216 protein-coding genes, 18 tRNA genes, 3 rRNA genes, 1 other RNA gene, 5 pseudogenes, 2 CRISPR repeat arrays, 1 riboswitch and 1 other annotated feature (2 of these 247 only partly in view) are annotated in these 230,686 nt (G+C 52.2%); of the genes and pseudogenes, 196 read left to right on the top strand and 47 right to left on the bottom strand.

Annotated elements, in window-relative coordinates; all coding sequences use genetic code 11:
* On the top strand, positions 1–421 hold the 3' portion of the coding sequence (locus H3M12_RS10530; protein ID WP_129031230.1) for a TIGR01906 family membrane protein. The gene continues 215 nt to the left of window position 1, outside the view; only the last 421 of its 636 coding nucleotides appear in the window; the start codon falls outside the window, past its left edge; it ends in the stop codon at positions 419–421.
* 65 nt (positions 422–486) lie between these two features.
* Here the strand turns inward: H3M12_RS10530 and H3M12_RS10525 are convergent, their stop codons facing one another.
* Together H3M12_RS10525 and H3M12_RS10520 are read right to left on the bottom strand one after the other, a co-directional pair.
* The gene (locus H3M12_RS10525; protein ID WP_225423468.1) at positions 487–1,182 is read right to left on the bottom strand and encodes a VTT domain-containing protein; all 696 of its coding nucleotides are present in this window, start codon (positions 1,180–1,182) and stop codon (positions 487–489) included.
* A 102-nt stretch (positions 1,183–1,284) separates the two neighbouring features.
* A complete protein-coding gene (locus H3M12_RS10520; protein ID WP_129031229.1) occupies positions 1,285–1,794 on the bottom strand; it encodes a phosphatidylglycerophosphatase A family protein in 510 nt (169 codons plus the stop codon).
* A 122-nt stretch (positions 1,795–1,916) separates the two neighbouring features.
* On the opposite strand from H3M12_RS10520, the gene H3M12_RS10515 reads away from it, so the two are divergent.
* From H3M12_RS10515 to H3M12_RS10395, 25 genes are all read left to right on the top strand, one after another.
* On the top strand, positions 1,917–2,504 hold the full coding sequence (locus H3M12_RS10515) for a peptidylprolyl isomerase (protein WP_129031228.1): 588 nt from the start codon (positions 1,917–1,919) through the stop codon (positions 2,502–2,504).
* 36 nt (positions 2,505–2,540) lie between these two features.
* Entirely contained in the window at positions 2,541–2,930 is a 390-nt protein-coding gene (locus H3M12_RS10510; RefSeq protein WP_182150706.1) for a CvfD/Ygs/GSP13 family RNA-binding post-transcriptional regulator, read from the top strand.
* Between the two features lie 467 nt (positions 2,931–3,397).
* A 16S ribosomal RNA gene (locus H3M12_RS10505) occupies positions 3,398–4,962 on the top strand.
* A 217-nt stretch (positions 4,963–5,179) separates the two neighbouring features.
* A 23S ribosomal RNA gene (locus H3M12_RS10500) occupies positions 5,180–8,094 on the top strand.
* Between the two features lie 63 nt (positions 8,095–8,157).
* Positions 8,158–8,274 (top strand): 5S ribosomal RNA (rrf, locus tag H3M12_RS10495).
* The 16S, 23S and 5S rRNA genes sit together here with 18 tRNA genes alongside, the layout of an rRNA operon.
* Before the next feature lie 6 nt (positions 8,275–8,280).
* A tRNA-Val gene (locus H3M12_RS10490) sits at positions 8,281–8,353 on the top strand.
* A gap of 2 nt (positions 8,354–8,355) precedes the next feature.
* Positions 8,356–8,428: transfer RNA gene (locus H3M12_RS10485), tRNA-Lys, on the top strand.
* 52 nt (positions 8,429–8,480) lie between these two features.
* Positions 8,481–8,553, top strand: a tRNA-Thr gene (locus H3M12_RS10480).
* Between the two features lie 7 nt (positions 8,554–8,560).
* Positions 8,561–8,632, top strand: a tRNA-Gly gene (locus H3M12_RS10475).
* Between the two features lie 36 nt (positions 8,633–8,668).
* Positions 8,669–8,742: transfer RNA gene (locus H3M12_RS10470), tRNA-Arg, on the top strand.
* 6 nt (positions 8,743–8,748) lie between these two features.
* A tRNA-Pro gene (locus H3M12_RS10465) sits at positions 8,749–8,822 on the top strand.
* 28 nt (positions 8,823–8,850) lie between these two features.
* Positions 8,851–8,924, top strand: a tRNA-Met gene (locus H3M12_RS10460).
* A gap of 14 nt (positions 8,925–8,938) precedes the next feature.
* Positions 8,939–9,012, top strand: a tRNA-Ile gene (locus H3M12_RS10455).
* 28 nt (positions 9,013–9,040) lie between these two features.
* Positions 9,041–9,130: transfer RNA gene (locus H3M12_RS10450), tRNA-Ser, on the top strand.
* A gap of 11 nt (positions 9,131–9,141) precedes the next feature.
* Positions 9,142–9,215: transfer RNA gene (locus H3M12_RS10445), tRNA-Met, on the top strand.
* Positions 9,216–9,217: 2 nt separating this feature from the next.
* A tRNA-Asp gene (locus tag H3M12_RS10440) sits at positions 9,218–9,292 on the top strand.
* Between the two features lie 8 nt (positions 9,293–9,300).
* Positions 9,301–9,373 (top strand) — tRNA-Phe (locus H3M12_RS10435).
* A 25-nt stretch (positions 9,374–9,398) separates the two neighbouring features.
* Positions 9,399–9,469: transfer RNA gene (locus tag H3M12_RS10430), tRNA-Gly, on the top strand.
* A 7-nt stretch (positions 9,470–9,476) separates the two neighbouring features.
* Positions 9,477–9,551 (top strand) — tRNA-Ile (locus H3M12_RS10425).
* 3 nt (positions 9,552–9,554) lie between these two features.
* Positions 9,555–9,642, top strand: a tRNA-Ser gene (locus H3M12_RS10420).
* 7 nt (positions 9,643–9,649) lie between these two features.
* Positions 9,650–9,722, top strand: a tRNA-Glu gene (locus H3M12_RS10415).
* A gap of 44 nt (positions 9,723–9,766) precedes the next feature.
* Positions 9,767–9,840, top strand: a tRNA-Met gene (locus H3M12_RS10410).
* Between the two features lie 5 nt (positions 9,841–9,845).
* A tRNA-Asp gene (locus tag H3M12_RS10405) sits at positions 9,846–9,920 on the top strand.
* A 121-nt stretch (positions 9,921–10,041) separates the two neighbouring features.
* Positions 10,042–10,200 carry a hypothetical protein gene (locus H3M12_RS10400; protein ID WP_170954940.1) on the top strand — a complete coding sequence of 53 codons (159 nt, stop codon included), beginning with the start codon at positions 10,042–10,044 and terminating at the stop codon, positions 10,198–10,200.
* A 70-nt stretch (positions 10,201–10,270) separates the two neighbouring features.
* Positions 10,271–11,278, top strand: a complete 1,008-nt coding sequence (locus H3M12_RS10395; protein ID WP_182151063.1) for an aldo/keto reductase — start codon at positions 10,271–10,273, stop codon at positions 11,276–11,278.
* Positions 11,279–11,350: 72 nt separating this feature from the next.
* Here the strand turns inward: H3M12_RS10395 and H3M12_RS10390 are convergent, their stop codons facing one another.
* Complete coding sequence (locus H3M12_RS10390) at positions 11,351–12,556, bottom strand: DUF2075 domain-containing protein (RefSeq protein WP_170954939.1); 1,206 nt, start codon at positions 12,554–12,556, stop codon at positions 11,351–11,353.
* Positions 12,557–12,689: 133 nt separating this feature from the next.
* Complete coding sequence (locus H3M12_RS10385) at positions 12,690–13,193, bottom strand: monooxygenase (RefSeq protein ID WP_129031728.1); 504 nt, start codon at positions 13,191–13,193, stop codon at positions 12,690–12,692.
* Positions 13,194–13,310: 117 nt separating this feature from the next.
* Here H3M12_RS10385 and H3M12_RS10380 point away from each other — a divergent pair, with 117 nt between their 5' ends.
* From H3M12_RS10380 to H3M12_RS10370, 3 genes are all read left to right on the top strand, one after another.
* Entirely contained in the window at positions 13,311–14,051 is a 741-nt protein-coding gene (locus H3M12_RS10380; RefSeq protein ID WP_129031727.1) for an MBL fold metallo-hydrolase, read from the top strand.
* A gap of 85 nt (positions 14,052–14,136) precedes the next feature.
* Positions 14,137–14,544, top strand: coding sequence for a transcriptional regulator SpxA (gene spxA / locus H3M12_RS10375; protein WP_129031726.1), 408 nt, complete (start codon positions 14,137–14,139; stop codon positions 14,542–14,544).
* 145 nt (positions 14,545–14,689) lie between these two features.
* Positions 14,690–15,415: an adaptor protein MecA gene (locus H3M12_RS10370; protein WP_129031725.1), complete on the top strand. Its 726-nt coding sequence runs from the start codon at positions 14,690–14,692 to the stop codon at positions 15,413–15,415.
* Between the two features lie 314 nt (positions 15,416–15,729).
* Here H3M12_RS10370 and budA read toward each other — a convergent pair whose 3' ends face one another.
* Together budA and alsS are read right to left on the bottom strand one after the other, a co-directional pair.
* A complete protein-coding gene (gene budA, locus H3M12_RS10365) occupies positions 15,730–16,443 on the bottom strand; it encodes an acetolactate decarboxylase (RefSeq protein WP_129031724.1) in 714 nt (237 codons plus the stop codon).
* Positions 16,444–16,459: 16 nt separating this feature from the next.
* Positions 16,460–18,127, bottom strand: coding sequence for an acetolactate synthase AlsS (gene alsS / locus H3M12_RS10360; RefSeq protein ID WP_129031723.1), 1,668 nt, complete (start codon positions 18,125–18,127; stop codon positions 16,460–16,462).
* Between the two features lie 100 nt (positions 18,128–18,227).
* On the opposite strand from alsS, the gene H3M12_RS10355 reads away from it, so the two are divergent.
* Positions 18,228–18,668: a MarR family winged helix-turn-helix transcriptional regulator gene (locus H3M12_RS10355; protein ID WP_129031722.1), complete on the top strand. Its 441-nt coding sequence runs from the start codon at positions 18,228–18,230 to the stop codon at positions 18,666–18,668.
* 150 nt (positions 18,669–18,818) lie between these two features.
* Here the strand turns inward: H3M12_RS10355 and H3M12_RS10350 are convergent, their stop codons facing one another.
* A complete protein-coding gene (locus tag H3M12_RS10350; protein ID WP_129031721.1) occupies positions 18,819–19,385 on the bottom strand; it encodes a tRNA (mnm(5)s(2)U34)-methyltransferase in 567 nt (188 codons plus the stop codon).
* Positions 19,386–19,391: 6 nt separating this feature from the next.
* On the bottom strand, positions 19,392–20,021 hold the full coding sequence (locus H3M12_RS10345) for a phosphatase PAP2 family protein (RefSeq protein WP_129031720.1): 630 nt from the start codon (positions 20,019–20,021) through the stop codon (positions 19,392–19,394).
* A 398-nt stretch (positions 20,022–20,419) separates the two neighbouring features.
* Between H3M12_RS10345 and leuS the strand changes: the two genes are divergently transcribed.
* A complete protein-coding gene (gene leuS, locus H3M12_RS10340) occupies positions 20,420–22,855 on the top strand; it encodes a leucine--tRNA ligase (RefSeq protein ID WP_182150705.1) in 2,436 nt (811 codons plus the stop codon).
* A gap of 85 nt (positions 22,856–22,940) precedes the next feature.
* Here the strand turns inward: leuS and H3M12_RS10335 are convergent, their stop codons facing one another.
* Both H3M12_RS10335 and H3M12_RS10330 read right to left on the bottom strand, forming a co-directional pair.
* The gene (locus H3M12_RS10335) at positions 22,941–23,705 is read right to left on the bottom strand and encodes a flavodoxin family protein (RefSeq protein WP_129031718.1); all 765 of its coding nucleotides are present in this window, start codon (positions 23,703–23,705) and stop codon (positions 22,941–22,943) included.
* Between the two features lie 246 nt (positions 23,706–23,951).
* Positions 23,952–24,275: a hypothetical protein gene (locus H3M12_RS10330; RefSeq protein WP_129031717.1), complete on the bottom strand. Its 324-nt coding sequence runs from the start codon at positions 24,273–24,275 to the stop codon at positions 23,952–23,954.
* Positions 24,276–24,524: 249 nt separating this feature from the next.
* On the opposite strand from H3M12_RS10330, the gene H3M12_RS10325 reads away from it, so the two are divergent.
* Together H3M12_RS10325 and H3M12_RS10320 are read left to right on the top strand one after the other, a co-directional pair.
* Positions 24,525–26,168, top strand: coding sequence for a putative polysaccharide biosynthesis protein (locus H3M12_RS10325; protein WP_129031716.1), 1,644 nt, complete (start codon positions 24,525–24,527; stop codon positions 26,166–26,168).
* Positions 26,169–26,180: 12 nt separating this feature from the next.
* The gene (locus H3M12_RS10320) at positions 26,181–26,876 is read left to right on the top strand and encodes a pseudouridine synthase domain-containing protein (RefSeq protein WP_182150704.1); all 696 of its coding nucleotides are present in this window, start codon (positions 26,181–26,183) and stop codon (positions 26,874–26,876) included.
* Positions 26,877–26,952: 76 nt separating this feature from the next.
* Here H3M12_RS10320 and H3M12_RS10315 read toward each other — a convergent pair whose 3' ends face one another.
* Positions 26,953–27,780, bottom strand: coding sequence for an NAD(P)H-hydrate dehydratase (locus H3M12_RS10315; protein WP_129031714.1), 828 nt, complete (start codon positions 27,778–27,780; stop codon positions 26,953–26,955).
* Between the two features lie 153 nt (positions 27,781–27,933).
* On the opposite strand from H3M12_RS10315, the gene pepV reads away from it, so the two are divergent.
* Positions 27,934–29,337: a dipeptidase PepV gene (pepV, locus tag H3M12_RS10310; RefSeq protein ID WP_129031713.1), complete on the top strand. Its 1,404-nt coding sequence runs from the start codon at positions 27,934–27,936 to the stop codon at positions 29,335–29,337.
* Positions 29,338–29,353: 16 nt separating this feature from the next.
* Positions 29,354–29,866, top strand: a complete 513-nt coding sequence (locus H3M12_RS10305) for a universal stress protein (RefSeq protein WP_129031712.1) — start codon at positions 29,354–29,356, stop codon at positions 29,864–29,866.
* Positions 29,867–29,986: 120 nt separating this feature from the next.
* On the opposite strand, the gene H3M12_RS10300 is transcribed toward H3M12_RS10305, so the two are convergent.
* A complete protein-coding gene (locus H3M12_RS10300; RefSeq protein ID WP_182150703.1) occupies positions 29,987–30,319 on the bottom strand; it encodes a hypothetical protein in 333 nt (110 codons plus the stop codon).
* A gap of 224 nt (positions 30,320–30,543) precedes the next feature.
* Between H3M12_RS10300 and H3M12_RS10295 the strand changes: the two genes are divergently transcribed.
* From H3M12_RS10295 to H3M12_RS10165, 27 genes and pseudogenes are all read left to right on the top strand, one after another.
* Positions 30,544–32,379, top strand: coding sequence for a DUF5776 domain-containing protein (locus H3M12_RS10295; RefSeq protein ID WP_129031710.1), 1,836 nt, complete (start codon positions 30,544–30,546; stop codon positions 32,377–32,379).
* A gap of 112 nt (positions 32,380–32,491) precedes the next feature.
* On the top strand, positions 32,492–32,824 hold the full coding sequence (locus tag H3M12_RS10290; RefSeq protein WP_129031709.1) for a thioredoxin family protein: 333 nt from the start codon (positions 32,492–32,494) through the stop codon (positions 32,822–32,824).
* A gap of 24 nt (positions 32,825–32,848) precedes the next feature.
* Positions 32,849–33,499 carry a YtpR family tRNA-binding protein gene (gene ytpR / locus H3M12_RS10285; RefSeq protein WP_129031708.1) on the top strand — a complete coding sequence of 217 codons (651 nt, stop codon included), beginning with the start codon at positions 32,849–32,851 and terminating at the stop codon, positions 33,497–33,499.
* Between the two features lie 198 nt (positions 33,500–33,697).
* Positions 33,698–36,388 carry a DNA translocase FtsK gene (locus H3M12_RS10280; protein ID WP_182150702.1) on the top strand — a complete coding sequence of 897 codons (2,691 nt, stop codon included), beginning with the start codon at positions 33,698–33,700 and terminating at the stop codon, positions 36,386–36,388.
* A 139-nt stretch (positions 36,389–36,527) separates the two neighbouring features.
* Positions 36,528–37,859, top strand: a complete 1,332-nt coding sequence (murC, locus tag H3M12_RS10275; protein ID WP_129031706.1) for a UDP-N-acetylmuramate--L-alanine ligase — start codon at positions 36,528–36,530, stop codon at positions 37,857–37,859.
* A gap of 234 nt (positions 37,860–38,093) precedes the next feature.
* Positions 38,094–38,789 (top strand): Bax inhibitor-1/YccA family protein, encoded by a 696-nt coding sequence (locus H3M12_RS10270; RefSeq protein WP_129031705.1) that lies wholly within the window; start codon positions 38,094–38,096, stop codon positions 38,787–38,789.
* A 178-nt stretch (positions 38,790–38,967) separates the two neighbouring features.
* Positions 38,968–41,625, top strand: a complete 2,658-nt coding sequence (polA, locus tag H3M12_RS10265; protein WP_129031704.1) for a DNA polymerase I — start codon at positions 38,968–38,970, stop codon at positions 41,623–41,625.
* A gap of 19 nt (positions 41,626–41,644) precedes the next feature.
* Complete coding sequence (gene mutM, locus H3M12_RS10260) at positions 41,645–42,505, top strand: bifunctional DNA-formamidopyrimidine glycosylase/DNA-(apurinic or apyrimidinic site) lyase (RefSeq protein ID WP_129031703.1); 861 nt, start codon at positions 41,645–41,647, stop codon at positions 42,503–42,505.
* Positions 42,498–43,097, top strand: a complete 600-nt coding sequence (gene coaE, locus H3M12_RS10255; protein ID WP_129031702.1) for a dephospho-CoA kinase — start codon at positions 42,498–42,500, stop codon at positions 43,095–43,097. Before mutM ends, coaE begins: the two co-directional genes overlap by 8 nt.
* Before the next feature lie 73 nt (positions 43,098–43,170).
* Positions 43,171–43,686: a transcriptional regulator NrdR gene (nrdR, locus tag H3M12_RS10250; protein ID WP_182150701.1), complete on the top strand. Its 516-nt coding sequence runs from the start codon at positions 43,171–43,173 to the stop codon at positions 43,684–43,686.
* A 2-nt stretch (positions 43,687–43,688) separates the two neighbouring features.
* Positions 43,689–45,080, top strand: a complete 1,392-nt coding sequence (locus H3M12_RS10245; RefSeq protein WP_129031700.1) for a replication initiation and membrane attachment family protein — start codon at positions 43,689–43,691, stop codon at positions 45,078–45,080.
* The gene (dnaI, locus tag H3M12_RS10240) at positions 45,081–46,007 is read left to right on the top strand and encodes a primosomal protein DnaI (RefSeq protein ID WP_129031699.1); all 927 of its coding nucleotides are present in this window, start codon (positions 45,081–45,083) and stop codon (positions 46,005–46,007) included.
* A gap of 340 nt (positions 46,008–46,347) precedes the next feature.
* Positions 46,348–48,288: a threonine--tRNA ligase gene (gene thrS, locus H3M12_RS10235; protein WP_182150700.1), complete on the top strand. Its 1,941-nt coding sequence runs from the start codon at positions 46,348–46,350 to the stop codon at positions 48,286–48,288.
* A gap of 335 nt (positions 48,289–48,623) precedes the next feature.
* A complete protein-coding gene (gene infC / locus H3M12_RS10230; protein WP_233449243.1) occupies positions 48,624–49,127 on the top strand; it encodes a translation initiation factor IF-3 in 504 nt (167 codons plus the stop codon).
* Positions 49,128–49,180: 53 nt separating this feature from the next.
* Positions 49,181–49,375, top strand: a complete 195-nt coding sequence (gene rpmI, locus H3M12_RS10225; RefSeq protein WP_024746525.1) for a 50S ribosomal protein L35 — start codon at positions 49,181–49,183, stop codon at positions 49,373–49,375.
* A 73-nt stretch (positions 49,376–49,448) separates the two neighbouring features.
* Positions 49,449–49,808 carry a 50S ribosomal protein L20 gene (rplT, locus tag H3M12_RS10220; RefSeq protein ID WP_129031696.1) on the top strand — a complete coding sequence of 120 codons (360 nt, stop codon included), beginning with the start codon at positions 49,449–49,451 and terminating at the stop codon, positions 49,806–49,808.
* Between the two features lie 192 nt (positions 49,809–50,000).
* Positions 50,001–50,543 carry a YqeG family HAD IIIA-type phosphatase gene (locus H3M12_RS10215; RefSeq protein WP_129031695.1) on the top strand — a complete coding sequence of 181 codons (543 nt, stop codon included), beginning with the start codon at positions 50,001–50,003 and terminating at the stop codon, positions 50,541–50,543.
* Positions 50,524–51,663: a ribosome biogenesis GTPase YqeH gene (yqeH, locus tag H3M12_RS10210; protein ID WP_129031694.1), complete on the top strand. Its 1,140-nt coding sequence runs from the start codon at positions 50,524–50,526 to the stop codon at positions 51,661–51,663. Before H3M12_RS10215 ends, yqeH begins: the two co-directional genes overlap by 20 nt.
* A 4-nt stretch (positions 51,664–51,667) precedes the next feature.
* Positions 51,668–51,991 carry a ribosome assembly RNA-binding protein YhbY gene (yhbY, locus tag H3M12_RS10205; protein WP_129031693.1) on the top strand — a complete coding sequence of 108 codons (324 nt, stop codon included), beginning with the start codon at positions 51,668–51,670 and terminating at the stop codon, positions 51,989–51,991.
* Positions 51,992–52,006: 15 nt separating this feature from the next.
* Positions 52,007–52,639, top strand: coding sequence for a nicotinate-nucleotide adenylyltransferase (locus H3M12_RS10200; RefSeq protein ID WP_129031692.1), 633 nt, complete (start codon positions 52,007–52,009; stop codon positions 52,637–52,639).
* Positions 52,629–53,237 carry a bis(5'-nucleosyl)-tetraphosphatase (symmetrical) YqeK gene (yqeK, locus tag H3M12_RS10195; protein WP_129031691.1) on the top strand — a complete coding sequence of 203 codons (609 nt, stop codon included), beginning with the start codon at positions 52,629–52,631 and terminating at the stop codon, positions 53,235–53,237. Before H3M12_RS10200 ends, yqeK begins: the two co-directional genes overlap by 11 nt.
* An 18-nt stretch (positions 53,238–53,255) precedes the next feature.
* Entirely contained in the window at positions 53,256–53,612 is a 357-nt protein-coding gene (gene rsfS / locus H3M12_RS10190) for a ribosome silencing factor (protein ID WP_129031690.1), read from the top strand.
* Positions 53,609–54,351 (top strand): annotated as a pseudogene (locus tag H3M12_RS10185) (class I SAM-dependent DNA methyltransferase). The gene rsfS and the pseudogene H3M12_RS10185 overlap by 4 nt, the downstream one beginning before the upstream one ends.
* Before the next feature lie 2 nt (positions 54,352–54,353).
* Complete coding sequence (locus H3M12_RS10180) at positions 54,354–55,523, top strand: nucleotidyltransferase (RefSeq protein ID WP_182150699.1); 1,170 nt, start codon at positions 54,354–54,356, stop codon at positions 55,521–55,523.
* 52 nt (positions 55,524–55,575) lie between these two features.
* The gene (locus H3M12_RS10175) at positions 55,576–56,130 is read left to right on the top strand and encodes a YceD family protein (RefSeq protein WP_182150698.1); all 555 of its coding nucleotides are present in this window, start codon (positions 55,576–55,578) and stop codon (positions 56,128–56,130) included.
* Between the two features lie 64 nt (positions 56,131–56,194).
* Positions 56,195–56,386 carry a 50S ribosomal protein L32 gene (gene rpmF, locus H3M12_RS10170; protein ID WP_182150697.1) on the top strand — a complete coding sequence of 64 codons (192 nt, stop codon included), beginning with the start codon at positions 56,195–56,197 and terminating at the stop codon, positions 56,384–56,386.
* A 492-nt stretch (positions 56,387–56,878) separates the two neighbouring features.
* Positions 56,879–57,127 (top strand): hypothetical protein, encoded by a 249-nt coding sequence (locus tag H3M12_RS10165; protein ID WP_129031685.1) that lies wholly within the window; start codon positions 56,879–56,881, stop codon positions 57,125–57,127.
* A 176-nt stretch (positions 57,128–57,303) separates the two neighbouring features.
* Here the strand turns inward: H3M12_RS10165 and adhP are convergent, their stop codons facing one another.
* On the bottom strand, positions 57,304–58,320 hold the full coding sequence (gene adhP, locus H3M12_RS10160; RefSeq protein ID WP_129031684.1) for an alcohol dehydrogenase AdhP: 1,017 nt from the start codon (positions 58,318–58,320) through the stop codon (positions 57,304–57,306).
* Between the two features lie 401 nt (positions 58,321–58,721).
* On the opposite strand from adhP, the gene H3M12_RS10155 reads away from it, so the two are divergent.
* The 3 genes from H3M12_RS10155 to H3M12_RS10145 all read left to right on the top strand — a co-directional run bounded on the left by H3M12_RS10155 (position 58,722) and on the right by H3M12_RS10145 (position 62,106).
* Positions 58,722–59,408 carry a response regulator transcription factor gene (locus H3M12_RS10155; protein WP_129031683.1) on the top strand — a complete coding sequence of 229 codons (687 nt, stop codon included), beginning with the start codon at positions 58,722–58,724 and terminating at the stop codon, positions 59,406–59,408.
* A complete protein-coding gene (locus H3M12_RS10150; RefSeq protein ID WP_129031682.1) occupies positions 59,405–61,027 on the top strand; it encodes a HAMP domain-containing sensor histidine kinase in 1,623 nt (540 codons plus the stop codon). The genes H3M12_RS10155 and H3M12_RS10150 overlap by 4 nt, the downstream gene beginning before the upstream one ends.
* 374 nt (positions 61,028–61,401) lie before the next feature.
* The gene (locus H3M12_RS10145) at positions 61,402–62,106 is read left to right on the top strand and encodes a hypothetical protein (RefSeq protein ID WP_129031681.1); all 705 of its coding nucleotides are present in this window, start codon (positions 61,402–61,404) and stop codon (positions 62,104–62,106) included.
* Between the two features lie 76 nt (positions 62,107–62,182).
* On the opposite strand, the gene yidC is transcribed toward H3M12_RS10145, so the two are convergent.
* Together yidC and H3M12_RS10135 are read right to left on the bottom strand one after the other, a co-directional pair.
* Positions 62,183–63,094 (bottom strand): membrane protein insertase YidC, encoded by a 912-nt coding sequence (yidC, locus tag H3M12_RS10140; protein ID WP_129031680.1) that lies wholly within the window; start codon positions 63,092–63,094, stop codon positions 62,183–62,185.
* A gap of 106 nt (positions 63,095–63,200) precedes the next feature.
* Entirely contained in the window at positions 63,201–63,476 is a 276-nt protein-coding gene (locus tag H3M12_RS10135; protein WP_129031679.1) for an acylphosphatase, read from the bottom strand.
* A gap of 107 nt (positions 63,477–63,583) precedes the next feature.
* Here H3M12_RS10135 and H3M12_RS10130 point away from each other — a divergent pair, with 107 nt between their 5' ends.
* From H3M12_RS10130 to H3M12_RS10085, 10 genes are all read left to right on the top strand, one after another.
* Positions 63,584–64,354 (top strand): TrmH family RNA methyltransferase, encoded by a 771-nt coding sequence (locus H3M12_RS10130; RefSeq protein WP_182150696.1) that lies wholly within the window; start codon positions 63,584–63,586, stop codon positions 64,352–64,354.
* A gap of 132 nt (positions 64,355–64,486) precedes the next feature.
* On the top strand, positions 64,487–64,984 hold the full coding sequence (locus H3M12_RS10125) for an HD domain-containing protein (RefSeq protein ID WP_129031677.1): 498 nt from the start codon (positions 64,487–64,489) through the stop codon (positions 64,982–64,984).
* 40 nt (positions 64,985–65,024) lie between these two features.
* Complete coding sequence (locus tag H3M12_RS10120) at positions 65,025–65,381, top strand: winged helix-turn-helix transcriptional regulator (RefSeq protein ID WP_129031676.1); 357 nt, start codon at positions 65,025–65,027, stop codon at positions 65,379–65,381.
* Positions 65,382–65,726: 345 nt separating this feature from the next.
* The gene (gene pheS / locus H3M12_RS10115; protein WP_129031675.1) at positions 65,727–66,773 is read left to right on the top strand and encodes a phenylalanine--tRNA ligase subunit alpha; all 1,047 of its coding nucleotides are present in this window, start codon (positions 65,727–65,729) and stop codon (positions 66,771–66,773) included.
* A 9-nt stretch (positions 66,774–66,782) separates the two neighbouring features.
* Complete coding sequence (gene pheT / locus H3M12_RS10110) at positions 66,783–69,194, top strand: phenylalanine--tRNA ligase subunit beta (RefSeq protein ID WP_129031674.1); 2,412 nt, start codon at positions 66,783–66,785, stop codon at positions 69,192–69,194.
* A 169-nt stretch (positions 69,195–69,363) separates the two neighbouring features.
* Entirely contained in the window at positions 69,364–70,500 is a 1,137-nt protein-coding gene (gene mltG, locus H3M12_RS10105) for an endolytic transglycosylase MltG (RefSeq protein WP_404820003.1), read from the top strand.
* A gap of 3 nt (positions 70,501–70,503) precedes the next feature.
* A complete protein-coding gene (gene udk / locus H3M12_RS10100) occupies positions 70,504–71,187 on the top strand; it encodes a uridine kinase (protein WP_129031673.1) in 684 nt (227 codons plus the stop codon).
* A 94-nt stretch (positions 71,188–71,281) separates the two neighbouring features.
* Positions 71,282–71,758: a transcription elongation factor GreA gene (gene greA, locus H3M12_RS10095; protein ID WP_129031672.1), complete on the top strand. Its 477-nt coding sequence runs from the start codon at positions 71,282–71,284 to the stop codon at positions 71,756–71,758.
* 326 nt (positions 71,759–72,084) lie between these two features.
* On the top strand, positions 72,085–74,814 hold the full coding sequence (locus H3M12_RS10090) for a family 78 glycoside hydrolase catalytic domain (protein WP_182150695.1): 2,730 nt from the start codon (positions 72,085–72,087) through the stop codon (positions 74,812–74,814).
* Positions 74,815–75,153: 339 nt separating this feature from the next.
* Positions 75,154–75,456, top strand: coding sequence for a HesB/YadR/YfhF family protein (locus H3M12_RS10085; protein ID WP_129031670.1), 303 nt, complete (start codon positions 75,154–75,156; stop codon positions 75,454–75,456).
* Between the two features lie 80 nt (positions 75,457–75,536).
* On the opposite strand, the gene H3M12_RS10080 is transcribed toward H3M12_RS10085, so the two are convergent.
* Positions 75,537–78,173: a YfhO family protein gene (locus H3M12_RS10080; RefSeq protein WP_129031669.1), complete on the bottom strand. Its 2,637-nt coding sequence runs from the start codon at positions 78,171–78,173 to the stop codon at positions 75,537–75,539.
* Positions 78,174–78,608: 435 nt separating this feature from the next.
* Here H3M12_RS10080 and H3M12_RS10075 point away from each other — a divergent pair, with 435 nt between their 5' ends.
* The 7 genes from H3M12_RS10075 (at position 78,609) to H3M12_RS10045 (ending at position 84,095) form a co-directional block, all read left to right on the top strand.
* On the top strand, positions 78,609–80,720 hold the full coding sequence (locus H3M12_RS10075; protein WP_129031668.1) for a peptidoglycan D,D-transpeptidase FtsI family protein: 2,112 nt from the start codon (positions 78,609–78,611) through the stop codon (positions 80,718–80,720).
* A gap of 127 nt (positions 80,721–80,847) precedes the next feature.
* Positions 80,848–80,997: a 50S ribosomal protein L33 gene (gene rpmG / locus H3M12_RS10070; protein WP_129031667.1), complete on the top strand. Its 150-nt coding sequence runs from the start codon at positions 80,848–80,850 to the stop codon at positions 80,995–80,997.
* A 156-nt stretch (positions 80,998–81,153) separates the two neighbouring features.
* Positions 81,154–81,696, top strand: coding sequence for a 5-formyltetrahydrofolate cyclo-ligase (locus H3M12_RS10065; RefSeq protein WP_129031666.1), 543 nt, complete (start codon positions 81,154–81,156; stop codon positions 81,694–81,696).
* 72 nt (positions 81,697–81,768) lie between these two features.
* Positions 81,769–82,401, top strand: coding sequence for a rhomboid family intramembrane serine protease (locus H3M12_RS10060; RefSeq protein WP_129031730.1), 633 nt, complete (start codon positions 81,769–81,771; stop codon positions 82,399–82,401).
* Positions 82,402–82,442: 41 nt separating this feature from the next.
* A complete protein-coding gene (locus H3M12_RS10055; protein WP_129031665.1) occupies positions 82,443–82,673 on the top strand; it encodes a YqgQ family protein in 231 nt (76 codons plus the stop codon).
* A gap of 4 nt (positions 82,674–82,677) precedes the next feature.
* The gene (locus H3M12_RS10050) at positions 82,678–83,649 is read left to right on the top strand and encodes an ROK family glucokinase (RefSeq protein ID WP_129031664.1); all 972 of its coding nucleotides are present in this window, start codon (positions 82,678–82,680) and stop codon (positions 83,647–83,649) included.
* A 35-nt stretch (positions 83,650–83,684) separates the two neighbouring features.
* Complete coding sequence (locus H3M12_RS10045) at positions 83,685–84,095, top strand: rhodanese-like domain-containing protein (RefSeq protein WP_182150694.1); 411 nt, start codon at positions 83,685–83,687, stop codon at positions 84,093–84,095.
* A gap of 243 nt (positions 84,096–84,338) precedes the next feature.
* Here H3M12_RS10045 and H3M12_RS10040 read toward each other — a convergent pair whose 3' ends face one another.
* The 6 genes from H3M12_RS10040 to H3M12_RS10015 form a co-directional block, all read right to left on the bottom strand.
* Positions 84,339–86,150, bottom strand: coding sequence for an oligopeptide ABC transporter substrate-binding protein (locus H3M12_RS10040; protein ID WP_182150693.1), 1,812 nt, complete (start codon positions 86,148–86,150; stop codon positions 84,339–84,341).
* A gap of 134 nt (positions 86,151–86,284) precedes the next feature.
* On the bottom strand, positions 86,285–87,235 hold the full coding sequence (locus H3M12_RS10035) for an ABC transporter permease (protein WP_129031661.1): 951 nt from the start codon (positions 87,233–87,235) through the stop codon (positions 86,285–86,287).
* 15 nt (positions 87,236–87,250) lie between these two features.
* Positions 87,251–88,210, bottom strand: a complete 960-nt coding sequence (locus tag H3M12_RS10030; RefSeq protein ID WP_129031660.1) for an ABC transporter permease — start codon at positions 88,208–88,210, stop codon at positions 87,251–87,253.
* The gene (locus H3M12_RS10025) at positions 88,210–89,184 is read right to left on the bottom strand and encodes an ATP-binding cassette domain-containing protein (protein WP_129031659.1); all 975 of its coding nucleotides are present in this window, start codon (positions 89,182–89,184) and stop codon (positions 88,210–88,212) included. Before H3M12_RS10025 ends, H3M12_RS10030 begins: the two co-directional genes overlap by 1 nt.
* Complete coding sequence (locus tag H3M12_RS10020; RefSeq protein ID WP_129031658.1) at positions 89,181–90,197, bottom strand: ABC transporter ATP-binding protein; 1,017 nt, start codon at positions 90,195–90,197, stop codon at positions 89,181–89,183. The genes H3M12_RS10025 and H3M12_RS10020 overlap by 4 nt, the downstream gene beginning before the upstream one ends.
* A 559-nt stretch (positions 90,198–90,756) precedes the next feature.
* A complete protein-coding gene (locus tag H3M12_RS10015) occupies positions 90,757–90,933 on the bottom strand; it encodes a DUF3042 family protein (RefSeq protein ID WP_129031657.1) in 177 nt (58 codons plus the stop codon).
* 180 nt (positions 90,934–91,113) lie between these two features.
* Here H3M12_RS10015 and miaA point away from each other — a divergent pair, with 180 nt between their 5' ends.
* The 20 genes from miaA to recN all read left to right on the top strand — a co-directional run bounded on the left by miaA (position 91,114) and on the right by recN (position 107,243).
* The gene (miaA, locus tag H3M12_RS10010; protein WP_129031656.1) at positions 91,114–92,031 is read left to right on the top strand and encodes a tRNA (adenosine(37)-N6)-dimethylallyltransferase MiaA; all 918 of its coding nucleotides are present in this window, start codon (positions 91,114–91,116) and stop codon (positions 92,029–92,031) included.
* 122 nt (positions 92,032–92,153) lie between these two features.
* Positions 92,154–92,540, top strand: coding sequence for a MerR family transcriptional regulator (locus H3M12_RS10005; RefSeq protein WP_129031655.1), 387 nt, complete (start codon positions 92,154–92,156; stop codon positions 92,538–92,540).
* 47 nt (positions 92,541–92,587) lie between these two features.
* On the top strand, positions 92,588–93,928 hold the full coding sequence (gene glnA / locus H3M12_RS10000; RefSeq protein ID WP_129031654.1) for a type I glutamate--ammonia ligase: 1,341 nt from the start codon (positions 92,588–92,590) through the stop codon (positions 93,926–93,928).
* A 265-nt stretch (positions 93,929–94,193) separates the two neighbouring features.
* The gene (locus H3M12_RS09995; RefSeq protein WP_129031653.1) at positions 94,194–95,072 is read left to right on the top strand and encodes an exonuclease SbcC; all 879 of its coding nucleotides are present in this window, start codon (positions 94,194–94,196) and stop codon (positions 95,070–95,072) included.
* Entirely contained in the window at positions 95,065–96,006 is a 942-nt protein-coding gene (locus H3M12_RS09990) for a hypothetical protein (RefSeq protein WP_129031652.1), read from the top strand. The genes H3M12_RS09995 and H3M12_RS09990 overlap by 8 nt, the downstream gene beginning before the upstream one ends.
* A gap of 11 nt (positions 96,007–96,017) precedes the next feature.
* Positions 96,018–96,560, top strand: a complete 543-nt coding sequence (locus tag H3M12_RS09985; protein ID WP_129031651.1) for a dUTP diphosphatase — start codon at positions 96,018–96,020, stop codon at positions 96,558–96,560.
* A 134-nt stretch (positions 96,561–96,694) separates the two neighbouring features.
* Positions 96,695–96,772, top strand: a sequence feature (ribosomal protein L21 leader region).
* A gap of 20 nt (positions 96,773–96,792) precedes the next feature.
* On the top strand, positions 96,793–97,101 hold the full coding sequence (rplU, locus tag H3M12_RS09980; protein WP_129031650.1) for a 50S ribosomal protein L21: 309 nt from the start codon (positions 96,793–96,795) through the stop codon (positions 97,099–97,101).
* A gap of 21 nt (positions 97,102–97,122) precedes the next feature.
* Positions 97,123–97,461: a ribosomal-processing cysteine protease Prp gene (locus H3M12_RS09975; protein WP_129031649.1), complete on the top strand. Its 339-nt coding sequence runs from the start codon at positions 97,123–97,125 to the stop codon at positions 97,459–97,461.
* A gap of 26 nt (positions 97,462–97,487) precedes the next feature.
* Entirely contained in the window at positions 97,488–97,781 is a 294-nt protein-coding gene (rpmA, locus tag H3M12_RS09970) for a 50S ribosomal protein L27 (RefSeq protein ID WP_129031729.1), read from the top strand.
* Between the two features lie 94 nt (positions 97,782–97,875).
* Entirely contained in the window at positions 97,876–98,940 is a 1,065-nt protein-coding gene (locus H3M12_RS09965; RefSeq protein ID WP_129031648.1) for a M24 family metallopeptidase, read from the top strand.
* A 76-nt stretch (positions 98,941–99,016) separates the two neighbouring features.
* On the top strand, positions 99,017–99,577 hold the full coding sequence (efp, locus tag H3M12_RS09960) for an elongation factor P (RefSeq protein ID WP_129031647.1): 561 nt from the start codon (positions 99,017–99,019) through the stop codon (positions 99,575–99,577).
* A gap of 47 nt (positions 99,578–99,624) precedes the next feature.
* On the top strand, positions 99,625–100,065 hold the full coding sequence (locus H3M12_RS09955; protein ID WP_129031646.1) for an Asp23/Gls24 family envelope stress response protein: 441 nt from the start codon (positions 99,625–99,627) through the stop codon (positions 100,063–100,065).
* Positions 100,062–100,496 (top strand): transcription antitermination factor NusB, encoded by a 435-nt coding sequence (gene nusB, locus H3M12_RS09950; RefSeq protein ID WP_129031645.1) that lies wholly within the window; start codon positions 100,062–100,064, stop codon positions 100,494–100,496. The genes H3M12_RS09955 and nusB overlap by 4 nt, the downstream gene beginning before the upstream one ends.
* Positions 100,497–100,762: 266 nt before the next feature.
* On the top strand, positions 100,763–101,629 hold the full coding sequence (locus tag H3M12_RS09945; RefSeq protein ID WP_129031644.1) for a bifunctional 5,10-methylenetetrahydrofolate dehydrogenase/5,10-methenyltetrahydrofolate cyclohydrolase: 867 nt from the start codon (positions 100,763–100,765) through the stop codon (positions 101,627–101,629).
* 49 nt (positions 101,630–101,678) lie between these two features.
* Positions 101,679–102,968: an exodeoxyribonuclease VII large subunit gene (xseA, locus tag H3M12_RS09940; RefSeq protein ID WP_233449241.1), complete on the top strand. Its 1,290-nt coding sequence runs from the start codon at positions 101,679–101,681 to the stop codon at positions 102,966–102,968.
* Positions 102,961–103,212 (top strand): exodeoxyribonuclease VII small subunit, encoded by a 252-nt coding sequence (locus H3M12_RS09935; protein WP_129031642.1) that lies wholly within the window; start codon positions 102,961–102,963, stop codon positions 103,210–103,212. The genes xseA and H3M12_RS09935 overlap by 8 nt, the downstream gene beginning before the upstream one ends.
* Positions 103,202–104,113 carry a polyprenyl synthetase family protein gene (locus tag H3M12_RS09930; protein ID WP_182150692.1) on the top strand — a complete coding sequence of 304 codons (912 nt, stop codon included), beginning with the start codon at positions 103,202–103,204 and terminating at the stop codon, positions 104,111–104,113. The genes H3M12_RS09935 and H3M12_RS09930 overlap by 11 nt, the downstream gene beginning before the upstream one ends.
* Positions 104,110–104,925 carry a TlyA family RNA methyltransferase gene (locus H3M12_RS09925; protein WP_129031640.1) on the top strand — a complete coding sequence of 272 codons (816 nt, stop codon included), beginning with the start codon at positions 104,110–104,112 and terminating at the stop codon, positions 104,923–104,925. The genes H3M12_RS09930 and H3M12_RS09925 overlap by 4 nt, the downstream gene beginning before the upstream one ends.
* An 89-nt stretch (positions 104,926–105,014) precedes the next feature.
* Positions 105,015–105,470, top strand: a complete 456-nt coding sequence (locus H3M12_RS09920; RefSeq protein WP_129031639.1) for an arginine repressor — start codon at positions 105,015–105,017, stop codon at positions 105,468–105,470.
* A 75-nt stretch (positions 105,471–105,545) separates the two neighbouring features.
* On the top strand, positions 105,546–107,243 hold the full coding sequence (gene recN / locus H3M12_RS09915) for a DNA repair protein RecN (protein ID WP_182150691.1): 1,698 nt from the start codon (positions 105,546–105,548) through the stop codon (positions 107,241–107,243).
* 159 nt (positions 107,244–107,402) lie between these two features.
* On the opposite strand, the gene H3M12_RS09910 is transcribed toward recN, so the two are convergent.
* Positions 107,403–107,732 (bottom strand): hypothetical protein, encoded by a 330-nt coding sequence (locus H3M12_RS09910; RefSeq protein ID WP_129031637.1) that lies wholly within the window; start codon positions 107,730–107,732, stop codon positions 107,403–107,405.
* Positions 107,733–107,952: 220 nt separating this feature from the next.
* On the opposite strand from H3M12_RS09910, the gene gmk reads away from it, so the two are divergent.
* The 11 genes from gmk (at position 107,953) to H3M12_RS09855 (ending at position 119,916) form a co-directional block, all read left to right on the top strand.
* Positions 107,953–108,567, top strand: coding sequence for a guanylate kinase (gmk, locus tag H3M12_RS09905; protein WP_129031636.1), 615 nt, complete (start codon positions 107,953–107,955; stop codon positions 108,565–108,567).
* 2 nt (positions 108,568–108,569) lie between these two features.
* A complete protein-coding gene (rpoZ, locus tag H3M12_RS09900) occupies positions 108,570–108,785 on the top strand; it encodes a DNA-directed RNA polymerase subunit omega (RefSeq protein WP_129031635.1) in 216 nt (71 codons plus the stop codon).
* A 72-nt stretch (positions 108,786–108,857) separates the two neighbouring features.
* Positions 108,858–110,066: a bifunctional phosphopantothenoylcysteine decarboxylase/phosphopantothenate--cysteine ligase CoaBC gene (gene coaBC, locus H3M12_RS09895; RefSeq protein ID WP_129031634.1), complete on the top strand. Its 1,209-nt coding sequence runs from the start codon at positions 108,858–108,860 to the stop codon at positions 110,064–110,066.
* A gap of 13 nt (positions 110,067–110,079) precedes the next feature.
* Entirely contained in the window at positions 110,080–112,488 is a 2,409-nt protein-coding gene (gene priA, locus H3M12_RS09890; RefSeq protein WP_182150690.1) for a primosomal protein N', read from the top strand.
* A 30-nt stretch (positions 112,489–112,518) separates the two neighbouring features.
* Positions 112,519–113,463, top strand: a complete 945-nt coding sequence (gene fmt, locus H3M12_RS09885) for a methionyl-tRNA formyltransferase (RefSeq protein WP_129031632.1) — start codon at positions 112,519–112,521, stop codon at positions 113,461–113,463.
* Positions 113,463–114,803, top strand: a complete 1,341-nt coding sequence (rsmB, locus tag H3M12_RS09880) for a 16S rRNA (cytosine(967)-C(5))-methyltransferase RsmB (RefSeq protein WP_182150689.1) — start codon at positions 113,463–113,465, stop codon at positions 114,801–114,803. The genes fmt and rsmB overlap by 1 nt, the downstream gene beginning before the upstream one ends.
* A gap of 12 nt (positions 114,804–114,815) precedes the next feature.
* Positions 114,816–115,562: a Stp1/IreP family PP2C-type Ser/Thr phosphatase gene (locus H3M12_RS09875; protein WP_129031630.1), complete on the top strand. Its 747-nt coding sequence runs from the start codon at positions 114,816–114,818 to the stop codon at positions 115,560–115,562.
* Entirely contained in the window at positions 115,562–117,610 is a 2,049-nt protein-coding gene (pknB, locus tag H3M12_RS09870; protein ID WP_182150688.1) for a Stk1 family PASTA domain-containing Ser/Thr kinase, read from the top strand. Before H3M12_RS09875 ends, pknB begins: the two co-directional genes overlap by 1 nt.
* 75 nt (positions 117,611–117,685) lie before the next feature.
* Entirely contained in the window at positions 117,686–118,579 is an 894-nt protein-coding gene (gene rsgA, locus H3M12_RS09865) for a ribosome small subunit-dependent GTPase A (protein ID WP_129031628.1), read from the top strand.
* 12 nt (positions 118,580–118,591) lie between these two features.
* Positions 118,592–119,245 (top strand): ribulose-phosphate 3-epimerase, encoded by a 654-nt coding sequence (gene rpe / locus H3M12_RS09860; RefSeq protein WP_129031627.1) that lies wholly within the window; start codon positions 118,592–118,594, stop codon positions 119,243–119,245.
* A complete protein-coding gene (locus tag H3M12_RS09855; protein WP_129031626.1) occupies positions 119,245–119,916 on the top strand; it encodes a thiamine diphosphokinase in 672 nt (223 codons plus the stop codon). The genes rpe and H3M12_RS09855 overlap by 1 nt, the downstream gene beginning before the upstream one ends.
* A gap of 180 nt (positions 119,917–120,096) precedes the next feature.
* Here H3M12_RS09855 and rpmB read toward each other — a convergent pair whose 3' ends face one another.
* Positions 120,097–120,282, bottom strand: coding sequence for a 50S ribosomal protein L28 (rpmB, locus tag H3M12_RS09850; RefSeq protein WP_129031625.1), 186 nt, complete (start codon positions 120,280–120,282; stop codon positions 120,097–120,099).
* 235 nt (positions 120,283–120,517) lie between these two features.
* Between rpmB and H3M12_RS09845 the strand changes: the two genes are divergently transcribed.
* From H3M12_RS09845 to H3M12_RS09735, 23 genes are all read left to right on the top strand, one after another.
* A complete protein-coding gene (locus tag H3M12_RS09845) occupies positions 120,518–120,880 on the top strand; it encodes an Asp23/Gls24 family envelope stress response protein (protein WP_129031624.1) in 363 nt (120 codons plus the stop codon).
* Between the two features lie 36 nt (positions 120,881–120,916).
* Positions 120,917–122,629 carry a DAK2 domain-containing protein gene (locus tag H3M12_RS09840; RefSeq protein WP_182150687.1) on the top strand — a complete coding sequence of 571 codons (1,713 nt, stop codon included), beginning with the start codon at positions 120,917–120,919 and terminating at the stop codon, positions 122,627–122,629.
* 73 nt (positions 122,630–122,702) lie between these two features.
* The gene (recG, locus tag H3M12_RS09835) at positions 122,703–124,736 is read left to right on the top strand and encodes an ATP-dependent DNA helicase RecG (RefSeq protein ID WP_129031622.1); all 2,034 of its coding nucleotides are present in this window, start codon (positions 122,703–122,705) and stop codon (positions 124,734–124,736) included.
* Between the two features lie 18 nt (positions 124,737–124,754).
* Positions 124,755–125,789, top strand: a complete 1,035-nt coding sequence (gene plsX, locus H3M12_RS09830) for a phosphate acyltransferase PlsX (RefSeq protein ID WP_129031621.1) — start codon at positions 124,755–124,757, stop codon at positions 125,787–125,789.
* A 75-nt stretch (positions 125,790–125,864) separates the two neighbouring features.
* The gene (gene acpP / locus H3M12_RS09825; RefSeq protein ID WP_129031620.1) at positions 125,865–126,116 is read left to right on the top strand and encodes an acyl carrier protein; all 252 of its coding nucleotides are present in this window, start codon (positions 125,865–125,867) and stop codon (positions 126,114–126,116) included.
* 75 nt (positions 126,117–126,191) lie between these two features.
* Positions 126,192–126,890, top strand: a complete 699-nt coding sequence (gene rnc, locus H3M12_RS09820; protein WP_129031619.1) for a ribonuclease III — start codon at positions 126,192–126,194, stop codon at positions 126,888–126,890.
* Positions 126,891–126,902: 12 nt separating this feature from the next.
* Positions 126,903–130,451 carry a chromosome segregation protein SMC gene (gene smc / locus H3M12_RS09815; protein ID WP_129031618.1) on the top strand — a complete coding sequence of 1,183 codons (3,549 nt, stop codon included), beginning with the start codon at positions 126,903–126,905 and terminating at the stop codon, positions 130,449–130,451.
* A 6-nt stretch (positions 130,452–130,457) separates the two neighbouring features.
* Positions 130,458–131,948, top strand: coding sequence for a signal recognition particle-docking protein FtsY (gene ftsY / locus H3M12_RS09810; protein ID WP_129031617.1), 1,491 nt, complete (start codon positions 130,458–130,460; stop codon positions 131,946–131,948).
* A 176-nt stretch (positions 131,949–132,124) separates the two neighbouring features.
* Positions 132,125–132,466 (top strand): putative DNA-binding protein, encoded by a 342-nt coding sequence (locus H3M12_RS09805; RefSeq protein ID WP_129031616.1) that lies wholly within the window; start codon positions 132,125–132,127, stop codon positions 132,464–132,466.
* 19 nt (positions 132,467–132,485) lie between these two features.
* Positions 132,486–133,934 (top strand): signal recognition particle protein, encoded by a 1,449-nt coding sequence (ffh, locus tag H3M12_RS09800; protein WP_182150686.1) that lies wholly within the window; start codon positions 132,486–132,488, stop codon positions 133,932–133,934.
* Between the two features lie 514 nt (positions 133,935–134,448).
* The gene (locus H3M12_RS09795) at positions 134,449–135,447 is read left to right on the top strand and encodes an IS30 family transposase (protein ID WP_182150575.1); all 999 of its coding nucleotides are present in this window, start codon (positions 134,449–134,451) and stop codon (positions 135,445–135,447) included.
* Between the two features lie 18 nt (positions 135,448–135,465).
* Positions 135,466–138,117 (top strand): cation-translocating P-type ATPase, encoded by a 2,652-nt coding sequence (locus H3M12_RS09790; protein ID WP_182150685.1) that lies wholly within the window; start codon positions 135,466–135,468, stop codon positions 138,115–138,117.
* Positions 138,118–138,156: 39 nt separating this feature from the next.
* The gene (locus H3M12_RS09785) at positions 138,157–139,335 is read left to right on the top strand and encodes a P-loop NTPase family protein (RefSeq protein WP_182150684.1); all 1,179 of its coding nucleotides are present in this window, start codon (positions 138,157–138,159) and stop codon (positions 139,333–139,335) included.
* A gap of 3 nt (positions 139,336–139,338) precedes the next feature.
* A complete protein-coding gene (locus H3M12_RS09780) occupies positions 139,339–140,694 on the top strand; it encodes a vWA domain-containing protein (protein ID WP_129031612.1) in 1,356 nt (451 codons plus the stop codon).
* The gene (locus H3M12_RS09775; protein WP_182150683.1) at positions 140,691–140,984 is read left to right on the top strand and encodes a hypothetical protein; all 294 of its coding nucleotides are present in this window, start codon (positions 140,691–140,693) and stop codon (positions 140,982–140,984) included. The genes H3M12_RS09780 and H3M12_RS09775 overlap by 4 nt, the downstream gene beginning before the upstream one ends.
* Positions 140,985–141,071: 87 nt before the next feature.
* On the top strand, positions 141,072–141,347 hold the full coding sequence (gene rpsP, locus H3M12_RS09770) for a 30S ribosomal protein S16 (RefSeq protein ID WP_182150682.1): 276 nt from the start codon (positions 141,072–141,074) through the stop codon (positions 141,345–141,347).
* Positions 141,348–141,356: 9 nt separating this feature from the next.
* A complete protein-coding gene (locus H3M12_RS09765; RefSeq protein ID WP_182150681.1) occupies positions 141,357–141,617 on the top strand; it encodes a KH domain-containing protein in 261 nt (86 codons plus the stop codon).
* Between the two features lie 99 nt (positions 141,618–141,716).
* Complete coding sequence (gene rimM, locus H3M12_RS09760) at positions 141,717–142,235, top strand: ribosome maturation factor RimM (protein ID WP_129031608.1); 519 nt, start codon at positions 141,717–141,719, stop codon at positions 142,233–142,235.
* Entirely contained in the window at positions 142,235–143,008 is a 774-nt protein-coding gene (gene trmD, locus H3M12_RS09755; protein ID WP_129031607.1) for a tRNA (guanosine(37)-N1)-methyltransferase TrmD, read from the top strand. Before rimM ends, trmD begins: the two co-directional genes overlap by 1 nt.
* Positions 143,009–143,122: 114 nt before the next feature.
* The gene (rplS, locus tag H3M12_RS09750; protein ID WP_129031606.1) at positions 143,123–143,479 is read left to right on the top strand and encodes a 50S ribosomal protein L19; all 357 of its coding nucleotides are present in this window, start codon (positions 143,123–143,125) and stop codon (positions 143,477–143,479) included.
* Between the two features lie 165 nt (positions 143,480–143,644).
* Positions 143,645–143,839: a hypothetical protein gene (locus tag H3M12_RS09745; RefSeq protein ID WP_182150680.1), complete on the top strand. Its 195-nt coding sequence runs from the start codon at positions 143,645–143,647 to the stop codon at positions 143,837–143,839.
* 343 nt (positions 143,840–144,182) lie between these two features.
* Positions 144,183–144,515 (top strand): winged helix-turn-helix transcriptional regulator, encoded by a 333-nt coding sequence (locus H3M12_RS09740; RefSeq protein WP_129031604.1) that lies wholly within the window; start codon positions 144,183–144,185, stop codon positions 144,513–144,515.
* Positions 144,516–144,709: 194 nt separating this feature from the next.
* The gene (locus H3M12_RS09735) at positions 144,710–145,654 is read left to right on the top strand and encodes an NADP-dependent oxidoreductase (protein ID WP_182150679.1); all 945 of its coding nucleotides are present in this window, start codon (positions 144,710–144,712) and stop codon (positions 145,652–145,654) included.
* Positions 145,655–145,997: 343 nt separating this feature from the next.
* Here the strand turns inward: H3M12_RS09735 and yjeM are convergent.
* A pseudogene (gene yjeM, locus H3M12_RS09730) lies at positions 145,998–147,506 on the bottom strand (glutamate/gamma-aminobutyrate family transporter YjeM).
* A gap of 71 nt (positions 147,507–147,577) precedes the next feature.
* Positions 147,578–148,993 (bottom strand): C69 family dipeptidase, encoded by a 1,416-nt coding sequence (locus tag H3M12_RS09725; protein ID WP_182150678.1) that lies wholly within the window; start codon positions 148,991–148,993, stop codon positions 147,578–147,580.
* 268 nt (positions 148,994–149,261) lie between these two features.
* Between H3M12_RS09725 and H3M12_RS09720 the strand changes: the two genes are divergently transcribed.
* From H3M12_RS09720 to glpK, 3 genes are all read left to right on the top strand, one after another.
* Positions 149,262–150,158, top strand: coding sequence for a YitT family protein (locus tag H3M12_RS09720; RefSeq protein WP_129031601.1), 897 nt, complete (start codon positions 149,262–149,264; stop codon positions 150,156–150,158).
* 66 nt (positions 150,159–150,224) lie between these two features.
* Positions 150,225–150,413 (top strand): 2-hydroxymuconate tautomerase, encoded by a 189-nt coding sequence (locus tag H3M12_RS09715; RefSeq protein WP_020090404.1) that lies wholly within the window; start codon positions 150,225–150,227, stop codon positions 150,411–150,413.
* A gap of 177 nt (positions 150,414–150,590) precedes the next feature.
* A complete protein-coding gene (glpK, locus tag H3M12_RS09710; protein ID WP_129031600.1) occupies positions 150,591–152,093 on the top strand; it encodes a glycerol kinase GlpK in 1,503 nt (500 codons plus the stop codon).
* Between the two features lie 92 nt (positions 152,094–152,185).
* On the opposite strand, the gene H3M12_RS09705 is transcribed toward glpK, so the two are convergent.
* Complete coding sequence (locus H3M12_RS09705; protein ID WP_129031599.1) at positions 152,186–153,004, bottom strand: Cof-type HAD-IIB family hydrolase; 819 nt, start codon at positions 153,002–153,004, stop codon at positions 152,186–152,188.
* Between the two features lie 188 nt (positions 153,005–153,192).
* Between H3M12_RS09705 and H3M12_RS09700 the strand changes: the two genes are divergently transcribed.
* Entirely contained in the window at positions 153,193–154,563 is a 1,371-nt protein-coding gene (locus H3M12_RS09700) for an RsmF rRNA methyltransferase first C-terminal domain-containing protein (RefSeq protein WP_129031598.1), read from the top strand.
* Between the two features lie 193 nt (positions 154,564–154,756).
* Positions 154,757–154,906: a hypothetical protein gene (locus tag H3M12_RS09695; protein ID WP_170954937.1), complete on the top strand. Its 150-nt coding sequence runs from the start codon at positions 154,757–154,759 to the stop codon at positions 154,904–154,906.
* 173 nt (positions 154,907–155,079) lie between these two features.
* Here the strand turns inward: H3M12_RS09695 and fni are convergent, their stop codons facing one another.
* The 4 genes from fni to mvk form a co-directional block, all read right to left on the bottom strand.
* Positions 155,080–156,123 (bottom strand): type 2 isopentenyl-diphosphate Delta-isomerase, encoded by a 1,044-nt coding sequence (gene fni, locus H3M12_RS09690; protein ID WP_182150677.1) that lies wholly within the window; start codon positions 156,121–156,123, stop codon positions 155,080–155,082.
* A 10-nt stretch (positions 156,124–156,133) separates the two neighbouring features.
* Positions 156,134–157,207: a phosphomevalonate kinase gene (locus H3M12_RS09685; RefSeq protein WP_129031596.1), complete on the bottom strand. Its 1,074-nt coding sequence runs from the start codon at positions 157,205–157,207 to the stop codon at positions 156,134–156,136.
* 86 nt (positions 157,208–157,293) lie between these two features.
* Positions 157,294–158,268, bottom strand: a complete 975-nt coding sequence (mvaD, locus tag H3M12_RS09680) for a diphosphomevalonate decarboxylase (RefSeq protein ID WP_129031595.1) — start codon at positions 158,266–158,268, stop codon at positions 157,294–157,296.
* Complete coding sequence (gene mvk, locus H3M12_RS09675; protein WP_129031594.1) at positions 158,265–159,194, bottom strand: mevalonate kinase; 930 nt, start codon at positions 159,192–159,194, stop codon at positions 158,265–158,267. The genes mvaD and mvk overlap by 4 nt, the downstream gene beginning before the upstream one ends.
* 267 nt (positions 159,195–159,461) lie before the next feature.
* Here mvk and H3M12_RS09670 point away from each other — a divergent pair, with 267 nt between their 5' ends.
* The 7 genes from H3M12_RS09670 (at position 159,462) to H3M12_RS09640 (ending at position 168,270) form a co-directional block, all read left to right on the top strand.
* Positions 159,462–162,299 carry a helicase C-terminal domain-containing protein gene (locus H3M12_RS09670; protein WP_182150676.1) on the top strand — a complete coding sequence of 946 codons (2,838 nt, stop codon included), beginning with the start codon at positions 159,462–159,464 and terminating at the stop codon, positions 162,297–162,299.
* A 58-nt stretch (positions 162,300–162,357) separates the two neighbouring features.
* On the top strand, positions 162,358–162,864 hold the full coding sequence (locus H3M12_RS09665) for a cell wall elongation regulator TseB-like domain-containing protein (protein ID WP_129031592.1): 507 nt from the start codon (positions 162,358–162,360) through the stop codon (positions 162,862–162,864).
* 25 nt (positions 162,865–162,889) lie between these two features.
* Positions 162,890–164,071: a pyridoxal phosphate-dependent aminotransferase gene (locus tag H3M12_RS09660; protein WP_182150675.1), complete on the top strand. Its 1,182-nt coding sequence runs from the start codon at positions 162,890–162,892 to the stop codon at positions 164,069–164,071.
* An 88-nt stretch (positions 164,072–164,159) separates the two neighbouring features.
* A complete protein-coding gene (locus tag H3M12_RS09655; RefSeq protein WP_129031590.1) occupies positions 164,160–164,903 on the top strand; it encodes a DnaD domain-containing protein in 744 nt (247 codons plus the stop codon).
* A gap of 215 nt (positions 164,904–165,118) precedes the next feature.
* A complete protein-coding gene (locus H3M12_RS09650; protein WP_129031589.1) occupies positions 165,119–166,174 on the top strand; it encodes a zinc-dependent alcohol dehydrogenase family protein in 1,056 nt (351 codons plus the stop codon).
* 431 nt (positions 166,175–166,605) lie between these two features.
* A CRISPR array of direct repeats spans positions 166,606–166,973; the repeat unit is 37 nt; unit sequence GCTTCAGATGCATGGTAAATCTATAAGGTCAAAACCC.
* Positions 166,974–167,284: 311 nt separating this feature from the next.
* Positions 167,285–167,947 (top strand): type II CRISPR RNA-guided endonuclease Cas9, encoded by a 663-nt coding sequence (cas9, locus tag H3M12_RS09645; RefSeq protein WP_182150674.1) that lies wholly within the window; start codon positions 167,285–167,287, stop codon positions 167,945–167,947.
* An 8-nt stretch (positions 167,948–167,955) separates the two neighbouring features.
* Positions 167,956–168,270 carry a CRISPR-associated endonuclease Cas9 REC1/REC2 domain-containing protein gene (locus H3M12_RS09640; protein WP_129031587.1) on the top strand — a complete coding sequence of 105 codons (315 nt, stop codon included), beginning with the start codon at positions 167,956–167,958 and terminating at the stop codon, positions 168,268–168,270.
* Here H3M12_RS09640 and H3M12_RS09635 read toward each other — a convergent pair.
* Positions 168,267–169,187, bottom strand: coding sequence for an IS30-like element ISLsa1 family transposase (locus H3M12_RS09635; protein WP_182150673.1), 921 nt, complete (start codon positions 169,185–169,187; stop codon positions 168,267–168,269). The two genes, H3M12_RS09640 and H3M12_RS09635, sit on opposite strands and share 4 nt — an antisense overlap.
* Positions 169,188–169,280: 93 nt before the next feature.
* Between H3M12_RS09635 and cas9 (H3M12_RS09630) the strand changes: the two genes are divergently transcribed.
* The 4 genes from cas9 (H3M12_RS09630) (at position 169,281) to csn2 (ending at position 174,450) form a co-directional block, all read left to right on the top strand.
* A complete protein-coding gene (gene cas9, locus H3M12_RS09630) occupies positions 169,281–172,394 on the top strand; it encodes a type II CRISPR RNA-guided endonuclease Cas9 (RefSeq protein ID WP_129032532.1) in 3,114 nt (1,037 codons plus the stop codon).
* Positions 172,395–172,617: 223 nt separating this feature from the next.
* Positions 172,618–173,505 (top strand): type II CRISPR-associated endonuclease Cas1, encoded by an 888-nt coding sequence (gene cas1, locus H3M12_RS09625; protein ID WP_325065011.1) that lies wholly within the window; start codon positions 172,618–172,620, stop codon positions 173,503–173,505.
* Positions 173,483–173,788, top strand: a complete 306-nt coding sequence (gene cas2 / locus H3M12_RS09620; RefSeq protein ID WP_129032530.1) for a CRISPR-associated endonuclease Cas2 — start codon at positions 173,483–173,485, stop codon at positions 173,786–173,788. The genes cas1 and cas2 overlap by 23 nt, the downstream gene beginning before the upstream one ends.
* Positions 173,785–174,450 carry a type II-A CRISPR-associated protein Csn2 gene (csn2, locus tag H3M12_RS09615; RefSeq protein ID WP_129032529.1) on the top strand — a complete coding sequence of 222 codons (666 nt, stop codon included), beginning with the start codon at positions 173,785–173,787 and terminating at the stop codon, positions 174,448–174,450. Before cas2 ends, csn2 begins: the two co-directional genes overlap by 4 nt.
* Positions 174,451–174,491: 41 nt before the next feature.
* Positions 174,492–174,791: a CRISPR direct-repeat array (repeat unit 36 nt; unit sequence GCTTCAGATGCATGGTAAATCTATAAGGTCAAAACC).
* 156 nt (positions 174,792–174,947) lie between these two features.
* On the opposite strand, the gene H3M12_RS09610 is transcribed toward csn2, so the two are convergent.
* Entirely contained in the window at positions 174,948–175,280 is a 333-nt protein-coding gene (locus H3M12_RS09610) for a hypothetical protein (protein ID WP_129032528.1), read from the bottom strand.
* Positions 175,281–175,527: 247 nt separating this feature from the next.
* Here H3M12_RS09610 and H3M12_RS09605 point away from each other — a divergent pair, with 247 nt between their 5' ends.
* From H3M12_RS09605 to H3M12_RS09590, 4 genes are all read left to right on the top strand, one after another.
* Entirely contained in the window at positions 175,528–177,225 is a 1,698-nt protein-coding gene (locus tag H3M12_RS09605) for an ATP-binding cassette domain-containing protein (protein ID WP_129032527.1), read from the top strand.
* Positions 177,222–178,871: an amino acid ABC transporter ATP-binding/permease protein gene (locus tag H3M12_RS09600; protein ID WP_129032526.1), complete on the top strand. Its 1,650-nt coding sequence runs from the start codon at positions 177,222–177,224 to the stop codon at positions 178,869–178,871. Before H3M12_RS09605 ends, H3M12_RS09600 begins: the two co-directional genes overlap by 4 nt.
* Before the next feature lie 3 nt (positions 178,872–178,874).
* Entirely contained in the window at positions 178,875–179,717 is an 843-nt protein-coding gene (locus H3M12_RS09595) for a metallophosphoesterase family protein (protein ID WP_129032525.1), read from the top strand.
* A 232-nt stretch (positions 179,718–179,949) separates the two neighbouring features.
* Complete coding sequence (locus H3M12_RS09590; RefSeq protein WP_129032524.1) at positions 179,950–181,926, top strand: elongation factor G; 1,977 nt, start codon at positions 179,950–179,952, stop codon at positions 181,924–181,926.
* 88 nt (positions 181,927–182,014) lie between these two features.
* Here the strand turns inward: H3M12_RS09590 and H3M12_RS09585 are convergent, their stop codons facing one another.
* Entirely contained in the window at positions 182,015–184,372 is a 2,358-nt protein-coding gene (locus H3M12_RS09585; protein WP_182150671.1) for a transglycosylase domain-containing protein, read from the bottom strand.
* A gap of 45 nt (positions 184,373–184,417) precedes the next feature.
* A complete protein-coding gene (recU, locus tag H3M12_RS09580; RefSeq protein ID WP_129032522.1) occupies positions 184,418–185,023 on the bottom strand; it encodes a Holliday junction resolvase RecU in 606 nt (201 codons plus the stop codon).
* Positions 185,024–185,213: 190 nt separating this feature from the next.
* On the opposite strand from recU, the gene H3M12_RS09575 reads away from it, so the two are divergent.
* From H3M12_RS09575 to H3M12_RS09510, 14 genes are all read left to right on the top strand, one after another.
* Positions 185,214–185,783 (top strand): DUF1273 domain-containing protein, encoded by a 570-nt coding sequence (locus tag H3M12_RS09575; RefSeq protein WP_129032521.1) that lies wholly within the window; start codon positions 185,214–185,216, stop codon positions 185,781–185,783.
* 54 nt (positions 185,784–185,837) lie between these two features.
* Positions 185,838–186,191, top strand: coding sequence for a cell division regulator GpsB (gpsB, locus tag H3M12_RS09570; protein WP_129032520.1), 354 nt, complete (start codon positions 185,838–185,840; stop codon positions 186,189–186,191).
* A gap of 18 nt (positions 186,192–186,209) precedes the next feature.
* Positions 186,210–186,586, top strand: an RNA gene (gene rnpB, locus H3M12_RS09565) — RNase P RNA component class B.
* A 126-nt stretch (positions 186,587–186,712) separates the two neighbouring features.
* Positions 186,713–186,934 carry a hypothetical protein gene (locus H3M12_RS09560; protein ID WP_129032519.1) on the top strand — a complete coding sequence of 74 codons (222 nt, stop codon included), beginning with the start codon at positions 186,713–186,715 and terminating at the stop codon, positions 186,932–186,934.
* Positions 186,935–187,191: 257 nt separating this feature from the next.
* The gene (locus tag H3M12_RS09555; protein WP_182150670.1) at positions 187,192–187,485 is read left to right on the top strand and encodes a hypothetical protein; all 294 of its coding nucleotides are present in this window, start codon (positions 187,192–187,194) and stop codon (positions 187,483–187,485) included.
* Between the two features lie 205 nt (positions 187,486–187,690).
* The gene (locus H3M12_RS09550) at positions 187,691–188,836 is read left to right on the top strand and encodes a THUMP domain-containing class I SAM-dependent RNA methyltransferase (RefSeq protein WP_129032517.1); all 1,146 of its coding nucleotides are present in this window, start codon (positions 187,691–187,693) and stop codon (positions 188,834–188,836) included.
* Positions 188,837–188,839: 3 nt separating this feature from the next.
* The gene (locus H3M12_RS09545; RefSeq protein WP_129032516.1) at positions 188,840–189,262 is read left to right on the top strand and encodes an HIT family protein; all 423 of its coding nucleotides are present in this window, start codon (positions 188,840–188,842) and stop codon (positions 189,260–189,262) included.
* Between the two features lie 205 nt (positions 189,263–189,467).
* Positions 189,468–189,614 carry a hypothetical protein gene (locus tag H3M12_RS09540; RefSeq protein WP_182150669.1) on the top strand — a complete coding sequence of 49 codons (147 nt, stop codon included), beginning with the start codon at positions 189,468–189,470 and terminating at the stop codon, positions 189,612–189,614.
* 24 nt (positions 189,615–189,638) lie between these two features.
* Positions 189,639–189,866 carry a hypothetical protein gene (locus H3M12_RS09535; protein WP_129032515.1) on the top strand — a complete coding sequence of 76 codons (228 nt, stop codon included), beginning with the start codon at positions 189,639–189,641 and terminating at the stop codon, positions 189,864–189,866.
* Positions 189,867–190,051: 185 nt separating this feature from the next.
* Positions 190,052–191,407: an ammonium transporter gene (locus H3M12_RS09530; RefSeq protein WP_129032514.1), complete on the top strand. Its 1,356-nt coding sequence runs from the start codon at positions 190,052–190,054 to the stop codon at positions 191,405–191,407.
* A 26-nt stretch (positions 191,408–191,433) separates the two neighbouring features.
* Positions 191,434–191,841 carry a hypothetical protein gene (locus H3M12_RS09525; RefSeq protein WP_182150667.1) on the top strand — a complete coding sequence of 136 codons (408 nt, stop codon included), beginning with the start codon at positions 191,434–191,436 and terminating at the stop codon, positions 191,839–191,841.
* 214 nt (positions 191,842–192,055) lie between these two features.
* Positions 192,056–192,241 (top strand): hypothetical protein, encoded by a 186-nt coding sequence (locus H3M12_RS09520; RefSeq protein WP_182150666.1) that lies wholly within the window; start codon positions 192,056–192,058, stop codon positions 192,239–192,241.
* A 134-nt stretch (positions 192,242–192,375) separates the two neighbouring features.
* Positions 192,376–193,035: a sugar O-acetyltransferase gene (locus H3M12_RS09515; RefSeq protein ID WP_182150665.1), complete on the top strand. Its 660-nt coding sequence runs from the start codon at positions 192,376–192,378 to the stop codon at positions 193,033–193,035.
* A 70-nt stretch (positions 193,036–193,105) separates the two neighbouring features.
* Positions 193,106–193,573: an 8-oxo-dGTP diphosphatase gene (locus H3M12_RS09510; protein ID WP_129032510.1), complete on the top strand. Its 468-nt coding sequence runs from the start codon at positions 193,106–193,108 to the stop codon at positions 193,571–193,573.
* Positions 193,574–193,643: 70 nt separating this feature from the next.
* Here the strand turns inward: H3M12_RS09510 and H3M12_RS09505 are convergent, their stop codons facing one another.
* A complete protein-coding gene (locus H3M12_RS09505) occupies positions 193,644–194,309 on the bottom strand; it encodes a CPBP family intramembrane glutamic endopeptidase (RefSeq protein ID WP_129032509.1) in 666 nt (221 codons plus the stop codon).
* 185 nt (positions 194,310–194,494) lie between these two features.
* On the opposite strand from H3M12_RS09505, the gene H3M12_RS09500 reads away from it, so the two are divergent.
* Together H3M12_RS09500 and H3M12_RS09495 are read left to right on the top strand one after the other, a co-directional pair.
* Positions 194,495–195,022: a TetR/AcrR family transcriptional regulator gene (locus H3M12_RS09500; RefSeq protein ID WP_129032508.1), complete on the top strand. Its 528-nt coding sequence runs from the start codon at positions 194,495–194,497 to the stop codon at positions 195,020–195,022.
* A gap of 91 nt (positions 195,023–195,113) precedes the next feature.
* Positions 195,114–195,713: a nitroreductase family protein gene (locus H3M12_RS09495; RefSeq protein WP_129032507.1), complete on the top strand. Its 600-nt coding sequence runs from the start codon at positions 195,114–195,116 to the stop codon at positions 195,711–195,713.
* A 165-nt stretch (positions 195,714–195,878) separates the two neighbouring features.
* Here the strand turns inward: H3M12_RS09495 and H3M12_RS09490 are convergent, their stop codons facing one another.
* Positions 195,879–196,091, bottom strand: a complete 213-nt coding sequence (locus H3M12_RS09490; protein ID WP_129032506.1) for a hypothetical protein — start codon at positions 196,089–196,091, stop codon at positions 195,879–195,881.
* A gap of 217 nt (positions 196,092–196,308) precedes the next feature.
* Here H3M12_RS09490 and H3M12_RS09485 point away from each other — a divergent pair.
* Positions 196,309–197,431, top strand: a pseudogene (locus tag H3M12_RS09485) (NAD(P)/FAD-dependent oxidoreductase).
* Here H3M12_RS09485 and H3M12_RS09480 read toward each other — a convergent pair.
* Complete coding sequence (locus H3M12_RS09480) at positions 197,407–197,823, bottom strand: ribonuclease HI family protein (protein ID WP_225423514.1); 417 nt, start codon at positions 197,821–197,823, stop codon at positions 197,407–197,409. The pseudogene H3M12_RS09485 and the gene H3M12_RS09480 sit on opposite strands and share 25 nt — an antisense overlap.
* A 56-nt stretch (positions 197,824–197,879) precedes the next feature.
* Here H3M12_RS09480 and H3M12_RS09475 point away from each other — a divergent pair, with 56 nt between their 5' ends.
* The 6 genes from H3M12_RS09475 to H3M12_RS09450 all read left to right on the top strand — a co-directional run bounded on the left by H3M12_RS09475 (position 197,880) and on the right by H3M12_RS09450 (position 203,907).
* The gene (locus tag H3M12_RS09475) at positions 197,880–198,275 is read left to right on the top strand and encodes an EbsA family protein (protein ID WP_318531348.1); all 396 of its coding nucleotides are present in this window, start codon (positions 197,880–197,882) and stop codon (positions 198,273–198,275) included.
* Complete coding sequence (locus tag H3M12_RS09470) at positions 198,275–199,939, top strand: formate--tetrahydrofolate ligase (RefSeq protein ID WP_129032503.1); 1,665 nt, start codon at positions 198,275–198,277, stop codon at positions 199,937–199,939. The genes H3M12_RS09475 and H3M12_RS09470 overlap by 1 nt, the downstream gene beginning before the upstream one ends.
* A 387-nt stretch (positions 199,940–200,326) precedes the next feature.
* Positions 200,327–200,974 carry a WxL domain-containing protein gene (locus H3M12_RS09465; RefSeq protein ID WP_129032502.1) on the top strand — a complete coding sequence of 216 codons (648 nt, stop codon included), beginning with the start codon at positions 200,327–200,329 and terminating at the stop codon, positions 200,972–200,974.
* Positions 200,975–201,008: 34 nt separating this feature from the next.
* Positions 201,009–202,049, top strand: a complete 1,041-nt coding sequence (locus H3M12_RS09460) for a DUF916 domain-containing protein (protein WP_129032501.1) — start codon at positions 201,009–201,011, stop codon at positions 202,047–202,049.
* 29 nt (positions 202,050–202,078) lie between these two features.
* Positions 202,079–202,909 (top strand): WxL domain-containing protein, encoded by an 831-nt coding sequence (locus H3M12_RS09455; RefSeq protein ID WP_170954971.1) that lies wholly within the window; start codon positions 202,079–202,081, stop codon positions 202,907–202,909.
* Positions 202,910–203,241: 332 nt separating this feature from the next.
* Positions 203,242–203,907 (top strand): type 1 glutamine amidotransferase, encoded by a 666-nt coding sequence (locus tag H3M12_RS09450; RefSeq protein WP_129032499.1) that lies wholly within the window; start codon positions 203,242–203,244, stop codon positions 203,905–203,907.
* A 95-nt stretch (positions 203,908–204,002) separates the two neighbouring features.
* On the opposite strand, the gene H3M12_RS09445 is transcribed toward H3M12_RS09450, so the two are convergent.
* Complete coding sequence (locus tag H3M12_RS09445; protein ID WP_129032498.1) at positions 204,003–204,644, bottom strand: FMN-dependent NADH-azoreductase; 642 nt, start codon at positions 204,642–204,644, stop codon at positions 204,003–204,005.
* A 290-nt stretch (positions 204,645–204,934) separates the two neighbouring features.
* On the opposite strand from H3M12_RS09445, the gene lspA reads away from it, so the two are divergent.
* The 5 genes from lspA to H3M12_RS09420 all read left to right on the top strand — a co-directional run bounded on the left by lspA (position 204,935) and on the right by H3M12_RS09420 (position 210,672).
* Positions 204,935–205,414: a signal peptidase II gene (lspA, locus tag H3M12_RS09440; protein ID WP_129032533.1), complete on the top strand. Its 480-nt coding sequence runs from the start codon at positions 204,935–204,937 to the stop codon at positions 205,412–205,414.
* Positions 205,404–206,327 (top strand): RluA family pseudouridine synthase, encoded by a 924-nt coding sequence (locus tag H3M12_RS09435; RefSeq protein WP_129032497.1) that lies wholly within the window; start codon positions 205,404–205,406, stop codon positions 206,325–206,327. The genes lspA and H3M12_RS09435 overlap by 11 nt, the downstream gene beginning before the upstream one ends.
* Before the next feature lie 130 nt (positions 206,328–206,457).
* On the top strand, positions 206,458–206,991 hold the full coding sequence (gene pyrR / locus H3M12_RS09430; RefSeq protein ID WP_129032496.1) for a bifunctional pyr operon transcriptional regulator/uracil phosphoribosyltransferase PyrR: 534 nt from the start codon (positions 206,458–206,460) through the stop codon (positions 206,989–206,991).
* 34 nt (positions 206,992–207,025) lie between these two features.
* Complete coding sequence (locus tag H3M12_RS09425) at positions 207,026–208,099, top strand: carbamoyl phosphate synthase small subunit (RefSeq protein ID WP_129032495.1); 1,074 nt, start codon at positions 207,026–207,028, stop codon at positions 208,097–208,099.
* A gap of 2 nt (positions 208,100–208,101) precedes the next feature.
* A complete protein-coding gene (locus tag H3M12_RS09420; protein WP_182150664.1) occupies positions 208,102–210,672 on the top strand; it encodes a carbamoyl phosphate synthase preATP-grasp domain-containing protein in 2,571 nt (856 codons plus the stop codon).
* 76 nt (positions 210,673–210,748) lie between these two features.
* Here H3M12_RS09420 and H3M12_RS09415 read toward each other — a convergent pair whose 3' ends face one another.
* Entirely contained in the window at positions 210,749–212,479 is a 1,731-nt protein-coding gene (locus H3M12_RS09415; protein ID WP_129032493.1) for an NFACT RNA binding domain-containing protein, read from the bottom strand.
* Positions 212,480–212,656: 177 nt separating this feature from the next.
* Here H3M12_RS09415 and H3M12_RS09410 point away from each other — a divergent pair, with 177 nt between their 5' ends.
* The 5 genes from H3M12_RS09410 (at position 212,657) to H3M12_RS09390 (ending at position 217,377) form a co-directional block, all read left to right on the top strand.
* Entirely contained in the window at positions 212,657–213,088 is a 432-nt protein-coding gene (locus H3M12_RS09410) for a MarR family winged helix-turn-helix transcriptional regulator (RefSeq protein WP_129032492.1), read from the top strand.
* A gap of 28 nt (positions 213,089–213,116) precedes the next feature.
* On the top strand, positions 213,117–214,406 hold the full coding sequence (locus tag H3M12_RS09405; RefSeq protein WP_233449174.1) for an alkaline phosphatase family protein: 1,290 nt from the start codon (positions 213,117–213,119) through the stop codon (positions 214,404–214,406).
* Positions 214,393–215,640, top strand: coding sequence for an MFS transporter (locus tag H3M12_RS09400; RefSeq protein ID WP_182150663.1), 1,248 nt, complete (start codon positions 214,393–214,395; stop codon positions 215,638–215,640). Before H3M12_RS09405 ends, H3M12_RS09400 begins: the two co-directional genes overlap by 14 nt.
* A gap of 61 nt (positions 215,641–215,701) precedes the next feature.
* Positions 215,702–216,568, top strand: a complete 867-nt coding sequence (locus H3M12_RS09395) for a DegV family protein (protein WP_129032490.1) — start codon at positions 215,702–215,704, stop codon at positions 216,566–216,568.
* Positions 216,569–216,697: 129 nt separating this feature from the next.
* A riboswitch (THF riboswitch) is annotated at positions 216,698–216,795 on the top strand.
* Between the two features lie 24 nt (positions 216,796–216,819).
* Positions 216,820–217,377: a folate family ECF transporter S component gene (locus tag H3M12_RS09390; RefSeq protein ID WP_129032489.1), complete on the top strand. Its 558-nt coding sequence runs from the start codon at positions 216,820–216,822 to the stop codon at positions 217,375–217,377.
* 73 nt (positions 217,378–217,450) lie between these two features.
* On the opposite strand, the gene H3M12_RS09385 is transcribed toward H3M12_RS09390, so the two are convergent.
* Positions 217,451–218,218: a potassium channel family protein gene (locus H3M12_RS09385; protein WP_129032488.1), complete on the bottom strand. Its 768-nt coding sequence runs from the start codon at positions 218,216–218,218 to the stop codon at positions 217,451–217,453.
* Positions 218,219–218,549: 331 nt separating this feature from the next.
* On the opposite strand from H3M12_RS09385, the gene H3M12_RS09380 reads away from it, so the two are divergent.
* Positions 218,550–218,981 (top strand): GtrA family protein, encoded by a 432-nt coding sequence (locus H3M12_RS09380; protein WP_129032487.1) that lies wholly within the window; start codon positions 218,550–218,552, stop codon positions 218,979–218,981.
* 76 nt (positions 218,982–219,057) lie between these two features.
* Here the strand turns inward: H3M12_RS09380 and H3M12_RS12925 are convergent, their stop codons facing one another.
* The 3 genes and pseudogenes from H3M12_RS12925 to H3M12_RS09370 all read right to left on the bottom strand — a co-directional run bounded on the left by H3M12_RS12925 (position 219,058) and on the right by H3M12_RS09370 (position 221,665).
* Positions 219,058–219,459: an MFS transporter gene (locus H3M12_RS12925; protein ID WP_233449173.1), complete on the bottom strand. Its 402-nt coding sequence runs from the start codon at positions 219,457–219,459 to the stop codon at positions 219,058–219,060.
* A gap of 124 nt (positions 219,460–219,583) precedes the next feature.
* Positions 219,584–220,342, bottom strand: a pseudogene (locus H3M12_RS13085) (MFS transporter); the annotation flags it as partial.
* A gap of 273 nt (positions 220,343–220,615) precedes the next feature.
* Positions 220,616–221,665: pseudogene (locus tag H3M12_RS09370) on the bottom strand (AI-2E family transporter).
* A 136-nt stretch (positions 221,666–221,801) separates the two neighbouring features.
* On the opposite strand from H3M12_RS09370, the gene H3M12_RS09365 reads away from it, so the two are divergent.
* Together H3M12_RS09365 and H3M12_RS09360 are read left to right on the top strand one after the other, a co-directional pair.
* The gene (locus H3M12_RS09365; RefSeq protein ID WP_129032486.1) at positions 221,802–222,728 is read left to right on the top strand and encodes a DUF389 domain-containing protein; all 927 of its coding nucleotides are present in this window, start codon (positions 221,802–221,804) and stop codon (positions 222,726–222,728) included.
* Positions 222,685–223,038, top strand: a complete 354-nt coding sequence (locus tag H3M12_RS09360) for a hypothetical protein (RefSeq protein WP_129032485.1) — start codon at positions 222,685–222,687, stop codon at positions 223,036–223,038. Before H3M12_RS09365 ends, H3M12_RS09360 begins: the two co-directional genes overlap by 44 nt.
* A 90-nt stretch (positions 223,039–223,128) precedes the next feature.
* Here the strand turns inward: H3M12_RS09360 and H3M12_RS09355 are convergent, their stop codons facing one another.
* The gene (locus tag H3M12_RS09355; protein WP_129032484.1) at positions 223,129–224,394 is read right to left on the bottom strand and encodes an oxidoreductase; all 1,266 of its coding nucleotides are present in this window, start codon (positions 224,392–224,394) and stop codon (positions 223,129–223,131) included.
* 171 nt (positions 224,395–224,565) lie between these two features.
* Complete coding sequence (locus tag H3M12_RS09350; protein ID WP_129032483.1) at positions 224,566–225,087, bottom strand: VanZ family protein; 522 nt, start codon at positions 225,085–225,087, stop codon at positions 224,566–224,568.
* A gap of 301 nt (positions 225,088–225,388) precedes the next feature.
* Here H3M12_RS09350 and H3M12_RS09345 point away from each other — a divergent pair, with 301 nt between their 5' ends.
* The 4 genes from H3M12_RS09345 to H3M12_RS09330 all read left to right on the top strand — a co-directional run bounded on the left by H3M12_RS09345 (position 225,389) and on the right by H3M12_RS09330 (position 230,139).
* Positions 225,389–226,258 carry an alpha/beta hydrolase gene (locus H3M12_RS09345; protein WP_129032482.1) on the top strand — a complete coding sequence of 290 codons (870 nt, stop codon included), beginning with the start codon at positions 225,389–225,391 and terminating at the stop codon, positions 226,256–226,258.
* A 442-nt stretch (positions 226,259–226,700) separates the two neighbouring features.
* Positions 226,701–227,570: a homoserine O-acetyltransferase/O-succinyltransferase family protein gene (locus H3M12_RS09340; RefSeq protein WP_129032481.1), complete on the top strand. Its 870-nt coding sequence runs from the start codon at positions 226,701–226,703 to the stop codon at positions 227,568–227,570.
* A gap of 3 nt (positions 227,571–227,573) precedes the next feature.
* Positions 227,574–228,860, top strand: coding sequence for an O-acetylhomoserine aminocarboxypropyltransferase/cysteine synthase family protein (locus tag H3M12_RS09335; RefSeq protein WP_182150662.1), 1,287 nt, complete (start codon positions 227,574–227,576; stop codon positions 228,858–228,860).
* Between the two features lie 25 nt (positions 228,861–228,885).
* Entirely contained in the window at positions 228,886–230,139 is a 1,254-nt protein-coding gene (locus H3M12_RS09330) for a homoserine dehydrogenase (protein ID WP_182150661.1), read from the top strand.
* A gap of 99 nt (positions 230,140–230,238) precedes the next feature.
* Here the strand turns inward: H3M12_RS09330 and H3M12_RS09325 are convergent, their stop codons facing one another.
* A protein-coding gene (locus H3M12_RS09325) for an SbcC/MukB-like Walker B domain-containing protein (RefSeq protein WP_129032478.1) crosses the window boundary here: on the bottom strand, positions 230,239–230,686 show its final stretch. The gene runs 2,735 nt beyond the window's last position; only the last 448 of its 3,183 coding nucleotides appear in the window; its start codon lies beyond the right edge, outside the window; its stop codon occupies positions 230,239–230,241.

Genomic DNA, 230,686 nt, shown 5'->3' with positions numbered 1-230,686 from the left:
CAATATGAGCAATTTTCCCACCTCGTTTACGGGGATGATTCATTTTGAGGACGTCAAACGCCTCTTTTTGATTAATCACGTGGTGCTACTGCTGAGTCTTTGGCCAGCGGGGTGGTACCTGCGGCAATTGAGCAAACGCGCGACGCAATGGCGGTTATTGCGGCCCATGCAGATTGTAGCGGTCGTGCCCGTTGCGTTAGCCGTGTGTCTAGTGGTCAACTTCAACGGGTTCTTCGTGACGTTTCACGAGATTTTGTTTCGGAATAACGATTGGTTGTTTGATCCGGACTTAGACCCGGTGATTCTCGCGTTACCGGATACGTTTTTCCTCCATTGTTTCATCTTGGCGTTCGGTTTGTTTGAACTGGGCGTTTTAGGACTGTATTGGTGGGCGAAACGGGCCGTTAAACGGGCAATCTAAAAAAGGCTTCGAGAAAGTCGGGGAAATCTTCCCGAATTTTCTCGAAGCCTTTTAAATTGGTGCAGTTAGTTATCTTCCGAAGCATCGTCGGGGCGTTGGGCCGACGTCGGTGTGGCAGTGGCCGGGGTATGACGGCGACCACGCCACCAGCCGACGAGGGCGGGAATCAGTGAAATTACGATGATGCCCAAGACGACCGCGGAAAAGTGTTCTTTAACGAAGGGAATGTTACCGAAGAAATAACCCCCACCGTAGCAAATCAAAATCCAAGTGATAGCGGCGCTCACGTTGTAGATCAAGAAGCGTCGGTAAGGAAATTGTGACCCAGCTGCCGTGAAAGGGACGAAGGTCCGAATGATAGGCATGAACCGTCCCAGGAAAATAGCGACGGGACCGTGGCGTCGAAAGAAGCGTTCGGACTGTGCTAACTTATCCTTGTTGATTAGCCGCCCGAACCAAGAGTGGTTGGACAACGCGGCCCCGATGCGGTGGCCTAAGTAGAAGTTAAGACTGTCACCACCGATGGCCGCCAGTAAGAAGAGGGCCACGAATAACCAGATGTTCAAGCCGTAAGCTGGGTTAGCCGCCAGGGCCGCCGCAGCGAACAGCAGTGAATCTCCCGGTAGAAATGGCAAGATGACCGCCCCGGTCTCCACGAAGACAATGGCAAAAAGGATGAGGTAAGTGGAGTTGCCAAAGGTGTTCACCAGGTTGACCAGGTGATTATCAATGTGTAAGACGAAATCGATTAAATAACCCATTAAGGTGCTCCTTAGATTAAGATTTGTAGCCGCTCATATTATAGTGGGTTTTGACCCCATCGTCAGCTGGTCTAGGAAAATTTAAAGAAATCATGACCTTTACTAATCAAAAGGGGTGTCTTGTTCGCCCTGGTCATCGTGGGCCAACCGGGCAGCGGCGGCCGCGGCTACGGCCCCAACGAGGTCGTCTAAAAAGGTGTTGATTTTGCCGGGTTCGTGGGCGTTGAGGACTTGGAGGATACCCGGTTTGACCCGGTCAATATAGCCGTAGTTCGTAAAGCCGATGGAGCCGTACAGGTCAACGATGGATAGTGCCATGGTCTCGTCGACGCCATACAGGCCTTCGTCGCGTTCAACGATGGTCTGTAGTGGATCAAGCAAGGCGTGTTGTTCGGCAGCTAAGTCGAGTTGGATACCCGTAATTACCGCATTTTGGACTTCTCGCTTACGTAAAACAGTCCGGACGCTTTGGCGTGCCATAGCCAACGTCAAATCTTTAATGTAATCTTTTTGCAAAAAAATGACCAGGTTGGCAATGGCTTCCAGCGAGACACCGCGCTGTTCTAATAGATCGATGGTTCGCCGGTTTAGCGAAGTCACAGGTTTAGTCATAATGATTCCCCCTTAAGGTTTTGGAATGCCCCTAGTATAGCACTGAGTGTTCAGTTGCATTTTTACCAGTTGGCGGCGATAATAGTTAAAAGAAGTGTTTTGAAAAGATATGGAGGATAATTATGACAAAGTTTCCACAAATTGATTTGGCGAATGCCAAGGGCCCGCAAGTGACGTTAGAGACGTCCATGGGTACAATTTTACTGCAGCTCTTCCCCGAACAAGCCCCGAAAACGGTTGAAAACTTTGTAACGCATGCTAAAGCTGGTTACTATGACGGTCTGACTTTTCATCGGGTAATCCCTAATTTCATGATCCAGGGGGGTGACCCGACCGGAACTGGCATGGGTGGCGAAAGCATCTGGGTCCAACCCTTTGAAGATGAGTTCTCACCAGAGCTTTATAATCTACGGGGAGCCTTGTCAATGGCTAACGCGGGACCGAACACCAATGGCAGTCAGTTCTTTATCGTGCAAGACAAGGATATGACGGACCAGATGCAAAGTCAGATGAAGGATGCTGGTTTCCCGGAAGAAATCGTCAAAGCTTACCAAAATGGGGGGACGCCATGGTTAGACTTCCGCCACACTGTTTTTGGTCAAGTGGTCAAGGGGATGGATGTCGTAGACGCCATCGCCCAAGTCAAAACGGATTCTAGCGACCAACCAGCCACCCCAGTCACGATGGATAAAGTGGTCGTTTCTGAGTAACGTTTAGTCTAGTAGTAGAGATAAGGAGGAATTTTGATGACCTTTCATATTGGTCAGCGAGTTTCGGGGCGGGTGACCGGGATTCAACCCTATGGGGCATTTGTCAGCTTAGGTGGTCACCGCCAGGGACTGATCCACATCTCCGAGTGCCATTGCGGGTACGTGCAAGACATTCATGATTACTTGAAGGTGAATGAAGAAGTGGATGTGGTGATTTTGGACATCGATGAATTCACAGGAAAAATCAGTTTATCTTTGCGGTGCTTAGAGCGGTTAGACTTAACGAGTCAGCCCAATGGCCATCAGCGACACCATTACTGGACGAACTATCACGTCAACATCGGGTTCAAGCCAATTGCCGACCGCCTAGAAGGGTGGAAAGCCGAGGCAACTCAACAATTAAACCAACAGCAGGCGTCTTCATAATTGAAGGGCCTGTTTTTTTTATAAATTCCGCTTGACCTGATTGATGATGATTGGTATGATATTACCTGTTGTCATCAGGACACGCAGGTGCATAAAAATCAGATTTATGGATAGAAATACAAATTTGAAATTAAGCCTTGACGTTGATAAAAACTACTGATACAATGATTTATGTTGTCGATAACCGGTAACGGCCGACAGCTTCAAAATTTAATTTTGAATATATATTCAAAATTAAATGAAAAAAGTTGTTGACAAGGTTTTGACAACATGCTATACTTTAAAAGTTATCACGAAGCAATCGCTTCATTAGACAACTTGGTAGACCTTTGAAAACTGAACATTGTTTCGACAAACCAAATATGTGTAGGGCGGTTTGAATTTATTCAAACCCAAACAATATTTGCGAAGTCAATTCGCTTTTAAAATGTAACAACAATCGATGAGCTATTCGAGCTTATCATCTTTAAGATGAGAGTTTGATCCTGGCTCAGGACGAACGCTGGCGGCATGCCTAATACATGCAAGTCGAACGAGCTTTGGTTGATTGACGTGCTTGCACTGATTTCTTCCTAAAGCGAGTGGCGAACTGGTGAGTAACACGTGGAAAACCTACCCAGAAGCAGGGGATAACACTTGGAAACAGGTGCTAATACCGTATAACAACAAAAACCGCATGGTTTTTGTTTGAAAGATGGTTTCGGCTAGCACTTCTGGATGGTTCCGCGGCGCATTAGCTTGTTGGTGAGGTAACGGCCCACCAAGGCGATGATGCGTAGCCGACCTGAGAGGGTAATCGGCCACATCGGGACTGAGACACGGCCCAGACTCCTACGGGAGGCAGCAGTAGGGAATCTTCCACAATGGACGCAAGTCTGATGGAGCAATGCCGCGTGAGTGAAGAAGGGTTTCGGCTCGTAAAACTCTGTTGTTGAAGAAGAACGGGTGTCAGAGTAACTGTTGACATCGTGACGGTATTCAACCAGAAAGCCACGGCTAACTACGTGCCAGCAGCCGCGGTAATACGTAGGTGGCAAGCGTTGTCCGGATTTATTGGGCGTAAAGCGAGCGCAGGCGGTTATTTAAGTCTGATGTGAAAGCCTTCGGCTTAACCGAAGAAGTGCATCGGAAACTGGATGACTTGAGTGCAGAAGAGGACAGTGGAACTCCATGTGTAGCGGTGGAATGCGTAGATATATGGAAGAACACCAGTGGCGAAGGCGGCTGTCTAGTCTGTAACTGACGCTGAGGCTCGAAAGCATGGGTAGCAAACAGGATTAGATACCCTGGTAGTCCATGCCGTAAACGATGAGTGCTAGGTGTTGAAGGGTTTCCGCCCTTCAGTGCCGCAGCTAACGCATTAAGCACTCCGCCTGGGGAGTACGACCGCAAGGTTGAAACTCAAAGGAATTGACGGGGGCCCGCACAAGCGGTGGAGCATGTGGTTTAATTCGAAGCTACGCGAAGAACCTTACCAGGTCTTGACATCTTCTGCCAATCTTAGAGATAGGACGTTCCCTTCGGGGACAGAATGACAGGTGGTGCATGGTTGTCGTCAGCTCGTGTCGTGAGATGTTGGGTTAAGTCCCGCAACGAGCGCAACCCTTATTATCAGTTGCCAGCATTCAGTTGGGCACTCTGGTGAGACTGCCGGTGACAAACCGGAGGAAGGTGGGGATGACGTCAAATCATCATGCCCCTTATGACCTGGGCTACACACGTGCTACAATGGACGGTACAACGAGTCGCGAAGTCGTGAGGCCAAGCTAATCTCTTAAAGCCGTTCTCAGTTCGGATTGTAGGCTGCAACTCGCCTACATGAAGTTGGAATCGCTAGTAATCGCGGATCAGCATCCCGCGGTGAATACGTTCCCGGGCCTTGTACACACCGCCCGTCACACCATGAGAGTTTGTAACACCCAAAGTCGGTGAGGTAACCTTTTGGAGCCAACCGCCTAAGGTGGGACAGATGATTAGGGTGAAGTCGTAACAAGGTAGCCGTAGGAGAACCTGCGGCTGGATCACCTCCTTTCTAAGGAATAATACGGAGGCCTGCACATACTTTGTTGAAACAATGGTCAGTTTTGAGGGGTCTACCCTCAAGCTTGTTCTTTGAAAACTAGATATTATCAATTATTTTCCTTTAATTATTAAAGATAATTAAACCGAGAACACCGCGTTTATTTTGAGTTTTTTAATTAGTTTATTCGCTAATACTCAATTAATCAGCGGTCACGAAGTGACCGTTAGGTTAAGTTATGAAGGGCGCATGGTGAATGCCTTGGTACTAGGAGCCGATGAAGGACGGGACTAACACCGATATGCTTCGGGGAGCTGTACGTAAGCTTTGATCCGGAGATTTCCGAATGGGGAAACCCAATCATCTTTACCGATGATTACAACTCAGGGAATACATACTTGAGTTGAGGCAGACGTGGGGAACTGAAACATCTAAGTACCCACAGGAAGAGAAAGAAAATTCGATTCCCTAAGTAGCGGCGAGCGAACGGGGAACAGCCCAAACCAACAAGCTTGCTTGTTGGGGTTGTAGGACTGAACATTTGAGTTACCAAAGTCAGTGATAGCCGAAACATCTGGGAAGGTGTGGCAGAGCGGGTGATACCCCCGTAGGCGAAATCGTTGACCCTCAGTTCAGGATCCTGAGTACGGTCAGACACGTGAAACCTGGTCGGAATCCGGGAGGACCATCTCCCAAGGCTAAATACTCCCTAGTGACCGATAGTGAACCAGTACCGTGAGGGAAAGGTGAAAAGCACCCCGGAAGGGGAGTGAAATAGTTCCTGAAACCATGTGCCTACAATTAGTTAGAGCCCGTTAATGGGTGATAGCGTGCCTTTTGTAGAATGAACCGGCGAGTTACGTTAATTTGCAAGGTTAAGGTGTAAAGACCGGAGCCGTAGCGAAAGCGAGTCTGAAACGGGCGTTTCAGTAAGTTGACGTAGACCCGAAACCAGGTGACCTATCCATGTCCAGGCTGAAGGTGCGGTAAAACGCACTGGAGGGCCGAACCCGTGTATGTTGAAAAATGCTGGGATGAGGTGTGGATAGCGGTGAAATTCCAAACGAACTTGGAGATAGCTGGTTCTCTCCGAAATAGCTTTAGGGTTAGCCTCGGATGAAGAATCGTGGAGGTAGAGCCACTGTTTGGACTAGGGGCCCGTCATGGGTTACTGAATTCAGATAAACTCCGAATGCCACTGATTTATATCCGGGAGTCAGACGATGAGTGATAAGATCCACCGTCGAAAGGGGAACAGCCCAGACCACCAATTAAGGTCCCTAAATATGTGCTGAGTGGAAAAGGATGTGGAATTGCATAGACAGCTAGGATGTTGGCTCAGAAGCAGCCATCATTTAAAGAGTGCGTAATAGCTCACTAGCCGAGTGACTCTGCGCCGAAAATATACCGGGGCTAAGCACATTACCGAAATTGTGGACGCAACTATGTTGCGTGATAGGAGAGCGTTCTAAGGGCAACGAAGCTAGACCGCAAGGACTAGTGGAGCGCTTAGAAGTGAGAATGCCGGTATGAGTAGCGAAAGATCAGTGAGAATCTGATCCACCGAATGACTAAGGTTTCCTGGGGAAGGCTCGTCCTCCCAGGGTCAGTCGGGACCTAAGCCGAGGCCGCAAGGCGTAGGCGATGGATAACAGGTTGATATTCCTGTACTAGTTAAGATTGTTTGAACGATGGAGGGACGCAGGAGGCTAAAGCATGCGCACGATTGGAAATGTGCGTCCAAACGCTGAGTCTGGTGATGAGTCAAATGCTTATCGCTAAGGACAAGGCGCGACGGGGACCGAATTTTAGTAGGGAAGTGCTCCACGTCACACTGCCGAGAAAAGCTTCTAGTGAGATCTTAATTACCCGTACCGCAAACCGACACAGGTAGTCGAGGAGAGTATCCTAAGGTGAGCGAGTGAACTCTCGTTAAGGAACTCGGCAAAATGACCCCGTAACTTCGGGAGAAGGGGTGCTACACGCAAGTGTAGCCGCAGTGAAAAGGCCCAGGCGACTGTTTATCAAAAACACAGGTTTCTGCAAAATCGTAAGATGAAGTATAGGGGCTGACGCCTGCCCGGTGCTGGAAGGTTAAGTGGATGAGTTAGCTTCGGCGAAGCCCAGAAATGAAGCCCCAGTAAACGGCGGCCGTAACTATAACGGTCCTAAGGTAGCGAAATTCCTTGTCGGGTAAGTTCCGACCCGCACGAAAGGCGTAACGATCTGGGCACTGTCTCAACGAGAGACTCGGTGAAATTATATTACCTGTGAAGATGCAGGTTACCCGCGACAGGACGGAAAGACCCCATGGAGCTTTACTGTAGCTTGATATTGGGTGTTGACACAGCTTGTACAGGATAGGTCGGAGCCGTAGATATCGGAACGCTAGTTTCGATGGAGGCGCTGGTGGGATACGACCCTCGCTGTGTGAACACTCTAACCCGCGCCACTCATCGTGGCGGGAGACAGTGTCAGGTAGGCAGTTTGACTGGGGCGGTCGCCTCCCAAAAAGTAACGGAGGCGCCCAAAGGTTCCCTCAGAATGGTTGGAAATCATTCGACGAGTGTAAAGGCAGAAGGGAGCTTGACTGCGAGACAGACAGGTCGAGCAGGGACGAAAGTCGGGCTTAGTGATCCGGTGGTACCGTATGGAAGGGCCATCGCTCAACGGATAAAAGCTACCCTGGGGATAACAGGCTTATCTCCCCCAAGAGTCCACATCGACGGGGAGGTTTGGCACCTCGATGTCGGCTCATCGCATCCTGGGGCTGTAGTCGGTCCCAAGGGTTGGGCTGTTCGCCCATTAAAGCGGTACGCGAGCTGGGTTCAGAACGTCGTGAGACAGTTCGGTCCCTATCCGTCGCGGGCGTAGGAAATTTGAGAGGAGCTGTCCTTAGTACGAGAGGACCGGGATGGACATACCTCTGGTGTACCAGTTGTGCCGCCAGGCGCATCGCTGGGTAGCTATGTATGGATGAGATAAACGCTGAAAGCATCTAAGTGTGAAACTCGCCTCAAGATGAGATTTCCCATTCCTTTATGGAAGTAAGACCCCTGAGAGATGATCAGGTAGATAGGCTGGAAGTAGCAGCGCCGCGAGGCGTGGAGCGGACCAGTACTAATCGGTCGAGGACTTAACCAAGTGATTGGTGTTCTCAGGAGATAATTGGTAATACCTAGTTTTGAGGGAATAAGCTCTCAATAGTGTGGTGGCGATAGCCTGAAGGATACACCCGTTCCCATGCCGAACACGGAAGTTAAGCTTCAGCACGCCAATAGTAGTTGGGGGATCGCCCCCTGCGAGGATAGGACGTTGCCACGCGTATATGGAGGATTAGCTCAGTTGGGAGAGCGTCTGCCTTACAAGCAGAGGGTCACAGGTTCGAGCCCTGTATCCTCCATTGAGCCCTTAGCTCAGTTGGTAGAGCATCTGACTTTTAATCAGAGGGTCGACAGTTCGAGCCTGTCAGGGCTCATTCACCAAGTGGTGAGTGATATATATAGATTAGAAAGAATGATACTGACTATGCCGACTTAGCTCAGTTGGTAGAGCACCTGTCTTGTAAACAGGGGGTCGGAAGTTCGAATCTTCTAGTCGGCATTATTTTGCGGAAGTAGTTCAGTGGTAGAACATCACCTTGCCATGGTGGGGGTCGCGGGTTCGAATCCCGTCTTCCGCTTGATACCGAAAGGTATTAAGTCGTTACTGTTATTTTGCACCCATAGCGCAACTGGATAGAGTGTCTGACTACGAATCAGAAGGTTGTAGGTTCGACTCCTACTGGGTGCATTTTAACGGGAAGTAGCTCAGCTTGGTAGAGCACCTGGTTTGGGACCAGGGGGTCGCAGGTTCGAATCCTGTCTTCCCGATTAAATAAGAATATTTTATTTAACACTTCGCGGTGTAGCTCAGCTGGCTAGAGCGTTCGGTTCATACCCGAGAGGTCGAGGGTTCGATCCCCCCCGCCGCGATTTGGACTTGGACTGGACCTTTAGCTCAGTTGGTTAGAGCAAACGGCTCATAACCGTTCGGTCGTAGGTTCGAGTCCTACAAGGTCCATCAGGTGGACATTGTTACAGTGCGATATGGAGGATTACCCAAGTCTGGCTGAAGGGAACGGTCTTGAAAACCGTCAGGTGGGTAAAACCACGCGAGAGTTCGAATCTCTCATCCTCCTTTTTCTATTATCGCGGGATAGAGCAGTCTGGTAGCTCGTCGGGCTCATAACCCGGAGGTCGTTGGTTCAAATCCAGCTCCCGCAATTGGTCCGTTGGTCTAGTCGGTTTAGGACGCCTGCCTGTCACGCAGGAGATCACGAGTTCGAGTCTCGTACGGACCGTTTTAAATGGCTCGGTAGCTCAGTCGGTAGAGCAATGGATTGAAGCTCCATGTGTCGGCGGTTCGATTCCGTCCCGCGCCATTGCTTGAAAACTCATATAAGTTTTGCGGGTATAGTTTAGTGGTAAAACCACAGCCTTCCAAGCTGTTGTCGCGAGTTCGATTCTCGTTACCCGCTTTTATATGGGCCTATAGCTCAGCTGGTTTAGAGCGCACGCCTGATAAGCGTGAGGTCGATGGTTCGAGTCCATTTAGGCCCATATGGAGAAGTACTCAAGTGGCTGAAGAGGTGCCCCTGCTAAGGGTATAGGTCGCGCAAGCGGCGCGAGAGTTCGAATCTCTCCTTCTCCGTTTATATGACCCGTTGGTCAAGTGGTTTAAGACACTGCCCTTTCACGGCAGTAACATGGGTTCGAATCCCGTACGGGTCATTGTGATGATTATCATCGCAATCTTAATTTCATATTTCTATTATCGCGGGATAGAGCAGTCTGGTAGCTCGTCGGGCTCATAACCCGGAGGTCGTTGGTTCAAATCCAGCTCCCGCAATAGTTGGTCCGTTGGTCTAGTCGGTTTAGGACGCCTGCCTGTCACGCAGGAGATCACGAGTTCGAGTCTCGTACGGACCGTCCGATAAAGTCTTCCCGTGAGTGGAAGGCTTTTTTGGTATGGTCTTTTTCGGTGTCTTGTCTTGTCAACCGGTGTTGATGAGGAGGGTTATTGGAATCCAATTCACTGGGGTTCCTTTTCTTGACTGATTTTGAATTCGATTTAAATAATGAATTGGTTTCCCCAGAAAACTCCTCAGCAACAGCCGTTGACAAAGAGTCTTTATTTTCTTCTATAGAAAAAGGGCAGTTTTTAGCCAAACTACTATCTAAGTATTATGGACGTGAAAGTCAATCCTAATCCTTGACTTACAGTCGACTCGAACCCTTATACTAAGGACGTAAAACGATAGGAGTGATTATGGATGGGCATGCAGTACGCCAAGTTAGGTCATACGGACATTAACGTGTCAAAGGTTTGTATCGGGGCGATGAGTTTTGGCAAACCCGGTACGATGCACAAGTGGAGCTTACCTTACGATGAAAGTGAACAGGTGATCCGCCACGCGTTAGATTTAGGCATCAACTTTTTTGATACCGCTAACGGCTATTCGAAGGGAATCAGTGAAGAGTATCTGGGGCGCGCGTTTAAAGCTAACCAGATTCCGCGTGATAAAGTTGTCATTTCTTCGAAGGTATACTTTAACCCGGGTCGGCTCTCTAAGGAAGCCATCCACCGCGAAATTGATGGGTCGTTGAAACGTTTGGGAACCGATTACTTGGATCTTTATATCATTCACCGATTCGATTACGAGACGCCGATTGAAGAAATCATGGAAGCACTAAACGACCTAGTTAAGGCCGGTAAAGTACGGGCCATTGGGGCTTCTGCAATGTACGGTTACCAATTCCAAAACATGCAACAAGTCGCTAAGGACCGCGGTTGGGCCCAGTTCCAGGCCATGGAGAACCATTACAATCTGTTGTACCGTGAAGATGAACGCGAACTGATTCCTATCTGTCAACAAATGGGCGTGTCGTTGATGCCTTATAGTCCCTTAGCGGCTGGTCACTTGAGCCACAAGGATTGGCAAGTCGATACGTTGCGGAGTCAGACCGACCGGGTCGCCATGGGTAAATACGACCGCGCCGAGCAACAAGACTTGGGTATCGTGGACCGGGTCGACGAATTGGCCCAGAAGTACCAAGTTTCAATGTCGCAGATTGCTTTGGCTTGGCAATGGGCTAAGGGTGTCGTGGCACCAATCGTTGGGTCCACGAAGACTCAACATCTGGATGATGCGGCCGCTGCGTTAGCCATTAAGCTGACGCCGGAAGATGTCAACTACCTGGAGGAACTCTACGTGCCGCACGAAATCGTGGGCGCCATCGACCATAATCCTGATACGGGCACTGTTTTGATTGATGAAAAAAAGTAAAGTTAACGATATTAAAAGAGCAGGTTTCCTAAAATCGATTTAGGAGCCTGCCTTTTTAGAGCTAAATTGAGTTTAAGCGCGCTGCGTTAGTAAAAATTGCCGCAATTGGGGGTCGTGAGCGTAAATATACAACCCTTTAACGCCACGTTTCATAAGCACATTGATAGAATTCAAGACTAACTGCTGTTTGGCGGCAGTCAAATCTTGTGGGGCAATGTCATCCCGATGTTTGAAGACCGCGGCGTCAGTTGTCTGGGACAAATCGATGGTGAGTTGTTGGTCGACCAGTTTGACCGGGGGACCTAAAATCACACCGACGTAGTTTAAGTCAAACCCTTGACAAGTGTAGATGGATCCGACTTCGTTGCGGGTCTCGGGCAGTTCTGCCCAGGGCGTTTGGGTATAATTATACTGGTCCCAGGGAAGCCGGAATCGGCCTTCCGTGACGTAGTGTTTGCCGCCGTCGAGAGTTGACGGGTAGCCCGAAGTCGAGACGATGCGGGACAACCCGACAGTTTGATCGCGGGCTACGATGGCTTGGCGCATGGCTTCGGCGTCGTCGAAGATCCGCAATTCGTAGTTGGCCCCGCCGTTCGCAGGTAACGGATGAAGCTGGTGGTGGGTGAACGCATTGATCCAGGCGACCAGTTGATCACTAGCTTGCATCCGAAATTGATGGGTCAGCCGATAACTCGTATGCGGGTAGGGCGCTAGTAAGCGTTCCAAGCGAGCTTCGGTCCAAAAGCTCTTGAACCGTAAGACCTGGGTCTCGTCAAAAACCAAGATGACGACCCGCGCCGATTGGAGTAGGGCCGACAACTGGTTATCGCCGTAGAAATTATTGTAGTGGTCCGCTTGGGACAACAGTAAGTGAGCTTCATCGATGACCAAAACGTCGGCCGTGGTCTGGTGCTTCGCCAGGCGATTAATCAACGTGGTCGGCCGCTGAAAATCCTTCTTGAACAGGTGTGGTTGTCGCCCCGCAATTTGGCGGTAGACCTTCAATAGTTCGGGATGATTGACCAAGAAATAATTGGTCGTTCCTGCCAAGGGGGAAGCTGTTGCGGTCCGGGCTTGGGTCTGTAGCTGGTCGAACAGATGCGCGAGAACGACGCTTTTGCCCGTGCCGGCGTCTCCGTAGAGGGTGAACACCGCGGGTCCGGGAGTCTGCAAGTGCGCCGTCGTGAACGCGAGCAACTGCTTGACCAGGCGGTCTTGGCCGGTAGTCAGGGGCAGCGTAGGTGAAATTTTAGTGGTGGCAGTGTTGGTCACAGCCATGAATGGCGCCTTCTTTCCTAAAATTCCATTGTAACGCAACCGGTTGCGGGACCCAAATCAGGTCAAAAAAGTCCCGGCAGACTGACGATTCAGCTTGCCGGGACCATTGTTCAGGTTGCACCCACCGGTTAGGTTACGATTTGGCCTTGAGGGCGATGCGTTGATAACCGGAGCTGTGGAAGTGGTTGGCACTGGTGGCGTAAATCCCCAGGGGGGCAAACGCTGCTGAGTGGCGCCACAAAGAATAGGCTTGCCCCTCGTCCCAAATGGTGAGGAGAATGTAGTTTCCTGGATCGTTAACCTTGGTTAACACGTAGAGGGCTTGCATGCCTTGCGGGAGCGGATTGGCCGCTAACCGGTTCATCTTCGCGTCGAAGACACTGGCGGTTTCGGCATCGAAACGGAAGTAACTAAAATTGAAGAAACCGTGCCAGGCGGTTGAGCCTTGGTGCAGATTGACCTGGTAGTCTAAGTGCGTAGTGAAAAGACTAGGTTGACCGGAGACATCAAGTAGTTGGAGTCCTTCATCATCGCCCGTCGAACTGCCCAAAAGGACCAGTTGCCGGTCGGGATTTGCGGTAATCAGATGCTTCAGAACGTCCCGGCTACCAAATGTTAATGAAATATTTTGTAACATGATGACTCCCTCCTCGTTGACGCCTTCATTATACCGCAGTCTTGGTGAAAGAATGAAACGTTTACACCTTTTCATTCGCGCGCTACACTGAAGAAAGAAACTTGAAAGGATGATTGGATGGATTTAACGGTTTTGGGGTGCTACGGGGGATACCCCTTTAATGGCATCGGAACCAGTAGTTACTTGATTTCGAGTGGAGATTACCGCTTGCTGCTGGACTGCGGGAGCGGGGCGCTTACGGCGTTACAGCGCTATTTAGACCCCTTACAACTTGATGCAGTCTTACTGACCCACTATCACCACGACCATATTGCGGATGTTGGGGTCCTGCAATACTTATGGCAATTAGCACCAGGAGAAAAGAAGGAAGCTGAACTACCAATCTATGGTCATACGGCTGACCAAACTCATTTTGAAAGCTTGACTTGGCCCCACGCCACGGTGGGCCGGCCCTATGATCCACAACAAACGTTGACCTTGGGGCCGTTGACGGTGACCTTTATGGCGACCCATCACCCAGTTCCGGCTTATGCGCCAATCATCACGGAAACGGCCACGGGCAAACGTTTGGCATTTACGGCCGATACGGCGGCCTTTCCGGAACTGACGACTTGGGCTCAGGGGGCCGATACCTTGTTAGCCGATACCAACTTTTATGCTGACCATCAGGGAACGGCTTGGCATCTCACATCGACACAAGCCGGCGAGTTAGCCCGGCAGGCTCAAGTTCGTCGATTATTACTGACCCATTTGCCACAAACTGGATCGTTGGCGCAGTTACAACGGGAAGCTCAAGCTGCGGCCGGTCCTGATATCCCGGTGGCTGTGGTTCAAGCCGGCGCAACTTATCGCCTTTGAAATTAGGGTTGAGGCTGGACTTTAATTAGAATGATGATATAATGGTTACCATAAAATATTAATTATAAAAGGGGAGGTCCTCAACATGACTGTGATTCTCTATACGACGCCGAGTTGTGCTTCTTGCCGCAAAGCGCGGCACTGGTTAGATACCCATCGCATTGCGTACCGTGAACGGAATATGGTGGCGACCCCCCTTACGGCGAGTGAACTCAAGGCGATTTTACGCTTGACAGAAACGGGGACCGATGAGATTATCTCGACACGGTCTAAGCCGTACCAGCAATTAAAGCTAGCGGTCGACGATTTACCGTTACGGGAGTTATACGCGCTGATTCAACAGAACCCCACCATTCTACGGCGGCCGATTATCCACGACGACCGGCGGCTCCAAGTCGGGTATAATGAAGATGAGATTCGTAGCTTCTTACCCCGGCAAGTACGGGTGTTAGCGCGTAATCAAGCCCAACAGCGGGTAAACTTGGTTAAGTAAGCTAAATTAGTTGCATCTAACTGGATTTGTGAGAGAATACTACTTGCAGTCCGGTTTTTTGGTGACCATTACTTTACAAGCCATTAAAAACGTTTAGAATGAGTATCAAGGACAATACCCAACCCATGAGAAAGGGGTGTTATTCATGGAAATGGAACGGATCAATGAAAATACGATTCGTGTGGTCATTGGGAACGATGACCTAAGCGAACGTGGGATTACCGTCCTGGATCTCTTAGGGAACCATAAGCAGATTGAAAGCTTCTTCTATAGTATTTTGGAGGAAGTGGATGTTGATCACCAATTCCAAGACAATGATGCGGTGACCTTTCAGGTTTTGCCAAATCGCAACGGTCTGGAATTATTCATCAGTAAAAATGTCGATCAAGACGCTGAGACGAACGACGACCAAGGGGATGCCGGTGTCTATACGGATCACCCCGACCAGATTTCGGACCAGCTTAAAGAACATTTACTTGAAAAGGACGAGCGAAAGGATGTCTTCTCGAGCTTGAAATCACGTGCAAGTGAAACGAATGATGTGGCCGATTATCTGAATGATGACGGGCAACCGACGATTTCTCAAGTGGTAAAGTTACACAGCTTTGAGGACATGGTTAGTTTGGCGCGGGTCCTGCACTTAGAAAGTGCCGCGTCGAATCTCTACCGTTATAACGGTGACTATTACTTAGAACTAATCTTCTTTACCAACGAGACGTCGCGGGAAACCATTAAGGATGACTTAGCTGTGGCGTATGAGTATGCTGACCGGTCCCGGTTAGCCGCGGATGTGTTAGCGGAACACGGGGAACTAGTGATGGAGCACAGTGCTTTGGAACTCACCCGATACTACTTCTTAGGGGCTAAATAAGCCAGGGCGATTGACCTTACTTGATTTGGTGTACTGAGGAACCTTAATTTAAAATTTAACCAGAATTTCTAAAGCGGCTGTATTCCATGAGTGATGGGGTACAGCTTTTAGGGTTCTATGATAGTTGGGTCTGGGGCTTATGTTCCAGACTCTTTTATTGTTGTAGAAGTCTATCGGAATGTGAAAAATACCGCCATGGCGGCGTTGACGAGATGAAATACATGGTGTTTTTCCAGCAGTGATGGGACTCCCGTATGGATACCAAAATGGACGCCTCGGTCAGTTGACTGAGACGCCCATTTTAAATGGTTGGCCTATTCTGCTTGGTGGATGTCACCTAAGATGTCGTCTTGGGTGAAGTCGTGGCCCATGTAAGCTGTGTTCGTGGTTGGTAAGTGTTGTTCTAACGTGTCGAACTGCTGAAAACTGACGTCACCGGTCACCTGGTCGAAACCCAGAATATGACCGCCAAAGTCGTGGTCATCGGCCAAGAAGTGACTGTGAAAGCCCGCTACGGCTGCCCCGTCGAAAACTTGCGGGGAATAGTAGCTTAGAAGCGTTCCGGTTACAGTCTCACGGATAAAGTGACTTTGGTTGGCCGCCGTCTTGGCTAGCGACTGATAGGGCTGACCGGATTTCGGTACGGCACGGGTCTCCATGTTGGTAAAGGTGCCCGTGATCTTTAACGAATAAAAGGTGTTGGCACTGGCCACCTTGCTCGTAATCCGGCGTTGAAGGGTGGGTCGCGTAATCTGATCTACGTGCATCAACGGGGTGTAGTCGGCAAAGTGACTATTGGCAAAGGGCATCATGAAATTAGCACTGACTAGGTTGACCCGGCCGTTGCTATCGATTTGATAGGGCGTTCCGTCTAAGATGATGAGTTCCCCATCGAGTCCCTCACCGGTACCAATGCCGGTGTCGCCGTGAGCCAAAAGGTCGGCCATCTTCAAAGTTCCGTCTAATAACCCAGGGACCAATAACGCTAAGGTACCATGTTGGTAAAGGGTTGTCTTGTTGTCTGCCATAAATTGCCTCCTGGAATTAGTTGAGCACGTCCTTGAGCAAGGTGGACGTGAATTTTGAATTGTCGCTGTAATCCACCGGAATATCGATTACGGTCGGTCCGGCGGTGGCAAAGGCCTGCTTCAAGGCCGCGGCGACTTGGTCGGGCGTATCGGCATGAAGCCCAGTTGCGCCAAAGCTTTCAGCGTATTTAGTAAAGTCAACGTGACCGATGTCGATGCCGGCATCGCGCCCGTATTTGGCCTGTTCTTGGAACTCGACCATGTTGTAGTGACCGTCGTTCCAGATGAGTTGAACGATTGGTAGTTGCAAGCGCACGGCCGTCTCGAGCTCCTGACCAGAGAAGAGAAAGCCCCCGTCACCGGAAACGGACACGACGGGTTGCCCCGGTCGTTCTAACGCCGCGGCGATGGCCCAGGGTAACGCGACGCCGAGTGTCTGCATCCCGTTACTGAAGAGCAAGTGGCGTGGTTCGTAACTCCGGAAGTGGCGGGCCATCCAGATGTAATGGCTACCGACGTCGACCGTGACGGTCGTGTCGTCTTGGACCTGGTCTTGGAGCGCCTTGATGATGGCCAGGGGATGTACCTCGCGATCCGACGAGGTGGTCGGAATAGCGTCTTGGGAGACGAAGTTGGTTTGCATGGTGTGCAGGTGGTCAGTCATGGTGTCACTCAACGTTAACTGTGGCAACTGGTCACTTAGGGCCTGCAACGTTTTGGCAATGTCAGCTTGGATGACCAGATCTGGTTGGTAATCGTTAGAAATTTCGGGTGCAATGCTGTCCAGGTTGATGATTTCGCCGGTCCGGTCGGGGTTCCACAAACGGCCTTCGTATTCGACGGGGTCGTAGCCGACCGCGATAACCAGGTCACTTTCCTTAAGAATGGCGTCCCCGATTTGGTTACGGAAGAGGCCTACACGACCAAAGTAGTTCTTTTCCAGGCCCCGTGAAATTACACCGGCGCCCTGGAAGGTTTCCACAACGGGAATTGAAAATTTGTGAAGTAGGGCGTGGATGGCGGCCGTGACGTCGGCACTTGATGACCGCATCCCGGCTAAAATAACGGGGAGCTTGGCCGTTTTTAATTTTGCGATGATTTGGTCCAGCACGTGAGCATCGGCGCTACCCTGTTCCACGGGCGCCAGGGGCTTGATATCCGGCGTGGTCACCGTGTCACCCAACACATCTTTAGGCAGAGAAATGAATGTAGCCCCCGCCTTAGGCGCCACCGCCGTTTGGTAAGCGTTGGCAAACGTTTCGGAGAGATTGTTAGCGTCTTGAACCTCGACGCTGTCTTTAGTGGCTGACGTCATCAGTTCCTTACTGGGGATGCTTTGGTGCGTCAAACGCGCCACATCGTTACGGGGCACCTGGCCGCCTAACGCGATGACGGGATCTCCTTCAGAGGTGGCAGTAATCAAGCCGGTCGCTAAGTTGGAGACCCCGGGACCAGACGTCGTGGCCACGACTCCCGGTTGACCGGTCAACCGACCGATGCCGGAGGCAATGAAGGCTGCGTTTTGTTCGTGATGGGTGATGATCAGGCGTGGCGTACGGGGATCCGTACTGTGTTCTAACAGGTCGAACAATTGGTCGACCTTGGCTCCGGGAAGACCAAAGACATATTTAATGCCCTGGTTGATCATTGCTTGTACTAATGCTTCGGCACCGTTCTTTTTCATCGAGTCGTCTCCTTGTTAAGTCTGAAGTTGCGTGGTATGGTTTAAAGATAAAACGGCTGTGTTGATTTGTCAACACACTTGACTCGAGGGAAATGATCGCATGAAAAATATCGGCTATTTGGCGCAGGATATTTCGATTCTGCACCGGCAATTCTACAAGGAAACCAAAAAACAATTCGAAACGCTAGGGTTGAATCAAACCGCAGCCTGTATCTTGCTGGTGATTGGTGACAACTCACAGCTTACACAAAACCAGGTAGCTCGCTTGCTGGTAATCGATAAGGCGCTTATCACCCGAGAAGTCACTAAAATGGCTGGGTTGGACTACCTCACGAAAACGGCGGGAACCGGCAAAAGCAAGCTCTTAACACTCACAGCGACCGGCATGACGGCCGTCCAAACGATTCAACAGATTCGCATTGCGTGGTGGGAAGAGAAATTTGCCGCGACAGGCATCACGGCAACTAGCCCGCTGGTCCCGGCTATCGAGGCCGTGGTCGAACACGTGGTGGCGGAAAAATCGGATCACTCGGCGTCATAGATGAGAAACGGTGATGACTCAAGATCCCGGTGGCGACAGCGTCCTGGGACTCGTCCACAGTAAAAAAGAAGTCGGTAGAAAGTTCTCAAGGATTGGGAACTTCTACCGGCTTCTTTGCCGCTACAAACGCCTAAATTGTGGTTAAAGTGGTTAGCGGCGTTCAATCGCCAGTAAGTATGGCGGGGTGTGGACCTGGTTGATGAAGCCGTACTGCAGGACTTGGTACGTTTTTTGCGGTAAGGCGGCACAAAAGTCGTGGACGGCCGTGGCCTCGGCTTGCCCGCCGGGATGGCCGGCATAAACCACCAGGATAATACGTCCCCCGCGTGGCAAATGGGGTAAAATGGCCTGAATGGCGGTCAACGTGGTGTTGGCCCGGGTAATCAGCGTTTTGTCACCGCCAGGCAGGTAGCCCAGGTTAAAAATGGCGCCGGCGACTTCGGTTTGGTCATCGAGATAAGTGGCCACGTGTTCGTGGCCCGTCAGGTGTAAGGTCACTCGTGGGGTCAACCCGGTCAGCGTCAACTGGGTACGGGTCTCCTGAAGTGCGGTCGCCTGGACGTCAAAGCCGATGACGTGGCCGGTAGGACCGACTTCTTGGGCCAAGAAGAGCGTGTCATGGCCGTTACCGACTGTAGCGTCGATGACTGTGGCGCCGGGATAGAGGCAGTCTTTGAGTAGGGTATGACTATAAGTTAAGGCGTTGGGTAAATTCATCATTCATTACTTCCTTAGGGTAAATAACCATTGGCTAAGCGTTAAACAACAAAAGCCGAGTAACCAGCCGGCCAAGACGTCGGTGGGGTAGTGCACGCCCACGAAGACGCGTGAGACGCCCATCACGATGATCCAGATGCTAGCCAGACCAATTAGCAGGCGGCGCCAGTGGGGATGGTGCGGTAAGGTCGTAGCCAACAAAATAATGACAGACCCCCACAAGACCATCACAGTGATGGCGTGACCGCTAGGAAAACTGTACGAGGTCTCGTGGACCAATTGATGCACGGCCGGGCGCGCCCGTTGGACCAAGTGTTTGACCAGCGGGTTGCCCAAAACGGCGAACACGACCACGTTGACCACCAAAAAACACGCGCCTTGGTAGCGCCGAAAGATGAGGAGTCCCGCGGCTAAGAGTACAGTGGTCCAGAAGGTGCCATGGGGGTTACCGGTCGTGGTAATGGCCGTCACTAATTTGGTGAGACTGGTCGAGACGGGTTGTCGAATCGCCTGGCTCACGGTCGTGTCGAGGGCGTGGACCCAGGCTTGGTGGGTCACGACGCCCCAGAGATCGAGGCCAAAGAGGAGCGCGGCTAGCCAGGTGAGTTGCCAGCGCAAACGCGAAATTTTGGGCACGGATGAATCGCTCCTTTGCGACAGATTTAGTCCTAGTATAGCATAGGTGGCGAAGAGATTTTTTCGCGAAAAGCCCCGGGGCGTCTTGCTTTTAACTAGGGGGTTTGCTAAGATTAGGACAATCACCGATAAAATAAACGTTGACGGGAAGTAGTAGGAACTTCAAGGCCACAAGAGAGCGGATGGGGCTGGAAATCCGTGACCGGAAGTTGTGAACTTATCTCCGAGTGTATTCTGCCGCAAGGTGGGCGTTTGGCGCCGTTATCCGCTAGTGAGTCCCGGTTACCGGGAAAACGTAGGTGGTACCGCGCTGAAACGCCCTACAGAATTGGTCAAGTGGCCGATTCTGGGGGCTTTTTTTACACACAATGTTTGATGACAGAAAGGAAGAGTTCAGTTTGGCATACAAACACCAAATTATCGAGCGCAAGTGGCAACATTACTGGCGTGTTAACGAGACTTTCAAGGCCGTTGACGAGTCACCGAAACCAAAATACTATGTCTTAGATATGTTCCCTTACCCGTCCGGTCAAGGCCTCCACGTGGGGCACCCGGAAGGTTATACCGCGACCGACATCATGGCCCGTTACAAGCGGATGCAAGGCTTTAACGTTTTACACCCAATGGGCTGGGATGCCTTTGGTCTACCGGCGGAACAGTACGCGTTGAAGACGGGACACAATCCTAAGGACTTTACCGCGCATAACATCAAGAACTTCAAGCGACAGATTCGCTCGTTAGGATTCTCTTACGACTGGAGCCGGGAGGTCAACACCACCGATGAGTCGTACTACAAGTGGACCCAATGGATCTTCGAACAACTCTACAAGAAGGGGTTAGCCTACGAAGACAAAATCATGGTCAACTGGGCGCCCGACTTCATGGGGGGAACTGTCGTGGCCAACGAAGAAGTCGTGGACGGCAAGACCGAACGGGGCGGTTACCCGGTTTACCGAGTGCCAATGCGGCAATGGGTCTTGCGGATCACGGCCTACGCTGACCGCTTGTTGAAAGACCTCGACGATTTGGACTGGCCAGAAAGCATCAAGGAACAACAGCGTCATTGGATTGGCCGTTCCGAAGGGGCCAGCATCTTCTTCCCGGTTGCGGGACAAGAAGACACCAAAATCGAAGTTTACTCGACGCGGCCGGACACCTTGTTTGGCGCGACTTACATGGTCTTAGCGCCCGAACACGAGTTAGTCGACCAAATCACGACGCCGGAACAACACGATGCCGTTCAGGCTTACAAGGACGCCATTGAAAGCAAGTCCGATTTGGAACGGACTGACCTCAATAAGGACAAGTCCGGGGTCTTCACCGGTGCTTACGGCATCAATCCGATCAACGGTAAGAAGTTACCTATTTGGATTGGGGATTACGTCCTCGCGTCTTACGGAACGGGGGCCATCATGGCCGTGCCCGCTCACGACGAACGGGACAACGATTTCGCTAAGAAGTTCAAGTTGCCAATCATCCAAGTCATTGCCCCCGAAGATGGTAGTGAGGTCGATGTTCAGACCGAAGCCTACACGGGCGATGGGCCTCACGTGAACTCTGATTTCTTAAACGGCATGAACAAGGCCGACGCGATGTCTGCTGCCACCGACTGGTTGGAAGCTCACGATGCGGGGCACAAGCAGGTCAACTTCCGGTTACGCGACTGGATCTTCTCCCGGCAACGTTACTGGGGTGAACCGATTCCAGTCATCCACTGGGAAGACGGCGAAACGACGCTGGTCCCAGAAGACGAATTACCATTACGCTTACCCGCGGCTAAGCAACTCGAACCGTCAGGAACTGGGGAAAGTCCTTTGGCCAACCTCGATGACTGGGTCAACGTGGTGGATAAGAACGGGCGCAAAGGAAAGCGCGAAACCAACACCATGCCACAATGGGCAGGGAGTTCGTGGTACTTCTTACGCTTCGTCGATCCCCACAACGACAAGATGATCGCCGATCCCGAGAAGTTGAAGTACTGGATGCCGGTCGACCTCTACATTGGTGGGGCGGAACACGCCGTCTTGCACCTGTTGTACGCCCGGTTCTGGCACAAGTTCCTTTACGACTTAGGCGTTGTGCCGACCAAGGAACCGTTCCAGAAGCTGGTCAACCAGGGGATGATCCTGGGGACCAACCACGAAAAGATGTCCAAGTCCAAGGGCAACGTGATCAACCCCGACGAAATCGTCGACCAATATGGGGCCGACACGTTACGGTTGTACGAAATGTTCATGGGACCGCTGGAAGCCTCGAAGCCGTGGAGTACCGAAGGCATCAACGGGTCACACCGCTGGTTGGATCGAGTCTGGCGTTTGTTGATTGATGAAAACAATCACTTACGCGACCGGGTCACTATGATCAACGACGGTCAGCTGGATAAAATTTACAACCAGACCGTCAAGGTGGTCACCGAAGACATCGAAGCGATGCACTTCAACGTGGCCATCTCGCAACTGATGGTCTTCATCAACGAGGCTTACAAAGCCGACAGCTTGCCATTATTGTACATGGAAGGCTTCGTCAAGTTGATTTCCCCAATCGTGCCGCACATTGCCGAAGAACTTTGGGCCTTGATGGGGCACGACCAGACGTTGGCTTACGCGAAGTGGCCGACGTATGATCCCAAGCAACTGGTCGAGGACGTCATCGAACTGGTCGTTCAGGTGAACGGTAAAGTTCGCGCGCACTTGAAGGTGGCTAAGGATGCGGACAAGGAAACTATCGAACAGGATGCTTTAGCCGATGACACGGTCAAGGCGCACATCGAAGGTAAAACGGTTCGTAAGGTCATCGTCGTACCAGGGAAACTGGTCAACATTGTCGCCAACTAAATTTTGACTCAAAAAGGGTCCTTGCCCACCGGTTAGCTACCGGTTGGGCAAGGACCCTTTTACTATGTAAGGCCAGCTGGGGCCATCACCGTCGCCGGTGCCGCACGTAGGTGAAGAAGTGTAGCAGGCAGGCCAGCAAGACAAAGAAGATGATGACGAAACTGACGTAGGTCAGCCAGAACTTTCCAGGGGCGAAAACCCCAAGCCACCAGGCCTGTAAGCCCATCGTGACGAGGGCCATAGCCGCAATCATAACAAACAGTAAGAGATAACGTTTCAAGGTATTATCATCCTTTCGAGTCCGGTTAGCGATTTTATGGCCCCACCGGGTACATTCGGCTAGCTTGGCCGGAGTTGGGGCGTCAGCACCCCAAGTCCCGGTCCCGACGAATTCGCCGACCTTGATCAGACCAGCCCCAGTTAGGACACGGTCAATGGTGACGAAGGTCTGGTCGGTGATGCCGGTCACGAAGTTTTCGAACGACCCGATGAAGCAGGTGGTCATGCTCAGGTAGTGTTTGTTTTTGTACTTACCAGGCAGAGTGTCGCCCGCCTTAGTCATCCGGACCAACCGAAACCGCATACAATCAAAGAATCGTTTCATCACCCCCGACAGAGTACCCCAATAAGTCGGGGCACAGATGATCCAAAAATCACTGGCGGCCATCTTAGCCTCTAAGGTGTCGAGTGCCGGGCACGGGTGGTCAGGACGGTCCGGATAGATGTCGTAATCCTGCAAAAAGGCGGTTTCGATTTTGGCGTCAGTTGGTAGCGCCTTCAAGACCGCTTGCAAATAGTCGGCGGTAATCCCGGATCGTTCGTGACTCCCGAGTAATGCTAAGTAACGCATGGCAATTCCCCCATTCGTTAAAACTAGTCCTAGTATACTGCAAAAATGCCCGGTTAAGCAATGTTGAAAAGGCCGTGTAAGCCCGTTATCATGCGATTACTGAGCGGTGGATGCCCCTAAATGACTATTGATCCGTTAAATGACCACGACACAAAATGGATGACGCGATGAAATATGGAGGCAACCTAAAAGTCGCGCCGAGGGGAGTCCCTCGCCGCGACACAATCAACATTCATTAAGTTAAATTTATTGAAAAAGATCCGTAATGATGGCGAAGAATCGTTGCCGAACGGCGTCGTCTTCACCCGCCCTTGAGAATTCGTAATGTAGTAAATGGCGATCGAACTCCTGGAAAAAGACCTTTGCCATGGTGTGATAGTCACTATCACTGGTTTGGTCGATTCGTTTGAAGCTCCGCCAAATCGCGTAAAGTAGTCGTTCGTCAGAAAAGGTTTTCAACTCAGGAAAGCTGTGTCGAACCCGTTTCGCCATCTGGATGACCTCTTGCGCACGCTCCGGGGACATTTGCATCTTCGAAGTGGCAGTCGCTCCAGCCGCTGTGTGTGCCATACTGGCCTGCCTCCTTAAAAACAGTAACTCCTTAATTCTTAACAACTCACTACTCTCTAGGATACCACTCTTAGAGTCGTTCGGTAAGCTAAGCGCAGGGGAGACGTCCCGCTGAGAAGGGTAAGAAGTGGATAATTAACCTAAATCCTCGTTGGATAAGTAAGTCGCTGTGGTATAATATTGGTTTGATTACCGGGCACAACCTGGTGGGAATTTAATTAATTTAATGATGTGAAAGTAGGGTGTCAAATGGCGACAAGGTCTGGTAACGTGGGCAGTGAGCAAACAAATGCACAGGAACAGATGGTGGCGGGATCCGCCTGGATGACGGCGGGAAGTATTTTCTCGCGGATTCTAGGGGCCGTGTACATTATTCCCTGGAGCATTTGGTTTGGCACCTTTTTCTTACAAGGAAACGCCCTGTACGGGAAAGGCTACAATATTTACAGTTTTTTCCTGATTGCGGCGATTGCCGGGGTTCCCTCGGCGATTGCTAAGCAGGTGGCCCACTATAACGCACTAAACGAATACGGCATCAGTCGTAAACTTTACGGCCGGGGGTTAGTCATTGCCATCGGGACGGGGATCGTTATCGCCGCCTTGCTCTTCTTTGGGGCTCCGCTCTTTACCGGGGGCGATCCGCACTTGGTGCCCGTCTTGCACTCGCTGGCATGGGCGATTCTGATCATTCCGACCATGAGTCTTACGCGGGGGTACTTTCAGGGGTTCCAACAGATGGCCCCCTCGGCAATTTCGCAATTCGTCGAACAGTTAGCGCGGGTCATCTACATGCTGGTAACGGCCTTTCTGATCATGCGTGTCTGGAAGGGCAGTTGGGTCACGGCCGTCTCCCAGTCGACGCTGGCCGCGGCAATCGGGGCGTTATGCGGGCTCTTGATTCTAGGGGTCTACTATTGGCGGCGCCGACGGTACTTCCACTCTCTGGTACGTCAGAGCGATAACGCCTTAGTCGTACCGGCCAAGCAACTCTATAAAGAAATTATCGCCCAAGCGGTGCCTTTCGTGGTCCTCGGGGCCGGTATCACGATCTTTCAATTGATTGACCAATACACCTTCGCGCCCATCATGCATGCCGCTGGCAATTATTCGGCAGCTTACTTGAATGACTTGTTCGCGTTGTTTGGGGTCAATGCCAATAAAATCATTATGATTACGATTTCGTTGGCGTCGGCACTGGCAATCACCGTGGTACCATTACTATCAGAAGCTTATACGCGTGGCAACCAACAAGAAATCTCGGGTCAATTGACGAACGCTTTTTTGATGTTTGAATTCATCATGTTACCGAGTGCCTTGGGAATGTCGGCGGTCGCCCGACCGTTGAACATCGTCTTTTACGGGCACGCCCAAGAAGCGTTGGGCGCCTCGGTACTGGCTTTTTCGTCGTATTTGTCGATTATCTTAGGGCTGTACACGGTGGTATCAGCGTTGATGCAGGGGATTTCGCAAAACCGACGTGCCGTTAAGTACTTCTTGGTGGGGACCGTGGTCAAATTCGTGGTTCAGTGGCCGTTAGTCTACTTCTTAGGGACTTTTGGCCCGCTAGTTGCGACCGGACTCGGATTCTTGGTGACTTGTTACTTGATTATCCATTCGTTGAATTACCAATTTGGCATCAACTATGTGACGATTGCCAAGCGGACTAATGGCATCTTACTTGCTTCATTGATTACCTTTGGTTTGGCTCGTATCGTCGTCGTATTAGGGGGCACGTTCTTGGGAGATAGCCGGGTCATGAGCTTTATCGTGGTGGCCGTGGCGGCCCTTGTGGGCGGATACTTCTATGTCTACACGACGCTGCGTAGCCGGTTGGCCGATGAAGTCTTGGGTCACCGGGCGGCAGTTATTCGCCACCTGTTACGAATTCGTTAGGGGGAATATGGCATGAATTTGGAACGTTACTTGACTGAGCACCATCAGGGAACTCGACGCCAGATTTTTCGGTTACTGCGCCAAGAACGGGTGACCGTCAACGATGCTGTGGCCGTGGCTGGGCATACGACCGTTCAACCACAAGACCGTATCTGTGTGGATGGTTTGGCGGTGACCGGGCGGCAACCCCAATACTTGATTTTCAACCGGCCGTTGGGCTTTCAAAACGACTTGACGCCCACCGTACCGCGCAGTCTTGGTAGCCTGCTCAATGACTTTGACCGGCAGTGGCAGTTAACGGTCTTGGCCGACTTACCTAAGACCGCTACGGGGTTAGTCCTCGCCAGTGACGACTCCCGGTTTGTGAGTGACCTGCAATCGTTGGGCTGGCCCAGTCAGGTGACCGCGCATTTATCCGCGCCCCTCACAGATCTCACGGCGTTACGGTCGGCGGTGGCGTGGCAGAGCTTGACGGCCGAGGTCAAGGCCGTTCAACAGACCACCACCTTAGTGGGGGTGACCCATGATTTGACTGGGGCGTTGACGCAATTCGCGCAACTACCAGGCCTGGTGGGCCCCGTCGCTCGCACGGCGTTTGGTCCGGTCAGCTTACCTGGTGATCTGCCTATGGGGACTTACCGGGGCCTGTTTCCCGCAGAAATCGATGCGTTAGTGGCACCGCTAGACGACGCTGATGCGCCACGTTAACTTAAAGCTAAAACTAAAGCCCGAGTCCATCGCTTGTATACGGTGAATTCGGGCTTTTTATCGGGTGAATCGGTGGTTATTTGGCGGCGTGTTGTTTCATAAACGTTGGTAGCGCGGTTGCAATCTGGTGGGGAAGCACCACGTACTGTGTTTGGGCCAATTCTTCAGCAATTGCGCTGTGGCTGTAGACCGCCGCGAGCACTGCTTGGTCGGTCGGTTTGAACTGGGCGATAAAGCCCCCGACCATGCCGGCCAGCGTATCACCCATACCACCGGTCGCTTGTGCCGGAGTCCCTAGTGGGTTCTCGTAGGTCGCGTTAGCCGTGTAGATTTGGGTGTGATGGGATTTGAGGACCACCGTAGCTTTGAGCTGGTCCACGACGGTCCGGTTAGCGGCTTCGGTCTGGTCGGCAATTTTAACGCCGCTCACGCGTTGCCACTCCATTTGGTGCGGCGTCAGGACCAAGGGAACGTCAGGAAAGTTTAGGTCGTGAGTCGCTACCATGGTCAAGGCTGAACCGTCGACGACGAGCGTTTGCTGAGCTGTAACGAGGCCAAAAACGCGTTTTAAAACGCCAAGTGCCGTGGCGTCGGTCCCCAGACCAGGACCGATGACTACCACATTAGCCCCCTGTACTAATGACGTGAGCAAGTCGCTGTCGTGGTAGTCAGCAAACATGGCTTCTGGCAAGCGGGCATGCAGGCTACCTTGATTGCTGGGGTCGGTGAGGGTCGTTACCAGACCAGCTCCGGCGTAAACGGCGGCGGTGCTAGCCATGATGATGGCGCCACCAAAGTTTTGGTTGCCCCCGATTAAGACGATGTGGCCATAAGTCCCCTTATAACTGTCGGCGGGCCGTTGCCGAATGGTCTGTGGGAGAATATCTGCGGTTAGGGTTTGCATACAAAAAACTCCTTTCAAGTTGAGTCGTGTTTAGTATAGCATGCTAAAAAGTGGAAGTGAAAACGGTCCCTTGGTATGCTAGAATTAACCCTAAAGAGTACGACGATGATGAGCACCAGCAGTTGAGGTGACACCCACAAGGAGGTTTCATTGATGGCAATTGATTGGCAAAATTTAGCACAACAGTATCGTGACGATTACGTGGCCGACTTGAAAACGTTGGTTGGCATCGACAGTTCCCGGGATGATAGTCAGGCGACAGCCGATGCCCCGTTAGGTCCCGGTCCCGCTAAGGCGTTGAACGCCTTTTTAGCTCTAGCTCAACGTGACGGGTTCAAGGTCAAGAATCTCGATAACTTAGCCGGTTACGTGGAATACGGGGAGGGTCCCGAGACGTTGGCCGTTTTGGCCCACGCCGACGTGATGCCGGCCGGCAAGGGTTGGGACACCGACCCGTTTGAATTGACGGCCAAAGACGGTAACCTGTACGGTCGGGGGACTTCCGACGACAAGGGGCCCGCTTTGGCGGCTTACTATGGCTTGAAGATGTTAAAGGACCAAGGCATCAAACCGAAGATGACGATTCGCTTCATCATTGGGACCGACGAGGAAAGTGACTGGACCGGGATGACCCATTATCTAGATAAGGAACCTGCCCCAACCTTGGGCTTCTCTCCCGATGCCGAATTCCCACTGATCAACGGGGAAAAAGGCAACGTGACCTTTGAAACGCACTTCGGCGGCCAAAACGCCGGTGACTTTACGTTACGCGACTTCGAATCAGGTTTGCGGCCCAACATGGTACCGCGAGATGCTCAGGCGACAGTGATCGTTCCGGACCAAGACAAGCTGAAGACCAGTTTTGACATGTTTCTCGCCCACGCGCCGGTCACTGGAGAAGTGACGGCCTTAGCCGACGGGGCCTTACAACTTAACGTCGTCGGTAAGGCCGCTCACGGCATGGAACCGAAAAACGGGATCAATGCCGGGACTTATTTGGCGACCTTTTTGGGTCAGTTCGAGTTCGGCGCCGATTCGGCGGACTTTCTGCATTTATTAGCTAACCAGCTCCATGACGATTCGCGGGCTCACCGGTTAGGGCTGAACTACACGGATAAAGTCATGGGCGATTTGACCATGAATGTTGGGATCATGACCTTTACGGCGGGGGATGCGGGTTTGATCAATACTAACTTCCGCTACCCGACTGGAACTGGGGCCGCGCAAATCTTGGCCGGCCTCAAGCAAGCCACGGCTGACATGACCGTGACCATCGATCAGGGCCGCGAGATGGTGCCGCACTATGTCGACCCAAGCGACCCGCTGGTGACCACGCTGATGGCGGTCTACCGGGAACAGACCGGCGATACCACGGCGCAACCCGAAGTCGTCGGTGGCGGGACCTATGGTCGGTTGATGACTCGTGGTGTGGCTTTTGGGGCTTTATTCCCGGGTACGGCCGACACCATGCACCAGGCCAACGAATTTCAACCGGAAGCCGATTTGTTGAAGGCCATGGCAATCTATGGCCAGGCCATGGCGGAGTTGACCAAATAGCAAGGAGGAAGGACTTATGCCGCAGCAGTATCAACGTATCTTAGTGGGGGTGGACGGCTCGCGGTCGTCACGCCGGGCCGTTGATAAGGCCATTGCGGTGGCCGCCAGAAACCAGGCCCAACTGGTGATTGTGACGGTCATGAGTGGCGGACGATACGTCGGTTTAGGGACCACGGAGGTCGGGTTTGGCTACGTGGACCAACAGGTGATGGACGAATCGCGCCAAAAGTTTAACGAGTTAGTCGAGCACTACCGGCAACGAGCAGAAGATGCCGGCGTGACGGACGTGGTGACTTCTGTATACTACGGGCACGCCAAGGTCGATTTGGCCAAGACTTTACCGCGAGAGTATCAGATCAACTTGATTATGGTCGGCGCCACTGGAGCGAACGTGGTGGAACGCATGATGCTAGGCTCGACGGCTAGCTATATCGTGGCCAACGCAGCTTGTGACGTCTTAGTGGTCCGAACAGATAACCATAACCGCGCGGCAAAATTGAAGCCAGCGGCGTCTGGTCCCCGCAAATAATGAGAATACGTTAAAGTAGGCGCCTTAGCTGGACAACTCGTTCAGCTAAGGCGCCTTTAAGTGGTTTCGACACGAAAAAAGCCTGAGTAACCAGCCCAGACTCGTGAATAAATGACTTTATTAAATTAGAGGCGGTGGATAATCCAGGACACTTCCCGTCTTGGCGTCCGCAATAAATTGATACTGAACCAGCTGATCATCTTCGTAGCGGGTGATGCCCCCGTAGTAGACCCGGGTCTTCACGGCAAACTTTTGGAAAGGAACAGTTTGATGTTCAATCCAAGCCCCTTCGATGGGAGATTCTTGACGAAATTGATGTTTAACCTGTTCCAAAATAGTGTCGGGATCCAACCGGGTAAGACCGTTGAACATGCGGGTGATGAAAATGCCCATGATGCCGCCCAGGACTCCGCCGAGACTTAATTGATAAAGTTGACCATTTCTAGCAGTCATACGACCGCCTCCTTAAACGATTGTTTATTGGGCAATGTTACCACCACTTCTACCCTTAGTATAGCAAGGATTGGTCGGAACTGCCCGTAAAAAGTCGAGGTTTTGCGAAAAAATCGCGTTTGTTTTTTTTGAGGTTGAACATAAATGTAATCGGTTACTTTTTATGCTAAGCTTAGTGCGCATAAGTAGCTATTCACACGCTCAACTGAAAGGATGAGATAGTGATGAGACGTTGGGGGACACTATTATTGGTGGGGATGCTTTTGGGAAGCGGTGGTTACGTTCTCGCAACGGGACATAAGGAACCTTGCGTGGCGCAGGCCGTCACGACAACCACAGAGAAACAGGTGACCATTAGTCGTTATGAATTGCCCTATACCCAGCTAGTCGGAACGACGGGAACGCAGAAACTCTATATTTTTCCTGACTCGCCTCAAGTCTTGACGGCCGCTGAAATGGCCGATGACAAGTATCTGGCAGGATTCTCGTATCCGGAAGGCCTCTCCTGGGAAGAGTTGCAAGACATCTATGATCCTTTTTTAGAAGATGATAACGTTCTGAAATATGCTAATGACGAAAACCTGGGCCAATTTTTTTACCGTTATAATTATAACGGTAATGAAGATGAAAGGGAACCTGAATTAACGGAAGAAACCTTAATCAAAGCCTTGCCGTTGCAAGCGTACGAGACGGCCTGGGGGATTAGTCGCGGAACCGAGTATGACCAGGGGACGCTCAGTTTTGCGGACCTACAAGCATATTATCGTCAAAATTTACGCCCCATCATTGAAGAAGTTTTCCGCATCATTCAACCAGATGGGACGTCGCTTGACACAATATTGGGGACGTATGATTGGATATTTTCCACGCCAGAGCGTTTTGAAACACACTTCTTGCCGATTTATTACACAGGGCAGTTAGTGACACCGCAAGGCACCACACCGGAAGTATTGGCGACCCTCGATCCGGAGAAAACGCGGGACCTCACGGCGGCAATTTTAGCGACACCGATGCGTGACTATTTGCATCAACAAAGCAACGGAACCTACCAGTTGGATGGGTTGGCCACTTACGTTGTCATATATGGACTAAACGCAACTGAGACCCCTCAGCCGCCCGTCGTTCCACCGATAGTCCCGGCCAGCCAACCCGTCACGGTGCGGTATCATGATTCAAAGGGAAAATCACTCGCACCTGACCAACACCTAACGGGGGCCTTAGGGACGACTTATCGGACGACGCCAAAGAAAATTGCAGGTTATACACTGAAAAAGACCACGGGCCCCACGACCGGGACCTTTACCACGACCGCTCAAACTGTGACGTACCAGTATACCGCCGCGTCAACGGGGAATACGGGAGACCAAGTGGCTGTTCGTGGCGAGGTGGTTTCGGCCATCCGCCGTATTGGCCTTTACCAGCACCCGACCTTTAAGGCCAGTCAGCGTCGACAGTGGTATGCCAAGAAGCCGCGGCTGCAACGCCCAATGTTTGTGGTTACGGGGTATGCGCGCTCGAACGCTGGCCGGTTGCGGTACCATGTTCGAGACGTGAACCATCATAGTCAAACGGCAGGGCAGACCGGGTACGTGACGGCTAAGGCGACGTATTTGACCCCAACCTACCTGCAGAAACGGCCTAAAGAAGTCACTGTGATCAACCCCCGTGGGGTCAATGGGTATCGCCAACGCAATTTGACGCGCAAGGTGACCCATTACCGTCAGGGCCAAGTTCTACGGGTCAAACGGTTAGTCCAGCACCGGTTGACAACGCGCTTATTATTGACGAATGGGCAGTACGTCACAGCGAACAAGCGCTTGGTCCAAACCAAACGGGTTTCAATGCCGCGTTACCTGCGGATCAAAACGGGTCTCAATCGGTATCAAGATGTGAACTTAACTCGGCGTAACCGACACGTTAAAGCGGGAACCCGGCTAAAAGTTTTGGGTTGGGATTACAGCCATGCGGCGGACTTTAGCCGCGGCAGTACCCTACGTTACCGGGTCAGTGGCGGCTACGTCACGGCCAACCTGAAATGGGTTCAACGGATTGACCGCTAAGGCGGGCGTCAGGGTGCTGACGAAAAGTAAGCAGAATAGTCGACAAGCCGGTTAAAAATGCTATAATGGTTGGCGTATAATTTAAACCTAAACTTAAAAGGAGTGTTGTGTCATGGAACAATTACCTAAGATGTCAGCTGCAGAGTTAAAAGATGTTGTGAAGTCTGGCAAAACCATGCTGTTCTTCTCAGCAACTTGGTGCCCAGATTGCACGTTTATCAAGCCAGCGATGCCAGCGATTGAAGCAGAATACCCCGATTTTAAGTTTGTGGCGGTCGACCGCGATGAAAATATCGATTTGGCTGCTGAATTAAATGTCTTTGGGATTCCCAGCTTCATTGCTTATGCCGATGGGGAAGAAATCGGTCGGTTAGTGAACAAGGATCGCAAGACTAAGGCGGAAGTTGAAACGTTTATCAACGGGTTATCAACTCCCACCGACTAAAAAACCGTTTGAAAGGATCCCGACATGTTAATTGCGAGTTACAATCCCCGTGAGTTAGGGGACACATTGATTGTCATCGTTGCACCAGACGCCGCCGAACAAGCCCATACGGTTCGTGACGGTATTGCGCGGATTTATGATTCTGCCACCGAAAAGACTTTGGGGTACAATTTCTTAGCTGTTTCTAAGATTTTACCGAATTTGACGGGTAACGGCCAAGTCACTTTAACCAGTGACGACGTGGCTGCGTTGAACCAAGCCTTAGAGGACGCCGGGTTTGCTGGCGAATTAGTGGCTGAGACGGATTCCCGCTTCGTGGTGGGGTACGTCAAGACCGCTAAGCCACATCCAGATTCCGATCATTTATTAGTGACCGAAACGGTGGTCGATCATGACCAGACCGTCCAAATCGTGAGTGGCTCACCGAACATGCAGGCCGACATTAAAGTTGTCGTGGCCAAGGTCGGTGCCATGATGCCCAACGGCGCTATCATTTGGCCAGGTGAGTTACGCGGTGTGGCCAGTGACGGAATGATCTGTTCCGGCCGGGAATTAGGGTTAGCTAACGCGCCCCAACGTCCTGGTGCCCTGATTTTACCGGACGATTACCAAGTCGGGGAGGCGTTTGACTTCGACCGGGGTCAAACGATTTTCACCACCGCCACAACTAACTAATCTTGTGGTGGCCAACCATCTAAGAAAAGGTTGCGAAAGCGGGTCAGGCCTTGTCGCCGACCCGCTTTTTTGTGTACAATAGGGAAGATTAGCAACCTAATGAGTTTGCCAATGATCGAGGGATTGGGGGGTTTTAGCCCGCGGTCCCCGTAGAAATCAAATTTAACGTCTCGTTTAACGTTGAGGAGGCAATGTAATATGGATCACTATGATGGGCCGGCGTTTTACCGTAAATTTCCGGTGACACCGAACTCTAAAGCACCCGTAGATCCGCTAAGTGACCGGGCGGCGGCACAGGTCGAACGCCGCCAAAAACAAAATGCGCGGACCCAGCGCGAAGCCGAGGCGGCCCACGCGGCGGTTAAAAGTCTGCGAACGACCACGACACCAGCACAGCCAAAGAAGACTGGCAACGGTACCATGTCCAGCGGTAATTATCGCCCGTTTCAGGTGACGGAATTGCCCCGGCAACTCCATTGGCTGGCCCAACCCGGGGTCACCCGACAGCAACATTATCAAAAATTAATTCAACAGTTACATAAACCCTTAGAGACTTTCTTTCGCTTTGCCCGTCCGGGTGAGGTCGTAACGCCTAGTTCGGCAGCGGCCACGGTGGTCTTTACACCGCAAAAGGCGCCAGCATCTACCGCCAAGTCACCGGCGACCCCAGCGTCAAGCTCGGCTAGTCAAGGTCAGGTGGCGGAAACGCCGGCAGTCAGTGACATGAGCAGTGCAGCGAGTTCAGCCGTGACACCAAGCGACTCATCTGAAGCGTCTCAAGTGCCAAGTTCGGCCCAACCGGCGTCCCAAGCGGTAGCAGAGCCAGCGCCGACCGAGATCTTCTATCCCGAAGCGGCAAGTGTCGCTTCGGCGCCAGAGCAGACGACTCCTAGTGAAACTGCGTCGACAAGCACCGCTACTAGTCAAGTCGCCAGTCGGCCAGTCGATTCCGGAGATTATTTACCCGTTGGTACGCCGAAGAGTGTCCCCACCACGCCGGCCGTAGCCGCTACGACGTCCCAAACTAGTACGGCAACTTCGGCGGACGCCAAGCGGGTCACGTCCCAAACGGTTGACGCGCCCGCTACAGCAGCATCACCTTCGACGGAAGATACTGACGTGAACCGCCTCCTGGACCGTGCAACGACACCGATGACTTCTGGCGTTGCCTCCGAGAAAGTTACTTCTCAGGTGGCTATGTCATCGCATGCGGCGAGTCAGGTGACCCCGGCAACGACCACATCGGTTGAGTCAGCAACGGCTGCTCAACCACAATCGCAAGCAGCGCCTCAACCGAAACCCAAACCCAAGGCCAAGCCGAGTCGAGGCCTTGGGCACTCCTTAGGGGATATCATGCAAGAGGAAGGCAATGAACAACGCAACTTGGCGTTGTTCACCGATACGCCCACACCACAACCCCAAACTGATGTCGAGACCAGTGACCGGGGGTACCATTTCCCCGATTTGAAGCTGTTGCCGAAACCAGTGGTGCCTGATGAGCAAGCCCTCGACGATTGGATTCAGCACCAGGGTGAGGTCTTAGACGCGACTTTGGCGGCTTTCCACGTCGACGCGCACGTGACCGACTGGACAATTGGGCCCACAGTCACGCAATTTCAGATTAGTCTGGCGCTGGGGGTCAAAGTCAATAAAATCACGAATTTAAACGATGACTTGAAACGAGCGTTAGCAGCCAAGGATATCCGGATTGAAGCCCCAATTCCGGGGAAGACCACGGTCGGCATCGAGATTCCGAACCTGAAGTCGCGCCCGGTCATGCTATCAGAAATCTTAAATGCACCAGCCTTCAAACAAAGCGAGTCACCATTGACGGTTGCCTTGGGGGTCGACCTCTTCGGCAAGCCGCAAGTGACCGATTTGCGTAAGATGCCCCACGGTTTGATTGCCGGGGCGACTGGTTCCGGGAAAAGTGTCTTCATCAACTCGCTTCTGGTCTCGATTCTCTACAAGGCCACGCCGCAACAGGTCAAGCTATTGTTGATTGACCCTAAGGCCGTCGAAATGGCCCCGTATGACGGGTTACCGCATTTGCTGTCTCCCGTTATCTCGGACCCGAAAGCTGCTGCGGCGGCTTTGAAGTGGGTCGTCACGGAAATGGATCAACGTTACGAGAAGCTGGCTGCGGCTGGGGTCCGCAACATCGAGCAGTTCAATGACCGGGCGGACGCCAACGACGAACCCAGCTTGAAGATGCCGTACATCGTCATCGTGATCGATGAATTAGCCGACTTGATGATGGCGGCCAGTGAGGTCCAAGACTATATCGTCCGCATTACTCAAAAGGCCCGGGCGGCGGGGATTCACCTGTTAGTAGCCACCCAACGACCGAGTGTCGATATTGTCACGGGGACCATCAAGAACAACATTCCCACTCGGATTGCTTTCACGGTCTCCAGTCAGGTCGATTCCCGCACGATTTTGGATACCACTGGTGCCGAAAGCCTACTTGGCCGCGGAGATATGCTGTACCTGGGCAACGGGGCCAGCCAACCAATGCGCTTACAAGGCGCTTACGTGGAGGCCGAAGTCGATCGGGTCACCGATTTCGTTCGAACCCAAGGGACGCCGCACTATGCCTTTGAACCTAACGGCTTGTTGAAAAAAGAAACGACTGAAGAGAACCAAGACGAGTTGTTGCCCAAGGTCTTGGACTATATCGCCAAGGAGAAGACGGTCTCAACGTCGAAACTCCAGCGGGTCTTTTCCATTGGGTACAACCGGGCCGCCAATCTGATTGACGACTTGGAGCAACACCATTATGTGTCTCCCCAACATGGATCTAAACCCCGGGAAGTGTACTTGACCCCGGATGACTTAGGCAAGCAGTTACCTGAGCCGCATGACCAGAGTGCGCCATATTCATCTTAAAATGAATAGTCCTCATTACCATTCCAGTATGAGTTCTTTTATGGGGGTAGGGGATATGCTAAAATGGAGACAGAGCGACTCGTCATGGAGCTTTAGGGATTAGAGTTAAACCGAGTTGAGTAGAAAAGAGGATCATTTAATGGATAAAGCAACGGTGTACCATTTTGTCGGAATTAAAGGATCAGGGATGAGTGCCCTTGCCCTGATTTTACATGATAAGGGCTTCAAGGTTCAGGGGTCGGACATCACGCAATACACGTTCACCCAGCGAGGCTTGGAACAGGCTAAAATCAAGGTGTTACCGTTTGATGAAGCTAACATCCATGAGGGGTTGACGGTCATTGCCGGGAACTCCTTCACGGATGACCATCCTGAAATCAAAAAGGCCCGGGCGATGGGGTTACCCGTCTATCGCTACCACGAATTCTTGGGTCACTTAATTGAAGGTTATACCAGTATCGGTGTTGCCGGGGCCCACGGAAAGACCAGCACCACGGGGCTTTTATCCCACGTTTTGAGTGGCGTGGCCCCAACGTCTTATCTGATTGGTGATGGGACCGGGAAGGGGACGCCCAACGCGCGCTTCTTTGTTTACGAAGCCGATGAATACCGGCGCCACTTCCTGGCAACGAAGCCGGATTACGCCATCATGACCAATATCGACTTTGACCACCCGGACTACTACAAGGGAATCGATGACGTCTACAACGCTTTCGAAACTTGGGCGAACCAGGTCAAGAAGGGCATCTTTGCTTGGGGCGATGATCCCGAGCTGCGGAAGTTAAAGACCGACGTGCCAGTCTATTACTATGGAACTAACGACCGGGACGATTTCCAGGCTAAAAACATCAAGCGCTCCACGACTGGGTCGAATTTCGACGTTTACCATGACGGTGAGTTGCTGGGGAACTTCGAGATTCACTTGTTCGGGGAACACAACGTGCTGAACAGTCTGGCGGTCATTGCCGTGGCGTACTTCGAAAAGGTCAACATGGACGAAATCAAGCATGAATTGGCCGACTTCAAGGGCGTTAAACGCCGGTTCACGGAACGTAAAGTCGCTGATATGACCATCATTGATGACTATGCGCACCACCCGTCCGAAATCAAGGCGACGTTGGACGCCGCCCGGCAAAAGTATCCGGATAAAGAGATTATCGCGGTCTTCCAGCCGCACACCTTTAGCCGGACCATTGCGCTGATGGACGACTTCGCTAAGAGTCTGAACTTAGCTGACAAGGTCTATTTGACCAACATCTTTAGTTCGGCCCGGGAAACCAAGGGCGCCGTCTCCAGCAAGGACTTGGCCGCTAAGATTTCTAAGGGTGGTGAGATCCTCACGGTCGACAACATGTCGCCATTATTGGATTACCACGATGCCGTGGCCGTCTTCATGGGCGCCGGGGATGTTCAGAAGTACGAACGGGCTTATGAAGAGTTATTGAGTCATCTTTCCTTAAAGAATAATTAAGTTCTGACGCGTTCAAGGTAATCGTCGTTGGAAACAAACCGGCAAGAGCCGGGACCAAAGGGCTTGGGCGTGATGTCGAAGTCCTTTTGGGGTCTGTCAATCGAAGGACCTGGTCTAGATAGATTATTGGCTCTTTGTGATTAGATTTGGTAAAATAGATTCTAGTAAACTAAACAAGTAGTTACTTAAAGTTAGTAACTAAGTCGGGAATTGATTTGAAAGAAGGAGCGTTATATGAATAATTTTCAACAACAGCCCCAGGAAACGATTAATACCCAGGTCGGCCTGAACGCCTTTTTGACCCGGATGTTCGGCTGGATGGGGGCTTCAGTGTTAGTTTCAGCGTTGACTGCCTACCTGATGGTGGCCAACCAGGTTCAATTAGGTAACGGGGGCATGTTAGTGGCCCTCATCGTCTGGTTCATCTTGCCGTTCGTCATCACGGGACAATCCCTGAAGCGGCCGACGACCGCGATTGTCGGCTTAATGGTCTACGCGGTCTTGACCGGGGCGGTTGTGTCCATGTACGCTTACGTCTACACCGGTCAGGCTATCGGGGGCGCCTTTGTTTCCAGTGCGGCTGTCTTCCTCACGATGGCCACCATCGGGTTGACCACCAAGAAGGACCTCTCCCGTATCGGGACGCAAGCGACGGCGGCCTTGATTGGGTTGCTGGTCGCCATGGTCATCAACCTCTTCTTGAAGAGTAGTGGCTTGGCCTTGATCTTCTCGTTCATCGCCGTGATTATCTTCTCGGCCTTGACCGCTTGGGACACCCAAAAGATGCAAAAGCTCTACTTGCACTACGGAGACCAGGTTTCCATGACGGGACTCGCGATTAACGGGGCCTTACAATTGTACCTGGACTTCGTCAACTTATTCTTACAACTCTTACAAATCTTTGGCATGTTTGGTGGCAGTCGCGACTAACACCGCCAATGCTAAACTTGGGAGTCTGAGCGTAATGCTTGGACTCCTTTTATTTGCACCGATGTGGTACTTGATGATAGAAACGCAGCTTTGGTTTCAGTACCGGCGGATTTTTGGTAAAATAGACCCAGATTAGACGAACGCGGTGGGCGGTTTAGCCGCGTGAAAGGAGCCCATTATGGCGGAAAAACGATTATTATTGATCGACGGGAACAGTGTTGCCTTTAAGGCCTTTTTTGCCCTGTACAATTCTTTAGGCCGATTCACGAACGGTGAGGGGTTGCATACCAACGCCATTTACGGCTTTAACACGATGCTCGAAACGATGCTGAAAAACGTGGACCCGACCCACGTGCTGGTGGCATTTGACGCCGGTAAAGTCACGTTTCGGACTAAAATGTACGATGATTATAAGGGGGGCCGGGCCAAGACGGCACCGGAACTCTCCGAACAATTTCCTTACCTGAAAAAATTATTGGCGGCTCGCGGCATCAAGACTTATGAGCTGAAAAATTACGAAGCCGATGACATTATCGGCACCACGGCCAAGCGGGCGGAAGACGCCGGTTTTGCCACCACCATCGTTACGGGGGACCGGGATCTGACCCAGTTGGCCAACGACCAAACCACGGTCGCCGTCTCCAAAAAAGGCGTTAGCGAGGTCGAACGCTATACCCCAGCCTACGTGACCGAAAAGATGGGCGTGACCCCCGAACAGATTATCGATATCAAGGGTCTGCAAGGCGATAACTCGGATAATTATCCGGGCGTGACCGGTGTGGGACCCAAGCGGGCGGTCGACTTGATCGATAAGTACGGCAGTGTCGAGGGCGTTTACGAGCACATCGACGACATCACCGCTAAAAAACTCAAGGAACACCTGATTGCGGATCACGACAACGCCTTATTGTCCAAGAAATTGGCGACGATTGACCGGAATGCGCCGGTCGAACTGACGCTGGATGATTTGGTCTATCAGGGCCCGGATACGGATGCGTTAGTGGCCTTTTACCAGGAGATGGGGTTTCGGACCTTCCTCAAGAAACTCTCCGTCGACGGGGAGACGCCCAGTGCAGTGACTGGCTTACAGCCGATTGACTACACCGAATTAACGGCGGACAACTTGGACCAGATCAACCTCGGCGATAGTTGTGCCTTTTATTTGGAACTCGATGGCGACAACTACCACTTGGTCGACTTTGCTGGGTTCGTGATTGGCACGGACGACCAATGGTGGGTCAGCCGCGATGTCCACTTGCTAGAGCAGGCGCCATTAAAAGCGGCTTTGGAAGACACTAAGGTCTCTAAACAGGTCTTTGATGCCAAGCGGACTTATGTGGGGTTGAATCGGTTAGGCATTACCTTACGCGGCGTTGACGGTGACCTCCTGTTAGCCTCGTATCTGTTGAACACCTACGATAACAGTAACGACTTGGGCCGAGTGGCGGCTGAACACGGCTACGATCAGGTTGAGACCGACGAGGACGTGTACGGCCGTGGCGCCAAACGGACGATTCCAACGGATGATACGGTCTTCTTCACCCATTTGGCCCGCAAAGCCCGGGCTATCGAGCATTTACGGACGCAATTGTTCAACGATCTCGAGGAAAATGATCAGGTCAAGCTTTACCGTGAAATCGAGCTCCCGATGACCTTCGTGCTAGCCCGGATGGAGATTGCCGGCATCACGGTCGATGCCGATGAATTGCGGGCGATGGGCAGTAAATTCAGTGAACAACTAGCTGAAATCGAACAAACGATTTATAACGAGGCCGGCGAAGAATTCAACATTGGGTCTCCTAAGCAGTTGGGCAAGATTTTGTTCGAAAAAATGGGCTTACCCGTCATCAAGAAGACCAAGACCGGTTATTCGACGGCCGTGGGCGTGTTGGAGAAGTTGGCGGCGGAAGCCCCAATCGCCGAAAACATTTTGAAGTACCGGAAGATTTCGAAGATTCAGTCGACCTACGTGGAAGGCCTCTTGAAGGTTATCCATCCCGACGATCACAAGGTTCACACTCGTTATTTACAGACGTTGACCCAAACGGGCCGGTTGTCGTCCGTGGACCCGAATTTGCAAAACATTCCGGTCCGCAGTGCGGAAGGTAAGGCGATTCGCAAGGCCTTCGTCCCCCGGCATAAGGGCTGGCAGATCTTTTCGTCCGATTACTCGCAGATTGAACTGCGGGTCCTAGCTCACATGAGTCATGACGAGAATATGCAAGAGGCCTTTCGTGAGGGCCAGGATATCCACGCGGCAACGGCCCGACGGATCTTTAAGCTAGGCCCCGACGAAGAAGTGACGCCCAACATTCGGCGACAGGCCAAGGCCGTTAACTTTGGAATCGTCTACGGCATCAGTGATTTTGGGTTGTCACAAAACATTGGCATTTCGCGCCAACAGGCGAAACGCTTTATCGACACCTATTTCCAGGAGTATCCGGGCGTCAAGGCTTACACGGAACGAATGGTCCAATTAGCCCACGACCAGGGGTATGTGGAGACCATCGCCCATCGGCGCCGGTATTTACCAGACATCAACTCACGCAACTTCAACCAGCGCTCGTTTGCCGAGCGCACGGCGATGAACACACCGATTCAAGGAAGTGCCGCGGACATCATCAAGATTGCGATGATTCGGATGGAAGATGCCATCAAAGACCTGCAGGCGACCATGTTGCTCCAAGTCCACGATGAGTTGATTTTCGAAGCACCGGCTGAAGAAATGGCGACCTTGGAAAAGTTGGTCCCGAAGATTATGGATTCAGCTGTGGATTTGGAAATCCCGTTGAATGTCGAAAGCCATTACGGCCCGACCTGGTTTGATTTGAAATAGGCGGAAGGGAGTAAACGAGATGCCAGAATTACCAGAAGTTGAAACGGTCCGCCGGGGGTTGACCGAACTGGTCGGCGGCGCGCAGATTGACCACGTGGCGGTCTTTTACCCCAAGATGGTCACCCCCGACGCCGAAGTTTTTACGGCCGAACTGATTGGCCGTAAGATCGAAAAAATCGACCGGCGGGGCAAGTATTTGCTCTTCCGCTTTAGCGGGGATTTGACCATGGTGTCGCATTTGCGGATGGAAGGCAAATACGACGTGCAACCTGAAGGGAGCCCCGTGACCAAGCACACCCACGTGATCTTTTATTTGCAGGATCACCGGGAGTTGCGTTACACGGATACCCGTAAGTTTGGCCGGATGCGGCTGGTCAAGACCGGCACGGAAGCCGAGGCGATGCCGTCGCTAGCTAAGATGGGCCCCGAACCCACGGCCGACACGTTGACGCTCGACTACATGCGCCAGATTTTTAGCAAATCGCGCAAGGTCATCAAGCCGTTTTTGCTGGACCAATCCCGGATTGCCGGTTTGGGCAACATTTACGCCGATGAGGTCTTGTGGTTATCAAAAATCAACCCGTTGACGCCGGTCAATACGGTCAGTGATGCGCAATTGGCCACCTTACGAGAGGCTATCATTGCCGAAATCAAGAAGGCCATCGCCGGGCATGGCACCACCGTGCATTCCTTTTCGACGGCCTTTGGCGAGGCCGGGCAATTCCAAAACGACTTGCACGTCTATGGTCGAGAGGGCGAACCCTGTGACCGGTGTGGGACCGCCATTGTCAAGATTAAAGTGGCCCAACGGGGAACGCACTATTGTCCGCACTGCCAACCATTGCCTCCGGGCGCTGAGGAGCTGATCGCCGATGACTAAGGTCTGGGGGTTGACTGGAGGCATCGCGACCGGGAAGTCGACCGTGAGTGCGTGGCTTAAGGCGGATGGCATTCCCATCATCGATGCCGATGTCATTGCTCGAATCGTAGTGGCGCCGGGGACTTCCGGGTTACGCCAAATCGTGGCGACCTTTGGTTCGGATTATCTGCAAGCTGACCAGACGTTGAACCGGCACAAACTTGGACAATTGGTGTTTCATGACCCGGCCGAATTAGCCCGATTGACCACCATTACGACCCCGTTGATTCAAAGAGAAATCAAGCGGCAGTTAGCCGCGTATCGAGCGCAGCGGGCCCCATTGGTGGTCATCGATGCCCCCACTTTTTTTGAGGTGGGTTACCTACAGTCGTTGGTCGACGGGGTTCTGGTCGTGACCACGACTTTGCCCCGGCAACGTGAGCGGTTGATGGCCAGAGACCACTTGTCAATCGCTGACGCGCAGGCGCGCATCGACCGGCAGTGGCCGCTTGCCCGTAAGGTGGCGTTGGCCGATGTGGTCATCGACAATGACGGTGACATTACCCAAACGCGTCAACAAGTGGTAAAATGGCTTGACGCAACTAAAAAGTAAACCGCGTTGTGTCGGCACCTGGCTCGACCGACGTGACTATTAACCAGTGAAAGTAAAAATGAGGTGACCAATTATGCAGTGTCCGCACTGTCATCACAATGGCTCCCGGGTCGTGGATAGTCGTCCGACCGACGATGGCCGCGTGATTCGACGTCGTCGGGAGTGCGAGAGCTGCGGCTTTCGGTTCACGACGTTTGAACGCGTGGAAGTGACCCCGTTACTCGTCATCAAGAAAAACGGGACACGCGAAGAATTTAACCGGGAGAAAATCTTACGGGGAATCATCCGTTCGGCCGAAAAACGGCCGGTGGGGATGGACGCCATGGCTAAGATTGTCGACGAGGTCGAAAATAAGGTTCGGGCGTTGGGGGTCAACGAGATCTCCAGCCAAGTGATTGGCGAATACGTGATGAACCGCCTAGTCGATGTCGACGAAATTGCCTATATCCGCTTTGCCAGTGTTTACCGGCAATTCAAGGATACTGGCGTTTTCTTCAACGAACTTAAAGATATTTTGGATAAGGATAAGTTAAAAAAAGATCAGCAAGATCAAAATCACCACTCAAAGGGGCAAAGTGAGGCGAAATAGGCATGGAGGATTCTTGGCATCAACTGAGTCCGAAAACGGGTTTTATCGTCCGGTTGGCCGATCGTTTAACGGAGCAGAGCTGGCAGACGTTGAGCCAACTCTATCAGCCCGTGATCGGGCCGCTAGCCGCTGCGGCGTTTAGCGGCCTCTTTTGGTTACCCAAACGGACGCACTTGCACCGGCACGCGGTGTTACTCGCGACGCTTGGGGTGGACCTGGCGCATTTTTATGCGGCCCGAATTCGTTTGGAAGCGACCGGACTACTGACGACCACGGTCGAAACGACCAACGACCTCCAAACGTTTAACTACACGTTGCACGCACCGTTGGCACCGGTGGACTTCTTAAAAGATGACCTGCTGAGTGTGCAGTTGTTGGACGCCGTTGGGGATGATTTCTATCAGGAATTGGTCAACCAAAATAAACCGGCTGCCCCGGTCAAAGGACAAGACATCACCAAGACCTTCTTGGACGTCTTTCAAGTGGTTGGTGGGGAACTCAAGCAACTGCCCAACACCATCACCAGTAGTCGGGACCGCTTGACTACGGCCAAGTCGACGGCGCCGGAAATTGGAACGAATGCCGCGGACTTCGACCTGCAACTCTTAGGGGAAATCTTGGCGCACTCCTACGTTGACCCGCAGTCCGTGCAGGCGCACCGGCAGTTATTCTTAACGGAGCACGCTACCTACGGCATGGATGAACCGACCATGGCGCGCTTCATTGGGGAAGCCACCAATCTGGCTACCAATCAGTTCGACCCAGAGCAGTTCAAACGCCTAATCGTGAAGCAATTTGGACAACAACACCGCGGGCAATTGGCGCCAACCGCGGCGACTAGTGCGGCCACCAGTGCCGCACCGGCCCAAGCGGCTGATACTACGGCGGAAGCGAAAAACAACCAACACCTGTTGAAAGCGGCGACGTCCAAGACACCCACTGACTTCTTAGCTTCAATCAAGGAGCAGACCGGTGGTTTTGTGACCAATGGCGAGCAACGAATCGTTCAGGATTTGACGAGTCGGCACCTGTTTTCGCAGGGCGTTTTAAACCTGATGATTTACCATGTATTGGTCGATGAAGATCGCCCCACGCTGAACAAGAATTTGTTGGACACGATTGCCAACGACTGGAGTAAAGCCGCTATTCAGACACCTGAACAGGCGGTGGTCAAGATTCAGACGCGCAAACAAACGACCCAACAAGCCAAGACCCGACGCCGGAACAGTTACCGGCAGGGGACCGGGGTGACCGAGACCCTACCGGATTGGGCCCAAAACCCCGAAATTACGAAAAAGGCGGCGTCTACCAAGCTAACCGCTAAACAACAGGCGGACTTAAAAGCGCGGATTGCCCGCTTTAAGCAACGACCCCACGGAAAGGAGGAGTCCTAAATGGAAGATGTGAGTAAGAGCCTCCAGGACCTGATGAACCAACGGAATTTGACTAAAAACTATCAACAGTTGATGGCGAAGGTTGCCAAAGATCCTGAAGTCACGGCTTTCATTCAGACGCACCAAGCTGACTTGGCCCCCGACGTGTTGACCCGTTCGGCGGCGAAAATTTACGAGTTCGTAACGGAACGTGATAAGGTCAAAGCCGGCAAAGATATCTTTGCAACGGGGTATGAACCCCGGTTGATTGTGGCTGACCATTTGTTAGACGTGGCGTACGTGCCGACCCAGGGCACCCAAGAAAAGCAGGCGGCTCAACAGTTGCGGCAACGTGTCCGCTCAATTGCCATGCCTAAAAGTATTCGGGCGGCGCGCCTGGATAATTTCGACAATGATGGCCCCCGAATGGAAGCCTTTTTGGGGGCGATGGACTTTATTGAAAGTTACGAAGACCACCCCCACCAACGCCACCAAGCCCTGTATTTGACGGGGAACTTTGGTGTCGGTAAGACCTACTTGTTGGCCGCCGTGGCGCACCAACTGGCGACGGATGGCTACTCCACCACTTTGGTGCACTTTCCCAGTTTTGCAGTTGAGATGAAAAACGCCATTGGGAAGGATGGTGTTGGTGATAAACTGGACGCCATTAAAAAAGCGCCGGTGCTGATGATTGACGATATTGGGGCCGACGCCATGTCGGCCTGGATTCGCGACGACGTGTTGGGCGTCATCTTGGAATACCGGATGCAAGAGGAGTTACCGACCTTTTTCAGTTCGAATTTCTCGATGGCCCAACTCGAAAAAGACCACCTGCGCATCTCGACGCGTGGGGACGACGAACCCTTGAAGGCCCAACGATTGATGCAGCGGATTCGCTTTTTAGCGCGGGAAGTAACGATGTTAGGCACCAACCGCCGGCCACAATAAATTTACGACTTCTCCTTGACAATCGTCAGGGGCGAGTGGTTCAATAGACGTATTGAAAGAGGAAATGCTTAACAAGAGACACGACATGACCGCGTTTGTTTCCAGGAAGAGGATGCCTTGATTGGAAGCGTCCTTAAACAACCGGTGAGGTTACCGCTCTTGATGCAGCCGAAAGGAAATTTTCGGTCGGGCCGTCCCGTTATCGACGATTAGAGTTCACGGGGCGGAGTCTCGTGAAAAAGATCGGGTGGAACCACGTTATTGACGTCCCCAGTGTCCTTATTGGATACTGGGGACTTTTTTTATGGGCCACCCTAAAAACAAAGGGAGATCTGATAGTATGGCAGATGTTTCAATTAAATTCCCAGACGGCAAGGTACAGGTTTTTGCTGAAGGGACAACGCCAGCTGACGTTGCCAAGTCAATTTCAATCAGTTTAGCTAAGAAAGCCGTTGCGGCGAAGTACAACGGTGAATTGGTGGACTACCTGACCCCATTAAAGGGCGATGGTGCGATCGAAATCGTGACCAAGAGTGACGCTGATGGTTTAAAGGTCTTACGGAACACCGCGGCCGCTTTACTGCGGATTGCCTTGAAAAAGGACTTCCCCGCAATTCGGTTAGGTGTTGCGAGTGCCGAAGATGATGGCTTTTACGTCGACACCGATAAGGATGACCAACAAGTCAGCGCCGACGAACTGGATGCTTTGGCCGTGGTTATCGAAAAGTTAGCCAAGGACAAGCTGGATATCGAACGGATCTCCGTCAGCAAGGCCGACGCCTTAGCCCAAGTTAAGGACGACCCATTCAGCACGGCCTTAGTCAACGCCGTTTCCGGTGACGAAGTGCCCTTCTTAAAGATTGGCGATTACCAAGTCTTAAGTGACGGGGCCCAACTGGCTAACACCGGTGACGTCAAGCACTTCAAGCTCTTGTCCGTTGCCGGGGCTTACTGGCAAGGCAAGTCTTCTAACCCAATGCTGCAACGGATTTACGGGACGGTCTTCTTCAAGGATGCCGACTTAAAGGCCGACTTAGAGAAGCGCCAAGAAGCGCGTGAACGCGACCACCGGGTCATTGGGAACCAACTCGACTTGTTCTTCGTGGATCCCAAGGTCGGTGCCGGCTTACCTTACTGGATGCCCAACGGAGCCACGATTCGGCGGACCATCGAACGTTACATCATCGACAAGGAAGTCGCCAACGGGTACCAACACGTGTACACGCCAGTCTTAGCTAACCTGGATCTTTACAAGCAATCCGGTCACTGGGCCCACTACCGCGACGACATGTTCCCACCAATGGACATGGGTGATGGCGAAATGTTGGAATTACGGCCAATGAACTGCCCAAGCCACATTCAGATTTACAACCACCACATCCGTTCCTACCGTGAGTTGCCATTGCGAATTGCTGAATTAGGGATGATGCACCGGTACGAAAAATCTGGTGCTTTGAGTGGTCTGCAACGGGTTCGGGAAATGACGTTGAACGACGGCCACACCTTCGTGGCGCCAGACCAAATCCAAGACGAATTCAAGAAGATCTTGAACTTAATGGTTAAGGTTTACGATGATTTCGACATCAAGGATTACACGTTCCGGTTAAGCTACCGTGATCCAAAGAACACGGAAAAGTACTTTGACGATGATGAGATGTGGAACAAGGCACAGACCATGTTGAAGGGTGCCATGGATGACCTGCACTTGGACTACGTTGAAGCCGAAGGGGAAGCCGCCTTCTACGGTCCGAAATTAGACGTTCAGACCAAGACGGCGATGGGCAACGAAGAAACGTTGTCGACCATCCAGTTAGATTTCATGTTGCCAGAACGCTTCGATTTGCACTACGTCGGCGCCGATGGTGAAGAGCACCGGCCGGTCATGATTCACCGGGGCTTGGTCTCCACCATGGAACGCTTCACGGCTTACCTGACGGAAATCTACAAGGGGGCCTTCCCAACCTGGTTGGCGCCGAAGCAAGTCACCATCATTCCGGTTTCCGAAGAAAAGCACGGCGCTTACGCCGATAAGTTAGCCGCTCAACTCCGGGCAGCTGATATCCGGGTCAACGTCGACAAGCGGGGCGAAAAGATGGGTTACCTGATTCGTGACGCACAGACGCACAAGATCCCGTACACGTTAGCTGTTGGGGAACAAGAAATGGCTAACAACAGCGTGTCTGTACGGAAGTACGGGGAAGACGATGCAACGGCGATGGCCAGTGATGCCTTTATGAAGGAAATTCTCGCTGATATTGCTTCATATAGCCGTGAAGAGTAGGAACGATTTAACACTTTGGCCGTAAGTGCGGTCCATGCCAGGCAACCAAGGTGAGGGCCAGGGAGTCGTCGTTTCGACTGATAAACTTAATTGCCAAGAGACGGTTGACAGAACCAACTTGTCTTGATATGATGGTTAAGTTGAGAAATTAAGCAGAGGCTGCCGCTTCTCGCCTAGTGATAATGACATTGCTGGGCTGGATACGTACGTTAATCCCATTTTTGATGGGATTCCTTGCGGGAGCCGTTTGATTATCATCAAAGGTTCCCGCATTTTTTGTCTCATGTCATTCTCAAGAATTATTTTGGAGGTGGATTACCATAGCAAACGACACGATTGTCAACGAGGGAATTCGCGCACGCGAAGTTCGGTTGATTGCCGGCAACGGTGACCAATTGGGTATCAAATCCAAGCGAGACGCTTTGCGGATCGCCGAAGACGCGAACCTCGATTTAGTTTTGGTTGCACCGAAAGCTAAGCCACCGGTAGCTCGAATTATGGACTACGGGAAGTATCGTTTCGAGCTGCAAAAGAAGCAACGTGAAGCTCGAAAGAAGCAAAAAGTGGTCAGTGTGAAGGAAGTGCGACTCAGTCCAACCATTGATACGAACGACTTTAACTTCAAGCTCAAGAACGCTAAGAAATTCTTAGCGAAGGGTGAGAAGGTCCGGGTTTCGATCCGCTTTAAAGGGCGGGCCATTACCCATAAGGATATTGATCGTGAAGTATTAAACCGAATGGCTAAGGAAACTGCTGACGTGGCCACGATTGAACAACGGCCAAAGATGGATGGCCGGAGCATGTTTCTCATGCTCGCTCCCATCACAGAGAAAAAGTAAGAATTGATGCGGTAATCCTGGTGGTTACCGACACAAGGAGGAAATTTCGTACTATGCCAAAGATGAAGACCAACCGTGCCGCAGCTAAGCGTTTCAAGGTAACTGCTAAGGGCGGAATCAAGAGTGCCAACGCGTACACGTCTCACCGTTTCCACGGTAAGACCAAGAAGCAACGCCGGAACCTTCGTGGGACCCGGATGATGGACCAAACGACGATCAAGACTTACCGGAGTTTATTACAAAAGTAAGCGGTCGTTAAAAATTTCGGGTTGACGAATTATCGTCGCCATAATGTTTGAATTGATTTAGGAGGAAAAGATTATGCCACGAGTTAAAGGCGGTACTGTTACACGCGCACGGCGCAAAAAGGTTTTAAAATTAGCTAAGGGTTACCGGGGCTCCAAGCACCGTTTATTCAAGGTTGCTAAGGACCAAGTTCGCAAAGGTTACCAATACGCATTCCGTGATCGGAAGGCCACGAAGCGTAACTTCCGTAAGCTTTGGATTGCCCGGATCAACGCCGCAGCCCGGATGAACGGTCTGAGCTACAGCAAGTTGATGCACGGTTTGAAGTTAGCCAACATTGACGTTAACCGGAAAATGTTAGCCGACTTGGCAGTGAACGATGCTGCTGCTTTCACGGCCTTGGCTGATCAAGCTAAGGATGCATTGGCTGCTTAATTCAGCTGATGGAAAAGACTTCGCTGACTGTCAGCGGGGTCTTTTTTACTAATGCGAGAGAAACAGTTCCAACCAATTATCGTTCTGATCAAAACTGGTCGAAAAGTCCAAAGGGGTCAGAGTAGCCAAAACGCAGGAGAATGCGTATAATGTAGTGCTAGATATTGGTGGAACGAAGGGAGGCACACCCGCATGGTTGTTGGATTAAAACCAACGTGGATGGTCACGAATATTTACGATTTGACCCCCAAAGATTTACGGGCACATGGTATCAGAGCGGTGCTGACCGATTTAGACAATACACTGATTGCGTGGAATAACCCGGACGGCACGCCTGAGTTACGCCACTGGCTCAATTTACTGGAATTAGCCGGTATCAAAGTCATCGTGGTGTCGAACAATAGTCGCCGGCGGGTAGACCGGGCGGTGGCCCCGTTCAACTTACCTTACGTTCACCGCGCGTTAAAACCGCTGACCGTGGGGATGCATCGGGCGTTACGCCGGTGGCATTTACGTCGCGACGAAGTCATTATGGTTGGTGACCAATTGATGACCGATATCTGGGCAGCCAACCGTAGCGGGATTCGCAGCGTGTTGGTCAAGCCGATTCTGAAATCGGACGCCTGGGTGACCAAGGGCAACCGCCTAATGGAAAAGTTCGTGATGTGGCGGTTGCGGCATCGTTATCCGAAATTAACTTGGCAGGAGGATCTGCATGAACGAAAAACACATTGAACCCGTTCTCGTTGACGGGGAACCGTTGCGCTGCATTGGCTGTGGCGCAGTGATCCAAACAACGGATAAGACGGCGCCGGGCTATACCCCGCAGTCGGCTTTGGCGAAGGGCATTGACAACCAAGAAGTTTATTGTCAACGCTGCTTTCGCTTGCGGCACTATAACGAGATTGTCCCGGTCGGTCTGACCGATGACGATTTTCTGCGCCTTTTAACTCAAATTCAAGACGCCAACGCCCTGATTGTTTATGTGGTGGATATTTTCGACTTTAACGGGAGCTTGATTCCGGGACTCCACCGGTTCGTGGGGGATAACCCCATCCTACTGGTCGGGAACAAGGAAGACTTGTTGCCGAGTTCGCTGCGGCGCTCGAAGTTACGCGACTGGCTGCGCCAACGGGCAAATGAAGCGGGATTACGACCCCTGGACGTTACGCTACTTAGTGCCAAGACCAATCAATCCGTCGACCACTTGTTAGAGCTGATCGATAAGTACCGGGGCGACCGGGACGTGTACGTGGTCGGGGTCACCAATGTGGGGAAATCTACGCTGATCAACCAGATCATCCGACAGAATACTGGGAAACGCGATTTGATTACCACGTCGCGCTTCCCGGGCACCACGTTGGATAAGATTGAACTGCCCTTAGACGACGACCACGTCTTAGTCGATACGCCGGGAATCATTCAAAATCAGCAGATGGCTCACTTCTTAACGGGCAAGGATTTGAAGATTGTGACGCCACAAAAGCAAATTAAGCCGAAGGTCTACCAGTTGAACGACCAGCAGACGCTCTTCTTAGGGGGCGTGGGGCGGTTCGATTATAATCAGGGCCCTAAGGCTGGGTTTACCGCCTACTTTGAAAATAATCTGTACATTCACCGCACCAAGTTAGAAAACGCGGCCGACTTCTATGACCGGCAGTTAGGCCAACTTCTGACGCCTCCCGAAGCAGACAACACCGACTTTCCACCGTTGACGGCCCACCAGTTCAAGACTACGGTCAAAAGTGACCTGGTTTTTGAAGGGTTGGGTTGGATTACGGTTCCGGCCGGGGTCAACGTGACGGGTTGGGCACCTGAAGGGGTTGCCGTGTTGTTACGCCGCGCAATGATTTAATATAATGGAGGAAAATAATTTGTTACGAGGGAAGCAGAAACGCTACTTACGGGCGCAAGCTCATAGTTTACGGCCTATCTTTTCGGTCGGGAAGAACGGGTTAACACAGGTTTGGCTCGACCAACTGACCGGGGCACTCGAAAAACGGGAATTGATCAAAATCAACCTGCAACAAAGTGCTGAAGCTACGGTGGCCGAGACCAAGACCTTCATTGAAACCAACACCGATATCCAAGTCGTCCAAACGATTGGACGGGTCTTGGTGTTGTACCGGCCCGCAACGGCGGCCGAGAACCAACGCTTTTCACCGGTTGTCGAAGAAATGTAAGGGAGGCTGAGCAGCGTGGTTAAGATTTCAGAGCGCACGAGCACCCAGGTCGTCACCCAAATGACCGCTACCGCCAAAAAACGGCGTATCGGCATTTTGGGTGGGACGTTCAATCCACCACACCTGGGGCACCTCGTGATTGCTGATCAAGTGGCGACGCAACTCGGCTTGGATCAGGTCTTATTTATGCCCGACGCTGAGCCGCCGCACGTGGACCGCAAGTTGACCATCCCGGCAACTGACCGGGTGGCCATGGTCCGTGCGGCGATTGCGGATAACCCCCAGTTCAACTTGGAATTGACCGAGGTGAACCGTGGTGGTCGCAGTTACAGCTACGATACCATGCGCCAGCTGACGCAACAGCACCCCGAAAACCAATATTACTTCATTATTGGGGGCGACATGGTCGCTTATTTGCCGAAGTGGTACCGGATTGACGACTTAGTCAAGCTGGTCCAGTTTGTCGGCGTTTGCCGGCAGGGGTACGCCCACGAATCGCCGTACCCGGTTTTATGGGTCGATGTGCCTAATATTGGGATTAGTTCGACCATGATTCGACAACGGGTGCGCAATAATCAATCGATTCGATATCTGGTTCCCACCATGGTGGACTTATATATAAAGGAGCATCTGTTATATCGTGACTGAATTAACGTATACGCAGCAGCTGTTTCCGGGCACGCGTACGGAACTATTGGCCAAGATCAAGGCCCAATTAGATGATGCGCGCTACCAACACGTATTACGCGTGGAGCAAACGGCCATTCAGTTGGCTCAGGCTAACGACGTTGACGTGGAGCATGCTAGTATCGCGGGCTTGACCCACGATTACGCTAAGCAGCGCCCGGACCAAGACTTTATCGACGCCATTCATCAGTACCGATTGACCACCGATTTATTAGACTACGGTAACGCCATCTGGCACGGTGTCGTGGGAGCTGAGTTCGTCAAACGTGAACTCGGCGTGACCGATGAAGACATCTTAAATGCTATTCGCCACCACACCACGGGAGCAGAATACATGACCCCGTTGGAACAAGTGGTCTATATGGCCGACTTTATCGAATCTGCCCGGAATTTTCCGGGGGTCGACCGCGCTCGCGAGTTGACGGCTCAGCAACTGCAACTCGGGGTGACCTACCAGTCTAAGCACACGCTGGCTTATTTGGTCAGTCAGGGTCAGCCCATCTATCCGCAGTCGATTTTGGCGTATAACGCCTGGATTCGCCGTTATCCCAACGTTTGAGAGGAGAACAAAAACTATATGGAAAGTAAAGCACTATTAGAAATTGCGGTGAAGGCCGCCGAAAGCAAACGGGCCGAAAACATGGTCGCACTAGACATGCAAAAGGTCAGTCTGATGGCTGACTACTTCCTCATCATGGAAGCTAACTCCAGTCGGCAGGTCAAAGCCATTGCTGACGAAATCAACGACCAAATGGCTGCTAACGACGTCCAGATTCGGGACATCGAAGGTAAGGACAATGCCAGTTGGATCCTATTGGATTTAGGTGACGTGGTCGTCCACGTCTTTCAAAAGGAACAACGGGCCCACTACAATTTGGAAAAGCTGTGGGGTGACGCGCCGCTCGTTGACCTCAGCGATTGGGTCGAAGCGTGATCTACCAGTCTTTCGCCAGCTTTACGATGAGTTATTCGATCCAGCCATGTACACCCAATGGCTGGATTTTGTGGCCTCACGGGTCGACCCGGCTAGCGGCAACTTGCTGGATCTGGCCTGTGGCAGTGGTCGTTTAGGCGTCCAACTAGCCCAGCGTGGCTACCAGGTTAGTGGCTTGGATTTGTCCGAAGAAATGCTGGCGTTGGCCGCAGAGCACGCTGAAGAGGCCCAGGTGACCTTCCCGTTGATGGCGGGAAACATGTTGGACTTGCAGGATATCGGGCAGTACCAGACCGTGACCTGTTTTGCCGACTCATTTTGCTACCTAACGGACCTAAACGAATTGACCCAGGCTTTCACGCAAATCCACGACCACTTGCAGGTTGGCGGACAGTTTTTGTTTGACGTCATCACGCCATACCAAACGGATGACGTCTACCCGGGGTACATGTATAATTACGTTGACGACCACCGGGCTTTTCTCTGGCAAAGTTATGGCCTCGAAGATGAGGCCCACGCGGTCGAACATGAGTTGACCTTTTTTACTCAGGATCAAGGCGATGAGGCTTATCGGAAAGTGACGGAACTTCACCATGAACGGACGTACGAATTAGCTGATTATCGGCGCGCCTTGGCGCAAGCTGGCTTAACTTTACAACGGGTCAGTGCTGACTTTGGCCAACAACCGATTGACGACCACACGACCCGGTGGTTCTTTGAAGTGACGCGGGAGGCGTAAGCATGACGTTACAAGCAGCGGGCATTATCGCTGAATATAATCCGTTTCATAACGGGCACGCTGACCAACTTCGTCGTGTCAAGGCCACGACTCACGCAGACGTCTTAGTGGTCGCCATGAGTGGTAACTGGGTCCAACGCGGGGAACCGGCGTTACTGGATAAGTGGCAACGCACCGAACTGGCGTTAGCGGGTGGAGCCGATTTGGTCATCGAACTACCGACCGCCAGTGCCCTGCAACCGGCTCATTTGTTTGCGGCCGGCGGCGTCCAGGTACTTGCCGCGTTAGGTTGCCGGTGGTTAGCCTTTGGCACTGAACACCCCGATTTGGATTATGACCGGTTGATGGCTCACCTGCCCACCGATCCGACGACGTTCAAACGTTTTGATCAGACTTACGCCAGCCTCTTTCAGGGCTATTTGCGTGAGCAGACCGGCATCACCCTGAACGCGTCGAACGACATCTTAGGCTTCTTCTACGCGTTGGCGAACCGCCGGCAGGGAGACCCGTTGACGCTGTTATCCTTAGCGCGGCGGGGCAGTCAACACACCGACCAAACCATTGCGGCCGATACGGCCTTTGCCAGTGCCAGTGCGATTCGCACGGCGGCACTAGCTGGAGATTGGGCTGCCGTGGCGCCGGTGGTGCCCCCAGCGACCCTGGAGCGGCTCCAAACCAGTCAATTGACCAGTTGGGCCGACTTCTGGCCATTATTGCGCTATGAGCTGGTTAGCGGGGCTGTGAGCGATTTGCACCAGTTGTATCAGCTATCGGAAGGCGTTGAGTACCGCTTGAAGCAGGCCGCACTACCGGCGACAAGCTTTGCGGGCTTCATGCACGCGGTGAAGACCAAGCGCTACACCTACACCCGCTTACAGCGGCAGGCTGCATCGGTGTTGCTGCAGACTAAGCCAGCCGAGATGCTGACCGGCCCGCAGTACTTGCGGGTCCTGGGCTATCGCACGGCGGGGCGTCACTATCTGCACCAAATCAAGAAGAGTGTGACGCTGCCAATCGTGAGTCATTCCGACCGGGATTGGCAACGCGGGGTCGGTGCTCTCGATGATCGGGCGGGCAACGTCCGCACGCTAGTGACCGGTATCGCACAGGATAACGGTCGGGTGCCGGTCGCGTTTCCCGATTCTCCGGGACTATCAAGGAAATTCCCTTGACATCAAATCTGTTGACAGGTATAATTTATCACGTTGCATTGGAGGGATAACGATGAAATGGTCGTTGACCGAGTTACGTAAGACCCACCGCAATGACCCGCTGACCTTTGAGGAGACGTTAGATTTAACGGCTGATTTGAAGGCTCGGTACGGAGATGAGGTCTTAGATCTCAGTCCGGTGAAGACGAAGGGCTTAGTGTCCGTCGTTTCCGGGGGAGATGTGATGGTCGTCGCGCAGGTCAAGGCGGTCCTAACGGTACCGTCAAGCCGGTCTTTGACACCGGTGAAGCTACCAGTTGATTTTCAAATGACTGAGTACTATGTCGCGGACGCCGCCGCAACGCAACGGTTTGAGAAGACCGATGTTGTGATGGTCGTCCCCGATGGCGTGATTGATTTTAACAAAGCCGTCGGTGATAACCTTATTTTGCAGATTCCAATGCACATTCTGTCTGACGCTGAGAAACAGGGTTCCGCAATGCCTGAAGGGCAGGACTGGCAAGTTGTCAGTGAAGCGGATCTCGATCAGGTCGAGGCGGAACATCAATCAGTTGATCCACGTCTTGCAAAGCTCAAAGACTTCTTCCCTGATCAGGATGATAAGTAGTCACTTTGTAAGCCTTAAAAATTTTTTCACTAGTGGATAATTTTAATTAAAGGAGGTGTTTTCTTTGGCTGTACCAGCACGGAAAACGTCTAAGACGAAAAAGCGGATGCGTCGGGGTCACATTAAGTTGAATGTCCCTGGCTTGACCCCTTGCCCAAACTGTGGAGAATTACGTAAGTCTCACATGGTTTGCCCAAGCTGTGGCTTCTACGATGGCCGTCAGGTCGTTGCAACGAAGAACGCAAGCAACAACTAAACCAAACGAAAAACTCCCATGAAGTCCGCGGCTTCTGGGAGTTTTTTGGTTCTTGGTCAACCAGTGTTGATGAGGCGTTTTAGCGGAATCCAGTTCATTTTCGAATAGAGTTCCTTTTCTTTATGGTCATAAATCATTGACATAGCGTTTGTTTTTGCGTCGCTTAATAACGTCACCGGGTAAGTGCTAATATTAAGAAATACAGCTTTCTATTGATGCCAGGACTGGCGTTTTTCAGAAATACGAAGGGAAAAATGAGATATATTTTTTAATTATTTTAGGCTTACTTTATTTGGGGGCGATGATTTTGTAGAACTACTAAGATATAAATTAGCTCCTTAAAGCTGGTCACGCAAGTTAAGAAAAAATAGAAAAAACAGGAGGAAATCTTAGCTAATTCCATTGGGATTCGTGGTACACTGAGGGTATTGAAAGTTAGGGTAGCATAAGTATTTTTGAGCTAGGGCATAACTTGAAGAAGGAGCGGGTCACATGCTACGAATTCATTTCAATTGGCGGTTTTATCGCAATTTAAGCTTTTACATATTTTTGCTGTGGGTCGTTTTAGCATTGATTGTTTTGCGCCATGGCGATATCTTGGGTGGTTTAGTTTTTGTTTTGGCCATGCTGGCCCAAGCTGGAGACGCGTTTACCGATTGGGATAATCACGAGTCTCACCTGACGCAATCGCACGCTAAGTCGTTAAAAACAGGCGAATCGGGGAAATTCAGCGGAAAATAAGCAGTGGCATCGCACTCGTTCTTAAGACGAATGGGCCGCCAATTTTTAGGGTACTTGATTACCCGATGATGGTGAACGACCATCTTTTTGACATAGCATAAAGCCAAGACAACTCAAAAGGGAACGAGAAATTTGATTTCTCGTTCCCTTTGATGGTTTATCATGAATTAATAGGATTATTTAGTGAAGTCGACAACCATCCGGCCAACGATCGAGTTAGCTTTCATTTCATCGATGATGTCGTTGACTTCATCCAACCGCCGGGTTTGAACGATTGGGTGAACCTTGCCTTCAGCACCGAACTGGAAGGTTTCGGCTAAGTCTTGCCGGGTCCCGACTAAGGAGCCACGTACAGAGATACCGTCTAGGACCGTCTTAGCGATGTTCAGTTGCATGTCACCTTGTGGTAAGGCCACGGCAACTAACTTGCCATCGGGACGTAGCGCGTTAACAGATTGGGTAAAGGCGTCGGGCGTAACGGCCGTGATTTGAGCATTGTTAACGCCGCCGACTTTTTCTTGAATCTGTTCAGCCACATTGTTGTCGTGCCGGTTGATTAAGACCTCGGCACCATCTTTCTTAGCCGCAGCTAATTTGTCGGGGTTCCCATCAACGGCAACCACGTGAGCACCGAAGACGTTGTGGGCGTATTGAACGGCTAAGTTCCCTAAGCCCCCACAGCCAACGACTTCGACCCATTGACCGGGTTTCGTTTCACCGACCTTTAAGGCCTTGTACATGGTCACCCCAGCACAGGTGAGGGAAGTGGCTTCAACGGGATCCAAGCCTTCTGGGACTTTGACCGCGTAGTTAGCGTCCACGATGCATTCTTCCGCCATCGCACCGTCAACCGTGAAGCCGGAGTTTTTAACGTTGCGGCACAACGTTTCCCGACCGGTCAAGCAGTATTCACAGTGGCCACAGCCCTTAAAGAACCAAGCAATGGAAACCCGGTCACCAATCTTCAAGTTGTCCACGTCGTCAGCGACTTGGATGACCCGACCGACACCTTCGTGCCCAATAATCCGGCCTGGTTGCTTGCCAAAGTCACCGGCAGCTACGTGTAAGTCGGTGTGACAGAGACCACAATATTCCATCTTGACTAAGGCTTCACCGTGGGTGATTGGCCGTAAGGTAACATCCTTAATATCAACATACCCATCAACAGAATCGCGAATAACAGCAGCTTTCATGAAAAGAACCCCTTTTCTTTTTTGTCTACAGTCCTAGTATACTTAAAAAATGAGCAAATTCAAGTGAAAAAATGAACAATAAATAAAAAACTTAGTGCCCCTGAATGAATGCGGGCCAATACGGCCGCATAACAAGGGGAGTTGAGTTTCCTGTCTTGTGAAAGAAAACGTTTTCTGAACCTTTCAAAATAACAAAAAAATTGTATGCAACCGGTTGCTGTTTCGTGGCTTGCTCATTAATTACGCTAAATTGAATTCTCTCAGAAGGGTGATGTAAAAGCCGCACAATTAGAGTGAAATATGATAAAATTAAATATTGGAATGAATCACGGTTGTTCGCGGAATTAATGAGTATTGGCTTCCCGAACACAGCTAAATCGCCCTAGAGGAGTTAAAGAGTAATGAGTCGAATTTTAATTATTGAAGATGAAAAGAATCTCGCTCGTTTCGTGGAGTTGGAACTCAAGCACGAAGGATACGACACGAACGTGCAATTTAATGGTCGCACGGGATTGGACGCAGCGTTGTCCCAAGACTTCGACGTCATCTTATTAGACCTGATGTTACCCGAACTGAACGGTATTGAAGTGGCTCGGCGGGTACGCGAAATGAAAAGTACGCCTATCATTATGATGACGGCCAGAGATTCCGTGATTGACCGAGTATCCGGTTTAGATCACGGTGCCGATGATTACATCGTTAAGCCCTTTGCCATCGAAGAACTGTTGGCCCGCGTCCGGGCGTTGCTCCGGCGGATTCACCTTGAAGGTGAACAGAAGAGCACTAAGCAGACAACAGTCAAGTTCAAGGACCTGACCATTGAAAAAGAAAATCGCATCGTGCGCCGCGGCGACGAGGTCATCAATCTGACCAAGCGGGAATACGAACTTCTGCTAGCGTTGATGGAAAACGTCAACGTGGTTTTGGCTCGAGACGTGTTACTCACCAAGGTGTGGGGCTACGAGTCCGAAGTCGAGACTAACGTGGTGGACGTGTACGTCCGGTACTTACGCAACAAAATTGATGTCCCTGGCCAGAAGAGCTACATTCAGACGGTCCGGGGGACGGGGTACGTGATGCGTTCATGAGAGAACCCGATGTTGAAACGGAAGCACCGCAAAAAGCGGCCTTCCGTTTTTCCTTAAAGTGGAAGTGGACGATTGCCACGACCGCGGCGGTTTTGGTGATTTTTAGCGTCATTGCCATCCTGATTTTCAACAGTTTTATGACGGTTTTGATGCGTCAGGAGCGCAGTCACGTCAATGATACCTTGAACGTGGTAATCGAAAAACTTGAGACCCAAAGTCAAGACTTGGATAGTCAAAGTGTGAATAGTCTGTTACGGCCTAAGGCGGTTACGTTCCAACAGGGCAAAGACCCCCGCACCCCGTACAACAACGCCGTGATTACTAGTCTGGCGCGTGACAGTCAGACCGTTGTGGTCTACAATCGTGCCGGCCAGCAGTTGTTCAGTAGCCGTGATACCCCGAACGTGACCTTCAAGGCCGCGACAAAGCAACACGTTCGATCCCAAAGGGTTCAAAACGGCCCCGGCCTGATTGGTCGCGCGCCTATCCATTCGAAGAAAAATAACCGCACGATTGGATACGTTCAGGTCGTCGATACCTTGCAAGATTATCGTGAGACCCGGACCACTTTGATTCAGGTGGTTATCGTACTGGGCTTGATTGCGGCGTTGGCCGCGGCGGTCCTTAGCTACATTTTAGCGTCGTTTCTCTTGCGACCCATCGACGCGATTCGTGAAACCATCGATGCGGTGCGCGACGACCCACAAACGGATCAACGGGTTCCCGAATCTAAGCGAAGCGATGAACTGGGCGACTTGACGGAGCTGTTGAACGACATGATTGACACCACGCAACGCTACATCGACCAGCAACAGCAGTTCGTCGAAGATGTGTCCCACGAGTTGCGCACACCGGTGGCCATCATTCAGGGCCACATGGAGATGCTCGACCGGTGGGGCAAGGACGACCCAGAAGTCCTGAACGAATCGATTCAGGCTTCGTTACAAGAGACCAAGCGGATGAAGAGCCTGGTCCAAGAGATGCTCGACTTGCAACGGGCCGAACAAATCGAAATCACCTTTACCAACGACGTCACCGACGTCACCGAAGTGGTCAACCAAGTCTACGACAACTTCAAGATGATTCATCCGGACTTCATCTTTATCTTGGATGACGATGTCCACGAGACGGTTCAAGCGCAGATCTACCGCAATCACTTGGAACAGATTTTGATTATTCTGCTGGATAACGCGGTGAAATACTCCACCACGCGCAAGGAAGTCCACTTGTCCTACGAACGCGACACGCGCAACGTGGAAATCGCGGTCCAAGACTTCGGGGAAGGCATCTCGCAGGCCAACCGTGAACGGGTCTTCAACCGGTTCTACCGGGTCGATAAGGCGCGTTCCCGGACTAAGGGTGGTAACGGGTTAGGCTTGTCGATCGCTAAACGGTTGATTGAGGGCTACCACGGGAACATCACGATTGAGAGTGCCGTGGGCCACGGCTCGGTCTTCCGCATCTCATTACCGATTTTGTCGGCCAAAGCGGCGAAAACACTCGAACGTAAGAAACAACAGGCCCAAGCTGCTAATAACGGGATTCCGGGCATCAAGTCCGAGTTGCTAGAAGATGCGCCTAAAGACGATACCAATCACGATACGTCCCCCAAGGACTAATCACCTGCGTGAAAATGATGAAATTGGGGATTTAGCGGGTTTAGTACCTGAAATTGTTAGCTGCATAAATATAGAAAATGAACGGCCACATGTCAGTAGTTTACTGAGGTGTGGCCGTTTTTATCGGGGAACGTTAACGGTGATGGCCGGTTGACGAATAAGGGTGAGACTTATAGTATTAAGATTGAAAAGTCAACAGGTCAGAAGGTGTTAGGGTAAGGGGGTTGACGTTACAGTCAAAGGAGGTGGTAGCCCACCCGTGACGAGTCCAGACTCGTCAGCAAACGGTGCTCGCATTTTTTGAAAACTGGGGATGATCAATTAATGGTGAAGCGCAGCAACCATAAAATTGCTGGTATAAGGAGAGATTCACCTTGGAACAACAAGATATACATAGTCTGAGCAAGCAAGAGTTGCTCGACGCGTTAGCCATTTTAAGTCGGGGATTCAACATGTACGCCCAGACCCTTCAAAAAAGAAATCAGGATCGGTCCAGTTGGCAGGCCCGTTTGGGACAACAAGCCCATGAAAAATATCAAAAGGGCTTTTGGACGGTCTTTGGTGTGCTAATGGTTCTTTTCTATATGATGGTGTTCAGGGAAGATGGCTTTTTTACAGGTATTTTTCAGAGCTTCATCGTTTGTCTGGTAATCGTAGGACTACCGGCACTATGTTTCCGAATCAAAACAAAGTACGTGGCGGATGAGGTCAACCGCCTGCTGCCCAAGAGTCAGGGGTGGCAGCGAGTCCTAGCGGTGGACAACCAAAAGATCAATCAAGCGAACACCAACTTGAAGCGCTTAGGTACGGCGTTCAACTATCCGGCAAAGTACCTTTATTACGGGTACCCATCACGGCTGTACGACATCGTGTCCGTCGGTCGCGCCGATGACTTGAAGGAAGCGCTCAACGCTTTAGAAGACGATCTTTATCATGATAAAATGATTAGCAAGGCGGACTCCATTTACGAATCGAGTCATCAAGCCGAGATCAACGCCCGCGCGGCCAAAAATTGGGCCATCGCGTCGACGATTTTTGCGGCCAGTGCCAGTTACAATTCTTCACGCAATAACGATTAGTCAAGCACGTCAAAAAACGGTCACCCGTTCTCCAAACACGAGAACGGGTGACCGTTTTAAGTATCAAGTTATATGATTAGTGGTGATGTTGTTGCTTACCCGCGTTCCGATTTCGGTTGCGGTTGTGCGTGTGAGTCTCCGCGGCGGCCTGTTCGGGCTTAGCCGCTGGTTTGACTGGCGTTGGCATGACGGGTGCCGGTTGGTCCTTCATCTTTTCCTTAATTTCGCGGCGAATCCGTGGCCGATAGAAGTTGATGATCAACGTTTGCAGGCAGGCGAAGAGGCCCCCGACGAAGAAGTATAACCCTAATCCGGCTGGTGAATTCATAGTGAAGAAGAGAATCATCACGGGTGAGAGAAGCAAGGTGTAGCGCATTTGTTTCTTTTGTTCCTGTGGCAACCCCAACATGGAGAGGTAACTTTGTAACAGGTAGGACAGGAAGGACAATAACGCTAAAATCCAACTCGCCTTTCCCAGCGGGATGTTCATGAAGACCGCTTTAGACAATTCCGGAGAGTAGCGAATCGCGGCGTACAGAGCGGCAAAGATTGGCATTTGGATCAGGAGGGGTAAACACCCGATTCCACCAGTCATGCTGATACCGTTATTGCGGTACAACGCCATCATGGCTTGCCCCGCGGCGGCTTGTTCTTCCTGGGTCTTGGCGGCCTTTTGTTGTTTCTGTAAGGCGGCCATTTGTGGCCGAATCATCGAGATCTTTTCCTGTTGAATCGTGGCGTTGCGCATTTGCTTGACCATGATTGGCAAGAGGACCATCCGGACGATCACGGTCAAAATGATAATGGCCCAACCATAGCTGCCAGAAAAGATGCTGGCCAGCCAGTCCATCACGTGTTGGCCGGGGACGGCGAGGTAGTCGTAGACGAACCCGTAAGGCTTACCGTTCTTGGTTTGGACACAGCCACTTAGGACCAGTGCCAACCCCGCTAAGGCGGCGGTAGCCGAAAATTTCTTGGAGATTTTCATGTGTTTTCTTGAACCCCTTCATTAGTTAACAATGGGCGACGTGACCGTCCCCATGCGGCGTAAACGCCGTGAACACCCAACATATTACTTGATTTGGCGGGCTTTTTCAAATAATTATTGAAAAATCAGTAAAGCGGTGGACGGGCAAGTCCGTCACGGCCAAATCGACGACGTCAATCCAGGGCGACGCTTGTGGATGTTGGAGTGCCGTTTGAAACTGTGCGAGTTGCTCGGCACTGCCGCTAGCCACCACGGCGACTTGGCCGGAGCGCAGGTTCTGCACGGTGCCGGTTACCCCGAGGCGACGGGCAATCTGGACCGTCGTCCAGCGAAAGCCAACGCCCTGGACCCGCCCCGAAATCACGAAACGTTGCGTTTGCACGTCAAGGCCCCCTTTAAAAAAGTTTATATCTATCATACAGCGGTCGTCCCGGTCTGCCTAGGGATATGGTAGAATTAACCTAAAATTGAAAATAGGGGCAACTAACGGTGAGAGAAAAAATTACATCAAGTCAAAACAAACGGGTCAAGCAGTGGCGGGCGTTGACCACCAAAAAGGGCCGCAAGCAGACCGAAACTTACCTATTAGAGGGGTGGCATCTGGTCCAGGAGGCCATCAAAGCCAAGCAAGCGTTAACGGCCATCATGGGGACCGCCGAACAATTGACGGCCCACGCGGCGGTCTTCCCCCCCGACGTGGCGACCTTTGAATTAACGGACAGCATCGCCAAGACCATCGGCGATGCCAACACGCCACAGGGCATCTTTGCCACGGCACCCTTGGCGGAGACGACTTCGGTCAACCCACAGGACGCGCAGGGCGGCTGGCTCTTTTTGGATCAGGTCCAAGACCCGGGCAACATTGGTACCATGGTCCGGACCGCTGACGCCGCGGGCTTGACCGGCGTGGTCTTTGGACTGGGGAGCGCCAGTCGCTACCTGCCTAAAGTCTTACGGTCGATGCAGGGCAGTCAGTTTCATATTCAGTTAGTTGAAGATGATTTGCATGAGTGGATTCAAACCTTTACGGCCCGGCATTTGCCGGTCTACGGGACCAACTTAGATCCTCAGGCTAAGGACTATCGCGACGTTTCGCCGCTAACGGCAGGGGCCATCGTGATGGGTAACGAAGGTAACGGCATGGCCCCCGACTTGCAGCAACTGACCACGCGCAACCTCTATATCCCCATCAAAGGGCAGGCGGAATCATTGAACGTGGCTGTGGCCGCTGGAATCGTTATGTTTCAACTATTTGGCTAAATTCTATAAGAAATGATTAATCCCCGGGAAAACGGGGCGTTTTGATTGCATTTTGGCCAAAAGGCATTAAGATATACAGTAACTATAAGATTGAGTTTTTAGCTTTAAATTTAAAGGAAAAGGAAGCATTCTATGACCAAACTGACATGGCGTGATGACCCCGAGTATCTGGCACTTGTTTCTGATTTGTTGGCCAAAGAGCCGGTCCAACGACTGGCGAATTACACACAACATCACCATTCAAACCGCTTGGACCACTCCATTTCGGTTTCGTACAACAGTTACCTGATTGCTAAACGGCTGCATCTAAACGTCCGGGCGACCGCTCGGGGTGGCTTATTGCACGATTTATTTTACTATGATTGGCGGACCACGAAGTTCAACTTGGGTTCCCACGCCTTTATCCATCCCCGGGTCGCGCTACGTAACGCGGAGAAATTAACGGACTTAAGTCCGATGGAAAAAGACATTATTTTGAAGCATATGTGGGGCGCCACGCTGGCCGTGCCGAAGTACCGGGAAAGCCTGATTGTGTCATTGGTGGATGATTACGAAGCCATCCACGAGTTTTCCGGTCCAGCGCGGCAGCACGTTCACACGTGGCTGGCAAAAGGAACGCCCAACGCTTAACGTTTAAGCCGTTCGGGTGGAATAGGAGGCGAAATTGCTGATGCAAATGATGACATCTTTAAACTCGTCACCGGTGGACTTTACCCTGTGTCCCCGCTTCGAACGGACTTTTTCCTTTTTAGGGAAGAAGTGGAACGGGCTCATCATCGATGTCCTGTTACAGGAGGGGCCGCAACGTTTTCGGGACCTCGCCCACAACATCCCGCGCTGCAGTGACCGGGTCCTAGTCGAACGACTCAAGGAACTGGAAGCTAACGGCGTGGTCCTCCGGCAGACTTATCCGGATAATGCGTTGATCGAGTACCGCTTGACCCCTAAAGGCCAAGAATTGCAGGGTGTGATGACTGCGGTTCACGCATGGTCCGATAAGTGGTCGTGTGAAGACGACCAGAAGTAGTTGACAGGTTTTCAAAAAACCGTTACCCTTAAAACGATATCAATTAACTTAAAAACGATGACAGAAAAGTAGTAACCGGGCCGTTTTGCCAGGGAGGGTCGTTCACGATTGGAAGATGACCTCGAAGCGGACGCGGTGAATTCAGTTCTCGAGTTGTGGCCGGGATTTACATCCGTAATGAATGGCCCACCGGTGAGTGACCGTTATCACGTCTGAGTGTGGCGACGCAATGAGTCGCTGAATCAGGGTGGTACCGCGAAGCGCTTCGTCCCTCTTTAGTGAGGGACGGGGCTTTTTTGTGGCCTCATCTGCGGATTGGGATAAGACAGAAATGGAGGATATGAGATGTCGTTAAAAGATAAATTAACTGCGTTGCGACAGCAGGGGTTGGCCGATATTGAACAGGCCACGGACCTCAAGGCTGTCAACGAGATTCGGGTGCACCTGTTAGGCAAGAAAGGCCCCATCACCGAGGTGCTGCGGGGGATGCGCGACTTAGAGGCTAGTGAACGGCCCGTAGTCGGTGCCTTTGCTAACGAGGTGCGCGATGACTTGACCACGGCGGTGGCTAACCGGCGCGAAACTTTAGAGAACGCGGCGTTGAACGCCCGTTTGGCTAAGGAAGCGCTGGATGTGACTTTACCAGGGACCCCAGTGGCAAAGGGTGAACCGCACGTGATCCAACAGATCATCGACCAAATTGAAGACTTGTTCTTAGGCATGGGCTACCAGGTCTTGAGTGGCCCCGAAGTCGAAGAGGACAAGTACAACTTTGAAATGATGAACTTGCCGAAGGACCACCCGGCCCGCGACATGCAGGATACGTTCTACATCACCAAGGAAATCTTGATGCGGACGCAAACCTCACCAATGCAGGCGCGGACGTTAGAGAAGCACGATTTCTCGCAAGGCCCATTGAAGATGATTTCTCCGGGAGTCGTTTATCGCCGGGATACCGATGACCCGACGCACTCCCACCAGTTCCACCAGGTTGAAGGCTTAGTCATTGACAAGCACGTGACCATGGCGGACTTGAAGGGGACCTTACAAGTCTTGGCCCATGAGCTATTTGGTGACAAGTTCGACGTACGGTTACGGCCAAGCTACTTCCCGTTTACGGAACCTTCCGTCGAAGCCGATATCACCTGCTTTAACTGTGGTGGTAAGGGCTGCAGCGTCTGCAAGCAGACCGGCTGGATCGAAGTCTTAGGGGCCGGCATGGTGCACCCGAACGTCTTGAAGATGGCCGGCGTCGATCCCGACGTTTACGGCGGGTTTGCCTTTGGGGTGGGCCCCGACCGCTTCGCCATGCTGAAGTACGGGGTGGACGACATCCGGAACTTCTACTTAAATGACGTTCGCTTCCTCACCCAATTTACCAAGAAAGGATAACCGCCAACCATGAAGATTTCATACAATTGGATTAAAAATTATCTCGATTTAGACGTTTCTGCCACTGACTTGGCGGAAAAGATTGAACGGACCTCCGTTGAAGTCGACAGCGTGGTCCAACCCAGTGCCGGCTTGAAGAAAATCGTCGTGGGCCACGTCTTGAGCGTGAAGGCCCATCCCGATTCCGACCATTTGCACATTTGCCAGGTCGATGTGGGCGATGAGGAGCCATCCCAAATCGTTTGTGGGGCCCCGAATATCGCTGAAGGCCAAAACGTCATCGTGGCCTTACCCGGCTCACGGATTGCGGACAACGTAAAAATCAAGCGTTCCAAGATGCGCGGCGTGGAATCCGCCGGCATGATCTGTGCCTTACAGGAAATCGGCTTTCCCGAAGACGTGGTGCCTAAAGCTTACGTGGATGGCATTTACGTCTTACCGGCTGACGCCCAGCCAGGCGCTCCCGTGTTTGACTTATTAGGCATGAATGATAGTTTAATTGACTTAGACGTCACGCCGAACCGGGGGGACATGCTGAGCTTGAACGGGACGTTACGCGATTTAGCGGCCATTTACGACCAACCCGTCCAACTTGACGTGCCTGAAGTTAAAGCGGAAGGTCCCGCGGTGGCGGACCAACTGACGCTGCACGTCGACGAGGCCTTAGCACCACAATACCGGATGCGCTTGGTGCGCAACTTAAAAATTGCACCTAGCCCAATGTGGCTCCAGATTCGCCTCTGGAACGCGGGCATGCGGCCCATCAATAACGTGGTCGATGTGACGAATTATGTGATGTTGAAGTACGGTCAACCACTTCACGCCTTTGACTACGACAAGTTCGATGGTCAAGACGTTTATGTGCGGGCTGCTCAAGCAGACGAAAAACTGACTACGCTAGACGAAAATGACCATGACTTGGATCCACAAGACATCGTGATTGCTGACGCTAAAGCACCGATTGCCTTAGCTGGCGTCATGGGGGGGCTGTCGACGGCCATTACCGACCAGACGACGACGGTGGCTATTGAATCGGCCGTCTTCGACCGGACTCACATCCGTAAGGCAGCCCAACGGCATAACCTGCACACCGATGCGTCCCAACGTTTCGAACGAGGCGTTAACCAGGCCGGGGTTCAAGATGCGGCGGACGCGGCAGCGCAATTGTTCACCGAATTAGCTGGCGGTGAAGTCCAAGCTGGAACGGTGGTCGGGAGTAATAATCAACCCGACCCTGCAATCATCAAGTTAACTCTGACCCGGGTCAATCAGGTCCTGGGAACATTATTGAGCTTAGACCAAGTGACCCATATTTTGGACACGTTGGGCTTTGCCGTGGAAACGGCTGACGACGAAATGACCGTCACGGTCCCGATTCGGCGCAACGATATCCATATTCCCGCGGATTTGTTGGAAGAAATCGCCCGAATCTACGGGTACGATAAGCTGCCGGCCACGTTACCGACCGGCCGGATGACGCAGGGCCGGTTGACGCCCGCCCAACGTCTAGTGCGGGCCACTCGGCACTCGCTTGAGGGCTTAGGGTTGAACCAGGCCATCTCCTATGCGTTGACCACCGAAGATAAAGCCAAAATGTTCTTGACCCATCCTGATAGTCAAGTCACGAAGCTGGCTTGGCCGATGAGTGTGGACCACGCGGTCTTGCGGATGAACTTGGTCACCGGCTTGTTAGACGATATCGCCTACAACACGGCCCGGAAGGTCAAGGATGTGGCGCTGTACGAACAAGGCCGGGTCTTCTACCGTGAAGACGGTCAAGAACGGCCGGCAGAAGAAGAACATATTGCCGGGGCTGTGACTGGAACGTTACTGCCGAAGGCCTGGAACCACCCCGCCCAACCCGTTGATTTTTATCAACTGAAGGGTATCGTGGAGGCCTACCTGCAAGACATGGCGGTCAATGGCGACGTGACCTTTGAAGCAAACCCGCAGATGAAAGAGATGCATCCGGGTCGGACTGCGGACATCTTGATTCACGGGCACAAGATTGGCTTCATGGGTCAGATTCATCCGACGGTGGCTAAAGCCTTTAAGATTGGGGCTACGATGGTCTTTGATTTGAATCTCCAGGCCATTATCGATATGCCAAAACGCGCGAACCAGTACGACGTGATTTCCCGTTACCCAGCCATTACGCGGGATATTGCGATGTTAGTCGACGAGAACGTCACGAATGATCAAATTATGGCGGTCATCAACCGGCGGGGTGGCGCTTATTTACAATCCACGAAGCTGTTTGACGTTTACGCGGGAGACAATGTGCCAGCCGGCAAGAAGTCACTGGCGTACACCTTGACTTATCAGGACAAGACGGCGACGTTGGTCGATGATGCGGTCAACCAAGCCTTTGAAAAGGTCACGAAACGCTTAGAATCGGATCTGGGTGCCGAAATTCGGTAAGCCACCCGTAAAAGAGTTTGGGAACTTCCCAAACTCTTTTTTGCAGGGACGCTAAGCCGTTGTGGGGCTTGAAAGATTACATTTTGGTCAAAGTCGGCTTTGCCGGTTTTCGTGAGCGCAGAAGTTCTGTATAATATAGGGGATTATGGCATAGAACGGAGGAAACAAGTTGGATAATGGTACGGATCCTACGCCTAAGCATGACGCCAGAGGACCCAAACGTAGTTCGTTTGGCCGGCGAATCATGATTGGTGTGGTAAGTTTATTAGTTATTTTAGCAGTGGCAATCGGCATCATCGGGTATCACTACTTTCAAACGGCGTTAAAGCCGTTGGATACCCATAACCAAAATGTCGTGCAGGTCCACGTGCCGATGGGGGCAACCTCGAATAAGATCGGTCAGATCCTGCAGGACAAGAAAATCGTCAAGAGTGGGATGGTCTTCAATTATTACGTGAAATCCCATAAATTTACGAATTTTCGGGCGGGGTATTACCAATTGAAGCCCTCGATGACGCTGAAGACGATTGCCAAGCAGTTGCAGCAAGGTGGCTCGGCGGAACCGGTTCAAAGTGCAACGGGAAAGGTGTTGTTACGTGAAGGCGAGACCATCGACCAGTTGGCCAAGGAGATCCCCAAGCAAACGGACTTCACCAAGAAGGAATTCTTGAGCTTGATGACCAATAAAAAGTTCTTTAACCAGTTGGCCGCCAAGTACCCGCGGTTGTTAAGCTCGGCCAAAAAAGCCAAGCACGTGCGCTACCGGCTCGAAGGTTACCTGGCTCCGGCAACTTACCAGGCTGGCAAGAAGATGACCTTAAAGGACATCGTCACGTCGATGGTTGCTAAGATGGACCAGAACTTACAGGGTCAGTACCAGACCATCAAGAAAAACAAGCTCACCGTTCAAGAAACTTTGACCTTGGCGTCGTTAGTCGAACGTGAAGGGGTCAACCAAAAGGACCGTAACAAGATTGCCGGCGTCTTCTTGAACCGCATCAAGGCCAACATGGCTCTGCAGTCCGATATTTCCGTGCAATACGCGTTGAAGACGACCAAGAAGACGTTGACCTATAAGGATTTGAAAGTCAAGTCACCGTATAACCTCTACGTACACACGGGGTATGGCCCAGGACCGTTTGACAACCCAAGTGTGTCGTCAATCAAGGCGGTGCTCCATCCCGCGGCCCGAAGCAAGGGGTATTACTACTTCATTGCCAATACCAAGACCGGGAAGGTTTATTTCTCTAAGACGTATAATCAACACCAAGCATTGACCAGCTCCTTAGCTGGCGATAATAAGTAAAGGATGGCGACAGTATTGGCAGATAAGAAACGCCCCATCATCATCGGGGTCACCGGGGGGTCCGGAAGTGGGAAGACGACTGTAAGTCGCGCCATTTTCAATCAGTTAGTGGGCCACTCCATCATGATTTTGCAACAGGATTCCTACTACCGGGACCAGTCGGATATGAGTATGGCGGAACGGCGGGCGGTCAACTATGACCATCCGTTGACTTTCGATACGGATTTGTTGATCGAGCAACTCAAGCAGTTGTTGCGCTACGAACCCATCGAAAAACCCGTCTATGATTATAACCGGTTCACCCGAAGTGACCAGACGATCTTGCAGGAACCCCGTGACGTCATCATCTTGGAAGGTATCCTGATTCTAGACGATGAACGGTTGCGAGATTTGATGGATATCAAGGTCTTTGTCGACACCGACGACGATATCCGCATCATTCGCCGAATCCAACGGGACATGAACGAACGGGACCGTTCCTTGGAATCAGTTATTGGCCAATACCTGAAGACGGTCAAACCGATGTATCATCAATTTGTAGAACCGACCAAGCGTTACGCGGACATCATTGTACCCGAAGGCGGCGAGAATCAAGTGGCCATCGATCTGTTGGTGACTAAGATTCGCGCGATTCTGGAATCACACGGCAACAAGGAAGTCTTTGACAATCCCGACACCACCATTTAAGATGGGGGAGTCAGTGAAGTCCGGGAATCGGACCCGGCAAGTCGTGGCGGAGAAACCGCTAACTCAGACTAAGTGAGAAAAAGGGGTGGCCATTGTGGCAGAAGAAAAAATGTATCCAATGACTGAAGAAGGTCAACAAAAATTACAAAATGAATTAGAAGAACTTAAAACGGTCAAGCGGCCGAAAGTCATCGACCGCATCAAGATTGCCCGTTCCTACGGGGACTTATCGGAAAACTCCGAATACGAGTCGGCCAAGGATGAACAGAGTATGTTAGAGACCCGAATCAGCACGGTCGAACGCATGCTCCAATACGCCCAAATCATCGATAACGATGACACCGACAAGGACGAAATCTCCGTCGGAAAAAAGGTAACGTTCAAGGAATTGCCTGACGAAGATCCCGAAGAATACACCATCGTGGGTGCGGCCGAAGCTGACCCGATGTCGGGGAAGATTTCTAACGAATCGCCAATTGCCAAGGGCTTATTAGGTCACCGCGTAGGCGAAAAAGTCACGCTGGAAACGCCCGGTGGTGACATGACGGTCGAAGTCTTGAAAGTCGATTAATCATAAGTTTAGCGTCAAAGAGGTTCCCAGTGCGGGCAGCGATGCCGGTGTTGGGAACCTTTTTTGCGTTAGTGTTTGGCGGAGCGGTCATGGCCAATGGTCTAGTCGAGCGGAAAGTTAGGCCAACGGTCATGCTATAATGGATTACATTTGAAGCATGAAACTGAAAGTAAGTTGGAGTTGATTGGAAAATGAAGATTGATACCTTACAGCTAAACCATGCCGTGACCCCCATCGTGGTCGCAACGGCCGGAATGACTTTTAGCTGGAAATTACACCGGGAGTCCACGGACCCCGCGACGGTGACATAAACCGCTTTTCAATTAGTGATTGCTGACGCGACCCGGGAGATCTGGCGGAGTCCAGAAGTCCAGAGTGCGCAGACCATTAATAATTATTTTGAAGCGCTTCCGCTGGCACCAGAAAAGCACTATACCTGGCAAGTCAGCGTGCAAGACAATCACGCCAACGTCGTGACGTCAGCGCCGGTGGGATTTTTTACCACCACTGATTGGGCGGGGATTCCGTTCATCAGTGCTCAACCTGCTACGGCTTTGCCCGTCTTTACCCGGCAGTTTACGTTACACCAGACCCCTAGCGCCGTTGCGTCGGCAATCCTATACGTTTCGGGATTAGGAGCGTACGCAGTACAGATGAATCACCACAACTTACAGGCAATCGGGGATGAACGCTTAGAGATTCTAAACCCTGGTTGGACGGATTATCATACTCGCATCAATTACCAAGCTTACGATGTGCAGGCTGACTTAAAACGTGACAATCACGTCAACATTCCTGTCGGCAAGGGCTATTTTTTGGGACGAATCGCGCAATTTTCAAATTACGAAAGCTTGTTTACAGACGGGATCAAACGACCACTCCTGATTTTTAAATTGGTGATAACATACACCGATGGTCAACAGCAAACGGTGACCAGCGCCGAGACCGACAAATGGGCCTACTACGATGATTACCGGGTCGTGGATAACGATATTTACGATGGTGAAACCATTGATTTTAGGTTAGCTCCTGGTGAGTTACAACCGGTAGTGACGCCACCAATCGACCAGGCGGCGGTGCGGCAGACTTTAGCCCCCAGTCATGAAGCAAAGGTCTATGAATTATTGGATCAGCAGAACAGTCCGGTCGCAAGCGCCAATTATCGCATAGACCGAATCGGCTCCAAGGCAACGCTACCGTTAGGGGCAGTTCAGTTGGTGGATGTGCACCACGAAGATTGGCGAGCAGACCGGCAACAACGTCTATTGTTCGATTTTGGCCAAAATATGGCGGCAACGTTAGCCGTGACCTTCCATGCCAATACGTTGGCGCTGACGAAAATTGAAGTGCGCACGGGAGAGATCCTCAACGATGGTCAGGGGGATGTTGTCCAGCAGACCGGAAGTGACGGGCCGAAAAATACGTTGCACCATCGTAACTTGGTCTCTGAAATCGGGGGTGATGCCCGGTCCGCAGAAGTCTTCTACACCCAAGACGAAAAGGTCCACACGGTCAATGCCCGCTGGACCTTCCATGGATACCGCTACGTCGAAGTGGTGACGGACGGACCGGTCACGATTCAGGCTATTCAGCAGATTCCGGTCAGCTCGCTGACTCACCAGACGGCTTGGTTACAGACCAATAATGCGGCTGTGAACCGATTGATTAAGAATATTCAGTTTAGTGAGCAGTCGAACTACTTGTCGATCCCCATTGATTCGCCCAACCGGGCCGAACGAGCCGGATGGACGGCCGATGCACAAATTTTTGCGCAAAGTGGCTTAATGGGCTTTGACAGCGTGGCGTTTTTAGGCCACTACTTAAAGGTCATCAACCAAACCGAGGTGGGTTCCGCCTACCAGATCATTATGCCGCAGTCCTTTTTACCGAAATTGGCGCAGGCAAGAGCGGCGGGGTGGTCGGACATTGGTATCGTGTTGCCGTGGCGGTTATATCAGTTCACGGGAGATAAAACTTTTGTGACCCAGTATTACCCCCAGATAACGGCTTATATGCGGCAAATTGGGCCGCTGACGACAACGGCAACGACTTACGATGAGCATCTATTCGGTGACTGGTTAGGTTTTGCGCCGGCAGCGACACCGTTCATGAACCTCATCTACCGTGCCTATACCGCCCAATTGATGACTAAAATGGCACGGGTCGTGGCAGATGATCTGGTGCAGCAACAATATGCCCACCTCTTTAAGTTAGTTCGAGCAAAAATCCAAGAAAAATACGTTGCTGACGATGAGACGGAAGAGTTCCATTTGCTGACACGGACCGCTGATCAGGTGGACCGGTCATTTCAGGGGTATTCATTCGTGGATGATGCGGAGACTGGTTTGCTGTGGTTTTTGAAATTGCAGCTATTCACGGACGAGACGCAAAAGCAACGGGCTATCGCCACCTTGAAACGGGTCGTGGACAACCACGACCAAACGAGTCGGCCAACGATGCCGGCAAAATCCTTGGCCGTGGGCTTTTTGGGAATCAACGTGTTACTTCCCGAACTGAGTGCGGCCGGACTAAACGACCAAGCTTATGACTTACTCTTGAGTGACCAGAATCCCTCGTGGCTATTAGCGGTCAAAAATGGAGCCACGACCCTGTGGGAACGCTGGGACTCTTACACGCAAGAACGAGGCATCTCACCCGACGCGATGAACTCGTATAACCACTATGCTTACGGGTCGATTGCTCAGTGGTTGTATGCCACCATGTTAGGAATCAACGTTACTCCCAGTCGTGGCGAGGACGCCATCGTCATCGCGCCGAAAATTGACCGGGGACAGGTGTATAATGATGAGTCCAGGATTACGACAGTCACGGGAGAAATGGATTCGGTTTACGGCCCCATTAAAGTGGCCTGGCAATCAGACGGCGCCGCTCTGACCAGCCTGAAAGTGACCATTCCGGTCAATACGCAAGCGACCCTTAAACTTCCGCTAGCAGATGCTCGCCGGTTAAATTTGGTCAGTCATGAGGCCTCGGCACCGGACAGCTATGAACTGACACTAGCAGCCGGGACAACGTCCTTTGGCCAATCACAATAAGATTTTTTGCAACGGTCACTCTTTTAATAAGGGTGACCGTTTTTGGTGGTGGGGTCTAGCTTTGATGAGAACAATCCCTCAATATAAATTGATTTTTGCTGGCAGGGGTCGACTAATTCCACGAAAACGATGTTGTTCGGGTTAGTAGGAGCGGGTTATTGGCGCTGTTTAGAAGCCAACCCGTTGTTCATGATTGTCGTTCGGGAGAATTAAACGGACCATTGTTTACAATTAAATTGATAACAATTAAGTTGGGCGATTTACTTGCCAAAACTATTTAACTCATGGTATAAAGGGAGGTGAAAACGGATACAAAGTCTTGGTTAAGAGGGGTTTAATATGAAAATTACAGTGACGGATGCAGCTAGTAAATGGTTTCGCGAAGAAATGGGCATGACGGGCCGGGGCATCCGGTTCTTCGGTAAGGTCTACGGCAAGACGCCGGTCCACCAGGGCTTTTCTTTGGGGATGACCCCTGACGATAATCCCCGCGACCCCGTTGTGACCGAGTCCAAAGACGACGTAACTTACTACATCACCGAGGGTGACGAGTGGTTCTTTATCGGTTACGACTTAACGGTTGACTATGACGAAAAGACAGACGGTCCTAAGTATGACTATACAGAAAATGGCGAACTTTAAGGTGATTGGAAAACCGCGACAAATAAGGGCGTGAGACTTTAGCCTCACGCCCTTATTTAAGCATTTATTTAACGGTTGGTTTAGCGGGGACGCCGATGGGCGCGCCACCACCAGCTACCGAAGACCAGTACCAGGCTCAAGCCACTGATAAGCAGTCCCCAATTCAACAGGGGTGGCCAGTAAGTGAGCTTGACGTGGTTGGTGCCCTTCTTAAGTTTAACGGCGGTAAACATGTTAATCGTCTTGTAAGTCTTGACGGACTTGCCATTGACGGTTGCGTGCCAGCCGGGCGAATAAGGAATCGAGGTGTTGAGCACCTGATTGTTCTTAGTCGCGGTGACGGTCCCGTTAAAGTTGCGGTCAGAGTGGTGACTGAGCTTCCACGGGTGTTGTTGTAACTTATGGACGGCTTGTTTGAATCGCTGGGTATTCAACCGATATAGGGTGAAGTTTTGCAGCCACAACGAGCCCTTCTTGAGCTTGATGGTCAGCTTCATGGTCTTACCCTTATCGTGATCCGCTGCACTGACGATGATAGTGTTCCGGTAGGTTGGGTATTGTGCCAAGGCCTTACCGTTCAACGTGAAGGTCGCATTTTGCGGGTTGACCGTCGATCCCATGGTTAGGTAGTAAGCCGCGTTGTCCTTAGGCTTAAAGGTCAGCGTGATACTACCATCTTTGACCAGACTCTTCTTCTGCAACATGGCGCCAGTAATCTTACTTTGTTGGTTGATGTTTTGGAAGGCGACCTGGTCGAAGTTCTCGGCGGTGAAGAGGTGCTTATCCTGCTGATTACCGGTCAAGGCGGCCAGCCAATTTGCTTGATACTGTGTCGGGTCGGCTGTCTTGTCTTTTAGCGTGAGGATATCATCACTGGCCGCGTAGCCCATCGACAGGGCATACGGATTCTTGTAGCGCTTGGCCCACGTGTCTTGGCCAACGACTTTATAGTCAGCGAGGTCGGCCTTGTTACTGGAGGCGGGCAGCATCGATGTGCCGCTCAACGCTCCGGAGAGTTGTTTGTCTTGGAAGTAATACTTCATGTTCAACAGCGAATCGGTGACCAAAGTCCCGTTACTGTACTCGACAAAACCATCGCCATCGGGACTCCCGATGTTCCCCATAAACGTGGGCGTGGTCTTTGGCAAGGCCGAGGAGAAGACGGACCCGCCGTTGAAACCGGTCTGAAAGGCGTCTCCCTTGGTCCGTTCAAAAGTCTTGCCGATACGGTAGAAACTGTGGTCGCTCTTAGTCGTTTTGTTGACGAGTCGTTGGAGTTCCGCAGTGTAATTTCCATATTCCGATTGTGAAACGTAGCTGATGTTGTTCAAATCCATGTAGGCGTTCGCCGTGACCTCAGTCACCCCAATAACGAAGAGCATTACCGGATAAATCCAGTGTTTCTTATACGGGAAGGTCGCGAGAATCAACGCGAAGACGACGAACAAGATACCCAACCAGAATTGGTTAGCTTTAAGGTACTTGAAGCTTTTGAGGTGCGCTTCGACGTAGTAACAACCGAGTGCCACCACGACCACGACGGCGCCAATAGCAATCGGTCCCGGGTGAAAGTCGAGGGTCAGCGTCTGGGCAGCCAGCCAAATCAGCCAAAAACAGATGATAAAGGAGAAGCGGTACGGGTACCAAACCGGAAATTGCCCGGCGTGCCAGAGCAAATCTAACGGTTGCAGGCAAGTGGAGAGGGCCAAAAAGACGGTCACAACACCGGCGGCTAACCGACTCTTTAAGGCAATGCGCCGATCGACGAAGAAGAACAGTGCGCCGAGTACGGCCAAAGCCCCGATAAAGATGTTGGCGGGACCGTTAGGCATCTGGTCGAAGTTGAACGCCCCCAAGAAGAATTTGGAGAGTGTCTTGAACGGGACTAGTTCGAAGTGCCACTTGAAGGACTGGATGGTGTATTGGACCTTACTTTGGGTCAAGGACCACCAGGTCGGCAGTAGTAAAGCGGCGACCAACGCCCCACTTAGAAGAGACGCCCCCGCAAACCGGCCAGTCTGGACGGCAAGATTACGCCAGGTCGAGAATTTATCGACGGCCAACCAGATAAACGCCAGAATCAGGAACAAGCAGATCATGTACGCCATATAGTAATTGACGATGAGCATGATGGGAAGCCAGATCAAGTAGGGTTTCCAATGGCCGGTGATCATCAGCTGCAATAACCCGTAGAAAATCAGGGGCAACAGGACAATGGCGTCCAGCCACATGATGTTCAGTTGGTTAGCGATGGCCCAACCCATCAAGGCATAGGCGGTCGACAGGGTGATGGCAATCAGCCCCCGTTGTGGCGTCACTTTGAGCAGTAACCACGCGAAGGTCAGCCCGGCTAATCCGTATTTAAGTACGGTGATGAGTAGAATCCCACTAGTCAACGTATTACCCGGAAAGGCCAGTAAGAGCAGGTTCAAGGGACTTAACAGGTAGTAAGCCCAGGTCCCGACCATCTCGCCTCCAAGCCCGTTGCTAAACGAGTAAAAAATGGAACCAGGGTCGTGCAACAGGGCGCGCCGCAGGTAAGCGAAAAAGTCCACGTATTGTTGCCCCAAGTCGACGGTCAGTAAACTACTACTACCGAAGGGGGCCATCTGGCGGTACGCAAAATAGACCGTCATAATAATGAAAGGCGTGAGGAATGCTCCCAAAAGGGTCCACTGTTTGGCAGTGAAGGCCCAACGCCGTTTTCTTTCTGGCAAAGCTAGCCACCTCAATCTTTAGAAAGTATAAAAGGTTCTGAGGGAACCTGTACATTTTGTTCTCAATTACCTAGAATAGCATAGAATCCGCTGGTGACCTATCGGAAGTACCCCGGTATCTGTGCCTCTTGGGGCGTATCGGAGCCAAAACGCCGCTTGGTGAACGATTCTGAACCGCGATGAATTAGGCTTAAAGACGCGATGACCAGGCCATCTAGGCTGTGGTTATCTGACGGAACAAACTGATTGGGTCAGGTTATTTGGCTGCGGTCTAAAGATTCGCTAAAATTTGGTGGGCGGTTAGGTGGACCGCAGCACGTAGCGATGAGCATGGCGAAAACTGGCTTAAATTTTTGCTTAAATTCTGGTGTGGGATAGTGGAGTTTACCGAAGTTTGGTAGAATAGGTAGCAGTACAATAAGGAGCAGAGCTGTTGTGAAGAATTTTTATAATCGGATTAGTAACCGCAATCGGCAGTCGCGAGGTCCGCAAAAGTCCTCCATCCCGTTTCGGTTAAACTTTCTTTTCATTATCGTAGCCCTGTTATTTGCGGCGTTGATTGGTCAATTGGCGTATTTGCAGGTAATCTACGGGGCTCAGTTTAAAGCGGTCGTTAACCAGACGGACACCACCGTTGAAACCACTAACGTTCAACGGGGGATGGTTTACGACTCGACTGGTCGGGTCTTGGTCGGCAATAAAGCCCACCAAGCGATTTCGTATACCAAAGGGGTCAACGTATTATCGACCGACATGTACGCTATCGCCAACCGGCTGAGCAAGTACTTAACGGTGTCCACCAGCTCATTAACCCCACGGCAAGCAATCGATTACTATCTGACCGATACGAAGCGGTTAGCTGCCGTGGAAAAGAAGATTCCTAAGATCAAGCAGTATTCTTCTTCTACCCGGTACAATAAGGCGTTAAATTACTTGGAAAACGATTCCTCGTTCAAGCTGACCGCAGCCCAGAAAAACGCGGCGGCCATCTTTGCGAAGATGAGCGGAGCCTACGCGCTGTCCACCACGTATATTAAAGACTCAGATGTTTCCAGTCGTGAAATTGCGGAGATTGGAGAACATTTGTCCGAGATGCCGGGAATCAAAGTCGGGACAAGTTGGTCACGGGATTACCCGAACGGGGATTCCATCAAGTCGATCATTGGGACCGTTTCGTCCGAAAAGTCGGGGCTTCCGAGTGATGAGATCAACGAGTTACTGGCTCAAGGGTACTCACGAAACGACAGTGTCGGCCAATCGTATCTCGAAAAGGAATACGAATCTGTCTTACGGGGAACCAAGGCTGAGAAACAAGTCGAAGTCGCCGGCAACAACACGGTGACCAAGGAAGTCAAGAAGTACGGTGGTCAAAAGGGTGACAACCTGCAATTGACCATCAACTCGAAGTTCCAGTCGAAGCTGCAGAAGTTGGTCCGTTCCGCTGAATCGAGTGCGGGGGGCTATTCTACTGGGACCTACGCGGTAGTTATGAACCCGAACACCGGGGGCGTAATCGGTATCGCTGGGGTCGACCGGAACCCGTCGAGTGGCAAGCTGACGAACAACGCGCTGGGGACCATCAACAGTGACATCGTCATGGGGTCGGTCGTCAAGGGCGCCATGGTTTCCGGGGCCTTGATGAAAGGGGTCATTACGCCGTCCAACAGTACCTTGACCGATAAAGTCATCAACACCGGGGGCGTGAAGAAGTCGTCGTGGTTCAACCACAGTGGGAATGCCAACACAACGTTGAATGCTGCTACGGCGCTAGAAGTCTCGTCTAACTCCTACATGATGCAACTAGCCATGAAGGAAGCCGGCTTCACTTACAAAGCTGGTGGTGCTTTGAACATGAGCACGAAAGCCTTCGATATCGAACGGGGTTACTTCAACCAATTTGGGCTGGGAGTCAAAACTGGTATCGACTTGCCGGGTGAAAGCTCTGGTTTGGAAGGGGCCAGTTCGAAGACTTACATCGGGAGTGCGCTTGACCTGTCCTTCGGGAACTACGACGCCTACACGACGATGCAGGTCGCTCAGTACATGTCGACGATTGCCAACGGTGGGACGCGGATCGCACCGCACGTGGTCCAGGCCATCCGGGGGACCACGTCGAGTGGTAAACTAGGAAAGGTCAAATCGACGGTGACGCCGAAGGTCTTGAACACGATCGATATGACGGCTGCCGAAAAGAAATTGGTCAAGGAAGGCTTGTACGACGTGGTCCATGGGACTAACACTTACAAGACGGGGGCCGAATTAGCCTCAATCTCACCAGGAATCTCCGCGAAGACGGGGACGGCCGAAACCTACTACAAGGGTCACTCCACCGTCACTTTGAGTCTGGCTTCCTACGCGCCATCTAATGATCCACAGGTCGTGGTGGCGTTAGCGATGCCGAACTTGAGCACGGACGACGAAGACAACAACATGCAGTTGGCCAAGAAAATCTACTCGGCCTACTGGAAGACCGTTCAGTCGAAGTCGACGCTGACGAACCCAACGAAGGCCACCAAGGCCGGGTCCGCGCAGAACGCGGCGGGATAATCACGTGTAAAGTAATTTTCCTTAACATTATTTAGACAATGGGCTGGTAATTATGGCCGATTAATGGTAATATATTACGAGTTAAGGCTCAAGCCTGTAATTCTGAACAAGTTGGGAGGTTACCCACATGCGTGTCCACATCACTTTAGAATGTACGGAATGCCACGAACGCAATTACTTATCCAGCAAGAACCGGCGTAATAACCCGGACCGGGTTGAATTCAAGAAGTACTGCCCGCGTCAACGGAAAGTAACTTTGCATCGTGAAACTAAGTAAGGGTACGGGCGAAAGTCCGCACCTTTTTTTGTTTCCCGGCGTTTGGTGGGCGATTGACTTAAAGGTCGCGGTGACTACCAAGTCAGTTGCTATTCATCGCGTAGCCGGGTAATATCGACAGTAACGGTCTAGGAACACGTAAAGGAGAAATTGCTCATGGACGATAAAGCCACCGTGCGCCTACAAACGATTCAAGCGTTACAACAGTTGGCACCCGCTGACCGGCAAGCCGCTGCTCAGCGCCTCTATCACGCCTTATTTGCGACGCCGCAGTGGCAGGCCGCTCAAACGGTCGCTACGACCTTGAGTGGGCCCTTGGAGTTGCCTACTCAGCCAATTATCGACCGAGCTCAAGCCGAAGGCAAGGTTGTGGCGGTGCCACAGACGTTGCCCAAACGGCAGATGGCGTTTCGTCCGCTGACGGCGAAAACAACGCTCATAACCACTAAGTTCGGTCTCCAAGAGCCTCAGGACGGCGTGATTTTAGCGCCACATGCCCTGGACCTCATCGTGGTCCCTGGCTTGCGATTTGCGCCGAATGGTGAACGGCTAGGCTTTGGTGGGGGCTATTACGATCGCTACTTGCCCCGAACCACGGGCTACAAGGTGGCTTTGGCGTTGCCCGCCCAGCAGGTGGGGCAACCGACTTGGCCGGTCGAATCGTTTGACGTGTTACTAGATGCTGTAATTAAGGCCTAACGGGCTAATGAGGGGAGTTTTTTGGTGACAACACAACGAAATTGGTTCCGGCGTCTGGACCAGACCCCATATATGACCGTGGGGTTGATCGTGATCATGGTGCTGGTCTATTTAGGCATGACGCTGGCCGGTGGGAGTACCAATATCAACGTTTTGATTACCTTTGGGGCTAAATTGAATGCGTTGATTCAACAGGGACAATGGTGGCGCTTGATTACGCCAGTCTTTCTCCACATGGGCTTTACCCACATTTTGATGAATATGATTACCCTGTACTTCGTGGGGATGCAGCTGGAAGCAGCCTTCGGACATCTACGTTATCTGGGCATCTTCTTGCTGGCTGGCATCGGCGGTAACATCGCCAGTTTTTGTTTTTCAACCAGTTTATCGGCGGGGGCCAGTACTGCCATCTTCGGGCTGTTTGGCGCGTTTATGATGCTCGGAGAATCCTTCTGGCAAAATCCGGTGATTCGGCAGTTGGCCAATACTTTCTTGTTGTTCATCGTGATGAACTTGGCCGTGGACGTTTTCAGTCCCGGCATTGATATCGCTGGCCACCTGGGTGGGTTAGTCGCCGGGTTCTTGGCGGCCTACCTGGTCGGCGTGCCCCGAATCGGCAAGGTCAGTGTAGTTAAACGGGTGATTGCGACGGTCGTGCTCATTGGCGGCTACGCCTGGTTATATTTGCACGGGATGGCGCAGTAGTTTACAAATGTATCGTGCAATTTAACGGAGGTTGTGGGACAATGAGAACGTTATATGATGTTCAGCAGTTACTTAAAAATTTCGGGATTTATGTCTACGTGGGCAAGCGTATGTGGGACATTGAAGTCATGGCATTAGAGCTAGACCACTTGCGGCAAGCAAGGTTGGTCGATGAGCCGACCTTTCTTCAAGCAAAATTAGTCCTGACACATGAACACCGAATTGAGGAACAACGGGCACGAGATAAACACCAATCCATTGGAGGCATTTAGGACTATGGCACGGAATTTAATTGGAATTGATTTGGGTGGTACGACCACCAAGATAGCGTTTATTTCTGTTGACGGGGAGATCCTAACCAAGTGGAGTATCCCAACTAATACGGATGATGATGGCAGTCATATCGTCCCGAACCTGATTCAATCGGTCACCGAACATATCACCAGTTCGGAATTTACCCCGGCTGATTTCCTCGGGGTGGGGATGGGGGTCCCCGGACCGGTGGACATTGAAAATGGAACCGTTCTCTTTGCGGTCAACCTGAACTGGAAGAAGCGTCAACACGTGCGCGACCAGGTCCAGGCTGGCTTAGGTCTTCCCTTCGTGTTGGATAACGACGCGAACGTGGCGGCTTTAGGTGAGTACTGGAAGGGTGCTGGCGAAAAGGATGAAGATGTGGTCTTCGTTACGCTGGGTACCGGCGTCGGGGGCGGCGTCATTGCTGGTGGCCGCCTCTTACACGGGGGCAACGGCGGGGCCGGCGAACTCGGTCACGTCACGGTCCAACCCAACGGGTACTTGTGCAATTGCGGCAAGCGGGGCTGCTTGGAACAGTATGCCTCAGCCACTGGGGTTGTCCACGTGGCCTCGGATATGGCTAAGGATTTCTTGGGCACGTCGCGGTTGAAAGAAATGGAAGACAATCAAGAAAACATTACGTCCAAGATGGTCTTTTATTTAGCCGACAACGGTGATATCCTGGCTAACCAGGTGGTGGATCGGGTCACGTTCTACTTAGGCCTAGCCCTCGCCAACGTGGCGAATATTTTGAACCCTGCGAACATCACCATTGGGGGCGGCGTGTCGAACGCCGGGAACACGTTATTGCAACCGACGACCCGTTACTTTCAAGAAAACGCCTTTCCGGCGGCCCGGGATACGACCAAATTACGCTTAGCGCAACTTGGCAACGATGCCGGGGTGATTGGGGCCGCGTCACTGGCATTACGGTTCCAAAAGACTAATTAGAGGCGGGTTTCCCGTCAAGGAAGGACGATTTTGTTTTGGTAATTGCAGTTTCTGGATGGACGATTTATACCATCGTCTTGATTTTGATTTTGGTCATCTGGGGGGGCTGGCAACTCAGCACGGTTATCCGGCGCAACCGGGTCGCGACCCTGATTGATGAAAAAACCTTTCAAGAAGGCATGCGCAAAGCCCAAGTGGTCGACCTGCGTGAAAAGAAGGACTTTAAAGCGGGGCACATCCTAGGCGCTCGCAGCATTCCGTTCTCAACCTTCCGGACGGCGCAAAACCAATTTCGGCCCGACTTGCCGGTCTATCTTTACGACCAAGGCAAGACGTTGAGTACCCGGGCAGCCATTACCCTGGGCAAAGCGGGTTTTCAGGAGATCTATATCTTGAAGACCGGTTACGCTCGCTGGGAAGGTAAAACCAAAAAAAGTAAGTATTAAGCTAACAGGCAGGTCAACTCCAGAGGTGGAGGGGGCCTGCCTGTTTTGGCCTCTAATTGGCCGTTTAACGGTTGTTAACTTGGCGGTGGGGAATTAGACGGAAATAGTATTTCAAGGCGCTGGTTAAGCACCGTACCGGCTTATTGCGCACACGAAAGCCCCCGGAACACTGACGAGAGGTGTTCCGGGGGCTTTGCGGGTCCCTCACAGGAGACCTTGCGATTAAACGTTAAGGCATAACGCTTACTGGATCTTCGTTGACGTCAACGACAGGTTGCTCCAGAACTCGTTGTTGGATGGGTCAATGTTGTAGCCTTTGACCCGCTTGTTAACTGGACTCCAAGTGTAAGCGAAGGAACCAGGGGCCACGGCGGCCTGTTCGTTCATGTAAGCTTGCCACTTCTTGAAGATCTTGGTCCGGTAGCTATCGTTCCAAGCCTTCTCACTGTTCATTTCATTCATCAACTTCGTGTTTTCTTTCGAAACGAAGTGACCCATGTTGTAAGGGGCTTCAACCCCGTACAGTTGCGTTGGCGTTGGTTCGGAAGACAGCCCCCAGGCAGCGGCGTAAACGTCAATCTTGCTTTGCTTTGGCGATTGCAGGGTGGAGTAGAAGCTGTTCATTTCCATGGTCTTGCCACCGGTCAACTGAACGTTCAAGCCAATCTTGTGCCATTGTTGCAGGTAATCTTGGTACTCAGCGGCTTGCGCGGAGGTCCCGGTCATGGCGCCGAAGTAGATGGTCAACTTCTTACCATTCGGATCGCTCCGCCACTTGCTGCCGTTACGCTTCTTGTAGCCGGCTTCATTCAAAAGCTGTTTAGCCTTCTTCAGGTTCAACGGGAAGCCTTTTTCGGAAGAATCCCAGTACTTCGTGAAGATTGGTGGAATCAGGGTGTTCGCCCGCCAAGTCATGCCGTACCCAAACTTCTTGGTGACTTGATCCAGGTTCAAGGCGTACATCATGGCTTGCCGCAAGTTCTTGTTGGCCATCTTGCTGTTCTTATCCATGACGTTCTTGCCTGTCTTAGTGTCGTAGTGGCCGACGTTAAAGCCGAAGTAGTCGTAACTCAAAGCGGCACTGCCGACCATCTTGTAATTCTTCAAGTTCTTTAATTGCTTGTAGTCGGTTCCGTGCATGACGCCACCAGGAGCCGTAAAGTCATACTTCTTGGACTGGATAGCCTTGTCGATGTTGTTCGAGGAAACCACGTTGATACTGATGTGCTTGATCTTTGGCGGCTTGCCGTAGTAGTACTTGTTCGGGGACCAAGTCGTAGATTCGCCTTCGACCACTTTATCCAGCTTGTAAGGCCCGGTGAAGATTGGGGATTTCCGAACTTGCTTGGAAGCGGCTAACTTAGCAATTGGCACGTTCTTGATATACTCGTAAGGTTCAACGGTCGCCCAGAGGAAGGAGTTCCCACTGAACTTCATGCTTGGTGAGATGCTGGAGTAGTGGATGACCACTTTCCGGCCCTTTTGACCGTCTGGGAAGGTGATACCGGAGATGGTCTTGGCTTTACCACTGTGATATGCGGCCATCCCTTTGATCCGAGCATAGTCAGAAGAGTACTGCTGTGACGTCGTCTTCTTATTGGCAATCACTTCATAAGGGTACTCCACGTCCTTAGCGGTGACCGGATCGCCGTTCGACCACTTGGCGTCTTTCCGCAGCGTTATAGTAGCCGTATTGTTCTTCCGGCTGAGCCGCAGGTTAGCTAACCCACCGTCGATGATCTTGTAGTTCTTGTCGACGTTAAAGAGGCTATCTGAACCACCAGGTGCAAAGACGTCGGAGTCTTCCGCGTTAGATGCCAAGACGGGGTCTGAAATCCCTTGGAACGGCGAGTCGTTTGGTTCGGCGACCTTCAGCGTGGTGTTGTTAGCGGCCGTCGTGCTCTTCGCCTTGTTGTTGTATGATTCGGAGAGCTTGACGGACGCGTTGTCGTTGGCGCCAGATGAGCTCTTCTTACTGCTACTGCTGGAACAAGCAGCCAGGCTCAAAGTGGCTAGCACGGCCATAGCCGAGAGTGCCAATTTCTTTTTTACCATATATGTTTCCCCCTTAAATAAAATCCTCATGAACGGGTGACCAGTCGGAGTTTCTAAAAGAAATCAGGGCTGGGTGAAGCTGGATATCGTCACTAACTGGATGGCACCATCTCCTTAACTGGGTGGAAGTGAAGTTAGTCGCCAGCGCCTTGACGTTGCGACGCGTCGGCGGCCCGGCGAATAACTTGACCGATGTAACTAATGGATAAACAAAGAATAATGATCTCTAACGCCGCAGGGAGCCAAGTCCACCAGTACTGGGTGATGTTGTTGGGGTCGTTGGCGTTAGCAATCATGGTCCCTAAAGACGGTGTCTGGGTCGGTAAGCCAAAGCCCAGGTAGGAGAGCCCGGTTTCGACCCCGATGTTTTCAGCGAAGGACAAGGTGGTGTCAACGATGATCAGTGACGAGATATTTGGCATGATCTCGCGAAAGATAATCTTAAAATTGCTAGTTCCCGAGGTCTTGGACGCGGCCACGTAATCCTTTTCCGATTCGGCCAAGGTCCGCGAACGAATCAACCGGGACGTGCCTTCCCAGTAAAAGATGGAGAAGATCAGCGTCAGAGTGATGGCGTTATAGTGCGGGATGATGGTGACCAATACGATGATCATCATGGTCATCGGTAGCATCATCATGAAGTCGTAGACCCGTTGCATGCCCCAGTCGATGTAACCGTTGAAGTAGCCGGAGATGAGTCCCCAGCAGATCCCGAAGGTGGACGAGATCACGGTCAGCCCGATAGCAATGCCAATCGAGTTTCTGGACCCCACGATGAGTTGCTTGGCGACGGAGCGACCGGCGGAATCGGCGCCGAGCCACATGCCGTCGGTGCCGGGGCGGTCAAAGTAGGCCATGATATTGGTCTGCATCATTTTGGGCGTGTTGATAAAGAGACTGGCAATCATCACGAAGAGGATGAAGCCCACCACGATGACTAGAGCGACCATCGCGGGTTTGTCGGCCTTGAATTCGTCCCAGACGATGCGGGCCGATGACGGCGTGGCTTCAGCCTCGGCTTCTTGCGAAAGCCGGGCGAGGTCGTTAGCCGAGACATTGGTGTTGCGGTTAAAGTTTTCTGCCATGGTGTTATCGACCTCCTATTCAATCCGAATCCGGGGATCGACAATACTCAAGATGATGTCTGAGAGCAGGGTCCCTAACAGGTTCAAAATGCCATAAATTAAGACCAAAGCGGTGATGACGGTGTAGTCCCGATAGCTGATTGAGTTCACGAAGAGCAGGCCCATGCCGGGATAGGAGAAGACGGTCTCGGTGAAGATCGACCCGTTCAGTAAGCCGGTAATGGAGTAACCCGCGAAAGCCGCGATAGGTAACAGGGAGTTTCGGAAGATGTGGTGCCGGTAAACGTCCTTGTTCGGGACCCCTTTGGACCGGGCCGTCCGCACATAATCGGAACGTTTGGCATCGATGACTTCGGAACGCAGGTACTGGACGATGTTAACGGTACTGAACAGTGCTCCCAAAATAGCCGGTAAGAGAATATGATAGGCGCGAGACCAGATAGATTTAAAGCCGCTAGTCGCGTCCGCCGAAATCGACCCGGTCGTGGGGAACCACCCCAGCACGTAGCCGAAGATCCAGATACCGATGACCAAGATGACGAAGAAGGGGATGCAGTAGGTCACATAGGTGTAGACCCGGATAACCGTGTCGGGTAACTTTCCTTCATGCCGGCCGGCAAAGACGCCCATGGGTAACGCCAACGCGTAGGTCAAGACCATGGTCAGTAAGGCTAACCAGAGAGTGTTGGCCGCCCGGCTACTAATCAAGCGGGTGACCGGTTCTTGGTACTGGTAGCTGTTCCCCAGGTTACCGTGGAACAGATGGACCACCCAGTTCCAGTATTGCTGGTACCAGGGGTCGTACAGCCCATTGATTTTCATTAAATGGTGAATCTGGGCGGGGTCCGCCTTGGGGTTGATCGAGCCGGTAAACGGGTCACCGGGCATGGCTTTCGCCAGTAAGAAGACTAAAATACTTAAAATAATGACTTCGGGGATCATGATGAGGACCCGCCGTAAAATCGTTTTCCACATTAGACGTCCGCCTCGCTTTCCTGGTGGGCAAGTTGCTGGGCAATATCCGGTGGGAGGGCCACCTGATGGGTCGGCGACACGGCGACCAGCGGATAGGCCCGTCCGTTATCGTCGTAGTACTTATCCTGCTGCTCACGGTAGATTTCCTCAACGGCTAACCGGGAAGCCCGGTGTGCGGCGCGTTGGGACACGTCGGTGCGGGGAATCGCGGCTAGCAAACGCTTGGTGTAAATATGGAGCGGGTGATTATAGATATCGTCACAGGTCCCAATTTCAACCAAGCGACCGCGGTTCATGATGGCCAAATTGGTGCACATGTGGCGAACCACGCCTAAATCGTGGGAAATGAAGAGGTAGGAGATACCGAAGTCACGCTGAATCTTTTTCATGAAGTTCAGTACCTGAGCTTGCACGGACAAATCCAACGCGGACACGGGTTCATCGGCGATGATCAATTTGGGATTGGTCGCCACGGCCCGAGCGACCCCGATCCGTTGCCGTTGGCCCCCTGAAAATTGGTGAGGATACTTATACAGTGCATCGGCATCTAACCCAACGATGTCGAGAAGTTGCAAGACCCGCAGTTTCTCGTCTTGCTTACTGAGATGTTCAAAGTTCCGCAGGGGTTCGGCGATAATGTCTTCAATCCGTTTCCGAGGGTTCAAACTAGAGAGTGAATCCTGAAAAATCATCTGAACGTCGTGGTTATAGTCGAGCTTGCGCCGGTTGTTGCGGCGGGTGATGTCGTGTCCGTTGTAGAGAATCTGGCCGCTAGTGACCTTTTCGAGACCCACCACGGATTTACCGGTCGTTGACTTGCCCGACCCGGATTCACCCACCAAACCATAAGTTTCACCGGCTTCGATGTTGAAGCTGATACCGTCTACAGCGGGGACTTCGTCGGTGATGCGGTTCCAGAATCCCGACCGAATCGGGTAGTGGACCTTAAGATTTTTGATTTCAACTAAACTCATGGGGTCACCGGTCCTTTCTGCTGGTCGGGAAACGTGAAGACCTTGTAACAAGTGCAGCGGACCGAATGCCCCGGCGCCACCGTGTGCATGGTGGGTTCGGCTTCATGAGCGCTTTGCGGGACCCAGGGAATCCGAGGGGCAAAGCGGTCGCCGCCTTGGGGCATCCGTTGAAGGGAGGGCACGTTGCCCTGAATCACGTACAGGTCGTCGTTTTCGTTTTCCCGTTGGGGCATCGACCGTAGTAAGGAACGGGTGTAAGGGTGCTGGGGGGTGGTAAAAATCTGTTCGGCACTACCCTCTTCGACAATCTGTCCGGCGTACATCACGGCGACCCGGTCGGCCGTCTCGGCAACGACCCCTAAATCGTGGGTGATGAGGATGATGCCGGCGTGGTTCTCCTGTTGAATCGCCCGTAAGACGTCGAGGATCTGGGCTTGGATGGTCACATCGAGCGCGGTGGTCGGTTCATAGGCGATAATCAAATCGGGTTTGCAGGCAATCGCGATGGCGATGATGACCCGTTGGCGCATCCCACCGGAAAGTTCGTGGGGGAATTGCCGGGCGGTCCGTTTGGGGGCCACGATGCCGACTTGGTCCAGAAGTTCGAGGACCCGGGCGTGCTTGGCATCGCGCGACAAATCGGAGTGGTAGTCCATCACCTCACTGATTTGATCCTCCACGCGTTTTAACGGGTTAAGGGCTGACAAAGGATCTTGGAAGATCATGCCAATCTTAGCGCCCCGGTAATCATTGTACTGGTCGTCGGAGAGCTGCAGTAAATCGGTCCCTTCAAAATCAATCACGCCGGAAGTCTTAGTTTCGGCGGGGTCATGGAGTCCCATGATCGTCGTGGCCAAGGTACTCTTGCCGCAACCGGATTCGCCCACAATGGCCATAATTTCATCGCGGTGGACCTGCAGGTTGATGTGTGAGATGGCGTCATAAAAGCGCCCGTTAATCTTAAAGGCGGTGCTGACGTCCTGGATGTTCAGAAAGTTCGTTGCATTTTCCATGGAAAGCCCCCCCCATTTTCTAATGTATCTCTCATTTTCAGGCAAACGCTAATGTAATCAGCGTTTTGATGAAGCTTTAATCTGATAATCGTTTATTGTGATTGATTATAGTTAATCAAATTCTCATTTTCAACCCTGTTTTATGAGAAAAGTCCTCAAACTTTATTCATGAATTATTCATAATCACCGCTAAGCGGGCATTAGCACGGGCTCCTGGGAAGATAAGAAAAAAGTAAGTGTCAGAAGCAAGGAACGGTCACAGGACTAACCAACGGCCTGGGGGTATGGCCGTGGTGACCACGCCAGCAGCAAGATGTGTACGGACTCGCCACGATTTCTCAGAATGGTGTTGAACCTGCGTCGTGCTTGACCCCAATTATTAACTAAATGAGTAGACGACTGCTGGAAGAACCACCTGGTAGGAATGGTTGTTTCACTTACTAGTCAGTAGGAGTCACCGTTAGAGTTGACTGGTGACGAGCCAAATTTTGGACAAAAAAAGCGTTGTTGGATGAATTAGCATCCAGCAACGCAGGTAACGGTCGGCCGGTGAGACGTCTTAGCCGTGGTGGGCGGCATGACTCTTACGGTTGGCTTTTTTACGGTTTTCTTCAAAGCGAGCTTCTTGGTCTTCGATGGGTTGGACGACCTTTTTCTTAAAGGAGAAGACGGCGCCGGCAACGGCACTGGCAGTAGCCACGACCCCAAAGAGGAACCCCTTGGTAAAATGTTTCATTTTAAGTGAACTCCTTTCAGTGGGCAAATCAATTATCCGCTTCCATTATGCAGGCTTGGCAGTGAAATAGCTAGTGATTTAACTCCATTTGGCCTTAAGTGGACGGTGGCCACATTTTTTCTGCGCGGGCGGCAGTCCTATGTTACCCTTAACTTATCTTAGATTGAGGGGACCCTGATTATGGAAAAAGTGTTGGCCATCGTGGGCCCGACAGCGGTCGGCAAGACTGCGTTGGCTTTGAAGTTGGCCCAAAAATTCAATGGTGAGATTATTTCTGGGGACTCGATGCAGGTGTATCGCCACCTGGATATTGGCACGGCCAAGGCCACCCCGGCCGAACAGCGGGTGGTGCCTCAGTATCTGATCGATGTGTGTGACGTCACTCAGCAGTTTACCGTGGCCCAGTTCGTGGTAGCCGCCCGGCCGTTGATCACGGCCATTACGGCTCGGGGTCATTTACCAATCATCGCGGGGGGAACCGGCTTTTATTTACAGGCGCTCTTCGATGGCTTGGCTTTGGGAGCCGATGCGCCGGGTGATCCTGAGATTCGGCAAACGTTACGCCAGGAAGCCGCCGAACAGGGCCCCGAAGCGTTGTGGCAGCGTCTACAACAACGTGACCCGGTAGCGGCCGCGAAGATTCCGCCGACTAATATCCGGCGGACGGTTCGCGCACTAGAGGTGATTCAGGTCACGGGCCAGTTGTTCTCCCAGCAGAAAAATGGGGGACCGACTTATGATGAGCAATATGTGGCGTTGACCACGGACCGTCAGTTGCTGTACCAACGTATCAATCAACGGGTGGATGTGATGGTTCAAAACGGGCTATTAGATGAAGTCCGCTGGCTGGCCCAGCAGGGTGGGAGTGCCTTACCCGCTGCCAGTGGCATTGGTTACCGCGAACTCTTACCAGTCTTAGACGATCCTGAGCGCTTAGCGGCGGGCATCGACCGCGTCAAGCAAGATTCCCGCCACTATGCCAAACGACAATTGACTTGGTTTCGGCACCAGACGATGGCCCGTTGGTTTAATCTCGTGCAACACCCGGAACAACAGGACCAGGTGGTGGATCTCGTCACCCGGTGGTGGGGGCATTAGTTTTTACGATTAACTAAAGATGGGGCGGAAAACGAGGTTCATGTTATAAAATCTAACACGATACCTTGACTCCCCCCGGTGGCGTGGTATGATATCGGTAGTGTTGAAGGGGGGTCGGTAGGTTGAAAGGTAAAGAACTTCGACGGTCACTGGCCGTTTTACCAATTGGAACCGTGATGAAATTGACGAGTTTGACTGCCCGGCAAATTCGGTACTACGAGGCGCAAGAACTTATTACGCCACAACGTAACGAAGGCAACCGGCGCATGTATTCGTTGAACGACGTCGACCGGTTGTTAGAAATCAAGGATTATCTCGATGATGGGGTCAACGTGGCGGGCATCAAGGCAATTTACACCCAGCAAGCCCAAGCGGCCGCGGCCAAAAAAGCAGCTCAAAAGCAGCCGTTGACGGACGAGGACGTGCGACACATCTTGCAGGATGAAATCTTGCGTCAGGGCGGCCTTAACCGGCCGAACGCTGCACACGAGCCGCACCGGCCTCTTTAGCAAGTAAGGTAGTTTGGCAGTTAAAAATTTGATAGGGAGCGATTTGAATGGCAAAACCGGCATACACAAAAGACGATATTCGTCAGATGGCGAAGGACGAAGACGTCAAGTTCTTGCGGTTAATGTTCACTGACCTGTTCGGTACGATCAAAAACGTGGAAGTCCCAATCAGTCAATTAGGAAAATTATTGGATAACAAGCTCATGTTTGACGGGTCTTCGATCGATGGCTTCGTCCGTATCGAAGAAAGTGACATGTACCTGTATCCCGACTTATCCACGTGGATGATCTTCCCGTGGAGTACGGAACGGGGCAAAATCGCCCGGGTCATCTGTGAGGTCTATAAGCCCAACGGCGAACCTTTCGAAGGCGACCCGCGGAACAACTTAATTCGGGTCCTCAGCGATATGCGTAAGGCCGGTTTTACCGACTTCAATATCGGTCCAGAACCGGAATTCTTCCTGTTCAAGATGGATGAAAACGGGAAGCCGACCATGGAATTAAACGATAAAGGGAGCTACTTCGATATGGCCCCGATGGACTTGGGGGAAAATTGCCGACGGGAAATCGTACTGACCCTGGAAAAAATGGGCTTTGACGTCGAAGCGGCCCATCACGAAGTGGCTCCTGGCCAACACGAAATCGACTTCAAGTATGCCGATGCGTTGACCGCGGCGGATAACATCCAGACCTTCAAACTGGTTGTCAAGACGATTGCCCGCAAGTACGGGCTGTTCGCAACGTTCATGCCGAAACCGTTGACGGGCATCAATGGCTCAGGGATGCACCTGAACATGTCGCTCTTCCACGACAAGGGCAACGCCTTTTACGACAAGCAGGGGAAGATGGAATTATCTGAAGACGCGTTCCACTTCCTGGGCGGTCTGTTGAAGCACGCCCGTAGCTTTACCGCTATCTGCAACCCCATTGTGAACAGCTACAAGCGGTTAGTGCCGGGGTACGAAGCGCCAGTTTACGTGGCCTGGTCCGGGTCGAACCGTTCACCATTGATCCGGGTCCCAAGCTCACGCGGCTTATCGACACGGTTAGAGTTGCGTAGCGTTGACCCGGCGGCCAATCCTTATTTGGCCATCGCAGCGGTCTTAGAGGCCGGCTTAGACGGCTTACGGAACCAGCTGGTCCCACAAGAGGCCGTGGACCGCAACATCTACCGGATGGATGCCGAGGAACGGCAAGAGAACCACATCACCAATTTGCCAGACACCTTGCATAACACCCTTAAGGATTTGGCGGCTGATGAGGTCATGCGTAACGCCATGGGGAATCACCTGTACCAGAGCTTCATCGAAGCCAAGAACCTCGAGTACAATTCCTACCGGACTCAGGTTTCCCAGTGGGAACGGGACCAGTACCTGGAACTCTACTAAAGGTTTAGGTAAAAATTTAAATTTTGAAACGGGACCGTTGATGGCGATGTCATCAACGGTCCTTTTGGGTCTTGGTATGACGGCCGTAGCGTTTGACCGAGGTAAAAGGGTCTACCGGGTAAATTATGGCGGTCGTCATTATAAAAAGTATTGTTTTTGGTCAAAATTGGGGCAAACTGCTTTATTCTGTGTCTTTTTTTGGTAACATGAACTTATAACCAATGTTCACGGCAGTGCCTAAGAACACGAGAATGAGGGATAATTCATGGAAAATCAAGAACAGCAAGCAAGTGCTGCCGACGTTTTAACCCAGGCAATCGCCAACAAACTCGATTACTTGAGCACGTTGCAGGCAGCGGTTCAACACGGCGATGACCGGCAAGTCTACGAATTACTTGACCAGGTCCGCTATCATAAAGAGGTCAAGAAGACCCGGGCGACTAAGACCGTGAATCATCTTGCGGAATTGGTCGACAATATTCACCCCCAGATCAGTCACTATTTAAGTGACCGGCTGATTGATTATTTGGGTCATATTTACCCGTTCTTTTACTATGACGAGTACACGACGGGCCTCTTTCACATTTATTTTGGGAACTGGTGGGATCGGCGCCTGTTTGGTGACCTCGATGTGATTAACGTTAAATTCGAGTTCGACCAGACGGAGTACCAGAAGCTCCAACAGTCCTTCAACCTGGAAAGTCAGCATCAACGCTTGAATACGGCGCAAATCGAGAAGATTTCGGCGCAAAGTGAAGACCTGCAAAAACTGATGGATGCGCAGCCAGTTCGGGATAATCAAAAGACCAAGTTGCGTGAACAATTAAAAGAAAATAGTCAAAAAAGTAGCCTGCCATGGGACTCCGGCAAATTAAAGGACGAACGGCAAGGCATCATCGACCAGTTGACGCAGTTGGCTGACCAGGACGAAAAAGCCTTGAACGCACACAAACTGATTAAGAAAAACGACGACCAAATCCTAGTGTTGTCCAAGGAAGACACGATTTTAAACTACGAAAAGCAAAGTATTCGGGATGCCTTTGACGACTTTGAACACTTTGAGGCCCACAATCAAAGCCTCTACGCTGACTACCTCAATAGTCTGATTGGCAAGAGTGAAGGCGGGGTGAAGGCTGATGATTAATGACAATGATCCAGCAACTCTGACGATTAGTGGTCGGTTGTTGAACTATAACGAGGCCATTAAGAGCGGGTTGGCTACCGGCTTAAAATTTACCCAGCTGATGGACCAACTGATCAAGACCCACGATGCCGATGAACTGGTCGCTGCGGCAACGGAACTGGCCGACTTTCAGTTGGATTCAGATTACGTGACCTTTCCGCACCAATACAGCAACGCGGACTACTACTTATTGTTCATGTCGCGGATGCTAGAACTGCATGATCAGGGTAAACACGTCATGCTGCAGTCCCGAGATCACCAAGAAGAATTGACCCAACAATTGACCCCCTTGGGTGACCGGGGAACCTTCAACTTTCGGGTCGAGACCTCCGCTAATGGTGGCGTCTTCTACCGCGAGAAAGCGACGGGCCAATCGCTCTTTTACTTAAATTTAGACCGCAAGATGTTTCGGTTTAACAGCCACGCGCTAACTCAACTGTTCATCATTGATCTGCACGAGACGGTCCCTGCCGATACGGTCAAATCTTCCGTTCAGGTTTTGGTCGACTTTGCCCGGTATCTGAAAGAGGACTATGGCTACTCCGTGGACTTCAACATTTTAGACGCGGCGAACCGACAGAATTATGCCGTGCGTTCGGCAGATTTACCAGCCGGTGTGGTTGACCGGCTGTTCGTGGCTGCGGCGAAGCACGATTACATGCTGACCAACGGGGCGAACGGCAACGGGGCCCGCATCGAACTGGATAAGGGCGTGACCGTGGACATTTTCAACAACCAACTGGAGGGTCAACCGGAATGGGTCCTGACCGTCCACGATGATGAACAGAAGATCTCCTGGTTTGATATCCTGTTACGTTACCCGTTCATGCGGGATTGGTACTTAGAAAATTTGAATGATTTAGAGGTCGTTTCGGATCCCTTGATTTTTAGCTAGGAGGAACGTGTGTGTTAGAACTTGCCAAACTCGTGCAACAGTCCATCGCGCTGGATGAGCAGATCACCCGCGACCGTGATCTCGAACTGTCGCGCACCCGTCAGATTGAAAACGCCTACGTGGCGCTGGACGTTGAACTAGCCGAAGTGGCCAACACTTCAGAATGGTTCAAAGTCTGGAAGACCCACCGGGGGAAAAGTGACCCGAACAAAACGCCACGGGAAACGCTGTTGACGGAGTACACCGACGCGCTAGATTTCTTCTTATTAGTGGCGGCCAAGAAGACCTGGACGCAACTGATCATGCTTAAGGAAGAGGACTTGACCTTGCTGGAAAAGAGTCGGCCGGCCAAAGACCTCGACCAACAATACTTAATCTTGAAACGGATGGTCTTTAACAGTCACTTCAGCCACCGGCAAGATGATTTTCGCCACGCTTGGCGGCTCTTCTTGAAATGGGGCTTCGTTGATTTAGGCTTCAGTCAAGATGAGATTCAAGCGGCTTACGAAGCCAAACGTGAGGTCAACTTAAAGCGTCAGTCAGCGGATTACTAATTATTAAGTTAACAGCTAGCAAGAAATGCGCCCAGCTAAATCTAGCTGGGCGCATTTTATGGTTTGATGGCAGGAAAAAGGCTTGACAGGAGCAGGGGCTTCCGGTACAATTCTCATGTTGTATTTGTGGACTTCCACAGCTGCAACCGCTCGGAACGAGTTTCTAAGTGTCGCTTTGCGGCCACTTGTCTTCGGCGAGTCTAAGTCTTAACTTATAAGGAGGTGCACATAGATGTACGCAATTATCGTAACTGGCGGTAAGCAGTACAAGGTCGAAGCTGGCCAAGCTGTTTACGTGGAAAAGTTAAACGTCGAAGCCGGCGCTAAGGTCACTTTTGACCAAGTCGCTTTCGTCGGTGGTGAGACGCCTAAGATTGGGACGCCTACTGTAGATGGCGCAACTGTTACGGGAACTGTTGAAAAGCAGGGCCTGGAAAAGAAGGTTGTGACCTACAAGTACAAGCCTAAGAAGGGTCAACACACCAAGAAGGGTCACCGTCAACCATACACCAAGGTTGTCATTGACGCCATTAACGCTTAAAGATTAAAGGAGCGAGTCCGGATGATTCAAGCTACGATCCATCGCGGATCCGATCGAATCAATTCATTTCAAATCACTGGCCACGCCGATTCCGGTGAATATGGTCAGGACATCGTCTGTGCCGCGGTCTCGGTGCTTGCGATTACGACGGTCAACGGGTTACAACGGGTCGCTAAGATTCCAGTTACCGTGGACAATCGTAATCAGGCGGGGGGCTTTCTGGAAGTGCACCTGCCACCAAAGCTGGAAGCAACGACCGAACTTAAGGGACAAACGTTACTCCAGAGTTTTGCGGATGGATTACGGGACGTCGCCACGAATTATGCCGACTTCATTCACTTGAACGAAGTCGTTGATTAAATTCACGGGGGTGAAACAATATGTTGATGAACATGAACTTACAATTCTTCTCTCACCATAAAGGTGGTGGGTCCACTGCCAACGGGCGGGATTCTGCAGGTCGTCGTCTTGGGACGAAGGCTGCCGACGGTTCAACCGTAACTTGCGGTTCTATCCTTTACCGGCAACGGGGCACGCACATCTACCCAGGCCAAAACGTTGGTCGTGGTGGAGATGACACCTTATTTGCTAAGGCAGCTGGTGTGGTTAAATTCGAACGCTTAGGTCGCCACAAGCGCCAAGTATCCGTTTACCCAGTTGCTGAAGAAGCAGCTAAATAATCACGGGGTTTTCCTCGTACGACTGAAGAGCTTGAGGCGAGACCAATTCGCTTTGAGCTCTTCTTTTGTTCCACAACCTTGAGGAGGGGTTAGGATGGCCACAAGAATCGAACGGTTACGCGCCGCATTGCCGGCGTTAAGTGTAGATAGTTTCTTAATTCAGGCACCCAGCAACCAACGTTACCTAGTTGGTGCTAGTGTGTTAGCCGGTGACGGCTACGTCTTGGTGACGCCCAAACGGGTGGTCTTCATCACCGACGCCCGTTACCAAACGGAGTTGCAGACGACGGTGCCTCAAGTTGAACTGGTCATCACCAGAAACTACCTGCAAGCAGTCAACGACGTGTTACAGGCCGACCAAGCGACGGTGTTGGGCTTCGAAGACACGTTGAGTTGGCGGGAGTTTTCCTGGTTAGATGAAAACCTATTGGCCGACCCGGTCCCCTTAACGGGCGTAGTCGACCAATTACGGCAGGTCAAGGATTCCAGTGAAATTGCGGCCTTACGGCACGCTACGGCTTTGACCAGTCAGGGCCTAGAAGCGTTGTTTAAAGTCCTACGCCCGCAAATGACGGAACGGGCCGCGGCATTATGGCTGACCCGCTGGATGCAAGACCACGGCGCGATTGGCGAGAGCTTTGCGACCATTGTGGCCAGTGGGGCCCGAAGTGCCTGGCCCCACGCCCAGGCCAGTGACCACCCCCTCGAACAGAACGCTTTGGTGACCATCGACTGTGGATTTTACGTGGACGGGTACACGTCTGACGTGACGCGGACCGTGGCGCTGGGCGACCCGGGTCCAGCGTTGACCGCCGCGTACCGAGCCGTCCAGACCGCCCAGGAGAAGATCAAGGCGGCAGTTAAACCCGGTGTCACCGGCGCAGAGTTGGACCAAATCGGGCGTGAGTATCTGACCCAGGCCGGGTACGGTCAAGCCTTTATCCACGGGACCGGACACGGCATTGGCTTAGATATTCATGAGGGCCCCAACATTGGTGCTGGTTGGCCAGACAAATTGGTGGCCAACCAGGTCATCACCGTAGAACCGGGCGCCTATTTCCCGCAACAAGGCGGGATTCGCATCGAAGACGACTTACTGGTGACCCCCAGTGGTCACGAGGAGTTGACCTCGGTGCCGCGAGAGTTAATTATTTTGTAAACTAACCCCCTGTCTTGCTTTTTAGGGGGGAGAATTGATATTATAAAGAGGACATCTTTTAGGAGGCTGACACATTATGGCAATTTCAACTGCTAATTTCAAAAATGGTTTAACCATCGAAGTCGATCACGCTATCTGGCGGATCATGGAGTTCCAGCACGTTAAACCCGGTAAGGGTGGCGCATTCGTGCGGACGAAGCTGAAGAACTTACGGACTGGTGCCGTGCAAGAAAAGACTTTCCGGTCCGGGGCTAAGATGGAACAGGCGGACATCCAAACGCGCAGTATGCAATACTTGTACGAAGATGGCGACAGCCGGGTCTTCATGGATACGGACAACTACGAACAAATCGCGGTACCAAACGATACCATCAAAGATCAACTCCCATTCTTGCAAGAAAACATGAACGTGGATTTGATCCAGTACAACGCCGAAGTGTTGGGCATCGAAGTGCCAAACACGGTCGTCTTAGAAGTGGCTTCAACGGAACCGGGCATCAAGGGGAACACCGCTTCCGGTGGCTCCAAGCCGGCAACTATGACCACGGGCTTAGTGGTTCAAGTGCCTTTCTTCGTTAACGAAGGCGACAAGTTATCCATCAACACGCAGGACTCGACTTACATTTCTCGGGCCTAAGTGCAACGGACTTAACTGACGTTTAATCTGTAAGGGAGGGTCAATGAATGGCAGAAGATACGAATATTATTTTAGAATCCAAGGAACCGGCCTTAGGAAAGATTGAAGTCGCGCCGCAAGTTCTTGAAATCATTGTCGGCATTGCGGCTAGTCAGACCGAGGGCGTGGCCCGGATGCGGGGTTCTTTGGCGAACAGCGTAACGGAGCTGTTTGGCAAAAAAGAACACGGTAAGGGTGTCAAATTGACGTTTGATGGCGACGAACTCGCTGTGGACGTTTACGTTTACCTGAACTACGGTGTCGCCGTTCCCAAGGTTGCCTTAGCCATTCAGGATAGCGTCAAGCAACAATTGTTGTTCATGACGGACCTTGACTTGCGTGAAGTCAACGTTCACGTGGAAGGCGTCATTCCCGAAAAGACGGCGCAACAGGTCGATCCTGATCACCTGTTCAACCAATCAGATGAAGGAGACAGTGAGCAATCGTGACACTTACACGACATCAAATTCGGGAGCGGGCTTTTCAAATGCTGTTCGCCCTCAATGCCAACGCGGACGCTGACCAAGAGGCACTCTACCAACGAGTGTTAACGGATGATCCGGACCAAACGGTTCCCGTGCCCGAGTATCTGCAGACGTTGGTCACCGGGGTGTTAGACCACCAACGGGACCTAGACGCTGAGATTACGCGTTACTTGAGTGCCGGCTGGCAACTGCAACGGATTGCGAAGACTGACCTGGTGATTTTACGCCTGGCATTCTTCGAAATCGATCACGTCACCGATGTGCCGAACCGAGTGGCCGTCAACGAAGCCTTGGAATTAGCCAAGAACTTTAGTGATGACCGGTCGCGGCGGTTCATCAACGGGGTCTTGGCCCACACGTTAGATGACGAGGCCAGTGACGACGCGCAAGCGTAATCAGTGCCTGACGTGACGTCTTAGGGTCACCCAATCAAAAAAATAATCACTAACCGGTGCTTCAGGACTTTGAGTTCTTGAAGCGCCGGTTTTGTGTTTTTTCGGAGTTTTTCGGGTTCTTGCACCCGACCGGGTTCGTTTTCAGTTCAAATATGCTAGAATTAGACATGACTTTGTGGGTGCCGTAACCTGACACCGACAACATTGGTGATCATTTATGAGAATCACTGATGAAATTACTTTACTATGAGACGGGGGAAGTTAACATGACGACCATCATTGATGGCAGACAGTTGGCCCGTGAGCTGAACGCAAAGACCCAGCAACGCGTGGCCCAGCTAGCCCAACGGGGGATTACGCCCGGACTAGCAGTCATCATCGTGGGGACAGACCCTGCAAGTTCGATTTACGTTCGTAATAAACATAAGAAGGCCGGGCAACTGGGGATTCGTTCCGTGGTCCGGACGTTTTCACCAACGGTCAGCCAAACGGAATTATTGGCGGCCGTGGCGGAATACAACGCCGATCCCACAATCGACGGGATCCTGGTGCAATCACCACTCCCGGCAGGGTTAGATGAGCGGGCAGTTTTTGACGCTATTGCCCCAGAAAAGGACGTTGACGGGTTCCATCCGCTGAATACCGGCAAATTATTCGGGAATCTTCCCGGACCTTACCCCGTATCCTGCACGCCACAGGGGATTATGACCATGCTGAAGAGCCTCCACCAGCCACTGGCAGGGAAGCGGGCCGTGGTGGTTGGACGCAGTAACATTGTCGGACGGCCGATGGCGGCGTTGCTCTTAAATGCCAATCTCGTGGTCACGGTCGCCCACCGCTACGCTCAAGATTTGCGGGCACTGACCAAGACGGCCGACGTCTTGGTGGTGGCGACGGGCATTACCCACTTGATTAAAGCTGCCGACGTGAAGCCGGGGGCCATCGTGATTGACGTGGGCATGGATCGCGACGCTCAGGGCAAATTGACCGGCGACGTCGACTTTGATGCGGTCAGTCCCGTAGCGGGGGCCATCACCCCAGTACCTGGCGGTGTGGGGCCGATGACGATTGCAACGTTGATGCAACAGACCGTGGATTTATGTGAGTGGAGGGAACAACGTGGCAACAACTGATTACTTAACGGTTACAGCGTTGACCCAATATTTAAAACGCAAGTTCGACATGGACCCTTATTTGGGCAAGGTCTATCTGACCGGAGAGATTTCCAACTTCCGGTTACGGCCGCACGCGCATCAATACTTTAGTTTGAAAGACGACCACGCTAAGATCAACGCGATCATGTTTCGCTCAGCCTTTGAAAAGTTGAAGTTCACTCCCGAAACGGGGATGAAGGTCCTGGTCGTTGGCCGTATCTCGTTGTATGGGCCCAGTGGGAACTATCAAGTCTACGTGGAGCGCATGGAACCAGACGGGGTGGGGCAACTCTACCAGGCCTATGAACAATTGAAACGTAAACTCGCTAGCGAAGGGCTGTTCACGGCGCCCAAGCAGGCGTTACCACGTTTTCCCAAGCGGATTGCCGTGGTGACCAGTCCGAGTGGGGCCGTGATTCGCGATATCATGACGACCACCAAACGACGTTTTCCCATCGCCCAGATTGTCTTATACCCGGCGTTGGTCCAGGGCCAAGAAGCGGCGGATGACATCGTGCGTCAGATTACCAGGGCTAACGCCAACGGTAGTTTTGACACCTTGATTATTGGTCGGGGCGGGGGGTCCATCGAAGACCTCTGGCCGTTCAACGAGGAGAAGGTCGCCCGGGCCATTGCGGCCAGTACCTTACCTGTGATTTCATCGGTCGGCCACGAAACGGATACCACCATCGCCGATCTGGTGGCTGACGTACGGGCGGCAACCCCGACCGCAGCGGCTGAACTGGCGGTGCCGGTCTTAAGTGATGAGTTGGTCAAGCTCCAACAACAGCAGACCCGCTTGGTCAACGCAATGGCTAACCGCATCAAGTTACGCCAGGAACGGTTGAACCAATTGATGACCAGCTATGTGTTCCAACAGCCACAACGGTTATACGAGACCTACGTGCAGCGGCTGGACAACGCGCAACAGGGGTTGACTCAGCGGATGCAACTACAACTCCAGCAGCGCCAGCAGCGCGTTCAATTGGTCACCCAACGGTTACAGAGTCAAACGCCACTAGCATTAGTGCGCCAGGACCAACAACAGGTCACGGTCACGACGGAACGGCTGACCAACGAGATTCACCGGTACTTGACGACGCAGGAGAATCGCGTGGCCCAACTGGCTAGCGGATTGGACTATTTGAGCCCGTTGAAGATCATGAGCCGCGGATACAGTTACGTGACACAAGATGATCAGATTATTCGTCAAACGGCTGCTTTGAAGCCGGGACCTGCCACGATTCACTTGAGTGACGGGACGGCCGAAGCCGAAATCAAGACTATTAAACCAGCAACGGAGGCTAAACATGACTGAAGAAGCACCAAAACCAACCTTTGAAGAAAATTTGAGTACCTTAGAAAACATCGTGACCCAATTGGAAAAAGGTGATGTCCCCTTGGAACAGGCCTTAGCCCAATTCCAAAAGGGCGTGGCGTTGAGTAAGACGTTGCAAACGACCCTGCAAGACGCTGAAAAGACGTTGACCACCATGATGAACGATAACGACCAGGAGGTTCCATTTGAAAAGCCGCAGGGAGGCCAAACGGATGCCCAGTAACGCACGTCAACGCTTAAGTGATTTTGAACAGGCGTGGGTGCCCCGGTTGAATGCGCCGTTAGCCGCGGCGGTGCAGGCAGACACCACCGACGTCCGGCTGGCTGAAGCCATGACGTACTCGTTGTTGGCTGGCGGCAAGCGGTTGCGGCCGTTACTGACGGTGGCAACGTTGACTACGGTCGGCGGCCAGTTCGACGATGACCGTGATTGGCGGCCCGTGATGGCGTTAGAGCTATTACATACCTATTCGCTGATTCACGACGATCTACCGGCGATGGACAACGACCCCTTACGCCGCGGAGAACCTACGAACCACATGAAGTTTGGGGCCGGGATGGCCACCTTAGCCGGCGATGGGTTGTTGACGCTGGCCTTTCAGTGGCTGACCGCCACGGACTTGCCTAGTGAGACCAAGGCTGCGTTGGTCAGTGGCTTAGCCCACGCGGCTGGTCCTAACGGCATGGTCGCGGGGCAAGCGCGCGACATTCAGTCCGAACAAGTGACTCTGTCGATGCCGCAGTTACAGACGCTTCACCGCGAAAAGACCGGCGCTTTGTTGCATTACGCGGTCGAAGCCGGCTTGATTCTGGGCGGCTTACCCACGGCGCAATGGCAACCGTACTTACGGTTCGCTGATGCTTTTGGGCTGGCCTTTCAGATTTACGATGATATTTTAGACGTCGTGGCGACGCCCGAAGAATTAGGCAAGGCCACGCAAAAGGACGCCGGCGAAGCCAAGAACACGTACCCCGGACACTTGGGTTTACAGGGCGCTAATCAGGCGCTGATCGACACGATCGCTAGTGGACAAAAAGCCCTGAAAGCCTTACCGAGTGGGCAAGATGCGAGTTTATTAGCGGCATTCTTTAGTTACTTTAAAACGGATCGGGTGAAGGCATGAAGAAAAAACGCGTCGCAGATTTATTAGTGGAGCAGGGCCTCTACACCTCGCTGGACGACGCCAAGCGCGCCGTGATGGCCGGGGAGATTTTGGGGACCAATGAAGAACGGCTCGATAAACCCGGGTCGTTAGTGCCTATCGATACTGAACTTCACCGCAAGGGGCATCCGTTGCCGTACGTGTCGCGCGGCGGTTTCAAGCTTGCCAAGGCCCTGGAAGTTTTTGGTATCGACGTCACCGACCAGGTGGTCTTAGACATTGGGTCGTCGACCGGGGGCTTTACCGACGTGATGCTTCAAAACGGAGCCAAGTTGAGTTACGCTCTCGATGTCGGCAGTAACCAGTTAGTCTGGAAACTCCGGCAAGACCCGCGGGTCATCGTAATGGAACACACTAACTTTCGCTACAGTCAATTGCGTGACTTTACCCACGGGCAACCGACCTTTGCGTCAATCGACGTGTCGTTCATCTCGTTGAAGATGATTTTGCCGCCGTTGAAGGCCATTTTGAAGGTTGGCGGTGACGTGGCGGCGCTCATCAAGCCCCAATTCGAGGCCGAACGTGACCAGGTCGGCGCGCACGGTATCGTCCGGGATCGTGCCGTCCACGAGGCTGTGATCCAAGAGATCATCGACTTTGCACTAGCTAACGGGTACAGTGTGTTGGGCCTCGATTTTTCCCCCATCAAGGGTGGCGAGGGCAATATCGAATTTTTGATACACTTGCATTCGGTTGATAAAGATGCAGTTTGTGCGGATACCGTGTCGGTCGCTAAGACCGTTACGGCAGCCTATGCGGACTTAAAGCACTAGATTATGAGAAAATTGAATATACTTCCCAATTGCTTAGCGCTGGTATATGATAGATTTATGCATTTTAGCGACTAAGGGGGGACTTAGGTGTGAAGAAGCAAGAACGACAACAATTATTGAAGCGATTACTCACGACCCGCGAGATTCAACGACAGGAAGACTTTGTGGCGTTACTCGCCGCAGAGGGGATTCAGGTCACGCAAGCCACCATTTCCCGCGATATTAAGGAGATGCAACTGGTAAAGTTACCGGCTGAATCCGGGGGATATCGGTATAGTTTACCAGTCCAAAAGAAGATCGATACCCAAAAAAAGTTGCAACGCACACTCCGAAACGCCTACGTCTCCTTTGCAGTGCAGGACCAATTCACGATTCTGAAGGTCTTGCCCGGTAACGGACCGGTGATTGCGTCACTCTTAGACCAGATGCGCTATGACTTTATCTTTGGCACGGTGGGGGACGACAGTTCGGTACTCACGATTTGTGTTTCCCACCAGGGTGCTTTACAATTAGAACAAACGATTGACCGCATGCTTGCGGATTGATCACGGACGACCACGACTCCCGACCAGCTTCAGCTGACGACGTAGCGGTGGTCGTTTAGTTTAGGGGGCCAAGACGTGCTACAAGAGCTGTCGATTAAAAATTTTGCGATTATTGATCACTTAGACGTGACCTTTAAAAACGGGATGACCGTGTTGACCGGGGAGACCGGCGCCGGTAAGTCCATTATCATTGATGCCGTCGGGTTACTCGCTGGGGGGCGCGGCTCGGTCAACTTTGTCCGCACCGGCACGGCCAAGGCCGTTATCCAAGGCAGTTTTACTTTTCCACCGGACGGGGTGACCTACCGGGTCTTAGACGACCTGGGGATCGACCACGACGATGGCAGTGTCATTTTACAACGGGAGATTCATCGCACCGGGCGTAACGTGTGCCGAGTCAACGGGATGCTAGTCAATACCAGTACCTTAAAGCGTATCGGGGAAACCGCCGTGGACATCCACGGGCAAAACGAACACCAGGAACTGATGCAACCGGAGAAACATTTGGGGATGCTCGATGAATTCGCGTGCGCTAAGGTCGCAAAGCTCGCGGCGACCTATTTGACAAAATATCAAGCCTACACCAAATTAAAACACACCCTAGAAAACCGGCGGGCCAACGAAAAGGAATGGGCCCAACACCTCGACATGTTGAAATTTCAGGTCAACGAAATCGAAGCCGCCCAACTTCAAGCTGGTGAAGAGGATCAGTTGACCGCCGAACGTGACCGGTGGGATAACTTTCAAAAGATCAACGATGCTTTGCAACGAACCCAGGTGATCTTGACCGGAGAAGATACCGTCCCCGGCGTCAACGACCAGTTGAGTGAGGCGATGCAAGCCATGCAGGGGATTGCGGACTTTGACGACGATTTCAAACAAATTGCGACGAGCCTGGAGAACGCCTACTATACGCTGGGGGATGCGGTGGGCGACGTGTCGTCACAACTTGATTCCTTAGAGTGGGATGAGGGCCGTCTAGACGAAATCGAACGTCGCTTGGAAGTCATCAACCAGTTGAAATACAAGTACGGGGACTCGGAGGCGCAAGTCTTAAAGTACTACGATAAGATTGCCGCCGAGTTGAAACGTATGGAAGCCACCGACGAAACGGCCGATGACCTCGAAGAGCGGGTGACCAAGCAGGCCGCCGAGTTACACACCTTAGGTGACCAGTTGAGTGACGAACGTCAGCGCGCCGCTAAGCGCCTGGAAAAAGCCATCCATCATGAATTGGCCGCACTCTACATGGCAAAGACCGTCTTTGCCGTGCACTTCGATCACAGTGACAAGCTGTTACGTACGGGACTCGACCACGTGGAATTTTACTTGCGGACCAATCCTGGCGAAGCCATGCGGCCGTTGGCTAAGATTGCGTCCGGGGGAGAACTCTCCCGGATTATGTTGGCCTTAAAGACCATCTTTTCGGAATCTCAAGGCGTCACGTCGATTATTTTCGACGAAGTGGACACTGGGGTCAGCGGCCGGGTCGCCCAGGCGATTGCCGAAAAGATTAGTGGGATTGCCCGTAACTCGCAGGTCTTGTGCATCACCCATTTGCCGCAGGTGGCCGCGATGGCCGACCACCACTTCTTTATTGCTAAACAAATCGTTGGTGACCGAACGGAGACCAAGTTGACGCGGCTCAGTGCCGCCAAGCGGGTCGATGAACTCGCGCGCATGTCAGCGGGAACTCAGGTCACCAAATTGGCGGTGGAACACGCTCACGAACTATTGACGCTAGCCGATGAAGCCAAGGCTAAAGCGAAATAACTAGCTTGAAAACGCCAAAAGAAAGCGCGCAATAACCTGACTTTTGGCGTCCGTTTCGACACCATTAGAGTCACCGAATAATTTAAAAAGTGCACCTTTTTTAAATGGATTTTCCATCTAAAAGGGTGCACTTTAGTGTTTTGTCCCGAACTCTCACTTTTACCGGGCCACCCGGCGAATGCTACGGAGCAACGCGGGGGTCACGATAGTGATAAGATGGGGCGATTTTAAAATGAGGTGACCGGCAACATCTTGCTGCAGGTAACCGGTGACGGTCATGGGCGCGACTTGTGGCGCTGCTTTGAATTGTAACGTCACGTGGTAGTGGCGCATCAAAGCTTGTTGTAAAAAGTAGGTCAGTTGAAAAGCGGGCAGTTGGGGATAGACCACCTGACCCGCGATCACGGGCAACGAATTAAAGAGTTCCTGATAAACTAAGGTCGCCCGCTCGGTCAAAGGTTTCAACCGACTGGCAGCGGAATTAAGCATGCTGATCACCTCGAACGTTTGTTTGTATTTTTATTATACGAACATGTGTTTGAAATTGCAAGGCCTTTTTTTAGCCGGCTTTTTCGAGAAATTCCCGCTAAAACTAGCCATAGCCCCTTAATTAGTGGTAGTATAGTAAACTATAGATTAAGCGCCCACCGCGTCCTTAACCGGGCGGGCGAGCCGACTAGAATTCAAATAATGAAGGGATTTTTAGACAATGGCGAAACGTGGAATGCTCATTGTACTCTCGGGGCCTTCGGGAGTCGGAAAAGGAACGGTCCGTAAGGCGCTGTTTGAAACGGGTGCAGCTGATTTTTCCTACTCCATTTCGATGACGACTCGTAAGCCCCGCGAAGGGGAAGTTAACGGCGTCGACTATTATTTTGTGTCTAAGGAAGAATTCGAAGAGAACATTCGCAACGGTGAAATGCTTGAATACGCCAAGTATGTTGACAACTACTATGGCACGCCGTTAAAATATGTTAATGAGACCCTCGATCAGGGAAAAGACGTCTTCTTAGAGATTGAAGTCAATGGCGCGATGCAAGTGCGAGCAAATTGCCCGGACGCTGTTTTTGTCTTTTTAACGCCACCTGATTTGATGGAATTAGAACACCGTTTGATTGGTCGGGGCACGGATGCCATGGACGTGATCAATAAGCGGATCAAAAAAGCTGTGGGTGAGATTCGGATGATGCGCAACTACGACTATGCCGTGGTCAACGATGAGGTTGGCAAGGCGGTCGAACGCATCCAGACGATTATTCGCAGTGAACGGTTGCGGGTCACCCGGGTGATGCCGGATTATGAACAAATGATTGGAGACGAATAGACATGCTACTTTATCCTTCAGTTGATGATTTATTAGCACAAGTGGATTCACGGTACTCGTTGATTATGTTGGCGAGCAAGCGGGCCCACGAATTAGACGCCCACGCCAAGCCGTTGTTGGCAGAATACAAGTCGCCCAAGACGATTGGGAAAGCCTTAGAAGAAATTGCGGCCGGGGCGTTAATGATCGATCCGGACGAAAAGGATTTGAACGCCTAAGTTGAGTGCGGAGAAGAGACCAGGTTGCCAGTGGGTAATCTGGCCTTTTTGTTCAGGAATGGGAGGGCAAAGATGTTTCAGGATAAACACGTAACGTTGACCATTAGTGGGAGTGTCGCCAGTTATAAGGGCGCAATCCTGGCCCGAGACCTACAGCGGGCGGGGGCTACGGTCCGAGTCGTTCTCACCTCTGCGGCGAGTCGGTTTGTGACGCCAGCGACTTTGGCGGCGTTGACCAAGGCCCCGGTCTTGACCGATGAGACTTGGTGGGTCGCCGATGGTCAAATCAACCACATCGAACTTGCCGATTGGACGGATCTAGCGTTAGCGGCCCCGGCGTCTGCCAATTTGATGGCCCAACTGGCCAACGGCCTAGCTGATGATGTGGCCAGTGCGACCTGGTTAGCGACCACGGCGCCTAAAGTCGTGGTCCCGGCCATGAACACGCATATGTGGCAGGCTCCCGCGACCCAACGTAACCGGCAGCAACTCATCGCCGATGGGGTGACAGTGCTGGCGCCCGTAACGGGGATGCTCGCCGAAGGGTATGCCGGGACCGGCCGGTTCATGGAGCCGGCCGATATCGTGGCTCAATTGACTGCTACAGCGGCGACGGCCACGCCATTGGCCGGGAAGAAACTCCTGGTCACGGCCGGGGGAACGCGAGAAGCTTTAGACCCGGTCCGCTTTTTGACCAACCGCTCATCGGGGAAGATGGGCTACGCGGTGGCGGCTGCGGCCCAACAAGCCGGTGCTGACGTGACGCTGATCACGGCTCCGACACGGTTATCAGCGCCCAGTGGGGTGACCGTGGTGCCGATTGAAAGCACCCAGGACCTGGAACAAGCAGTCATCAGCCGGTTGCCAAAAGCCGATGGGGTCATCATGGCCGCGGCCGTGGCGGATTTTCAACCCCTACACCAAGCAGAGCAAAAAATCAAAAAAAGTGCGGATAACGATCAGCTGGTGTTAACGTTGAAGAAGACGCCCGATATTTTACGGGAAGTCGCCCAACGCAAGCGTGTTGACCAGGTCGTGGTTGGCTTTGCTGCCGAGACCCAGGACCTGTTAGCTAACGCCCAGAAGAAACTAGCGACTAAGCACCTGGACTTATTGGTCGCTAACGACGTTTCGCAGGCAGGAATCGGGTTCAACGGTGATAATAACCAGGTGACCTTCTTGTTTAAAGACGGTCACCGCGACCAGACACCCATTACCAGTAAACGGGCCATCGCCACGGCCCTAATCGAACACGTGGCGAAAATTTTTACAGAGAAATGAGGGCGGGATGACGATGGCACAAATTGCACAAGTTTTAGTGGACGTGCCAACCATGCAGACCAACGACCCCTATTCGTACGCGATCCCGGATCAATTGGCCGACCAACTCCAACCGGGGATGCGTGTGACGGTCCCGTTCGGCCACCGGGTGGTCTCGGGCGTCGTCGTGGGCTTTACGACCAGCACACAGTATGAGGGCCAGTTAAAGTCGATTCGCGCCGTGTTAGACTTGGCGCCGGTCTTGAACCCAGAGCTCCAACAATTGGCCGATTGGCTGGCCCAAACGACTTACGCCTTTCGCATCACCTGTATCCAAACGATGTTGCCTAACTTATTGAAGGCCTCCGTTGAACGTCAAATCGTCCCGACCAACGAATTGACGGCTACGGAACGGGCCGTGTACTTTCCTGACGGGGCGGCGCGCGACTTCGATACCAGTAAACTCGACACAGACACGGTAGCGGGCCTGTTGAAGTTACGTCGCGCTGGCAAGGTTACGGTGACTTATCAAGTCAAGGACAAGGCTAGCGTCAAGACCACCCCGGGGATCACCACGTCTTTGGCCCCACAACAACTGGAAGACCTCAAACAAAGCGTGGCCACGCGGGCGCCGAAGCAGGCGGCTTTACTGGCCTATCTGCAAGCCTTGCCTGACCATCCGGTGCCGCAGGCCAAGGTAGCCCACGCTGCGGGGGTCAGCTCAGCGGTGATTCGGGGGGCGGAGACCAAAGGCTGGCTCAAGCGTACGCCACTTGAAGTCTACCGTGATCCGTTTCAACAACCAGTGAAACCCACGACACCGTTACGATTGAACGCCGAACAGCAGGCCGCCGTAGATGCCATTACCACGGCTGTCACCCAGCGCCAAGCCAAAAACTTCTTGGTGGAAGGCGTGACCGGAAGTGGCAAGACGGAGGTTTATTTGCAAAGCATCGCCGTGGCGTTGCAACAGGGCCGTAGTGCGTTGATGCTGGTCCCCGAGATTGCGTTGACGCCGCAGATGACCAACCGGGTCAAGGCCCGCTTCGGCCAACGAGTGGCAGTCTTACACAGCGGTCTGTCCAAGGGCGAACAGTATGACGAGTGGCGCCGCATTGACCGCGGCGAAGCGACCGTGGTCGTGGGCGCCCGCTCGGCGGTCTTTGCGCCGATTCAACATTTGGGCCTCATCATCATGGATGAGGAACATGAAAGCAGTTATAAGCAAGACGAAAATCCGCGCTATCATGCCCGCGACGTGGCATTATGGCGGGGCAAGTATCACGATTGCCCGGTGGTGTTAGGGAGTGCCACGCCGTCGTTAGAGACCAGAGCGCGGGCCGCCAAGGGGCTCTACACCCGCTTAGTGTTGGCGCACCGGATCAACGACCGGCCGCTGCCCACGGTCCATATCATCGACATGCGCGCTGAACTCAAGCAACACCAGGGCGATGACGATTTTTCCGCGCCGCTACTCACGGCGATTCAAGACCGGCTCGACCGGCACGAACAAGTCGTCTTGATGTTGAATCGCCGTGGTTTTTCTTCCTTTATGATGTGTCGGGACTGTGGTTTTGTCTTGAAGTGTCCGAACTGTGACATTTCGTTGACCTACCACGTGAACCCGCGGGTCATGAAGTGCCACTATTGTGGGCATGAAGAAGCTGTGCCGACGGTCTGCCCCAATTGCCGTAGCCGGAAGATTCGTTACTACGGTACCGGGACCCAAAAGGTCGAAACCGCCTTGCAAAAGTTGTTGCCCACGGCCCGTATCTTACGGATGGACGTAGATTCGACGCGGCGCAAGGGGGCCCACGAAAAGTTGCTCAATCAATTTGGGCAGCACGATGCAGATATTTTGTTAGGGACCCAGATGATTGCCAAAGGGCTGGACTTCCCCAACGTCACGCTAGTCGGGGTCTTAAACGCCGACACGGCTTTGGGTTTGCCCGACTTTCGGGCTAGTGAGCGGACCTTTCAACTGTTGACCCAGGTCAGTGGTCGGGCCGGTCGGGCGGAGAAGCCCGGTGAAGTCTACATCCAGACCTTTAACCCTGATCACTACGCCATTCAACTAGCACGCACGCAGGATTACGAACGGTTCTTCGTGACTGAGATGCACATGCGCCACCAGGGCAATTACCCGCCGTACTACTACGCCATTCAGCTCACGGCGAGCCACGAAGATGAAAGCGTCGCGGCCAAAGCGATGTATCAGATCTTAGCCGCCGTCAAGCAAGGTTTAAGCGACCAGGCGATTATCCTGGGCCCGACGCCCAAGGCGATTGCGCGGGTCAAGCGGAAGTATTATTATCAAGTGGTAATCAAATATAAACATGAACCACATTTAAAAGCGGTCTTAGACCAGATTCGGCAAGGCTCCCAGCGCGCACCGCGAGGACTCGCTGTGGCCATTGATGCTGAACCGATGAATTTTATGTAAGAATCAATAATCAGAAAGTATGGTGCCTAAATGACCTCAGTTATTTTTATGGGAACGCCGAAGTTTTCCGCGCCCATTTTACAAAGTTTAATCGACCACGATTACGACGTCTTAGCCGTGGTGACTCAACCCGACCGCCCCGTGGGCCGCAAGCACGTCTTGACCGCTTCACCGGTCAAACAAGTTGCCGTAGCGAACGGCTTAGAAGTGCTTCAACCCGCCAAATTGAGCGGTAGTCCCGAATTGGACCGAGCGATTGCGTTAGCTCCTGACCTGATCGTGACGGCCGCCTTTGGGCAGTTCTTGCCGACCAAGCTGTTAAAAGCGGCCAAGGTCGCGGCAGTCAACGTCCATGCCTCCTTACTCCCGAAGTATCGGGGCGGAGCGCCCGTGCACTATGCCATCATGAACGGGGATGCCGAAACTGGCGTGTCCATCATGTTCATGGTCAAAAAAATGGACGCGGGCGACGTGTTAGCTCAACGGGCCATTCCAATTACCGACCAAGACGACGTGGGCAGTATGTTCGACAAGTTGAGTGATTTGGGACGCGACCTGTTATTAGAGACGTTGCCGAAACTCTTAGCAGGCGACATTACGCCAGTCGAACAGGACCCGGAGAAAGTCACGTTTGCCCCGACCATCAAGCCGGAAGAAGAACGCGTCGACCTGAACTTAAGCGCTCATTTGATTGACTGCAAGGTCCGGGCTTTACGCCCGCACCCGACGGCCCATCTCTACTTGAATGGGGTGCGGACTAAGCTGTGGCAAGTGCGGGTCCTCGACCAAACGACTGATTTAGTCCCCGGGTGCCTAGTTAGTCATGATAAGCACCATTTGGCTATCGCAACGGGGGAGCACGGGGTGTTAGCAATTGATGAACTGCAACCGGCTGGTAAGCCCAAGTTAAGTATCACAGACTTTCTGAACGGTTCAACGGACACGCTCACAGTGGGCGAACAGGTGGCGAAATAATGACAAAAGATAATCCCCGCGCATTAGCGGTTGAAAGTTTGACTCGGGTGGCCAATGGCGCCTACTCCAATTTACAATTAGATAAGATGATCGCCAAAAGCGACTTGAACGATGCCGACCGGCGGCTCTTGACCAACTTGGTCTACGGTACGATCCAACATCGCTTGACGTTGGACTACTATTTACGCAGTTTCGTCAAACCCGGCGAGCGGTTAGAACCCTGGGTCGAAAATACCCTTTTGATTGCGCTCTACCAATTACTCTATCTGGACCGGATTCCCAAGCGCGCCATTTTTAATGAAGCGATTCAGTTCGCTAAGGACAACGGTCACGAGGGGATTCGCCGATTTGTCACCGGAATCTTACACGCCATCGACCGCCAAGGGGTGCCCGATTTAAACCAAATCAGCGACCCGTTGAAGCGCCTTAGTGTGACCTATTCGATGCCGACCTGGCTGGTAACGCGGTTGACGGACCAGTTAGGCGCCGAAAAGACTCAAAGTATCTTAGCAACGATCAACCAACCGGCGGCCCAGTCCGTGCGGGTTAACACGGCGGTCACCACGAAAACCGAGGCCAAGGCGGAACTCGAAATGGCGGGCTTCACCGTTACCGAAAGCGAAGTTTCCGGCGAAGGCTTACGGATCGACGGACAACCGGCTAGTCGCAGTGAGCTCTTCAACCAGGGCCAAATGACGATTCAAGACGAAAGTGCCATGTTACCGGTCGAAGCCTTACAGTTGCAGCCCGGTGATCAGGTCTTAGATGCCTGTGCAGCACCCGGCGGCAAGACCACCCAGATTGCGGCGGCTTTGGATCCAGAAAAGGGCGGCCAGGTGACGGCGTTAGACCTACACGAAAAAAAGGTCAAGTTGATTGCTAAAAACGCCGCGCGGTTGCAAGTCGCCGACCGAGTCAACGCCATGGCTTTGGATGCCCGCAAGGTCGATTCCGAGTTTTCGGACGCGACTTTTGATAAGATTTTAGTCGATGCGCCCTGCTCGGGAATCGGCTTGATTCGGCGGAAACCGGAGATTCGCTATGATAAAACGCCACAAGACAGTGAACATCTCCAAACGATTCAACTGGCGATCTTAGACGCGGTCAGCCGAAAATTAAAGCCGCAGGGGACGCTAGTCTACAGTACCTGCACTATCTTGGCTACGGAAAACGATGACGTGGTGGCCCAATTCTTGGCTACGCACCCGAATTTTGAAAGTGTGCGGGTGACGACGACTAAGAACGTGAAGGCGGACCGGGAAACCGCAACGCTGTCAATTTATCCCGATGATTTTGACACGGACGGCTTCTTCGTCAGTGCGTTTCGACGGAAAAACTAGGGGTGATCAGTAATGGAAGTGGCTTATCGAACGGCCATTGGCAAGCAACGGGCCGATAATGAAGATTACGTGGATGTGTTCACCAACCAGGCGGGGCAACACCTCGCATTGATTGCGGACGGCATCGGCGGCCATCAGGGGGGCGATGTGGCCAGCGCCATGGCCGTTTCGCACTTAGGCCACGATTTTGAGGCGACTGAGTGGTCCAGTACCCAGGCCGCCGAAGATTGGCTGAGCAACCAGATTACGGCCGAGAACCGGTCCATCATCGAAAAGTCGGCCCAGTTTGCCGATTTAAGCGGCATGGGGACCACCCTGGTGGCGGCGGTGTACTTTCCGACGGCAGTCGTGGTGGCCAGTATCGGGGATTCCCGAGCTTACTTGCTGCGCGAGAGTCACTTACGCCAATTGACCGAAGACCATTCGCTGGTCAATGAGTTGGTCAAACGTGGCGAGATTAGCCGTCAGGCGGCCCGCCATCACCCGCAAAAGAACATTATCGTGCGGTCATTAGGCATTTCGACCGACGCCAACTTTGATTTGAACGTGTATCCGTTGGTGACCGACGACCAACTATTGCTGTGTACCGACGGGTTGACCAACATGGTCAGTGACGACCAGATCAAGACGGTCCTGCTTCGTGACCAGACCGAAGCCCAAAAGTGTGACGAGCTGGTAACCCTAGCCAACGCGGCTGGGGGGCTGGACAACATTACCGTTCTCATCGTGGTGAACCGCACGGGGAAGGTGGCGAGCTGATGCGGACCGGGTATACCCTAAACGGGCGTTATCGAATTTTACGGGCGCTGGGCGAGGGTGGCATGGCCAACGTGTATTTGGCTCACGATTTGATTTTAGACCGTGACGTGTCCGTGAAGCTCTTACGCTTGGATCTCCGTGATGATCCGAACACCATCCGGTGCTTCCAACGTGAGGCGTTGGCAGCCACCGAACTGTTACATCCTAACATCGTGCAAGTCTATGACGTGGGCGAAGAGAATGGCATGCAGTATTTGGTTATGGAGTACGTCAAAGGGATGGACCTCAAGGCCTATATCAAGACGCACTTTCCCATCGCCCATGCTGACGTGATCCAAATCATGGAACAGATTTTAAGTGCGGTCCAAACGGCGCACGCACACGGCATCATTCACCGGGATTTGAAACCCCAAAACATTTTGATTGATGACCAACAAGTGGCCAAAATCACTGATTTTGGTATCGCGGTGACTTTGTCCGAACACAGTCTGACCCAGACCAACACGGTCCTAGGTTCGGTGCACTACCTGTCACCAGAACAGGCCCGCGGGGGGATGGCGACGAAACAGTCGGACATTTATTCATTGGGGATTATTTTGTACGAAATGCTGACCGGGACGGTACCCTTTGAGGGGGAGACGGCGGTCTCGATTGCGTTGAAGCACTTCCAAGCTGACATTCCGTCCGTGCGCGCCGTGGATTCGACCATTCCTCAAGCGTTAGAAAACGTGATCTATCAGGCTACGGCTAAGCGCCCCGAAGACCGCTACGCCGACGTGGCTGCGATGGCCAGTGACTTACAGACGACGTTGTCACCGGACCGGGCGGGTGAAGCCCGGTTTACGCCCCAGTCGGATGATGGCGGCGAGACCAAGGTGCTCCCCGTCAGTGCGTTGAGTAGTCTTACGGCGAACAATTCGGCTTCTGCCGCCGATTCTGCGGCTTCCGCAGCGACGGCAGCCAGCGACCCACCCACGAGCGATGTTGCGGGTAAGGTGCGCTACAAGAAACGCCACCCATTGCGGTACCGATTGATTTGGGTCGCGGTGACCCTATTCTTCCTCTTGGTGGGAATTCTCATTGGGGTCGCGTTGTTCCGGCCCCAGATGACCAGCGTGCCGAACGTGATTGACCGCCAAACGGCGAGTGCACAGACCACGTTGAAGGCGGCTCACTTGAAACTAGGGAAAATCCACCAAACGACCAGTGCTAAGATCAAACGGCACCATATCGTACGCACGGAGCCGCGGTCCGGGACCCAGCTCAAGCAAAACACTAAGGTCGACCTCTGGGTCAGCACGGGACCGCAGAAGTATAAACTGGCGAATTACCAGGGGGATGCTTATGCCAGTACAGCTGCGAAGCTACAAGCCTTGGGGTTCCGAGTGAACCGTGAGTCGGTCCACTCGACCAGTGTGCCGGCCGGTCGAATCATGCAACAAAGTGTGAGTGCGGGGAAGCGCGTGGTACCCAAAAACGTCACGTTGACCTTTACCGTGTCGACTGGGTCGCAGACCGTGACGCTCAGTGACTTGACCGCCAAGACCAAGGCCCAAGCCCAAGATTATGCGGCAAGCCACAACCTGAACCTGGCCTTTAGCTACGCCTATTCAAACGATGTGGCCAAGGGCAAGGTCATCCGGCAATCGCCGGGGGAAGGGGCCGTGGTTCAAGAGGGTGATGAGATCACGTTGACTCTGTCACGCGGGCCCGAAGAACAGGCATCGGAGACCGACCAGTTCAACGTGAAGGTCAAAATCCCATTTGATAGCAGTGTCACCAGCTCGAGTAGCTCGGACGATGATGATGACGATGACGACAGTGATGAGAGTAGTTCTTCATCCGTGTCATCAGCCAGCGAGAACTTGATCCAAATTTACTTAAAGGATCAGGACCACCAGGACAGTTCAATTTATAAACAACTGACCATTACCGATGACACCACGGTGACCTTACCGTTCACCCTGACCAGCGGAAAGCCCGGGGCTTATAAGATTGTGCGTAATGGTAGCGTGATTGCCGAAGACAAACACGTCACGAAAAATTAAGAAAAAACCTGCATTTAAAGCTCAGTTCTTTTATAATATAAGGGGACTGAGCTTTTTTATGAAGGAGGTGCATCGATGGAAGGACAGATTCGCCAATCGTTAAGCGGCTTTTACGATGTGTTTAGTGATGGCACACTGTACCGAACCCGCGCCCGGGGCAATTTTCGCAAGAAGCGCATCACGCCGTTGGTGGGTGACAGAGTGGAATTTGAAAGCGAGACGCCCAAAGAAGGGTACATCTTAAAGATTTTACCCCGGCACAACGCGTTGACCCGGCCACCGGTCGCCAACGTCGACCAAGGTATCGTGGTCACGGCGGTCAAGGCGCCGGACTTTTCGACTAACCTCTTGGACCGGCAGTTGATTGCCTTAGAGATTAGTCAGATTGCGCCGGTCATCTACTTTACCAAGACCGATTTGATTACGCCGGCAGAAATCGCCAAATTTGAGACTTTGGCGGCCGGCTACCGAGAAATTGGTTACCCAGTCATCCTCACGGCACAACCTTTTGAACAGACGGGCTTAGCCCAATTGCGTGAGTTGCTCAAGGACCGCGTGTCCGTGATCATGGGGCAAACGGGGGCCGGCAAGTCGACGTTATTGAACCACATCGCCCCCGACTTGAAACTTGCCACGGGGGAAATCTCGACGGCCTTGAACCGGGGCCGTCATACGACGCGTAAGGTCAGTCTGATGCCCGTTGCCGGCGGGTTAGTGGCCGATACCCCCGGCTTCTCGTCGTACGACACGTTAACGCTGGACTACCGCGAACTGGGGCAATATTTTCCGGAATTTGCGGCCTTAGCCCCGCAGTGTCGTTTTCGGGGCTGCGTGCACATCAACGAACCGAATTGTGCGGTCAAAGCCGCCGTCGACGCGGGAACCGTCCTGCAGAGTCGGTACGCGACCTATTTACAATTAGTGACGTTGTTAAAGAACCAAAAACCTGTTTACCATAAGAAGAAATGAGGAAGAGAATTTATGATTAAAGTAGCGCCATCCATTTTAAGTGCAGATTATGTCAACTTACAGCCAGACATCGAAAAGGTCGACCAAGCCGGTGCCGAAGTCTTACACATCGACATCATGGACGGTCAGTTCGTGCCCGCCTTGTCTTACGGTCCCGGTTGGGTCAAAGCCATTCGGCCAATCACCAAGATGGTCTTAGATGTTCATATGATGGTCCAAAACCCAGAACGGTTCGTGGACGATTTTGCTCAGGCCGGTGCTGACATCATCGGGGTCCACGTCGAAGCCACGCCGCACATTCACCGGGCCTTACAGATGATTCAAAACGCCGGGGTCACCCCGGAAGTCGTGATTAACCCAGGCACGCCAGTCAGCGCTATTGAACCGGTCTTAGACATGGTCGGCCAAGTGCTGGTCATGACGGTCAACCCTGGGTTTGGCGGCCAGAAGTTCCTGCCAAGTACCGTGGAAAAAATCGCCCAATTAGACGCTATCAAGCGCGAAAAAGGGTATAACTTCGATATCGAAATCGACGGTGGGGTCAACGACCAGACCGTTGTCGACTGTGCCAAAGCGGGGGCCACGGTGGCCGTTGCCGGCTCGTACGTCTTCAACGCCGATGACCCGGCTGCTCGGGTCCAAGCCTTAAAGGACGCGACTAAGTAATGTTACGGGGGGGAACGTTTAATCTGTTAGTAGGGGGTCCTAAGGCCAATTGGCCCGCTGATCTGACCCAGATTCCTGGGACTTGGATTGGGGTCGATCGGGGGACCTTACGGTTGATCGAACACCATATTCAGCCCGTGGCGGCAATCGGTGACTTTGATTCTCTACAGCCCACGGAGCTCCAGCAGGTTCGCCGCAACGTTAAGGACGTGCGGTCGGCGCAAGCGGAAAAGGATTTTACGGACACCCAGATGGCCGTCATGGTCGCTTTTCGTGACTACCATGCTGACCGAGTTGACATTTACGGGGCCACGGGTGGTCGCTTGGACCATTTCCTGGCTAACCTGTTTTTGGTCTTGGAACCGCAGTACAAGACCTATGCCAGCCGGATTCGCTTGATCGATAAGCAAAACACCATCTCGTACTTTTTACCAGGGCAGTACACGATCCATAAGGAAGCCGATAAACAGTACCTGGCGTTTATCCCGTTAACGCCGATCGACCATTTGAGTTTGACCGACGAAAAATACGAGTTGCACGATGAACCCATTCCGTACGCGATTTCCTTCGCCAGTAACGAGTTTGTCGGCGAGACAGGGAGTTTTCAGTTCGATACCGGACTATTGTGCGTGATTCAAAGTTGTGACGCCTATGAGTCGCGGCACGGTTAAAGCTCACAGGGGGCCGTGTTTGGGGGCCAGCAGCCTAGCTAAGAGCAAAAAATAAAGTCGTGAGCGTCCCGTTTGGGGGCGGCTCACGACTTTTTTCGTTAATTTTAAGTGACAAAAAATGCATGTTTGCCGATCACGTGACCAGTTAAACATGCATTCGTGTTATAAACCGTGTTTAACTTAAACGCGGGTTACCTTACCTGATTTCAGAGTCCGGGCAGAGACCCAAACCTTTTTTGGCTTACCGTCCACTAAGATGCGAACCTTTTGCAAGTTCGGCTTCCAAGCACGACGAGATGCGTTCAAGGCGTGGGAACGCTTGTTACCGAAGCGTGTCCGCTTACCATTCAGAAAATCTTTTGCCATGGCGTAAACCCTCCTTTGTGGATTTATTACTTTTAAAAAAAGCAGATGCTTTTTGCTCACCTGACTAATTTACCATAGAACTTTCCCGAACGCAATCTTTTCTTTCAAGGATTATTACTTGACAGTTAATTACCGCTACCCCGTGGTTTTTAGTGTTCCTATTTCTATTTTTCGGTTGGTTGTGGTAAGATTAATTTCTGTTAAGATTCTATTCTTTGACAAGGAGGCTATTTCCATGGCCGTAAAGATTAAGACTCAGTACGGAACAATTGATATTACCAATGAAGTGATTGCGACCGTAGTTGGGGGCGCCGCGACTGACAATTATGGTGTCGTGGGCATGGCAAGCAAGAACCAGATTCGGGATAACGTAAATGACATCCTGCGTCGTGAGAACTATGCACGTGGCGTCGTTGTTCGCCAAGAGGACAACGGCGTGGCCATTGACGTCTACGTGATCGTTAGCTATGGCACCAAGATTTCCGAAGTGTCACGTAACGTTCAATCCAAGGTAAAGTACAACCTGGAAACAATGCTCGGCGTTACCGCCAATTCAGTGAACGTTGTTATCCAAGGAGTGCGGGTATTGGCGGATTAGCCAACCGGACGACCGAAAGTCAAGGAGGATACTTAGTTGAAAGTAACAGAGATTACTAATCTTGAGTTTGGTAAGATGGTTCAGGCCGCCTCGCAAAAACTAAACCAAAATGCAGATTTTATTAATTCATTAAACGTTTTTCCCGTTCCCGATGGGGATACTGGGACGAACATGAGCCTGTCACTGGCCAGTGGGGCCAAGTACGAACGTGATGCCGAAAGTACCGCCGTGGGCGACTTAGCAACAGCCTTAGCTAAGGGTCTGCTCATGGGGGCCCGGGGAAATTCAGGGGTGATCTTATCCCAGATCTTCCGCGGCTTTTCGCGTAAGCTCGCTAAGAAGACCACGTTAACGGCCCAGGACCTCGCTGACGGCTTTGCCGCCGGGGCAGAAACGGCCTATAAAGCGGTCATGAAGCCTACCGAAGGTACGATCTTGACGGTCGTACGTGAAGGGGCTCAAGCCGGGTTAGACGCCGCTAAGCAGACCGACGACGTGTTGGTCGTGATGGATGCGGTCAACAAGGCTGCTGCTGATGCCTTGGCGACGACACCAGACCTCTTACCGGTCTTAAAGCAGGTCGGCGTGGTCGACTCTGGTGGTCAAGGGCTGACCTTCGTATTGCGCGCCTTCGATGATTCGTTGAACGGCCGCGTGGCGGAGAACGATGATTACCAACCCGACGATGCCGAGATGGATGAAATGATCAACGCTGCCCACCACCAAAGTGCCCAAGGTAAATTAGACCCGGCCAGCATCAAGTACGGTTACTGTACCGAAATCATGGTGCGCATTGGTCGCGGCAAGCAGGTCGACCATAAATTCGATTACGATACCTTTTACAAGTACCTCGCCGACCTCGGGGATTCTCTTTTGGTGGTCAACGACGATGAAATCGTGAAGGTCCACGTGCATACGGAACACCCGGGCAAGGTCATTGCTTGGGGGCAGGAGTATGGTGACTTGGCTAAGGTCAAAGTCGACAACATGCGGATGCAACAAGAGACCATCATGGAAAAAGATGACGACGAACAACCGGCCGCAGCCGCTACGGCAGCGGCCGCGCCCGTGGCTACGGCGGAACAGCCGGCCTCGGATACGGCGATTATCGCCATTGTTGCCGGGGATGGGTTAGCCACGCTCTTCAAGAGCTTAGGGGTAACCCACGTAGTGCAAGGGGGCCAAACCATGAACCCAAGCACTCAAGCCATCGTGGACGCTATCAACGCCTCGAAGGCTAAGCGCGCCATCGTCTTACCCAACAACAAAAACATTTTCTTAGCCGCGGAACAGGCTGCCGATGTGGCGGACATTCCGACGGTGATCGTGCACGCCAAGTCCATTTCGCAAGGAATGACGGCGATGTTGGGTTATAATCCGGATGCTGAATTGGATGATAACCAATCCGCGATGGAAGATAACCTGAGCACGGTCAAGAGTGGTCAGGTCACGCACGCGATTCGCGATACCGAACTGGATGGTTTGACCATCAAGGAAGGCAATTACATGGGGATCGTGGACGGGACCATCAAGGCTACGGATACGGACCTGTTAAAGACGACTGTGGCGATGGTTAAGGCCATGTTGGATGACGATAGTGAAATCGTCACGATTATTTACGGTGCCGACACCACGGCAGACGTTGCGGACCAATTACAGCAACAAATCGCCGACCTCGATGGCGACCTCGAAACGGAAGTTCATGAAGGTGACCAACCGGTTTACCCATTCTTGATTTCGGTGGAATAATCAGTTGGCACTAAAAAAGATTGGACACGCGTGTCCAATCTTTTTTATCATAGGAAGTGGGAGGTGACGCAGCATGGTGAGTTTAAATGATTCGGTGAGTGCCCTGAGCGGGGTGGGCCCCAAGCGAGTGACTGCCCTAAAGGAACTGGCCATTGAAAACATCAACGACCTGTTGACCTACTTTCCCTTCCGTTATGAAGATCTGCAGGCCAAAGATCCCAGTGAGTTGACCGATCAGGCCAAGGTGACCTTGAAAGGAACTGTCGCTGCGGAACCGGTCGTGACCCGTTTCGGTCGTAAGAAGAGCCGGTTGAATTTCCAGTTGCTTTTAGACGATCACCAGATTATCCCCGTGACGTTCTTCAACCAGCCCTGGTTGCGAGACCAGATGGAAGTTGGCCACGACTTAGTGGTGTACGGGCGCTTTGACGCCAAACGGCAAAGCTTATCTGGCATGAAGCTGTTAAGCAGTGCCAACGGGGCGATGGGGTCGATCTACCCGGCCAATAAGGAGATTCGCCAAGCCACCATTAAGAAATTGGTGGTGGCCGCCTACGATGCTTATGCCCCGACCATCGTCGATTTGATTCCGGAGCCTGTCCGGGTCAAGTACCGCTTGTTGCATCGTCAACAGATGATTCACGACATGCATTTCCCGGCCGACGCCGTGGCGGCCAAAGCAGCTCGGCGCACGGCAAAATTCGAGGAATTTTTCTTGTTCGAGTTGCGTTTGCAGATTATGAAGCAACAGGACCATACGCTGTATGGCCAGGAATTAACCTATGATTTAGCCCAGTTGCGGGCGTTTATCACTAGTTTGCCTTATGAACTGACCGGCGCGCAGAAAAAAGTGGTCAACGAGATCTGCTTCGACCTGAAACGGCCGGTCCACATGAACCGGTTGCTGCAAGGCGATGTGGGGAGCGGGAAGACGGTAGTGGCGGCCATCGCGATGTACGCCGCCATGACGGCGGGCGTTCAGACCGTTTTGATGGCCCCCACGGAAATCTTAGCCGAGCAGCACGCCAATAATTTGGCGCGCCTGTTCGCCGATTTTCCAGTCAACGTGGCGCTACTGACCGGAGCGACCAAACCGGCGGCCCGCAAAGTGCTCTTGCCCCAGATTGCGAACGGTGAGGTCAACCTGATCGTTGGCACCCACGCCTTGATTCAACCAGACGTGCACTACCGTCATTTAGGCTTGGCGGTCATCGACGAGCAACACCGCTTCGGGGTCAACCAGCGCCAAGCGTTACGCCAGAAGGGGGCCCAGCCCGACATTCTAGCGATGACGGCGACACCGATTCCCCGGACGTTGGCGATTACGGCGTATGGCGAAATGGATGTGTCGATAATCAACGAATTACCGGCCGGCCGACAGCCCATCAAGACCACCTGGATTCGTAGTAACCAGGAAGCCAATATGCTCCAAGAAGTCAAGACGCAACTGGCCGCCGGGTCGCAGGCCTACGTGGTCACGCCGCTGATCGAAGAATCTGAAGCGGTCGACATGAAGAACGCCCAGGCGATTTACCAACGGTTCCAAGCGGAGTTCGAGCCGACCTACCGGGTGGGCTTGCTCCACGGTCGGATGAAAAATGATGAAAAAAATGCCATTATGGCGGCCTTTAAGGCCAATGAGTTTCAGGTGTTAGTGGCGACGACCGTCATCGAGGTCGGTGTCGACGTGCCCAACGCCACGTTGATGCTGATTTACGACGCTGACCACTTTGGGCTGGCGCAGTTGCACCAGCTCCGTGGCCGGGTCGGTCGGGGACAAAAGGCCTCGCAGTGTATCTTAGTAGCCGACCCGAAGAACCAACTGGCCATCGAACGGATGACCACGATGACCACGACCACCGACGGCTTCGTGCTGTCACAACGGGATCTGGAATTGCGCGGGCCCGGTGATGTGTTGGGCCGCAAGCAGTCCGGGGTGCCCGACTTCAAGGTCGGTGACCCCGTGGCCGACATTAACGTACTCAGCGTGGCCCAGCAGGTGGCTAAGGTCGTGGTGACCGAACCCAACTGGGCGGAACAACCCGCTAATTTAGCCGTGGCGGCCTTTTTGACCACCACGGCGCACCAACCTACAACCATGGATTAATGAAGGAGACGAAAGTTCATGAAAATTGCCGTTGACGCCATGGGGGGCGACTACGCCCCCGACGAAATCGTCAAGGGTGTCGAGTTAGCCCGCGACGCCTATTCGGATTTAGAATTCTTGCTGTACGGGCAAAAGACTAAGGTCCAACCACTCTTACAGGACCAGACCCGTATCACCTTAGTCGACGCCCCGGAGGTTATCGCCATGGGCGATGAACCCGTCCGGGCGGTTCGGCGGAAGAAAAACTCCAGCATCGTCTTGGCTGCGACAGCGGTCAAGGAAGGCCAAGCCGACGCCTTCTTTTCGGCTGGGAACACCGGGGCCGTCTTAACGGCGGGCCTGTTGATCGTGGGCCGCATCAAGGGCGTGGAACGTCCCGGCTTGACCACGACGCTGCCGGTCCTACGCAAGCTCGACCAGTCGAGCTTCGTGATGCTGGATGTCGGTGCTAACGCCGACACTAAACCCTTCAGCGTGATTCAGTATGCTGTCATGGGGCAGTACTACGCCCAAAGCGTGATGCACGTCGATAATCCGCGCATCGGCCTGTTGAACAACGGGACCGAAGCCGATAAGGGTGATCAAGATCACCGGGCGATTCATGATGCATTGGCCCAGATGCCAGAATTGAACTTCGTCGGTAACGTGGAGTCACGCGAACTGTTAAACGGGGCGGCCGACGTGGTCGTAACCGACGGCTTTACCGGCAACGCCACGCTTAAGGCCATCGAAGGGACGGCATTGTCGATGCTCAAACTCATCAAGGGTGAGATCATGAGCGGCGGTCTGGGTGGTAAAATTGGGGCTGGGCTTTTGCGGCCGGTCTTTCATAACGTCAAGGCGGCCATGGATTACTCGCAATATGGCGGGGCCGTTTTATTAGGCCTCAAGGCGCCGGTGGTCAAGACTCACGGGTCGACCAAGGCACCGACCGTCAAGAACACCATCGGCCAGATTCGGGAGTTATTGAAGGCCCAAAGCGTGCAACAATTGGGTAGCTATTTTGACCAACACGCCGAACAGATGGCGACCATCAAAGAGACTCTGAAGTAAGACCTAGAATCTGCTAGACAAGGCCGTTAAAAACGGTTAGACTACTATTTGAATACTGTGAGCGAGGGATTGGACATGACAAAAGCAGAGATTTTTGATAAGATTGCGGATATTATTGCGGATCGCTTCGAATTTGACCGGGACCAGATCAACGACCAATTGAATTTCAAGCAGGACTTAGATGCCGATTCAATTGATTTCGTTGAGTTTGTCCTAGAGTTAGAAGATACGTTTGGGGCGGAGATTTCCGACGAAGATGCCGAGAAACTCACCACCATTGGTGAAGTGGTCGACTACATCGTCGCCCATCAAGAGCAACAAAAATAGTTACTGAGCGAGTCCGGGCCGCAACCTTTCGTCCCGGGCTTTTTCAATTTAAACGAAAGAAACGAGGAATGTGACGTGATATCTGGATTAAACCAGGAATTAGCGGACAATTTTGGAATATACATCAAGAACCAAGCGTTACTCGACGAGGCTTTTACCCAGGCCTCGTACGTGAATGAGCACCCTAACCAGGGATTGAAATTTTATGAACGAATCGAATTTTTAGGCGATGCCGTCATGCAATTGGTGGTATCGAACTACATTTATCGGCGTTACCCGCAAATGCCGCAGGGGCGTTTGACCCGCTTACGGGCCGCAATGGTCAACGAGAATAGTTTTGCCAGTTTTGCGCGTGAGTGTCACTTTGACCAATACATTCGGTTGGGTAAGGGTGAGGAAAAGGCTCAAGCCCGGCAGCGAGATTCACTGCTTTGTGATATCTTCGAATCCTTCATTGGAGCGCTATATCTCGACCAGGGTCTCGATAGCGTCGTTAAGTTCGTGACCCAGGTAGTCTTTCCCAAGTTGGACGAAGGTCGCTTCGATGAATTCTTCGACCACAAGACGGAACTGCAAGAATTGGTCCAAAAAAATGGGAGCGTGGATATCGACTACCGCCTACTCAACGAAGAGGGGCCGGATAATGACTTGGCCTTTCAAGTCGCCGTGTACGTGGACGACAAGCTGTTAGGTAAGGGAACCGGGCACTCCAAGAAGCATGCGGAACAAAACGCGGCGCGCCACGCCCTGGAAAATTTAAAAGCTGAAGAATAAGGATGGGTCACGATGCGGTTAAAGACACTAGAAATTAGCGGGTTCAAGTCCTTTGCGGACCAGACCCGAATTGACTTTTTGCCGGGGATGACCGGCATCGTCGGTCCGAACGGGAGCGGTAAAAGTAACATTGCCGAAGCGGTTCGCTGGGTATTAGGGGAGCAATCGGCTAAGAGTTTGCGGGGCACCAAGATGCCCGACATCATTTTTGGCGGGTCCTCGGACCGGCACGCGTTGAACCGGGCGGCAGTGACCATTACCCTGGACAATAGCGACCACTATTTAAAAAGTGCGTACACGGAACTCACCATCAGTCGGCGCCTGTACCGTAGCGGGGAAAGCGAGTACCTGCTGAACGGGCAGACCTGCCGACTTAAAGACGTCACGGAACTGTTGATGGATTCGGGGATGGGACAGGATTCCTTTTCAATCATATCGCAGGGTCGCGTCGCCGCGATTTTTAACAGTAAACCCGAGGACCGCCGTAGCATCATCGAAGAGGTGGCCGGGGTCTACAAGTACCGTAAACACAAGGAAAAGGCCCAACGTGAATTGGACAGGACCATGGGCGATTTACACCGGGTCGAAGACATCATCGCTGAACTCGAAGAGCGGCTGAAACCGTTGGAAGAGCAAAGTGATTTGGCTCGCGACTATCTGGACCAAAAACGGCGCTTTGCCATCTTGGACCGCACGCAACTGGTGCGCCAGCTGCAGGCTGAGACCACCCAGAAAGCCACCGTCGATAAAACGGTCCGGCAAAAGGGCGGCCTGGTCCATGAACAGCAATATGCCCAACAGCAGCAGGGAAAACAAGTCCAAACGTTACAGAAAAAGCAACACGACTTGTTAGCCCAAAAAGACACCCTGCAAGCCCAATTGGTCACGACCACGAAAGCCGTCGAACAACGCCAGGGCCAGGTCAATTTGACCAGTGAACAACGGCAGAATCAGGAACGGGAACAGAAACGCTTGGCCCATGAGCTGGCCAGCACGCAGCAGCACCAAACGGCATTGGCCGCCACGATTGAACAAGACCAGGCGGCCTTAGCGGCTTTACGGGCCGAAATGGCGACCCACCAAACTAAGGTCAAGACCTTGAAGAGGGCAACGGATGATCAGGTGTTGGCGCGGTTACGTGACCAATTGGACCATCTGCGGACGGCTTATTTTGACCAGAAGCAACAGGTGGCGAGTTGGCGGAATCAACAACAGTATCTGCAACAAGACCAGGCCCGTCAACAACAACGTGGGCAACGGCTGACCAGTCAGCTCGCCGATCTGAAGCAAACGGCGCAAACGACCGCCCAGCGGGTCCAAGAGTTGACGACTAAAGCGAGTGCGTTACACGACCAACTGACCACGGCTGAACAGGCTTACGACACCGAAGCTGGGCAGTATCAACAACAAGAGACCGCCTACCGACAACTCCAGCGTCAATGGCAAGCGGCCCTTGAAGTCTACCAGCGGGCCAAGACACAAGCAGCCGGGCAACGCGCGGCACTGGCGGAATACGGCGGCTTTTATCAGGGGGCCCGGGCCGTGCTGCGGCAACGAGAGCAGTTCACGGGCTTGCTGGGCGCCGTATCGGAACTCTTGCAGGTTCCAGCAGACTACACCACCGCCATCGAATACGCGTTAGGTGGTCAGCTTCAACAGATCGTAGTGGACACTCCCACCACGGCTAAGGCGGCCATGACCTACTTGAAACAACACCGGGCCGGCCGGGCGACTTTTTTACCGGTCGATACGGTTCACCAGCGGCACTTGGATGCCACGACTCAACGGACGCTAGCACAAATGGATGGCGTCGTTGGGGTGGGGAGTGACTTAGTTGATATCACCCCCGCTGCGCAACCCATTTTAAACTACTTACTGGGCACCACGATTTTGGCCCACGATTTGGATGCGGCCGTGGCCATCAGCCAACGGTTGCACCACCGGTATCGCGTCGTCAGCCTAGCTGGCGATGTTATCAGTGCTAGCGGAGCGATGACTGGGGGCCAGGCGAAGCACGCGTCGACCAGTGTCTTGCGGCAACGGCAGGATTTAGCCCACTTAGAGGCATCGCTGACCACGATGACGACGCAACTGCAGGAACGCGAGACGCAGGTCAAAACGCACCGTGAGGCGTTACAGGCCAGTGACCAACGAAGTCAAAAGTTGCGGGCAACGATGAACGAGTTGCAGCCGCAATGCCGGCAAGTCGACGACCAGTTGGCCACGGCCAAAACCGCGGCCGAACAAGCTAATCGGCAGCTAAAGGCCGCCCAACTCGACTTGCAACAAGCTACGGCGACGGATCAGGACCAGCAGGGCAACGACCTTCAGGCCAAAATCGATCAGGGGGTAGCGACCAGCGCGCAACAGGAACGTGAATTGGCTGACTTGCAGACGCAACTCAAGGACGCGACGGCGCAACAGGCCAGTCGGCAAACGGTCCTGACCGAGCAGCAAACCTGGTTAGCCGGGGCGCAAGAACGAGAACAACAACGACAACAAGCGTTGGCTCAACACCAAAAAGAATTGGCAAGTGACCAGGCTCACCAACGAGGCCTTAAGCACGATCAAGCTCAACTCAAGCAAGACGAGGGCTTGACGCCCCAAGAAGCCGCGGCCCAATTGAAACAAGCGCAAGCTGACCAGACCCAAACGCAACATGCGTTGACGGCGAATGATGATGCGTTGACCACGGTCAACGATCAATCGGCGCAAGCCACGGCGGCAAATGACCGGGCAACCGGGCTCTTGCAGGTCGCAAACGATGACCTGCATAAGGCGCAAGTCACCCAGACGCGCTTAGCGGCGTTGATTGACCAGCAACAGGGTGATCTCGCCGAGAAGTACCAGTTGAGTTTGGCGGCGGCCGCAAAGGACGTGAGTGACTTGCCGAGTGACCAATTGACCAGTCAGCTGAAACTCTTGAAACGGGGATTGGCCGAAATCGGTCCGGTCAACGTCAACGCTATCGACGAATACAAGGACGTGCGACAACGGTACGACTTCTTGACGCAACAACGTGACGATCTTTTGACCGCGCGCGACCAGTTGACCGCGACCATGAGCGAGTTGGATAATCAAGTCAAACAACGCTTCGAGCGGAGTTTTAAGCAGGTGGCTAAGAAATTCACGGCCACCTTCAAACAAATGTTTAATGGCGGCACGGCAGAACTGGTCTTGACCGACCCGGATGATCTCCTGACCACCGGGATTGACATCATGGCTCAACCGCCGGGCAAAAAATTTCAAAACATGGGTCTGTTATCCGGGGGTGAACAGGCGTTGACCGCCATCACCTTGCTCTTTGCGATTCTACAGGTCCAACCGGTCCCGTTTTGTATCTTAGACGAGGTCGAAGCGGCTTTGGACCCGGCGAACGTGACGCGCTTTGCCCGTTACATTCACCAGTTCCAGGCCCAAACACAATTCATCGTCATCACGCACCGTAAGGAGACCATGGTGCAGGCCGACGTTTTGTACGGCGTGACCATGCAAGAATCCGGGGTCTCCAAAATGGTGGCTGTGGATCTAGACCAAGCCAGCACGGTAGAAGGGAAGTAAACACACATGGGGTTATTTGATATCTTTCGGCGGCGCGCTAAGCACCCAAAGAGCGCGGCACCAGACACGAGCGAGACCAGTCAGTCGCTTAGCGAGGCTTCGGCGGCACCCGCCAGTGAGGTTAAAGCGACTAGTGAAGCGGAGACGTCGACTAGTGACCAATCCGTCAGCACTAAGACCACTAATTCAATGACAACACCGACACCCGCGACTGACGGTTCCACGACCGCAGCGAAGACGTTCCAACCGACGCCTACTGAAGAATCAGTTAGCAGTGCGGCACCGGTCGCACCAGCAGCCAGTCAGGAAAATGAGCCGCCGGTTGCCGCTTCAACGACGTCGATTGCTCCGGCAAGTGCCAGTTCAGCCAGTCAGGTTCAGCCAACCAGCAGCTTAGGCTCGACTACCAATGGGGAGTCCGAGACAAGTGCTGAAGCGGAGACGAGCGTCAGTGCTGAAGTCGGCACGAGTGCCGGTGAGAAAGCGGAGTCGATGAGTGAGACGACCCCGAAAACTGCCCCAGAGCAGCCCACCGCAACTAGCGACGAACAACTCTACGATCGCGGGTTGGCTAAGACGCGGCATACGTTTGGCGAACGGCTGAACGCTTTACTGGCGAACTTCCGTCACGTGGACGAGGGCTTCTTTGACGATTTGGAAGAGACCTTAATTGGTGCCGACGTGGGCTTCGACATGGCCGTAAAACTCAGCGATTCGTTACGTGACGAAGTTAAGCTGCAAAACGCGAAGAAGGCCGCCGACGTGCAGAACGTCATCGTCGAAAAGATGGTCGACATTTACGACCAGGCCGGTAGCCAAGAGGAAAGTAACGCCTTGAACGTGGCCCAAGAAGGTCCCACGGTCATCCTGTTCGTCGGGGTCAACGGGGTCGGCAAGACCACGACCATCGGCAAGATGGCCAACCGTTACCATCAAGACGGCAAGAAGGTCTTACTAGCCGCGGCGGATACCTTCCGGGCCGGAGCGACCGAACAATTGGACGTTTGGGCCAAGCGGGCTGACGTGGACATCGTGACGGGCAAGCCACAATCGGACCCCGCCGCGGTAGTCTACGACGCGGTCCAAAAGGCGAAGAAGGAAGACTACGACATCCTCTTCGTCGATACGGCGGGGCGGTTGCAAAACAAGGTCAACTTGATGAACGAGCTGGCCAAGATGAAGCGCATCATCACACGCGAGATTCCAACGGCACCCCACGAAGTGCTGCTGGTCTTGGACGCCACGACCGGGCAGAACGCGTTGACGCAGGCCAAACTCTTCAAGGAAGCCACCGACGTGACCGGAATCGTCTTGACCAAGCTCGACGGAACCGCCCGTGGGGGAATCGTTTTGGCTATCAGAAACGAATTGCACGTGCCGGTGAAGTTTATCGGGCTGGGCGAACAGATCGGCGACTTGCGGCCGTTTGACCCTAGTGAGTTCGTGTATGGCCTGTTCAAGGGCTTGATCGATGTTTCGGCGTTAGGTAAAAAATAAACTAATAAATCATCGGGTGGGTCGTCTGGTAGTTAAATACCGCTGGACGGCCCCCTTTTTGTGGACTGGACCGGCGAATTGTGGGAGTCAGCGGCCGTGACCCACGAAAAAAATTGACGAAAGCCGTAAAAATCGGTACTCTAATAGAGTGTGACACTACCAAGGAGGGGACGTTTATGGAACTAGAGAAGAATTATCGGATTAACTCCCTCTTTGCGTTCTATCAACCGTTATTGACCGTTAAGCAAAATAATTATATGCAGCTCTACTACGGCGACGATTATTCGCTCGGCGAAATCGCCGAAGAATTCAACGTCAGCCGCCAAGCGGTCTACGATAACCTGCGGCGGACCGAGAAAATTCTCGAAGATTATGAGGCTAAGCTGCATTTATATCAAGAATTTACCGCGCGCAACCACCAGGCCGACCAGATTCAGACCTACGTGGCGCAGCATTACCCCCACGATGCGGCGTTGAACCGCCTCGTGGCAGGCTTAGAACATCTCGAAGAACAATGAAAGTTAGGTGGCAGATTTAATGGCGTTTGAAGGATTAACCGAACGATTACAAAACGCGATGCGAAAGTTGCGGGGCAAGGGCAAGGTCTCCGAAAGTGACTTACGGGCCACGATGCGTGAGATTCGTCTGGCCTTACTCGAAGCCGACGTTAACTTTACGGTCGTTAAGGACTTCGTCAAGCAAGTTCGTGAACGGGCGATGGGGGCTGACGTCCTCGAAGGCTTGAACCCCGCCCAACAGATCGTCAAGATCGTGGACGAAGAACTGACCAAGACCATGGGGGAAGAAGCCGTTGACCTGAACAAGGTGCCGAAGATTCCGACGATTATCATGATGGTCGGACTCCAAGGGGCCGGGAAAACCACAACGGCCGGCAAACTCGCTTTGAAGCTGAAGACCGAACAAAACGCGCGGCCGTTAATGATTGCGGCCGACGTGTACCGGCCCGCCGCCATCGACCAATTGGTCCAGGTCGCTCAAGGCATCGACGTGCCGGTCTTTCAACTGGGGACGGACGTCAACCCCGTCGACATCGTACGGCAGGGGTTAGCCCAAGCCGAAGAAAAACATAATGATTATGTCATTATTGATACCGCCGGGCGGTTACAGATCGACGAACAGTTGATGGACGAATTGGCCAACATCAAGGAATTGGCCCACCCCAACGAAATTCTGTTGACGGTTGATGCGATGACCGGGCAAAATGCGGTTGCCACGGCCGAGGGCTTTAACGATAAGCTCGACGTGACCGGGGTCGTTTTGACCAAGTTAGACGGTGACACCCGTGGTGGGGCCGCTCTGTCGATTCGGGCCGTCACTGGTAAGCCAATCAAGTTTATTGGTCAGGGTGAAAAGATGAGCGACTTGGACGTCTTCCACCCGGACCGGATGGCGTCACGGATCTTGGGGATGGGCGACATGCTGTCGCTGATCGAAAAGACCCAAAAGGAATACGACCAGAAGCAGGCCCAACAACTGACCGAAAAGATTCAGGAAAACTCGTTTGACTTTAACGACTTCGTGGACCAAATCAGCCAGATCCAAAAGATGGGGCCGATGGAAGATTTGATGAAGATGATTCCGGGGATGGCCAATAACCCCGCCTTAAAGAACGTCCAGATGGACCCAAAAGACATCGAACATCTCAAGGCGGTCGTCTACTCGATGACCGAGCAGGAACGGACCAACCCCGACGTGTTGAACCCGTCCCGGCGCCGACGCATCGCCGCTGGGTCTGGTCGCCCGATTCACGAGGTCAACCGGATGATCAAACAGTTCAACCAGATGAAAAAGATGATGAACCAGGTTTCCAAGGGCAACATGTCCGGCATGGAACAAATGATGGGCCAGACCGGCATGGGCGGCGGTATGGGTGGCCGCATGCAAAAGATGGCCATGAACCGCATGTCCCGGCAAATGAAGAAGAACAAACGCAAGCGTCTGAAGCGTAAGCGGCGGAAAAAGTAATTAGACCCGGCATTTAAGACCTAAGCTTAGGCTAATGGGTGGCAATCATCCGTTAGCCTGAGCTTTTGCCGGTTATGTAAACGTTTTTACACGGTTGTGCGCCCGTAAATATCACCTGGGGTGGAAGGAGGCGAGCTTGCAATCGCTAGCGCGGTGAAACTGGTTGAACCGTCGGCAATGTAAATGGTAGACAGGCCGCTGGAAGTCCGGTATACTAACCTTACTCATAAGGGAGTAACTAGCAGCAAGCCTGCGACAATATCGTCAGCCAGAAGACGTTCCGGTATTGTCTTAAATAGTGAGACTTATGTGTGTTCACCATTGTGTGTGCATGCGTAGGTCTCATTTTCTTTTATCAGGAGGAAATGAGATCCGCGGGGCACCGAAACCATCACTTTTTTGGAGGACGAATTTACAATTGAAGTGCAACAAGTAAGAAAATAAAAATAGACTCCTAGCCTGAGTCCTGTAGAATGAAGTCACCATAACAATCATCTAAAGGAGTTCTTAGGCTATGAGTCCATATACACATCTTACCTTAAAAGACCGCGAATGCATACTGTTAGGTGTAACTTTACACCATACTTACCAGGTTATTGCCAATCAAATCGGTTGTTCCAAAGCCACTGTGTCACGAGAAATTAAACGCAACGGCGGTCGGGGCGCCTATTCCGCCGTAAAAGCCCAGCAGAACTATCAACAGCGCCGATTAAAGAGTCGCCGCCTCAGGGTACTGGAGAATTTAAAGCTACGCGACTTTGTCCTTCACTGCATTCTTCAACGACAATGGTCACCCGAGCAAATCGCCGGTCGTTTATCTTTAGAGACCAGTAATTGGCATATCAGCTACAACACGATTTATCGCGGAATTGAACGAAATAATTTAGGCGTTAAACGTAAAAGTCATGGGGCTCGAGGATTCGCTCGAAAGTTACGACATCGTGGGAAAACTCGTAAGGTTAAAGGAACTGTCAACGAACGACGTGGCCGTTTTAATAATGTCCCATCAGTCCATGAACGACCAGTCTCATGTGAGAATCGGACTCGTTTTGGCCATTGGGAAGGCGATACCGTTCGCGGCAAGGTCGGGCGTTCGGGTTTAGTGTCACTGGTCGACCGTAAGTCACGATACCTTCTGTCTGAGCGTGTACCCAAAGTGAATGCCAAGAATGTGACCCAAGCGATGATCGACCTCCTGCATACAGTCACACCTAAACGCGTTCGTACGCTTACACCAGACCGAGGTACAGAGTTTGCGGGTTATCGTGAAGTCGGTAAAGAGCTTGGTATCTCAGTCTATTTTCCAGACCCGCACGCACCACAACAACGTGGGACCAACGAAAATACCAATGGTCTCATCCGAGAGTATTTTCCCAAAGGAACTGACCTTGATGAACTGACCGATCAAGATATCGCGAAGTTTGTCAGGAATTTAAATAATCGCCCCCGTAAGGTCTTAGGCTGGAAGACACCATCTGAAGTTTTCTTCGGTAAAAAGTTACACTTGATTTGACAATTCGTCAGGCAAAATGTGACCAAATTACCGTTATATCAACAGACCGTGGCCAATTTGTACCAAGATTTACAGACCAATGACCAGGGGTTAAACGCGACTGAAGTGCAATCTCGGTTGGATAAGTACGGCCAAAATGCGTTGACTCAACAGAAGAAGCCCTCATTATTGCAACGTTTCATCGGGCAATTCAAAGACCTGATGATCATCGTGTTGCTAGTGGCCGCGCTCTTTGCTGGGCTGACCGGTGAAGTGGTGGATGCCGTCATCATCTTATTAGTGGTGGTCTTAAACGCCATCTTCGGGGTCTTTCAGGAGGCCAAGGCTGAGGAAGCCATCGATGCTTTAAAGGAAATGGCGGCCCCGAACGCCACGGTCCGGCGCGATGGCCAAATCCACACCGTTAAAAGCGACGAGCTGGTGCCCGGCGATATCGTGCTTTTAGAAGCCGGAGACGTGGTGCCCGCCGACTTACGGCTGGTCGAAGTGGCCGGCTTGAAGGTCGAGGAATCGGCGCTGACCGGGGAATCGGTCCCGGTCGAAAAGACCAACGCCACGTTAAGCGGTCAGGACCTGGGCATTGGGGACCGGACCAACTTGGCTTACATGAACAGTAACGTCACTTATGGGCGGGCGACCGGGGTGGTCGTCGCCACGGGGATGCAGACCGAAGTTGGCCGGATCGCCGGGATGCTAGAAAGTGCCGACGAGACCACGACGCCGTTACAAGCTAACCTGGTCCAACTCGGGAAAGCCTTGACTGTTTTGATTCTGATCATCGCTGCCGTGGTCTTTGGCCTCGGGTTATGGCGCGGAACGGCCAACGTAGTCGACATGTTATTGACGGCGATTTCGTTAGCCGTGGCCGCCATTCCAGAAGGTTTACCGGCCATCGTGACCGTGACCTTAGCCTTGGGGACGCAACGAATGGCCAAGCGCCACGCGTTAGTGCGGAAATTACCGGCGGTCGAAACGCTGGGGAGCACCGACATCATTGCCTCGGATAAGACCGGGACGCTGACGCAAAACAAGATGACCGTTGAACAGATCTATCAAAATGGCAAGCTTGTCCCGGCTGGCGACAACCCGGTCCGCCAAGACGACCCGTTAGCGCGGGTGATGCTGCTCAGTAACGACACGCAGCAACTCACCGACGGGTTAGCCGGCGACCCCACGGAAACGGCTCTGGTCCAGTACCAGTTGGACCGTGACTACCCGGTGGCCCAGACGCTAAAGGACTACCCACGGGAAGCGGAGATTCCCTTTGATTCGGAACGAAAATTAATGACCACGGTGCACCCGTTAGCCGACGGTCAGTTCATGATCGCCGTCAAAGGGGCGCCGGACGAATTGCTAAAACGGGTCACCCAGGTCGATAATGCTGGGGAGGTCACGGCCATGACGGCCGACCAACGTCAAGCGATTTTAACGACCAACCACGACTTGGCGACTAAAGCGATTCGGGTACTGGCCTTTGCCTACCGCATCGTGCCCAGTGTGCCGACGACGCTAAGCAGTGAAACCACCGAACAAGACCTAATTTTCGCCGGGTTAGTGGGGATGATTGACCCAGAACGGCCGGAAGTGGCGCAAGCCGTCGCCGAAGCCAAGGGCGCCGGGATTCGGCCGGTGATGATCACCGGGGACCACCGCGACACTGCCGCGGCGATTGCCCAACGGTTAGGCATTATTACTAAGGACGAAACGGCCCACGCCGTCTTGACGGGGGCCGAGCTGGACGATTTAGACGATGCCACGTTCCAAAAACAGGTCGACCAATACGCGGTCTACGCCCGGGTCGCGCCCGAGCATAAGGTCCGCATCGTCAACGCCTGGCAGAAGCGCGGTAAGGTCGTGGCCATGACTGGGGACGGGGTCAACGATGCCCCCGCCTTAAAGGCCGCCGACATCGGGATTGGCATGGGGATCACCGGGACCGAAGTAGCTAAGGGGGCCAGTGACATGGTCTTAGCCGATGACAACTTTGCGACCATCGTGGTGGCCGTCGAAGAGGGGCGCAAGGTCTTTGCCAACATCCAAAAGGCCATCCAATATCTATTGTCCGCCAACTTAGGGGAAGTCTTGACTCTGTTCATGATGACCATGCTGGGCTGGCAGATTTTAGCGCCAGTCCACATTCTGTGGATCAACCTGGTCACGGATACCTTACCGGCCATCGCGCTGGGGGTCGAACCGCTAGAAAAGAATTTGATGGCCCAACGGCCGCGGGGCCGGCAGTCGAACTTCTTCTCCGGCGGGGTCTTTAGCGGCATCCTGTATCAGGGGCTGTTAGAAGGGCTACTGACGCTGGGCGTCTACTGGGTGGCCATCACTTACCCAGTGCACGCCAACGCCGACTTGGCCCACGCGGACGCCTTGACCATGGCGTTTGTGACCTTAGGCTTGATTCAACTCTTCCATGCCTTTAACTCCAAGTCGATTCATGGTTCACTTTTTACCATTGGCATTTGGAAGAACCGCTTCTTCAACTGGGCCATCGTGATTGCCTTTGTCTTACTAGGCATGACGATTCTGGTGCCGGGCTTGAACGGGCTCTTCCACGTGACGGCCTTGACCGGGTTGCAATGGGGGATCGTTATCGTGGCCGCTGCTTTAATGGTCGTGATTGTCGAAATCGTGAAGTTCTGCCAACGACGCGTGGTAAAATAAGACTAAACACGTTTTACGGACAGGAAAGGGAGTTTTTAGGTGGCACTCACTTACCAACAATGTTTACGAGCCGTCGGGGTAGTCTTAGCCAGTGATAGCGTGCCGACCATCGTGGGGGAAGCCGGCATCGGCAAATCCGCGTTGGTGGCCGATTTGGCCCACCAGCGCCACGCCAAGCTCTTCACCACGGTCGTGAGTTTGGTCGAAAAAGGGGACCTGGTGATTCCGGTGCCCCCGCTCACGAAAGAATCCTTTATCCAGACCAAACACTACGGGCAGTTAGCCGACGTGCAGTTTGGTTATTCCCACACCTTGGTGGCGTTGATTCGCTACGCCGAGGCCCATCCGGATGAGGAGATCATCTGGTTTCTTGATGAATTTAACCGGGGCAGTCAGGCCGTGCAAAGTGAGCTGATGAACCTGGTCTTACAACGCCAAATCAATACGTTGTTATTGCCTAAACAGGTCCACTTGATCTTAGCGGAAAATCCGGACACCACCATGCAAGGCTTTCAGCATAGCCATTACGGGGTCACGCCGGGGGATGCCGCGATTGCCGACCGGACGACACGGTTAGTGCTGCAAGCCGACACGCCGACTTGGTTGGCCTGGGCGCGAGTCCAGGTCAACGGCCAACCGCGCATCGACCCACTGGTCACGGCTTACTTGACGGAGAACCCGACAGATTTATTTACGGCACCAACGGGTGATGAAGAAGGTGCCGATTTACAGCCGACGCCACGGGCCTGGGCGCGAGTCTCGCGGCTCTTACGGGAGCTGGACCGGCAGGACTTGTTGCAAAACACGGCCATCGTTCAAGAACTGTTACGGGGGAATTTGGGCCTTACCGTGGGCACGGCCTTTGCCGGGTACGTCCACACCAAGCGGCCCACCATCACGGTCGAACAGGTCTACACGCAAGATGGCACCGTGGGGCGGTTTCGGGCCTTGAATCCGGCTCAGCAACAACGCTTGTTGAGTCAGTGTGTTGCCGCCCAACACGACTGGCCACTGACCACAAGCGAATACGCGGAACGCTTCACCCAACTGTTGATGCTGTGTGCACCGGACGGGCAATTTGCCCTGGGCCGTGAAATCGCCCAACAAGATGGGCTCCTCGAAGCGCTGCACGACCAAGTTGACGCTACAACGGCCGTAGCTCAGCTCTATTCGGTCCTGACCCAGATTGGGAAACGCGGCAGTCAGATCGAGGTGTAAACCATGCGCAGTCTTTCAGCTCAATTAACCCGCTTAGCGACGTTATCCGCCGCCCAACAAGGGCCAGCCACCCGCGAATTATGGCAATCGAGCGTGATGTATCTGCTCTTGCACGACCCATTTTACGGCCGTGTTTTAAGTCAGCTTACCAGTCGGTTGGCCAACGGGCCGACGCCCTTAGAACTGCGGGCCCGTCCGACCGATTGGCAACTGGTGATTAGCCCCGCACGCTTAGCGCAAACGGGCTGGACGGGACAACAATGGTTGGCGATGTTGCGGCACACGGTCTTACACCTGGTGTGGCAGCACCCGGAGCGCTACGCTCAGGCCGAAACGGCCCCCAAGCAAGCCGCCCTGGTACGCTGGGCAACGGATGCGGCGGTCAACGACTATCTGAGTGACTTGCCGGCCCAGGCGATTACCAGCCGGACCATCCAGGCTTTGACCGGGCAACCCACCACTAAGCAACAGGATTCGGCGGTGTACTGGCAACAATTGCGCCATTGGCAGGCGACCCAAACCACGGGACGGGAGGCGAGTGATACCCGCGCGCCCAACCAGAGCGGCGACCGGACTAGTACCCGCTTGGCAAAAGCCACAACGAATGCGAGTTTACAAGACGGTCACCACGGCTGGGAAACGGCGCTACAAACGCCCCCGGCGGCGCGTGAACAGTGGCGTCAGCAGGTGTTAGCGACCACCGCAGCAACTCTAAGCGCTAAGCAACGGGGGACTTTGCCGGGACGCATCGAAGCAACTTTATCACGAGTCAAAATTGACCGGCCGTTGTCCTGGCAGGGTCTGTTACAACGGCAACTCGGTCAGGTACCGGCGGGTCGCCGACCAGCCTACGGGCGGTTCAACCGCCGCCAGCCGGTACGGATGGATTTACCGGGGCAAATCGTGCAGACCTACCAACAAATTGCAATTTTTATCGACGAATCGGGGTCGATGGGCAACCAGGAGATTGCCTATCTCTTGGGCCAACTGACCCGGTTACTCACGATTTACCCAGCGGCGATTCGGGTTTATCCGTTCGACACCGAAGTGCATCGCCAGGCCAGCTTTCGCTTGCAAGGACGGGTGCCCGACCTTAAACGCGTTGGTGGCGGAGGCACTCGCTTTCAAGCGGTATTCACTGCGTTGCCCCGGTTGCTCGGCAGTGCGCCGGGCCAACTCGTGATTATCTTGACCGACGGGTATGGCGAACGAGCCGTCCGGATGCCGGCACCCGTTGACGTGATCTGGTTACTGACCAGTCCCACCACCCAATTTTCGGTGAGACACGCCCCGGGAACGGTCATTAGCCTGGCCGATGATCCACAACTTAAAGCCTTAGAGGGGGGCAATGTAAGATGACGGTTTTAACGGCGAATGAATTACGGGCGCTATTGTTACAAACGGCGGCGTATCAAAACGCCATGGCGATTTTAAATGATGAGTGGGGCAGTCGGGTGCAGGAAAATCCCCTGTACCAGGCCCCCATCAGTATCGCAGATCTGCAATTTGTGGCCCACCTTCAAGCGACCGGGATTCACCGGCCCGTCCTGGACTTTACGGACTACAGCGCAGTCTCGGAGTGGATTATCACCCATCAAGCGACCTTAACGCCGAACGTTATCGCCTGGTTACGCCGACCATTCGATTAATTTAAAGGTGTAAAGAAAAAACTCTTTACATCATATCTAGAAACTGGTATATTATTACTCGTTGAAAGAAATACAGGAGGTGTCTATATGTCAGTAAAGATTCGTCTTAAGCGGATGGGTTCTAAGAAGCGCCCATTCTACCGAATCGTGGTTGCCGATTCCCGGAGCCCTCGGGATGGCCGGTTTATCGAAAACGTTGGGACCTACAACCCAATCGTGACTCCAGCCGAAGTTAAGTTAAACGAAGAATCCATCATGAACTGGTTGAACAACGGTGCTCAACCTTCAGACACGGTGAAGAACTTGCTTTCGAACGCCGGAATCATGAAGCAATACCACGAAGCTAAGTACACTAAGAAGTAGTGATTAGCCATGACCGATTTTAAGGCATTAATTCTTGCGATTGTCAGCCCGCTCGTGGCCCATCCCGGTAACGTGGTCGTCACGACCGCCGAGACGGAGCGATTTTACGAGTATCGGTTAACCGTTCATCCGGACGATGTCGGTCGGGTGATCGGTAAGCAAGGCCGGGTCGCACAGGCTATTCGGACGATTGTCTATAGCGTGCGCGTCCAAGGTAATAAACGGGTTCGGCTCATCATCGATGACCACCCGACAAAGACTCTCGAGTGAGGCGGCGACGTTTCCCTCGAGTTTTTTGTATCATCAAGCTAACGAAGCGGGGCAGGACCCCAGTAAAAATACGACACATAACCAAGATAGGGGGACAACATGACTTACTATACGGTGGGGACTATCGTCAATACCCACGGCATTAAGGGCGAAGTTCGGGTCGTCGCCACGACCGACTTTCCGCAAAAACGTTTCGCTGTGGGCGCCATTCTTTGGGCCTTTTTGCCACAACAAAAACAACCTGTGAAATTGACTGTAGCCACGGTGCGGCAACATAAACAATTTTACTTGTTAGGCTTTACCGACCGGCCGTCGATCAACGACGTGGAAAGTTTGAAGACTGCGACACTCAAGATTACGGCCGACGAACTCCAGGCCGATGACTTAGGCCCCGGTGAATACTACTACCACCAAATCGTGGGCTTAGACGTGGTGGATGAAACGGGCCAAAAGTTAGGGACCGTCAAAGAGATTCTGTCACCGGGCGCTAACGACGTCTGGGTGGTCCAACGCGCGGGTCAAAGCGATTTATTGTTGCCCGTCATCGACCAAGTGGTTAAAAAGGTGGACCTCGACGCCCACCAAATCACGGTAGAATTAATGGAGGGACTCGATTAATGCGGATTGATGTGTTAAGTCTTTTTCCCGATATGTTCAGTGGCCCGATGCACGATTCCATCGTGGGTAAGGCCATCGAGAATGGCCATTTGACCATGCCCGTGACCAATTTTCGGGACTATTCGACCAATAAACACGGCAACGTCGACGATTACCCCTTTGGGGGTGGCGCGGGGATGCTCTTGCAACCCCAACCCATCTTTGATGCGCTAGCCGCGACCGAACACCAGGCAGCTGAAGCGGGCTTGCCCAAGGGGCGGGTTATCTTGACCGATCCGGCTGGGGTGACCTTTGACCAGCATGTAGCCGAAGATTTCGCGCACGAAGAGCATTTGACCTTTTTGTGTGGTCACTACGAGGGCTATGATGAGCGGATTCGCAATCTGGTGACTGACGAGGTCTCGCTGGGTGATTTTGTCTTGACCGGGGGGGAATTAGCCACCATGGTCATGATCGACGCGACGGTACGGTTGCTACCTGGTGTCTTGGGTAATGCCGAGTCGGCGCCCGGCGATTCGTTTTCGACTGGTTTATTGGAATACCCGCAGTACACGCGGCCAGCGGATTTTCGTGGGTTGACCGTTCCGGACGTCCTGATTAGCGGGAATCACCAAAAAATCGATGAGTGGCGGCAAAAAGAGGCCCTGCGGCGGACGTACTTGCGTCGCCCGGACCTCATCGACCACCAGCAGTTAACCGCCTTACAAAAACGCTTGTTGGCCGACGTGCGGATCGAAGAAGAAGAAAAGCAATCTCCTCAGTCAAGCGATTAGCCTTTACAGGGCGCCGGGGATATGCTAAACTTATTTTTGGCTGTTTAGCCACAACAACAACGTTCCGCTGTCGATAATCTGAGATAATGAACGTTGGCGAAAGGAAAGAAAATCATGCGCCAAAATCAATTAATTGCAAAGATCAACCAGGACCAATTACGTGACGACATTCCGGACTTCCGTGCCGGTGATACTGTTCGGGTTCACGCTCGGATCGTTGAAGGGTCTCGCGAACGGATTCAATTGTTCGATGGGGTCGTTATCAAGCGTAAAGGTAGCGGCATTCAAGCAACTTACACTGTTCGAAAGATCAGTAGCGGTGTCGGTGTGGAACGGATTTTCCCATTACACTCCCCACGGGTTGCGAAGATTGAAGTTCTTCGTCAAGGTCGCGTTCGTCGTGCCAAGTTGTACTACTTACGTGATCGGAATGGTAAGGCTGCCCGGATTCCAGAACGCCGTCGGAGCTAAATCGTTTCTAAAAAAGAACGCTCGGTTTTTACCGGGGGTTCTTTTTTTACGCCCTTTTTAAGGGGACACCATTGTTGAGTCGGGGGAAGTCTGACTGGCGGGTTTAAATGGCGAGTCACGTGTGCGATAATTAAAGTCTAGTTGAAGCTGATTGGAGGTGGATTCATGATTAAACAATCAGCCAATTCAATGATTGCCCCAGTACTACTTATTGTGATGGGCATCGTCACGGCATTTAACTTGCCCTTATTCAGCCTTAAGCAGGGCGTGGACGTTGCCGGCATCGTTGTCTTAGGAGGACTCTTGGTGAAGCAAGGGGTTGTGGCCAGAAAAGCAGGTCGCAAGCTGCCTCTGATTTAAAGTCAATTAAGCTCGTGCAGGACCCCAAGCTGGGTGAATTTTGGGGCCTTGCACGAGTTTTTGACTGCCGCTGGCTGAACACACGAAGGTCGGCCTGTGGGAGCTATGATGGCAACGTTTAAATTTATTACTTTAACCTAGGCGATAATTCAAACTGGTGGATCAGAGAAAGGCGCTCCCCGGGGGCTAAATAGTGAGTCGCGTACCGGCTTAAGCGCACCTAGTTGCTGGCTATAGAATTGAACCGATGCCCAACGGATTAATTGGTTGGTACTGGGGGGATAGGTTATATTAAACTAGTGGTGGCTAATATCAAGATTAATAAAAGAGAGGTAAGCATGGTATGGAAAAATCGGACGAAACGATTTTTGTTGATTGCCCAATTGCCGGGGTCCAAAAGATTGTTCGCGGCAAATGGAATATGGTCATCTTGTATTTCTTACATCAGCAGACTTTGCGTTTTGGAGAGCTCAGTCGGAAGTTACCAACGGTCACCCAGGCCCAGTTAACCAAGGATTTACGGTTATTGGAAGGCTATGGGTTGATCAACCGTAAAGTTTACCCCCAAGTTCCACCGAAAGTTGAGTACTCGTTAACGGCTATGGGTGACCAGTTCATGCCGGTCCTACGTGCCTTGGAACAATTCGCGGACGTTTACGAAGTTAAACAAGCTTAGACTTTGGTGGCGCCAAGGTTAAAACCCTTACTGGCACCCCACCGTAAGATGAAAATTTTTATGATTTTTGACGTTGCGCGGCGCGGGAGAAGTCAAATCTATTTAAAAAGATAGTAACTATCAAAAAAGTTAGGACTTTAAACGTGTAGCCAATCTTGTCATACTGGGATTACTTTAAGAAAGTGAGTGACGTCATGAAAAAAGTAATGTTGAAGCAGTATGGCGACGTTGATGTGCTACACATGGTGGAAGTTAAGTCCCCACAACCGGCCGCCCACCAAAGCGTCGTGAAGACAGCGGCGATTGGGGTGAACGACCCCGACGTGGTGATTCGGCAAAACGGGCCTTTCCCCACGATGCCGGCCGCTATCAAGCCGGTTTTACCCCATTCACTGGGAGAAGATTTTGCGGGCGTGGTGACGGCGGTAGGATCAGCCGTAAGTCGTTTTGCCGTGGGCGACCACGTGATTGGTATGGCCTACATGGCCACCTATGCCGAAGAAATTTTGTTAGATGATTCTGCGATTGTGGCCACCGTGCCTAAGAACTTAGATTTAGTGCCACTGGGGGGCTTTTATTTAGGTGTGGCAACGGCTTATGCGGCAACGATTCGCGATGGTCAAGTTCAGGCTGGACAAACGGTCTTGATTCACGGCGGGGCTGGTGGTGTTGGCGGTCAAGCCATCCAACTGGCTAAAAATGCGGGGGATCACGTGATTGCAACGGGCTCGGCGAAACAAGCGGCCTATATGCAGCAATTGGGGGCCGATGAGACGATTGATTATCGATCGCAAGATTTCACCCAATTAGTGCAGGACGTTGATTTGGTGGTCAATTTGACGGGGCCCAAAACACTGGCCGCTAGCTATCCCGTCGTCAGACCTGGTGGCCGGGTCACGTCGGTCAATGGGCTTATCGACACGGCGGAAACGAAACGGCGGGGAATTACAGGGATTTATTCAATGGGTTATCTCTCCGTACAGGAGCTTGAAACGGTGATTGCGCTATACAGTCAGGGCAAGCTCACCGTGCGTGTCGACCGGACGTATCCGTTTGAGCTGGAAGCCATTAAACAAGCCCATCGCGATTTTCAATCGGGTGGTAATACGGGAAAGAAAATCATTGTCTTTAACGATTAAAAAATTGAGAAAAGGCGAGCATTTCTTGTGCGCTAGTCTAGGGGCAGTTCTACCGCTTGGGTTGACAAGTCGTCAAACCAAAAAGGTCGGAGCTGTCTCTTTTAGGTGGGTGAAAAACTAGTGAGCAAGGTGAGCTGGTCAACCATGAGGTTTATGCCTCTGGTTGGCGAAAAAACGGATATGATGGGTTAAAGATTGGATTTAGGGGGAAGACGTAAAAATTAAACAAATTACTTTAACTTATTCATATATTCATCCCAGTGGTTCAAGGGACATAAAATCCAGCTGAAAGCAAAAAAATCCGTTGCTGGTCAAACCAGCAACGGATAATAGAGAAACAATTTTAGTTTTCACTGGGTTCCTCATTAGCCGACGTCCGTTTTTGGGCGTTGTGGTAGAAGAGCCAAGCTACGGCCCCAAAGAAGATGGGACCGATGATGGTCCAGAAGGCCGTCATGTAGTCGTGTTCGAAGATCGGTTGCAGGCAGGTAAAACCAATCCCGCCGACCAATACGATCAGGACGACCGTCACGATGGTGTTGGTCCAGAAGCGGCTGGTGTAGATTTCAAACGGCCGCTCCAAGTCGGCGCGCTTCTTGAAGAACGGGAAGGCCCCAATCAAGAAGAGGTACGGGAAGGACGTGGAAACGTTCCCCATGTCGGTCAAAATCAGGTAGAACTGCTTAGCAGCCGAACCCCCGAAAGCTACCAGGAAGACGAAGATGGCCACAATGATGGCTTGAAGCCACATCGAGTAGGCGGGCATGCCGACTTTGTTGAGCTTGGTCATCTTCTTAGGCCACAGCTCCGGTGACGATCCCAAAATGAAGGATTTCAACGGGGAGTAGATCAACACAAAGAAGGAGCCCAAGTAACCCATAAACATGCTTAACCCGGTCAGTCGGGCAAATAAATGACCTAAGCCCACTGCGGTCCCGGTCGACAGGTTCAAGGCGTGGCCCAGAACAAGTCCCAGATTGTTCATTAACACGTAGGTGATGTTTCCTAAGTTTACGGCGTTGTGGCCCAAAATATCGTGCCAATTGGCGCTAATGCCCCATAGGAAGATGGAGATTGAGTACATCAAGGTAATCGCAATCGTGGAAATGATGAGGCCCTTGGGGAAAGTCTTTTCGGGCCGGTCCATCGAGTCGGTGATTCCGCCCATGGATTCCATGCCGGCGTAAGCGAAGACCGCGTACGTCACGAAGGAAATCAAGGCCATCGGGGATGAGAATTGCGGGTTCGGGGAAGCCGTAAAGCTGTGCAACCCGTTGATGGGTTGGGCTAAATGGCCACCGTTAGCAATCACAATCACGATGCTAGCCACGAAGAACAAGGCCGTGAGGAACATGACGAAGATGCCCCCCAGTGATGAAATCTTCGCAATCGAGTTGACCCCGCGGGTGGCAAAGAAGGTGACGACTAGGATCCACAGAATTCCCAACAATCCCACGGTTTACGTCGACGTGAGGCCGAACAACGACCAGGTCTGCGTTTGGTCACTGCCGGAAATCAACGTGGACAGTGGAATCCAGACCTTGGACGAGGTCGACAACATCCAAATAATCCACGAGGACAACCAGATGAAGGTGCCAATAAAGGCCCATTTTTCGCCAATCGAGCCGGCTAACCAAGAGTAAATGCCCCCCTTGGCTTCTTTAAAGGCCGACCCATACTCGGCCAGCATCAATGCGCTGGGCAAGAAGAACAATAGGGCGGCCAGCACGTACCAGACGATGCTGGCATAACCCATTTGGTCGTAGGCCACCGTGGTGTTCGCAAACCCATAGATGGCCGTAAATATCATTAAGATTAAAGTAGGTAATTTAATCTTTTGCTGTTTTTCCATTTGTTTTAATATCTCCCATTTGGTACGGGCGAACTCGGATCTAAGACGACCACCAAGTCCGTCCAATCAATTTATAAATTCAAATCTTGGTGGTAGTTCAAGGGTCCTAAGTCCGTGGCCTGGGTAATCAGTTGCGCCGCTAACTGACGGTAACGACTAAGGCCCAATTCGGCGGCCTTAGTGGACTGGGTGGTTAAATAGGTTGCCAATTCCAAGCCAGTTAACTTTTGGGCGACAGCGTCGGTCGTTTGGACTAATTGGCGCAGGTCGATGCGCAATTGTTTTTGCGTGTCGCTGACCAGGGCCTGAGTTGCGTGGTAGTGGGCGTCGTTTAAGACGCTGACCAGCTTGTAGACCCAGTAAGCCGAATCCGGTGAATAGGTTGCCGTGCCGAGACGGTAGGCCGCAGGCGTCTGAGTGATGCCCGCGTAAAACGGGATGTAGACGCTTTGTGCCCCCACGCCCATAGCTAACCAGTGGATACCGGCTAACGCAGGCTCCAGGTCTGGCCGCAGTTGCAAGACGTGTGATTCTTGCGTCTTGGCGAGGCTGACGGGCCGAAACCGGGTCTTGTCGGCGGGACTACCGGCCCCGACCGGATCGTACGGGGTGCCCTGGTAGTGACTGCTGAGGTAGTCTTGGGCGTCGTTGACCCCGAGTTTTTTGGTCGCGTACTGAATAAAGGGTAAGTCAAATGATTGCGGTTGCGCGGCGACTTGCGGGGTGAAGACATGCTGGCCGTACCAGACTCGCGGAGTGTTGTAGTACAGGTCCGATTGGTCCTGGGTCCCAAAGATCTCACGCCAATTGAACCGGTCGTTGTGCGGGTTGAGGTGGTTGTGAGCCACGAATTCCTGCAGGTGCGGCGCGGTGATGAAGTTGGCCGGGTCGTTGAAATCGACCACCTGAATGGCCATCTGGTTAGCGACCACGGCGTAGGCGTTATCCGGAATCCGTTGGGCGACCCAGTAGTGGCCAGCACCCGTTTCGAGGTACCAGGCTTCACGTTGGTCAGCGAACAGGATCCCGTTCGATTCAGCGGTGCCGTAATGGCTGACCAGTTGGCCGAGACGCTTGACCCCGGCTCGTGCACTGTGCACGTACGGGAGAACGACGGTGACCATGGCCTCTTCGGCGATGCCGTTTTTGACTAATGGGTCACAGCCCAGGACCCGCTCGTTGGAGTAGGTACTTTCGGTGGCGCTCATCGCCACACCATACTCGTTGATGCCGGATTCTTCGAAGACGCCATACTTGGTGGTCCACTCGGGCGTGGCCGTGTACTTAGCTGCTTGGGCTGGTAACGGCATGGTAAAGCCATTGTCCGGACTGGTGAAGCTTACCGGTTCACTCGCTGTTTTAGCGGGATGGACCACGAAGTGCTTGGGCCAAGCGGCCTTAGCGTCTTCGTTACGACCGATCATGACCGAGCCGTCCAACGACGCTTTAGCCCCGATAAGAATACTGGTACAAGCAGAATAATTCATAACGACGCTCCTTTCATTTTTTGCATAAAATTACGGTACTCATTCTAACATTTTTGGGTTAAAATGAGTGGTTTCGGGGTTAACTCTCATTAATTAATTTATTATTCTCATCAAAGTAAATATTTATACAATTAGCGCATAGTGTGACGTCCGTAAAGAATAAATCAGTCGGTGGGCTATCCCGCCGTTTGCGGGGCTTAGGCCCATTGCCGGTTAACGGCTGACTAAGCGCGCGGTGCGAATAAACATTGGGGGAGCGAGAAGACAGATGAGAAATTCATTAGAATTAAAGCGGCAGGCGCAACAATTTTTGGTGGCGATTGGGTCAGCCGTAGTCAACGCCATCGCGTTAAACGATTTCTTGATTCCAGGTAAGATCTTTAGTGCGGGCATCAACGGGATTGCTCAAATCTTGGCATTAGCCAGCCAGGCCAGTGGGTTACCGATTGGGACTGGCTGGTTCATCCTCCTGTTCAACTTGCCCATCGGCGTGTTGGGCTGGGTCAAGGTGGGGCAAAGTTTTACGCTATATTCCATCTTCGTAGCGGGCTTGACCGCGGGGCTATCGCTGATTTTCCCCGTAGTGGCGGTCGCGCATAACGCGTTACTGGCGGCATTGTTTGGGGGAATTTTAACCGGTGTTGGCGTGGCTTACGCGTTGAAATTCGGGTTTTCGAGCGGGGGAATGGATATCGTGGCCGTAGTCCTGCAAAAAACGACTGGACGGACGATTGGGACGCTGATGCTACTGATCAATTTGGCCATCATCCTCTTGGCGGGCGGTCTGTTTGGCTGGGAGAGTGCGTTGTACACCATCATCTCCATCTACGCGATGTCACGGGTGGTCGACAGTATCCACACGCGGCACCAGAAACTGACGGCCTTCATCGTGACCACTCAGTCAACGGCGGTCATCGACCAGCTTTACCAAACGTTGATTCGTGGGATTACCGTGATTCCATCGATGGGCGCGTATCGCCGGCAGACCAGTACCGTGTTGATGGTCGTTATCTCACGTTACGAGTTGTACGATTTAGAACACGCGGTCAAGGAGACCGACCCGGACGCCTTCGTCAACTTGGTCAGTACGGTGGATATCGAAGGGAAGTTTTACGATGAGACCGAACAACTCAAGGCCCGTCAGCAACGCCAACACGAACATTAAGATTGCTCCGTTTCCCACCAACCGGTATAATAGGAGTTATCCTAAAATGAGAAGGGAACGAAACTTATGCCAATTGTAAACATCGATTTGATTGCTGGCCGCTCACAAGCCCAATTGAAGGCCTTGGTCCAAGACGTCACCAGCGCTGTCACTAAGAATACCGGCGCCCCGGCGGAACACGTCCACGTCATTTTACGCGAAATGCAACCGGACCGTTACGGCGTTGCGGGTGTCTTAAAGAGCGACGAAAAGTAACCAAAAGTTGAAGAAATCTTATAAACCGCCATCAATGCCGAGATTATCGCGTTGGTAGCGGTTTTATTTGTGAATTTAATTGGCGAATGGCGGACTTTTCGGTATACTAGAGACAATTGTGACAGCACGGTTCTTTATAGCCGTAGTTAATGAACGTATGAAATGGAGATTCTGACGATGGATGATCAACAATACATGATGGCAATTGACGAAGGGACGACCAGTACCCGCGCGATTTTATTTGATCGAAACGGTCAGATCGCGGGTCAGGCCCAGCGGGAGTTTCATCAGTACTTTCCCCAACCGGGATGGGTGGAACACGATGCTAACGAGATTTGGAACGCAGTCCAATCCGTAATTTCGGATGCGCTGATTAATTCTGATGTCCAACCCTACAAGGTGCGGGGCATCGGGATCACCAACCAACGGGAAACCGCGGTGATTTGGGACAAACGGACCGGCGAACCCATCTACCATGCCGTTGTGTGGCAATCTAAACAAACTAGCGCTATTGCTGACCAATTGAAGGCCGATGGTTACACCGAAAAGATTCATCAAAAAACCGGCTTGGTCGTGGACTCGTACTTCTCGGCCACGAAAATCAAGTGGATTTTAGACCACGTCGATGGCGCTCATGAACGGGCCAAGAATGGCGAGTTGTTATTCGGAACGATTGATACCTGGATTCTCTGGAAATTGACGGGCGGGCGGGTCCATGCAACTGACTATACCAATGCCAGTCGGACCATGTTGTTCAATATCCACACGTTGAGTTGGGACCAGGATATTCTGGATTGGTTAGGAATCCCGGCAGCAATGTTGCCAGAAGTGCGCTCGTCATCGGAGATTTATGGGTACACGGCGGGTTATACCTTCTCCGGAGTCCAGGTCCCAATTGCGGGGATCGCGGGAGACCAACAAGCCGCTTTGTTTGGGCAAACAGCCTTTGACCGCGGGATGGTCAAGAACACCTATGGGACCGGGGCGTTCATCATGATGAACACTGGGACGGAACCGACGCTTTCGACCAACGGGTTGCTGACCACGATTGCTTATGGTTTAGACGGTCAGATTAACTATGCACTGGAAGGGTCCATTTTCGTGGCTGGTTCGGCGGTCCAGTGGCTGCGCGACGGGATGCGGTTCTTCGACCATGCCAGTGAATCGGAAAAAATGGCCGTCGATGCTGAGACCACCGGCGGCGTGTATGTCGTGCCGGCCTTTACCGGTCTCGGAGCGCCGTATTGGAATCAAGAAACGCGCGGTGCCGTCTTCGGGTTGACCCGGGGCACCACGCGCGAACAGTTCGTGCGCGCGACCGTAGAAGCCATCGCGTACCAGACGCGGGACGTGGTCGACACCATGACCAAGGAAACCAAACTACCGATGCAGTCCTTGAGTGTTGACGGTGGGGCGGCGAACAATAACTTCTTGATGCAGTTCCAGGCCGACATCTTGAAGACGCCCATCAAGCGGGCGGCCATCAACGAGACCACGGCGCTGGGCGCGGCTTACTTGGCCGGACTAGCGGTCGGCTTCTGGTCCGATATCGATAGTATTCGCAAGATGCACAAGCTACGAGACGAATTCGTGCCGCAAATGGCGGACGACCAACGCGAAAAGTGCTACGCGGGTTGGCAAGCCGCCATCAACGCGACCCAAACATTCCACCAAAACTAATTAAACCTAAGCAAAAAGTGCCAGTGAAACCATCTCCTATGAGCGGAGTCGTTTCGCTGGCACTTTTAAATTGCGTTTAAGGGTTATTATTTTTATTCGGCGACGTCTAAGTGCAGGTAATCTGCCAAATAGTTAGCGAGTCCGTCATGGTCGTTATCCACGGCGGTGACGTCGTTAGCCAATTGCTTGATGGCTGGCGTGGCGTTTTGCATGGCAACCCCCCAGCCGGCGTAGTCGATCATGGCCCGGTCGTTGTGTTCGTCACCAAAGGCGATGATGTTAGCACGCTGCACGTGATAATGGTGGGCTAAGACTTCAACCCCGGTGGCTTTTTGAATGCCCTTGGCCCCTAGTTCCACTACGGAATCGGGGCCACCCCATGGGGCCGCATCGATTTGGTCGTTAAAATTGTGTCGTAGATAACTCAAGAGTTGGTCTTGATGACTCCGGTCGACGGCAATCGTTAGACTAGTCGGGTTTTGGGTCAGAGACTTTTGGTTGAGAATTTGATTGCTCTGCAAAACGGACGGGAAGAAGCCGATTTGGCGGGGCTGGTCCTGCATGGCCAAGAAGAGGTGCTTGCCTTCCGCCGCAATCATTTGAATGCCGAGTTCGGCGCGGTGGGCTAACAGGTCAAAGGCGATGCCCCGGTCGAAAGTGTACTGGTACTCACCAGCCCACTCGTGATGGGGGATATGCCCCAGACTACCGTTGAAGTTAATCATCGGGCCGTCCAGATTTAAATCGTCATAAATATTGGCGGAGAGGCGATTGGGCCGCCCCGTCACGATACTAACCAGGTGTCCCGCCTGGCGTGCGGCCGTTAAGACGGCCTTGGTTTTGGGACTGACTTGGGATTGTTTGTTGAGCGTCGTCCCATCCAGATCAATGGCAATAAGTTTTCGTTCCATTTTCAAAACACCTCACATTTTTGAAATAACTAGTCTTTCTAATCTAACATAAAATGAAACAGTTTGCGACTATTTCAACTAGAGTGTGACCGGGGAAACGGGTATAATGGGAACGGTTGAAACCAAAAAAGAACGTATTTTGTAGAATACAAATAGTTAGTTGTAGCTAACAAGATGGGAGAATAACGGTGAATTTACCAGATGATTTTGTGACGAAATATCAGCACCTTTTAGGTACTGAAGCCCCCGCATTTTTGGCAAGTTTGACGACGGGAACGACGACGGCGGGTTACCGAGTGAACCCGCAACGGCAACTTTCAGCAAAGTTGACGGCGGCACCCCGGGTACCCTATGCGCCTTGGGGTTATTACGGAACGGTCAAGGGACGAAGCTTAGCCCACCAGAGCGGGGCCGTTTACAGTCAGGAACCTAGTGCCATGTTCGTGGGTGCTACAGCGGCACCCCAACCGGGCGAACGGGTCTTGGACCTCTGTGCTGCCCCTGGTGGCAAGACTACGCATCTGGCCAGTTACCTGCAGGGTAGTGGCTTACTGGTCACGAACGAAATCAACCGGAAGCGGGTTCGCGTCTTGGCGGAAAACGTCGAACGGTTCGGAACAGCCAACGCGTTGATCTTAAACGATTCGCCGGACACCCTTAGTCCGATTTTTCCAGATTACTTCGATAAGGTGCTGGTCGATGCACCGTGTTCTGGCGAAGGAATGTTTCGTAAGGACCCAGCGGCGATGGACTACTGGTCCTTGGCGTATGTCGAAGAATGTGCCGCACGGCAACGGGAGATTTTGACCGAGGCCGTAAAAATGGTCAAACCTGGTGGCCAGCTGATTTATTCGACCTGCACCTTTGCCCCGGAAGAAGACGAACAGATGATGGCGTGGGTCTTGAAGACCTTCCCCGAGTTTTCCCTGGTTCCCGTTGAAAAGAGCGGTGGCGTGGTTGATGCACGGCCGGAGTGGGCCGATGGTAATCCAGATTTGAAGCGCGCCGCACGATTGTTCCCGCACTTATTAAAGGGCGAGGGACACTTTGTGGCCAAGCTCCAACGGGCCACCACGGCCGAAGCCAAACGAGTTCACGGCCAAGCCCAGCTGGGGCAGGCTCTGACCGGTGCACAGCGAAAACTCTGGCAAGACTTTGCGCAACAAGTTCTCGGGACGGTCCCCGCGGGTGATTTGGTCACTATCAAGGATCAGTTGTTCCTCACTCCGGCTCAGTTGCCGGCTTTAACTGGTGCGCATGTCTTCCGGCCGGGCTTGCATCTCGGGACTTTCAAGAAGAACCGGTTCGAACCGGCTTATGCCTTGGCATTGGCCAGCGATCCCCAACAGGTTGCCCAAACGCTGACTATCGACAGTGAGCAGTGGCAACAATGGGTTCACGGTGATGCCTTAACGTTAACGACGGCGCCAGCGAAGGGCTGGTACCTACTGACTTGTGACCAGCAACCGGTTGGTTTCGGGAAAGTCGTCCAAAAGACGGTGAAGAACTTCTTTCCAAAAGGCCTGCGATTCACGGTCTACCCGGAAGATTTGACTTAAGTTAGTCCCATGAAAGTAATGGTTACGCTCGCTCCCATGATTGGTGGAAGCGAGCGTTTTTTAGGCGAAAATGATACAAAACGGTTGCCTTCGAGTCGCTCTAAGCGTGTATACTATTTCTCATTGTGCGCCAAAAAGGGTCACCGGTAATGAGGACCGGTGACACGGAAACAAAATTGAGGAGGAGTGGCGAATGAAACGACAATTGAGTGTGGGGACTCAGCGGGCAATCCACGGCGTTTATCGGTTGAGTGATGGCGTCATTCAAAGTTTGAACGTCGTGATGATGGTGGGCGTTACGTTGATCTTAGGGACGATTAGCTTATTCCAACGGCGACGGTAGGACCTCAAATCGGTCGCAACTTGAAGGTAGACGTTATTTTCAGAGAATAACGGTCGGCTTCAGGTGATCATTAACGATTCAACGAGTCCATGAAATATATCACCATTAAAAAACCAGCAAGTGCGATGCCCAGGACAGTAATCTTGGGCACGTGACTTGCTGGTTTTTGTTGGTTATCGTTCGTTGTTTAACTGACGTTGACGCCGGTAATTTTCAAGTTCGGGTGAGAACAAGAGTGGTTGTTGCCGTAGGTCAGCCACGGTGCGGGCCCCGAGAAGGGTCATGATGCGCCGTAGCCCGTCCTGCCAGTTTAAGAGGAATTTTGCGGTGGCGTCCTCGTCCGTTTTCAACAGGTGATGCAGGACTTGCCCGGCACTGCCGACCACCGTGGCCCCTAAAGCTAGCGCCTTGGCGATGTCTAACGGGTTACGGATGCCGCCCGTGGCAATCGTTGTCAAGTCAGGAACTGCTTGGGCTTCCAATAAGGATTCGACCGTGCTTTGGCCCCAATTAGCCAGGTAGTCCAAGTCCTTTTGTGGTCGGCGGAAATTTTCAATGGTCGCAAAATTGGTTCCTCCACGACCGCCTAGATCGACGTAGTGCACGCCCACGGCGGCTAGGCGGGTCAACGTTTCGCGGGCCATGCCGAAACCGACTTCCTTGACGATGACCGGGACGTTTAAAGCCGCCACCGTTTCACCGATGCCATCGAGCCAGTGGAAGGCCCGGTCGCCTTCAGGCATGATCAGTTCCTGAGCGGTGTTCACGTGGAGTTCCAACGCGTCGGCCGCCAACATGTCAACTACCCGCTGCGCCTGAGCGACGGTATGGCCGGCACCCAAGTTAGCGAAAACCAAACCGTCGGGGTTGTTTTCCCGTAACGGCGTAAAAGTCGCAATGGCCCGGTCATCCTTTAAGGCGATACTCTGCGAACCACTAGCAACGGCCATTTTGGTTCTGGCAGCTAGGCGACCTAACTGGGCGTTGACCTGGCCGGTCCGGGGACTGCCACCGGTCATAGCCTCGATTAAGAGGGGGACTGGAAGGGTCAAAGGCCCCAAAGTCGTGGTCAGATCCGTATCGGCCACGCCCATCTCCGGGAAACTTTGGTGTACGAACCGGAGCTGATCAAATTGACTGGTCGCTTGGGACGTGTAAAATTTTTCGGCAAGTGAGAGGTGTTCATCTTTACGGTGAGCGTGTCGTGACAGTTCCATAATGGACTCCTTATTCGATGACGTGATGGACGTTTAATTTCAATGGTTCGATGCCGCGACGTTCCCAATCGTGCAGGAGGTGAGCCAGGTCTTGAGCAGCATTGATGATGACGATCCCGCAATCACCGCCCCCGGCACCGGAAGATTTTGCGGCGCCACCACTATTGACCGCCGTATCACACATCGTCTTGAGCAACTTGGTCTCAATGGTGACGTGGCTGAGGTGGGCCAATTGGTTGAGCAACTGGCGGTTCTTGGTGATTTCACGTTGGATGGCGGATAAGTCACCGTCGTGAAAGCCTTGGATCATGCGGTGTAGGCAATTCTTGCTGGCCTGTAAGAAATCGTGATAGCTTTGGCGCTTAGTTGCCTTGAACAACGCGATGCGGTCAACTAAGTGGGACGTGGAAGCCGGGGTCCCCGTCCAGCCAATCAAGAGGCGTAAGGGGGCTGGGGGCGTCAAGAGTTCGATGTCGAGTCCCGGCCAATCAATGGTCAACAGTTCAGCTAAGCTGAGTTCGCGGCGGGCCGAGGCCAACCAGTCGCGGTCAAAAGCCCGGTAGGCGATCCAACCGCCGTACACGGAGGCCGCAATATCGCCTAATGAACCGTTCCCCTGGACGTCTAAGTGGGCGATGGCCGCCAGTTTGAAGAGGCGGTCTTTGCTCATTTGGATGCCATAAAATTGACAGAGCGCTTTGACCGTGGCGACGGTGACCGCCGCCGAAGAACCCAGGCCGTACTTTTTTCCGTCGACGCTATCGAGTTCACTGTTCACGTTCAAGTGGTACATGTCTAACGGCTTACCCAAGGACTGGGCGTACTGCTCGGTCAAATGAATCGCCGATAGAATATAGTGGAAGGGATTGTCCCGGTTGTCAAAGACCAGTTCGCTTCCCTGGCGTTGCCAGTAGATGGAATTTTCTTGGTACTGCTTAGAGGCGATGCTACCGTAATCGTGGCTCGCTTCGATGGTCACGGTTACGAACTGGTTGAGTGCGACAATAATTGCCGGGTACCCCGGCTCAACGACGGCGTATTCGCCGGCAATATAGAGTTTTCCGGGTGCTTGGGCGGAAATCAAAAAATCAGGTCCCTTCTGCGACGTACGAGTCGCCAATAACTAACATGAAAAATTGTGTAATTGAGTTGATTCTGCTGGATAGTCGATCACAGCCAACTGAGGCCGGGACCGGGATGGGCCACGATGACGCGGTCATGGCCAAAGTCATGGGTGAACCGTGCCGTGATCGCGGCGATGTCTTGAGATTGGCAAAAGACTTTCAGGTTCGGTCCCGCGTCTAAGGTGTAGTAGCAGGCGATGCCCGCGGCACGTAAATCCCGCACGGTCTGCATAGCCGTCAAGGTGGCGCCATTGAAGTAGCTGAACGCTGGGTCGGCGCTTAACGTCAAGGCGTGCATGCGCATGGCGTTACTTTCAAGAATCTCACCGACCTGAGTGAAATCGTGGTCCAGAATAGCCGGCTTGATGGCCGCTAAATCGTGAGCCACGACTTGTTTCCAAGCTGGGTAGTACGGGGAGGTGGCCACGCTGGCTTGCATCCCTTGGCGGGAACTGACCCGCTTTTGGTGCGGATCCAAGACTAGCGCAACGATGGCGACGGGCCAGGTCACTTGTTCCAGCAAAGGTTCGGCGTAAGAAGTAGCATCATTGTGACCAGCGTGCCATTCGACGAAGCCCCCGTAAATGGAGCGGGTGGCGGAGCCGGAACCGCGGCGCGCTAGCCGTGATAAATCCCGGCGACTGAGCGTCAACCCCGCTGCTTGACTAGCCGCGCCAGCCAGGGCCGCAAAGGCCGAGGCCGATGATGCTAAGCCAGCTGCCATGGGTACGTGGTTCGTAGACGTGACCCGAGCGAAGGTGTCCTGCCGGCTTTGCGCGCGCACTAAATCTAAGAGGTGCCGGACCTTTTGGCTGGCCGCTGGGGACAGTCGTTGCTGGTTAACGGTGACCTCGTCGGCGCTCAACGCCGGGTCGAAGGCCACCGTGGTATCCGTATAAAACTGGTCGAGGGTCAACGATAAGCTGCTGGTCTCCGGCAGAATCAAGTGTTGGTCCGCTTTCCCCCAGTACTTGACCAGAGCAATGTTGGTGTGGGCGCGAGCCGTGACGGCTGTCGTCATTTGGACGCCTCCTTTGAGTGGTGAAACGCTTCGGTCCAGGTGGCGGTGGCGCCAGCGGCTAACACGGCATCTTTGACGCGCTGAGCACTTGCTGCGGAGTCACACAGGGCGATAAGACAACCGCCCATGCCGCCCCCGGTCAGTTTAGCGCCTAACGCGCCGGCTTGCAACGCGACCTGAATCAAGCGGTCGAGTTCCGGTGAGCTGACGCCCAAACTGGCGAGTTGGGCTTGCCCCTGGTTCAAAAGTTGGCCGAGCTTGGTAATGGCGCCCGTCTTGAGGGCGTCGCGGGCCGCGTAAGTCAGTTGCCCCAATGTTTCGAGTTGCTGGGTCGTCGCTTGGGGAAAAACGGTCTTGCGGCGGGCCACAGCGGCGACCGCTTGACCCGTCTGGCCTTTAACACCGCTATCGGCGATGACCAGGTACCCTTCAAGGTTGAACGGAATCTGGGTGATTATCTGGTGGGGCAAAAGCCAAATCGGTGTGGCCGAGCTGGCAGTCGCTGCATCGATACCACTGGGATGGCCGTGGGTGACCTTTTCGGCGATACCAGCGGTCGCTAACAGGGTTTCACGGGCCAACGGGCGGTCAAAAAAAGCGTACATCGCCCGGGTGATGGCCACCGCGACGGCGGCTGAGGAACCCATGCCCCGTTCGGCCGGCAAGTCGCTTGTGATAGCCATGTGAAACGGGACGTCATGACCGTGGAACCGGTCTAAAAGGGCGGTGATCAAAGCCACGACGCCGGCTAAATGGTGATTCAACTGAGCGATGGGCCCGTCAAAGTACCGACTGGACAAGGTCTGTCCACTCGGAATCGAGGTCATCACGACGTGCGTATTTACCGAGGGGAGTGGGAGGGCGATGGCCGGTTGACCATAGACCACACTGTGATCCCCGATAAGAATTATTTTGGCATGACTCATGCCGGTGCCCGTTCGAGACAAACTAATCGCTCGCTTTCTATCTGAATTTATCTACCAGAATATCATACTCTACTGCTAGTTATTGCGCTAGTTTTGCCCGTCAAAATTCCGAAATGAGCGAAAAATTAACGTTTTCTATAAGATTTGGCGCCAATATGGACGAAAATTGCCGCAAAATACGTCGAAGTGAAGCGTAGCGCTCGGGGGTGAAGTGGTGTATCATAGTGCCAGTTATAATCGCATTTGTGCAGAAATTGGTGAGCAGACATGGATCAAGACACGGTCTACGCGGTCGTTGATATCGAAACGACCGGTACCAGTGTGCAAGATGGCGATCGCATCATCCAAATTGGGTGTGTCTTCGTCCAGCATAATCAAATTATCAACCACTTTACGACTGACGTGAATCCACTCCGCGAGATTCCGGCAGCCATTTCCCGGTTAACGGGGATCAGCAACCAGCGGGTCCGACACGCACCGTTGTTCGATGATGTGGCCGGGACCCTTTACAGTCTCTTGACGGATACGGTCTTCGTGGCGCACAACGTCAACTTCGACTTGCCGTTCGTCAACGCCGAACTTGCCCGGGTCGGGTATCCGGAACTAGACATTGAAGCCCTCGACACGGTCTCGTTGAGTCAGATTCTCTTACCGACGGCGGCTAGCTTTCGGTTGCGGGACTTGAGTGGTCTGTTTAACATCGAACACGACAGCCCGCATTCGGCGGATAGTGATGCCAGCGCGACCGCGGAACTTTTTATTTTTCTTTTCCGGCGCTTACGGGCGTTGCCGCTGGTGACCTTACACCAGATGATTGCCTTAAACGCCAGTCTACCGCGGCAGACCGCGACGCTTTTTCGCGTGGCGTTAGCGCTGAATACGCAGCAACCACGGAAATTACCGGACTACCTATACGTGAAGAACGGTCTGGCCTTACGGCGGGCTGAACCGGCGGTGCCAACACCACTAACGGCTCCGACTAAATATCCCAAGACCAAAAAGCAGAAGCAAAAGCTGATGCCCCAAAACTTGGAATGGCGTCCGGAACAGGCGAAGATGATGAATTACATCTATAATAACTACGCCCATGCTGACCAGCACCCGGTCAAACAAATGGTGGTCGAAGCCCCCACGGGAATCGGGAAGAGTCTGGGGTACACGCTTCCCATGGCCTATTTGGGCCAGACTGGCCGGCCAGTAGTCATCAGTACGGCCACGACGCTCTTGCAGGAACAATTAATGGAACAAACGCTTCCATTATTACGGCAGATTGTGCCGTTTCCCATCAACGCCACAATAGTTAAGGGCAGTCGCCACTACCTGGACTTACAGCGTTTCGCTGGAACGCTCGCGTTGAACGAAAGCTCCAAGCAAACCCAATTGTTGAAGCTACGGTTGTTGGTCTGGTTGACCATGACCACTACTGGTGATCTTGATGAGTTGCACCTGGCAACGTATCGCGCCCCGTACTTTCAAGAGATCGTCCACGAAGGCACGGTCACTGAAGACAACCCGTTCTATGATGATGACTTCTTACGGCGACGGGATCAACAACTCAGTCAGGCCCAGTTCGTCATCGTCAACCACGCCTATCTAAGTGAGCATGCGGCCGACTTAGGTCACCAACTTGACCGCCCGTACCTGGTCATCGATGAAGCCCAACACCTGCCGGATAGTACGCTGCGGCAACGACGACGGCGGGTCAAATTTGCCAAAATCATCAACGAATTACACCACATCCAGCGCGATATCAGCCGGGAGATGGGGCCTAGCTTGCTGACGCTGTTCGCCGCCGACCAGGAGACACAAGCGACGCTGACGCACTTGTTGCACAGTAGTGAACGGGTCGAAAAGGCACTGGTCACCGTGGTCAATCAGCTCTTCTTGAACTTTTTGGCGGCTAAACGTGGTAACGCGCAGAACACTACCATCGAAGAGCTAGTCAGCGCCGACGACTTGGCCCATAACGGACAGCAACTCCACACAGCGTTGACCCAGATTAAAAATGGGGACACCCAACTATTAGTCCAATTAGGCGTCATTCGTCAGCGCTTCGACCAAGAACACGAACGCTTCGTGGCTTCTCAACGCTACCTCTTCGAACAACTCGATACCCGCGTCCACTTGGTCGATGAGCTGTTGCAACGACTGCTCGGTATCTTTCAGGAAGCGACGGAACAAGATGCCAGCAGCTTGTTTTGGGTCACCATCAACCACGTGGGTGACCGGGGGAGTTTGGAACTGGCTAGTGGCTTACTGGCGACGCAGGGTTTTTTGCGTCAGCAGATCTATGCGGCCTTTCAACCGGTCTTACTCACCGGAGCGACGTTGTTTTCCTCTGGCCGTTCGCAGTACGTGTTGGATCAGTTTGACCTCGACCGCGAGGACACGGTGACCCACCGGATGCGTAGTAGTTTCGACTACGCCACGCAGGCCCAACTCCTGTTGGCCGATTCGGGGCCGAACCTGACGCGGGTGGCACCGGCAGATTACGTGACCTATTTGACCACGGCACTGACCCAGTTGGCTGGTGCCGTGCATAAGCAGACACTGATCCTGTTCAATTCCTTAAATGTCATCGAGCAGGTCTACGACCAACTGATCCACCAACCAGAATTCGCCCGCCGCGAGATCTTAGCCCAAGGTATCAGTGGCAGTCGGGAACGGATGACCAAACGTTTCGTGACCGGCCATGACTCGATTCTCTTGGGGGCGGCTAGCTTCTGGGAGGGTATTGATTTACCGGCAGACCAGTTGGAGCTCCTGATTGTCACGCGCCTGCCGTTCGATTCGCCTGACCGGGTCTTTGTCAAGGCCAACTACGCGCGATTGGAAGCGGCGGGGAAGAACCCGTTTTATAACGCCGCCTTGCCCGCAGCTACGTTACGCCTGCGCCAGGGGGTCGGTCGCTTGATTCGGACGCCGCAAGACCGTGGGGCCGTGGTCATCTTGGACCAACGACTAGTGGAGCGGCAGTACGGTAAGAGTATTTTACGCGCCTTACCCAAAGATTTGACGCCGGTCACGGGAGATGTCGGCGAGTTGACCCAGGCACTGGTTAAATTTTTTGAAAAGGATTCCCCAGACTCGGTCGACCCCGCTTGAAATTTGATATAATTGAAAATGATTGAATCTAAGTGAATAAGGGAGTACGGACAAATTGATGAGACAACAGTACCAACGGCGCCGGCGACCCCGGCATTGGGTGTTAATCGGGGTCTTGGTGGTGATTCTCGTGTTGCTTTTGGGTGGGGGTTACTTAATCCACCGAGCGACCGATCCGTTTAACCAGGCCCAGACGCACGCCGAAAAGGTCGCCCGCCAAAAGGGCCATTTGACCAAAACGACGCACTTCTACTGGACCAATCTTGACACGACCTACTACACGGTCGCCGGGCAAAACAAGGCTAAACAGTCGGTTTACGCCATCGTGCCAAAGTCCAGTAAAGCCGACGTGACGGTGCTCAAGAAAAAAGACGGCATGTCACGCAACGTGGCGTTGAAGCGTGTTTGGCAACGCAACCCCAAGAAGGTTTTGTCGGCGGCACTCAGCTTGTTTAACGGCAAACCTGCTTGGCAAATCAGCTACCTAAGTAAGAGTGGTAAGTTGTGTTACCTGACGTTACAATATAGTAATGGTAAAGTGTTACAACAAATTTCGAATCTTTAAGGTTTAGAATCTGAGGAGGTTACCTATGAAACAGTTAGCTCAACGTGCTAGAGCCGTGCAACCCTCGGCCACCTTACAAGCATCCCAACGCGCCAAAGCTTTGGCCGCCAGTGGAGTGGATGTCATCAACTTGGGGGTCGGTCAACCCGATTTCCAAACACCGGCGCCCATTAAAGCGGCCGCTAATCAAGCTATCCAGGCCGACAAAGTCGATGGTTACACCGCCACCACGGGAATCGCACCCTTGCGTCAAGCCGTGGCTGACCACTTGCAGGCCACGCAAAACGTCATGGTGACGACCGACCAAGTGGTCGTGACTACCGGGGCCAAAATGGCACTGTACGCGCTGTTTCAGGTCCTGCTCGATCCCGGTGATGACGTGTTGTTACCGTCCCCGTACTGGGTCAGTTACGCCGAACAGGTGCGCTTAGCCGGCGGGAACGTCCTCGAAGTTGCACCCACGGCCGACCTCAAGGTGACACCCGAACAATTAGCAGGGGCCGTGACGGCTAACACCAAAGCTCTGGTCTTGAATTCGCCACAAAATCCGTCGGGGGTGGTCTACACGCCCGCGGAATTAAAGGCGATTGGTGACTGGGCGGTGGCGCATGACCTTTGGATCGTCTCCGATGAGATTTACGGGGACTTGGTCTACGACCGGCCGGCCCCAGAACCGTCTATGTTGACGTTGAGCGATGCCATTACCGACCATACTATCGTCATCAACGGGGTCTCGAAGACTTACGCAATGACCGGTTGGCGTATCGGCTGGGTGATTGGGCCTAAGGTCGTTACCGCGGCCTTGGGTAAGGTCTTGTCTCACATGACCGGAAACCCCGCGGCGGTCAGCCGGTACGCGGCATTGAACGCCTTGACCGGTGACCAACAATCGGTGGCAACCATGAATGCCAGTTTCCAGGAACGGTTGGATTTGATTTACCCCTTGCTAACAGCATTGCCCGGGTTTAAACTGGCCACTAAGCCGGCCGGGGCGTTCTACCTGTTCCCCGACGTGAGCGCGGCCATGACGAAGAAACACTGCGCGACAGCTAGTGAATTCGTGGGTCGCGTGCTCGACGAGGCCCACGTGGCGGTGGTGTCGGGTGAAGCGTTTGGCTTACCGCACCATATCCGCTTAAGTTACGCGGCGGATCGCGACCAATTGCTGACGGCGATGGCGCGGCTAAAGACGTTTATGGAAGCTTAAACGTTTCAAAACGAATTTGAATGAAAATGGACAAACGGTCGGGCGCTCAGAGAGGTCCGGCCGTTTGCCCGTGATGGGAGGACTATTCATGGATGAGTTTACACGACGCTATATGCAGGCGGGTCAGACCAGTGTGGCCAACTTTTTGATTGACCATTTCCAAGAGGTGGGGATGACCACGGACCAACTATTGGTCTACCTCCAATTGAAGCGCTGGTTGGACCGGGGTGACTACCTGCCCGAAAGTGACGTCTTGGCCCGCAACCTAGGCTGGGACACCAAGCGGGTCTTCGAGGTCTTGCACGAGATGATCGCCCAAAAGCTGATGACCATCAACACGGTGACCAATGACCAGGGACGCAAGGTGGACCGTTATGACTTTCAACTGTTAGATGAAAAGTTGAGTCAAGTGCCAGACCAGTCATCTCCCACGGTAACCCCGACTAGTGCGGCGACGACCAGTGCGGACCAACAACCGGCGGCCCCCGCGGCTTCTTCACGGGCAACGGTCTTTAATCAGATTGAGACTGAATTTGGGCGGACTTTGTCTCCCATTGAGATGGAGACCGTCAGTCAGTGGCTCGATGAGGACCATTACCGTCCAGAATTGGTCCAGTTGGCCTTACGTGAGGCCGTCTTGAACCAGGCGTACAGCCTGAAGTACATGGACCGTATCCTGCTGAACTGGGAGAAGAAACATTTGACCAGTGCGGCACAGGTCCAGCGCGAACGTGAGAAGCAAGCGCCCCGGCGGAACACTAAGACCAACGAACCTAACCAGCCCAGTCAACCGCATTTTGACTTTAAAATTTATAAATTGACCGATGACTAGTGACAATCGGTGATTGGCGTCGTGTACCCGGAAAAGGTGCGCGGCGTTTTTTAGTTGCCTTCGAGTAGGTGGAAGGGGGTAAGCTAGAATTTGTGGCGGGTTAACGGCCCGCACGTGGTTGCGGGGAGTCATGTTTGTCGCTTGCAAACGGTTTATTTGATAAACTAGCGGGGATGAAGACCAGCACCCATGACTTGATTAGGAGGCAACAACTTATGAAAACAGCAGTATTTGTGAAACCCGGTGAGATGACCGTCGAAGACCGGCCGATGCCGGAGATCAAGGAACCAACGGACGCCGTGTTAAAGATTGTGCGGGCTTGCGTCTGTGGGTCTGACTTATGGTGGTACCGGGGCATCAGTGACCGGCCGCATAATAGTCCCGCGGGCCACGAAGCGATCGGTATCGTCGAAAAGGTGGGCTCAGCCGTCAAAGATGTGCAACCCGGCGACTTCGTAATTGCCCCCTTCACCCACGGCTGTGGCCACTGTGCCGCTTGCCTGGCGGGTTTTGATGGGGATTGTTTGAATGCGGAATCCGACGGTGAAATCGTGGGTTACCAGGGTGAATACCTCCGTTTTCGTAACGCGGCCTGGGCTTTGGTCAAGGTACCGGGGCAACCTGGTGATTACACGGATGACCAGTTGAACGACTTGTTGACGTTGTCTGACGTGATGGCCACCGGTTACCACGCTGCAACGAGCGCCGAAGTGCACCAAGATGATACCATCGTCGTGATGGGCGACGGCGCTGTAGGCTTGTGTGGTGTGATTGCGGCCAAGTTGTTGGGCGCTAAGCGGATCATTGCGATGAGTCGTCACGCCGACCGCCAGGCACTGGCTAAGGAATTTGGTGCAACGGACGTGGTTCCGGAACGGGGCGATGACGCGGTCAAAGCGGTCATGGCCTTAACTGACGGTGCCGGCGCTGATGCGGTGCTGGAATGTGTCGGCACGGAGCAATCCGTCGACACGGCGGTCAAGGTCGGCCGTCCGGGCGCGATTGTAGGCCGGGTCGGTGTACCGCAAAAAGCGGACATGAACACCAACAACCTATTCTGGAAGAACATCGGGTTACGGGGCGGTATCGCCGCGGTGACCACGGATGACCGGCAGACCTTACTCAAGGCCGTGTTGGATGGCGAGATTCATCCTGGGAAAGTGTTCACGCAACGCTTTAGTTTGGATGAGATTCAGAAGGCCTATGAAGCGATGGACCAGCGGAAAGCGATTAAGTCGTTGCTGGTGGTGAGTAGAGCGACGAATAACTAGATAATGTAAGGTGGGGTCAAAAAATCATATTTTGGTTTTTTGACTCTTTTTTGTTATGAGAAGTCTATAATGTTGTGGAAATTTCTTCTTGAAAGATTCAAGGGAACAGTTTTAAGACGTTAAATTTAGAAAATAGTAGATGAAATTGAATATGACTACACAAGCTGTATGGTACACTAAAGGTGTTAATAAAAAAGCGTATGGAATTAAGTAGTCAAAGAAAGTTATCTTGATCCCCAATAGTCATTGTCCACAGGTCCCTTAATTGAGAATATTGAGGAGGATGATGACGAGGATAGGTTTACTAGCGGTTGACATCAAGTTCTCATAAATTAATAGAAACCGTTTCAACAAATGGCGTTATTACGCCATTTGTTATACTTGATACTATGATGGTTTACTTTAAATGATATTTTGATGAGTATATGATGGCTTCAGATGCATGGTAAATCTATAAGGTCAAAACCCTTATGTGCACGAACTCCATCGATTGACCAGCTTCAGATGCATGGTAAATCTATAAGGTCAAAACCCCAGATTCCCGTTGTAAGACAACGCGGCGCGCTTCAGATGCATGGTAAATCTATAAGGTCAAAACCCCGACCCCGTGGCGACTATGACCCACGTCTCGCTTCAGATGCATGGTAAATCTATAAGGTCAAAACCGACTAGATGGGACAGGTATCTTTGTGTCTTGCTTCATATGCATGGTAAATCTATAAGGTCAAAACCCACAGACATGGGCTTTATGTTTAGCTCGGAGCTTCAGATGCATGGTGAATCAGTAAGATCAAACCACCGATGTGGAATGATTCAGTAGTTATGATTTTTGGATGCATGGTAAATTTACTTAGAAATGTTCAGTATGGTTAAAAATGGCTTTAGTAGTCGGCATTTGGTCGGATTATTAAAGCCATTTTTTGATAATCTAAAAATTTAAAGGGAGTTTCTAGTTAAGAAAGTTGCGGAAATTAAGATACAAGTGTAATTATTATTGTTCAAATTTAACAGCTAAAATAAAATAGTTCTAGACAGATTGAAATGGGGCGCGCTAAACTATAATCAGTAGCTGATATGGAGATTTTAAATCGGGTAAAAGGGGCAATTATAATGGGAAAAAAGTACGGAATCGGGTTAGATATTGGAACGAGTTCCATTGTTTGGTCCGTTGTGGATGAATCTGGTCATTTAATTCGTGTCAAAGGCCAAACGGGATTAGGTGTCCGGTTGTTTCATGAAGGACAAACAGCTGAGGAACGACGAACTTTTCGGACAACTCGACGGCGATTGAGTCGTCGGAGATGGCGGCTACGGTTATTGCGCGAACTATTTGATGCTCCAATTTCAGCAATTGACAAAAATTTTTTTGCACGTCAGAAACTATCCAGTTTATCACCGCAGGACAAGTACTTTGCTAGTCCATATCATCTTTTAGATAATCGTTCGGATCAAGATTTTTATCAACAATATCCAACGATTTACCACTTGCGGCAAGCATTGATGACCAATAAAAGGCAATTTGATTTACGTGAAATCTACTTAGCAATTCATCATATCGTGAAATATCGAGGGAACTTTTTGTCCAGTGGGACTGCCAAAGATTTTAAACCTGGCGAGTTAAAACTAGAAACTTATTTTGAAACGTTGAATGCTCAATTAGCAATTCTTTTTATAGATGAACCAATCCAGTTACCTTCATTAAATTGGGATGAATTAGTGACTCTATTGACTGATACTAGTCAGTCGCGGAATGACCGTCAAAAAGCGGTGTAAAACAATTGATGGCGAATGGTGATTCTCAATGGAAAAAATTTTATACGGCTTTCACCAAGGCAATTTTAGGATTAAAAGCCCAAGTAGGGTTACTTGTGGGTATCCAGGATGCTACAGATATTAAAACATTAACGTTTAGTCTAGACAGTCTTGAAGACCACCAAGAAGATATGACAGCATTGTTGTCAGACGAACAAGTACAGTTTATAGACTTACTGGCAAAATTATATGCAGCACTGCAACTGACAATCATTATTCCAGATGGACAGACGTTTTCCGGGCAAATGGTCAAGACTTATGAAATCGGCAAATTACAAGTTTAATCCGAACAAGCCCGGAATCTTTCAATGGCAGTCTGTTGATGATGTATTTTTAATGGTCGTTGATTAATTAGTTCAAGTGCTGCTAGGATCTCATCAGTCGTTACTTGGCTAAAATTGGTCTTTTTCGGGAAGAACCAGCGTAACCGTCTATTAAAATATTCATTGGAACCTCGCTCCCATGGTGAATATGGATGGCAAAAATAAACTTTGATCTGATAATCCTGTTCTAAGGCCTGATAATTGGCAAACTCTTTACCATGATCAACAGTAATGGATTTTACTTGGGGACCGAAGGCCCCCATAAACTTGCCAAAGGCGGTGTTTAGAGCCTTAGCCGTTCTATTAGGGGCTTTGATGGCCCATAGAAGTCGGGTCTTACGTTCTACGAATGTAACCAGACATGATCGTGACTCACTTCGACTAGAAAGCACCGTATCTACTTCCCAATGACCAAAAGCTAACCGTTGATTAACAGTTGTTGGCCGTTGTTCGATGGAAGTCCCACTTGTAAATTTCCCACGATTTTCGCTCACTCGGTGCTGGCGGACATTCCGATTGGGTAGATCAGTCAATTTGAAGGGGAGCCAGCCACGATTAAGCCAATTATAAATTGACGCAGTGCTCAAGTTATAAGCGGCCGCAATGATTTCTGGTGACCAGGTTAATCGTAAGTGATTGGTAATTAAAGTCGCTAATGCTGCCGTCAGCATCGAACGACGACCGCAATTCCGCCTTTTGCGATCTGCATCTTGCTGAGCTAATTCTGGATCATAAGGTTTAACCCGGTCCAACTCATAGCTAATCGTAGCTTTGGCGACGCCTAAGGCGTCAGCCATTACTTGGTAAGATTTATTCCCCTCATTGACCAGTTGTGCTAGTGCGCCACGTTGAAAACGTGATAAAGTAGATGTACCCAAAGTAATCACTCCCTATATTGGTTGGAATTAGCTACTACCATTGTAAGTGATTGCTTGGGGCTTTTTAATTTCTGTTCGGATTAATTATAGAATTTGCCAATCCATAAAAGACAGTTAAAAGATTATAAGACGTATATTGCTGAGTTAACAGATTATGGTCAACGAATGACATTAAAAAAAGCTTATGATGATTACATTGACAACGGATTGCCTCAGGTGGATTTTTACAAAAAGATTAGTTCAGTTTTGAAGAAGCAGGAAACGTTATCAAAATTAGGACAATCAATTCAAATTGCTGTTGAACAAGAAGAATTTTTGCCAAAGCAGCGGTCAAAGACCAATATTGCAATTCCATATCAAGTTCAACAGCAAGAACTAGATCAAATTATTGAAAACCAATCCCGGTACTACCCATGGCTAAAAACACCAAATCCGGTAACGAAACGACGGAAAATGGCACCATATAAGTTAGATGAGTTAGTTTGCTTTCGTGTGCCTTATTACGTTGGTCCATTGGTACAACCTGACCCCAAGAATGCCACGAAAGAAACCAAATTTGCTTGGATGACGCGGCAAAATCCTCAATCCACCGTGCCAATCACGCCGTGGAATTTTGATCAACAAGTCGACCGGCAGGCTTCAGCTAATGCGTTTATTCAGCGTATGAAAACAACGGATACTTATTTAATTGGCGAAGACGTCATTCCGAAGAATAGTCTCTTATATCAACGATATGAGGTCCTTAATGAACTGAATAATGTTCGGGTTAACGGAGAACTCCTAGCACCGAAAAAGAAGCAACGCATCTATCATCAGCTCTTCATAGCGGCTAAAAAAACAACCGTTACAATCAAAGACCTGCAAAATAATTTGATAGCTAATGGGGACGTTGATAAGCAACCAGAGATTAAGGGCTTGGCGGATCCAAAACGGTTTTTAAGTCGCTTGTCTACGTACCATGATTTGCAAAAGATTATCCCAGAGGCGCTAGAACAACAAGAACGACAAGCAGATATTGAAAAAATAATCAATTGGTCAACTGTATTTGAAGATGCCAAGATTTTTAAAGAGAAATTACAAGAGGTTACTTGGCTAACTCCTACACAGATTCGCCAATTGAATCAGCATCGCTATCGTGAATGGGGACAGTTCTCAGAAAAGCTTTTATTAGGAATTCATGATAAGCAAGGGCGAAATATTATGGACCTATTATGGCAGACAACTGATAATTTCATGCAGATTGTTCGCCGTCCAGAGTTTCAGCGGTCAATAGCAACAATTAATCAGCAAGATTTAAATCAACAAAACTTGCAACAAAACATCAATGAGCTGTATACCTCACCACAAAATAAAAAGGCGATTCGACAGGTCCTATTGGTTGTGGCGGATATTCAAGAAGCCATGCATGGGGTAGCACCGAGTTGGCTATTTATTGAAGCAGCACGAGGTGCTGACCAGCGGCCACAGCGGACAAATTCACGGCAAGCTCAATTAGTAGAAGCTTATGGGACTAGTGCTGCTCATGAATTAGTTGACGAAGCAGTTCGTCAACGATTAGTTTCGGCGAATGAAAATCTTCAGCATTTTTCAGATAAATTGGTCTTGTATTTTCAACAAAATGGACGAGATATTTACACTGGCAAAGCATTGAATCCGGATTCCGAGATCTTTTCAAATTATCACATTGATCATATTATTCCCCAAAATGTAATCAAAGATGATTCGATTGATAATCGAGTCTTAACTTTAAATGCAGTTAATGAAAAGAAAGGGCCTCACGTTCCGATTATCTTTAAAAAGTCTCAGGAAGGCTTCTGGCGTAGATTGCACCAGGTAGGGTTAATTTCTCGACGTAAATTGGAAAATCTGTTGACAACTCCTGAAGATATCGACCGTCACGCAATACGGTTTGTTGCCCGTCAATTAGTAGAAACGCGTCAAGTCATCAAACTGGTTACGGCCATTTTAAGTCAACAATATGATCCGGAAATCACTAAACTTGTGTCAATTAAAGCCGGATTGTCCCATCAGTTTCGGGAGAAGTTGAAGTTACCGAAGTTGAGGGAATTAAACGATTATCATCATGCTCACGATGCTTATTTAGCCGCCCGAATTGGAACCTATCTTCTTCAACGATATCCTAAATTGGAATCTTTCTTTGTTTATGGAAAATATAAAACAACAAAATTCGATTTACGACGTCATTTTAATTTTATTGAACAGATTATTGGTGGAGATTCTGAGAAAAATCGAGAAATAGAGAATCCAGAGACGCACCAGATAATTTGGAACAAGCAAGATGAAATTGAGTATGTTGAGTGGGTTATGGGGTTAAAACGACTATTGGTGACACATGAAGTTTATGACAATCATGGTGCAATGTTTGATCAGACAATTTATTCAGCTAAAACAGCGAAGAATAAAAAGCTTATTCCCCGAAAATTGAATCAACCGATAGAACTTTATGGTGGTTTTAGTGGAGAAAAAACGAGCTATCTGGCTATTGTACGGCTACTTGATAAAAAAGCCCCTTACTACCAAGTTGTGCGGGTTCCTACTCGTTTAAGCGGCCAACTAGAGAAACTTGACGATTTAGGGAAAAGAACGCTACTTCGTCAATGGTTTACACCAATGTTTACGACCAAGAAAGGTAAACAACGCACTTTTGAAATTGTGGCACCACATGTGTATTTGGAACAACCGATTATTGATCAGGTTAACGGCCAGCGCCATCGTTTTGGCTTAGGAACAGACACCTATTATCATAATCAGCAACAATTAGTTTTATCGCTAGAAACGCAACGAAACTTGATAAATAAAGGAGCCACGGATACTGATTTAGATAGTTCTTATATGGCAGCCTATTATGAAATTTGTAAGCAAGTCGAACGATATTTCCCACTATATGATATGAACAAGTTTAAAGAACAATTGATAGCAGCTGAGGGTAGCTTTAAAGAATTATCCACGCATTCAAAAAAAGATGAAAAAGGGAACTTGATTCTTGGTAAACGAGAGGTACTCATGCAAATTCTTCAAGGTTTGCATGCCAATGCCACTATCGTTAATTTGAATAATATTGGTTGCACAAGGTATTTTGGTCAGTTGCAGGTTCCCGGAGGATTAAAGCTAACAGAACAAGCAATTCTTATTCATGAATCACCAACAGGATTATTTCGGCGACTTGTTCGTTTAAATGATATGTAAAAAAACGGCTAGCCACATTTTATAACGTGACTAGCCGTTTCAATATGTATGGCTCGATAACGAGCTCAAAAAAGAAAACTTGATGCCAAAGCATCTTGTTTGACTTCAACTCTGCATGGTAAATCTATAAGGTCAAATAGGTCAATTTAACCTCTTTCAATATAACATGATTGGGATATTTCAGCAAGTCGAAAGGGTGATCATTATGGGGTGGCGAACGATTGTGGTGACACAACACGCAAAAGTATCATTGATGACTGGGAACTTGGTGATTCAAACGGACACAGACCGCTTACATGTACCGGTTCGTGACGTGGGAGTACTATTGTTTCAGACTCTGCAGACAGTCATTACAGCACCAGCAATTATTGCGCTAGCCGAGAAACAGGCTAAAATTATTTTTACTGGTCAGAATGGCCAGCCAATTTGTACGACCAGCGGTGACTACACCAAGGCTCAATCGATGGTAACGGTAGGAAAACAAGTGACCTGGAATCCTCAGCGAATCCAGAAGTTGTGGACCAGAATCGTGGCCAGTAAGATACAAAATCAAATTCAAGTTGTTCGTTTTATTGGTCAGGATACTAAGGACCTAGACCAAGAATTTAAACAATTAGAATTGAATGATGTCACTAACCGTGAAGCAGTTATTGCGAGAAAATATTTTCCTCTCGTTTTTGGTCCTGATTTTTCACGAACGGATTTGGATCCCATCAACGCGGCACTAAATTATGGATATGCGCTACTTTTGGCGGCGATTGATCAGGCAATCAGTACTCGAGGATACTTAACCTGTTGGGGGATTCATCACTCGCGAACGGATAACGCTAATAATTTGGGCTCTGATTTAATGGAACCCTTTCGACCAGTGATTGACCAATGGGTGTCACAACAGAAAATGAGAGATTTCACGCCGGACATCAAGTATGGACTGGTTGAGTTGCTGGATGTTGAACTGACTTTCAATGATCAAAAGACGATTTTACGAAATGCAATTCCTAAGTATGTTGACCAATGTCTTAATTATTTAGACCAAACTAGTCAGAAAATTCGAATTGAGGTGGATTTGCCAAGTGAGGTATCGAGTCATGCGATTAATGGTTCTGTTTGATTTACCAGTAGAAACCAGCCAAGATCGCCGTAACTATCGTAAATTTCAGAAAACGTTAATTCAAGAAGGCTTCTTCATGATGCAGTATTCAGTCTATGTTCGAGTGTGTGCTAATTCAAAAGCAGCGGAAGCAGTGGAGCAACGCCTAAAAGGAATTGTACCCGCAGATGGTTTGGTGCAAACTTTGATGATGACGGAAAAACAATATCAAGATATGCACTTCTTGGCTGGTAAACCCAATGAAGATATCTTGAATTCAGCGGACCGGACGGTGATTATATGAAATTGACTTATTATGGGTATCAGCCGTTTGATGTTCAACCGGGAGAAATTACCGTGTTAGCGACCGCAGCGCCTAAAATTTATCATGATTTGGTGATAGGCTTACGGGATGATATGGACACAGTTCGGCTGGCGTCAGATGATTTTGAGCTCTTAAAGCACAGTCAGGCCAGCCATTGGTATGGTGATCCGGTGTTGGAAATTGATTTGAATAAAATTTTCCAGCGCAAACTCCAAGATTTGTTTTTGAAGAGTTTATCGGAAAAACAAGTGGTACAGTTAACTGACGATTGGCAACGGATTATTACCCAAATTTTGGGTGACAGTTATTTACTGGATGTGCCGTTAAACGTTCCGGAAACGCCGGCTTTAGCAAAGTTGGTTAAGTTAAGTGGCCTGCAACTAGAAGAGTCCGTGAATCGGGAACCATATGGTATACTAGAAACGTTAATTAAGACACTTGTGGAGTTAAATGATCAGAAAATGGTTGTTTTGACCAATATTAGCCATTACCTACAGGTCCCGCGACTAAAAATGTTACGGAAGGTAGTGGCAACTACATATTTGCCAGTTCTTGACATCGAATTCTCAGAAAACCGACAAAAAGACTATTTTAAGGAATGCCGCTATCACTTCATTGATCACGACTTTATCCTTTGGTAGTCTGCTTTAGATGATATTTTGATGAGTATATGATGGCTTCAGCTTCAGATGCATGGTAAATCTATAAGGTCAAAACCCGAACTCCGGCAAATCTTGCCCCAGCAAAGGCTTCAGATGCATGGTAAATCTATAAGGTCAAAACCCATACGCCGATTTTTCCCACCAATTCAACTGCTTCAGATGCATGGTAAATCTATAAGGTCAAAACCTTACGTGCCCCCATCTTGTTAGTCTCAATGGCTTCAGATGCATGGTAAATCTATAAGGTCAAAACCGCTTAAATAGTGCCGAGAACCTATTGTGTAGCTTCAGATGCATGGTAAATCTATAGAATCAATCATCATAACTAATACCGGGATTAACAAATTGGGTCTTTGTTAATCCCGGTATTTAATCTGTTCAAAAATTTCATACGATAAAATATGGTCCTGATACCCAGCATTCGCCAGAGTATCAGGACCATATTATTTCAGTTAATCTAATGATTGCCGACCAGCTCAATCCGCTGTACCAATCAATTTGGCCACGTCGAGGTTGTCATGCTGTTCGTACGCGAATTGTTGTGCCGGGGTGAAGGGTTGCTTAGGATCCACCGGCCGGGTCAACAAAGTCGTGACTTCGGAACGGCTGACGTTTTTTGGCGCCAGGGCCCGCAGTCCGCCGCCGGGTAGGGGAATCAACGTGTAACCCCGCTGCATCAATTGTTGCTTCAAAGCACGGTATTGCGCCGCTTCTAAGTATTGCGGGGCCAAGTGAACGGTCTCCCCGGTGGCATGTTCCACGTAAGAAGAGTTAAGCCAAACAGCAGTCGTTGTCAAAGTTTGAACCATGATCAGACATCCTTTCGAATTGGCAAGTAGGCTCAGTGCCGAGCAACAATTTCCCGGTTTAGGAGCTTACCGGTTGCTTACTTTTAGTATACCATTTCTCACAGTGAACGATAAGGTGATGCCGTGAATTATTTCACAATTATCGTATGATAACTAAAGATTTTCCCGAATTGAATCTTTTAACAGAAAGGTTCAAAATAGGATTATCTTACTAAATAAAGCGGTAACACGAAGGGAATGGAGTCAGATGGTCAAACGGTTATGGCAATTGGGCGCCGCACAGCGCTGGAAAATGTATTTACAATTTCTCGGTCAGTGGGGTGGGCGCTTACTGGTGGTCACGCTAGTTTGGGCTGGCGCACAATGGGCTGTCACGGGGCGCATTCACGGAGGCTTAATTGTCCTCATCGCCATCCAATTGTTCATCACCCTCAGCTATCTGGTCGTCAGTCCCTGGTTGAGCCGTAACGGTTGGGCGGCCGCGGCCAGCCAGAACCTGCAGAAACAGTTCTTAGCTGCCGACCTCCAGTCAGCTCGCAGTCACGATGACGTGATGCAAGGCCTCCACCAGGACTTAAGCACGTTACGGGCGGTCGCCATCTTCTTTGACACGATTATCCCCACCATTTTAGAACTGAGTCTTACGGGGTTGGTCTTACTGGGCGTCGTGCTGTGGGCCCACGCCTGGACCGTTTTGATTCCCGTGGGTGGCATCCTATTACTCGGGGCCAGTATGGGGGCCTTACAGAGCCTGGGCAACCGAGAAAATTTAGCCTACATCGCCAGTTTTAATCACATGGGGCAACGCTTTTTAGATGACTTCTTGGGAATGCGAATGCTGATCATGTACCAGCGCCAACACCGCTACGCGCAAGACTTTGCGGCCGATTCGGAAAACTTTCGTCAGAAAACCATGGGCGTTTTACGGTACCAACTCCAGTCACTGACCATCATGGATTTCTGTCTGTACGGGGCCATTGGGTATTTCTTATTAGCGCAGGTCACCGCCGTCCGAACGCAAAGTTTATCGCTCAGTACTGCACTAGGTATCGGGATGCTCACGGCAGTCTGGTTGATCGATTTTCGCCAATTTGGGTATTTTATCCACGTGTTCATCGCGACGTTACCGAAATTACGACACCTCTTTCAAGTGATCGATGCGCCGGTAGTTCCCACTGTAACTACGGGGCAGGTCACGTTGAGTAAGCTAGTGAACCAATTGACAGTCACGGGCACCGTGGGGTATCCCAACCAAAAACTCTTTACGTTTGGTGAGGTCACGCTTACGCCGGGGACCTTAGTGGGGCTTACCGGTCCCAGTGGTAGTGGAAAAAGCACCTTGGCGGCGACCGTGATGCAACGGCTAGCCCTGCTCAATGGTAAGATCACCGTAAATAGGCACATCGATTTAGCTACAATCAGTGCTCAAAGTTGGTTACAACATGCCAATTATCTGGGGCCAACGACCAGTCTTTTTGCCGGCACCTTAGCGGAGAACCTCCAGTTAGGGCGGCCCCAAGGCGATTGGGCGGCCCGACTCGACCGCCTTGGGTTGTGTCAATTCGTCCGGCAGTTACCGGACCGGTACGCCACGCAAATCGGGAAGAACGGAGTCCGTTTGTCACCAGGTCAACGCCAACAGGTCGCAGTGGCCCGGGCCATCTTAGCGGACCAGGACGTATATATCTTCGATGAGATTACTTCAAACATCGACCCGACCAATGCTAACCACATCATGGCGGCGTTACACCGGTTGGCCCGGACTAAAATCGTCTTGTTGATTACGCACCGGTTAGCTGACTTGCAGGACCTGTCGCAACTGTACGTCGTGGCCGACCATCGTCTGGTTGGTGGAACGTTCACCAGCCTACAAGCGCAGGTCCCGGCCTTTGCCCAGCAAGTGGCCGAGCAGCAACGGTTATTAGCGGAGGTGACGCGCGCATGAGCTTATTGAAACGACTACTTCAAACGGCGGGGCGCCTCAACTGGATTCTAGGCGCCAGTGTTGTCGCCGGAATCGCGGCCACACTCTTGCAACTGGGCCTACTATGGGGCGGCTTTCTGGTTCTATTTCAACCAGTTGCACACTGGTGGCTCTGGCTGATTATTCTGGCCTTAGCCGGTGGCTTGTGCCGGTTTGGCGAACAGTATCTCGGGCACTTAGCCGCGTTTAAAATCTTGGACTACCTGCGAAATTTGACCTATCAAAAACTACTGTACTTAGCACCAGCCAAACTAGACGACCAACGTCAAAGCGACGTTTTAAAACTATTAGCCCAAGACATCGCCCAGATTGAGACCTTTTACGCCCACACCTTAGCGCCGGTCCTGATTGGTGTGGGGCTGGCAATCGGATTGACGGTAGGATTTTGGCTTGCCGCGCCAGTTCTGGGGGTCATTGCTTTAGTGGCTTACGCCCTGATTGGCCTCATCATTCCGCTGACCAGTCGCCGGCACCTGGCGACGTTAGCCCAGCAACAAGCCCAAGCCGATGCCAGTGAGCAGCGGCAATTAACCGCGCTCATCACCGGACGACAAACGTTACAACAGTACGCCGCCATTTCCGCGCGAACGGCAACGCTCAATCAGACCACACAGGCTTATTGGCGGGTCAACCGTAAACGATCCCTGCGACAAACGCAAAATGCGGTCGGCATGCAACTGGTCGTCATCGTGAGTTTAGCCGCCGTCATCGCCGTGGTGGTGACACAACAACTCCCACTAATCCTTGCGGTGATCTTTCCCTTGACGTTTAGTCGCTTACTTGATTTAGGTAACCTACCAGGGACTTTGAGTGGCGGCTTGTTGGCCGCCCGCCATGTCTTCGCGTTTTTGGATGAGTCACCACGCGTGGTGGAAACGGGTCAGGCTAAACTGGGGCCTATCCAAGCGGTGGCGCTGACTGACGTTGCTTTTGCCTACCCGCAACGGCCCACGGCTCCGATTTTAAGGCATACCGACTTACGCCTGCGGGCGGGAGAACGTGTTGGTATCGTCGGCCCCAGTGGGGCGGGGAAGTCGACCATCATTAAATTGATCATGCGCTGGTACACACCTGACCAGGGGACTATCGCGGTCAATGATCGTCCCATTACGACCTATTCGCTGGACCAACTCCGTCAACAGATCAACGACGTCCCCCAGGTGGCGCAAGTCTTTGACGGGACCCTGCGGGAAAATCTGACCTTACGGGTGACCGCCTTCACCGATGCGCAACTGTGGCAAGTCCTCGACTGGGTCCATTTGACGGCAGCGATTCGCCGCTTGCCCGACCAATTAGCGACCCAGGTCTCACGTGATCGGCCCATTTTGTCGGCCGGGGAGGTTCAACGCTTAGAGTTGGCGCGGGCTTTATTACACCCCAGCTCGCTCTTGATTCTGGACGAGCCCACGAGTAACCTAGATGTCGTGAACGAAGCCGTGATTTTGACCGCCGTGCAGCACCACTATTCCGGCACCGTGATTCTGGTGACTCACCGGGAAAGTTCGCTGGCTCTGTGTGACCGGGTACTAGAATTGAATCACGGTCAATTGCGCCCTCGTCAGCACGCGGGTAACCCGGTTGAGACGAAGGGAAAAGGGGGAAAGTAGGGCATGACTAAAATTGCGTTGATTTCGGACGTCCACGGCGACGTGACGGCGTTAAAGGCCGTGGTAGCCGATGCCAAACAGGCCGGCTGTACGGTCTTTTGGCTGATTGGCGACTTGTTCTTACCGGGACCGGGCGCCCACGACTTATTAGCATTGCTCGACAGTCTGCCTCTCAGTGCGTATGTGCGTGGTAACTGGGAAGACAACTTACTTGAGGCCATCGACGGCCCCATTCAGATTCACCGACCTCGCAAAATTTACCTGGCGATTCTGGGTGATGCCGTGCGGGCCCAATTGACAACCGCTGACATTAAGCGACTTCATCACTTGCCACTGGTTCAAACGCGACAAGTCGACGGACTTCAATTTCAATTGAGCCATAACCTGCCAACCCAAAACTATGGTAAAACGTTGCGGCCGGTGGGCGAACAAACCGCTTTCGACCAATTGGTGGGTACTGATGCAGACGTGGCGGTCTACGGTCACACCCACCAACAATTACTGCGCTGGAGTTCGGCCGGTCAGCTGGTCATCAACCCCGGCACGGTGGGGATGCCCTATCCCGATTGGCCCAGCTTTTCGGCGGATCTTCGGGCCCAATACGCCATCGTGACCACTCACGGGCCGGCGCTACCAGACGTCGATTTTCGCCGGGTCAGTTATGATGTGGATGCGGAACTGGCGTTAGCAACTCAGCGGCACTGGCCGTACCTTGAGTTGTACGTTGAGCAATTACGCCACGGGATGGTCAACACTCATGACGCTGCGGCTTTGACGGCGTTGACCGAACGTCTGCATTACGCGCCCTGGTTGGCCGCTATCTTGCGGCGGACGAAGACGCCTTAAAAGTTATCGATAGCTGCATTAAATTTTACGGTGACGAGTTCTGGGCCAAGCTCTGGAGCTCGGTTTTTAGCGGAGTGCCCGTGAGAAGGGGATTCTGCTAAATAAAATTGTTGCTACCGCGGGTATCTGCTAAGATGGGAACGAAAGCTTTACCGTAACGGGGCGCCCGAGTTAAATTTTGGCCGCGTCCATTACTGAATTTAAAATTTAACCGATAAGGAAGTAATAGATGATGACACACATCGTAACGGGTATTGTGGCCCACGTCGATGCGGGGAAGACCACGTTATCGGAGGCGTTGCTCTACCGGGCCGGGGCCCGCGCGCAACTGGGCCGTGTCGATAACGGGGACGCGTTTTTAGACCCCGATGACCTAGAAAAACGGCGGGGGATTACCATCTTTTCACACCAGGCCAGCTTGCAATATCATGACCTCAATCTGACGATGCTCGATACTCCGGGACACGTGGATTTTGCGGCCCAGACCGAACAAGTCCTTAGTGTACTGGATTATGCCATTTTGGTGGTTTCGGCCACCGACGGGATTCAGGGATACACGCGGACCTTGTGGCGCTTACTACAACGCTATCAGGTACCGACCTTTATTTTTATCAATAAATTGGACGTGGCCGGGACCACGGCTCAACCAATCATCGACCAGCTCCAAGCGGAACTTTCGCCGGGATGCCTGGCCTTTAACCCCACCGGGGATGAGGCAACACTGCCCGCAGCGGTCGTAGAAGACGTGGCCATGCAAGATGACGACGTGTTAGCCGCTTACCTCGAGACCGGGAAGTTGGCCGATACCACGGTTCAACAGATGATCCGTGAACGCAAGGTCTTCCCATGTTATGTGGGATCGGCCTTAAAAGTTGCTGGGGTCGACGCCTTTTTGGCTGGTTTGGCTCACTGGACCACGCCGCAGACCTATCCGCAAGACTTCGGGGCCCAGGTCTTTAAGATTTCCCACACCGCCAAGCACGAACGCTTGACCTGGGTCCGGGTCACGGGCGGAGAGTTACGCCCCAAGGACTTGGTGCTCGGCGAACAAAAGGCCAACCAACTGCGGGTGTACAATGGCGAAAAGTTCACGGCGGAACCGGTGATTAAAGCTGGTGACGTCTGTGCGATTCCGGGACTAGTCGCAACTTTTCCGGGTCAGGGCTTAGGTCAAGCGGCATACGCGGCGACACCCGCGATGCAACCGGTACTGACCTACACGTTAGACCCACAAGCTGAAGACCTGCATGCTTGTTTAACCGCCCTGCGTGAGCTGGAAGACGAAGACCCGCAGTTACACGTGTCCTGGTCTAGCCAACTCCAAGAGTTGCGGGTCCAGATTATGGGGGATGTCCAACTGGAGATCCTCGAACAGATTTTAGTCGATCGCTTCCATTTGACCGTGGGCTTTGATGCCGGTAGTATCCTCTATCGCGAGACCATCACCCAGGCCGTCGAAGGAGTCGGGCATTTCGAACCGCTTCGGCACTACGCCGAGGTTCACGTGCTGATACAGCCCCAGCCGCGAGGCAGCGGGCTGTCGTTTGCGGCCGACTGTAGTCTGGAGGTCCTAGGGAAAAATTGGCAGCACCAAGTTTTAACTAACCTCCAGGCTAAGACCCAGCTGGGTGTTTTGGTGGGTGCCCCGTTGACCGACGTCAAACTGACTCTGGTGACCGGCCGAGCCAGTATCGTCCATTCGGTCGGCGGCGACTTCCGTGAAGCTACCTGGCGGGCAGTCCGGCAGGGGTTGATGATAGCTAAGACCGCTCAGCACTGCCAGTTACTCGAACCCTGGTACCGGTTCCGCTTAGAAGTTGGTCAGAATCAGTTAGGTCGGGCCATGAGCGATATCCAACGGTTACACGGTAGCTTTGAAACGCCGGACAGTACCCCGTCGGCGACCGGCCTAGTCACCTTGACTGGTGTGGCCCCAGTGAGTGAGCTACAGGGCTACTCCCAGGAAGTACGCGCCTACACCCACGGGCAGGGCCAACTAGAATGCTTGATTGACGGTTACCGACCGTGTCACAACGCCGTCGACGTGATCACCGAACAGGCCTATGACCCCGTGGCCGACCTGCCCAACACGCCGGATTCGGTATTCTGCGCCCATGGAGCGGGGTACCCCGTCAAATGGGACCAGGTTCCCGACGCCGCGCACGTGCCGTACGCCTATACGCCAGCAGAACTTGCGGCGTTGGCTTAACTTAGATTACAATCGCACGACAAAAAGCATCCGGTTCACTATCCCCAGCAGGGAAAACGTGAACCGGATGCTTTTAAGTTAGCCGATGCTAGTCGTCGGCCTCGTCGTTATTAGTTGTGGTCGTGGTACCTTGATCATCCGCTGAGGATGTCGTGGACGTTGCGGACGACGAGCTACTGGACGTTGTGGTGGCGCTACTACTGTTGGTATCGTCATCATCATCACTACCACCGGACGGGCGTTGTTCGGTACTCGACGATTCTTTGGAAGAACTGGATTCCGTAGTCGAAGTTCCAGTCGAACTGGAGCTGGTCGTGACTTGGCTGTTACTGCTGTAAGCCGACGAACTGCTGGTGTTGGTCGAGCCGTACTGACTGCTTGACGTGGTGTCAGACGTGGTGTCGGAGACCGTGCCAGGGTGACCCGTGACGTAGTATTCCGTCGTATTATTCTTCTTGGTCGCCGTGACGGTGCTTGGCGCCGTCCAATTGGAATTAGTGCTCTTGGAGGCCAAGTAGGTCATCTCGTACTTGTAGATCTTCTGGGCGATTGAAGTTTGACTTTCACTGACGTAATGACCGGTCTGGAACTGTTTGTCGTATCCGGTCCAGACAGAGATGGCGTAGTTCTTGGTGTACCCGGTAAACCAGGAATCCATGGTCGCGCCATCCGGCACTTTATCGGCGTAGTCGTCCGGGTAGGAGTCCGTCCCGGTCTTCCCGGCCTGATACAAACCAGAGATGGCCGCGGAACGCCCTGAGCCATTCTCGTTGGTGATGACGTCTTTCATCATGTCGGTCAACATGAAGGCCGTGGCACTCGACATGGCTTTGTTGCCGTTAGACGAGTACTTATGGGATTTGCCGTCTTGGGTAACGACTTTGGAGACCAGGTAAGGCTTGTAGTAGGTCCCGCCGTTAGCGAAGGCGGCGTAAGCGGCGGCTTCTTGTTCGGAGGAGATGTACAACCCGATCCCGTTTTGCAGGGTCAGGGTCTTATCGAAGGTCATCCCCAGACCCTTTAAGAAAGTCGTGGCCTTCTTGATCCCAACGTTTTGTAGGGTCCGGACCGCCGGAATGTTCCGGGATTCATAGAGGGCCTTACGCATAGTGATGGTCCCTTGATACTCCTTATCCCAGTCGTAAAGTTTCTTTGTCGTGCCGGGGTAGGTAAAGGCGGTATCCTTCACGGATTCGTAAGTTGGGTAATAAAGATACTCGATGGCTGGCCCATAGTCCATCAGTGGTTTAGCCGTTGAAGCACTAGAACGGTCGGTCTGCACGGCCCGGTTCAACCCGAAGCTGACATTCCCAGTCTTGCGGCCCCCAATCATGGCAACGACCTTCCCGTTGTTCGGGTTGACGATGGTAGAGCCAACTTGGAACTTGCTGGACGGGAAGTCGACATAGTTGTCGGTGTTGACGATGTTATACAACTTCTTTTGGGCGCCCATATCGAGATTGGTGTAGACCTTGAGGCCCCCGTTCGTGGTGTTATAACCCTTATTCTTCAATTCTTGATAGACCTGTTTAAGGTAGGCGTCGACGACCTTGGTCGTGTGGGCGCTCGTGGCGCTGGTCGTATTGTGATTCTTGACCACACCAGTCTTGACACTGGTAGCCTCGGCGGCTTTAGCTTGAGCCGAAGTGATGACCTTGTTTTTGGCCATGGCTTCTAAGACCAAGTCGCGCCGTTGTTTGGCGTACTTCGGATAATGGATCGGATCGTAAAGGCTTGGTCGTTGTGGCATCCCCGCTAATTGGGCCATTTGGGCCAAGTTGAGCTTGGACAGCTTCTTACCGTAGTAGTATTGTGCGGCCGTCTGCATGCCGTAGACGCCGTTGCCCATGTAGACCTTGTTGATATAGTACTCGAGAATCTGTTGCTTGGAGTAATTATGATCGACCTTCAGGGCCAACCAGGCTTCTTGGGCCTTGCGCTTCAGCGTTCGGTCGGAAGCCGCCGTCGAGAAGACGGACAGCTTGACCAGTTGTTGCGTTAAGGTACTACCACCTTGCATCCCCAGTGAAGAGCCGGTAACGTTGGCAAACGCGGCGCCGATGATACGCACGGGGTCGATCCCGTTGTTCTTGTAGAAACGCCGATCTTCAGTTGAAACGACGGCTTTTTCCAGCATCTTCGGAATGTTCTTAGACTTGACGTAGGTTCGGTTCTGCGCGCCGAGGCGGGAAATGACCTTGCCATTAGCGTCGTAGATCCGAGTCGAAGCGTCACTAGACAGGGCACTTTGCGAAATTTTGGGAGCACTTTGGGCGTAGTAGAAGAACAAGCCCGCCCCGGCGAGGAGCCCTAAAACGATGATGGCAACGAAAACAAATAGGATCCGCCGAAAGGTGCGCCAACCATGACGGGGCTTCTTGGGCCCCGGTTTGCGGTCAGCGTTTCGGCTCATCCGGGTTTCTCGCGGTTCATTGTGACTAGACATGGTAATCTCCTTTGTAAGTTAAACGTAGCTACTCGACGCGTGGGTCTAGGCGAGGAGTTGATCTACAGCCTTTAGGTAAGGAATTAAAGGCTGGATTTTGGGGGGAATCAAGATCCCGTGCGCCGCAATCTCGGCGTAAGGGATTGATTTTCGGCCACCTTTGACCTGATCATCCCAGAAGGTGAAGAGGTCTTCGGCCCGGTACAGGTAGATCTCCTGGTGGGCGACGAATTTAATAATGGCGAAACAGATGCCCCCCTGAGCGGTACAGGCGCGAAAGTGGTCGATCTGGTGCTGATGAAAATTTTTGAGGGGAAACGACGTCTTGTTGCGCGTTTCCTTGGCATCAAAGTCCAAATAGTGGCCCTGATAGACCCCGTTATAGTCGGTCGTCGACGCGGTGCTAAAGTAGGCCTCTTTAATCACCGCGGCGCTGCGCTTCGGGTAGTCGACCTTGACAATCCGAATGGGCGTCGGTTTTTTATGAACGACCGCTAAGCCGTGGGTTTCGTAATAAACATTACTTTCATTGAGCGCTTCTTCTAGCGACATGCCCCGTTTACCGTAGTTGGTATACTGGTCGGAAAAGTGGGACGGGTGGTTAGTGGCTGGCGCTCGGTAGGCATGCCCATTGGGATACCGGATGGTCATGATGCCTCACACTCCTTTGTGTTGCTGGCCCAGTTATTGATATTATACCAAGCTGACCGTAAAATAAAAACTCCCAAACTGACCTCGACCCCGGCTTTTCTGAAAATTTACACCTTAATGATTGCCCCGTCCGGAGATTTTCGCTACACTAATAGGTAGAGAAGCCAGATTGATTGAAGCGGGTGATGTGGTGAGTCGTTTATGGCTAACGGGGTACCGCAGCTATGAATTTGGGGTGTTTGGCACCCAGGATCCTAAGCTGGTGGTGATTAAGGCGACCCTGAAGAAGCTATTGATCGAAAAAATTGAAAACGGCGTCGATTGGCTGATCACCGGTGGTCAATTAGGCGTTGAGCAGTGGGCCGTTGAGGTGGCCTTAGCCTTAAAACCCACGTATCCCGAGTTACACGTGGCGATGATGACGCCGTTTGCAGAGTTTGGGAGTCAGTGGAACGAAACGAACCAGGCGACGTACGCACAACTAAGCAGTCGGGTGGATTTTCACCGGGCCGTTAGTAGCCAACCCTATCACGGCCCCCAACAATTAAGAAACTATCAAGAATTTATGCTGACCCATACGGACGAGGCGGTCTTGGTTTATGATTTAGAGGTTACGGGGAAACCCCAGTACGATTATCGGGCCGTCGTACGGTATCAGGAGCAGCATCCGTACCCGTTGACCCTGATTGATATGGACTGGTTACAGGAAAGTGCCAACGAATATCAAGAAAATTTAAATAACAGTTCCCAAAATGAATGAAAACTGGTATTATAAATAGTGCCGGTTCGATAAGACAACGAGGTGTAGTGATCAATGGAAAACGTTAATTTTACTCCCAAAGAAATTTTACAAAAGCAATTTCGGCAGAAGATGCGGGGTTACGACCCTGATGACGTGGATAGCTTCTTAGACAACGTCATCAAGGATTACGATACCTTTGTCAAAGAGAATCAACGGCTACAAGAAGAAAACGAGCGGTTATTGTCAAAAGTCGATGAGCTGACCAAGCAGGTCCAAGTCGGCGGCAGTCAACCGCAAGCCACAACGGCCAGTTCGGCCTCTTCGAACGTCTCCAACATGGATATTTTGAAGCGGTTGTCCAACTTGGAGCGGCACGTTTTCGGCTCACAACTTGATAATGATCCAAACGAGTCACATCGTTTGTAAAATTATAATAACTGTGTAAATCCTGGGTAATTGCGGCCGGCTTAAGTCGGCTGAGGAAAGTCCATTCTCGCACAGGCTGCGATGCCTGTAGTGTTCGTGGTCGGTGAAAAAATAAGCCGGCGGACGTGAGCAATCACGTTACGGCGGGGGAAAACGACTAAGGCTTCGGCTATGTCTGAGTACCCCTGAAAAGTGCCACAGTGACGATACGTCTAGGGAAACCTAGGCGGTGGAACGCGGTAAACCCCTCGAGCGGGAAACCCAAACTTTGGTAGGGGAGCTTCACGTCAGGAATTGAACGATGCGTGGGGCAAGCAGAGATGCTTGAGATAGATGATTACCGCTGTGCGTCAGCTGCCTGAGTTAGCGTAGAGTACAAAACATGGCTTACAGGGATTTGCACGTTATCAGGTGGATGGAAGCTTGCTTCCATCCTTTTTTTTTACCCTTTTTTTGAATTGGGCTATACCTTAGTGGGTAACCTATGCTACCTTATAGGAACATAAGGAGTGTGGGGAGAAATGAAAACTCGTGAAAAGGTAACCCGGGTCTTAGCTGTGGCGGGCCAAGATCCGTATCAATTGGCAGCTGCGACCCAAATACCGGTGGCCTTGATCAACAATTTATTATGGCACAACTTACCGGTGGGGCAATTGACCTTGGCACAAGCCGAACGGTTGGCGGCTTATTGGGACCGGATGACCGTTGTTCAAGCCAACATACCGCGACAGATAAAACCATAACCTGATTCAGAATTAGCCAAGCGACCGGGAAGCTTGGCTATTTGGACTGGTTCGATCCTAACCGATCCTGGCTATTTGTGAAAACGTTTACTTGTGGTAGAATAAGCTTAACGTGTGGCCGCTAGGGGATGTAACGATCGGTTTGATGCGGCGACCGTCACTGGTTTTAGAACAAGGGTGACCCACCCGCAAACGTGAGACTGGGTGGATCGCTTTGTGTGCTCAGATGATTAACTTAGTCCAAGGAGGCTAAAATGATGCAAGCACAACTGGTCACGTATCCTGTTATTCTGCACCCGGATAACGGGGAATACAACGTCGAGATTCCCGATATTAACGATGACACCTGGATTCGAGGCACGAGTGCCCCGCAAGCACTGATTATGGCGCATGATATTTTAGGCAAGACACTCGCACGGTTGGAGACGTTACCGACGCCCACACCAACGACGCAATTAAATCTCCCGCACCAAGCGATTTTACACCTGGTGACCGTGGACTTAGCGGCCTTTCGGGTGGCCCCCAGCGACCACGAACACGTTTATTCTTAAGTCATAACGACGCTTAATTAGCAGGGTGGGCCAGGTGGTCCGCTCTTTTTTGCTGTCGTTCCCCGGCAAAATCCCTAAGAACAGTAGTCAGGGGCGGCGTTCAATGATACCATGTTCATGAGCCTCCTCTAAATGGCCAACAGTTAAGGCCTGGTTGGATGGTAGAACGTCCAACCAATGAGGAAGGTCCCAACAGGAGGACATTATGGAAAAATTTCATTTATACGCCGCAACGGCGGCCGGGGTCGAAGCCTTGGCTGGTCGCGAATTACGTGACCTGGGTTACGAGACCCAGGTCGAAAACGGCCGGGTGCGGTTTGATGGCACCATCGAAGATATTTTAAAAACTAATTTATGGCTACGAACGGCCGACCGGATTCGGATCATCGTGGCCGAATTTCACGCGGTCACCTTTGACGAGTTGTTCGAAGCGACGAAGGCCGTGGCTTGGGATCGTTACTTACCCATGGACGCCGCTTTTCCGGTCGAAGGGCGTTCGCAAAAATCGCAATTACACAGTGTACCGGATGCACAAGCCATCGTGAAAAAGGCGGTCGCCACTAAGATGGCGGCGGTCTATCACCGGCGGACGCGCTTGCCTGAAACCGGGGCCACGTACCCACTAGAAGTCATCATCAATAAAAATCACGTGATGCTCACACTGGACACCACCGGACCGAGTCTATTCAAACGCGGTTACCGGGTCGGTAAGGGGGGCGCGCCCATCAAGGAAAACATGGCGGCGGCTTTGATTGCCCTGACCAGTTGGCACCCCGACATGCCGTTCGTGGACCCTGTATGTGGGTCCGGGACCATTCCTATCGAAGCGGCAATGATTGGCCGGAACTTGGCACCGGGTTATAACCGGGACTTCTTGTGTGAAAAATGGGATTGGATCCCCAACGCCTTGAGCCAGCAAGTGCGAGCAGAAGCCGATGACCAGGCTGATTACACCACACCACTGCAAATCTTTGGGAGCGACATCGATGAAAATATGGTAGCTATCGCCAAGAAGAACGCCGTGGAAGCTGGTTTGGCCCAAGATATCGAGTTCAAACAATTGGCTGTCCAGGATTTCCAGACGGACTTACACCACGGAGTCATCGTCGCTAACCCGCCTTACGGGGAACGGTTGAGTGACCAAGCCGGCGTCCGGGAACTTTATAAGCAAATGGGTCAAGTCTTTAAGCCACTCACGGACTGGTCGAAGTACATCTTGACGGCTGACCTCGAGTTCGAACATTTCTACGGCCAAAAGGCCACTAAGAAACGCAAGCTCTACAACGGGGCGTTGCGGACGGATTACTTCCAGTTCTGGGCTCAACGGCGGCCCCGTACTAAGAAGGCGTAGCCGATGGCTCAACTAACTGACTGTGTGTTTTGCCAAAAAAACGATATTATTATGGAAAATGACTTGGCGAAGGCCTTTTGGGACCTGCATCCGGTGCGCTTAGGCCACCTGTTGGTCGTCCCTAAAGACCATTACGCGACCTACTTCGATGTGCCCCAAGTGACGCGGCAGGCGATGGACGCCCTCTTGTTTCGAGCGAAAGCATTTTTGGACCAGCAGTACCATCCGGCCGGTTACAACGTCGGGGTCAACGTCAATCCTGCGGGTGGCCAGAGTGTGATGCACGCTCATATCCACCTGATTCCACGCTACACGGGTGACGTGAAGGACCCGCGTGGGGGGGATGCGCAATTTGATTCCCCATCCGGTTCGGCGGCAACGTTAACTAACGGTCTCGTTTCGGGGCCAGGGTTAGCCGTTGGTTAAGTGAAGTGAGTAGAATAACCCAAGATTCATGATTGGTGCAGACCGGTCGTGAGTCTTGGGTTATTTGTGTTGGGATATTGGTGACGCGAAATTGAGTCGGTGACTTTACCTTCCGGCAGAATCTGGTAAACTGAATTAGGGGCGCCAAAGAAAAATGGCGACCCGTAATAATAAAAAATCTTATAATCCAAGGAGATCCAAACGGATGATGACGATTTACAGTTATAACCAGCTAATGCTCAATGATTTGGCACCGTATCCAATGGTCGATCAGTTGCTCCAAATGGTCCAACTGGCACCCGCGCGGGACTGGGACCAGTCCGCCACGACGCACGCAGCACCGACACACTAACTTTGAACTATGGGGGAAGCAACAATGACGGGAGTCTATGGGGATATTCATTTTATTTTGGCCAGTTCGTTACTGAACGTGGAGTTGAGCCGACTGACGGGATTGCCAAGTCCCGTGATCAAACAATTACGGGACCGGAAATTGCCGGTCGCCAGCCTAACACTGGCCCAAGCCGAACGGTTTTGTGCGGCTCGCAGCGTGGTGGCGATTTATGAGGAACGTTACCAACAAGCCTGTTGGGAATCGCATTGACCTGTAAGAAGTCTTGAATGTAATAAAAATTAACATATATGGTAATGACAATGACTTTAACCGCCGAAAATGACCGGGTTTAACCAATGAATTGCTAAATTAAGCCGAAATTACCCTAAAAAGCCTGACAAAAGCTAAAACTTGTGTTAGAACTTATAACATAAAGAAAAAAGAGGGCGTGGCTGATGAATTTAGCAAATACAGCGTTTGTGTTGATCGCAAGTATCTTGGTCCTATTTATGACTCCCGGGCTAGCGTTTTTTTACGGGGGATTGGTCACGGAGAAGAACGTCGTCAATACCATGTTGTCGGTCTTTATCATGACCGGGGTCGCCATCGTACTTTGGGTGGCCGTAGGTTATACACTGGCGCTTTTGGGGAACATTTTGGGGGTCATTGGGAACTTAAAACACGTCTTCATGGCTGGGGTGAACTTGGCTGGGTTGACCGCGACTAAGATTCCGGTCGGGGATTATTCGTTGTTCCAGATGATGTTTGCCATCATCACTCCGGCCTTGTTCGTTGGGGCAATCGTGGGGCGCATCCGCTTTAAATTTTTACTGGTGTTTCTGATTGCTTGGTCCATCTTCATCTACTACCCGATGGTCCACTTGGTTTGGAGCCCGGCCGGGTGGTTGGCGCGGCTCGGTGTGCTGGACTTTGCCGGGGGCACCGTGGTGCACATCAATGCGGGGGTCACGGCCTTAGTACTTTCACTGTGGTTAGGCCCGCGGTTGACTGCCGCCAAGAAAAACGACCATTACAACCTACCGTGGGTCTTACTGGGCACGGCGATTCTGTGGATCGGCTGGTACGGCTTTAATGCCGGGAGTGCTTTAGCCGTTAACAGCGTGGCCATGCAAGCGGCCATCACCAGTACGGTGGCGACTGCCACGGCGATGGTGGTTTGGATGGGCTTAGACCTCTGGACAACTGGGAAACCGACGCTGGTCGGCGTCTGCACGGGAACCCTGTGTGGACTGGTCGGCATCACGCCGGCAGCTGGCTACGTCACGGTCCTAGGCTCCGTTGCGATTGGCGCTTGTGCGACGTTGACTAGTTACGCGTTCATCACGTTACTCAAGCCACGGTTGGGCGTCGATGACACCTTGGATGCCTTCGGGTGCCACGGGGTCAGTGGCATCGTCGGCAGTCTCTTGACGGGGGTCTTTGCGACCAAGTCCGTCAATGCAGCCGTGGTGACCAATGGGCTGGCGTACGGTGGCGGCTGGCATTTGCTGGGCGTCCAAACCTTAGCGACCGGCTTTACGATCATCTTCGTTGCCGCGATGGGCAGCCTCTTGATTTGGGGCCTCAAAGCGGTCTTCCCTATGCGGGTTAACGCGGTCGAGGAACGCTTAGGCTTGGATGAAGGCGAACACGGCGAACGGGCCGACTACACGGTGGGATTGAACGCAAAATTGGGTGCCTTTACCGCCGACCAGGAAAAGTACGCCCCAGAATTCAAGGGTCAGTTAGAGCAACTCCACGCACCAGTCAGTGACGAAGCACAATGGCTAACTGGTAAGCATAAAGATTAGGCATAAGAACTGAGGGGGAGTCCGTCATGGTAAGCAAGCAGGAGGCCGATAGCTGGGTCTTAATCGAGGTTAAGGCACCAGCCCTTAATTCGGCCCAACGCCTGTTTCTCTGGGCGCTGTTAAAAATCGGGTTTACACAGCAGAGTGGTGAGATCACCCTGTCATGGCAAAAGATTCGCCAGCTTTTAGTGGCGCAGACGCCGGCCACTCCCCGCGACTTTTGGAACGACTTCTTGTTACCCTTATCCAAGGTAACCTTTAAGTTTCAACTAGCCCATTCGATTAGTGTGGGCGACTTCTTTCGGGGTCAAGAGATCGACGACCATTCCGGACGGGTAACGGTGTCGCTGACGCCGCAAGTGTTACGACGATTAAACACACCCGCGAATTTGATTCTGTTAGGTGCAACGATTTTCGACCAATTCCAGATGTAAGGGACTGGTTGAAAATCAAGCCAAGGTGTCTTTCCACAGGCGCCTTGGCCGGCCAGTCAGCCGACTTAGTTTGTCAATTGACCAGGTCAAAAGCGTCGCGGAGGTTAAGTTTAGGTAAGGTTCGACGAAAAGGTTTGCAACTCCCCCTTGATATTGCTATCCTGGAAACGTGGTTGGGGCCACAATTATTTCGGGGAATTTAGGGGGAATTGACATGACAAAAGATGCGATTGCATTGATCATCCTGGTGGTGTTAGCAGTTGGCTTATTAAGCTTGATACTGATGAAGTCCCTATTATGGGCAGTCGGTTTTCCGATCGGCTTCGCAGCACTGGCTATTCTGTGCTACGGCGGGGAAGCTTTACTCACAAAATACAAAACTAAACAGCGTCAAGCTTAGCGACAAAATAAAGGAGGCCCGTGAGCCTCCTTTTTGTTTTGGTATAATAAAGTTAAGCGTGGCGTGAGGGGCAAGTCACGTGAATCTTAGGTGGCGGTATCTAGGTGAGGCCGTCAATAAGGGGGTATCAGGTGATGATTTCTAGGGAAAAGAAGGCCGCGTTTAATCGGATGGCGAATTCGGGGCGTCTTTACAATAGTGATGATCCAGAACTCTTGGCTTACCAACGGGAGCTGGTACAAAAGATCAATGTGTTTAACCAGTTGCCAGAAACCGATGCGGGGCTAAAACAACGCGACGCGATTTTACGAGAAGTTCTGGGAACTTATGGGGAAGGCTTAGCCATCTTGCCGCCCGTCTACGCGAATTTCGGCTTAAAGCACGTCCACGTCGGCCACGATGTTTTTATTAATTTTAATAACAATTTTGTCGACGACGGGGAGATTTTTATTGGTAGCGACACGATGATCGGACCGGGTTGTACGTTGGCGACGGCGGCCCACCCCACGTCCCCGCGCTTACGGCGGGCTAAGCTCCAGTTCAATCAACCCATCCATATTGGTGAAAACGTCTGGATCGGTAGTGGGGTCACCGTCTTACCAGGAGTGACGATTGGAGATAATGCCATTATTGGTGCGGGCAGTATCGTGACCAAGGACATCCCGCAAAACGTGATTGCGGTGGGGGACCCCGCCCGCGTGTTGCGGGCCATCACCGCCAACGATGATGTTTTTTATAATAAAGAGAAACGTATTCCCCAGGATATTCGCGCTAAATACCTTCAAAATGACTAGCCCCGAATAACCTTGGATACTTAGGGTTGGTAGCAGTAAAACTAAACGAAATAATGAGGAAGTGACGTCCATGGATCGTACCCAACCAGTAGAATTAGTGACCATGGTGATGGTCCAGAATCCTGAAACCCAGCAGGTTCTGGTCGAAGATAAAGTCAACGTGCCCTGGAAAGCGGGTCATAGTTTTCCCGGCGGCCACGTCGAAGCTGGCGAAAGTGGACTCCACGCTGCCTTGCGTGAAGTCCGTGAAGAAACCGGCCTGCACCTTACGACCGCGGAATTTTGTGGGACTTGCGAGTGGTTCGACCAGGACCACGGGCGCCGGAAACTGGGCTTGCTGTATCGGGGCACCCAATTTACCGGAACCCTGCAGAGTAGTGCCGAGGGCCGGGTGTATTGGTTAGCGGAAAACGAGTTGACCGTGGCCAACAGTGCGGCGAGTCTATTGACCCTGTTAAAGGTCTTTCATCGAGACGTGCCGGCCGTGGTCTGTGACGAGTGGGATGGGCCCTTACAAGTCGATACGAGTCAAGGGTAACTAAAAAGCGGCTGGCAGTTCGATATCACGTCGAATTGCCAGCCGCTTTTCAGTTTAGTGAAGATGTCACTCAGGTGAAGAGGGTGACTAAAATATCCCAAGTCATGTGCACGATGATCCCTGGCCATAGTGAGTGGCTCTTAGCGTACAACCACCCGAACAGCGCCCCTAAAAGGGCGACCGAGACTAGGTTACTCAGCCAGACCAGTGGGCTCATCGGCGGAATCGTGGTCAGGTAGCGGGGGATGTGCATCGCCGCGAACGCAATGGCCTGGATGGTGTTAGCTTTCGTCAGCGTAGTGCGTTGCAACAGGGCGTTTAAGAAGTAGCCCCGAAAGACGAACTCTTCCGTGATCCCCACGACTAAGAAGTAGCGGCCCCAGTATTGGGGTAAAAAGCCACGACTCAGGTGTAACCCGTGATGGATGACCAAGAACTGGGCGACTAAGTAGATGACGAGAACGCCCCAGACCCAGTAACCCAGCGTGAAGTGCCAGGCGGGGCGCCATTGGGCTTTCCGAGACACGGTTAGGGTGCCTGGCTGCGCGTGGTGTAAGAACACCCACCCCCCGCCTAACCAGACTAATAGTTTGATGGCATCGAGAGCCAGTTCTTGCCACCAGCCGGCCAAGTGATGCTCAATCGGTGTGTTTAAAAAGATCTGGACCACTAACCAAGTGATCCAAAAGGCTAAAAATTGCAGCATTAATCGACGCTTGGAAATCATTTTGGCCATAAGCCTTCCTCTTCTCTAATGGATAATCACCTACATTGTAGGTCTTCTGATACGGTTAACGTGTAAAAGTTGTGTAAAGACGGCATAGCTTCTATGTTACTAGTGTTAACATTTAATGTAAACGGTGATAACATTGGACTTGAAAAGCCCAGTCAATCATGGTTTGTCCCCGGGAGGTCCTAAAAATGACAACGCGTCCCTATCATCGTCAAAATTTAGCCGCTGCGATTCGCCAACGAGCCCGCCAAGAATTAGAGGAAGCGGGGGTTGCTGATTTGTCGTTACGTCAGTTAGCCCGCTTCTTAGATGTGACGCCGGCAGCCATTTATCGCCATTTTCCCAATAAAGCCAGTTTGTTGCACCAGTTGCGCGTCGATATCTTGAACGAGGTAGCGGCGACGTTACGCGAGGGGGTCCTCGATTCCCCGGTGGCCGCGACGATGCTCACCCGGATGGTGACGAACCTGTTGACGTACCAACGCGACCATCCCCAGGCCGTGGCGTTTGTTGTGACCGGGGCCTGGCCAGTGCCGGATAGTTTGGTCACAGTGATCACGCTGTGGTTGACCCAAACGGATACTCAAGGGGAGGCCCGAGCCGCGAGTAAGACGGTCTGGACCTTTTTACTAGGCGTGTTGTTATGCCAGCCCCAACGGCCGGTCACGGCCGACTTGGTGACGCACCAATTAACGAAATTGCTCGGGGCGAGTTGATTTGCTTTACTTTCAAAAAGTAAGCAATAAACTAGGTCTACACCAATTAAGTTGTGAACAATTAAAAACCATAAAATGAGGACCTTACCTAATGAAAACCCAATTTATCGACTTAGCCCAACAACGCCGGAGTATTTACGCCTTAGGCCGCAATGTCACCCAGACGTCCACTGAAATCAGTGCGCTGATCAAAGCCGCCATCAAGTACGCCCCCACGCCGTTCAACAACCAGTCGACCCGGGCCGTTATCCTATTTGGCCAGCATCACGAGCAACTCTGGCAAATCGTCCACGATCAATTGCAGGCCATCGTGCCGGCCGAAGCTTTCAAGGTTACTGAGCAGAAAATTGCTGGGTTTGCGGAGGCTTACGGCACGGTGCTCTTCTTTACGGACACGGCGGTCGTTGACCAATCCGCAGCTGATTTCGCGACTTACGCGGCTAACTTTGCCGACTGGGCCGAACAAGCCCAAGGTGGGGCACAGTACGCCGTGTGGACCGCGCTGGCCGAAAACGGATTGGGCGCGAACCTGCAACATTACAACCCACTGATCGACGCCGATGTCCAACGAGCCTTTGGGTTACCCACCAGCTGGCAATTAAGAGCCGAAATGGATTTTGGGTCCATCGAAGCCCCGGCGGGAGACAAGACTTTCATGGCCGATGACGATCGGTTCTTAGTCCGCGACTAAATTAGAATGAGTGTTTAATGATAGGCCATCCAAAACAAGCGGCGGGCGCTTGCTGGATGGCCTATCATTAAACAGCAGATGTAAGCGTATTAGTAACGGAATAAATGAAGTAGGCAATCTTCGTTTGGCGCATTGTCTCCCTTTTTAGGTGGTGGCTTAGCTACTTCAGTATTTCTGATCGTACTCCCAAACGCCATTACAAATGGCGAGAAATTGTTCACGGCTCAGCTTTGGTTGGTCCTCCTTGATGGCGCTGAGCGCGGAGAGCAATAATGCACTGACCGTACGTCCCGCATCGAGGGTGGAGCTTAGTTTGACGTTGCCGTCTTCGTCGGCGGCCACCGTAATCGTATATTTAGCTGAATCGGATTGTGCCATGGATTCACACTTCTTTCTTCAAATTTTCAAACCTTAGTGTAACATGTTGCGACGCCTAGCAAAATATTTAGGTAAACTTACGATTGGCCCACGGCTTATCCAGTGGGGCGTTGCCTGGTCATGGGGATGAAAATGAAACGGCAACGACCGCGACGACCAAGAAGGTATGCTAAAATGAAACCGAGTGCAATCTTGGTGGTTTGAGGAGGTTAAACGAATGCAAAAACGAATTGCAATCATTGGCGGTGGCATCGTCGGTGCGACCGCCGCGTACTATCTCAGTACGCTTCCGGGTACCAAACAACTCCAGGTGACCTTATACGACGATGGGGTCGGACAGGCTAGCAAAGCGGCTGCTGGCATCATCTCGCCGTGGTTATCGAAACGCCGTAACCAGCGGTGGTACCGCTTGGCGCGCGGGGGCGGATCTGTACCCCCAATTGATTCATGACGCGCAGCTGGGAACCGACGTTTACCAGCAAACGGGGACCATCGTGACCCGGGCGGCTGTTCCGGACTTAGAAGCCCTGTACGCCTTAGCACAAAAGCGGCGGGAAGCGGCACCGGCGATGGGAACGGTCCAACAATTAACGGCACAGGAAGTGCAGGCGAAGTTGCCCCTGTTGACGGCCCCACAAGCGGGAGTCTTTCTCAGTGGAGGGGCCCGAGTCGACGGGGCCGCCTTGGTCACGACGTTGTTAGCCAAGGCGCAACAACGTAATTTGACGGTCCGTCAAGAACGGGTCGAGCTCGATGGTGACGAGAACATCGTCACTTCGGCAGGGACCCGGAGATACGACCGCATCATCGTGGCAGCTGGTGCCTGGTTACCCGACTTGTTAGTGCCGTTGCACATTCAAACGGACATTCGCGCCCAAAAAGGACAATTAATCGAGCTGGCCGTCAAGGACTACCCGTTACAGGAACAACTCCCCGTCTTGATGCCTGAAGGTGAACGGGATTTTGTGCCGTTTGGCCAAGGAAAATTGATTGTGGGCGCAACGCACGAGGATGACAAGCACTTTGATTTGAGCTTAGACGCGATGGTGACCGCCGACTTGTTGGCCAGTGCTCAGCGACTGATGGGGACTCTCACCGACGAAAACGTCGTGGGCGTCCGGGTCGGGACCCGGGCCTACAGTAGTGACTTTGCGCCTTTCTTCGGTCCGATTCCCGAACACGAACGACTCTTAGTCGCTTCCGGGTTGGGTTCCTCGGGGTTGACCACGGGGCCACAAATCGGACGTTTATTAGCCGGCTCGGCGCTCTACGGTGGCACTCCCGACTGGAGCGATTACGAATTACCACTGAGTACTTACTTAAAGTCTTCTCTAGCGTGAAGGGCTTGATTGGCTAGTGTGTGGGCCCCCTGGTTCTGTTTTTCGGGGACCCACTGGGTCAAGACCAGTTGAAAGGGGCGCTGAGCGCTGAGCAGGGCGTCTACTTCACTTTGGTAGTGCTTGGCGTAGCGTTTGGCAACACTTTGGCTCACGAGCAGACTGTCCGTGTAGAACAACACGGTGGTCGTGGCACATTGAGCGCCTAGTGTGTGAGCCAATCGCGTGAAGGCCAGCGTGGCCACTTCAAATTCAGCGAGATGGTTGGTCGTGGCTTGTAGCGGTAGGCTCGTTTGGGTCTGTTGGTGGTCGTGGATCAACAGGATGCCCCCCGCACTCAGGCCGCTTTGCGGTTGGGTGGCGGCATCCGTATATAATGAATACAAAGGACTCACTCCTTTAGATTAAATGAGGTGTTGATAAGATTATGATAACCCAGGAACGACGCTTTTTGTACCAACCCAATCCCATTAGCAGCATTATCATTTGGAGTTGGACGTTTATCGTCCTGCTACTGGGCGGGATTTTTTGGTTGGAAGTGACCCACTTTAACTGGATCACGTTTGCCTTTTTTGTGGCGTTTATCCTGTTATGTTGGATTGAGGTCCACTTTCGCAATATTACCATGGCGCACGATATGCTGACGGTCAGCACGGTGTTGAATCACCATCATCTGGTGATTCCGTTGCGTCACGTCAAGAGTGTCCGCGCCACCCGGTACCGGTTAGGTATCGTGGCGCAGGGCCGAATTTATCAATTTTTATTGCCCCGTAACTCGGCCATCGAATTAGCTGGTCTGTTACAAACAGCAATTGCGAACAGTTCATCGGAGGAGGAATCTGCTTAATGACTCAGAATACTGATATTGCCATTTCACAAGCTACACCCTTAGAACCCATCGAAAAGATTGCGGCCAAAGTCGGGTTGAAGCCCGAACAAATCGAACCTTACGGCCACACCAAGGCCAAGATTGATTTACCTTTGGCCGACCCTAAACCATTAGGCAAGTTGATCTTGGTCACGTCGATCAACCCAACGCCCGCAGGCGAAGGCAAATCGACCGTCGCCATCGGTTTGGGGGATGCGTTGAACCTGATTGGTCAGCGGACCGTTTTAGCCTTACGGGAACCGTCCTTAGGCCCCGTGATGGGCTTGAAGGGCGGTGCGACCGGGGGAGGTCACGCCCAAGTCGTGCCGATGGAAGACATCAACTTGCATTTTACGGGCGACATGCACGCCTTGACCGAGGCCCACGATACCTTAGCGGCCTTGATCGATAACCACATTCAACAAGGCAACGCCTTGCACTTAGATCCCCGCCAAATCGTGTGGAAGCGGGTGTTAGACATCAACGACCGGGCGTTGCGGCAGACCGTGATTGGCCTGGGCGGACGCACGTCGGGGGTTCCCCGTCAAGACGGGTTTGACATCACCGTCGCCAGTGAATTGATGGCGGTATTGTGCTTGAGCAAGGACTTGAGCGACTTGAAACGCCGGGTCAACCGGATCCTGATCGGCTACAACACCGATAAGGAACCCGTGACGGTGGGGGACTTGAAGGTCGGTGGCGCCATCACATTATTACTTAAGGATGCCATCAAGCCCAACTTAGTCCAAACGTTGGAGCACAACCCGGCCATCATTCACGGTGGCCCGTTCGCCAACATCGCCCACGGGTGTAATTCCGTTTTGGCGACCCGGACAGCCTTGCAACTGGGCGATTACGCCGTGACGGAAGCCGGTTTCGGCGCCGATCTGGGTGGTGAAAAGTTCATGGATATCAAGACACCGGTCCTCGGCAAAACGCCGGACGCCGTGGTCATGGTGGCCACGGTCCGGGCCCTCAAGTATAACGGTGGCGTCAAGCGCGCCGACTTAGAGACCGAAGATTTGGCAGCCTTAAAACAGGGCAGTGCTAATCTCTTGCGCCACATCCACAGCATGCAACAGTACGGCGTGCCGGTGGTCGTGGCCATCAACCGCTTCACCAGTGATACCGATGCCGAGATTCAAACGTTGACCGACATCGTCAAAGCCCAAAACGTTGCTGTAGCCACGACGACCGAATGGGCCGACGGGGGTGCGGGGACGACGGAATTGGCGCGCGCCGTCGTGGACGCGGCTAATCAGCCCAGCAAGTTTAAACCGCTAGTCAAAGATGGGGCTGATTTGGTCACGCAGATGGAAGCCATCACCCATAAAATTTACGGTGGGGCGACCGTCGAATTGTCAGCTAAGGCCAAACGGCAACTTAAGACGTTTGCACAACGGGGGTGGGATCAATTGCCAGTCTGCATGGCTAAGACCCAGTACTCGTTGACCGACGACGCCCATCAATTAGGCGCCCCGAAGGACTTTACGATCCACGTGCGGGAGTTCTCACCACGACTCGGGGCTGGTTTCGTGGTCGCCTTAACGGGTAACGTCTTGACGATGCCGGGTCTACCGAAGCACCCAGCGGCCCTCGACATGGACATTGCGGCTGACGGAACGATTACGGGCCTGTTCTAAACCAGTTAAAAATGTTAGCCAGCTGGGCTTGGTAACCCATTGCCAGCTGACAAGCGTAATGGTGTTGATAGAGAAATCTATCAACACCATTTTTGATGTGGTGAAGAACTAGTCCAGCTTCCTGTTAAACTAGTAACGTCAAAATTTAGACCATTATTAACTAATTTATAGCAGATTTGGCCGAGATGAGCCGTTAGGGTTGCACAATGAAAAGCTGGTCTGGCACAATGAAAGCTAGTCACCGAAACTGGTCCATGGCGAGTCTGAACGTTAATGACCACCGGTGTGTAGTGACAGGACAGTTGCCCGTACCATTTAAATCCCAGAAAGTAGGCTGGTCGCCGTTAGTAGTTGGGCAACGCTACGGCGCAGCGACCAAAAGAAGAGATGACTAAACCCGTAAAATGGATGATGAGTGCCTTACTGTTAGGTACCTTTCTCCCACTGAGCCCTTCCTTGATTGGGCAGGCCGCAACGACGACCGCCCCTACAGCGAGTGTGGCCACTAACGCCAATACGACGGCAGATGTGCAAGTGGCTGCCGGTAAGTTGACCTTTGCGCAGGAGAAGCTTCCAGCCCTGAAATTTGAAGCGGCGAAGGTGGCTGATGGCGAACAAACCGGGCTGGGGCTCGTTAAGACCGATAACGCGCCGGTCGTAAAGATCAGTAATTTACTCGGGAGTGGGGAACCGTGGCAATTGAAAGTCAGTCTGAGTGAGTTTCAGGCGGTCAAACTGCTCAAGAAGGCCGCAAGTGGCGCAGATGACAAGCGGACTTTAACGGGGGCCACGTTGGTCTTCCCCAAGAAGAATTTGACGGCTAAAGCAGAAAAAGCGTTGCCGACTGCGACCACCACGACCCCGGTCCGGGCGGGTGCCGACGCGATGACGCTTATCGACGCAGGACGTGACGCGGGGATGGGGGCGGTCGATTTAGATTTGTCGCCGATCACGTTGACCCTGCCACGAGTTGATTATGCGGGCAATTATCAAGCGACGGTGACCTATAGCTTGGTCAGTGGCCCGAATCAATAATCGAGAAGGAGAAAACAACGATGGCGACAATTAAATGGTGGCTCGTAGCCGGAATCGTGATTGTGTTGGTGGGTTGAGTCCGCCCACCCATAGTCACGCCGCTACCGGAACCCCAGGGCACCCCTATACGGTGACCCCAGTCTTGCCGGCGGATAACCAGGACCACGCGTCGTATTTCAAGTTAGCCGTGCGGCCGCACCAGCATCGCCGGCTACGGTTGAAAATCGCGAACCAGGGGAAGACGGCTCAGCGGTACGACGTTGTGGCGCGAATCGCTACGACGAATAGTAACGGAATCGTGGATTATAGTCGTAACAACCGAGCGAAGATGTTGCCGGCCCAGGCAACGGCTTTGTTTGCTCCCCAAGCTCAAACGGTGCGGGTCCCAGCTCAAGCGACCCGGACGGTCACGGTTGAATTAACGGTTCCCGCTCACGCCTTTAAGGGCGTCATGTTGGCGGGACTGACCGTTCGAGAACATACCACCGCGACAGCCCTAAAGGCGACGAAGGGAACGGGGGTCGTGGCGCGAGCTGAATACGTGGTCGCCCTGGAGTTTTATACTCACCGGCCAATTAATTTGGGCTCACCGGACCTGACGGTGCACCGAGCTCAGTACCAACTGGCCCAAGCTTACCCGCAGGTGGCGTTAGCTATGGTGAACCGGACCCCGGCCTTGGTGTCGCAAGGCCGGTTACACGCGACGTTAACTACGTCGGCGGGGAAAAAGGTCCGCCATTTTCAACGCAACGACCTGCTCTTTGCGCCCCAAAGTCAGTTCACGTTGGGGCTTGATTTAGGGAGTCAGGCCCTAGCAGCGGGTCAGTACACGCTCACGGGGACCCTGAAAACTCGGGGTGGTTTTACCTATCCATTCACCTTACCGTTGACCGTTACCCGGCAAAACGTGCGACAGGTGACACGACATGGGGTGGTGAAGGCCTCCGCCCGAACGTTTAATTGGCTATGGGCGGTCGTGGGTGGCTTGAGTGGCTTAGTGTTGGTGCTGGCACTGGTGATTTGGCGGTTGCTTCGCCGGACCGCTTCGACAGAGTTACCGGATTCGGAAGCGTAACGCGATTTATTTTGAAAGGAGGTGATAGGATGACACAATCTAATCAATTGAAACGGGTCGCTGGGACTGTGATTTTATGTTTAGGGACCTGGGGCGGCTTGTGGCTGATCTCAGGGTCGCCAGGTCACGCGGCCAGTTTGGGTGGTCAGAATGATCGGCGAACAACTCGTGGGTTATTTGATGACCTGCTTAAAGTTATAGCGGAGATTAGAAAATTGACCAATTTAAGCTGGGATAGACTCCAACACTACATTGGTCGGGCCAAAAGTGCTAAGGGAAAGGATGAACTTGATTCAATATTAACGGATGCCGTTAACGAAAATAGTGCTAAAACACCGTCGCCAGTTCAGACCAACCAGTCCCAAAGTACGGTCACCGCGACGGTCAACTCAGGATCGTTAGGCTTTGCTAAGACGAATAGCGGGCAAACTATCGTTCCGTCGTTGCAGTTTAAGACTGCGTTAGGCCGCCAAACGACCCCCACGTCGCTTGCCGTGCGCCCGGCGGGAACCCAGTTAGCAATCGAGAATTTCCTCGGGACGGGTGAGCCTTGGCATTTGAGCGTTCGGTTAGGAGCCTTCAAGAATCTGGAACACCCCAACATCGCGGTCGACGGGGCTAAGTTACACTTGAACCCCAGTTCACCGACTAGTCAAAGCACCTATCCGGCCGTTGCGTATTCCCCAGAGCTTAAAGCTGGCGGGGATGCGGCGGTCATTTTGCGGGGCAAAAAAGATGGGGGCATGGGGCGGACCCAACTTGATTTGGCAAACACCCAATTAGACTGGCCCGCTGTGCGCTATGCGGGGTCGTACACGGCCGACTTGACTTATACGTTGACGACGGGACCGGTGAAATAAAACTAAGTCCTGACTCAGCCTGCCAACCACACCTGGGTGGTGTGATTGTTGCCAGGCTATTTTACATAGTTTTGAAGCAGTCACTGCACTGGCCTTTGTGCGCTAATGGTCGAGTAGTGCGGTTAGTTACTAAGAGGGTCCGAAAAGCACCTAAATTTGGTCCAAAATGTTGATCAGAATTTCCAGGTAAAAGCGCTGGAAGTGAGCTCACCGAGCGGGGAACGCCGTTGGCTGACGGTAGATCGATTCAGGTAACTGTGCTACAATGGGACCATCTTGGGCACTTGCAGGCGATCCCCACTCCAACATTGCCGTCGATGGAAAGGATTTTGATGCGGTTAAATATCTTACAGCATACGGCAGAAGAAGGGCCGGGGACTATTTTACCTTGGGCGCAAGCACACCACTACGATGTGTTCGTGTACCACCCCGACCAGTTTGGCCAGTTGCCCACGGCGGATGAGACCGACTTTTTAGTCCTCCTGGGAGGCCCGATGAGTCCCAATGATGATTTGCCCTGGATTCACGCAGAACGGGCGTTGATTAAAACGTTGTTGGTGCGCAACGTGCCGATCTTTGGGGCCTGCTTCGGCGCCCAACAAGTCACGCGCGTATTGGGCACACCGGTGACCAAAGCACCCGCTAAAGAAGTTGGGTGGGCGCCGATTTACCGGCAAACGACGACGATTCCAGGGTTACCAGCTCAGCTGATGGTTTTGCACTGGCACGAAGAGATGTTTCAGCTTCCAACGGGGGCTGAATTACTGTTTTCTAGCGATCGGGTCCAAAACCAAGGCTTCGTTTACCATCACCGGGTCGTAGGCTTGCAATGTCACTTGGAACCAACCGCAACGAACGTGCGCGAAATGGTGGTCAACGATGCCGCTTATCTGGCGGGGTCAATCCTAGGACAAACGGCTACGCAGGTGCTGGAAACACCGGTTCCCACGGCAAATCAAGTGGCTTTAAACCGGATTTTAGATTACCTCATTGAATGATTAATGGCGCCCTAACGTTAAGGGGAGCCAACACAGATAAAACGGGTCTGAGGCGTTACGCCTCAGACCCGTTTTGAATTGTCGCTGTTACTCAATTAGAAGGTTTTGCCCGCTGCTTCGGCACGGGCAAAGGCCTGCGCCATGATGTCCGGGGCGTTGGCAGGATCGTGATCCATCCCTTCGGCGTAAAGGCCGGTGACATCGTCAACGCCCATCACGTGGAGGACGGTCTTTAAGTATTGGTGTCCCAGGTCAAGCCGACTGATGTCCGGGCCCCCCGCGGTGCCGTGGTAGTCGCCGCCAGAGGTCTGCAGGTGAAGGGCCTTCTTACCGTGTAAGGCCCCGGCCATGACGCCTTCAGCGGTGTAGTGAAAGGTATCTGGGACCTGCATGACCATGTCGAGGTAGCTTTTCATTTCGGTCGGCACAAACAGGTTATACATGGGGTTGACGAACACGTATTTGTCCGCACTGACGAATTCGTCGATCCAGACCTGCCGGGACGCTTGGAACCGTTCTTCGTCAGGGTTCAGTGGCTGATTGACCAAGGCTTTGTTATAAATGGCCACCGCAATTTTATCCAGCGGAAACGGCATGTATTCGGAGACGTTGTGCTCGATGATCTGGTCATCGGGGTGTGCGGTTCGGTACGCTGTTAAAAATTGTTGGTAAAATTTGGCGGTGGTCGAGTAGGTTTTCGTTTCAGGGTGAGCATAAATTACTAATACTTTAGTCATTAATAACTCCTCTTTTCTTAACGATAAGTTTAGTATATCAGAAAGCGCTTACATTATAAAGCTAGGCGCTAACTGGTCTTTACGCAAGGCGGCCACCAGGCCATTATCGTCCCGGGAGGATAGCGGTTGCTAGATAGGCTTGCGGCTAAACAAATTAGGGACTGAGTTGAATGGCATCAGAGCAAAAAGCGGTCGGAACCGAAAAGTTTACGGGGTTTCGGCCGCGGACCGGTGAGTTTTCTGGTATACTTTTAGCCAATGACAAAACTATGAAAGGTGGGGCCAACACCATGCTGATTTTTGATTCGCTTTTGATCCTGGTCCTGATTGCAACTGACCAGTTGATCAAGCATGCGGTCGTGGTCAATATTGCCTTAGGCGGCCAACACGTCCTGGTGCCGGGATGGCTTTCTTTGACGCATCTACGCAACGATGGTGCTGCCTGGAGCATCCTGCAGGGGCAGTTGTGGTTCTTTGCCGTCATCGCGATTTTTGCCTTGGGCGTCATGGGCTACTTCTTTTGGCACTATCGGCACCGGCCCAAACAATGGGTCGAAGAACTCGGGCTCGCGTTCATGATTGCCGGTACGGTCGGTAATTTCATTGACCGTCTGGTGCAGGGGTACGTGGTCGATATGTTTCAACTCGATTTTATCAATTTTCCGATTTTTAACTTTGCCGATTCCTGCCTCACGGTGGGGGTCATCTTGATTATGATCGGCGTCTTTTTAGCCGATCGACGGGAGGAACATCAGTCACATGGAAATTAAAGAATTTACGGTGGTGCAAAAATTACGCTTGGACAAACTGGTGGCTATCACGGAGCCGACGATTTCGCGCTCCCAGGCTAAAAGTGCCATCGAAGCCGGTCAAATTACGGTCGACGGGCAGCAGGTCCGCCCCAAGGACCAACCGGACCTCGGGGCCACGGTCCACATCGCGTTACCGGACCCGCAGCCCATCGATTTGACCCCGGAGGATATCCCCTTAGACATCGTCTACGAAGACGCGGACGTCATCGTGGTTAACAAGCCGCAGGGGATGGTGGTCCACCCCGCCCCGGGACACCCGAACCACACGCTGGTCAACGCGTTATTGGCGCACAGCCCGTTATCACAGATCAACGGTGAGTTGCGGCCCGGCATCGTCCATCGCATCGATAAGGACACGTCGGGGCTGTTGATGGTGGCCAAAAACGACCACGCCCACCACAGTCTCTCCGAACAACTCCAGGCCAAGACCAACCTGCGCGAATATCTGGCCATCGTTCACGGAAACTTTAAGGAAGACGAGGGCGTCATCCGTGCCCCACTGGGTCGTTCGCCCAAGGACCGTAAGAAGCAGGCCGTCGTGGCCGATGGGCGTCCGGCTGTGACCCATTTCAAGGTCCTCGAACGTTACGGCGATTACTCGTTGATCGCGTGTCGCTTGGAGACTGGGCGGACCCACCAGATTCGGGTCCATTTAGCCTACATTGGTCATCCGGTGGCGGGCGACCCACTGTACGGCCCCAAGCGGACTTTAAAGGGGAATGGGCAGTTCTTACACGCCCGTGAATTGGGCTTCAAGCAACCGACCACGGGTGAACAACTGGACTTTACTTGTCCAGCCCCACCCATTTTTCAAGAAACGGTCCAACGCTTACGGCGCCAGGCCGGATTGCCGGTTGACAAAGCCATCTAGTTTTTTTATGCTAAACTTAATATCTAACGGGTTTGCCGGTAGTTAGGCGGGCGGGGTTCTTCACCATTTTGCCGAAGAAGCTCGCCCGTTTCGCTAGTTTCAGACTTGAATTTTCGAGGAGGACAAAATAATGCCAAAGGTAGTTGTCGACGCCATGGCCATGCAGCGGGCCTTGACCCGAATCACGTACGAAATTATCGAACGGAACAAAGGGGTAGACGACCTGGTGATTCTGGGCATCAAGACCCGGGGCGTGTATTTAGCGCGGCGCATCGCGAATCGCTTGCAACAATTAGAAAACGTCACGGTTCCCGTGGGCGATTTAGATGTCACCCCGTACCGGGACGATATCGATCATGATGGGCCGAGTGACCCGGAAGTCACGGTCGAAAACCTTGATTTTTCCGTCGCTGGCCAGAAGGTCATCTTGGTCGATGATGTCTTGTATACCGGTCGGACCATTCGGGCAGCCATGAGTGCTGTGATGGCGTTAGGCCGGCCCAAGAGCATCAACTTAGCGGTCTTAGTCGACCGGGGCCACCGGGAATTACCGATTCGCGCCGATTTTGTGGGCAAGAACATTCCAAGTTCCCAACGAGAACGGATTAAGGTCTCCGTGAGCGAGATTGACGATCGCGATGCGGTGGAGATCTTAAAGGCGTAAGCAACTCAGTGCCAGATAAAGGGGCCGATTTTGCATGGCAAAACGTTATTTAATTTTAGAAGACGGCTCGGCTTATGCGGGTGAAGGATTCGGCGCCGGGGCCACTACCAGTGGCGAAGTGATTTTTAATCTAAACCTTTTAGGCTATCAAGAAACGATTACGGACCAAATTTACCATAATCAAATCATTATTTTTGCGCAACCGGCGATTGGTAACGTGGGCATCAATCACGATAGTTATGAATCAATTTTACCTACAGCCAAGGGAATGGTGGTTCGTGACTTGACCAACATCTCGACCAACCGCTTGTCCCGGTTGTCGCTGGACGAATTTTTGCGGCAACATAATATTCCGGGCATCAGTGGCATCGATACCCGGCACTTGATCCGTAAACTGCGGCAAGCCGGACCAATGAAGGGAAGTATCGTCGACGTGGCGGACGCCCACGCGTTCGACCAGTTGAACGCCACGGTGTTGACCAACCGTCAAGTCGATCAGGTCGCCACCCCGAAACCGTATCCCAACCCGGATGCCGGCAAGAACGTGGTGGTCATTGACTTTGGTTTGAAACACGGTATCTTGCGGCAATTGTCCGAACGACGGTGCAACGTCACGGTCTTGCCCTGGACGGCAACGGCGCAGGACGTCTTAAACTTGGATCCCGACGGCGTGTTACTGTCCACTGGGCCCGGGTCACCGTTAGATTTAGGGACCGACGTGTTAGATATGATTCGGCAGGTCCAAGCTGAGATCCCGCTGTTTGCGATCGGCCTGGGCCACGAACTGTTCGCCTTGGCTAACGGGGCTGAATTGGTCGCGTTACCGGTCGAGTATCACGGTAGTAGCCACCCGATTCGCCGCATCATCACCAACGACGTATTGTACGCGACGCAGGGTCAGGGCTATGCTGTGGTGGCCAAATCCATCGACCGAGACCGCTTAATCACCACCTACGTGGACTTGATTGACGGCACAGTCCAGGGGTTGCGCCACCGGGACTTCCCGGCCTTTTCCGTGCAATTCTTTGCGGACGGGGCGCCCGGACCGCACGAGAGTCGGGACCTCTTCGATGAATTTATGGAAGCGATGACTGCACGGGAGGGATAGGTTTGCAAAACTGGGATCAAATACAAAAAGTGTTAATCATTGGCAGTGGCCCGACCGAAATCGGCCACGAGACCGAGCTGGACAGCGCTACCGTGCAGATTTTGACTGAATTCAAGAAGCGCGGCGTCCGGACCCTGGTCATCGATAACAACCCGTTTTCGGTGGCCTTAGAAGAAATCCAGCCAACTAATATGTACGTCCAGGCGGTCACCACCGCTAACGTCCGGCACATTATTGAAAAAGACCGGCCAGACGCCATTTTACCGATTCTAGGGGGCTTACGGGGACTCCGAATCGCCCAGGAACTCCAGGAAAATGGTGATTTAGGACGTTACGAAGTGGGGGTCTTGGGGATGCCGACCACCACCTTACAACAGATCAATAATCCGGCAGCCTTGAATGATACCTTAAAGGAGATTCACGAACCGGTGATTGAAGCGCAGGTCGTCCAGACCGACGACGAGGCCCTCGGCTTAGTCGAGACCATTGGTTTTCCATTGATCGTCAAACCGGTGGCCCCCCGGGTCGACACTAACCGGACTATTTGTGAGAACGTCGATGAGATGTTGACGGCGCTCAACCAGGGCTTCCAGCAGTCACGCTTCGACCAATGCACGCTGGAGCGCAGTGTCGTGGGGTATAAGGAAATCGAAATGGTGGCTATCCGCGACCGAGCCGACACGGAACTGATTATTAGCGGGCTCGAAGATGTCGATCCAATTGGCATCCACTCGGGTGATTCCATCGTCATCACCCCCCCGCAGACGTTGACCGATCGGGAGTATCAGGACTTACGTGACGCCACCTTTCGCATCGCCACGGAATTGAACGTGGTGGGGGTCTTGCACGTCCATTTTGCGTTGAATCCGGCTAACCAACACTTCTATGTCACCAAGGTCGCCCCGTACTTTACCCGGGGCGTCACCTTAGCGGCCCGGACCGTGGGTTATCCGGTGACGATGGTCGCCGGGCAATTACTGTTGGGTCAACGGTTGGTCGATGTGAAGTTACCGGCCCAGTACGTTAAGCAGACGGCCATCATGGAACCCACCAACGACCACATTAGTGTCCGGATTCCACTGTGGCCGTTTCAAGAGGTGCCCGATGCCGACCAGCACTTGAACACGGCCATGAAAGCGGTCGGGTCCACCGTGGGCATTGGCCGTTCGGTCGAAGAGGCCATGTTGAAGTCGGTCCGTAGCTCGCAATTCTCCCCGCGCGACGTTTTGCTCTCCGTCAGCAATCTGACCGATAGCGAGATGGTCAGCCAACTGATTCACCCGTTGGCCAACCGCATCTTGGTGCTGATTGAAGCCTTACGGCGGGGGTATTCGCCCGCTGAACTGAGTGAACTGACCAAGATCGACCCGTTTTATTTCGTGAAGTTACGGCACCTGTTGACCATCGAACGACAGATCACCGACCACCCCATGGACGTCGACATGTTGAAAACGGCGCGTTACTACGGCTTTGGAGACGGGATGATTGCCCGGATGTGGCAGACCGATACCACCGCCATTCGGCATTTGTCACGGGGGGCCAAGGTGGCGCCGACCTATAAGATGATCGAACCCACGGCCGGCGAATTTCCCGAGCAGACCAGTGGTTATTACAGCACTTTCGAATACGAAAACGAAAGTCAGGCACTGGGTGAACGGACGGCCTTGGTCTTAGGTCGGGGTGGCAATCAGCTGGGGCCAAACTCTGCGGCGGAGTATTTTACCACCGAAATGTTGAAACAGCTTAAACGCGCGGGGTACCACACGATTCTGATGAACACGAACCCGAACGCGGTCGGCGTGGCCCCCGAATTTTCGGATAAGCAGTACGTCGACCCGATTCAGTTAGGGGATATTTTAAACGTCATCCACGTTGAACACCCGGATATCGTTATCGTACCGGGCAACCGGCACTACCTGACCCGGGAGCTCAAGAAGTTGGATCTGAACCTCCACGTCTTGCCACCAGACCAGGAGACCAAGGACCACTTGCCCGAGATGGCCACGATTGGCGTCAGTCTGTTCGTCCACGAGCAACAAAAAATCGCCGTGGGCGTCATGGACTTAATCGCCCCGGGGATGACCCAGAAGATGGCCCAAATCACGGCCTTTCGGATGCCAGCGGACCTGACCAAGGCCCAGCGGTTGAACCTGGTTGAATGGGCCAAGCAGGCCGTGAGTGAACGGCAGGTGCGGGGGATGGTCCAAGTCCTATTCGCACCTAGTCCAGATTCCAAGCAGATGGTCTGCGTGGGAACTCGGCCGACCCGGTTGACCGAGATGGCTTTCTTGAGTAAGGTCACCGGAGTCAACTGGGTGCGGATGCTGACGCGACAACACATCGAAACGTTGGACGCAAATGAACTGGCGACCATCGAGATCGACGTCAACAGTACCCGGGTGGCCCTGATGAACGCGGTCTTCCCGTTCCGACACTTGCACGTGTTGAACCGACCGGGGACCACGGACCAAGAAGTCGGAGCCACGATTGCCTTTGGGTCCAGCGAAGCTTTGAAGCTTAACAATTTGAGCGACACGGCCGAATTGGACCGGATTATCAACCGGACGATTTAACAGTCAAGGTGAAGACACACAAATGGGACCCCCAACCAAGCGGCGTTGGGGGTCCCATTTTTAAACTGTCAGAAACTTATTTTGGGTTATTTGCGGCCAGTTGGTCGACCAGATCACTTTCCGGCGTGACGAAGACCGTTTTTTGCCCGGTGAAGATCACGAATCCGGGTTTGGCCCCGTTAGGCTTGTGTAGGCGTTTGACCGGCACGTAATCCACGGGGACGGTACTGGAGTCGCGGGCTTTCGAATAATAGGCGGCTAAATTGGCAGCTTCTAAAGTCGTCTGCTCGCTCGGATTCGCGGCGTGAATGATTACGTGAGACCCGGGGATGTCTTTCACGTGCAACCAAATATCGGTCCGCTTGGCGGTGTGTAGGGACAACTTGTCGTTTTGCAGGTTGTTTTTCCCCACGGAGATACGGGTGCCATCGCTCGCCGTGAAGCGGTCTGGTTGGCTGATGCGTTGTTTGCGGCGTTTTTTGGCCTTGGCTTTTGCCTTACGCTGGTGGTCGTGGTCGCGTAGGTAGCCGCCTTGTTGGAGCTCCAAGCGAATATCGGTCAGGTCCTTAGGCGCAGCCAACTCGATTTGGGCCATGATGTTGGTGAAATAGTCCACGTTGGCTTGGGTCTGTTTGATTTGCGTGGTCACGTAACTGACCGCGTTTTTCTCTTTTTGGTAACGCTTGAAGTACTTTTGGGCGTTTTGGTTTGGCGAGAGTTGATTGGACAATGCAATCTTTAAGTGCTTTTCGTTGTCGTAGAAGTTAGGTAAGGTGACCGTGGTGGCCCCCCGTGAGAGCTTATACAGGTAAGTCGTTAAAATTTCACCCTTGATACGGTACTCGTCGGCATTTTCGGTCGCGTCGAGGGTCCGTTGTAGCTTCTTGAGTTTATTTCGGTTTTTCTTCAGTTCGTTGCGAACCACGCGAATCAAGACGCTACCTTGTTGCTGGACCCGGTCACGTTCGGCCTTATCTTGGTAATAGGTATCTAATAGCTGGCTCAGGGTCGGCAAGCTTTGGTTAGTCGTCGTGTCCGGGTACGGGAAGGCCGTGAAGTTGGTCTTCCCGTTGGGTAACTCGGCTAGCGTCGGTTGTGGCGCGTCGAACTGGGCGAAGAAGGCCTGGAAGTGTTGCGCCAAGTCCCCAGTTTCGTGAAGCGTCGCGGCTAAGGCCGCTGCGGTATCTTTGCCCAATCCTTGATATTGGTGTTGCAACGTTTGGGCAAGGACTTCCTGATTCGGGTAGTCCTTGACGGTTTGCGTCAAATCGGCTCGTGGACCGTTGAACGGGTTATCGAGGTCCTGTTTGGGCGGCGTGATGTATTGCGCCCCTGGAAGCAGAAGCCGGTAACGGTTCTGATCGGACCCCACGTGTTTGATAGCATCAAGGATTTTTCCACTACTTTGTTCAACTAAAATAACGTTACTGTGTCGTGCCATGATTTCGATGATGAGCAGGAGTTCTTGTTGGTCACCCAATTCATTGCGGGACGTAAAGTGGAGGTGTACGACCCGGTCATTAGCGGCCTGGGTGACGCCCTTTAAGATGGCCCCCTGGAGATATTTCCGAAGGATCATGGTGTAGTTGGTCGGGACTGCGGGATTCACGTACGGAATCTCGGTGACCTGGATGCGGGCGTACGTCGGGTTAGCGGACAGTAGAATCGGGTAGTTATGCCCATTGGCCCGGATGGTCAGGACCACTTCGTTAGCGTAAGGCTGATTGATTTTGCTGACGCGGCCGGTCGCCACGGTTTGTTCTAATTCGTGGACCATTGCGTGAGTGAAAGACCCATCAAAGGACATCGAGTCACACCTTTCTGGTTAGAATTTAAGTCAGACGTAAAAAAGCATACATAACAAAGTATAACGATTCTCACCTGAAAGCGCAAAGAAGTTTCCTTGCCCAAAGACCGCGTGAGTTAATACTTGTGATAGCCAACAAAGTCATTGTATAATGCAAACAAAGGAAGTGAGGGTGACATGAAATCAAGTCTCGCAGCATTGATGACGGTGACTAAGTCCCAACAACCCTTATTACGCCAAATGGTCAAGCAACACCACTTAACGGTTTCGGAGTGGCAGTTGCTTGACCAAATTGGTAGCGGGGCCAACACCCAAGAAGTGTTGGCGCAGCAGACGCGGTTGGATACGTCGACGTTAAGTCGTCAGTTAAAAGGTCTAGTTGCTAAGGACATGGTAACTAAGGAAGCTGTGGGTCGGGATAAACGACAGCTGGTGTATAGCATCACCGCGATTGGAACGGCCACGGCAGCCGAAATCAACAGCGCGTTCGACGCGTTGGCGGACCAAGTCTTTGAACACTGGTCAGCTGATGAGCGCAACCTCTTACAGATCTTATTGAATCGATTGGCAAAAAGCATGGAACGGCAACGGACCATGTCTCTGAAGTGAGGAGTGAAGGCATATTCAACAGCGATTAGTGGTCATTTCTTTAGACGCACTGGGCAGTCGAGACCTCGACGACCATCTCGACGAGTTGCCTAATTTACGCCGCTTAGTGGTGACGGGAACCCGGGTCAGACGCGTGCAGGGTATTTACCCAACGTTGACCTACCCGTCCCATACGACGATCATTACGGGACAATACCCGCGCAAGCACGGCATCGTGAACAACACCAAAATGCAGCCCCAACGCAAGTCGCCAGATTGGTACTGGTACCAACGCGACGTCAAAGTGCCGACACTGTATGATTTGGTGCGACGGCAACATAAGAAGACGGCCGCGTTCTTGTGGCCGATCACGGCGGGGAGCCGCATTACTTATAATTTAGCAGAAATCTTTCCCAATCGGATTTGGACGAACCAGGTCCTGGTCTCGTTAAAGGCCAGCAGTCCGGCTTTCCTGTTCCGCATGAACCAGAAATACGGTCATTTACGCCGGGGGATTCAACAGCCTGAACTGGACGACTTTATCACCGCTTGTGCGGTCGATACCTTGTACAACAAGTGTCCACAACTGACGCTGATTCATTTAGTCGACATGGACAGTATGCGGCACCGTTACGGGGTCCGCTCGACCGAAGCCATGGCCGCGTTAAAACGGCTGGACACCCGGGTCGGCAAGCTCATCGACGCCACAATCGCGGCGGGGACCTTTAGTAGTACCAACTTTGCGATTTTAGGCGACCACTACCAAATCAACGTCGACCACATGATTCATTTGAACCAGGCCTTTGCGCAACGCGGCTGGTTGACGCCCACGCAGGACGGTGCCGTGCGCAGTGACTGGCACGTATGGGCCAAATCCTGTGATGGCTGTACCTACGTGTACACGCGCAATTTTGCCGACACGCAGGCTTTAAAGCAACTCCTGGAAGACACCCCGGGGGTCGAAGCCGTTTTGACGGGCAAGCAGGCCGCAAAGCGCGGCGCCGACCCGCACTGTCAGTGGCTGGTCGAAGCCGAAGCAGGGTATTACTTTACCGACGAGACGCAACGGCCGGCGGTGGTTGAAGCCGTCGACCCAGACAGTCTGGGGCAACCGGACCGCTACCACGGGGTCCACGGGTACGACCCGTTGAAGCCGAATTACCATACCACCTTGGTTTTAGCGGGACCCGCCATCAAGTCTAACCAGGTCATCGACGACGCGGCACTGATTGATGAGGCGCCTACGTTTGCGCGCTTACTGGGGGTTCACTTTCCAGAGCCCTTACCCGGAAAAGTCTTGACTGAAGCCTTTAAGGAGGACCACCATGAAGCTGACTAAGGAGCAGTGGAGCTGGGTCTTCTACGACTGGGCTAACTCTGGGTACGGCATTATCGTGACCACCGCAATTTTACCCATCTACTTCAAAAGCGTGGCCCAGACCAGCGGGGTCAGTGCGGCCAATGCCACGGCATTTTGGGGCTACTCAAACAGTTTTGGAACGTTATTGGTGGCCATCCTCGCACCGTTCTTAGGGGCCTTGGCCGACTATCCCGGGTTTAAGAAACGCCTATTGCTGAGTTTTACCACGCTGGGGATGGTCATGACGTTGGGTCTGGCCTTATTACCGCCTAGTCAGTGGCAGTGGCTCCTGGTGCTCTACGTCTTATCCGTGCTGGGCTATTCCGGTGGGAATCTGTTTTACGACAGTTTTTTGACCGACGTGAGTGACAACGACCAAATGGACCAATTATCCAGTGTGGGGTATGGTTTTGGCTATCTTGGGGGCGTTTTAGCCTTCATCCTCTTCATGGTCCTTGCACTGACTCACGGCTTCGGTCACTTGGGTAGTCTGGCGGTCGCCCGCTACGGGTTTGCCTTAGCCGCGATTTGGTGGGCCATCTTTCTTATTCCGTTGGCCCGTAACGTGCATCAACGCCACGCGCTCTCAGCAACCCACGCGCCATTGAAACAAAGCTGGCACCGGGTCTGGCAGACCATTGCCCACTTGCGGCAGCACCGGGGGTTGGCCTGGTTTTTAGTGGCGTACTTCTGCTACATCGACGGGGTCGATACCATCTTTACCATGGCAACGTCCATTGGGATGGACATTGGTATCACCAGTTCCACGTTGATTATGGTCTTGTTAGCGGTCCAGTTGGTCGCGTTTCCGTGCTCGATCTTTTATGGTTGGTTAGCCCAAAAGACCAGTACGCGCACGGGAATCTTAATTGCCATTGTGGTCTACTTATTGATTTGTTTGGACGCCCTACACTTGAAATCGGTTGACGATTTCTGGCTCCTCGCCATTTTAGTGGGGACCAGTCAGGGCGGAATCCAAGCGTTATCCCGGTCGTATTTCGGTCGGTTAGTCCCGAAGCAACAGTCGAGCGAATTTTTCGGCTTTTATAACATTTTAGGTAAATTCTCGGCGGTCTTAGGACCAATCCTGGTAGGGGTGGTCACCCAACTGACTGGCCAGTCGCGAATCGGGGCGGCTTCGTTGTCGCTACTTTTCCTGGTAGGCCTGGTCATTTTTTGGGCGTTGCCGCGACTCGCGCCGGACAATTCCTAGTTCTGCCAACGGTTTTATGGTATTCTAGGGGATAAACGAAAGTAAAAGTAGGTGTAAGAACATGAAGATTGCTGTGGTCACCGATAGTACCAGCTATTTGTCCGCAGAAGAGGCGAAACGATATCAGATTCACGTCGTTCCGATTCCGGTGATCATTGACGGCCGTTCCTACGATGAAGGCGTTGATATTACCACTGAGGGATTTTATGACTGGTTACGTAATTCCAAGTCGTTCCCCAGCACGTCGCAACCGCCCCTGGGCGAAATGATTACCCTCTACAACCAGTTGGCTGAAGAGGGGTACGATACGGTGATTAGTATTCACCTGGCCAGCACGATTTCTGGGTTTGTGAACCAGTTGAAAACGCTGGCCCCCACGATTGACAATATCCGGGTGATTCCTTATGACTCCCAGATTACGGTCAAGTTGATGGGGTACTTAGCGATTGAAGCGGCCCGCATGGCGGCTAAGGGCGCCACGCCCGAAGAGATTATTGCCCGTTTAGACGACTTACGGTCGACGATGGGCGAATACTTCGTGGTGGACGATTTACAGAACTTAGTGCGCGGTGGCCGGTTATCCAACGCGTCGGCCTTTATTGGTAGCGTGTTGCGCATCAAGCCATTGTTGACCTTTGATGATACGACCCACGAAATTGTGGCCTTTGAAAAGGTTCGCTCGCGCAAGAAAGCGTTAGCCCGGGTGGAGGAGTTGTTCGTCGAGGCGCAAGCTAAGGTTGATTACCCATTAAAGGCGCTGATTATTGACGCCAACGATGCCGAAGGTGGGGCCGCCTGGGCAACGAAAATTACCCAGCAATACCCCGACATTCCGGTCGAACGGTCCTACTTTGGGCCCGTGATCGGCGCGCACTTGGGCGAAAAATCACTGGCTTTGGCCTGGATCAAAGATTACGAACGCGCTTAATTTGAACTGCGAAAAGCCTGACCAATTGGTCAGGCTTTTTTGGTGGCTAATTTGCGAAATTTGCGTCGGTCACGCATTTTTACTAGTAACTACCGGAAAGTGTGGTATGCTGGAAAGCGTAATTAAATTTACGGAGTAGGCGATAGGGCGTTAAGTGCCGGTGGAACGCAATGTGAACACCGGACGAAGGACAAGTGGTCCGCGATCCTATGGCCGCATTGGCCGCAGGAATGTGGCAACTCCCTTAGGAGATGTCTGAATTGAAGACGATGGCAAGAACCCAGCTCCCCAAGCTGGACACGTTGAGTATGGTCACGATGGGGTTATTAATGGCGTTACAGCTCGTGATCAGTCGATTTTCGGTGGGGAATCAGTTTTTAAAGTTTAGCTTTACCTTTCTGATTGTGGCATTACTCGCCAAGTGGTTTGGCCCGTGGTGGGGGATGCTCACAGCGGCGTTAGTCGATATCGTGGGGACCCTAATGACGGGTGGTCCGTACTTTGTCGGGTTTACGCTTTCCGCCATTATCGGATCGTTGATTTACGCGCTCTTTTTGTATCGCAAACCGGTCAAATGGTGGCGCATTATCGTTGCGCAGCTGTTGATTATGGTAATTGTGAACATCATGTTGAACTCGCTGTGGTTGGTCATCATGTACCACACCCCCATCTGGGGGATTTTACCGGTCCGCTTGTTGAAGCAAGCCATCACGACGCCGATTCAAATCGTGTTGATTTATGGGTTGCTGAAGGCGCCCGTGATTCAAACCATCGAAGGGCGCTTGCACCGAACGACTAGTCAATCATAAAATTCAACTGACGCGGTTTCCTCGAAAGTGAGGAAGCCGCGTTTTTAGTGGGTAAAAGTGGGGCCCAGCTAGTTTACTTAGAGTGGTGAGTAGCGGATTGGTGCGCTAACCGTTTGACCTCAGTTTGCAATTGGTCGACCTGTTGCGTTAAGTGGTCTAGCTTTTGCAATAATTGCCGAGTCTCATCCGGGGATAAAGCCGGCGCTGAGTTTTGTGCGGCCGGCTGCCGCGTGAAGAAGTCGGTGATGGTACTGGTCAATAGCCCAATGAACCCGATGCCCCCAAACATTAACCCTGTGGCGACGATTTTACCCACGGCTGTGTGCGGCGTATCGTCGCCGTAGCCGACCGTGGTGGCCGTCGTGACCGCCCACCATAGCGAATCGGCCAAGCTCTGGTGTTCTGAAACGGAGAATAGCAGGGCACTCAAGACGATGATCACAATACTAATGGAAAATAAATAGATGAAGCCAGTACCGTAGAGAAACCGATGAAAGGCGTGGGTCCATTTACCAGCCAAGCCGAGCCGCCAAAATAAGTGGTGATAAAGCGCCAGGCGGACTAATCGTCCTAGCCGGAAAACGGCAAAGATGGGGTGCATTGGGATGATTCCCAGCAAGTCGAACGCAGAGTGAATTAGAAAAGTTTTACGGTCGGGGGTTCGGATCAAGCGTAGCAAATAATCGGCGGCAAAAATGAGTAGGAGCAAGTGATTAAGTCGTGATTCAAGCTGCCAATGGCCAACGTGACAGGTTAGCAGTAACGCATTGAGCACGGACCAAAGAATTAATAACGTCATCATCAAGTGGTAACTGGTCAGCCGGCGGGATGAACACCGCATCAGAGCAAGACTCCTTTACAGACAAATTAAACTATAATATAGGCTTTTTCACGGCGAGGGGGGGTGCTCGGATGCTTAAACGTAACCGGAATTTAAGAGTTAGAGAAAGCAGGAGAATTAAATTAATTACTTTAACTTATAATCAAAACCAAACCACCACTACCGCAACATCCACAAAACCAATACTCAGCCAAACCCAGTCACTAAGGTTTCCGGCCCAAGGAGTTAAATTTTTCTAGCGTTCTGCGGACTTTGCTTGTCATTCCCTATAATGTTGGTTATAACAGGAAGTGGAATACTAGTGACCGGATTTTATTTCAGGGGGATACACATGAGACGCATCGCACAATTATACGCACAGTACAAGGACGTCATTGCCTACTTAATCTTTGGCGGCCTGACGACTTTAGTCAACTTGGTGGTTTTCTTCATCACGGCGACGTTGTGGGGTTGGAACTACCAACTTGGAACGGCGATTGCTTGGGCCGTTTCCGTCTTATTTGCTTATCTGACCAACCGGGTGTGGGTTTTTCACTCACACTACACGTCATTGGGGTCCCTCGGGCGAGAAGTGGTGTCATTCTTTTCCGTTCGAGCGGCGACGCTAGTCATGGATGAGGGGATCATGTGGCTAGGCGTGTCGGTATTGCTGCAAGATGCTATGCTGACCAAGTTGGTCGACCAAGTGGTGGTCGTGTTAGCCAACTACTTCTTTAGCAAGTGGTTTGTCTTTCGTAAAACCAAGGCGGCGGCTAAAAATTAGGAACCAGCATAAAAATCCGTGACGACTGAACCAAGTAGGGGTTAGTCGTCACGGATTTTTCTATGGTGTGTTCAATTTAATTGTCGGTTCGTAGTTGCCAACTAAACAGGCCAATCAAGACCGTGAAGACCAGCATCATGATAAAGATGGCTCGTGTCCCGTTGATGGTCTGCGTCATCACGGTCCCACCGTGACTAAACGCGGCTAGAATTGCCGAAGAAATGGCGGTCCCTAGCGACCCCGCGTATTGCTGTAAGGTGTTGAACGTCGCGTTCCCGTCACCAATATGGTTAGGCTGGAGCTGCTGGAGGGCCAAGGTAAGGGCGTTGTTGAAGATCAGTGAGAACCCAATCATGTACAGCAAGTAGAGACTCAGCATCCAAGCCACTGATAAGCGACTGGTCAGTAGGGTGAGTGAAAGCAGGGCTAAAACTAAAATCAAGCTTCCCACCAAGAAGGGTTTCCGCTTGGCCCCCATATCGAGTAGCCGCCCCGTAAAGGGTTGCAGAATCGCCGAAGCTAGACTCCCGACCAGTAGTCATTCCTGAGGCCATGACGCTTTGGTGCGTGACCAGTTGGGCGTACGTTGGCAGAATGAACGTCAACCCAATTTGAACGAACTGAATCAAAAAGTAGATACCGAGTAACAGGACAAAATTACGATTCGTAAAGATTTTTAAATTGATTAACGCTGTAGGTTGATGCAAAGACAACCGAATAAAGATAAACACGGCTACGATGGCAATCACCAACGGAACTAAGGCCGCAACACTCAACAGGCCGTCAGTCCCCGCGTTATTCAGCCCCAGGGTCAAACCCACGAACGTGAACATAATCATAATCAATTGCCGTAACGGGAAGAGGTTTTGGGGTGTCGCTTTTGGTTGTTGAATGGTTTTTAACGCAATCAGCCACATCACGATACCAATCGGTAAGACTAACCAGAAGATGATCGGCCAACCGAATTGCTGGGTAGCCCAGCCGCCGTATGTTGGACCCAGCGAAGGTGCTAACGCGACGACCATGCCGGCCGTACCGACGTAACGGCCTTGAATGCCGTGGGGCACTTGCCGCATGATAATTGTAAAGACTAGCGGCATCACTAATCCGGTCGCCACCCCTTGAATCAGCCGGCCACCCAATAAAGGCCAAAGGGCGGGGGCAGTCGCACACAGCACATCCCCCACGATAAAGAGAATTCCGCCTAGAGTAGTTAAGCGCTGCCATTTAAAGCGTCGTTGTAAGTCCGCCGCAATCACCATGGTGCAGGCAACGGCTAAGAGATAGGCGGTCGTGACCCATTGAACCGCGTTGATGGTCGTCCCAAATTGACGACTCAACGTCGGAAAGGTCACGTTCATCGACGTTTCGACTAGGACCCCGCAAAAAGCTAAGCCGGCGGTCCCCACGATACTTAATTTAGTCCGTGTAGAAACAACTGAATTTTCCAAAAAAACAACCTCCAAGGCTAAGTCGCGTTTAGACGTCACAAAAGACGTTCAAAGCAGCTTAGAATTGGAGGTATCAAAGAAGAACACGGATTCTAGCAGTTTAAGCTGGTGCGTCCAGTGAGGCACGCGCCTTAGCAATATTTTAGTTTCTAAGAATCAGTTTACACACTTCGACAAAAAAGTTCAAGGTCGCGGTGCCATCTTGGATTTAGGATGCTGGCGGACGCTTGCCAAGCGAACGTCGAAGACTTGTAGCAGGAAGGCCACCAGTGGCACCCCGACAATCAAGCCCCAAACCCCGAAGAGCTGTTCACTGACAATCAAGGTAATAAAGGTGACAAAGATGGGCAGGTTGGTGGCGTTGGCCATTAATCGGGGGTGCAGGAAGTAAGATTCAAACAGGTGAATCAAAACGACCAGCAAGAGGACTTCCAATAAGCGAATCAAGCCACCAGTGGCAAAGGCGATGATGACCAAAGGAATCAAGGAAATCAAGACCCCGGCCACCGGAATCAGGCCTAAGAAGAAGACCATAATTCATAAGATCAACAGGTTTGGCATACTTAAGAGCCATAGCCCAATGACCATTAAAACGGTGTTAATGGAGCAGATCATCAGTTGGGTTTCAATCACCGTGCCGAAGATACGCACGAAGCTCATCACCAGGCCGCCCATCGGGACGAATAACTTAGCGAAGCGACTGGTGGTAAAGGCGTGGACGAACCGTTGAAGTTGCGTCTTGGTCAAGTTGAAAATAAAACTGAAGAAGAAGGCCAAGACGATGGTCTCAACACCGGAACTCAGCCGTGATAATTGACCGATTCCCGAGGTAAACAACTTTTTCCCACTGCTGATAACCGATGCATTTTGGGTCAGATCCGTGACCAATTTCTTGGCCGACGTTTCCAGTTGCGGGTAGGTTTGAATCAATTGGTCGACCGCCGCGGGTAACGTCTTGATTTCGCGGACTAGTGGCGGAATCAATTGGGCAAAGGCGGCGACTAAGACAATCAAAAACAACAGGTAAACCAGCAACGTGGCCCATAAATGGCCCAGATGTAAATGTTTCTGGAACCCCATGATGGCAGCATTAGCCAGGTAGATAAAAATAATAGTAAATAACGCCAGCGATAAAAAGTCGCGGGCAGCCCACACTAAGATGAGCAGTAAGACCAGTGCCAGGTAGTAAGCCGATAGCGGATTTTGCCAGGCACGTTTCAAAGTGGTTAGCATCCAAACATCCTCTCAAAGCACGTGATAAGTTGAGTTTACGCCACGGACAGGGGGATTGCAACTAAGCTAAAAGCACCCAGTATTTTCCATTAGTTGCTATAATAAAACCATACATTGATTGGTTAAGAGGTTGCTTATGCAAGTCGAAAAAGGATCACTACTCAAATCAAAAATTATTGATAAGAACATTCGGGATAGTCTGAACTTCGGTTGGATTAACTTTGCCGTTTTGTTTTGCGCCATCATCATTGCGAGTGTTGGCTTAAACATGGATTCCGTCACCGTTATCGTCGGGGCCATGTTGGTCTCGCCCATCATGGATCCCATTATTGGGATGGGGTATGGTTTTGGCATTCGGGATCAAAAGCTGATTAAAAAGGGGTTTGCCATTTTCCTGGTGGAGGCGCTCATCGGGTTAGTGGCCGCGACGCTTTACTTTTACTTGTCACCCATTAAGGATGCGGGTGATCAACTGATGTCCCGGACGCAACCCGCGATTTGGGACGTTCTGGTAGCCTTCTTCGGTGGGGTCGCCGGGATCATTGGTTCGGCCAAAAAGGAATCGGCCAATATCATGCCCGGGGTCGCCATTGCTACGGCCTTGATTCCACCGTTGTGTACCACCGGTTACGGCATTAGCCAGTTGGACTGGTCGATTGTAATTGGCGCCGGGTATTTGTTCTTGATCAACTCGTTCTTCATTGCGTTAGCGACGATGATTGGCACTTTGATCTTTAACTTTCGGCGGATTCGGGACAATCCGATTCCCATTAAAGATCAAATCATCATTGTGATGATTGCGTTTGTTATTATCGTCCCCAGCCTTATTTCGGCGTCCAAATTGGTTAAACGATTCTACAACGATGCCCAATTGACGACTTTCTTGAACAAAGAGTTGCCAGATACCTATGTGGTCAATAAGAGTTTTACGGATAAGAAAATCAAGCTTGCTATTATCGGTGACCACATCGACAAAGCGGAAGTTAAGTCACTGGACAAGAAGCTTTCAGACTACAAACTTGGGGACTATAAAATTAAAGATTCAGCAATTATCCCAAGGTAACTACCTTTCAGTCACCGCGTTCAAGAAGTACATTGACCAGACTCAGTCCAGCAACTCGCAGGATGATGAGAGTACGGCCGAGAAGAATGAGGACTTGCCAAAGCTCAAAGAACGCCTGGAGAAGAAGTACCCCAAGAAGATTGACAAGGTGACCGTCAAGCAGTTGGCAGGTGATGACAACGATAAGGCTGCCGTCTTGATTAAGCTGACCTCAAAGGGGAAAGATGATCAAAAGACCATCAAGAAACAAACTCAAAAAATGGCAGACAAATTGGATATTAAAGCGTCAGTTTACTTTACGGACGATTAACTGATTCCGGCTGGTGGCCAACCAAGGTTAGCTACCCATAATTTCACAGCCATCAAAAAGGACTTACCGGTGGGTAAGTCCTTTTTGATACTAGTCTTCTGTCGAGTTAGTTTCGTTATTTTGAGGATACTTCATTTCACTCCAACCACCAAAACCGTGGTGTAGTGATTGAATCTGATCGGCACCGGCCAATGGCATCGCCGGTTGAGAGGCCGAAAAGTTGGCGATTAACCCTGGCGTTAAGTGGCTCTTTTTGACTTGATCAACAGATAAAGTGTCCACAACTTGATCTGCATGGCCAGTTAAAATCTTATCGGCAAACAACGGGTCAATCAGGTTCTCCCGACCGACCGCGACCAGGTCACTTAAGGCGAGGGCGGCTTCGGCTTTTTCTTTAGACGTCACACTACCAGCTACGATTTCCTTAGCGCCATTTAAATAGGGCTTGAAGAGCGTCGCAAATGGTTTGTCGGAATCTTTAAACTTGCTCGCCGCTTTTTCGGTATCCATGAGGAGGGCATCCCCCGGCTTAGCCGCGTAGTTCAACATGGAAAGGTGAATATAATCGAGGTCGAACTGCGTGGTGATTTGATTGATGAGTTGTGTTGCTTCGTGCCAAGTGTAGCCGACATTCTCGCCGTGAATCTCTTCTGGAGAAATTCGATACCCAACGATAAAGTCCTTCGGCGCCGACTTCTTCACGACATCCATCACCGACTTGACCACCGCCAACGGAAAGTTCATGCGTTTTTCAACGGAACCGCCCCAGTGGTCTGTTCGCCGGTTAGAGTAAGCGGATACAAATTGCTGCAGGAGATAGTGGTTGGCGCCGTGAATTTCGACGCCATCAAAGCCCGCGTCAATGGCGCGTTGAGCGGCCTTACCAAAATCAGCGATGATTGCTTGAATCTGGTCGTCAGATAAGGAATGGACCTTGTAAGCGAGGAAGGGGAACTTAACGCCGTCTTCAAGGCCACTCGGCGCGTAAACTTGTTTGCCCTGCATCGCCCGGAAGTTAGCTTCCCGACCGGTATGGGCAATCTGCATAATAGCTTTATTGCCGGAATGCTTCATGGTTTGGGCCAATTTCTTTAATTGCGGCATGAACTTATCATCGTAGGCGGCTAATTGTTCGCGACCGCGTTTCCAAGTCATGGCCGGCCCCCCGTTTTCAGTGACGTACATGTACTCGGAAATGATCATCCCGCCAGTTTTGGAACGAGCTTGATAGTAATTCAACGTGTCGTCAGTAACGTAGCCATCTTCACCACTGTTGGTCAACATAGGGGCTTGGACAAAGCGATTGGTCACCGTCGCGCCGTGGCGGAAAGTCAATGAATCAGTTAAATTAGGCATCGTGAGCAACTCCTTTTTGTTTACTATTTCACTTACTATTGTAAAGCAGACAATTTTCAGAAACAAGTAAGCGATTACTTTTAGGAACTTTGGTGTGCCACAAAAAGCCCCCGGTCCAGTTTCCGTAGCCAAGGAACTGGACCGGGGGCTTTTTAGGCGTCAATCAAAAACTTAACTGGCCTGTGCCAGGCGTAATTTTCGGCGGGTATGCCGCTTGATAGCGAGGTAACTAGCGCCAATCAAGCCGCCTAGGATTACCCCCAGGGTATTGGCGACCACGTCGTTGATGTCGCTACTACGGTTGATGAGCCAGTGGTGCGACAAGAGATATTGACCAACTTCGATGCTGCCACTGGCAACAAAGCCAAACAAGGCCACGCCAAGCAATGGCAACTGGGCCCAGAGCCGTTTAACTAACACGCCTAGCGGAAGGGTCAACAAGATGTTTTCAGCAAATCCTAGATTCATGATGTCTAGAGCGGTGAGGTTCACGCGTCCTAGACCCGGTGGCATGATGTAAACGGCCGTCCCCGTAAAGGATAACGGCGTAAAGACGATAGCGGCTAACCCCGTCAAGTAGCTTAGACTCACTAAGGCCAACCAACGATGCGACCGGTTAACGGTTGTGGTCAACACGAACAAGCCACTCAAACCGGCTATGAGTAAAATAATGAGTAACGGTTCCCAGCGCATTGAACCACCTCCAATGTGTATACGTTGAGATCAGCGGGTAACTTAATCTGGGATTAGCATACCGCATCACTGGGGATCCGCCTAGGGGAAAGCCCTGGTCTTTACGGTTTCTTTGGGCCTTTAATAAAAACGCAAGGTGAATTATTTGTATCTATCGATTAATTGGCTACTTGATAATTATTGGGCTAGGTAAGAGCCATAAGGTCCCAGCTCGCTAAGTAACTGAGCAATCAAAGTCATTGTTACCCATGATTTTTTCGGCTAGTCGTATACTAGGCGCGGAGATAGGGGGACATCCAATATGAGACGACATCGACATATCACTGATTGCTTACTGGGGCTATTGGGGTTAGTGATACTGTTAGGGGGATGTGGTCAATTTTCGCAACCGGCGAAACCTGCCACATCGACTAGCATCACCGCTAAAACCGGCGCCCGGTATATCCCAACCTTATTTTTTCATGGCTACGGGAGCCACGCTAGCGCTGAGATGCAGATGATCCATGCGGCAACAGCCGCTGGCGTGACCCGAACAGTCGTGCACGCCACCGTGACTAAGACCGGTCGGGTCATCTGGCAGGGACATTTCAAACGAGGCGATTACCACCCGTTAGTCGCGGTCGAGTTCAAGGATAACCGCAATACGGATTATCAAGTCACGGCTAATTGGGCGCAAAAGGTCATTACCGGTCTGGCCCGGACTTACCATATTCAAAAATTCAACCTGGTGGGGCATTCCATGGGGAATATCACCCTACTGACCTACTTATTAAAACGAAACACTGACCGCCAAATGCCCCGGCCCCAAAAATGGGTCGCCATTGCCGGTAACTTTAATGGTGTTCTCGGAGGTAACGATACTAGCCAGCAACAAACGCGAGACCAATCCAGACGACTTCAGACACCACCTAATGATTACCGGCGGTTAGCGGCTCGGCGCGCCTATTTTCCGCGGCAAGTCGCCGTACTCAATATTTATGGGGAATTAAACGACAAGACCCGTTCAGACGGACGAGTCAGCAACGCCTCGTCACGCTCGTTGCGGTTATTAGTTCAAAAGCGGGCCAAATCATATCAGGTCCGCAAAATCATGGGGGCCAATGCCCAACATAGTCGGTTACACGACAACCAGCAAGTCGACCAATTACTTCTGAAATTTTTATGGCCGTAACAGAATCGTGGAACAACGCAAGCCCCACAATGATTGCGCTTCGTTGACGAAGTCCCGTCACTATAATTTTTTTGATAAATGGGTTGACGGTGGCAAATTCCGGTGTTAGATTAGTTCTAAATTAAAAAGTGATTAAAGACGTTGAAGAGAAGAGTAGTGACATCCCCGATTTTAAAGAGAGCTTGGACCTGGTGAGAGAAGCAATCGGTGATACCACGAAGATGAGCTTGGAGTCATGACCCGGGTCTAACGGCTACGGGTGCGGGTGCGACCGATATCTCGCGGAGTCTCCCCAGCTGGGGGTACTTGTCGAGGTTGCTATCGCGAGGTAGTAACGAAATACGGTGGTAACGCGAAAGCCTTCATCCGTTAGTTTCTAATGATTAAATTAGGAACTGGCGAACGAAGGCTTTTTTATTTTCGACGGAAAGGAAGTTATCAGATGACAGTTGTGGCAACGAACGGCCTGTTAAAGGCCCAACACCAGTGGGTCGACGATTCTCTGCGCAGTGACCCCTTACAAATTTTGATTTTAAACCTGATGCCCACGAAGGCGGAGACGGAACGGCAATTTCTGAAACGCTTCTCAGCCGTCGACGATGACGTCGCGGTGACCTTCATGTACCCGAAGCGCCACCACTTTAAGACTTACTCGCAACGAGCCGTAGCCGAGGCTTATGTGTCCATCGACCAGGTCGTTGATCAGCACTTCGACGGCTTGATCGTTACCGGAGCACCGGTCGAGCAACTCCCGTTTGAACAGGTAGACTACTGGCATGAGTTTTTGGCCATCATCGACTGGGCCCAACGACACGTGACTCAAACGTTGTTTGAATGTTGGGCGGCTCAGGCTGGGCTTTACGCGCAGTTCGATGTGGCCAAACGGTTATTGCCCCACAAGATTACGGGGGTGTACACCGCCACGACAACTGACAACCGCTCCCGCTTGATCAAGGGGCTAAGTGCCAGTGGTTTATTGAAGATGCCCCAATCGCGGCATACCGGCCTGGATTTGCCGGCAACGTTACCGGATGGATTGAACGTCGTGGCCCAAAACGATGAAGTCGGGCCTCTGGTCCTGACATCTGCGACGCAACATGCCGTTTACGTGACCGGTCACCCAGAATACGCGGCCAACACACTGGCTAAAGAATACTTCCGCGACAAACAAAAGCGGCTACCGGTCACCTTACCGCAGCATTACTTTGCCGATTCTGATTTAGACCAGGTCGATTACAGCTGGGCCCACGCCAGTCGGCAATTGTATCAAAATTGGTTAACCACACTAAACTTAACGAAAGCGAGTCTTTAAATTATGACAAAATCTAACCCAGAAAACTACCACTTTGAAACGTTACAAGTCCACGCTGGCCAAACGGTCGATGAGACCGGCGCCCGCGCAGTCCCGATTTACCAAACGACTTCGTACGTCTTTAAGGACGCCAAGCAAGCCGCCGGTCGATTTGCCTTGACCGATGCCGGCAACATCTACACCCGGTTGACCAACCCGACCACGGACGTCGTTGACAAGCGGGTCGCAGCCCTCGAACATGGGACCGGGGGTGTGACCTTAGCTACCGGGGCGGCTGCCATCACCGCCGCTATCCTGAACGTGGCCCAACAGGGTGACGAAATCGTTTCGGCTAAGACCCTCTATGGCGGGACGTATGACCTCTTCAACGTTACGTTGAAGAAATTGGGCATCACCACCCATTTTGTGGACTCTGACAATCCGCAGAACTTTGAAGACCAAATCAATGAACACACTAAGGCCCTATACGTGGAAAGCATCGGTAACCCCGACATCAACTTGGTCGACTTCGAGGCTATCGGCGCCATCTCCCACAAACACCACATTATCTTGATCGTTGATAACACCTTTGGCACACCGTACTTGGTTAAACCGCTTGACCACGGGGCTGATGTGGTCGTCCATTCGGCCACGAAGTTCATCGGTGGTCACGGCACGACCATGGGCGGGGTCATCGTCGAAGGCAGCAAGTTCGACTGGAAGGCCAGTGGCAAGTACCCCGAATTCACGAATCCGGACCCCCAGTACAACGGCTTAGTCTTCGCCGACTTAGGTGGGGGCGCCTTCACCACCAAGGTTCGGGCCGAAACGTTACGTGACACCGGTGCCACCATCAGCCCATTCAACTCCTTCCTGCTGCTACAAGGACTCGAATCGTTGTCTTTACGGGTCGAACGCCACGTCGCTAACACTCGGAAAATCGTGGCCTTCTTAAATGACCACCCTAAGGTTGCTTGGATCAACTACCCCGAATTACCCGACAGTAAATACCACGCTTTAGCGACGAAATACTTCCCGAAAGGCGTCGGGTCCATCTTTACCTTGGGCCTCAAAGGGGGCGAAAAAGCCGGTAAGGACTTGATTGAACATCTTCACTTGTTCTCGCTTCTGGCCAACGTAGCGGATGCCAAGTCCTTGATTATCCATCCGGCCTCAACCACTCACGCCCAACTCAGTGAACAGGAGCTGTTAGCGGCGGGCGTGACTCCCGATTTGATTCGAATTTCTGTCGGGGTCGAAAACGTCGATGATTTGATTGCTGACTTGAAACAAGCCCTGGACCAAATTTAACGTGACCCAAAGGAGGGAAAACGCGATGACCACCATTAAAATCGGCATGCTGGGGTTTGGCACCGTCGGCAGTGGGGTCGTCGAACGGCTGACCCAAGCGGCCGCCAAAATTGAACAGACTCATGGGTTGCACCTCGAATTGACCACGGTGGCGGTGCATCACTTACACGCCCCGCGCCAAGCCAAATTACCGGCAGGTACCCGGTTGACCACGGTATTAACTGATGTTGTGAGTGACCCACAGATTCAGCTGGTCATCGAAGTCATGGGCACGGTAACCACGGCCAAGCAGGCCATTACGACCGCGCTCGAACACGGTAAATCGGTGATCACCGCCAACAAGGACTTAATTGCGACGGCCGGCCAAGACCTCATCGATTTGGCACACCGTAATCGCTGTGATTTGTTTTACGAAGCCAGCGTTGCCGGGGGCATCCCCATCTTAAGGACCTTGACGGATAGCTACGCGACCGACACGATTCAAGCCGTCACGGGAATCTTGAATGGCACGGCCAACTACATCCTTAGTGCCATGACCCAAACGGGGCAGACCTATCCCCGAGCATTAGCGGCGGCGCAGGCGGCCGGATACGCGGAAAGTGACCCAACGAATGACGTCGGCGGGTTAGACACCACGTATAAGCTGATGATTTTGACCCGCTTAGCGTTTGGCCAACAGGTGACTCAAGCCCAAATTGCGCCAAGAGGTATCACAACGTTAACGGCGGACCAGTGCCAAGCCGCAGCCAAGTCGGGGTGGACCATCAAATTGCTTGCCCAGGCCCAACGTCAGGCGCACCACCTTTACTGTCGGGTGGCGCCGGTCGCTTTGGATTCGACCCATGCCTTAAGTCGCATCGATGGGGTCCAAAACGGGGTGGCGATTCAAAGCCAAGCTATTGGCGAAAGCCTCTACGCTGGTCCGGGTGCCGGCAGTACCGCCACGGCCAACAGCGTGTTGAATGACGTCTTAGTGGCCGCCCAACGCTTCCGCGAGGGGACCCGGGGGACCGCTATCACTGGTGTAACTACCGACCCTTTGCCGATCATCAATTTAGCCGCCTTACCGCAGGAGTACCTCTTATTCAGCGACCTCCCTGGCGATATTTTATTTCGCTGGGCAACGGACGGCCAGTTCACCATTCAACCGCTACCTGACGGGGGGTATCGGACCAGTCGCTTAACAGCGGAACAATGTCAAGCACTTCAGGCCAGTGATTCCATTCAACTGGTGCCCATCGCGGGGACTGTGGCCTGGCCAGTCGCCGTTAAAAGCTAAATTTAAACTGCTCCCTTTTAGAAACAAAGCTCGCTTAACCGTGCCAATGATGGTTAAGCGAGCTTTTTCGTGCAAATTTTATTATTGTGGGAAAGTAATCTACTTACTAATGAGTTTGACTTGGCTACGGCCATCGCCTAATTTTTGTATCAAGACCTGTTGGCCAATCGTGCGTTTCATGGATTCGATATGGCTGATGACGCCCACCATCCGGTTTTCACCGATGGTCTCAAGTGCCTGCATGGCCTTTTCCAAAGTCTCATCATCCAAAGACCCAAAGCCTTCGTCGACGAAGAGGGCATCGATTTGAACCCCGTTGGCTGAGGACTGCACGACTTCACTGAGCGATAGCGCGATGGACAGCGCCGCAATGAAGGTCTCCCCACCGGACAGCGTGTCGGCTGAACGGGAATGGCCCGTTTCGTTATCGAAGACGTAAATATCGAGTCCGTGGTCGGTCCGGTGGTCGGCGACTTTGGCAGCGAGTTCAAACGTGTAACGGTTATTAGACAGTAGGTTGATGAAGTGCTCGTTGGCGTAGGTCAAG

It is taken from the genome of Levilactobacillus suantsaii (assembly GCF_014069315.1).
Taxonomy (GTDB): Bacteria; Bacillota; Bacilli; order Lactobacillales; family Lactobacillaceae; genus Levilactobacillus; species Levilactobacillus suantsaii.
The sequence above is the reverse complement of the archived record's forward strand: the minus strand, read 5'-3'. Positions and strand labels throughout refer to the sequence as shown.

What these genes read in the sequence shown, in the direction of transcription:
- H3M12_RS10525 (WP_225423468.1), bottom strand. Translation starts at nt 1,182, where the DNA reads ATGGGTTATTTAATCGATTTCGTCTTACACATTGATAATCACCTGGTC.
- H3M12_RS10520 (WP_129031229.1), bottom strand. Translation starts at nt 1,794, where the DNA reads ATGACTAAACCTGTGACTTCGCTAAACCGGCGAACCATCGATCTATTA.
- H3M12_RS10515 (WP_129031228.1), top strand. Translation starts at nt 1,917, where the DNA reads ATGACAAAGTTTCCACAAATTGATTTGGCGAATGCCAAGGGCCCGCAA.
- H3M12_RS10510 (WP_182150706.1), top strand. Translation starts at nt 2,541, where the DNA reads ATGACCTTTCATATTGGTCAGCGAGTTTCGGGGCGGGTGACCGGGATT.
- H3M12_RS10395 (WP_182151063.1), top strand. Translation starts at nt 10,271, where the DNA reads ATGCAGTACGCCAAGTTAGGTCATACGGACATTAACGTGTCAAAGGTT.
- H3M12_RS10390 (WP_170954939.1), bottom strand. Translation starts at nt 12,556, where the DNA reads ATGGCTGTGACCAACACTGCCACCACTAAAATTTCACCTACGCTGCCC.
- H3M12_RS10385 (WP_129031728.1), bottom strand. Translation starts at nt 13,193, where the DNA reads ATGTTACAAAATATTTCATTAACATTTGGTAGCCGGGACGTTCTGAAG.
- H3M12_RS10380 (WP_129031727.1), top strand. Translation starts at nt 13,311, where the DNA reads ATGGATTTAACGGTTTTGGGGTGCTACGGGGGATACCCCTTTAATGGC.
- spxA (WP_129031726.1), top strand. Translation starts at nt 14,137, where the DNA reads ATGACTGTGATTCTCTATACGACGCCGAGTTGTGCTTCTTGCCGCAAA.
- H3M12_RS10370 (WP_129031725.1), top strand. Translation starts at nt 14,690, where the DNA reads ATGGAAATGGAACGGATCAATGAAAATACGATTCGTGTGGTCATTGGG.
- budA (WP_129031724.1), bottom strand. Translation starts at nt 16,443, where the DNA reads ATGGCAGACAACAAGACAACCCTTTACCAACATGGTACCTTAGCGTTA.
- alsS (WP_129031723.1), bottom strand. Translation starts at nt 18,127, where the DNA reads ATGAAAAAGAACGGTGCCGAAGCATTAGTACAAGCAATGATCAACCAG.
- H3M12_RS10355 (WP_129031722.1), top strand. Translation starts at nt 18,228, where the DNA reads ATGAAAAATATCGGCTATTTGGCGCAGGATATTTCGATTCTGCACCGG.
- H3M12_RS10350 (WP_129031721.1), bottom strand. Translation starts at nt 19,385, where the DNA reads ATGAATTTACCCAACGCCTTAACTTATAGTCATACCCTACTCAAAGAC.
- H3M12_RS10335 (WP_129031718.1), bottom strand. Translation starts at nt 23,705, where the DNA reads ATGCGTTACTTAGCATTACTCGGGAGTCACGAACGATCCGGGATTACC.
- H3M12_RS10330 (WP_129031717.1), bottom strand. Translation starts at nt 24,275, where the DNA reads ATGGCACACACAGCGGCTGGAGCGACTGCCACTTCGAAGATGCAAATG.
- H3M12_RS10325 (WP_129031716.1), top strand. Translation starts at nt 24,525, where the DNA reads ATGGCGACAAGGTCTGGTAACGTGGGCAGTGAGCAAACAAATGCACAG.
- H3M12_RS10320 (WP_182150704.1), top strand. Translation starts at nt 26,181, where the DNA reads ATGAATTTGGAACGTTACTTGACTGAGCACCATCAGGGAACTCGACGC.
- H3M12_RS10315 (WP_129031714.1), bottom strand. Translation starts at nt 27,780, where the DNA reads ATGCAAACCCTAACCGCAGATATTCTCCCACAGACCATTCGGCAACGG.
- pepV (WP_129031713.1), top strand. Translation starts at nt 27,934, where the DNA reads ATGGCAATTGATTGGCAAAATTTAGCACAACAGTATCGTGACGATTAC.
- H3M12_RS10305 (WP_129031712.1), top strand. Translation starts at nt 29,354, where the DNA reads ATGCCGCAGCAGTATCAACGTATCTTAGTGGGGGTGGACGGCTCGCGG.
- H3M12_RS10300 (WP_182150703.1), bottom strand. Translation starts at nt 30,319, where the DNA reads ATGACTGCTAGAAATGGTCAACTTTATCAATTAAGTCTCGGCGGAGTC.
- H3M12_RS10295 (WP_129031710.1), top strand. Translation starts at nt 30,544, where the DNA reads ATGAGACGTTGGGGGACACTATTATTGGTGGGGATGCTTTTGGGAAGC.
- H3M12_RS10290 (WP_129031709.1), top strand. Translation starts at nt 32,492, where the DNA reads ATGGAACAATTACCTAAGATGTCAGCTGCAGAGTTAAAAGATGTTGTG.
- ytpR (WP_129031708.1), top strand. Translation starts at nt 32,849, where the DNA reads ATGTTAATTGCGAGTTACAATCCCCGTGAGTTAGGGGACACATTGATT.
- H3M12_RS10280 (WP_182150702.1), top strand. Translation starts at nt 33,698, where the DNA reads ATGGATCACTATGATGGGCCGGCGTTTTACCGTAAATTTCCGGTGACA.
- murC (WP_129031706.1), top strand. Translation starts at nt 36,528, where the DNA reads ATGGATAAAGCAACGGTGTACCATTTTGTCGGAATTAAAGGATCAGGG.
- H3M12_RS10270 (WP_129031705.1), top strand. Translation starts at nt 38,094, where the DNA reads ATGAATAATTTTCAACAACAGCCCCAGGAAACGATTAATACCCAGGTC.
- polA (WP_129031704.1), top strand. Translation starts at nt 38,968, where the DNA reads ATGGCGGAAAAACGATTATTATTGATCGACGGGAACAGTGTTGCCTTT.
- mutM (WP_129031703.1), top strand. Translation starts at nt 41,645, where the DNA reads ATGCCAGAATTACCAGAAGTTGAAACGGTCCGCCGGGGGTTGACCGAA.
- coaE (WP_129031702.1), top strand. Translation starts at nt 42,498, where the DNA reads ATGACTAAGGTCTGGGGGTTGACTGGAGGCATCGCGACCGGGAAGTCG.
- nrdR (WP_182150701.1), top strand. Translation starts at nt 43,171, where the DNA reads ATGCAGTGTCCGCACTGTCATCACAATGGCTCCCGGGTCGTGGATAGT.
- H3M12_RS10245 (WP_129031700.1), top strand. Translation starts at nt 43,689, where the DNA reads ATGGAGGATTCTTGGCATCAACTGAGTCCGAAAACGGGTTTTATCGTC.
- dnaI (WP_129031699.1), top strand. Translation starts at nt 45,081, where the DNA reads ATGGAAGATGTGAGTAAGAGCCTCCAGGACCTGATGAACCAACGGAAT.
- thrS (WP_182150700.1), top strand. Translation starts at nt 46,348, where the DNA reads ATGGCAGATGTTTCAATTAAATTCCCAGACGGCAAGGTACAGGTTTTT.
- rpmI (WP_024746525.1), top strand. Translation starts at nt 49,181, where the DNA reads ATGCCAAAGATGAAGACCAACCGTGCCGCAGCTAAGCGTTTCAAGGTA.
- rplT (WP_129031696.1), top strand. Translation starts at nt 49,449, where the DNA reads ATGCCACGAGTTAAAGGCGGTACTGTTACACGCGCACGGCGCAAAAAG.
- H3M12_RS10215 (WP_129031695.1), top strand. Translation starts at nt 50,001, where the DNA reads ATGGTTGTTGGATTAAAACCAACGTGGATGGTCACGAATATTTACGAT.
- yqeH (WP_129031694.1), top strand. Translation starts at nt 50,524, where the DNA reads ATGAACGAAAAACACATTGAACCCGTTCTCGTTGACGGGGAACCGTTG.
- yhbY (WP_129031693.1), top strand. Translation starts at nt 51,668, where the DNA reads ATGGAGGAAAATAATTTGTTACGAGGGAAGCAGAAACGCTACTTACGG.
- rsfS (WP_129031690.1), top strand. Translation starts at nt 53,256, where the DNA reads ATGGAAAGTAAAGCACTATTAGAAATTGCGGTGAAGGCCGCCGAAAGC.
- H3M12_RS10180 (WP_182150699.1), top strand. Translation starts at nt 54,354, where the DNA reads ATGACGTTACAAGCAGCGGGCATTATCGCTGAATATAATCCGTTTCAT.
- H3M12_RS10175 (WP_182150698.1), top strand. Translation starts at nt 55,576, where the DNA reads ATGAAATGGTCGTTGACCGAGTTACGTAAGACCCACCGCAATGACCCG.
- H3M12_RS10165 (WP_129031685.1), top strand. Translation starts at nt 56,879, where the DNA reads ATGCTACGAATTCATTTCAATTGGCGGTTTTATCGCAATTTAAGCTTT.
- adhP (WP_129031684.1), bottom strand. Translation starts at nt 58,320, where the DNA reads ATGAAAGCTGCTGTTATTCGCGATTCTGTTGATGGGTATGTTGATATT.
- H3M12_RS10155 (WP_129031683.1), top strand. Translation starts at nt 58,722, where the DNA reads ATGAGTCGAATTTTAATTATTGAAGATGAAAAGAATCTCGCTCGTTTC.
- H3M12_RS10150 (WP_129031682.1), top strand. Translation starts at nt 59,405, where the DNA reads ATGAGAGAACCCGATGTTGAAACGGAAGCACCGCAAAAAGCGGCCTTC.
- yidC (WP_129031680.1), bottom strand. Translation starts at nt 63,094, where the DNA reads ATGAAAATCTCCAAGAAATTTTCGGCTACCGCCGCCTTAGCGGGGTTG.
- H3M12_RS10125 (WP_129031677.1), top strand. Translation starts at nt 64,487, where the DNA reads ATGACCAAACTGACATGGCGTGATGACCCCGAGTATCTGGCACTTGTT.
- H3M12_RS10120 (WP_129031676.1), top strand. Translation starts at nt 65,025, where the DNA reads ATGCAAATGATGACATCTTTAAACTCGTCACCGGTGGACTTTACCCTG.
- pheS (WP_129031675.1), top strand. Translation starts at nt 65,727, where the DNA reads ATGTCGTTAAAAGATAAATTAACTGCGTTGCGACAGCAGGGGTTGGCC.
- pheT (WP_129031674.1), top strand. Translation starts at nt 66,783, where the DNA reads ATGAAGATTTCATACAATTGGATTAAAAATTATCTCGATTTAGACGTT.
- udk (WP_129031673.1), top strand. Translation starts at nt 70,504, where the DNA reads ATGGCGACAGTATTGGCAGATAAGAAACGCCCCATCATCATCGGGGTC.
- H3M12_RS10085 (WP_129031670.1), top strand. Translation starts at nt 75,154, where the DNA reads ATGAAAATTACAGTGACGGATGCAGCTAGTAAATGGTTTCGCGAAGAA.
- rpmG (WP_129031667.1), top strand. Translation starts at nt 80,848, where the DNA reads ATGCGTGTCCACATCACTTTAGAATGTACGGAATGCCACGAACGCAAT.
- H3M12_RS10065 (WP_129031666.1), top strand. Translation starts at nt 81,154, where the DNA reads ATGGACGATAAAGCCACCGTGCGCCTACAAACGATTCAAGCGTTACAA.
- H3M12_RS10060 (WP_129031730.1), top strand. Translation starts at nt 81,769, where the DNA reads ATGACCGTGGGGTTGATCGTGATCATGGTGCTGGTCTATTTAGGCATG.
- H3M12_RS10055 (WP_129031665.1), top strand. Translation starts at nt 82,443, where the DNA reads ATGAGAACGTTATATGATGTTCAGCAGTTACTTAAAAATTTCGGGATT.
- H3M12_RS10050 (WP_129031664.1), top strand. Translation starts at nt 82,678, where the DNA reads ATGGCACGGAATTTAATTGGAATTGATTTGGGTGGTACGACCACCAAG.
- H3M12_RS10040 (WP_182150693.1), bottom strand. Translation starts at nt 86,150, where the DNA reads ATGGTAAAAAAGAAATTGGCACTCTCGGCTATGGCCGTGCTAGCCACT.
- H3M12_RS10035 (WP_129031661.1), bottom strand. Translation starts at nt 87,235, where the DNA reads ATGGCAGAAAACTTTAACCGCAACACCAATGTCTCGGCTAACGACCTC.
- H3M12_RS10030 (WP_129031660.1), bottom strand. Translation starts at nt 88,210, where the DNA reads ATGTGGAAAACGATTTTACGGCGGGTCCTCATCATGATCCCCGAAGTC.
- H3M12_RS10025 (WP_129031659.1), bottom strand. Translation starts at nt 89,184, where the DNA reads ATGAGTTTAGTTGAAATCAAAAATCTTAAGGTCCACTACCCGATTCGG.
- H3M12_RS10020 (WP_129031658.1), bottom strand. Translation starts at nt 90,197, where the DNA reads ATGGAAAATGCAACGAACTTTCTGAACATCCAGGACGTCAGCACCGCC.
- H3M12_RS10015 (WP_129031657.1), bottom strand. Translation starts at nt 90,933, where the DNA reads ATGAAACATTTTACCAAGGGGTTCCTCTTTGGGGTCGTGGCTACTGCC.
- miaA (WP_129031656.1), top strand. Translation starts at nt 91,114, where the DNA reads ATGGAAAAAGTGTTGGCCATCGTGGGCCCGACAGCGGTCGGCAAGACT.
- glnA (WP_129031654.1), top strand. Translation starts at nt 92,588, where the DNA reads ATGGCAAAACCGGCATACACAAAAGACGATATTCGTCAGATGGCGAAG.
- H3M12_RS09995 (WP_129031653.1), top strand. Translation starts at nt 94,194, where the DNA reads ATGGAAAATCAAGAACAGCAAGCAAGTGCTGCCGACGTTTTAACCCAG.
- H3M12_RS09990 (WP_129031652.1), top strand. Translation starts at nt 95,065, where the DNA reads ATGATTAATGACAATGATCCAGCAACTCTGACGATTAGTGGTCGGTTG.
- rplU (WP_129031650.1), top strand. Translation starts at nt 96,793, where the DNA reads ATGTACGCAATTATCGTAACTGGCGGTAAGCAGTACAAGGTCGAAGCT.
- H3M12_RS09975 (WP_129031649.1), top strand. Translation starts at nt 97,123, where the DNA reads ATGATTCAAGCTACGATCCATCGCGGATCCGATCGAATCAATTCATTT.
- rpmA (WP_129031729.1), top strand. Translation starts at nt 97,488, where the DNA reads ATGAACATGAACTTACAATTCTTCTCTCACCATAAAGGTGGTGGGTCC.
- H3M12_RS09965 (WP_129031648.1), top strand. Translation starts at nt 97,876, where the DNA reads ATGGCCACAAGAATCGAACGGTTACGCGCCGCATTGCCGGCGTTAAGT.
- efp (WP_129031647.1), top strand. Translation starts at nt 99,017, where the DNA reads ATGGCAATTTCAACTGCTAATTTCAAAAATGGTTTAACCATCGAAGTC.
- H3M12_RS09955 (WP_129031646.1), top strand. Translation starts at nt 99,625, where the DNA reads ATGGCAGAAGATACGAATATTATTTTAGAATCCAAGGAACCGGCCTTA.
- H3M12_RS09945 (WP_129031644.1), top strand. Translation starts at nt 100,763, where the DNA reads ATGACGACCATCATTGATGGCAGACAGTTGGCCCGTGAGCTGAACGCA.
- xseA (WP_233449241.1), top strand. Translation starts at nt 101,679, where the DNA reads ATGGACCCTTATTTGGGCAAGGTCTATCTGACCGGAGAGATTTCCAAC.
- H3M12_RS09935 (WP_129031642.1), top strand. Translation starts at nt 102,961, where the DNA reads ATGACTGAAGAAGCACCAAAACCAACCTTTGAAGAAAATTTGAGTACC.
- H3M12_RS09930 (WP_182150692.1), top strand. Translation starts at nt 103,202, where the DNA reads ATGCCCAGTAACGCACGTCAACGCTTAAGTGATTTTGAACAGGCGTGG.
- H3M12_RS09925 (WP_129031640.1), top strand. Translation starts at nt 104,110, where the DNA reads ATGAAGAAAAAACGCGTCGCAGATTTATTAGTGGAGCAGGGCCTCTAC.
- H3M12_RS09910 (WP_129031637.1), bottom strand. Translation starts at nt 107,732, where the DNA reads ATGCTTAATTCCGCTGCCAGTCGGTTGAAACCTTTGACCGAGCGGGCG.
- gmk (WP_129031636.1), top strand. Translation starts at nt 107,953, where the DNA reads ATGGCGAAACGTGGAATGCTCATTGTACTCTCGGGGCCTTCGGGAGTC.
- rpoZ (WP_129031635.1), top strand. Translation starts at nt 108,570, where the DNA reads ATGCTACTTTATCCTTCAGTTGATGATTTATTAGCACAAGTGGATTCA.
- coaBC (WP_129031634.1), top strand. Translation starts at nt 108,858, where the DNA reads ATGTTTCAGGATAAACACGTAACGTTGACCATTAGTGGGAGTGTCGCC.
- priA (WP_182150690.1), top strand. Translation starts at nt 110,080, where the DNA reads ATGGCACAAATTGCACAAGTTTTAGTGGACGTGCCAACCATGCAGACC.
- fmt (WP_129031632.1), top strand. Translation starts at nt 112,519, where the DNA reads ATGACCTCAGTTATTTTTATGGGAACGCCGAAGTTTTCCGCGCCCATT.
- rsmB (WP_182150689.1), top strand. Translation starts at nt 113,463, where the DNA reads ATGACAAAAGATAATCCCCGCGCATTAGCGGTTGAAAGTTTGACTCGG.
- H3M12_RS09875 (WP_129031630.1), top strand. Translation starts at nt 114,816, where the DNA reads ATGGAAGTGGCTTATCGAACGGCCATTGGCAAGCAACGGGCCGATAAT.
- pknB (WP_182150688.1), top strand. Translation starts at nt 115,562, where the DNA reads ATGCGGACCGGGTATACCCTAAACGGGCGTTATCGAATTTTACGGGCG.
- rsgA (WP_129031628.1), top strand. Translation starts at nt 117,686, where the DNA reads ATGGAAGGACAGATTCGCCAATCGTTAAGCGGCTTTTACGATGTGTTT.
- rpe (WP_129031627.1), top strand. Translation starts at nt 118,592, where the DNA reads ATGATTAAAGTAGCGCCATCCATTTTAAGTGCAGATTATGTCAACTTA.
- H3M12_RS09855 (WP_129031626.1), top strand. Translation starts at nt 119,245, where the DNA reads ATGTTACGGGGGGGAACGTTTAATCTGTTAGTAGGGGGTCCTAAGGCC.
- rpmB (WP_129031625.1), bottom strand. Translation starts at nt 120,282, where the DNA reads ATGGCAAAAGATTTTCTGAATGGTAAGCGGACACGCTTCGGTAACAAG.
- H3M12_RS09845 (WP_129031624.1), top strand. Translation starts at nt 120,518, where the DNA reads ATGGCCGTAAAGATTAAGACTCAGTACGGAACAATTGATATTACCAAT.
- recG (WP_129031622.1), top strand. Translation starts at nt 122,703, where the DNA reads ATGGTGAGTTTAAATGATTCGGTGAGTGCCCTGAGCGGGGTGGGCCCC.
- plsX (WP_129031621.1), top strand. Translation starts at nt 124,755, where the DNA reads ATGAAAATTGCCGTTGACGCCATGGGGGGCGACTACGCCCCCGACGAA.
- acpP (WP_129031620.1), top strand. Translation starts at nt 125,865, where the DNA reads ATGACAAAAGCAGAGATTTTTGATAAGATTGCGGATATTATTGCGGAT.
- smc (WP_129031618.1), top strand. Translation starts at nt 126,903, where the DNA reads ATGCGGTTAAAGACACTAGAAATTAGCGGGTTCAAGTCCTTTGCGGAC.
- ftsY (WP_129031617.1), top strand. Translation starts at nt 130,458, where the DNA reads ATGGGGTTATTTGATATCTTTCGGCGGCGCGCTAAGCACCCAAAGAGC.
- H3M12_RS09805 (WP_129031616.1), top strand. Translation starts at nt 132,125, where the DNA reads ATGGAACTAGAGAAGAATTATCGGATTAACTCCCTCTTTGCGTTCTAT.
- ffh (WP_182150686.1), top strand. Translation starts at nt 132,486, where the DNA reads ATGGCGTTTGAAGGATTAACCGAACGATTACAAAACGCGATGCGAAAG.
- H3M12_RS09795 (WP_182150575.1), top strand. Translation starts at nt 134,449, where the DNA reads ATGAGTCCATATACACATCTTACCTTAAAAGACCGCGAATGCATACTG.
- H3M12_RS09780 (WP_129031612.1), top strand. Translation starts at nt 139,339, where the DNA reads ATGCGCAGTCTTTCAGCTCAATTAACCCGCTTAGCGACGTTATCCGCC.
- H3M12_RS09775 (WP_182150683.1), top strand. Translation starts at nt 140,691, where the DNA reads ATGACGGTTTTAACGGCGAATGAATTACGGGCGCTATTGTTACAAACG.
- rpsP (WP_182150682.1), top strand. Translation starts at nt 141,072, where the DNA reads ATGTCAGTAAAGATTCGTCTTAAGCGGATGGGTTCTAAGAAGCGCCCA.
- H3M12_RS09765 (WP_182150681.1), top strand. Translation starts at nt 141,357, where the DNA reads ATGACCGATTTTAAGGCATTAATTCTTGCGATTGTCAGCCCGCTCGTG.
- rimM (WP_129031608.1), top strand. Translation starts at nt 141,717, where the DNA reads ATGACTTACTATACGGTGGGGACTATCGTCAATACCCACGGCATTAAG.
- trmD (WP_129031607.1), top strand. Translation starts at nt 142,235, where the DNA reads ATGCGGATTGATGTGTTAAGTCTTTTTCCCGATATGTTCAGTGGCCCG.
- rplS (WP_129031606.1), top strand. Translation starts at nt 143,123, where the DNA reads ATGCGCCAAAATCAATTAATTGCAAAGATCAACCAGGACCAATTACGT.
- H3M12_RS09745 (WP_182150680.1), top strand. Translation starts at nt 143,645, where the DNA reads ATGATTAAACAATCAGCCAATTCAATGATTGCCCCAGTACTACTTATT.
- H3M12_RS09740 (WP_129031604.1), top strand. Translation starts at nt 144,183, where the DNA reads ATGGAAAAATCGGACGAAACGATTTTTGTTGATTGCCCAATTGCCGGG.
- H3M12_RS09735 (WP_182150679.1), top strand. Translation starts at nt 144,710, where the DNA reads ATGAAAAAAGTAATGTTGAAGCAGTATGGCGACGTTGATGTGCTACAC.
- H3M12_RS09725 (WP_182150678.1), bottom strand. Translation starts at nt 148,993, where the DNA reads ATGAATTATTCTGCTTGTACCAGTATTCTTATCGGGGCTAAAGCGTCG.
- H3M12_RS09720 (WP_129031601.1), top strand. Translation starts at nt 149,262, where the DNA reads ATGAGAAATTCATTAGAATTAAAGCGGCAGGCGCAACAATTTTTGGTG.
- H3M12_RS09715 (WP_020090404.1), top strand. Translation starts at nt 150,225, where the DNA reads ATGCCAATTGTAAACATCGATTTGATTGCTGGCCGCTCACAAGCCCAA.
- glpK (WP_129031600.1), top strand. Translation starts at nt 150,591, where the DNA reads ATGGATGATCAACAATACATGATGGCAATTGACGAAGGGACGACCAGT.
- H3M12_RS09705 (WP_129031599.1), bottom strand. Translation starts at nt 153,004, where the DNA reads ATGGAACGAAAACTTATTGCCATTGATCTGGATGGGACGACGCTCAAC.
- H3M12_RS09695 (WP_170954937.1), top strand. Translation starts at nt 154,757, where the DNA reads ATGAAACGACAATTGAGTGTGGGGACTCAGCGGGCAATCCACGGCGTT.
- fni (WP_182150677.1), bottom strand. Translation starts at nt 156,123, where the DNA reads ATGGAACTGTCACGACACGCTCACCGTAAAGATGAACACCTCTCACTT.
- mvaD (WP_129031595.1), bottom strand. Translation starts at nt 158,268, where the DNA reads ATGACGACAGCCGTCACGGCTCGCGCCCACACCAACATTGCTCTGGTC.
- mvk (WP_129031594.1), bottom strand. Translation starts at nt 159,194, where the DNA reads ATGAGTCATGCCAAAATAATTCTTATCGGGGATCACAGTGTGGTCTAT.
- H3M12_RS09670 (WP_182150676.1), top strand. Translation starts at nt 159,462, where the DNA reads ATGGATCAAGACACGGTCTACGCGGTCGTTGATATCGAAACGACCGGT.
- H3M12_RS09665 (WP_129031592.1), top strand. Translation starts at nt 162,358, where the DNA reads ATGAGACAACAGTACCAACGGCGCCGGCGACCCCGGCATTGGGTGTTA.
- H3M12_RS09660 (WP_182150675.1), top strand. Translation starts at nt 162,890, where the DNA reads ATGAAACAGTTAGCTCAACGTGCTAGAGCCGTGCAACCCTCGGCCACC.
- H3M12_RS09655 (WP_129031590.1), top strand. Translation starts at nt 164,160, where the DNA reads ATGGATGAGTTTACACGACGCTATATGCAGGCGGGTCAGACCAGTGTG.
- H3M12_RS09650 (WP_129031589.1), top strand. Translation starts at nt 165,119, where the DNA reads ATGAAAACAGCAGTATTTGTGAAACCCGGTGAGATGACCGTCGAAGAC.
- cas9 (WP_182150674.1), top strand. Translation starts at nt 167,285, where the DNA reads ATGGGAAAAAAGTACGGAATCGGGTTAGATATTGGAACGAGTTCCATT.
- H3M12_RS09640 (WP_129031587.1), top strand. Translation starts at nt 167,956, where the DNA reads ATGGCGAATGGTGATTCTCAATGGAAAAAATTTTATACGGCTTTCACC.
- cas2 (WP_129032530.1), top strand. Translation starts at nt 173,483, where the DNA reads ATGCGATTAATGGTTCTGTTTGATTTACCAGTAGAAACCAGCCAAGAT.
- csn2 (WP_129032529.1), top strand. Translation starts at nt 173,785, where the DNA reads ATGAAATTGACTTATTATGGGTATCAGCCGTTTGATGTTCAACCGGGA.
- H3M12_RS09610 (WP_129032528.1), bottom strand. Translation starts at nt 175,280, where the DNA reads ATGGTTCAAACTTTGACAACGACTGCTGTTTGGCTTAACTCTTCTTAC.
- H3M12_RS09605 (WP_129032527.1), top strand. Translation starts at nt 175,528, where the DNA reads ATGGTCAAACGGTTATGGCAATTGGGCGCCGCACAGCGCTGGAAAATG.
- H3M12_RS09600 (WP_129032526.1), top strand. Translation starts at nt 177,222, where the DNA reads ATGAGCTTATTGAAACGACTACTTCAAACGGCGGGGCGCCTCAACTGG.
- H3M12_RS09595 (WP_129032525.1), top strand. Translation starts at nt 178,875, where the DNA reads ATGACTAAAATTGCGTTGATTTCGGACGTCCACGGCGACGTGACGGCG.
- H3M12_RS09590 (WP_129032524.1), top strand. Translation starts at nt 179,950, where the DNA reads ATGACACACATCGTAACGGGTATTGTGGCCCACGTCGATGCGGGGAAG.
- H3M12_RS09585 (WP_182150671.1), bottom strand. Translation starts at nt 184,372, where the DNA reads ATGTCTAGTCACAATGAACCGCGAGAAACCCGGATGAGCCGAAACGCT.
- recU (WP_129032522.1), bottom strand. Translation starts at nt 185,023, where the DNA reads ATGACCATCCGGTATCCCAATGGGCATGCCTACCGAGCGCCAGCCACT.
- gpsB (WP_129032520.1), top strand. Translation starts at nt 185,838, where the DNA reads ATGGAAAACGTTAATTTTACTCCCAAAGAAATTTTACAAAAGCAATTT.
- H3M12_RS09560 (WP_129032519.1), top strand. Translation starts at nt 186,713, where the DNA reads ATGAAAACTCGTGAAAAGGTAACCCGGGTCTTAGCTGTGGCGGGCCAA.
- H3M12_RS09555 (WP_182150670.1), top strand. Translation starts at nt 187,192, where the DNA reads ATGCAAGCACAACTGGTCACGTATCCTGTTATTCTGCACCCGGATAAC.
- H3M12_RS09550 (WP_129032517.1), top strand. Translation starts at nt 187,691, where the DNA reads ATGGAAAAATTTCATTTATACGCCGCAACGGCGGCCGGGGTCGAAGCC.
- H3M12_RS09545 (WP_129032516.1), top strand. Translation starts at nt 188,840, where the DNA reads ATGGCTCAACTAACTGACTGTGTGTTTTGCCAAAAAAACGATATTATT.
- H3M12_RS09540 (WP_182150669.1), top strand. Translation starts at nt 189,468, where the DNA reads ATGATGACGATTTACAGTTATAACCAGCTAATGCTCAATGATTTGGCA.
- H3M12_RS09535 (WP_129032515.1), top strand. Translation starts at nt 189,639, where the DNA reads ATGACGGGAGTCTATGGGGATATTCATTTTATTTTGGCCAGTTCGTTA.
- H3M12_RS09530 (WP_129032514.1), top strand. Translation starts at nt 190,052, where the DNA reads ATGAATTTAGCAAATACAGCGTTTGTGTTGATCGCAAGTATCTTGGTC.
- H3M12_RS09525 (WP_182150667.1), top strand. Translation starts at nt 191,434, where the DNA reads ATGGTAAGCAAGCAGGAGGCCGATAGCTGGGTCTTAATCGAGGTTAAG.
- H3M12_RS09520 (WP_182150666.1), top strand. Translation starts at nt 192,056, where the DNA reads ATGACAAAAGATGCGATTGCATTGATCATCCTGGTGGTGTTAGCAGTT.
- H3M12_RS09515 (WP_182150665.1), top strand. Translation starts at nt 192,376, where the DNA reads ATGATTTCTAGGGAAAAGAAGGCCGCGTTTAATCGGATGGCGAATTCG.
- H3M12_RS09510 (WP_129032510.1), top strand. Translation starts at nt 193,106, where the DNA reads ATGGATCGTACCCAACCAGTAGAATTAGTGACCATGGTGATGGTCCAG.
- H3M12_RS09505 (WP_129032509.1), bottom strand. Translation starts at nt 194,309, where the DNA reads ATGGCCAAAATGATTTCCAAGCGTCGATTAATGCTGCAATTTTTAGCC.
- H3M12_RS09500 (WP_129032508.1), top strand. Translation starts at nt 194,495, where the DNA reads ATGACAACGCGTCCCTATCATCGTCAAAATTTAGCCGCTGCGATTCGC.
- H3M12_RS09495 (WP_129032507.1), top strand. Translation starts at nt 195,114, where the DNA reads ATGAAAACCCAATTTATCGACTTAGCCCAACAACGCCGGAGTATTTAC.
- H3M12_RS09490 (WP_129032506.1), bottom strand. Translation starts at nt 196,091, where the DNA reads ATGGCACAATCCGATTCAGCTAAATATACGATTACGGTGGCCGCCGAC.
- H3M12_RS09470 (WP_129032503.1), top strand. Translation starts at nt 198,275, where the DNA reads ATGACTCAGAATACTGATATTGCCATTTCACAAGCTACACCCTTAGAA.
- H3M12_RS09465 (WP_129032502.1), top strand. Translation starts at nt 200,327, where the DNA reads ATGACTAAACCCGTAAAATGGATGATGAGTGCCTTACTGTTAGGTACC.
- H3M12_RS09460 (WP_129032501.1), top strand. Translation starts at nt 201,009, where the DNA reads ATGGTGGCTCGTAGCCGGAATCGTGATTGTGTTGGTGGGTTGAGTCCG.
- H3M12_RS09455 (WP_170954971.1), top strand. Translation starts at nt 202,079, where the DNA reads ATGACACAATCTAATCAATTGAAACGGGTCGCTGGGACTGTGATTTTA.
- H3M12_RS09450 (WP_129032499.1), top strand. Translation starts at nt 203,242, where the DNA reads ATGCGGTTAAATATCTTACAGCATACGGCAGAAGAAGGGCCGGGGACT.
- H3M12_RS09445 (WP_129032498.1), bottom strand. Translation starts at nt 204,644, where the DNA reads ATGACTAAAGTATTAGTAATTTATGCTCACCCTGAAACGAAAACCTAC.
- lspA (WP_129032533.1), top strand. Translation starts at nt 204,935, where the DNA reads ATGCTGATTTTTGATTCGCTTTTGATCCTGGTCCTGATTGCAACTGAC.
- H3M12_RS09435 (WP_129032497.1), top strand. Translation starts at nt 205,404, where the DNA reads ATGGAAATTAAAGAATTTACGGTGGTGCAAAAATTACGCTTGGACAAA.
- pyrR (WP_129032496.1), top strand. Translation starts at nt 206,458, where the DNA reads ATGCCAAAGGTAGTTGTCGACGCCATGGCCATGCAGCGGGCCTTGACC.
- H3M12_RS09425 (WP_129032495.1), top strand. Translation starts at nt 207,026, where the DNA reads ATGGCAAAACGTTATTTAATTTTAGAAGACGGCTCGGCTTATGCGGGT.
- H3M12_RS09415 (WP_129032493.1), bottom strand. Translation starts at nt 212,479, where the DNA reads ATGTCCTTTGATGGGTCTTTCACTCACGCAATGGTCCACGAATTAGAA.
- H3M12_RS09410 (WP_129032492.1), top strand. Translation starts at nt 212,657, where the DNA reads ATGAAATCAAGTCTCGCAGCATTGATGACGGTGACTAAGTCCCAACAA.
- H3M12_RS09400 (WP_182150663.1), top strand. Translation starts at nt 214,393, where the DNA reads ATGAAGCTGACTAAGGAGCAGTGGAGCTGGGTCTTCTACGACTGGGCT.
- H3M12_RS09395 (WP_129032490.1), top strand. Translation starts at nt 215,702, where the DNA reads ATGAAGATTGCTGTGGTCACCGATAGTACCAGCTATTTGTCCGCAGAA.
- H3M12_RS09390 (WP_129032489.1), top strand. Translation starts at nt 216,820, where the DNA reads ATGTCTGAATTGAAGACGATGGCAAGAACCCAGCTCCCCAAGCTGGAC.
- H3M12_RS09385 (WP_129032488.1), bottom strand. Translation starts at nt 218,218, where the DNA reads ATGCGGTGTTCATCCCGCCGGCTGACCAGTTACCACTTGATGATGACG.
- H3M12_RS09380 (WP_129032487.1), top strand. Translation starts at nt 218,550, where the DNA reads ATGAGACGCATCGCACAATTATACGCACAGTACAAGGACGTCATTGCC.
- H3M12_RS12925 (WP_233449173.1), bottom strand. Translation starts at nt 219,459, where the DNA reads ATGGGGGCCAAGCGGAAACCCTTCTTGGTGGGAAGCTTGATTTTAGTT.
- H3M12_RS09365 (WP_129032486.1), top strand. Translation starts at nt 221,802, where the DNA reads ATGCAAGTCGAAAAAGGATCACTACTCAAATCAAAAATTATTGATAAG.
- H3M12_RS09355 (WP_129032484.1), bottom strand. Translation starts at nt 224,394, where the DNA reads ATGCCTAATTTAACTGATTCATTGACTTTCCGCCACGGCGCGACGGTG.
- H3M12_RS09350 (WP_129032483.1), bottom strand. Translation starts at nt 225,087, where the DNA reads ATGCGCTGGGAACCGTTACTCATTATTTTACTCATAGCCGGTTTGAGT.
- H3M12_RS09345 (WP_129032482.1), top strand. Translation starts at nt 225,389, where the DNA reads ATGAGACGACATCGACATATCACTGATTGCTTACTGGGGCTATTGGGG.
- H3M12_RS09340 (WP_129032481.1), top strand. Translation starts at nt 226,701, where the DNA reads ATGACAGTTGTGGCAACGAACGGCCTGTTAAAGGCCCAACACCAGTGG.
- H3M12_RS09335 (WP_182150662.1), top strand. Translation starts at nt 227,574, where the DNA reads ATGACAAAATCTAACCCAGAAAACTACCACTTTGAAACGTTACAAGTC.
- H3M12_RS09330 (WP_182150661.1), top strand. Translation starts at nt 228,886, where the DNA reads ATGACCACCATTAAAATCGGCATGCTGGGGTTTGGCACCGTCGGCAGT.